This window comes from Bacillus sp. AM1(2019), assembly GCF_009906915.1.
GTDB lineage: Bacteria > Bacillota > Bacilli > Bacillales > Bacillaceae > Bacillus > Bacillus velezensis.
The window spans coordinates 2,881,275-3,111,960 of sequence record NZ_CP047644.1 but is presented as its reverse complement, the minus strand read 5'-3'; the positions used below and the strand labels follow the sequence as shown (position 1 = coordinate 3,111,960).

Below are 230,686 nucleotides of genomic sequence, written 5' to 3'. Positions count from 1 at the left end.
TATGAATAAAAAAGTTCCTCTTGTCCGATTATTAAAAGATAACGAGGCTGAGGAGATAAATGATAAGCAGCTGCAAACCATCAGAACATATGCTGATACAGTCGGGCTCAACGCCAAATTGGCAAATGAAGCAGTCGTGAAGCGCATTCATCACAATAAAATGAAAGTGCACGTGTTTTTTGATAAGGAAGACGAGCATACGCTGACGCCTATTATGCTGAAACAAAAAGCAGATGGTGTCTTTACAAACAATCCCGCTTATACACGCAGCGTGCTGCAAAACAGTAAATAAAAAGAGACATGCGCATTTTACGCTGTCTCTTTTTTTAACGGTTTCTTTTTTGCCGCAAGGTGCATTGCGAATTTGCCGATCAGCCCGATGACAAAAAATGCAGCAAACCACCAGTAATAGGTTTTTGCGAACTCAAATCCTAAATGTCTTGATAAAATGATGACGAACATCACATAGGGAACACTTGAAAATATGATGCGAAGAATATTCAAACTGCCGCTCCTCCCAGATGTTACACTTAAAAGATGAACTTTTTTCCATTACTTCATAGTAATTGATTTTTCAGAAAAAGTAAACACAAAAAGAATCGGCCCGCTTATGACAGGCCGATTCTTTATTTGCCGGCAGATTTCTTTTCAATCGCTATAATAAACGGCGGGTCGTTTCGCTGGTTGAGAAAGCCGTAGCTCAGCACGCGCGCTTTTTCCTGATCAAGATTGCTGCAGTACTCCAGTAATGCACTTTTTTCCGTCTTGCCTTCAGGATGCCCGTGGTACACAACGAGAACGATCAGCCCGTTCTCCTTCAGCAGTTCAAGGAGCTGTTCGATCGCGGAAATGGTTGAGTGGCCGTTTGTCGTAATGCTTTTATCGCCGCCGGGCAGATAACCGAGATTAAACACGGCGCAAGCCACACGTCCGTGCGCATCCTCAGGCAGCGATGCCTTTATTTGATCATGGCTCTTATGGTGAAGCGTGACGCGCGGACTGAAGTCGGCACCGAGCCGCTCCTTCGTTTTAACGAGTGCGTCCGCTTGAATATCAAAGGCATGGACATGTCCTGTCTCACCGACAAGGCCGGCCAGGAAATATGTATCATGTCCGTTGCCCATCGTCGCGTCAACCGTGATATCACCTTCCTGTGCGGCGGACTTCAGCAATTCTTTACTGAAAGGGAGGATGTGCATCAAGGTCATAGGGCGGTCTCCTCCCCGATTTTTCTGAAGAGCTTTCCTTGATAGCTTCCCCGTGTTTCCAGCTCTTTTTGAATGGCGCCCAGTACTTCCCACTTATTGACGCTCCACATCGGTCCGACCATTAATTCGATCGGCCCGTCTCCCGTAATGCGGTGAACGATCATTTCCGGGGGAATGATTTCGAGCTGATCACATACAAGACTTACATATTCTTCTTGAGAAAGGAACTCCAGCTTTCCTTTTTCATATTGCTTCACCATCGGTGTGCCTTTTAATAAGTGAAGCAGGTGAATTTTAATGCCTTGCACATCCAAATCAGCGACGGCTTTGGCCGTCTCCATCATCATGTCCCTGTTTTCAAGCGGAAGCCCGTTAATGATATGGGAACAAACGCGGATGCCGTGTTTTCTCAGTTTATTGACGCCCTCAACATAGCAGTCAAAATCATGGGCGCGGTTGATCAGAAGGGCGGTCCGCTCATGCACGGTCTGCAGCCCGAGTTCAACCCACAAATACGTCCGCTCATTCAGTTCGGCCAAATATTCCACGACATCGTCCGGAAGGCAGTCCGGACGGGTCGCGATCGACATGCCGACAACGCCGTCAAGCTTGAGGACGGATTCGAATTTTTCACGCAGCTCCTCTACCGGGGCATGCGTATTCGTGAACGCTTGGAAATATGCGATATATTTGCCGTCTTTCCACTTTTCGTGCATGCGGTTTTTGATATCGTGAAATTGCGTGAGTAAGTCATCGGCCCGATTGCCGGCAAAATCGCCGGAGCCCGCCGCGCTGCAGAATGTGCAGCCTCCGTGTGCAACCGTGCCGTCCCGATTCGGGCAGTCAAAACCGCCGTCAAGCGCGACTTTAAACACTTTATGCCCGAAATGCTCCCGCAGATGATAATTTAATGTATGGTACCGTTTTTCCGTATTTGAATAAGGAAAAGGGTTATTCTCGTTCAATGTTCAAAAAGCCTCCCTCACATCAGATGCATCCTAAAATTGTAGCATGAATGATGGAGCGGAACAATGAAACAATTATGGAACGGTCAAGACGTAATATCTACCTGGTTTTTCTGTTGTTGTTTTAAACGTTTTGGAGAAATATCACTGAACAATGCAAAAATAATTCCTAAAATAAGAATTACACTGCCTACTTTGAATGTATTATTAAAACTGTCACTTATTTTTTCATTATATAAATTTGAAATTTTTTTCTGGATAGCCATAACTTCCTTCTTTTGAATATTGAAGCTTTTTTGTACTTTTTCTTTATACGGATCCGGGGTTATAGAGAGAATTTCTTCCTCTTTTTTGTTTAATTCAGCAATACTTTTGCTTCGATCGAAACCTTTACTGTCTGAATGCTTTAAGTGAGTTATTATCTCGTTCTTTGCATTTTTATCAAAAACCTGATTGCTTTCCACAATTTTAATGGCTTCTTTTTTCGCAGTAGCTGTGTGATCATTTATATTCATTGTAAGCACAGATGTAAGTATGGCAATGCCTAGCGCTTGTCCAACTGTCCGCATCATATTAAGAATACCTGAGGCAATTCCTACTTTCTCAGGAGGAATAAGCCGTATCCCTGAACTCATTGCTGGTCCTATCACAAGCCCTAAAGCTAAGCCGGTCAAACATAACAGAATAATTACTGACGTTATAGAACTGTCGTATCGTATGTATCCATATAAATATGTTGTGATTGTTAAACCGAGCATACCTAGACCCGAAAGCCAAATGCCCCCGAGTTTATCAGATAGCTTTCCAGAAAGTACAGAGGTAAACATAGATGATAGAGCTAATGTAGAAACAATTAACCCTGCTTCTAATTCGGTTTTTCCCATTAAATTCGTGAGGAGTAAAGTAATAATAAGGGTACCGCTTGTTAATCCAAGGCCCTGCATAAAGAGGGTGAAAGAACTGAAACTAAACGTACGTATCTTCAGCATGGATAAGGGAATCATCGGGTTTTTAATTTTAGATTCAATAAAGAAAAACAAACAGAATAATAATACAGAGATTACAAAAAGAGAGATAATTACTGGTGATGACCAGCCTAAGTCAGATACTTTTGCAAAGCCAAAGGTTAAACAGAAGAGAGCTCCGGATAAAATAAGAATCCCCATGTAATCAATTTTTTTGCTCACTGTTTCATCATAACTCTCAGTAATAAAAAATGCTGCTAAAAACAAAGAAATCAGACCTAAAGGAATATTTATAAAGAAGATAGCTTGCCAATTAAAATTTTCAGTTAATAATCCTCCAAGTACAGGTCCTAAAGTAGCTGCTAATCCTGAGAAAGCACCCCAGATTCCAATGATCATTCCTTTTTTATTTTGAGGAACGATGGCCAAAGCAATAGGCATTGTAACAGGTACAATAAAAGCAGCAGATAGTCCCTGAATCACTCTAATTGCGATAAGCATTTCAATTGAAGTGCTCAAACAGGCAATAACTGATGTCAAAATAAAAAGTGCTAATCCAAACATAAAAGCTTTTTTTCTTCCAAAATGGTCTGCCAGCTTTGATGCACCTACTAATAAAACCGCAAAAGCTAAAGTATAACCTGTAGCCACCCATGCTACTTGAGAAAGGTTACTCGAAAAATAATCCAGCATCTTAGGTAAGGCGATATTTACTATAGTGGTGTCCATTACTGAAATGAATGTACCTAATAATAATGCAGATAGCATAATTAATTTTTGAAAATTCAATACTACAACCTCCATTAGATATTAATCTAAATTTAAATTCGATATATATCTAAAAACATGATAAATGTAATCTTAAGAGGTGTCAATATTAATCATAAATTGTTTTTTCATCCACTTTTCTCGAAATCATATTTTTATAATTCAACAATTTTGTAACTTGAAATAACTCAATAAGAGCTAAAATTGACATGTAAACTAGCTGAGATGATGAAGGATTTCTGAAGAGTGTGACATGAGGAGAACACTCAGCAAGAGGTGAGGCAAGTCTAATAAATCTAGGACTGCTCTTGATAATGCTCAGTCAGGTATGTGCTTAAAGGAAAATTCTTTAAAATTAGAAATGAATATTCTTTGAAAGTTCCCTTTTGATTGATAATATTAAAAATGTAAAATGTCTGGCATGAAGATAGTACAATTTTTTCCTTGTGGAAAAAGACTTTATGGGGTGTGAAAAAGTGCGGTTAATAATTAATGACAGTGTTTCAGAAATCTTTGACAAGATATCCTCTATTCTATTCTTGAAACACGAGGAATTCTTCAAAGATTATACAACCAAATTGGGGTTAAAATTAGATAATGAATATTTTGTATTACTAGATGATCTTAAAAGAATAAAAGAGTTAGATAGTGAGTTTTTAAATTTTTATTTTGGCAGCTTTTGCGACTACAAAGATGTTAGGAATGCAAATATTTTTTGTTTAGCCACAACCTTTTTTAAAATTCCACAAATTTATACGAAAGATTTTTTTGAAATTATTGATTATTTGTCTGCAGTTACAGAAGAAGAGATAAGAAAAAATATTTTAGAGTCTCTAATTTATTTACAAGGAGATCTTAAAATGGAAACATCTACCGAACAGTATTTAAATGATAGGGAAAGTTTATTTGAGCTACTTAATAATTTAAATATAAAGCCCGAATACAAGTGGATCATATTTAAGGTAATGAAATCTCCTAAAACTTATGTAGATCAATTTTGCAATAAATTAATGTTGGTGAATGGTTATCTTAACGAGGCGATGTATAATTTAATTAAATTTAGAGATGAGTGGATGAATCAATTAAAAAAAATAAATATGGATTTTCCAAAAAAGATAATCAGTACGTTAAAAGGTAAGGAATACTTATCTTGTGATTATATTAATATATATCCAACGCTTTTACCTTACACTGCAACTATTACGAAAAGTGAAGATAACATTTATGTTGGACTGGGGTATAAAGTTGATGAAATTTTTGAAAATACATTGGAGAAAGCAGAGATTAATCACATCATTGATTTTTTGAAGCTTTTATCGGATAAAAGTAAGTTCAAGATATTAATCTTACTTAGTCATAAAAAAATGTATGCTAATGAGATTGCTGAACAGCTAAATTTAACCAACGCAACGATTTCACACCATATGAGAATTTTGACATTGCAAGGTTTAGTTGAGAGTACGAGAAATCAAAATAAAACATACTATTATCTTAATTCTTCTAAATTCGATTCTCTTTTGAACGGTTTGTTGAAAAAATTTAAAGCTGTTCCAGGCTTAGATGGGGATGAGTAAAAAAGGTTTTGGTTTTATAGTTGGTGTTAGTTTCGGGATGATAATTAAAGCTAATAAAAACAGATCGGCTAATGAATTGGATACCCTAAAAAATAAGATGAATCCTGGGTGTTTTACACAAAAAAGATAATTTGATGGTAAACAATTTAAAGCGAACCGAAGATCTTGTGAGTGATGTGGGAAAATTTTAATGTTTTTAATAAAAGAAGAATTAAGTTATCGTTCTAAAATGAAGGATTTTTATAAAGAGTTAATTCTGTCTTGATTAAGTTTTACATTTAATCGTATTTTATACCATCTCTGTCTTGTGTATGAATTACCTGATATTTCTTGTGAGAATTTATTTGGAATAAGAAATACTATTGATATGACATTATCAATAGGAGGACTGTTTAATGGCAACAAGACAATCAGTAGATGAACATCTCCAAAGAAGCGAACAGGCGTATGAATTTGCGAATGAGCAATTTATGACCGCTTCGAAACAAGAGCATTATAATGATAATGAGTACAGTGAAGCGCAAATGATGCTTGAAAACGCGGTGAATGAATTAAACAAGCTGTCATTATCTGCGAATGATCAGCAAAGAGAGCAGCTTTATCGAATGAGATTGCAGCTGCAGACTTTGCAAAACAATATGATTTTGCAGCGTAATTTTGATTACTGACCGCGCCGTTTCAAATGGTTCAGCAAACCTGCCGGAATCCCGGCGGGTTTTTTTGTATTTTTTTAAAAAAAGAATTGACAATAGGGCGGAGTGTGTTTATTGTATTACGTGTACTACTTGATGTAATACACATAAAACACTCAAAAAATGAAATCACATATAAATGTTAAGCATAGGGAAGGGGAACTTTCATGAAAAACAAAAGATCCGTAAAACAAGATGTGCCTCTTATTATCGCCGCCTCGGTTTTGGCCAGCAGTCTGTTTGTCGTTCTTGTCGTCATCGGTTTTCAATGGCAGAACATTTAAAGAAAGAGAGCAGCTCGTAAAAGAAAGAAGGGAAGTAAATGATTCAAATCGATCCGAGAAGCTCAACTCCGATTTATGAGCAGATCATACAGCAACTGAAAGAGCTTTGTTTAAAAGGGATCATGAAGCCGGGGGATAAACTTCCTTCTGTCAGGGAATTGGCAACGATCATTATCGCCAATCCGAACACAGTCAGCAAAGCGTACAAGGAGCTCGAACGCGATGGTGTCATTGAAACGCTGAGGGGAAGAGGGACGTATATATCGGAGAATGCAAAAACGACATTGGTTGAAGGGAAGATGACGATGATAAAAGAGCAATTGAAACAGCTCATCATCGATGCCCATTACGCGGGAGTTGAGCTGGAGAAGCTGCAGGAATGGATAAAGGAAATCAGCGCTGATCTGAAAGGAGGCAAGGATCATGATTGAATTGCGGAATCTCTCAAAAACAATAGACGGTAAAGAAGTGCTCAAGGATATTTCGCTCACCATCGGAAAAGGGGAAATTTTCGGACTGCTCGGGCGAAACGGATCAGGGAAAACAACACTGCTCCGGCTCATTCAGCAGATTCTGCTGCCGGATCAAGGGACGGTTTTATTTAATCAGGTGGAAATAAAGCGACATCCGAAAGTAAAACAGAACATCATTTATATGCCTGTTGAAAATCCTTTTTATGACAAGTATACATATAAACAGCTTGTTGCGATTGTAAGCAGAATCTATCCGAATTTTGATGTGACTTACGCCAATGAGCTGATGAACAGGTACGGCATTCCGGAAACGAAGAAATACCGTGAATTATCGACAGGCCTGAAAAAACAGCTTGCGCTCGTCCTTGCCTTTGCTTCACGTCCGGCTCTTATCCTTTTGGATGAACCGACGGACGGAATTGACGCCGTAACGCGTCATGACGTGCTTCAGCTTATGGTGGATGAAGTGGCTGAACGGGAAACGAGCATTCTGATTACCTCACACCGTTTAGAAGATATTGAGCGAATGTGCAACCGGATCGGGTTTTTGGAAGGAAATCAGCTGACGAATGTGATGGACTTGGATGATATGAAGGAAGAGTACATGAAAATTCAAATGGCATTTGAAGAGGACGTCGCCTTGAAGATCAGAGAACAAAACATACCGATTCTCGACCATGCCGGTGTGTTTTATACGGTGCTGATTCAAAAGAACGATGAAAAGAAAAAGAACTTTCTGCAAGAGCTGCAGCCGAAAGTATGGAACGAACTTCCTGTGAACTTAGAAGAAGTCTTCATCGCGAAGTTCGGAGGGAACCGGAGATGGTAGACAGGGGATTGCTGTACAGGGAATGGGTGCAGAATCGAACTGTTCTTGTGATGGTCGGTATTTTTTTAGCGGCGGTCAATCCATTTGAAGTGTTAAATACCTATCTGGTCTATCAAGGCTGTCTGGACACCCCGGAAGCATATTGTAACTTTTATGTGAATTCTCTGGAGAGCGGAATGCTGAACTTAAACTGGGCGCCCGCTGTCATTTTGGCGGTTTGCTTATTCGGACTGGAGCGTACGAAAGGAACGATTGATGCGCTGTTCAGTCTGCCTTATTCCCGCGCTCAGGTGTTTCACACTAAATTTTGGCTCGGGGCGGCGCTCATTACCGGCGCTCAGGTGATCGGCTACGGGCTGGCTGAGCTGCTCATTCTTCTGTTAAAGCCTGAGCGCGTATATTTCTTTCACCATTACAGCGTCGGAGAGATTATTGTGAGTGTTTTGGCTTTTACATTGGTTGCGAGCGCAGGCTGCTTAACGGGCAATACATTCGCCCAGCTGTTAACGGCGTTTACTGTGTCGATATCACCATACTTGATCATTACGTTGCCATTGTCCAATGTAGAAGTCATCTTCGGAGCCGGCATGTATGAGCTGATGCCGTCAGTCGATGCTTATATCAAAGTATACAATTTTTTTCAATATCTGAATCCAATAACGTACGGTGATACCGATTGGGTATCTGCCAGCAAGTATATATTAATCATTCCGGCAGTGATGAGCATTGTATTTTATGCCATCGGGTACTTTTGCTATGTCAGGCAGCCGGTGGAACGGAACGGCCGTTTTTTTCTCTGGAGACAGCTTGACCGGCCCATTCAGATTGTGGTGATCATAATCGCCGTTCTCGGTTTTGGCCTGGCGGGGTACTCGACGGGACATACGATGACAGGGTATGTGGCCGGGATGCTGGTCGGAGGAGCGATCGGATTTTTGGTCAGTTATTTTGTGATTTATAAAAAAACGAAGCATGTGTAAGAGAGGAGGACCGGAATGATACCGCGGGGATTGTTGTACACAGAATGGAAAAAAAATCAGTGGTTGTTTTTATGCAGCGGCATTCTTTTAATGGCGGCAAACCCTTTTATGGTTTATAACAACTACTCAACATATCAAGAATGTTTGAATAACCCAGCTCTTCAAGATTGTGAATTCGTTGTCAATTATACGAATGGGTCGCCTCTTTCCTTCAGCTGGATTGTGAGTGTCATCATTGCCGTCTTCTTATTAGGCTTGGAACGGACAAAGGGAACGATGGATGCCTTGTTAAGCATGCCTTACAGCAGAGGCCAAATCTTTCAGACGAAATTCTGGCTCGGCGGGGCAGTCATTGTTGTTCCTCAGGCGATAGGCTATGGAACGGCGTCATTGCTGATATCTTTGCTGAAACCGAGCCATACGTACGATTTTGATCATTTTTCAATCGGAATGATTGTCATCAGTTTTATGGCTTACGCCTTGTTAATGGCATCCGGCGCATTAACGGGACAGATATTCGCCCAGCTGTTAACGGCGTTTACCGTCACAGTTCTGCCCTTTTTACTCATCGGTCTGCCGGCCGCGAATTTGGAGGTCGTATTCGATTTTAGTGTCGGAGATCAATTTTCTTTTATCAGCAGTTATATCGAATCCCGTCTTTTTATATTTGTAACCCCTATTGGATATGTGTTTAACGACTGGATCAGAGAAAGGGATTTGATTTTAATCATTCCGATTGTGATGAGCCTTGTCTTTTATCTGATCGGTTACGTCAGCTTTCTGAAACATCCGAATGAACGGAACGGCAGATTCTTTCTTTGGAGAAAATTGGACCGGCCGGTGCAGATCTTGGTGATTGCCTTTGCCGTTATGGGTTTCGGCGTTTTCGGATATGGGGTCACAGACACGATGTTCGGCTATTTAGCCGGCATTATCTTCGGCGCGATTATCGGGTTTTTCATCAGTTATTTTACGGTTTACAGGAAGTCAAAGCATATGTAGATCTGTTTGAAAATGAGCAGTTTGGAGGAAGGCAAGGTGCCGATTAGCGGTTTGCTTTATAAAGAATGGAAGCAGCGGCAGACGCTGCTGCTTCTTACATCGGGGTTCTTAGCTATTTTAGGCCCTTTGGCAATTATAAATGAGTATTTTCACTATAAGGATTGTTTAAAAACACTTCATCAATATTCAGGTTCAGTTTGTGCGTTCAGCATTGATTACAGCAATCGGAATTTGATTGGGCTGCATTTCATTCCTCCGGTTATGATGGGGCTTTTTCTGATAAGAGGAGGCAGGGCTGAAAGGATGTTTACACTGAGTCTTCCGTATTCGAGAAGCCGGATATTTCATACGAAGTTTTTCTTGGGAGCAGCCGTGTTAGCCGGCTCGCAGTTTGTTTCTTACGGAGTATCTGACCTATTGTTTCTAGCGCTTAAACCTGACGCTGTCCATCATTTTCAATCATTCAGCTCAGGGATGCTGGTCATCAGCTTGATGATTTATGCATTAGTGACAGCTGCCGGCACGATAACGGGCAATTTAGCGGCGCAGCTGATCACGGCGTTCACGGTTTCCGTCTTTCCGATCGTGGTTATGACGATTTACTTGTTAAACGCTGAGTTCCTTTTTGGCAGGCAGGCTGTGCCGGATATTGATTTCCCTTGGAGCGGATTTCTGATCTATTTCATGCCTGCCGCTTACATCCATACCTCATGGATGTATTACATGAAACACGCATTGTTAATTTCCGCAATTATGGGATTTTGTTTCTATCTATTCGGCTATGCGAATTTCCTGAAAATGCCGAGTGAACGAAGCGGACATTTTATCCTAAGCAAACACATTGAACGCACCATTCAAGTGCTCGTCATGGTGCTCAGTATGCTGGGAAGTGCGGGGGTATGCGGATATGCTTATAACGGTTCGTATACCGGTTACATATTCGGCATGCTTATCGGCGCGGTGATCGGGTTTTTCATCAGTTATTACTTCATCTATAAAAAAACGAAACAGATATAAGGGGGAGTGGTGTACATGATAGAAGTACAGCATATTGATCATTCATTTAAAATCGGCAGGAAAGGCAGAGAGAGTGAGGTTCCGGTATTGAAGGATGTTTCTTTGACCGTTGAAAAAGGGGAAATCGCCTGTATCGTCGGGCGGAGCGGTTCCGGAAAATCAACGCTTCTGAATTTAATTTCCGGATACATAGCGCCGACGAAGGGCCGTATCGTCATTAATGGCACTGATGTGACGGGCTTCAGTGAAAAAGAGTGGGCGCGGTTCCGCCTCGGGCATTTCGGTTTTATTTTTCAAAGTTTTCAGCTCATTCCGAGTCTGACAACCTATGAAAATGTTGAAATGCCGCTTGCCTTAAAAGGCGTCAAACCGTCTGAACGCAAGCAGAAAGTCGCGGACATGCTGAAACGGGTCGGACTTGAGAATCATGCGAATCATTATCCGAATGAGCTGTCAGGCGGCCAGCAGCAGCGTGTCAGTATCGCAAGAGCCCTGATTTTAAATCCGTCGATTATTTTAGCTGATGAGCCGACGGGAAGTCTCGATTCAGAAACGGAGCTTGAGGTGCTTGCGTTAATTCAGCAGCTGAACCGGGAGCGCGGGATTACATTTGTCATCATTACGCATGACGATGAAGTCGCTTCGATCGCGCATTCAAAATTCCAGCTGCATGACGGTGTATTAAAAGGGGGCGTTACTGTTGAGATTTAAGGATCAGATTCACTTTATCAGAAGAAATATGAAGAAAAACCGGCTGCGTGTTTTCATGACGGTGCTGGCAACGACAATGGCGTGCGCGTTTTTGGTCGTGCTGGCGTCCGTCGGATTCGGCATCCAAAAAACGATTACAGACATTACGATGAGCCAGCAGATTGTTACGGAAATCAATGTGCTCGGCCAAGAGAACGGAAAAGCCGTGAAGAAATCAGACTTGGAAAAGTATAAGAATGTCAAGTCTGTCGTTGAAAGAACACAAGTGTATGAACCGAATAAAGCGTCGTTAGGAAACCGAACAAATGAAGATTCTGCCATTGTGCTGACAAACATGAACGATGAAGTCAAAGCCAATATGGAGCTTGATCAGGGAAGGGTCGCCCGTACAGAGAATGAAATCGTGGTCGGCTATGATTTTGCGAAGAACCTATTGACGAAAAAAGAGGCTGACGCTTACGACAAAGAGTTAAAGGATCACCAAGGCGACATGTCGGAGGTGAAAAAACCAAAAGGCTATACGAAAGACCTGCTTAATAAAACGATACAGCTGAGCATCTCCAAAACAAACAAAGACGGAGACGTTGAGAAAACGAAAACGTACGACTTCAAAGTAGTCGGAATTACAAAAAAACCGTCCCAAGATTGGATAGAAGATACAAATATTTTTGTGAGTGATCAATTCAAGAAGGACTTCTCAACATTCTTGGATCTGAAGAATGGAAATGTGGAAAAAAACATCAATGTGTATGCGGACAAATTCGATCATGTCGATCAGCTTACCCATGACCTCACGGATGACGGCTTCTATGTCAGGTCTGTCACAACCGAGCTGAAGGGCGTCAATACCTTTTTCCTCGTCTTTAAAATCGGCCTGATCTTTGTCGGCTTTATCGCCGTCGTGATTTCTGCCATCGGTATTTTCAATACGATGACAATGGCGGTTACGGAAAGAACGCAGGAAATCGGGATTATGAAAGCGATCGGCGCAAGCCCGTCCATCATCCGCAGAATGTTCCTGATGGAAAGCGCCTATATCGGGATATTAGGTTCTGTCATCGGGATTATCATTTCTTACGGAGTGAGTTTTGCCGTCAATCTGGCTGTGCCGGTTATCTTGAAAGCGGTAGGGGGAAACACCGGAGCTGAAGATCTTCATTATACCTTCTCCTATATCCCGCTCAGCCTCGTTGTGATCGCAGTTGTCATTTGTGCGGGGGTCGCGGTGATTTCCGGTATGAATCCGGCCCGCAAAGCGACAAAAACCAATGTTCTGACTGCATTAAGAAGAGAACTGTAAAGGAAAAAAGCCGGCTGGACATCAGCCGGTTTTTCCTCTATCTATCAGAAAAGGGCGGATACCATGTTTCACATTTTGTTAATAGAAGATGATAACACTTTGTTTCACGAGATGAAAGAGAGATTAACGGGCTGGTCATTTGCGGTGCACGGAATAAAAGATTTCAGCCGGGTCATCCGGGAGTTTTCCGAAATTAAGCCTGATTTGGTGATCATTGATGTACAGCTGCCGAAATTTGACGGCTTTCATTGGTGCAGAATGATACGCTCCCAATCAAACGTGCCGATTCTCTTTTTGTCCTCGCGCGATCATCCCGCGGATATGGTCATGTCGATGCAGCTCGGGGCAGATGATTTTATTCAGAAGCCTTTTCACTTTGATGTGTTAATCGCGAAAATACAGGCGGTGTTCCGCCGTGTGCATCAATACGGCACAGAACCGGCGCTGATGAAAAGATGGTGCGGGGCGGTCATTGACACAGAAACCAACACGGTCAGCCGTAAAAACGGTTCGGTCGAGCTGACCAAAAACGAAATGCTGATCTTAAAACTGCTGGCTGAGCAGAAAAATAAAATCGTCAGCCGGGAAGAACTCATCAGAAGCCTATGGAATGATGAGCGTTTCGTCAGTGATAATACGCTGACGGTGAATGTCAACCGGCTGCGGAAAAAACTCGATCAATTAGGCATCGGGAAAATGATTGAAACCAAGGTGGGGCAGGGATACATCGCAAAGGAAGAAGACGGTCTTTATGATTAAATCATTTCTGCTCGAAAGAAAAAGCTGGATCGCGATGTTTCTTTTGCAGCAGGCTGTGCTCCTTTTTGCGGCATATATTGATCCGTCTATTCCGTTTTTTTCGGTGCTGTATTTCGTTTACCTGTCGCTTCTTGTGTTTCTTGTATTTCTCTTGTTCCGCTATCGTAAAGAGACCGCCTATTATAAAAGCTTAAGAGAGTGGGACGCCAATTTAGACATGTCTTATCTTAAAGCGCCTGACAGTCCGTTTGAGTCTATCGTTGAAGAAAGCATTGAAGGGCAGACGGAGCAGTTAAGAAAAAGCTCACTTCATCTTCAGGCGGCGTCGGAGCATGAAAAGGACGATCTGATGTCATGGATTCACGAGGTCAAAACACCGCTGACAGCGATGCATCTCATGATCGAGCGCCTTGATGAACAGCAGCTGAAAGCCCCTTTGCTGTATGAATGGCTGCGGATTCACCATCTCCTGGACCAGCAGCTTCATCAGAAACGATTGTCCTTTATTGAAAATGATTTATCATTCCAGCGAATTCAGCTCAGACCGCTCGTTTTCAAAGAAATTAAAAATCTGCAATCATGGTGTATACAAAAAGGGATCGGGTTTGACATTCAGCTTGATTCACCAGACGTTCACAGTGACGGAAAATGGCTTTCCTTCATCATCAGGCAGCTGTTAAGCAATGCCGTCAAATACAGTGAGGCGGATGACATTACCTTAAAGAGCTATGAACAAAACGGCCGGGTGCATGTGGATATCGAAGACCGCGGCATCGGCATCGAGCCCAAAGATCTTCCGCGCATTTTTGAAAAGGGATTTACCTCGACGCGAATGAGGCGTGATCACGCGTCAACGGGGATGGGCCTGTATTTGGCTCAAAAAGCCGCGGCTCCGCTTCTTATCCGGATCAGCGTGCGCTCTGAGCCGGAAAGCGGCTCGGTTTTTACCTTGGTGTTTCCGAAACAGAACGATGCCGTCAGCATGTTCAGCGTGTGACAAAAGTGTCACATGCTTTTCTCTTTTGTTCGCTTAATCAAACGAAAAAAACGGTTTCTGTTTTTAAAATAAAGATAACCAATGTAAAAGGAGAATCATAACGTGATGATTTTAGAAGCAGGCAATATACAAAAAAGCTACGGAAACAAGCTGAATAGACAAGAGGTGCTGAAAGGAATTGATCTTCAGATTCACAAAGGGGAATTCGTCAGCATTATGGGCCCGTCGGGATCAGGGAAAACGACCCTTTTGAATGTGCTTTCCTCCATTGATAAAGTGAGCGCGGGCACCATTAAACTGAATGAGACGGAGATTACATCCATGAAAGAAAAACAGCTTGCCGAATTCAGAAAACGGCATCTTGGCTTTATTTTTCAGGATTATAATTTATTGGACACCCTGACCGTGAAAGAAAACATACTCCTGCCGTTATCCATTACGAAAATGTCTAAGAAAGAGGCGGACCTGCGATTTGCCGAGACGGCAGAGGAGCTTGGGATCTATGATTTGCGACATAAGTATCCGAGTGAAATTTCCGGCGGGCAAAAACAGCGGACGTCTGCCGCAAGAGCTGTTATTCACGAGCCGGGCATTATTTTTGCTGATGAGCCGACCGGAGCGCTCGATTCAAAGGCTGCCATGGATTTACTGAATAAACTCAGCCGTCTGAATCAAAAACGCCGCGCCACCATTGTGATGGTGACGCATGATCCGGTTGCCGCCAGCTATTCCGGACGTGTGGTTTTCATTAAAGACGGCCGTGTGTATACACAGCTGAATAAAGGCGGCCAGGACAGACCGGACTTTTTTCAGGATATTATGAAAACGCAAAGTGTATTGGGCGGAGTTCAGGCATGAGTATTCATCATTTGATCTTCCAGAACCTGAAAAAGAATATGAAAAACTATTACCTTTACGTTTTTGCGCTGGTGTTCAGCGCCGCCCTTTATTTCGCGTTTGTCACGATGCAATACGATCCGGCGCTTGATGAAATGAAAAGCTCCATAAAAGGAGCGGCGGCAATCCGGGCCGCCTCTGTACTGCTTGTGGCGATCGTGTCGGTATTTCTTTTATACGCCAACACCATTTTTATTAAACGGCGCGGCCGGGAAATCGGCTTATTCCGATTAATCGGCATGACGAAAATGCACATTTTCCGCATACTCAGCACAGAAAATTTCATTTTGTATTTCGGATCGATTTGGATCGGTATTTTTGCCGGCTTTTCTCTCTCGAAATTATGTATGATGATGCTGTTTCATACAGTCGGTGTGAAAGCCTCTGTCTCACTGTTTTTTTCAAGCAAGGCGCTCGTTCAGACGTTAATTGTGTTCGGGGCAATTTACCTGCTGATTATGATGATGAATTACTTATTTATTAAACGGCAAAGCATTTTGTCTTTATTTAAAACCGCGTCATCGTCAGAAAGCGGCATAAGGCGGCTCTCTTGGGTGCAGATGGCGATCGGCGTTGTCGGTATCGGGGCCATTATCGCCGGCTATGCCGTGTCCGCGGATTTATTTGGAGGCAGTTTTACGAGCATGAATGAACTGTTTTCGGCAATGGTGTTTATTCTCGGCTCGGTCATTATCGGAACCTATCTGTTTTATAAAGGTTCGGTCAGCTTTCTGGCAAATCTCATCCGGAAATCAAAAGGCGGATATCTGAATGTCAGTGAAGTGCTGTCTTTGTCATCCATCATGTTCCGGATGAAGTCAAACGCCGTCCTGCTGACGATTATTACGACTCTTTCGGCGCTGGCAATCGGTTTGCTGTCTCTAAGCTATATCTCGTACTATTCCGCGGAAAAATCGGCTGAGCAAAATACAGCCGCGGACTTTGCCTTTGATAACCAAAAGGAGACTGACTCATTTACCGCTTTATTGAAGAAAAACGGAATTGAACACAAAGTGAAAACAATCAAGACCATTCAAGCCGGTGTCAATATGAAGAACATCATAAACGGCGATATGAAAAGCTTTCAACAAGACCCGTCCAGCTTGGCGCTGCCGATTATAAGCGAGAAAGACGCAGAAGGGACGGAGCTTTCTGACGGAGAAGCCGTGTTTACCGGATATAATGATATGATGAAAAGATTTCTCGACCTGAAAACGTCAGGTTCCATTGATATAAACGGCAAAACGGATAAAATACCGCTGGCGTATAAGGGCTTGAAGAACGACTTCCTCCTGTCATATACATTTACAAGCGGAGGGCTGCCGACCGTTATCGTCACGCAGCAGGTATTTGATCGGATCGAGAAAGATATCGACCCGTCCATCCAGGGAAAATCAAATCGGTTTTTCGGCATTACACTCAAACGTGAAGAGGACATCCAAAAAGCTGATGGTCTGTTTCAGGCGCAGCACTATTCTGACGGCGCGCTTTCACAATTTGAAACGGCTGACACCCAAAAGAAAAATATGGGGCTGATCATGTTTATTGTCGGCTTTTTGGGATTAACCTTTCTGATCACCTCAGGCTGTATCCTTTATTTTAAACAAATGGGCGAGTGTGAGGATGAGAAGGCTGATTACACAATATTGCGGAAGCTCGGCTTCACAACGGGGGATCTGCTGAAAGGCATCCGCCGGAAGCAGGCGTATCATTTCGGGATTCCGCTCGTTCTCGGGCTGTTCCACAGCTATTTTGCCGTTCAGTCAGGATGGTTTTTATTCGGAACGGAAGTGTGGACGCCGATGATCATCGTCATGGCGCTGTATACGCTGCTGTACTCCATCTTCGGCATGCTGTCGGTGCTATACTATAAAAAGGTCATTCAATCCGCCTTGTAAAACAAGTTGAGGAGCCTCCGCATAAGCGGAGGCTTTTTTTGTATGAATAGAAGAAAGCGATTTTTAAAAGAATAGACATACGTCATTTTTTCGCGCGGGGGAGCCTTATGCAGAAGTACTTTCAATTGAAATCTGAAACAGGGGCCTTTCATCTTTTTTCCAAGGAACACATTTTCACGCTGTTGATCATCGGATTGCTGGGGACGGGCGTGATCATGTTCCGGAAAAAGCTCAACCACAGCCGGCCGAATCGCGTTTTCCGCTATGTACTATTCATTCTCCTTGCCGTGTCGCAGATCAGCTATCATATATGGCTGCTATGTCATCATGCCTGGTCGCTGAAAACAGCTCTGCCGCTGCAGCTGAGCGACCTTTCCGTCTATTTGGCGATGCTGATGGTCATGACAAAAAGCGAAAAACTGTTCGCCTTCCTCTATTTTGCCGGTTTGGGCAGCGCCGTACAGGCGATGGCAACACCTGATTTAGGGGCGTATTCTTTCCCGCATTTTCGGTACATCGTGTTTTTCGTCTCCCACGGCTGTGTTTTTCTTACCTGTCTATTCATGGCCGCTTCAGAAAGGTACAGGCCGTCGGCGCGCGGGCTGTGGGTATCGGTGCTGATCGTAAATCTGTACGGGGCGTGTGTCTTTTTTATTGACCGTGTGCTGAATGCAAATTACCTATATTTAATGAAAAAACCGAAGACCGCTTCGCTTCTGAACGTTTTCGGACCTTGGCCGTGGTATCTTCTATCAATGGAAGCGGCGGTGATATTGAGCTTTTTCATTCTGTATATCCCGTTTTGGCTGCTGAGGAAAAGAGCATGAGGCCGGCCTGTTTTTATGAATACAATCATTTGTAATTTTTTCAACATTCCGGCATTATTTTTTTCAGATTCTGGTGTTGAAAAAAGACGTCCGCGGCGATAGAATGAATGTGCTATGATAACGTGTTCGATACGGAGCCGCGGCTTGCGGTTTCCGTTTTTTCATGGGATTTTTTATAGAGAGAGGGGGATCGGTATGCCGCGCGCTTTGAAGATATTAATCATCGGAATGTTTATCAATGTGACGGGCGCATCTTTTTTGTGGCCGCTGAATACGATCTATATTCATAATCATTTAGGGAAATCGCTGACTGTTGCGGGGATTGTTCTGATGCTGAATTCCGGTGCCAGTGTGGCGGGGAATTTATGCGGCGGATTTTTGTTTGATAAAATCGGCGGATTCAAATCCATTATGCTCGGCATTATGATCACATTGGCAAGTCTTCTCGGACTCGTTCTGTTTCACCAATGGCCTGTTTATATTTGGCTGCTCATCATTGTCGGCTTCGGTTCCGGTATCGTGTTTCCGGCCAGTTACGCCATGGCGGGAGCGGTATGGAAAGAAGGCGGGCGGAGAGCTTTTAATGCGATTTATGTAGCTCAGAACGCAGGTGTCGCCGTCGGCTCGGCACTCGGCGGGATGGTTGCGGCGTACTCGTTTACGTACGTGTTTTTAGCCAATGCTATGCTGTATGTGCTGTTTTTCCTTATCGTATTTTTCGGGTTTCGAAATATCAAAACCGGAAATGCGAGCCAGGTTTCTGTCCTGGACTACGAGCCTGTCAGCAGCAGAACGAAATTTACGGCGCTTCTCATATTGAGCGGCGGGTATGTTCTCGGGTGGATTGCCTATTCGCAGTGGTCCACAACCGTTGCGTCACATACTCAAAGCATCGGTATGCCGCTTTCATTATACAGTGTGCTCTGGACCGTAAACGGAATATTAATTGTCGCCGGACAGCCTCTCATAGGAGCTGTTCTGAAAAAATGGTCCGGTGCGTTAAAAACGCAGATGGTCATCGGCTTTTGTATTTTTATCGTCTCGTTCGGCGTGCTTCTCAGCGCCAAGCAATTTCCGATGTACCTCACCGCAATGGTGATTTTAACCGTCGGAGAAATGCTTGTCTGGCCTGCCGTTCCTACCATTGCCAATCAGCTTGCGCCTAAGGGGAAAGAAGGGTTTTACCAAGGATTCGTCAACAGTGCGGCGACGGGCGGCAGAATGATCGGGCCGCTCCTTGGCGGCGTGCTGGTCGATCAGTACGGAATGAGCGTGCTGCTGTTGATCCTGATGGTGCTTCTTGTTGTCAGCATCGCAGCGACGGTACTGTACGACAAACGCCTGAAAACCGTTAGTAAACAAAACGTCCAAGTGCGATGACGACATAAAAAAATCCCGCTGTTTGGGACTGACCCCTGTTTTTGAGACAGGGATCAAAACACCTTCATACAGCCAATTGCCGATATTGTATCGGCGATTGGCTGTTTAGTTTCGTTTGAATACGAATATTGTTATAATAATGAATGTATTCTATGGCAGTGCGTTCTACGATGGTCGTCGTAGTTCGATCAATGCTGTTAAGATAGAACGTTTCAGACTTTAGTGAGGAATGAAACGATTCGATGGAGGCATTATCAGCGGGCGTCCCTTTGCGGGACATGCTCATGGTAATGCCTTTTGTTTTAACAGCTTTCTGATACTCATAAGATGTATAAACAGAACCTTGGTCACTATGTAACACGCAGTTCTCTGGCAGTGCGGGCAGCTGATCAAGTGTGTGTAAGACAAAGTCTGTGTCCTGTCTATCGCCAATTGTAAAAGCAATCACTTCTCCATTGTATAAATCCAATATACTGGAAAGATACAATTGTTTCTGCCCATAAGGCAAATATGTGATATCCGTTACTAGCTTTTCCAGAGGGCGTTCAGACTGAAAGTTTCGATCCAATATATTCTCGGCCACGGCATATGGCTGCCCATCTTTCTTGCGCTTTTTCACCTTAACCCGGCATTGCCACTGATTCTTCTGCATAATGCGCTGAACCGTTTTATGATTCACACGCATTCCCTTTTTTAATATGGCTGTGATTTTCCGATAGCCATATCGAAACTTGTGTTCTCGGCACAACGTGCCGATTTGTTTTTCTAAATGGTATTTAGGGTTATCTTTCATCAGATTCTTCTTCCAACGATAATAAGATGCTCGTGAGATACCTAAATGAATACAGATATCCTGTATGGTCATTGTGCCGCGCAATGCTTCTACAAGCTCGACTGGCGTTTCGCTATCAGCTTCCTTTCCAATTCGTTGCACTTTTTTAAAACTTCATTCTGTTGTCTCAGATAACGATTTTCTGCCTGCAGTTTCTCTAATTCGGAAGAATACTCCGGGCCTTTTCCGTAAGTGTATTGCTTTCCGACAGGCTGTTCGAATCGATGTGTATCCCCAGTCTTATGCCATCTAACCCATGTCTGAACCTGTGTCTTATTCTTAATATTCAATTCCTGCATGATCTCTTTCATAGGCACGCCTGCCAATCTCATTTCTACAGCCTTCTGTTTCACTTCAACCGGATAACTCACTCTTGTCCCCATAGAAAAAACACCTCCAAGTCTAATTTCGGCTAACAATCATCCGTTTTCAAACTTGAAGGTGTTTTTTGTTTGTCTCATCTTATGGGGTCAGTCCCGTTTCGGCGGGATTTTTTTGTTTATACGACCGGAAGCACGTTGACCGCGTCCTTAACGTTTAAATATGTCTTTAATGAAGAAAAGCTGGCATCAAGCTGATTCATTCTCATGGCGAGGGAAGGCTTGATCCCGGTGATAATCAATTCCGTGCCGATTAATTTAAGCAGGTGGTGCAATTTGAAAATCCGGTCTGCGGTCTGTTCGTTTACCTCGGCCAGACCTGATAAGTCTATAATTAAGTAATCATCTTTAGATGCGGTTAATATGTCCGTCAAAGTTGTCACGATTGAATCAAATCGTTCTTCCGTTAAGTTTCCCACTAACGGCAAAGCGGAGATGCCGTTTCGGATCGGAACAATCGGCGTTGACAGCGTCGTGATTTCTGCGAGGGAATCCTCAAGGAGCTTTTCGTATTCTTTCTGCTCTGTGATGTCTTTTTGAAAACCGACAAAATAGAGCTTGTCTTCAACATACAGAGGATCAATGTTGAGTTCATTCCAAAATGGGGTGCCGTCTTTTTTGACATTTTTCAGCCGCACCGTGATCTTTTCTTTCTGGTTTAAGCTCTTTCTTATTTTCGCGACTTGTTGACGGTCGGTTTCTTTGCTTTGCAGAAATCTGCAGTTCTTACCTAATATCTCTTCGGAAGAGTAGCCTGTCATATCCATAAATCCCTGATTTGTATATATGATGGGATTGTCCTCAAGAGAGGGGTCTGTAATCACCACGCCGATACGTGCGTGATCAAGCGCCTTTTTGATAAGCTCCAGCTGCTCCAGTTTTCCGAATACATTTGAGTCAGCCATGTAAAACCCCCTTTTGGCCGTAAAGCTGCGCGCTTTTTCAGCCATTGTTTCTCCCCTTTTTAAATGAATCTACAGTAACCGTAGCATAACATATGTTCTGATTCAAGCAGCCGAAGTTTGCAATTTGTCATTCGGGCTTGTCCTCATATACACTGAATATATAAGGGGAAGGCACATCATCGCTAAGTAAGTGACTAGGTCATTGTCACTGGGTGAAAAATGAATCTAATGCATCAAGCTTACCGATCATGTGTTCACATATAATGGAAGAAACAAGCTTTTTACTTTTCTGCTCAATCGCCGGTATGTAGATATCGAAAATCATCGTATTCGTAAGGGGGCTGGATGGCCTGAAGTCGCTTTACTAAATAAGGGCTTTAGGAAGGTGATGAAGATGCTGCATCAGGTAATAATTGCTTGTGTAATTGGAGGAATCATGGGGGTTCTCGGTCATGTGAAAAAGAGAGGCAGGCTGGAGAAACCCAGAATGACAAAGCGGTTTATCTATCTCGGTTTTTTGGAAGATGGTTTTATCGGAATGGCTGCTTCCATCTTACTTGTCTTATCCGCTGACCCCGATTCAGGAATTCAACTCGTCATCTTATCCATAATCGCAGGCTACGGCGGAGAAGCTGTTCTCAGGAGCTTTGATTTTGTCAGAGAACAAAACAGTGATTCGGCCGAAGCAAAACCACACCAGCAAAAAAATCCTCCATCAAAATAATATCCCCGCTCACGACCCGTTCCGGGTACATTCCCATTGTATACAAACCTGCTTGCACTTATGAACAGAATTCTATAAAATACAGGTAAGATTACGGTAGCGATAAGAACAGTGAAGAGGAGCAGTAAGAAGCAGATTTTGCAATCAGAGAGTTGACGGCCGGTGCAAGTCAATCAAGTCTGTTTCCGAACTCGCCTCAGAGTTGCAGCGGCAAAACCGCTGACGCATAACTGCGTTAAAAGTATCAAGTGAGTGCGGCTTAAAAGCGCGCTAACGAGGGTGGTACCGCGGGAAACAAAAATCTCTCGTCCCTTTTTGGGATGAGGGAGTTTTTTTTAGTTTTAGAATAATCTGAATATAATCTTCCTCATCCCGTCAATACTTGGACTACATACGCCGTATTCAATCAGAAGGAGGTTTTTACGTTGAGTTTTCAGCACGAAAAAATAGAAAAGAAATGGCAGAATTACTGGTTGGATCATAAAACGTTCGCCGTCAGTGAAGAGAATGACAAGCCGAAGTTTTACGCGCTTGACATGTTCCCGTATCCTTCAGGAGCCGGCCTTCATGTCGGACATCCGGAAGGCTATACGGCAACCGATATCCTTTCGCGCATGAGACGCATGCAAGGATACAATGTGCTTCATCCGATGGGATGGGACGCGTTCGGGCTTCCTGCCGAGCAATACGCGCTTGACACGGGGAATGATCCGGCTGAGTTCACAAAACAAAATATAGATAATTTCCGCCGTCAGATTCAATCGCTCGGATTTTCTTATGACTGGGATCGTGAAATCAATACGACTGATCCAGACTATTACAAGTGGACGCAATGGATCTTCACTAAGCTGTACGAAAAAGGGCTCGCTTACGTAGACGAAGTGCCGGTCAACTGGTGCCCGGCGCTCGGAACGGTGCTTGCGAACGAAGAAGTCATTGACGGCAAAAGCGAGCGGGGCGGCCATCCGGTTGAACGCCGCCCGATGAGACAATGGATGCTGAAAATCACCGCTTATGCGGACAGGCTTCTTGAAGATTTAGAAGAACTTGACTGGCCGGAAAGCATTAAAGACATGCAGCGCAACTGGATCGGACGCTCAGAAGGCGCAAACGTGCATTTCGCGATCGACGGCACTGATGACACGTTTACGGTGTTTACGACAAGACCGGACACGCTGTTCGGCGCGGCTTATGCCGTACTGGCTCCTGAGCATGAGCTTGTGGAGGCCATCACGACGCCTGAACAAAAAGAAGCGGTAGACGCTTATGTTAAAGAAGTACAGGCGAAAAGTGACCTGGAACGGACGGATCTTGCGAAAACAAAAACAGGCGTCTTCACGGGCGCATATGCCGTAAACCCTGCAAACGGAGAAAAGCTGCCGATCTGGATAGCGGATTATGTCCTCGCCTCTTACGGAACGGGCGCTGTAATGGCCGTGCCGGCGCATGATGAACGTGATTTTGAATTCGCCAAAGTGTTCAGCCTGCCTGTCAAAGAAGTCGTAAAAGGCGGAAACACGGAAGAAGAAGCGTACACGGGAGACGGAGAGCATGTCAATTCCGGCTTTCTGAACGGACTGAATAAAGCGGAAGCGATTGAAAAAATGATCGCCTGGCTTGAAGAAACGAAAAACGGTGAGAAAAAAGTGACATACCGCCTGCGTGATTGGCTGTTCAGCCGCCAGCGCTATTGGGGCGAGCCGATTCCGGTTATTCATTGGGAAGACGGCACGTCAACAGCCGTTCCTGCGGAAGAGCTGCCGCTGATTCTGCCGAAAACCGATGAGATCAAACCGAGCGGAACAGGTGAATCACCGCTTGCCAACATTAAAGAGTGGGTGGAAGTCACTGATCCTGAAACGGGCAAAAAAGGCAGAAGAGAAACGAACACGATGCCGCAATGGGCGGGAAGCTGCTGGTATTTCCTCCGCTTTATCGACCCGAAAAATCCGGATCAGCTCGCTTCACCTGAGAAACTGGATAAATGGCTGCCCGTTGATATTTACATCGGAGGAGCGGAGCATGCCGTGCTTCACCTTCTGTACGCGCGTTTCTGGCATAAATTCCTCTACGATATCGGTGTCGTGCCGACGAAAGAACCGTTCCAAAAGCTGTATAACCAAGGAATGATTCTCGGGGAAAACAATGAAAAAATGAGTAAATCCCGCGGAAACGTCGTCAATCCGGATGAAATTGTGGCGTCTCACGGAGCAGATACGCTCCGCCTGTACGAAATGTTTATGGGGCCGCTTGATGCATCTATCGCCTGGTCTGAATCAGGTCTTGACGGAGCTCGCCGCTTCCTTGACCGTGTATGGCGTTTGTTTATCGAGGAAAACGGCGAGCTGACGGGCAAAGTGACAGAAGGCGCGGGCGAAACTCTTGAGCGCGTCTATCATGAAACGGTCATGAAAGTGACAGAAAACTTCGAAGCCCTTCGTTTTAACACGGGCATTTCTCAGCTGATGGTCTTCATTAATGAAGCTTACAAAGCGAATGAACTGCCGAGAGAATATATCGAAGGTTTTGTGAAGCTGCTTTCTCCTATTGCGCCGCATTTGGCGGAAGAACTGTGGGAAAAACTCGGCCACGAAGGTTCGATTGCATACGAGGCTTGGCCTGCTTATGACGAATCAAAACTGGTGGATGATGAAGTGGAAATCGTCGTCCAGCTGAACGGAAAAGTAAAAGCGAAATTAATGGTTCCGGCTGATGCTGATAAAGCAGCATTAGAACAGCTCGCACAAGCTGACGAAAAAGTAAAAGAGCAGCTTGAAGGAAAAACGATCCGAAAAATCATTGCCGTACCGGGCAAGCTTGTCAATATCGTGGCAAACTGACCGGACGAAGCCCCTCTCCTACAGAGAGGGGCTTTTTTATCAGGCCTCTATCATAGAAATTGCACCGCAGGCTTTGGTATACTTAACACCATAAAGATGAATGGGAGTGTCACACATTGAAAATAAATGAAATCAGCACAGCCGCACTGGAAGAAAAATTAAAAGCGGGAGAAGAGCTGTATCTGATTGATGTCAGAGAAGACGAAGAAGTTGCCGAAGGAATGATTCCGCAGGCCGTTCACATCCGCATGGGAGACATCCCTGAGAAGATGGATGCGTTAGACAAGGACAAGGAATATGTATTTATCTGCCGTTCCGGAAAAAGAAGCATGAACGTTTGTATGTATTTACATGAGCAGGGCTTCCGTACGGTTAATGTTGAAGGCGGCATGCTGGAGTGGGAAGGCGAAACAAAGCCGAAGAAATAACGCTTTGAAGTGGAAGAAGAAAAGGGACGTGCGTCTTTTTCTTCTTTTTTTATAAAAAAACGGGAGGCGAATCAGGTGAAACCGATGATCCGCGCTATGAAAACAAACGATATCAAACAGGTCCGGCAAGTCGCAGAACGCAGCTGGCATCATACGTATGAAGGGATTATTCCCAGACACATTCAGGATCAGTTTCTCGAATCCGCCTATCAGGATGAGATGATGGAACGCCGGCTCTTGCATTCTCTGTTCTTTGTGGCAGAAGAAGAGAGGCGAGTGCTCGGTTTTGCAAATGTCACCCCGGTTCAAAAAGACGGAAATGCGGAGCTGACCGCCATCTATATTGACCCGGATTGCCAGGGAAGCGGGATAGGAACGGCACTCCTTAAAGAATGCATCAGGCAGTCCGGCGGGGTAAAAAAGCTTTATGTCCATGCAGAAAAAGAGAACCGCATCGCCTTGTCCTTTTATCAAGCGAAAGGGTTTCAATGGGTATGTGAATTTGAAGAAGACTTTAGGGGACACACCTTACAGACGGTCAAACTGGTGCTGAACATATAAAGCGATCCAGCCTTTCCGGGGCCGGATCGCCAATGATCAGTGATAAGCCGGGAGCCGGTCTTTGTGCGCTTCAAATAAGTCATCGCACAAAGATATGATGTCATTCATGGAAAGCTCGGCGCTCGTATGCGGGTCAAGCATGGCCGCCTGATATACGGCTTCCTTTTTTAAAGTAACGGCCGCTTCGATGGTTAAAAGCTGTGTGTTAATGTTTGTTCTGTTGAGCGCCGCGAGCTGCTCCGGAAGTTCGCCCGAATAGCACGGCATAATGTGGTTTTTGACGGCTGTGCAAGGCACTTCAACGACCGCTTTCGCGGGCAGATTCGGTATCAGCCCGGTATTCAGCACATTGCCGCCGAATGTGAACGGACGGCCCGTCTCCATCGCTTCTATAATTCTCGAACCGTATTCTTTTGAGCGTTCATGCGTCAGGTTTTGGTTGTTGATGATGCCGTCTCTCATCGTTTCCCAATTGTTGATTTGTTCCGCGCATCTCCTCGGATATTCATCAAGCGGAATTTGGAGTTCATCTATCAGCTCCGGATACCGGCTTTTTATAAAATACGGGTGATATTCGGCATTATGCTCAGATGATTCCGTTACGTAGCAGCCGAATTTATCCATCAGCTCAAACCGCACCATGTCCTTATGTTTCGTCTTTTGTTTTTCGCGTGCCCGTCTTTTAATTTCCGGATATAAATCAATTCCATCTTTTTTAATCTCCAAAAGCCAAGCCATGTGGTTGATGCCGGCAATGCGTTCTTCCGTACCTTCATGATCCATGCCGAGTGAGTCAAACAGATCTTTGGTACATACCTGGACGCTGTGGCACAGGCCGACCGTTTTGACATTTGTATGTCTGAACATCGCTCCGGTCAGAGAGGCCATCGGATTTGTATAGTTTAACAGCCACGCATCCGGGCAGACCTCTTCCATGTCTTTTGCGATGTCAAATAAAACGGGGATGGTGCGAAGGGAACGGAAAATGCCGCCTATTCCGACGGTATCGGCAATCGTCTGGCGGAGACCGTACCGCTTCGGGATGTCAAAGTCAATAACCGTCGCGGGTTTATAGCCTCCGACCTGAATGGCGTTTATCACATAGCCGGCGTGTTTAAGCGCCTGTTTTCGGTCATCGTAGGAGATGATGGATATACTCGTATTGTAGCGGTCTCTCATGTTTTCCAGCATGAGCTGGGATTCTTTCAGCCGTACAGCGTCAATATCATAAAGCGCGAATTCAAACCCGTTTAATGCTTCAGTCAGTAAGCAGTCCCCCAGTACATTTTTTGCGAAAATCGTGCTTCCCGCTCCGATAAACGTAATTTTCTTCAACAGAAATTCCTCCCTTTTCTTCTCAGCCTTTGACCGCCCCGGAGGACAGCCCTGAGATAAAATATTTTTGAAGCGCCAAAAACAATACGACCATCGGCAGCATCGCCATAATCGCGGCTGCGGCGACTAAGTGAAGATTGTTCGCGTTTTCGCCGAAGAATCCCGCCATGGCCACGGTCAATGTCTGCACCTGTTGATCTTGTAAAAAGAAAATCGCAAATTGGTAATCGTTCCAGATAAACACGCAGGAAATAATGCAGACCGTTGCGGTAATCGGTTTCAACAAAGGAAACACGATTGTATAAAAAGTCCTGATCAATCCCGCGCCGTCCATCCTCGCGGCTTCCTCAAGCTCTTTCGGAATGGAAGAGCGGATAAACCCTGAATATAAGAAAACGGTCAGCGGCATATATGCAGCCGTATTAATGAGAATGGCTGCGGCATGCGTATTGATCAGCCCCGCATCAGCGACCATCTTGTATAAAGGAACCATGGAAGTCAAAGGCGGGATGATCATGATTGAAATCAAAAGGCCGAAGACGATTTTGTTCAGCTTTGTATTTCTTCTTGCGAGCGGGTATGCGGCAAGCGAACCCATGAAAATTAACAAAGCGGCGGAAACGGCTGTAATGATGATCGTGTTCAGAAAGGATTGCCCGAGAGAGGCACGTTCCCATGCTTCACGAAAATTCTGAAATGAAAAGACGGATGGCAGCGACCATTTTGAACTGTAGTCTCCTTTTGCTTTTAATGACGTGGTCAGCAAAATATAAAAGGGGACAATATGAACGCACGAGATAACGGCTGCCAACAGCGTAAAAATCCGCATTCGGGCTGTTTTCATGACATTTCCGTCTCCTTTCGCTTGAAATACACGAGAGCCGAAAAGCTGATGATAAGAATAATGACGGACATAAATACTCCTTGGGCGGCGGCATATCCCGCATCCTGCCGTTTAAAATATAAATCATACATAAACGTCGACATCGATTGAGAGGAATTGCCCGGCCCGCCTGCGGTCAGCGCGAAAATGACATCAAACAGCTTCAGCCCGCCGATGATATTGATGACCATGTTGATGGTGACAGCCGGCATCAATAAAGGCAGGGTGATGGTGAAAAACGGCTGAAGACCTCCAGCGCCATCCATTTTTGCGGCTTCGTAATAATCTTTCGGAATGCTTTGCAGCCCCGCTAAATATACAATCATCGCAATGCCTGCGTATTGATACGTGTTAATTATGACGATAATCCACGGGTTTGCCGCAGGGCTTGCCAAGACGTTGACAGGACCGATTCCCAGTGCGCCAAGCACATCATTCAGCGCACCCCCGTCATATGAGAAAATAAAATACCAAATGTATCCCATTATCAGCGGACTGATAATGACGGGCAAGTAGACGATCGTTCTTGTGAGCGCCTTCATTTTTAAGCTCTGATTCAAAAGCAGCGCATATAAAAGTCCGAGCATATTCTGAAAAAAAGTGCTTCCGATGCCGTAAAGCAAAGTGTTTTTCACAACAAGCCACGTGTCCGGATCTGTAAAAAGCCTTTTATATTGAGTGACCCCCACCCATTGATACGTCTGTGAGAAGCCGTTCCAGTTTGTAAATGTGATAAAAGCGCCTTTGACAAATGGAAAAATCATGAAAATAAAAACCGTGGCAAGAGCGGGAACGTACATCCACCACAGTGACGCGGGTTTTACCGGCTTTTGATGTTGAAATCCTTGGGTTTCTCTTGCAAGATCACTCATTCTTTTTCAGCTCCCCGTGAATCAGATTGAAGCCGGAGCCGCTTATATTCCCTGCCGAGTTTCGCTGAAATTTCAGCGGGGGTTAAGATATCGGCCATCAGCTCCTGCCCGGCTGTTCCCATCACATCCCACATTCCGTTCGGCAAATAAAGGCGGTCAAAATAAGGCTGCACCTTAATATGCTGATAGCGCTTATAGTCATTTGCGTAGAAAATGTCCGTTTGCACATTCACTAATCCGGCCGGAAGCGAGGTCGCTTCGGCAATTGATTTTGCATGCTCGGGTCGGGCCATAAATGCGATAAACTGTTTCGCTTCTTCAAGCCGCGGGGAATCCTTGAATGCCGCCAGCGTGTAACGTTCGCCTCCGATCCAAACCGGCGCGTCTCCCTTGTGGACGGCCGGGGTCGGTATGATGCCGACTTTTACCTTCGGATTGATTTGAGCGACGTCTTGGCCGAGGGTGCCGCCCTGCAGCGTAAAGGCGATTTTGTTTTGCACCATCAGTTCAATGAGCTGGGACCGTTTTGCCGTCACGGCATCTATATTGAGCAGGTTTTCCTTTTGCATCTCTTTCAGTTTGTCAGATAAATAGGTGAAGTGTGTCCAGCGGAAGGTTCCGTTTAACAGCTGTTTTTTGTAACGGTGTGCGGGATCTGTGATGAGAAGCGGTGCGGCGAATTGATCGTAATATTGGGCAAATGAGCTTTTCTCATAGCCGGCAAACCAAAAGGGGGTGATTGTTCCGCCGCTTTTTTCTTTAATCTGTCTCAGTGCCTTCATAAAATCATCCATTGTTTCCGGCGGTTTGATTCCGTATTTCTCCAACAACGTGCGGTTGTAGGCCAGTCCGTCCTTTGCCTGATTCAGAGGGAAGGCGTATATTCTGCCTTTGGCGTCTTTGAGCATGCTGTTTAAATTCGGATCGAGCCGCTTCGTCCAAGACATGCCGCTGAGGTCAGCGGTATATTCTCCGTAGCGGATTTTGGCCCAGCCGTGTGTGTCGAAAAGATCGGGCATATCACCGGCCGCCATTCTGACCCTCATCATATTTTCGTAGTCATTGCCTGGGAAATGAACGTTTACTTTAATGTCCGGATGTTCTTTTTGGAATGAATCAGCCAACTTTCTGAATACGGCGCGTTCGCTGTCTGAGGATATGGTGGAATAGACTGTCAATGTTTTCTGCTTTTCTCCGGCGCCGCTCTGTTCTGCCGAGCAGCCGGGAAGTATCATGCAAGTAAAAGAAAGAAACAAAGCCAGTAAGCGTTTCATCTTTTCCTCCTTTAAATATGATATAAACGCTGCGGGACACGTCACCTCCTTTCTTGTGAGCCGCAGCTTTGTCTGACAATCAATGAAGTGGGGAGCGTCACGGCCAGCGGGACGGTTCTGCCGTTTAAACGGTCGAGAAGCAATTTGACACCCGTCCGGCCCATCTCTTCCGTGTATACTTTTACCGTTGATAACGGCGTGCTGGCGTATTCTGCCTCATCAATTCCGTTGAAGCTGACAACCGCCGTATCGCGCGGGACTTGAAGGCCGGCTTCCTGCAAGGCTTTTAAAGCGCCGACAGCCATCGAATCACTTGCGATAAAAAAGGCATCGGGGAGACTTCCGCCTTTGATGGCTTCATTCATCAGCCGGAACCCTTCGTGCATGCTGTATTCGCCGATCAGTACATGCTCCGACTCGGCGCCGGCCATTTGTAAGAAAGCGGTCAGACGCTTATCCTCAATCGTTTTATTGCTGTTTACGCCGTCTATGACGGTATGCTCCCGCTCCCGGCCGCCGATATAACCTAGCCGCTGATAACCGAGCGACAGAAGATGTTCTATCGCCTTCTGCGCTGCGGCATAAAAATCCACGCTGACGGAATCGTAGCGGGCGGGATCGGGTGTGCCGTTAACAAATACCGCGTGCCTGAAAGCGGCGCTGATATTCGTAAGCGCCTCGTCTTGCAGGCTGCCGATGACGATCACGCCGTCCAGTTCGTGAAACATATGCTCTTGAAAAGAACCGAGATGGATAGAAGATGTGATAAAAACTTTTTGCCGAAAGCATTCTTCCTCAATGCCTTTTCGGATCGCCGAAAAATAAGGATCCTGCCGTTCTTCTTCCGGTGACAGACAGCTGACAACGCCGATCAGGGGCGCTGAATCGCTGCGGCTGCGGTTCTTCCGTTTTTTTGCCGACGGCTGATAGCCCAGCTCATCGGCGATCCTCAGAACTTTTTCTCTTGTTTCATCAGTCACGGCCAAAGAGTCATCCTTATTTAAAATTCTCGATACTGTCGCGCTGGATACAGATGCCTGTAAGGCAATATCTTTGAGACGGACCATTTCGCATCTCCTTTTTACTAAATATTTACTAAACAGAAATGACCTGGTTATTGTTAAAATGATATTATCATACGTTAGTAAGCGTTTTCAATAACTATTTTTGGTTGCTTTTAGTAAAAATCAGTAAAAAAGAAAATCTGTTTTTCTCTATCATATTTCAATTGAACCGGAATAAATTGATAGAGAAAGGAGAGGGTGATGTGCTGAAGATAGCTGTTTTTGATGAGGAGCATGAAAAGGATCTGCAGACTGAAGTCAATACATTTTTAAAGGGGATTTCTGATGAACAGCTCGTTGATATTAAATATACGGTAGCGGCGGCCTGTGATCCTGAAGGTGAGCAGCTTTATTGTTTTTCCGCTCTCATTTTATACCGAAAATAAAAAAGCCCGGACGAAAGGGACTGACCCCATAAGATGAGACAAACAAAAAACACCTTCAAGTTTGAAAACGGATGATTGTTAGCCGAAATTAGACTTGGAGGTGTTTTTTCTATGGGGACAAGAGTGAGTTATCCGGTTGAAGTGAAACAGAAGGCTGTAGAAATGAGATTGGCAGGCGTGCCTATGAAAGAGATCATGCAGGAATTGAATATTAAGAATAAGACACAGGTTCAGACATGGGTTAGATGGCATAAGACTGGGGATACACATCGATTCGAACAGCCTGTCGGAAAGCAATACACTTACGGAAAAGGCCCGGAGTATTCTTCCGAATTAGAGAAACTGCAGGCAGAAAATCGTTATCTGAGACAACAGAATGAAGTTTTAAAAAAGTGCAACGAATTGGAAAGGAAGCTGATAGCGAAACGCCAGTCGAGCTTGTAGAAGCATTGCGCGGCACAATGACCATACAGGATATCTGTATTCATTTAGGTATCTCACGAGCATCTTATTATCGTTGGAAGAAGAATCTGATGAAAGATAACCCTAAATACCATTTAGAAAAACAAATCGGCACGTTGTGCCGAGAACACAAGTTTCGATATGGCTATCGGAAAATCACAGCCATATTAAAAAAGGGAATGCGTGTGAATCATAAAACGGTTCAGCGCATTATGCAGAAGAATCAGTGGCAATGCCGGGTTAAGGTGAAAAAGCGCAAGAAAGATGGGCAGCCATATGCCGTGGCCGAGAATATATTGGATCGAAACTTTCAGTCTGAACGCCCTCTGGAAAAGCTAGTAACGGATATCACATATTTGCCTTATGGGCAGAAACAATTGTATCTTTCCAGTATATTGGATTTATACAATGGAGAAGTGATTGCTTTTACAATTGGCGATAGACAGGACACAGACTTTGTCTTACACACACTTGATCAGCTGCCCGCACTGCCAGAGAACTGCGTGTTACATAGTGACCAAGGTTCTGTTTATACATCTTATGAGTATCAGAAAGCTGTTAAAACAAAAGGCATTACCATGAGCATGTCCCGCAAAGGGACGCCCGCTGATAATGCCTCCATCGAATCGTTTCATTCCTCACTAAAGTCTGAAACGTTCTATCTTAACAGCATTGATCGAACTACGACGACCATCGTAGAACGCACTGCCATAGAATACATTCATTATTATAACAATATTCGTATTCAAACGAAACTAAACAGCCAATCGCCGATACAATATCGGCAATTGGCTGTATGAAGGTGTTTTGATCCCTGTCTCAAAAACAGGGGTCAGTCCCGAAATGCCGGGCTTCTTTGTGCATTATGCTTTTTTGACGCGGGGACTTCTCGGTTTTTGGTATTTCTCCGCTTGTTTGATTCCTTTTCTCTCGCTCGCTAATGACTTGTACAGAGACACGATCATCAGAAGGATCACGACTGAAAACGGAACCGCGGCGAGAATGGCCGTGTTTTGCAGTGCGGCCAGACCGCCGGAATATAATAATACCGCTGCCACGGCGGACTGGATGATGCCCCAGATGATTTTCACCCGGTTTGAAGGGTCTAATGAGCCGTAAGACGTTTGCATTCCAAGCACAAATGTCGCTGAATCCGCTGATGTAATAAAGAATACAGCGATCAGAACAAGCGTTAATACGGATGTCACCATTGTCAGCGGATAGTGGCTGAGTGCGCCGAACAGCATCGTATCCGTTGACATTCCCGCGACATTGAATACGCCTTTCTGCTGAAGATCCATCGCGGATACACCGAAGATTGCAAACCATAAGAAAGCCAATATACAAGGTGTCACCAACACCCCGATTAAAAATTCCCGGATCGTCCGGCCCCTTGATACACGGGCGATAAAAATGCCGACAAACGGCGACCAGGATATCCACCAGGCCCAATAGAAAATGGTCCAGCTGTTAATCCATTCGCGTTTTTGGGGATCATTCGGAGACAAGCGAAAGCTCATCTGCACGATATTTTGGATGTATTGGCCGATAGAATCGGTAAATGAGTTCATAATCAGCACCGTCGGGCCTGCAATGAGCATAAAGATCATTAAAATACCCGCGAGCGCCATGTTGGTATTGCTTAAGTATTTAATCCCTTTGCCGATTCCGCTCCACGCAGAAATCAAAAATAACACGGTCACGACAGCGATCAGGATCAGCTGAATGGAAAATGTTTTCGGAATGCCGAATAAATAATGCAGACCGCCGTTGATCTGAGTCGCTCCGAGCCCTAAGCTTGTCGCCACACCGACAACGGTCGCAAACACCGCGATACAGTCAATTGCTTTGCCGATCGGCCCGTTTACTTTATCGCCCAAAAGCGGTGTCAGTGTGCTGCTGATCAAACCGGGCGCGTCTTTTCTGAATTGAAAATATGCGATACATAAAGCGACGACCGCATAGATGGCCCAAGCGTGCAGCCCCCAGTGGAAAAATGTGTACCGGAGCGCATCACGAAATGCTTGGGGCGTTTCTGTTTCACCTGAGGGAGAGCTGATGGCGTAATGGCTGATCGGTTCCGCAGCCCCGTAAAATACCAAACCGATTCCCATGCCCGCGCTGAAAAGCATGGCAAACCATGATAATAAGCCGAATTCCGGTTTTTCCCCGGGTTTGCCGAGTTTTATTGTGCCGATCGGACTCACAATGAGAAAGAGACAGAAACCGACAAATATAGAAACGACCAGCAGATAATACCAGCCGAAAGAATCCGTAATAAATTTTTGTGCCGTATCAGTGACTTGCTGCAGGCTGTCAGGAGAAATGGCCCCCCATAAAACCGCAGCTGCTGTGATGACAATCACAATCCAAAAAACACTGGAGATGTTCTTCTTCAAACGTTCTCACCCTCTGACTATTTTTTTCAATACGCCATTTTGTTTTAGTGTGGTCGTACGATTGCAGATCATTCCTTTCTTCCTATTCCCTCAATCAGGTGAAACAAAACGCAGAAAACTCTATCATGTTTTTGGTCAATTATCAACGGGGACGCTCAGGTAAATGCGCTTTAAACCATTTAGAGCGAGCGTGAGAAACGTCCTGCATTCAAACCGGCGAGACGACCCGTGACAAAGGCTGAAGTGATATTGTAGCCCCCGGTATAGCCGTGAATGTCGAGTATTTCTCCGCAAAAATATAAGCCTTCCATTTTTTTAGACGCCATTTGTTTCGGCTCAATCTCTTTTACGGAAACACCTCCGCCTGTGACAAACGCTTTGTCCAAAGAAAGCGTTCCGTCAGCGGCAACCGTAAATTGTTTGCAGTCTTTGACAAAAGCCCTGAATTGATCCTTCGGCAGTTCCGTAAAGCTTGTCTGCGGATCAAGACCGTTCCGTTCCAGAAGAAAAAGCAGGTACCGTTCCTGCATCCACGGCTTCAGCGCGTTTTTGAGCGCTTTTTTCGGTGCGTCTTTCAGTTCCTTGTGCATCTTTTGAAATAACTCTTCCTCGTTGATGCCGGGAAACAGATCGATGCGGAGTTTGACCTCTGGCTGCTTTTTCAGTTCTTTGACGACAAACTGGCTGCAGCGGAGAATGGCGGGGCCTGACAAGCCGAAATGGGTAAACAGCATGTCCATCACGTGTGTGACGATTGGTTTTCCTTTTTTATTCAGGACGCTGACGGCCGCGTTTCTAAGAGACAGCCCCTGAAGTGTTTTTTGTTTAATAAACGGTTCTGACGACGTAACCGGCACTTCCGTCGGAAAGAGTTCGGTCACGGTATGACCGGCCGCTTCCGCCCATGCATAGCCGTCTCCGGTGCTGCCGGTATGCGGGACTGATTTTCCGCCGACCGCGATAATGACGGCGTCTGCGTTAATGTGTTCGTCATTGTTTGTCGTAATGCCTGCTGTCCTGCCGTTCTCGTACCGCACTTCTTTGATTTTTTCATTTGTGCGGATGGTGACATTCAGTTGTTTTAATCGGTTCAAAAGCGCATCGACAACGCTTTGCGCTTTGTCCGTCACCGGGAACATGCGCCCGTGGTCTTCTTCTTTCAGCTGAATGCCGAGTTTTTCAAAAAAGGCGATGATATCTTCATTATTAAATTCGGAAAACGCGCTGTATAAAAAGCGGCCGTTGCCGGGGATGTGTTTGATGATTTCTTCAACGGGGAGGCGGTTGGTCACGTTGCAGCGCCCGCCGCCGGAAATCGCCAGCTTCCGTCCCAGCTTGTTTCCTTTATCGATTAATAATACGTCCGCCCCTTCTTCGCCTGCGGCAATCGCAGCCATTAAACCGGACGGACCGCCGCCGATCACAATCACGTCATAATGTTTCATATTTCATCAACAACTTTCTTTTTCACGTATAATAGGCGGAAATGTCCGCTTTCTGCTATTATAGCGAAAGAAAGGGAATCCTTAAACGTATTTTGTTTTTTAAAGGGTTTTCCCAAAAAGTTTCCCGCTGTAATTATTACCGTCTAATTGCCCAGTTGTGTTAAAATAGAAAAGTTGAATCTTCGTAGAAAATGGTGATGAGGAAACATGTCAAGCAAATTGTTAAGGGGCACGTTCGTGCTGACGCTCGGCACCTATATATCGCGGATTTTAGGGATGATTTATCTGATCCCGTTCGGAGCGATGGTCGGAGCGACGGGCGGAGCTTTGTTTCAATACGGATATAATCAATATACACTGTTTTTAAACATTGCCACGATGGGATTTCCCGCCGCGGTTTCAAAATTTGTCTCGAAATATAACTCCAAAGGAGACTATGAGACGAGCAGGCGGATGCTGAGAGCGGGAATGTCGGTTATGCTCGTAACCGGGATGATCGCTTTTTCAATTCTTTATATTTCGGCGCCGTTTTTTGCGGAAACATCTCTCGGCGGCACGAGTAACAACGGACTTACGATTGACCACGTCGTTTATGTCATCCGGATGGTCAGTCTGGCACTTTTGGTCGTGCCGATTATGAGTCTTGTGCGCGGTTTTTTCCAAGGTCACCAGATGATGGGGCCGACAGCCGTTTCACAGGTTGTGGAGCAGCTTGCCCGGATTATCTTTTTATTGGGCGCAACGTATTTGATTTTAAGAGTGATCAACGGCGGCCTTGTCATCGCGGTCGGATACGCGACTTTCGCGGCGCTGATCGGATCATTCGGAGGGCTTGTCGTCCTTTATATTTACTGGAATAAGCGGAAGGGCGATCTCCTGGCGATGAAGCCGAATCTCGTCCCGTCTGCGAACTTAAGTTATAAAAAAATGTTCATTGAGCTTTTCAGTTATGCCGCTCCTTACGTATTTGTCGGACTGGCGATTCCTTTGTATTCATATATCGATACGAATACGTTTAATAAAGCGATGATTGCGGCGGGCCATAAGGATATCAGCCAGGACATGCTTGCGATTGTCACCCTTTATGTGCCGAAGCTTGTTATGATCCCGGTTTCTCTGGCGACCGCTTTCGGTCTGACGCTGATTCCGACGATTACTGAATCGTTTACGAGCAGGAATTATAAGCTTTTGAACCAGCAGATTAACCAGACGATGCAAATCATTCTGTTTTTGGTTATTCCCGCCGTTGTCGGGATGTCCGTGTTATCGGGTCCGGCCTATACGTTCTTCTACGGCTCTGAAAGTCTTCGCCCGGATATCGGACAGGATATATTGTTCTGGTACGCGCCTGTCGCGATTCTGTTTTCTCTGTTTACCGTAAACGCCGCGATCCTGCAAGGGATTAATAAACAGAAATTTGCTGTCGTGAGCCTTTTCATCGGCGTCATTATAAAAGTGGTGCTGAACGTGCCGCTGATCAAGCTGTTTCAGGGGGACGGGGCCATCTTGGCAACGGCGCTCGGTTATATCGCTTCTCTTCTGTACGGTTTTATCATGATTAAGCGCCATGCGGGCTATTCGTATACGGTACTTATAAAACGGGTCATTTTAATCGCAGTCCTGTCCGTCCTGATGGGAGTCGCGGTCAAGCTGACTCAATGGCTGCTCAGCTTCTTTGTAACATACCAAAGCGGCCAGGTGCATGCGGCGATTGTCGTCTTTGTCTGCGCCGCTGTCGGCGGTGCGGTGTACATGTTTGCCGCGTACCGAATCGGATTTTTACAGAAAATGTTTGGAAACCGTCTGCCCCGCGTTTTGAGAAGAGGCAGGCATTCCGCCCATTAAGAATAATGAATAGTCCGCTTATCGCGGGCTTTTCTTTTTAAAGGAGAGGATCAGGATGAGACTTGATAAGCTGCTTGCCAACAGCGGATTCGGCTCAAGAAAAGATGTGAAAAAAATCGTCAAGGCTGGGGCTGTCATGATTGACGGAGAGCCGGCGAAAGATGTGAAAACCCATGTCGATCCGGAAAAACAGGACATCACGGTATACGGAGAGCCGGCAGATTATCGTGAATTTATTTATGTCATGATGAATAAGCCGCAAGGAGTGCTGTCCGCTACCGAAGACAGCCGCCAGCAAACGGTGGTTGATCTGCTGACGCCTGAAGAACAGCGATTTGAACCGTTTCCGGCGGGACGTCTTGATAAGGATACGGAAGGCTTTTTGCTTTTGACCAATGACGGGCAGCTCGCTCATCGCCTGCTTTCTCCGAAAAAGCATGTGCCTAAAACATATGAGGTCCGGTTAACTTCACCCCTGTCACCGGAAGACATCGTTCATCTGGAAAGAGGCGTCGTCATTGAAGGAGGCTATAAGACGAAGCCGGCAGCCGTTGAAATCATTACAGAAAGCCCGGATGAAACGGTGATTCACTTGACCATTACAGAAGGCAAATATCATCAGGTGAAGCTGATGGCAAAGGCTGTCGGAAATGAAGTGGCTTATTTGAAGCGGCTTTCGATGGGGGCTGTTTCTCTTGACCCGGATCTTAAACCGGGAGAATTCCGCGAGCTGACTGAAGAGGAGCTCGAAACGCTGAGAGGCGCTGAAGTGTAATCGATATCAGAAAAGCCCAAAACAGATTTGTTTTGGGCTTTTTATATAGAGGAACAAAAAACAAGGCAAAGACGCTGCTTTGCCTTGCAGCATGTCAGGCCGAAAAGGGCCTTATGTAATTGTTCGCTTAAGATGTAATTTTCACTTTTTTTCGTGTTGTCTCCCACTTGCCTCGGCTAGGACTATGAACAAGATCATTGTATGCTAACACATTTAAGTCTCGCTGAATGGTTCTAGGTGTAATGCCGAATTCATCAACCAGTTCCTGTGTTGTCACAAGGCCTTTTTCCTGGATGAACATGTAAACTGATTTAATCCGAGTCAGCATACGATTTGTTGAAGGTTTCAAAAAACCACTCCCTATCATAAGATCGGATGGACTTGATATACCACAACTTTCGACTCTAAAACTTCGTACGAATAAGCAACAAAGGATGACATTCTGTTTTTTCTCTTTTAACTGCCTCCATTATACACGATATGGACGACATGAATCTAGGAATAAGCGCAGATAATTTTTTCCAAATGGGTGCCGCCTTGGTGCATTACTATGCCCGGTCCGCTTTTATTATTATGGAAACTGAAACTTTTTTTAAACATGTCCGTATGAAAACCGGGGAGTGAGACATTTGGGAGAATTATTGAATGCAAACATTGTCTGCGCCGGTTATGCTGACAGGCCGAAGGTGATTTCTGATGTATCTCTGTCAGTCAACGCTGGTGAAATTGCCGGTTTAATCGGAGCGAACGGCGCGGGGAAAAGTACAGTGATAAAGGCGGTTCTCGGGCTGTCCCGGGATATAGAAGGCGATATTGAGTGGAATGATTCATCTTATGCTTACATACCGGAGCGTCCGAGTTTTTACGATGAACTGACGCTTTGGGAGCACCTCGAGCTGACCGGGTCATTGCGGGGTATAGAAGGGGAAGAATGCCGTGAGCGGGCAGGGCGGCTGCTTGAAGAGTTTTCGCTGACGTCTGTAAAACATGATTTGCCTTCCGGCTTTTCAAAAGGGATGCAGCAAAAATTGATGCTCATACAGGCATTTTTGGCGAAGCCGGATATTTACATCATTGATGAGCCTTTTATCGGACTTGATCCGATCTCAACGAAGCTGTTTACCGACATGCTGATTGCTGAGAAAGAAAGGGGCGCGGGGATTTTGATGTGCACGCATGTTCTGGATACGGCGGAAAAAATCTGCGACCGATTTTATTTGCTTGATCAGGGCGCTCTGCTTCTTCAAGGCACGTTAGAGGAGCTTCAGGAAAAAACGGGGAGCCGTTCACTGCTGGATTGCTTTTATTCAGCGGTTCGGAGCAGTCAGCGATGACCGGGCGGGCTTTGTTTTTTCAAAGGCTGTTTCATTATTGGCGGTATCAATGGAAGGTGTTTCAGACGGTCATTGATTGGACGGTCGCGCTGTATATCGTTCTTCCCGCTGCCGCATTTGCTGTTTATCAATATGCTGAATGGCTGAACGGCAGGGGGCTTCTTAGTGGAGCGGCAGGAGTATTGGGATGGGGCTGGCTGTATGTATTCAGTGCCCTGCTGTTGTGCACGGGTTTTATTCATACCTTTTTGCTGGAAGCGGATCACGTGTTTTTGGTGCATGTAAAACATCTGATGCAAAAGCTGAAACGGTACGCGCTTTTGTATTCGATGTTCCTTTCCCTTATCAAATGGGGTGCGCTTGCCGTATTATTATTTCCCTTATGGCGCCAGTACGGTGACTGTACCTTACCGGCATATTCAGGTATGTTTTGCTGTCTGTTCGGCTTCCATACCGCGATATTAGCGGTGCACCGGCACAGAAAAAACAGCAGGCGGACATTCGGGAATCAGGCGGCGGGCTGGCTGAAAGTGATGGTTCTGACGGCGGGTGCGTTTTTTATGATCACCTTTGCCGCCGAATGGTATTGGCTTTGGCCGGCGGGATGTATATTGTTCATCTGTTCCGCTTTTTTGACTTGGAAAGGGACGGAGACATTATCAGCCTTTGAGGAAGAAGTGCTTGAGGAGAACAGGCGGAAGCTTTCACTCGCCGCCTCTGTTTTGATGCTCAGCCATGATGTGCAGCTCCCGAATGGTAAAAATAAAGGGCGGAACAAGCCGTTTTTATATCCCGGCTCAAAGCACATCTTTACAAAACGGTCGGCGTATACGGCGTGGAAAGAATTGTTTTTTAAAGTGCTGATCCGAAACGGCGGGTATCTCCGGCAGCTTTACCTTTTAACCGCGGCTTTTACGGCTCTTATTCTCGTTCTTCCGCTCTTAGTGAAGCCGGCAGTCCTTATTTTATTTGCGATCGTCAGCCGCTATGCCGCGTCGCTTTTATTTGACCGGATCACGGATAAACCGGTTTTAAGCGGTATCAAGAGAGACAGTGATGATTATTTCCGGGCGCGAAACAGCGCATTAACCGTCATTCAAATCATCTGTTCCGCCTGGTGTCTCATTGCCGCGATTCTTTCCGTTCTTTATATGTGAAAATCCCTTTCCGAAAAAGGAAAGGGATTTTTCTTAATGTCCGTTCAAAATAAAAAGCTGAATAAAAAACAGCACGGCGAAGATGATGACTAGAGGATGGATTTCGCGCCATTTTTTCTTAGCTGCTTTAACAAGCGGATATGAAATGAAGCCGAGTGCGATTCCGGTTGAAATACTGGACGTTAAAGGCATCGCCAAAATGACGAGAAAGGCCGGGAACGCTTCATCAAGCTCATTCCAGCGGATATTCGATACCGCACCCATCATCAGGCTGCCGACAATAATCAGAGCCGGTGACGTAATCGCGGACACTTCCGATAAGACGCTGACAAGCGGGCTGAAAAACATGGAAACGGCAAACATAACGGCAATCGTCAGCGCCGTCAGCCCCGTTCTTCCGCCGGCCGCCACACCTGCTGAAGATTCAACGAACGCGGTCGTCGGGCTGGTGCCGAAGATGCTTCCCACCGTCGTAGCGGTCGAATCAGCCAAAAGCGCTCTTCTGGCATTCGGCAGCTGATTGTTTTTGATCAATCCCGCTTGTTCGGCGACACCGATCATGGTGCCGGTCGTGTCAAAAATCGTAACGAGAAGAAAAGAAAACACAACGGCGTACAGACCGTGATGCACGACATCCCCGAGGGCACCGAACGGATTTGTGATCAAAAGCCCCTCCGGCAGGTGCGGGAAGGACATGAATCCTTTCGCGAAATGGATCTGTCCGGTCAAAAAGGCAATGATAGCGGTCAGCGCCATTCCGATGAACAGAGCCCCGTTTACATTCAGCACCATCAGTACAATACTGATGATAAGTCCGATTAACGTTAAAATGACGGCGGGCGAATGAAGATCGCCGAGTGCGACCAGATTAGATTTATCAGCCGTGATGATTCCGGATTGGCGTAAGCCGATAAAAGCGATAAATAAGCCGATGCCGGTCGTAATTCCGTATTTTAAATTGTCCGGAATCGCTTCTATAAGTTGTTTTCTTAAAGGCGTTAACGATAAAATAATAAAGATGACTCCCGCGATAAAAACGGCGCTGAAAGCCGTCTGATACGTAATGCCGCTGCCTGTGCCGACAACGTGAAAGGCAAGATACGCGTTTAAGCCCATGCCGGGGGCAATGGCGATCGGAAAATTAGCAGCGAGAGCCATCCATAAAGTTCCGACAATGGAAGCGATAATCGTCGCGGTGAACACCTGGTCAAACGGAATTCCCGCGTTGGAAAGGATCACCGGATTGACGACAATGATATACACCATTGTGAAAAAGGTGGTCAATCCCGCGGTAATTTCTCTTTTTATTGTCGTTTGATGCTTGTCGAGATGAAACATAAGTACCTCCAATGACGAACATTTTTTCAAAACATCATCTATATTATTCGTTTTATCGACATTTTGCAAGTCTTTATCAAGAAAGGGGATTTGTGATGAACTGGGAAGTTGAAGTCATCAGAAACAAAGAAGATCTGATCCGTGACACGCAGAAGTTTTTGCAGATCAACAGCGTAATGGACGAAACAACAGCCGGTCCCGGCCGGCCGTTTGGAGAAGGCGTCAATGCCAGCCTGACGTCACTGCTGGAATTCGGTGAAAAAGAAGGCTTCACCGTAAAGAATCTTGACGGCTATGCGGGCCATATTGAATGGGGAACGGGTGACGAAATCGTCGGCGTTTTGTGCCACGTCGATGTCGTTCCGCCCGGAGACGGCTGGACGAGCGATCCGTTTTCAGCCGATATCAGGGACGGCCGGATATATGCCAGAGGCGCCATAGATGATAAAGGGCCGACAATGGCGGCGTTTTATGCGCTGAAAATCGTCAAAGACATGCAGCTTCCTTTATCCAAACGCGTGAGAATCATCATCGGAACGGATGAAGAAAGTGATTGGAGATGCGTGGATCACTACTTCAAACACGAAAAAATGCCTGACATCGGCTTTGCTCCTGACGCGGATTTTCCGATCATTAACGCGGAAAAAGGAATTATAGATGCGTCACTGCGCATTGCAAAAAGCGCTTCTGACAAAGACGCAAAAAATGGGCTTCTGTCATTCCGTTCAGGACTGCGCTTGAACATGGTGCCGGATGCGGCTGAAGCGGTTATTGAAGGGGACGGTCTTGATGCCGTGCACGCATATTTCAGCAAATGGCTTGAGCAGTCAAAAACACAAGGTGAAGCAGTTTCGGAAAATGGAAAACTGACGCTTCGGGTATACGGAAAATCATGCCATGCGATGGAACCGGATAATGGTGTCAATGCCGGCTTAAAGCTTGCTGAATGCCTTAACGGAACGGAGCTGGATGGAGCCGGAAAGCACTTTGTCAAAACCGTCAGTGACTATTTTTCAAATGATACACGAGGCAAAAAGCTGAAAATTGATTGCAGGGATGACATCAGCGGAGAGCTTACATTGAATGTCGGCACCTTTACATACAGAAAGGGTGAGGAAGGAGAACTCGGCATCAACATCCGTTATCCCGTCACTTCAGACAGCAAAGTCATCCGTGATGCTTTTACGTCTGCTGAAGAATTCAGGCTTGAAGAATTTAAAGACAGCAAACCGCACCACGTTTCTGCCGATCATCCGCTCGTAAAGACGCTTCAAAAGGTTTACGAAGGACAGACGGGAAAGAAAGCGGATCTGATTTCAATCGGCGGAGGAACGTATGCGAGATCCCTTTCGGCGGGCGTCGCGTTCGGGCCGCTGTTCCCCGGCCGGCCTGACAGCGCGCATCAAAAGGATGAGTATATTGAAATCGATGACCTTCTCCGGTCAACCGCTTTATACGCCGAAGCCATTTATGAGCTTGCCAAGTGATAATAAAAAGGGACGCCGAAAGCGGCATCCCTTTTTATCATTCAAATGACCATAAATCCGTTGATAAATAACGTTCTCCCGTATCGGCCGTCATACAGATGACGATCTGTTCGGAAGGGAGGCGTTTTGCGGTTTCAATGGCGGCGAAGCAGGCGGCGCCTGAAGACGGGCCGACGAGTATACCTTCTTCCCGGGCCAGACGCCGTGTTGTCGTATACGCATCTTCATCAGATATTTTCATGATTTCATCGTAAACGTCCTGATTCAGTATGCCGGGAATAAATCCGGGGCTTGTCCCGACAAGCTTATGAGCGCCGGGTTTTCCGCCAGACAGGACGGGAGATCCCGCAGGCTCGGCGACATGAACAATCATATCCGGGAAAAGCTCCTTCAGCGCTTCTCCGGTTCCGGTAATGGTTCCGCCCGTTCCCGCCGTTGCCACAAAAGCACCGAGCGGTCTGTTGAGCTGCTGAACGGCCTGATAGATTTCAATGGCGGTCGTTTTTCGGTGGGCATCTGGATTTGCGCCGTTATCGAATTGCATCGGGATAAAACTTCCCGGAATCTGTTCGGCGAGTTCTTTCGCTTTTTTGATGCTGCCGGGCATTCTTTCCGCCCCCGGTGTTAACACAACCTCCGCGCCGTACGCTTTCAGGAGGTTGATGCGTTCTTTCGTCATCGTGTCAGGCATGACGAGGATTGCCTTGTAGCCGCGCGCCGCCGCGTTCATCGCCAGGCCGATGCCCGTGTTGCCGCTTGTCGGTTCGATGATGACAGAGCCGGGTTTTAAATGCCCGCTGTTTTCCGCTTCAATGATCATATTGTAAGCTGCTCTGTCTTTGACACTGCCGCTCGGGTTAAACGATTCTAATTTTAAATAGACCTGTGCTGCATGTTCTGGCTGAAGGCGATTGAGCTTTACGATCGGTGTGCCGCCGATCAGCTCCGCCGTGCTGTTTACGATTTTCAAGGCCGGCTCATTCCTTTCTGTATAAAACGTTCAGTACATAATATCCTATCATAATGAGCGGACAGGGTTCTCCTCTCCGCTTATCCGTTTTATAATAACACCATAACCAAAGAGGGGGAGATCCTCGTATGAAAGCTTCATTGCCGCATTATTTTATCGGCATTCCGATTCCGGCTGACATTGCTGAACCGATTTGGGAAGCAGCCAAAAAGGAGCCGGCGTTATCATTCAAAAAATGGGTGCACCCGCATGACTATCATATTACACTTATTTTTCTCGGAGCCGCGGATGAAGAACGGCTTGCGAAATTATCGTCGCTGCTCGCAGATGCTGCGTCGGCAGCGCAGCCGTTTACCGTACAGTTTCAGCATCTGGATATTTTCGGCGACCGCAGACAGCCGAGAGTGCTTCACCTTGAGCCCGAACGGAATGAACTGCTCTTTGATTTGCGGGAAAAAACAAAACAGGCTGTTTTGAAAGCCGGTTTTCAAGTGGAAAAACGCCCGTATCACCCTCATATGACGATGGCGCGGAAGTGGGCGGGAGACCGGCCGTTTCCTGACGATGTGCCGTTTGAAAGCGGCAGGGTGCAAAGTGCCGTCAGCCGGTTTTCCCTGTTTCAGACCCATCTTGACCGGTCGCCTAAATACGAAGAAATCGCACAGTTTCAATTGACATAAACAAATATTCGGAGTGGAGAAATCACATGGCACAGATCATCAAAATTCACGACTGCATATCCAGATATGAACTTGATCCATATCATTATATGAACCAGTTTATCCGGCTGAAGAAAGAACGCTGGGAGACGCTTCTTGAAGCGTTTGACCGGAAGACGGAAGAAAAAGAAACGAAAACGGCTGCCGGCGGGGAAACCGATCAAGCGCCGGCCAGGAAAAAATTTTCCTTAAAAAAGAGAAAAGAAGAAAATACGGCCGATATAAAAGAAAAGAGGCACCAATGGTTTGATGAGCCGGAGGGAGAAGAGGCGCTGTTCGGGAATCTTCCGTCTCGAAAGTCTGAGCTCGCGCCTTTTTTCAAAGATCAGCTGTATGACTTTCAATTAAAATGGGCGAGCTCCACGCTTTCTCAAAAGTCTGAGCTTTCGCAGGCGGTTAAAAGGGACGGGATGTTAAAAATGCTGGCTCAAAAGCTGCCCGATTCCTATTTTGTGATGTATCATCCGGTTCTGCAAATTCAGCAGGCGTCCGTCGAACTGAGCATGATCATCATCTCGCCGCTGGAGATTTTCTGCGCCGCTTTTATGGAAGCGGAAGAGGACAGCGTATATATCGGATCAAAACACCGTTTTTGGGAAGAAAGAGGCTCCGGCAGCACGCGCCAAGTATTGAATCCGTCTCTCAGCCTGCACCGGACGGGCTCGGTCGTTTCGCAAATCGTAAAAGAAAAGCAGGCCGATATTCCCGTGCGGAAGCTTTTGCTCAGCAGAACGTCTTATATTGATTATCCGGAGCCGCCGTACGGGCTGGAAATAGCTGATAAACGGACTGCCGCAGAGTGGCTGGAAAAGCAGCAGAAAAATACGGCGCCGATCAAGCACCACCAGCTGAAGGCGGCGAAGGCTCTTTTGTCTTACGGCTTGAGCGATTCAAGCCGGAGACAGGAATGGCTAGATTAAAACGGACGTTTGCCGGCTGTCTCTTCATCTATGAAGCAGGTGAAAACAAACGATGAGTCAATGGTTTTTTATTATTAATCCGGTCTCAGGAGGCGGGCGGGGCCGGCGTGTCTGGAAATCAGTTCAAAAAGAGCTGACCAGGCGCGGGGTCAGCCACCGTTCTTTTTTGACCGGGCATCCCGGACATGCGGAGGTGCTGGCGAGGCAGATTTCAATGATGCAGGATCATAAGCTTAAGCGGCTGTTCGTCATCGGCGGTGACGGGACGATGCATGAAGTCATTAACGGACTGAAAGGAACGGATCAGATTGAGCTGACCTTTGTGCCTGCCGGTTCGTACAATGACTTTTCCAAAGGGCTTGGTATTAAGAAGTCGGCGCTTCTCCAAGAAATCAAAAGTCTGCACCGCCCGCTCACACGGAAATTTTTTGCGGGAAACATCAACTTTTTTCATGACAAAGCGCAATCACTTTATTTTATTAACCACCTGTCTGTCGGCTTCGATGCCTCAGTTTTGAAGGCAGCCGCGAATTTTCCGTTATCGCGCGTTCTTCGGTTTTTGCGTCTCGGCTTTGTGATTTACCCGCTCGCGCATTTACATACGGCCTCGGGGTTTCAGCCGTTCAGATTTGTTTGTACGGCAGACGGTCAGAGGCGTGAATTCCGCAATGTCTGGTTTGTCATTGCGGCTAATCACCCTTATTACGGAGGCGGCATGAAAGCGGCGCCTTCAGCAAATCCCCGTCAAAACCATTTTGATATTGTCATCGCAGAAAACCTGTCCTTTTTCTCGCTGTATCGTTTTTTATGGGCGATGAGCTTCGGCCGGCATATCAAAATGGACGGAGTGACGATGATAAAGGGGAAGGAATTCGTTTTTGAAACAGATGGGAAAATTCCGTTTCACGCTGACGGCGAGCTGATCGGAACGACGCCGTTTCGGCTTATGCCGGGCGGTACGCCGTTGAAAATAAAAACATAATAAACAAATGAAACCCGTCAAATGTTTCACGGCAAAGAGCGGTTCGCGGCATAAATCTTCAGAATTCACAGGTGTTCTTGCTAGTTTTGCTTGACGAAGTTTGTGCTGTAGCGCTAAAATTTATAGGACGGCTATTGATTAGCATATGAGACTCTCAATAGCTGTCTTTTTTATTCTCATGAAATTGTTTATGACAGGCTGCTCCGCCAATAGAGAAAGGCTGGAGGCCTATTCTAAAATATTTTAAGAAATGATGGGTTGAACATTGATATGAACTGGTTGGGACAATTACTAGGTAGCGATTGGGAGATCTTCCCCGCCGGAGGAGCTACAGGAGATGCATATTATGCGAAACATAACGGCCAACAGCTTTTTTTAAAACGTAATAGCTCGCCCTTTTTAGCCGTGTTATCCGCCGAAGGCATTGTTCCGAAGCTGGTTTGGACGAAACGGATGGAAAACGGAGACGTCATTACGGCTCAGCATTGGATGGCGGGCAGGGAGCTGAAGGCAAAGGATATGAGCGGACGCCCGGTGGCTGAGCTGCTCCGCAAAATCCACACATCAAAAGCTTTGCTCGACATGCTGAAAAGATTGGGAAAAGAACCGCTTGATCCGGGCGCCCTTTTGTCGCAGCTGAAGCAGGCCGTCTTTGCCGTGCGGCAATTTTCGCCGCTTATTCAGGAAGGCCTTGCTTATTTGGAAGCTCATGTGGATCAGGTGCAATTCGGTGAAAAAGTCGTTTGCCATTGTGATGTGAATCATAATAACTGGCTTCTGTCTGAAGACAACCAGCTGTATTTAATAGATTGGGACGGCGCCATGATAGCCGATCCGGCCATGGATCTCGGCCCTTTATTGTATCATTACGTCGAAGAGCCAGCGTGGGACAGCTGGCTTGGGATGTACGGCATGAAGCTCACGGAAGGGCTTCGGCTGAGGATGGCGTGGTACATGTTATCGGAGACCATCACCTTCATCGCCTGGCACAAATCAAAAGGAAACGACAAAGCGTATCATGATGCCATGGAAGAGCTTCATGCCCTGATGAAGCGGATTGTCAAGTAGTCAGGAGTACGAATCCATCTGCTCCACCCATTGGGACAAATGGTTTTGGTGCTCCTGAATATGCGTGTCGATGGAATCGGCCGTGATGCCGGACAGGCTGTAGCGGTAGACATCCTCGAGCACGTTTTTTATATTTGAATCAAGCCCGGTGTTGGCCATCAGTGATTTGATGACGCGCTCCAGCTGTTCATACTCGGCAACCGTGCCGCAGCAATCCAATTGATGGTCGGCCAATATGTCCTTTAATAACCGGACCTGATGTTCGCTTGTTAAGCCCATGATTCATATACACATCCTTTCTGTGTCATACATTGTGCAAAGCGGTGCGGTTTTATGCATCACATGAGTGTTCCGGACCGGGGAGCCTCTTTTTTTATGCAGCCGGCGCCTTTAAAAGGCGCTTGCGGCTCTTTATGTTTCATGGTATGTTGTTACTCGAAATTATAGATAGAGGTGTCAATCATATGAGAATGCGCCATAAACCTTGGGCGAATGATTTTCTGGCAGAAAACGCTGACATCGCCATCAGTGATCCGGCCCAGTATAAAGGGCGGTGGAACACGGTCTTTGGCAATGACAACCCGATCCATATTGAAGTCGGTACGGGAAAAGGGCAGTTCATTTCAGGAATGGCCAAGCAGAATCCGGATATCAACTATATCGGGATTGAGCTGTTTAAAAGCGTCATCGTCACTGCCGTCCAAAAAGTTAAGGACAGCGGGGCTCACAATGTCCGTTTGTTAAATATAGACGCGGAAACACTGAATGACGTATTTGAACGGGGAGAAATCAAGCGCGTATATTTAAACTTTTCTGACCCGTGGCCGAAAAACCGTCACGAAAAGCGCCGTTTAACATTTAAAACGTTCTTGAAAAAATACGAAGAAGTGATGGGCGAAACAGGTGAGATTCATTTTAAAACCGATAACCGCGGTTTATTCGAATACTCTCTGAAAAGCTTTTCCGAATACGGCCTGCTTCTGACGGAAGTCAGCCTTGATCTGCACAACAGCGATCCGAAGGGCAATATTATGACAGAATACGAAGAAAAATTCTCCGCGCTCGGCCAGCCGATTTACCGGGCCGAAGTTGAATGGAGAACAAAAGACAGACTCTGATGCGGGAGTCTGTTTTTTTATGCCGCCATTTGCTACCATTACATCAGGAGGGATCAAGATGGAGACATTGAATATTGGGAATATTTCATTAACATGGCTGGACGGCGGTGTAACGCATATGGACGGCGGAGCGATGTTCGGCGTTGTTCCGAAACCTTTATGGTCGAGAAAATACCCCGTAAATGACAAAAACCAGATTGAATTAAGAACAGACCCGATTCTGATCAGAAAAAACGGCCTGAATATATTGGTTGACGCGGGTATCGGCCGAGGGAAATTCTCTGATAAACAAAAAAGGAATTACGGCGTAACACAGGAATCCAATCTGAAACAATCTCTTCGTGACCTCGGGCTTTCTTGTGAGGACATTCATATTGCCGCGATGACCCATCTTCATTTTGACCATGCATGCGGCCTGACGGAGTACAGCGGAGAGGAGCTTGTCTCTGTTTTCCCGAATGCCCGCATTATCACTTCTGCAACAGAGTGGCGCGAAATGAGAAACCCTAATATCAGATCGAAAAATACATATTGGAGAGAAAATTGGGAGGCGGTACAAGATCAGGTCGAAACCTTTGAAAACGAGTATCAGCTGACAGAAGGCATTACGATGCACCACACCGGCGGCCACAGCGACGGCCACAGCGTCATCGTCTTAGAAGACGGTGGGGAGGCGGCTGTGCATTTTGCCGACCTGATGCCGACGAATGCGCACAAAAATCCGTTATGGGTGCTGGCCTATGATGATTATCCGATGACCTCTATTCCAGAAAAGCAGAAATGGCAGACGTTCGCGGCAGAAAAAGACGCCTGGCTGATTTTCTATCACGACGCGATTTACAGAGCGGTAAAATGGGGAGAAGACGGCGAAGTGGCTGCATCTGTCAAACGGGAGAAAAAATAAGCGGATCGATGATTTGCCTGTATGAATTTCGGGAATAAAAGCAAACCTAAGACAAATTGCTTTGAAAGGAAGAGACAGGTGAATCAATTTCAAGTGACGAAAGATGGAGAAATCAAAACAACTCTGCGCGGATTAGAAGTGCTTTCTACGCCTTTTTTAAATAAAGGGGTGGCCTTTACACAGGAGGAAAGAAAGGAACTCGGGCTCGAGGGCTTTCTGCCGCCGAAAGTATTGACAATCGAAGAGCAGGCGAGGCGGGCCTACGAACAATTCAGTTCGCAGCCTGATGAGCTGAGCAAAAATGTCTACTTGACCGCTCTCCATGACCGGAATGAAACGTTATTTTACAGGCTGTTAAATGATCATTTAGGCGAAATGCTGCCGATCGTATATACGCCGACCGTCGGCACTGCGATCCAGCGTTACAGCCATGAGTACAGAAAACCCCGCGGTCTGTATTTGTCAATAGATGATCCTGAAGGAATGCGCGCCGCATTTCAGCAGTTCGGAAAAAATGAAAACATAGACTTAATCGTTGCCACAGATGCGGAGGGCATTCTGGGAATCGGTGACTGGGGCGTCGGCGGCATCGCCATTTCTGTCGGAAAACTCGCGGTGTATACGGCGGCGGCCGGAATTGATCCGTCACGAGTGCTTGCGGTCGTATTGGACGCGGGGACAAATCAGGAAAGCCTCTTAAATGACCCGCTGTATGTCGGAAACCAGCATTCAAGAGTGCGCGGCGAGAAATATGACCGCTTTATTGATGAGTATGTCTCGCTTGCCCGGGAAACATTCCCGAATGCGCTGCTTCATTGGGAGGATTTCGGTACGGCTAACGCCCGCGGCATATTAAAACGGTATAAAGATAAAGTCTGTACGTTTAACGATGACATTCAAGGAACGGGCGCGGTATCGCTTGCAGCTGTTTTAGCGTGTGCAAAAGCATCAAAAGTGCCTTTAAAAGAGCATAAAGTCGTCGTCTTCGGCGCGGGAACGGCCGGTATCGGAATTGCTGAGCAGCTGCGCGAAGCCATGGTGCATGACGGATTAAGCGAAGAAGAATCCTACAGCCATTTTTGGTGTATCGACAGAAACGGATTGTTAACGGATGATATGAAGGACTTGCGTGATTTTCAGGTTCCGTACGCGCGCCCTGCTGATGAAGTGAAAGAGTACGGCCGCAGCGGTGAAGGCGGATCAATTGATCTGGCGGAGACGGTGCGTCAGGCCAAGCCGACGATTCTGATCGGCACATCCACCGTATCAGGCGCATTTACGGAAGAAATCGTCAAAGAAATGGCCTCGCATGTCAAACGGCCCGCTATTTTGCCGATGTCAAACCCGACGACATTATCAGAAGCAAAACCTGAAGATTTGATTAAATGGACGGAAGGCCGCGCGCTTGTCACTACGGGTAGTCCGTTTCCGCCTGTTGCGTATAACGGCGTTACCTACCATATCGGACAGGCGAACAACGCGCTCGTATTCCCGGGACTCGGACTCGGCACGATTGTGACAAAAGCAAGGCTCATTACGGACAATATGTTCGTTGCCTGCGCGAATGCCATCGCCGGTATGGTGGACGTCGGCAAGCCGGGGGCGCCGATGCTTCCGAAAGTGGAGGATCTCAGGACGGTATCGGCAACCGTGGCGGTAGCTGTAGCTAAAGCTGCGATTCAGGACGGTGTAGCGGAAACGGAACCCGAGGATCTGATCCAAGCGGTGCAGGACGCGATGTGGCACCCCGTATATAAACGAATTCGGCCGATGTAACCGAATAAAGCCCAAAACGCTGATGGTTTTGGGCTTTATTTTTTGCTTGTCCGAATTATGAGGCGACAGAATCAATGACATCGACAATCTGGCCTGTTTTTGCATTGACCATAACTTCATATTGCTCCAGTTCGCCGAATGCCGAACGTGTCACGCCGGTCTTGTATACCTGGATGGTTTCTCCGTTTACCTGGTAGGGCTCGGGCTCTGTGTAAATCCATGATCCGTCTATCGGCCCGCGCTGTTTAAAAGCCGCTTTCACGATACGGAGCGCTTTTTCTGAAGAGATATAAGGTTTCATCGCATACTTTTTCACTGCGATGGCAGCGCATAATCCGACTCCTGCACCTAAGAGAAAATGACGTAATTTCAATATGAAGCACCTCCAATTATGTCGTAGTTTTTATTATACAGAAGATGCCAGACGGTGTTAAGTAAAGCGGCGGTTTTCCAGCCCATTCAATCTGAGCGCTTGGAAAACGGTTGTTTTTCTAATAAAATAAAAGCATTACATAGAAATGAGGGGAAAATATGAATGAGGAAACGAAAACGCTTTTCCGGACGCTGACGCAGCTTCCCGGCGCACCGGGAAATGAACATCAGGTCCGCTCCTTTATGAAACGGGAGCTTGCGAAATATGCGGATGACATCGTGCAGGACAGACTCGGAAGTGTTTTCGGAGTAAGGCGCGGCGCTGAAGATGCGCCGACCGTTATGGTAGCCGGCCATATGGACGAAGTCGGGTTTATGATAACGCAGATTACGGATAACGGCATGCTGAGATTTCAGACGCTCGGCGGCTGGTGGAGTCAGGTGCTGCTTGCCCAGCGCGTCGAGGTGCAGACGGATAACGGACCGATTATCGGCGTCATCTCAAGCATCCCGCCCCACATTTTAACGGATGCCCAGCGCGCAAAGCCGATGGAGATCAAAAATATGATGATTGATATTGGTGCCGATGACAGAGAGGACGCGGTCAAAATGGGGATCAGACCGGGACAGCAGGTCGTGCCTGTCTGCCCGTTCACCCCGATGGCCAACGAGAAGAAAATATTGTCCAAAGCGTGGGATAACCGCTACGGCTGCGGGTTAAGCATTGAACTATTAAAAGAGCTGCACGGAAAAGACCTGCCGAACAATCTGTACGCCGGGGCCACCGTTCAGGAGGAAGTCGGCTTGAGAGGGGCGCAGACAGCGGCCAACATGATTCAGCCTGATCTCTTTTTCGCGCTTGATGCCAGCCCGGCAAATGATATGAGCGGCGATAAGGAGCTGTTCGGCCGTCTCGGCGAGGGGGTGCTGCTCCGCATTCTCGACAGAACGACGGTCATGCACCGCGGGATGAGAGAGTTCGTCCTTGATATGGCGGAAACGCACAATATCCCTTATCAATATTTCGCTTCAGGCGGGGGAACGGATGCCGGACGGGTCCACATATCAAACAGCGGGGTTCCGTCTGCCGTCATCGGCATTTGTTCAAGATACATTCATACAAATGCCGCTATCATCCATGTCGATGATTATGCCGCGGCGAAAGAAATGCTCATTAAGCTGGTCATGGCGAGTGACAAACAGACGGTCGAAACGATCAGAGAAAATGTGTAAAAAAATAAGCAGGACCGCATAAAGGCGGCCTGCTTATTCTGTTTCAAATAAATAAGAGAGTGCTTTCATCGCTTGATTGACGGTTTCGACCGTGATATTGGCTTTTCTGGAAAGCTCTTTCAGCGGATGATGAAGTTCTTTCGGACGGATGAGGATGAGCGGCTTTCCTTTTGCGATGGCATAAGAAGCATCCATCGCGGTATTCCACTGTTTATATTTCTCGCCAAACAGGGCGATCACAAAATCGGCTTTTTCCATCAGCACCTCTGTACGGAAATTGTTGATATCAGAAGCTCTGGCGTCTTTTAAAACAGAATCGGGCTGCACGCCCATAATCTCTTCTCCGATATTGTCTGAGCGTTCATGGTTTTCCATCGGGCCGACAAACGTAATCGGCAGGTCCAGCGCTGTTGCTTTTTGTTTGATCTCATCCCGCCAATCACTGTGGATTTCACCCGCTAAATACACGACAAACTGCATCTTTTGCCCCTCCTTATGTACATATTCAGATTTTCGTACGGTTACAAGCAAAATGGTAAACGAAACTTGCTTGATAATGCAAATGAAATATGATAATGATATTGCATATAGTTGGTCTTGCCGTAAACAGTCTGGTATGATCCAATTGGACAAACATCAGCATATAAAAAACTCATAATCCAGATGGAGGAATGACAATGAAAAAGATTGAAAGCACGGAAGAATTGCAAAAAGCGGTACAAGACGATTGGGCGGTATTTATGTTTTCAGCGGATTGGTGCCCGGACTGCCGCTTTGTGGAGCCGTTTCTTCCTGAGCTGGAAGCGGACTTTCCTGAATTCACTTATTACTACGTAGACCGCGATCAATTTATTGATACATGCGCGGAATGGGAAATTTACGGCATTCCGAGCTTTGTTGTGTTTAACGGAGGAAAAGAAGTGAACCGCTTCGTCAGCAAAGACCGTAAAACGAAAGAACAAATTGAGCAATTTTTAACCGATTCCCTTGCTAAAGCATAAAGGAGGCCACGGGCTTTGAAAATGACGTCAAGGAAGCTGGCGGATTTATTAAAACAGCGCCTGCAGCACGAGAACCGATCCTTCTTTTTTGACAGAGAAAAAGACACCCTCCGTGTTGAGGATCAAACGACCAAAAAAGGCATCACATTGGAGCTCCCGCCGATCATTGCGAAGTGGGAGACGAAAAAAGAAGAAGCGATCGACGAAATCGTCTACTATGTGTCAGAAGCAATGGAGGCGATGGAAGGCAGCGGACAGGAGATGTCCGGAAAGGAAGCCGGAATCTATCCGGTCATCCGCTCCACATCATTTCCCGATCAAACGAGCGACGGCATTCCGCTCGTGTATGATGACCATACGGCCGAAACGAGAATCTACTACGCGCTTGACCTCGGTAAGACGTACCGCTTAATTGACAGCCGTATGCTCGAGAAAGAAAACTGGACAAAAGAACGGATCAGGGAGACGGCGTCATTCAATCTCCGCTCTCTTCCTTCGGTTGTGAAACAGGATACGGTTGCGGACAATTATTTTTATTTTTTCAGGGCGAATGACGGCTATGACGCCAGCCGGATTCTCAATGATTCGATTCTTCATGAATACAAGCAGGCCGCTGAAGGCGAATTGGCGATTTCCGTCCCGCATCAAGATGTATTAATACTTGCTGACATTCGAAATGAATCGGGTTATGATATTTTAGGGCAAATGTCCATGAGCTTCTTTGCAAGCGGCACGGTGCCGATTACGGCCCTTTCATTTCTGTATAATGAAGGCAGACTGGAACCTGTGTTTATCATGGCGAAAAGCCGGCCGAAAAAGGATTAGAAAGGATTTTTCTTATGAACGCTTTTTACAATAAAGAAGGTGTGGGAGATACGCTTCTGATCTCTCTTAAAGATGCGGCACGCGAAGAAATCGGCTATGAAAGAGAAGGCGATGTCGTCAGAATCTTTAACAAAGAAACAAAAGAAACGACGGGCTTTAACATTTTTAACGTGTCTTCTTACTTACAGATTGAGGACAACGGCCCCGTCGCTTTGTCTGAGACATTCGTTCAAGATGTGAATGAAATACTGAACAGAAACGGTGTTTCAGAAACGCTGACAGTTGACCTTTCTCCGAAATTTGTTGTCGGTCACGTTGAATCGAAAGAAAAACATCCGAATGCGGATAAACTGAATATCTGCCAAGTGAATGTGGGAGAGGAAACCCTTCAAATCGTTTGCGGCGCGCCGAACGTGGACAAAGGGCAAAAAGTCGTCGTCGCTAAAGTCGGCGCGGTGATGCCGAGCGGGCTTGTGATTAAAGACGCTGAATTAAGAGGCGTTCCGTCAAGCGGCATGATCTGCTCCGCGAAAGAACTCGCTTTGCCGGATGCGCCGGCGGAAAAAGGGATTCTTGTTCTTGAAGACAGCCGCGAGGCCGGCGAAGCATTTCAATTCTAACTCCCATAAATAAGCGCACAGAATCGAATGATGTGAGAGAAAGCCGTTAAGCATGCCTGCTTAACGGCTTTCTTCAGTTGGGAGCTTAATCTTTTCTGAGCCGCCCGGCAATGGTATACTAAATATCGTCCCAGACTACTAAAAAGGGAGTTAGAGAGTGATTAAACATGAGTTGGCTGAATAAATTTTTTGACTTATTTTTAGGTGAAAAAGAAGAAGAGCATGAACGTGAACCAAACACGCATGCCCAAATCCCGAAACAGCAGATACCGGATCAGCCAGAAGGCAAATTCACGCGCATGGAAGATCCTAAAATATATTACGAATATCCGAAAGGGAATTTCCGCTTCCCTGTCGTTCCGGACGGCTATAAGCGAACGGAGCAAAACCAAAGACAGCGGGAAAGGCACGAACGCCGCCAGCCGTCCCGGGATTATGCCGCCGGGAAGGAGCAAACCGAGCGGAAACAGCATACACATAAAGAGCCTGATACGGTGAAAAAGCCCTTTAAACCGTCATCCATTCCTTCACCGGTTTACGGCTTTCAATCTCAGCACAGCATAAAAAAAGCGCCTATATCCGAAAAGCGGCGTGAAGAGAACGTAACACTGCTGTCAGAGGAGCAATTTGTTCCGCCAAAATCCGGTCAGGAAACGGAAAAAGAGCCCGTCTTCACAACATCCGGCATAAGAAAACAGACGAATGACCGGCCAGAACCGTTTGCGAAACAAGAAACGGAAGAAATCCCGGCCGTTAAAAAAGAGGAGCTTCACACCGAGGCTGAGAATGCAAAAGAGCAAGTGTTTGCAGCAGCAGAACCGCAGCAGACTGAAGAGCGGGAGCACACGGAAAGCGCGGAGTCTGCCGGCTTTACAGAAGAACAAGAGCATGAACAAACCCGCCCGCAGCCTATTAAAGAGCCTGAGTATGAAGCATCCCGAACGGCTGAAAACACAGAGGAACAAGCGGCGCCGCAGGAGGAATATCAGGAGCCTGAGCCGGAAAAAGCACCGCCTTTTGAAACCGCAGAAGAAACGGTGTATACATACACAGAACCCGGATACGATGAGGAAGTTCAGCCGCAGTCTGAAGACAAGCCCGAATCAGCTGAAACCGACGCGGAACAGGAAGCAGACTCTCAGCCTGAGTACAATGAAGTCACGCGGCATTCAGACCCCGAGCCTGAACCTGCAAGCATCGAGACGGCCGATGCCCCGTCCCGGCCTGCCGAAGAAAAAACGGAGCATCACGGACAGCCTCAGACTGTGAGAAAAGCGGAGCGGCCGAAAGAGCGCAATGTACCGTTTAACGTCATGATGCTTAAAAGCGATAAACACAAGCAGGCGAAGACGCCAGAGGGCGGAGCGAGCTATGTCTTTCCGAATCTGTCGCTTCTGGACGTACCGCCGGCGCAAAGACATGACGACCAATCGTGGATTGAAGAACAGCGCGAGCTTTTAAACGTTACACTGAAAAACTTTAATGTGCGCGCCCAAGTCGTTCATGTCACACAAGGCCCGTCCGTCACACGTTTTGAAGTGCATCCTGAGCCCGGAGTGAAGGTAAACAAAATTACAAACTTAGCAGATGATATTAAACTGAGCCTGTCTGCCAAGGATATTCGGATTGAGGCGCCGATCCCCGGTAAAAACACGATCGGCATTGAAGTTCCGAACCGCGTAAGCAAAGTCGTTGATTTAAGGCAGATGATCAGAAGCGCCGCTTTCAGGACGAATCCGTCTCCGCTTACAGCCGCGCTCGGTGTCGATATTTCCGGAAACCCGGTCGTCATTGATTTGAAAAAGATGCCGCACGGGTTGATAGCGGGTGCGACAGGATCGGGAAAAAGCGTCTGCATCAATACCATTTTGGTCAGTCTGCTTTATAAGGCGGATCCGAGTGATGTCAAAATGCTTCTGATTGATCCGAAAATGGTCGAGCTTGCGCCTTATAACCAAATTCCGCATTTGGTCAGCCCCGTCATCACGGACGCCAAAGCCGCGACCGCCGCGTTAAAATGGGTTGTGGAAGAGATGGAACGGCGATATGAACTGTTTGCCCATTCGGGTGTGAGAGATATCGGCCGCTTTAATGAATTAACCGCCGATCATAAGACAGGCGAAAAGCTTCCGTACCTCGTAGTGGTCATTGATGAGCTTGCCGATTTAATGATGGTCGCGCCGAACGATGTGGAAGAAAGCATTGCCAGAATCGCGCAGAAAGCGAGAGCCTGCGGCATTCATCTGCTTGTCGCGACACAGCGTCCGTCTGTCGATGTCATTACCGGAATGATCAAGGCAAACATACCGACGAGGATTGCATTCTCCGTCTCAAGCCAGGTAGATTCCAGAACGATCATCGACATGGCGGGAGCGGAAAAGCTGCTCGGAAAAGGCGACATGCTGTACTGGGAAAACGGTACCGGAAAACCGGTGCGCCTGCAGGGCAACTTTGTATCCGACAGAGAAATTGACCGCGTTGTCTCTCATGTCAGAAAGCAGCTGCCGCCTTCTTATTTGTTTGAACAGGAAGAACTGATCAGGCAGGGAACCGCCCTCAAGGAAGAAGACGAACTGTTTCCTGAGGCGTGCCAATTCGTCGTGGAGCAAAACAGCGCCAGCACCTCAAGCCTTCAAAGAAGGTTCAGAATCGGTTATAACCGCGCCGCGAGGCTGATTGACATGATGGAAGCCGAAGGCATGATCTCAGAAGCGAAGGGCAGCAAACCCCGTGAAGTGCTGATTACGGCCGCTGACATTGCTCAAGAATAAGAATATCGTTCATTTTTCTCACAAACATGGTATGATAGTGGATGGACCATCAAAACTGCATCACTGTCACGCGCTGAAATATCATGCGGCAGGTTTAATCAAAAAGAAAGTTACAGATACTGACGATAACGTAAAAATAAATGGAAGCGCCGCTGTGCGGGCTTTTTGCCCGCGGCGGTCGCAAAATGAAATGAGCGTCATATACTGGGGAACAGATAGACGTTTGTTGGAGGTACGATTATGACTGTTTATCATTTTGTTGGAATAAAAGGGACAGGTATGAGCCCGCTTGCTCAAATCCTGCATGATACAGGGTATCAGGTGCAGGGATCGGATATCGAGAAGCAGATTTTCACTCAGGCTGCCCTTGAAAAAAGAAATATCCCGATCTATCCGTTCAGCGCCGATAACATCAAACCCGGCTTAACGGTAATCGCCGGAAACGCATTCCCTGATTCTCATCCGGAAATCGCAAAGGCGCTCGCTGAAGGGATTCCTGTCATCAGATATCATAAATTTTTAGCTGAATATATGAAAAAATATACAAGTGTCGCGGTAACGGGCGCACACGGCAAGACGTCCACAACGGGCCTCTTGGCACACGTGATGCAGCAGGCGAAGCCGACTTCGTTTCTTATCGGGGACGGAACGGGCAGAGGAAATGAAAGCAGCGAATACTTTGTATTTGAAGCCTGCGAGTACCGCCGTCATTTCTTAAGCTATCAGCCTGATTATGCGATTATGACGAATATTGATTTTGACCACCCTGATTATTTCGCCAACATTGACGATGTGTTTGATGCTTTCCAAAACATGGCGCTTCAAGTCAACAAAGGCATCATTGCCTGCGGTGATGACGAGTACCTGCCGAAAATTCACGCCAATGTGCCTGTCGTGTATTACGGCACGGGAGAAGAAAACGATTTTCAAGCGAGAAACATCGTAAAAAATACGGAAGGCACGACATTTGACGTCTTTGTCCGCAATACGTTTTACGATACGTTCTACATCCCGGCATACGGCCATCACAATGTCCTCAATTCCTTAGCGGTCATTGCGCTCTGCCACTATGAAGAGATAGACGTGAACATGATTAAGCTCGGACTTGAATCATTCGGCGGCGTCAAACGCAGATTCAATGAAAAAGTGATCGGCAGCCAGGTACTGATCGACGACTACGCCCACCATCCGACTGAAATCAAAGTCACGATTGAGGCGGCGCGCCAAAAATATCCCGAACGTGAAATCATCGCGGTATTTCAGCCGCATACGTTTACACGGACGCAATCATTCCTGGATGAATTCGCAGAAAGCTTAAGCGCGGCCGACCGCGTGTATCTGTGTGACATTTTCGGCTCTGCCCGCGAGAACGTCGGCAAGCTCACGATCACGGATCTTCAGGAAAAAATCGATAACGCAGAACTCATTGAAGAAAATGACACATCCGTGTTAAAAGCGCATGAAGGCGCAGTGCTGATCTTCATGGGCGCCGGAGACATTCAAAAATATATGAGAGCCTATGAAAACGTCATAGCGTAACGAAAAAGCAGTGGGGCTCTCACTGCTTTTTTGTGCGTGCTGCAAAGGGATTTACCGAGAAACGGAGAAATAGTATACATACAGATCTTTCATATATGTTTATCATTTTAAGAATTGGGTATATACCACTATATCCTGCATTAAGGAGGTATTAGATGATCATCATTCTTTACTTAAGCGTCGCACTCATTGCCGTTGCATTTCTCATCCTCGTCATCTATCTGTCCAAAACATTAAAGTCCGTGCAGATGACCTTAACAAACGTTGCCTCGACTTTAGACGGCCTTGAAGGGCAGATGAAAGGCATTACCGCAGAGACAACCGAGCTGTTACATAAGACAAACCGTCTCGCGGAAGACATTCAGGAAAAATCAGAGAAATTAAATACGGTTGTCCATGCTGTCCAGGAAGTGGGAACTTCCGTCCAGCAGTTTAATACATCCATAAAGCAGGCAGCAGGTTCCGTTACGGCCTCTGTAAGAGAGAATCAGGATAAGATCAGTCAGGTTGTCACCTGGAGCCAGGCCGCTATGGAAATATGGGACAAGTGGAAGCAAAAGAAAAAAACATCGCTTTAATCATAAGAAAAATCCACTAAGGAGGAATCATAATGAGCAAAGATGGAATCAATAGTAAGGATTTTTTAATCGGAACGCTGATCGGGGGAATTATCGGCGCGACAACGGCGTTGTTTCTGGCGCCTAAATCAGGTAAGGAGCTGCGCGACGATCTCGGCAGTCAGGCTTCTGCGTTAAAGGATAAGACGGACAGAATGACGGCCGACGCGAAAGAAAAAGGCTCTCAATATGTCAGCATCGCCAAGGACAAAACATCTAATATCACCCAGCTGGTAGCTGATCAGTCAGGCCAGATTATGAATAAAGTGAAGGATTTAAAAGACCGTTCTAAGAGCACACTAACCGAGAAAGCCGAAGAGACGAGAAGCGAAATGCAGGACACGGCCCAAAGCATCAAGGCCGAAGCGGAAGACGCAGGGGAAAAAGCCGGTCAGGCAAATCGCTGATCCTCAATAAGGAGAGATAACCGACATGACAAAACAGCTGATATCGTCTGAAGAAGAGTTCAAAAATGCCGCTGAGAAAGAAAACACGTTCGTGTTTTTGAAACACAGCACAACCTGCCCGATCAGCCAAGCCGCGTTACAGGAGTTTGACGCCTTTGCATCGGAGCATTCGGAAGTGCCTTCTTATTACCTGCAGGTGCAGGACAGCCGGCCGCTTTCAAACTATATCGCCGAGACATACGGCGTGAAACATGAAAGCCCGCAAGTATTCGTCATTACAAACGGCGAAGTGAAATGGCACGCGTCTCATTCACAAATCACAAAAAACGCAATAGAGCAGCACCTCTCATAATTGCTGGCCGCCGGTTGATACCGGCGGTTTTTTTTTGAAAAAAACTATTGATCATTTCAGCCGGATCATGTAGGATATCAATATACGTTACTTCAACGCATAAAAGCTTAAAAGCGTTTTGGTGATAAAGTAAAATGCGAAAAAATTTATTATTTTATATTCCTATTTTCGCATAACTGTAGTAAGATGCATGTTAACCATTAAAATAAAACATAGCATAGAAGGGATGAAAAAGATGAGCAACAAGGAATTAGAGAGCCTAAGACAGCAGGCAGACGCACTAAACTTAGAAATCCTTAAATTAATCAATGAACGCGGAGCCGTTGTAAAAGAAATCGGTAAAGCAAAGGAAGCACAGGGTGTCAACCGATTTGACCCTGTCAGAGAGCGTACAATGCTTAACCGCATTATTGAAAGCAATGACGGCCCATTTGAAAACTCAACGATCCAGCATATTTTCAAAGAAATTTTCAAAGCCGGACTTGAACTTCAAGAAGAGGATCACAGCAAAGCGTTGCTCGTCTCCCGGAAGAAAAAAGCAGAAGATACGATCGTTGATATTAAAGGCGAAAAAATCGGTGACGGCGATCAGAGATTCATCGTCGGACCTTGTGCCGTAGAAAGCTATGAGCAGGTTGCCGAAGTAGCGGCCGCAGCGAAAAAACAAGGCATTAAAATCCTGCGCGGAGGCGCGTTTAAACCCCGCACAAGTCCGTATGATTTCCAAGGTCTCGGTGTAGAAGGCCTGCAAATTCTTAAACGCGTCGCTGATGAATATGACCTCGCGGTGATCAGTGAAATCGTAACGCCCGCCCACATTGAGCAAGCGATTGATTACATTGACGTCATTCAGATCGGCGCGCGGAACATGCAAAACTTTGAATTGCTGAAAGCGGCCGGTTCCGTTAAAAAGCCGGTATTGTTAAAACGCGGTCTTGCCGCAACAATTTCAGAGTTCATCAATGCAGCTGAATACATCATGTCACAAGGAAACGACCAAATCATTCTTTGTGAGCGCGGAATCAGAACGTACGAAACGGCAACGAGAAACACACTCGACATTTCTGCCGTGCCGATTTTGAAACAGGAAACTCACTTGCCGGTGTTTGTTGACGTCACACACTCAACAGGCCGCCGCGATCTCCTGCTTCCGACAGCAAAAGCGGCGCTTGCGATCGGCGCTGACGGCGTGATGGCCGAAGTTCACCCTGATCCTTCCGTTGCCCTTTCAGACTCTGCGCAGCAGATGGATATACCTGAATTCGAGAAATGGCTGAACGAATTAAAGCCAATGCTGAAAGTAAAAGCATAATACAACGTTCCGCTCTTTAAAGGCCGCCTCGCGCGGCTTTTTTTTCGTATCTTCATTTTATTTAATTATAAAATGAAAGTGAACGTTTTCATCACTGGGAAAAACGTGTATAATTTCATGAGAGATATTTAAATTTGATGAATAATGAAAAATAATGTACACTACTGACTTACGCTTACAATCATAAACGACAGAATGCGAAATCGTACGACATTTCTTTACATAAAGTGTTTATGCTATAGATAAGGATAAGTGTATCCAGTAAAAGGAGTGGTTTCAGTGAGCAACATTACGATATACGATGTGGCCAGAGAAGCAAATGTCAGTATGGCAACTGTTTCCCGCGTCGTGAACGGCAACCCGAATGTAAAACCGACGACCAGAAAAAAAGTATTGGAAGCCATTGACCGGCTCGGCTACCGCCCGAACGCGGTGGCAAGAGGGCTTGCAAGCAAAAAAACGACAACGGTCGGCGTCATCATCCCTGATATCTCAAGCATTTTCTACTCGGAACTTGCGCGTGGAATTGAAGATATCGCGACGATGTACAAATATAATATTATTTTAAGCAACTCGGACCAAAATCTTGAGAAAGAACTGCATCTGTTAAATACGATGCTCGGCAAACAAGTGGACGGTATCGTATTTATGGGCGGCAACATTACGGACGAGCATGTCGAAGAATTTAAGCGCTCTCCTGTGCCGATCGTCTTGGCGGCATCAGTGGAAGAACAGGGCGAGACGCCTTCTGTCGCCATTGATTATGAACAGGCGATTTATGATGCCGTTAAGCTTTTCATTGATAAAGGGCATCGCGATATCGCATTCGTCTCCGGACCGATGCAAGAGCCGATCAACCGTTCGAAAAAACTGCAAGGGTACAAACGGGCGCTTGAAGAAGCGGCGATTCCGTTTAACGAGCAATTCGTAGCGGAAGGCGATTACACCTATGATTCCGGTATGGAGGCGCTTCAAAGCTTGATGGGCCTTGACCGGAAACCGACGGCGATTCTTTCTGCGACGGATGAAATGGCCCTCGGCATTATCCATGCGGCCCAAGATCAAGGTCTTTCGATTCCTGATGATCTTGATATTATCGGTTTTGACAATACGAGATTGAGCCTGATGGTCCGCCCTCAGCTTTCAACAGTCGTGCAGCCTACGTACGATATCGGCGCCGTGGCGATGAGACTTTTGACAAAACTGATGAACAAAGAGCCGGTTGAAGAGCATATCGTCGAATTGCCTCACCGCATCGAATTAAGACAATCAACCAAGTCATAAAAAAACGGAAAAGCAAGCTTCACTCTGAGGGGTGGAATCTTGCTTTTTTACTTGAGTAAGGAGAAGATATGAAACGTTTTGATTATCTGACGCCCGTTGGCTTTATGTTAGGCTGTATTATTGTCGCAATCGGTATTCTGTCAGGGACGGGACTGGCGGGAATCAGTTCATTTTTAGATCTGACTTCTTTTTTAATCGTCACAGGCGGCCTTGCTGCGGCGATCTTTATCAGTTTTCCGCCGAGGGATTTAAAGAAAACCCCTTCTGTTCTGAAACAGGTATTCTCCCGTCAGGATGACAATGTGAAAGAGCTTGTCAGAGTATTTGTCAGCCTTTCGGAGCAGGCGCGCAGGCAGGGGCTGCTGTCTCTGGATGACCAGGCGCGTGAGATCAAGGATCCGTTTTTAAAAAAAGGGCTTTTGCTTGCGATTGACGGCTGGGACGAGGAAACGATCCGGCTGGTGATGGATTCTGAGATCGCCGCGATGGAAGAAAGACACAGAAAAGGAAGACGCGTTTTTGAAAAAGCCGGTGATTTCGCACCTGCCTGGGGAATGATCGGGACGCTCGTCGGACTCGTTCTCATGCTTAAAAACTTAAATGACCCGCATACCCTCGGACCGAACATGGCCGTTGCGCTATTGACGACGCTGTACGGAGCGCTGCTTGCCAACTTGGTATTTATCCCAATCGCGGCAAAGCTTGAAGAAAAAACGGAAAGTGAAATTTTCATCAAACAGGTCATGATCGAAGGGGTTGTCGGCATCCAATCGGGCAAAAATCCCCGCAACCTCGAAAGTCAGCTTGTCGTCTTCAGCTCAAGAGAAGACTGGCGTAAAGGACAGCCTGCGAACAAGAAAAAGGGCGCTGTCCATGAAGCTTAGAAAAGAGCGTTTTGAAAGAAGAAACAAACCGGAACATTCCGGCGGTTCACCAAGATGGATGGTGACGTTCGCTGACTTGATCACGCTCATTCTCGTGTTCTTTATATTGCTTTTTTCGATGTCGCAAATAGACGCGGAAAAATTTCAATCTGCCGTTTCATCGATTCATACAAACGGCAGCGGGGGTGAACCGGCGTCATCAGACAAAGCAAACGAAAATAAAGAACAGGATTTGCTGTTACAAAACGTGAAGACATACATAAAAGCGCATCATTTGAGTTCGAAATTGACGGCGAAGCGCGATGAGCGCGGAGTGGTTCTGGTGCTGCAGGAGGCCGTTCTGTTTCAGACAGGAAAAGCGGATGTGCTGAAAAACGCCGAGCCGGTTCTGCATCAGATCGCGGTGCTTTTAAAAACAATTCCGAATGACATACAGGTAGAAGGCCATACGGACAGCCGCCGGATTTCCACCTATCAATTTCCGTCGAACTGGGAGCTGTCGTCTGCAAGAGCGGCGAGTGTGATCCGGTATTTTACCGCGAATGAAGACTTTTCCGCCAAACGGTTTATCTCTGCCGGGTATGCGGATACGAAACCTGTGAAGGACAACAAAAGTCCCGGACATATGAAAGAAAACCGCCGTGTAGAAATTGTGATCAAAAAAACGACCTCCTCATAAGGTCGTTTTTTATTTTGTCTTATACCGCTGCTCAGACCGGATGGCAAAAAGTGCTTTTTCCACGGTTTGGGCATTTTTTTCTGAAATTTCTTCTTTGCGGGGAATCGGAGGATATAATTGTTCAGGATCACTCCAAAAAGCGGGCAACGTGCAGGGGGAGTGCTTCTGCCATTTATCAATCCATTTCTGCGGTATGCGTTCCCCGGGATCAATCCCTTTCATCTCAAGCCAAATGCGGCTCCATGCTCTCGGGACGACTCTCCAAATATCGTATCCGCCGCCGCCGACCGCGATCCATCTGCCGCTGCAATATTGATGGGCTAATGAATGAGCGAGCCGCGGGATCTCCTGATAAATGGAGATTGTATTGGACAGGTGTGTCAACGGGTCGTAATAATGGGCGTCCGCACCGTTTTGGGTAAGAATCACATCCGGTTTAAAAAAAGCCGCGATTTCTGAGGCGGCCGTTTTGTAAGCGTGAAGAAAGGAATCGTCCTCTGTGAAAGCGTCCAGCGGAATGTTAAAAGAATAGCCGTAGCCTTGCCCGCTTCCTTTTTCCAGTACCTGTCCCGTCCCGGGAAATAAATAACGCCCGGTCTCGTGAAAAGATACAGTGCAGACATCAGACCTGTCGTAAAACGTAAATTGAACGCCGTCGCCGTGATGAGCGTCTGTATCAATGTATAGCACTTTTGCCCCGTAGTTCTTCTGGATGTATTGGATGGCCACGGCGCTGTCATTATAGATACAAAAGCCTGAGGCCCTGCCGCGGAAGCCGTGGTGAAGGCCGCCTCCTAAATTGCAGGCGTGCCTAGCTTGTCCCGTCATGACATAATCAGCCGCCGTTAAGGTGCCGCCCACCAGAAGTGACGCGGCATCATGCATGCCGGCAAAAACGGGAGTGTCTTCCGTTCCGAGACCGTAGCTTTCTCCTTCCGCGGCAGGGAGCCGGCCCGCACCCGCTAGTTCCACCGCCTGTATATAATCCTCCGTATGAACGAGAGCCAACTCTTCTTTAGCGGCCGTGCGCGGTGTGACGATATCTCCTTCGTCAAACGCATCCGCCGCCTGAAGCAGATCGTATGTTAAAAGCACGCGGCGCTGATTGAACGGATGTTCCTGATGAAATTGATACGTCTGATAAGAAGGCGAGTAAACAAAAACGCTGTCTCTCATGGCTGATCCCTCAAATGTTTCGGCCATAAGACATTGTATCCGGCTTCTTGAACGGCACGGATAAAAGGGAGCGGATTCATCGTCTTCACCCGGAAGACGAGAATGTTCGACCCGGCGGAATCATGGGGATAGACGAGCACACTCAGGATTTGCAGCTGAAGATCACGGCACATGCAGCTGAGATCAGCAAGGCTTTTTGTCATATCCGTCACCAGGATTTCCACCTGTGATCCCGGCTGGGCCGCGCCTGTCAGGCTGACGAAAGTCCGGAGCACGTCGGTTTTCGTTAAAATGCCCGTCAGCTTATGGTTTACCGTAATCGGCAGACAGCCGATGCCGTGCTCATAAAAGGAAGCGGATATTTCTTCTACAAAGTCAAGCGGATGGGCGCAGATGACATTCCGCTTCATAATGGTCTCCACTTTGTTTGTCAGAAACGCGCCGCGTTCCTTTTGTTCAAAGCTGCCGGGGCCGGCCTGTTTAATGTCTCTATCTGTGACAATACCGGTGACGTGCAGCTCGTCGTCGATGACAGGGAGATGGCGGATATGATATGCCTTCATTTTACGGACGGCTGTTTCAATGGAGTCGTGTTTTGAGACGGTGATGACGTCCCGTTTCATGATTTGTTCTGCAATCATCTTTTTATCCCCTTTGTATGTCAGTCAATACATAAATCGCTGATAAAAACGAAGCCTGTCGAACTGTTCAATTGACTCCTGACTGACGTGCCTGCCGATGCGGGCCATCAGACAATTGGCCGGGTGAGAGCTGATTTCCGGTTCATCCGTTGCGAACCAGACAAGACCCCCGGCATTCATCATCTTTTCCATGATCTTTCTGTATTCCCACACATCTTTTTTCATTCCTTTTAAATCCCAATGCCAGTAATATTCCGTCGTCATGATGATGTACCGTTCCATCTGTTCATCCATCATGCTGACTGTCAGCAGCGTTTTTCCGACAGAACAGCCCCTGTAGCCGGGAGCGACCTCGATCGCCCCGAGTTCAAGGAGGTCTTCCATATTTCCGTCAGACCACCGTTCAAGCGGATCAGGATATAAATACGTCACATAGCCGATAATCGTCTGTCCGTCCCTGGCGATAATGATCCGACCTTCAGCAAGCCCGGCGATCTCGATTAACGCTTTGTGCTGTTCATGAGGAAGGCGAAAGGCTGTCAGGCCTTCATGAAACTCATACTGTGCTAGGTCATCTGGAGGAACGGGCCCTTCTACTAAAAGAGGGCCGGCTGCTGTCTGAATTAATGAAGAATGGTACGTTTTATGATGTTTCACTGATTCACCGCCTGTCGGTTCTTAATAAAAACACATCTCCCTTAAGCATAACAAAATATAAAGCGTTTTCAATAGTGTTGTAATTTATATTTTAAAAATTGAGAAAACTGTGAACATCTACTATAATTAGTCTATAGATAAGCAAAGGGGGATGTTGCATGAATTTGAAAGCGTTGCCGGCGGAAAAGGGGAATTATCATCTGCGAAATTATGAGGAAACGTACCGCAGCTTCGATTGGAAAGAGGTCGAAGCGGAGTTTTCCTGGCATCAGACGGGGAAGCTGAATGCGGCGTATGAAGCAATTGACCGTCATGCCGAATCATTTCGAAAAAACAAAGTAGCGCTGTATTACAAGGACGCAAACCGGGATGAAAAATACACATTTAAAGAAATGATGGAGGAATCGAACCGGGCGGGAAATGTACTGAGACGGTATGGAAACGTGGAAAAAGGGGACCGCGTTTTTATTTTCATGCCGCGTTCGCCGGAGCTTTACTTTATCATGCTCGGCGCAATTAAAATCGGTGCGATCGCCGGTCCTTTATTTGAAGCGTTTATGGAAGGCGCCGTCAAAGACCGCCTCTTGAACAGCCAGGCAAAGGTTGTCGTGACGACACCTGAACTGGCCGAACGGATTCCGGCGGACAGCCTGCCCGACCTCGAGCATATTTTCATTGTCGGCGGCAGCAAAGAAGCGGGAGATAAAATCATCCATTATGATAAAGCGGCTGAGGGAGAAAGCACGAGACTTGATATTGAATGGATGGACAGAAGAGACGGCTACCTGCTTCACTACACATCAGGATCTACCGGAACGCCCAAAGGTGTGCTCCACGTTCATGAAGCCATGATTCAGCAATACCAGACCGGCAAGTGGGTGCTTGATCTTAAAGAAGACGATATTTACTGGTGCACTGCGGACCCGGGCTGGGTGACCGGGACGGTGTACGGGATATTTGCGCCGTGGCTGAACGGAGCGGCGAATGTGATCGTCGGCGGCAGATTCAGTCCGGAAAACTGGTACGGCACGATTGAGAAGCTCGGTGTCAGCGTCTGGTACAGCGCTCCGACGGCTTTCAGAATGCTTATGGGCGCCGGAGATGAAATGGCATCCAAATTTGACCTTACTTCACTTCGTCACGTCCTGAGTGTCGGAGAACCTTTGAACCCCGAGGTCATCAAGTGGGGACATAAAGTATTCGGCAAGCGCATCCACGACACATGGTGGATGACAGAAACGGGCGGTCAGCTCATCTGCAATTATCCTTGCATGGAGATCAAGCCGGGTTCAATGGGGAAACCGATTCCGGGAGTGGAAGCGGCGATCGTTGACAATCAGGGAAATGAGCTTCCGCCGTACCGAATGGGAAATCTCGCCATTAAAAAGGGCTGGCCGTCGATGATGGATTCCATTTGGAATAACAAAGAGAAATATGATTCTTATTTCATGCCGGGCGGCTGGTATGTTTCCGGAGATTCTGCTTATATGGATGAAGACGGTTATTTCTGGTTCCAAGGCAGAGTCGATGATGTCATCATGACATCCGGCGAGCGCGTCGGCCCGTTTGAAGTCGAAAGCAAACTTGTTGAACATCCGGCGATTGCCGAAGCCGGCGTTATCGGAAAGCCGGACCCTGTCCGGGGAGAAATTATTAAAGCGTTTATCGCGCTCAGAGAAGGGCATGAGCCATCCGATCAGCTGAAGGAGGACATTCGCCTCTTTGTAAAACAGGGGCTTGCCGCGCATGCCGCACCGCGGGAAATTGAATTCAAAGATAAACTTCCAAAAACACGGAGCGGAAAAATCATGAGACGTGTGCTGAAGGCATGGGAGCTGAACCTGCCGGCAGGCGACCTGTCCACAATGGAAGATTAAAGACGGCGTTGACATCGTATCTTATTTATGTTAAAAATGAGTAAGCTTCATACGAAAAGGTTTTGATTGAGACAAGTAGGGTATCTGATTGTTCAAGAGAGCTGATGGCCGGTGAAAATCAGCACATAAGATATGCCGAATACACTCATGAACCGCTTTTGCGAACAAAGCCATTCCAAGGCTTTCAGTAGTGAAAGAGCGGACACGGTCCGTTATCAAAAAGAGTGATAAAAGCTTTTTTTATGTTTTTATTAGTAGGGTGGTACCGCGATTATATCGTCCCTTCGTTTTAAACGAAGGGGCGTTTTTTATTTTCATAAACAAAGGAGCAGACAAAATGACTAACTTATTAGAGGATTTATCATTCCGCGGCTTAATCCAGCAAATGACGGATGAAGAAGGACTGAATAAACAGCTGAACGAAGAAAAAATCCGTTTATACTCAGGGTTTGACCCGACGGCTGACAGCCTGCACATCGGACACCTTCTGCCGATATTGACACTGCGCCGTTTCCAGCTTGCAGGCCACCATCCGATTGCGCTTGTAGGCGGCGCGACGGGACTGATCGGCGATCCGAGCGGCAAAAAAGCGGAGCGTACGTTAAATACTCAGGATATCGTTGTCGAATGGTCGCAAAAAATTAAAAATCAGCTTTCCCGATTTTTAGATTTCGAGGCCGGAGAAAACCCCGCTGTCATAGCGAACAACTTTGATTGGATCGGAAAGCTGAGCATTATTGAATTTCTCCGTGACGTCGGAAAGAACTTCGGAATTAACTACATGCTTGCGAAAGATACTGTAAGCTCAAGAATTGAAACCGGAATTTCTTACACAGAATTCAGCTACATGATCCTGCAATCCTACGATTTTCTGAATCTGTACAGAGAAAAGAACTGCAAACTCCAAATCGGAGGCAGTGACCAGTGGGGCAACATCACGGCCGGTCTTGAACTGATCAGAAAATCAGAAGAAGAAGGGGCGAAAGCTTTCGGTCTTACCATTCCGCTCGTCACAAAAGCTGACGGCACGAAATTCGGCAAAACGGAAGGCGGCGCCATTTGGCTTGATAAAGAAAAAACATCGCCGTACGAATTCTACCAGTTCTGGATCAATACAGATGACCGCGACGTCGTCAAATACTTAAAATACTTTACTTTCTTGTCAAAAGAGGAAATTGAAGCTTATGCTGAAAAAACGGAGACGGCTCCTGAGAAAAGAGAAGCGCAGAAACGTCTCGCCGAAGAGGTGACTGTTCTTGTACACGGCCGCGAAGCGCTTGAGCAGGCCGTTCATATCTCCCAGGCGCTATTCAGCGGCAATATTAAAGAGCTTTCCGCTCAAGACGTCAAGGTAGGATTTAAAGATGTACCTTCGTTTGAAAAAGACCGCTCTGAAGAACTGTCTTTAGTAGACGTGCTTGTGGAATCTAAATTGTCGCCTTCAAAACGGCAGGCCCGCGAAGACATTCAAAACGGAGCTGTTTACATTAACGGCGAGCGCCAGACGGACATCGGGCATCTTCTGACTGCGGAAGACCGCATTGAAGATCAATTTACCGTACTGCGCCGCGGAAAGAAAAAATACTTCCTGATCACGTACTGAAAATAAAAAGCAGTCCGGCCGCTCAATGCGGCAGGCTGCTTTTTTATGTTTTGTGAATACTGCACGGGGAAATGAGTACAGTACATAGTATAAGCAAAACAGGGAAGGGGTGCTGCGCCGTGAATTTCATGTTTACCATCGCAAAAGAAAGATTGCAGCGGGATCATTGGGAACAGCAGCAAAGCATAAATGCCGAAGCCAAAGCCGAGGAATCAGAGACGGAAGAAGAAAATCCGACATCATAAAGGGAAAGCCTCCATTCTGCGGAATGGAGGCTTTTGATTGTCACCATATCAGCCTGACGGCGGCCATCAGCACGACTCCTGTGATGACCGTGATGGATAAGCTTTTTGTCCGCATCGCGCAAAGCAATGTCGGGATGAGAACGATCATTGCTTTCCAATCAAAGGTCAAAGCGCTGTTTGTTTTCACAATCATGCTTTCCGTTACCAGAGCCGTCAAAATACAAAGCGGAATAAAGGAGAGCCATTTTAAAGCCAACTCAGGCATCTGAATGTTCCGGACAAATATAAACGGAACAATGCGCGGCACAAGTGTAACAATCATGCAGCCGAGTATAATCCAGATCATTTGTGTGCTGATGCTCATTTGTCCGTCACCACCCCGATCGTTGCCACAATCACGGTTGAGGCGATAACCGCGATGTGTGACGGGACGAAATACGATAACAAGACCATAAAAATGATCATATAGAGAATTAAGGAGAGGCTGTGCTTCAGCTTTTCCGAAGCGGACGACTGCAATTGCAGCACAAGCAGCGCCGCAAACATAGCGGGCAAAGCAAAGTCCAGGCCGAGCGCGTAAGGATCAGATATCCATTGTCCGAGAAGCCCGCCCATCACGCAGGAAATAACCCAGCACACGTAAGCGGTTATATTGAGACCGTTCATCCACTTATCGTATAACCTGCCGTTCTGAGCCGCTTTGTTCACCGCTACCCCGAAAGATTCGTCAGTAAGCAAAGCCCCGAAGCCGATATTTTTCGCCAAAGAGTATTTCGTGAAATACGGCGCGATGGTCAGGCTCAGCAGAAGGTGCCGCAGATTGACGATAAACGTCGTTAAAATAATGGCGGAAATAGGACTCCCGGAAACAAGGAGCGAGCAAATAATAAATTGGGCGGCGCCGGCATAGACACATAAAGATAACAAACAAATTTCAAGAATGCTTAGATGTGAGGCAACGCCAACGATGCCGAAAGCAAAACCGATGCTCATATAGCCCAGCAGCGTAGGCACACAATCCCGCACCCCCTGTAAAAACGTATCGTTCATTTCCCGGGAAACGGCGGTTTTTTGCACTTCTGTGTTAATCATTTTTTATACTCCTTTCATAGAGATTATAATGATAACGACTAATGAAAAAATCAAAGAAAATACGGTTCACATTTATATGAACCGATTTCCGGTGACGACATGAAATAACGAATGATTTTGTTTCATCAGGCCTTCAACTTTCTCAGCCCCGACTTCTTTCACAAGCTCCGCGAACATCAGATCGTGCCTCATATATTCCATAGCCACGAGAACGAGAGCGGGATCTTCTGATTTAATGGCCCAGGCATTCGTCTGCGGAGAAAAATTGGCGATTAAGACTTCTTTATTATCGCGGGCAGCTATCGTTAATCTCCCGCCCATCCGTTTCTCCGCCACTTCAGGAGACATATTATGATTTGTCGTATTTCCAAGTTTCACTTCCGGAGGGCCGAACACAATCGAAAAGACGGGCAATTGTTCGGCGGCGCGTTTGTTAGCGGCTTCTTGAATAAAGGGAATCTGCTGTTCCCAGACAGACAGCCACAACTCTTCCTCGGCTTTTTCAATCATATCCTTCATCTCATTGATGACATGATCATTCGTGCTGATGCGGCGGATGACATTCATCTCCTGCTCGCTTTCCAGCGCCAATAACTTTTCCTCAAGGTAGCCGAATGAGCTCTCGAAATCGTGCCGGAGCCGGTCGATTAATTCCTTTCCGGCCAGCGGGGCATATGTAACCGGATCAGACGGCACAATATGGACAGCGCCTTTATCAACTAATTTCCCCAATACCTCATAGATCATTGAGCGGGGGACGCCTGACCTTTTGCTGATTTCATATCCGGTAACAGGCGAGTGTTTCAACAAGCCGATATATGCTTTACATTCATATTGAGAAAATCCAAATTTCTGTAATTCTTTCAGAACATCCTCCATAAACATCCTCCGTAGTGGTTATTCATGAAACTACTATAATGTAAGCGATTATATCTTGTCAATGGGACTTGAGTGCTGAAAGAAAGGTGCGCCTGTTTTGTCGCTTTCCAACTTAGTTTATGGTGAGTTACATGTATGGCTTTTGTGAAAAACGTTGCCGTAGACCCACACGAATGCCGTTTGATACGATAAATTCAAGAAGTTAAAAAGAGGAGGATCACGGTGGAAAACACCTCTAAAATCGCTTTTTTATCGGTTATAAGCAATTCCCTGGTCGTCATGCTCAAAATAGTGGTGGGGATAATAACCGGATCTGTCGCGATACTTTCTGAAGCCATTCATTCTTTTTTAGATTTGATCGCCGCCTTCATCGCCTTTATCTCCGTCAGGATTTCAAAAAAGCCGGCTGATACAGGGCATCCGTACGGTCATGGAAAAGTCGAGAATCTGTCGGGGACTATCGAGACGATTCTGATTTTTGCGGCAGGGATTTGGATGATATATGAATGCGTTCAAAAACTGGTCAACCCGGCGCCGGTTCATCTGCCCGTATTGGGCATTGTTGTGATGCTTGCGGGGGCTCTCATTAATTTGATCGTTTCGAAGTTCGTAAAAAGAGAAGCCGAAAAGGTTAATTCCGTGGCAATGAAATCAAATGCCCTGCATTTACTGACTGACGTGTACACATCATTAGGCGTAGCGGCAAGCCTTTTGGTCGTTACCATAACGGAGTGGTACATACTTGATCCCATTATAGGTATGGTGCTGGCGATGTATATCATATATGAAGCGTTTAAGTTAATGAAAGAAGCATTCCCGCCGCTGATTGATACCCGTTTGTCGGAAGAGGAAGAAAAAACAATTTTAAAGATTATTGAAACATTTCAACAGGAATTTATTGAAATTCACGATTTTCGTACAAGACGCTCCGGCCCGCAGGAGTATATTGATTTTCACCTGGTCGTAGCCTCTCACGTGACGATTAAAGACGTGCACGACCTGTGTGACCGCATTGAAAGAGATATTACGAATGAATTCAAACAAGCACAGGTAATGATTCACCCCGAGCCGGAGAGCGAGAGGAAGAAATAAATCGATCTTATGTTTGCGTTTGTTCCCGGCAAAAGGCCCGTTCCCACGGGTCTTTTTGTTGTATAAATGACTATTTCTCGCTCATATGAGAGAGAAGCTTATACACGTGAGGGGTTCATTTCATACGTTATGTTGTAAAGAAAAAGGGAGGTGAACAGAATTGAACGCTATTTCTGTTAAAGAAATTGAACATGGAGTTGCCGTTGCGGAAAGAGAAGGTTTAGGGGAGTATTTATACCAAGAACCGGTTTCTAAAAAATGTTCGCGCCGTTCCCGCAGCAGAAAACGGACACACCGTTCCCGCAGCAGAAGACGGACGCATCACCGGACACACCGTTCCCGCAGCAGAAGACGGAGCCATCACCGGACACACCGCTCCCGCAGCAGAAGACGGACGCATCACCGGACACACCGTTCCCGCAGCAGAAGACGGACGCATCGCCGGACACACCGTTCCCGCAGCAGACGGTCTCATCAAAAACGTACCCGCAAACGCTGTTTTAAATGCTGACTGCAGACTCTATTACAAGTAACGGGGATCTGCTATAATGGCAAGAGAACTGCATAAAAGATCCGGTATCATCATCTGCGGACACTGAACTGACAACATGGCGCTGTTTGTTCGTGTCCGTTTTTTATGTCAAAAAAGATGCCGGAGGATAAAAAGGAAGGGATGACGCCGAATGAAGCTGAATGAGGATTTTTATAACTCTGAAGGAAAGACAGTCTCTTTGCCAAACATAAGCAGCAAGCTTTTGCATATCACGGACAGCGGGCATATCAGCATTGACTTCATCAGCATAAGCAGGCTGCGGAAGGCTTCAAAAATCGCGATCTTAGGTGACAGCGTCGCCCGGGGGCTGCGTGCGGAATACGGCTTTGGTGACATTCTGAAAGACCGGACAAACGCTGAAATAACCAATCTGTCTGTCAGCGGCGTTAACATGAGCAACAACGGAAGCGGTAACATTTATCAGCAGGCGCTTAAAACAAAGGGACATGATGTCATCATTGTCCAGGGAACAGATGATGATTGGTGCAACCACATTCCCATCGGCACAGATGAAAAGGATATCACCACATTTTACGGAGGCTTCTGCCAAGTGATCCAGCAGCTGCGGAGCGGAAATAAAGGCGCGAGCATCATTGTGGTGACCCCAACGAGACAAGCAAAAATATCAAAAGGAAAAATCGTCCGCCGTGATACTGATAAAAATAAACTGGGCCTGAAGCTGGCTGACTATGTGAAAGCCCAAAAAGAAGCCTGCACACTCCTCTCTGTACCGTATGCCGACCTGTTTGATACAGATCTCATCGACCCGTATAATCCCGCTTTCCGCAGCATGTGCATGTCAGAAGGTCTTCATCCGAACGAGAAAGGGCATCAAATCATATTTCAGGAAATCTGCCGGAATTATTATTACTATTACGGGTAACACAACGCTAACAGATTATTTTCGGCCTTGCTTTTCTAAAAGCTCAATTATTCTTTGAGATGCGTGTTTTTGCGCTCTCAAAAGCGAGATGATATTACCGGTAAAACCGATTAAAATGATCAGCAGCAAAATGATCATCCACATAAGTGAACCTCCCGTCGAGTGTTGAAAAACCCACTCTTTATTTTACTTATTATGGATGGGGAAGAGAATAGGTCTAACTATTGGTGTTTCTTTATCAATCCATAAAAAAATGCACAGACTGAACGGGTCTGTGCATTTTTATTCGCTTATTTCAGCAGGTTCAATGATTCACGATTAAAGGCTTCCAAATCGTCAGGCGTTCTGCTCGTTACGATGTTATGGCTCACGACGACTTCTTCATCTTTATAATGTGCGCCGGCATTGATTAAGTCTTTGCGGATGCTGCGGAATCCCGTGATATCTTTTCCTTTAAGAAGGTCGGTATCAATCAGCAGCTGCGGGCCGTGGCAGATCGCGAAAACGGGTTTCTGATTTTCCACGAATGATTTAGTGAATTCACCCGGGCGGTCATCTCCGCGCAGAAGATCCGGTGAAAAGCCTCCGGGAATCAATAACGCATCGAATTCCTTGGGCTCTGCGTCTGAGATCGCTTGATCGATCTTTACTTTCTCACCGTGCTTGCCCGTCACTTCTTTCCCTGCTTCTAAATCTATTGTCACCACACTGTGGCCCGCTTCTTTAAATGCTTCCGCCGGGCTTGTATATTCAATATCCTCAAATTGATCTGTCATCAGAACTGCGATTTTTTTGCTCATCATCATGCCTCCTGTGAATTTGTATATGACAAGAATATCAGGCGGATTGCCGCCTCACAACGTATTTGCTTGAAGATACGGCATGAAAAAAGACCCCTCTGAAAAAGAGGAGCCAAAAGGTACGGAGGTCTGCTGAGGCAAGAAATCGAACCAATTACTTTTTGCGTCTTTTTTTATCCTTTTTACACCCGCATTTCCCCGGATCGCCCGGATCAATGACTTCGTGAATTGTTTCTTCCTGATAAACGTGGCGGGGAACATAACGGATATGTTCTCTGTTAATGTGTTTGATGGGATGGACGTAAACCACTTCTTTGTCAGTATACTTGTCAGTCACAATATACTTAGGGTCACAGTAATACACTTTCGATTTTTTACCCATTCATCTCACCTCCCGTACTTTATTAAATGCTGAAAAGGAGGATTTTGCATCGGACAAGTACACTATGGCAAGTCCACAATTTTCCAGCTGCAATTTCGTTTTTCTGGTTTTTCCTGAATCCGTCTCAAATTGGTATGGCTAACCCTTTTTGAACGGGGAAATCTATAAAAAAGAATTCAAAAACGATTCTTTTCTCAGGTCAATCGAGATGCATACATCTTTAGGGGGATTTCAGAATGCTCGAAGAAAAAACGATTGAAATCATTAAAAGCACAGTGCCGGTCTTAGAAGAGCATGGTGAAGAAATCACAGGCCGATTTTATGACCTGCTGTTTCAGCATCACCCTGAGCTGCTGAATATCTTTAATCAGACAAATCAAAAGAAAAAAACACAGCGTACGGCCTTGTCGAATGCTGTGATCGCGGCCGCAGCCAATATTGACCGGCTGGAAAACATAGTCCCCGTCGTCAAACAAATCAGCCATAAGCACCGGAGTATCGGTGTTAAGCCCGAGCATTACCCAATCGTTGGAAAGTACTTGTTAATCGCGATAAAGGATGTGCTAAAAGACGGGGCCGCTCCTGAGGTCATTCAGGCATGGGAAAAAGCATACGGCGTCATTGCAGACGCTTTTATCGGAATTGAGAAGGACATGTATGAACAAGCGGAAACGCAAAAAGGCGGCTGGAAAGACTATAAGGCGTTTAAAATTGATAAAAAGGTAAAAGAAAGCAAAGAGATAACGTCGTTTTATTTAAAACCGGAAGACGGACAAGTTATCCCCGAATTCAAAGCGGGACAGTATATCAGTGTAAAAGTATATATTCCGGACACGGGCTATACGCATATCCGCCAGTACAGCTTATCCGACGTGTCCGGTAAGGATTATTACCGGATTTCCGTTAAAAAAGAAGGGGTTGTTTCCTCATATCTGCATGACCAATTACACGAAAAGGATTCAATTGAGATCAGCGCTCCGGCCGGGGATTTCGTATTAGACCCTGATTCCAAAAAGAATCTCGTTCTCATCAGTGCCGGTGTCGGAATTACTCCGATGATCAGCATGTTAAAGACGGTTGCCAAAACCCAGCCGCGGCGAAACGTTCTCTTTATCCATGCGGCAAGGAGCGGAGAGTATCATGCGTTGCGGTATGAAGCTGAAGAAGCCGCGGAACACTCATCCGTTGACACCCTCTTTATTTACAGCGAGCCGTCCGAACAAGACCGTTCAGAAAACATTCGTTTTCGGGAAGGCCGGATTGACAAACAGCTGTTAGAAGAAGTGATGACAGATAAAGATGCTGATTTTTACCTGTGCGGATCACCGTCGTTCATTAAAGAAATGAAAAAGCTGATTTCTGAATTCAATACACCGCCGGAATCCATTCACTATGAATTATTTGAACCGCAGCTGAGTATGGTGTGATTGAAGAAGGAAGGGCGATGTTAAGCATCCGGATTGGGTGCTTTTTTTATTTTATATCGGCCCCGTTTTGGGAGTGGGTATTTTGTTCCTTGAAAAAGCAGTTCCTGAAATGCCATTCCATCCTTGGAAATATTGCTTTTACAAGTAAACGGGGTTCTCGGCTCTGCTGATCTCGGAATTTTTGACCGCCCAGACGTTTACAGTTAACGAAATATGGTCAAAGGTCAGAAAAATGAAACATGAATTTGCTTATAAAAGATATTTTGATTATTATTGATTATCTGCAGTAATTTCAGGAACAGCTATTGGCCCTTCCGTTCTATCTTTAAGACCCGCGTTAAAAAGTGAATGGCCGACACGATTGAAAATATCAGCTCGTTTCAACTGTGAACGGATGGGATATATTGAGTACACCAATTCAAAAGGCCAGACATTCCACGGATACGTGAAAGTGTTTTATATAAAGAGTGATAATGAGCTGAAAAGCTGCGGCCAAAGAACGCCTGCCGTAAAGCTCAAAACAAAGTTTCAAAGTCACAAACCCATTAATCAGGGGCGCAGCCGTAAAATAAATACATGACAGCGTTGGCGGCTCTTTATTTCTACCCGGACAAAAGGAATCAGTGGGATTGATAGCACATATGGGCTAAAACATCAAATGCAGTCAAACGATTACATTCCATGTATGGGTTGACCTCTGATGGTATTTACGGGCAGGAAACTAGATATAAAATCCTGGATTTATTGAGATAAGTAGTTGTTTATACCTTCCGATGGTCAAGTGAATAAAACTAAATGATCAGGGGTGAAAAAAGCTTTACTGGTTAATTTTAACCGAAGTATGGTGCTGGGGTTTTTTTGAAAACCAGAGTTTGATATGGTTTTTTAAAAGAAGAAATGTATTTTGAAATTTAAGATTTTTAGTTCAGTAATGTCTATCGCAATTGCATCTAGTTTAACTTTGCCGTCATTTGCTTCGGCTGAAACTTTCTCAGCCCCTAAAATTCTTAGGAGTGTTCACAACCATTATCAGAGAGGTGACCGATAAATACGGAAAACCTATGAATTAAAAGATACGGATACTGATATGAAAATTGCCTTAGAGGTTGCAAAATCTGATTTAGAAGAAAAAGCAGTAGTTAATAAGGATGGTTTTGCTGAAAACTTTTACAAGAATGCAAAAATGCAAATGTTAGCGAAAAAGCTTTCGAGGAATTCAATGAATCGTTGGAAAATTTAAATAAAGATGTAAAAAAAGATTAATATAAATTAGGTAGTAATATATCTGATATAAAAGTTTCTGGAGCAGAAGATAGTGATGTTGCTGCTCAAGCATCATGGTTTATCTCTCATTCTAAATCTGCAAAAGCCCAAAAATTAATTTTGGCGGGTGCAGGAGTTTCTTTGCTTGCTTCTGAATTAGGTGTTCCGGTTATCGCTGCTTCTGGTTTAGCTGCATTAGCAGCCGGAGAGGGCCTATGTGATTGGAATGACAAGGATTTTATTTGATCTATACTTATAACCTTTTTACTTGTGTGCCAAAGTTTTAAAAAATTAAAAGAATTCAGGGTGGGCTAAATGCATAAAATTATTAATTACATCTTGGTAGGCTTGTTATTGGTGTATATCATTGTTTCCTTTTCTTTGAATTTTAGTAACAATGATATTCCATATATTTTTGTTGCTCTGATTCTCATCATTGTTTCTTTTATCTATGAAAAGAGAAAATCATATAAAAATTGAATTTTTTAAGTAGAAAGGCCTTTCCTAGACGGAAGGGCCTTTTAGTCATATGAGTAAACTGGCCTCTAAAAATGTTGCAAATATATTAAATGATTGGTATATCGCGATAAAACAACAAGACGTCGAGTCTGCTGAGAAATATTTTGAAGAGATCAAACCGCTTTTAGATGAATTAGGAGACGAACCGATTAATTGGTGTATAGAGGATTTATAAAAAGCGCAGATACTCTGCGCTTTTTTATTTAAGTATTTTCCGAATCATTCGCAGCCCGTTTTTGGAAGAAGGATAACGGAAAGCGAAGTCGAAGCGGTTCGTTTGTTTGACGACGCTTTTTTTGTGCGTAAACGTGTTAAAGCTGTCAAATCCGTGATAGCTGCCGATGCCGCTTTCCCCGACGCCGCCGAATGGCAAATACGGCGTCGCGACGTGCATTAACGTATCATTGACACAGCCGCCGCCAAACGACAGGTTCTCTAAAACAGCGCGCTCAGTTTCTTTGTTTGTGGTGAAGAGATACAGGGCGAGCGGCTTTGGGCGTGATTGGACTTTCTCGATGACTTCATCGATATCGCCGTATGTAAAGAGCGGAAGAATCGGCCCGAAAATCTCCTCCTGCATCACTGGAGAGTCATCCTTCACTTGATCTAGAATCGTCGGCGCTATTTTGTGGTGATCAGGATTAAATTGTCCGCCTGTGAGCGGGATGCCATCATTCAGAAAGCTGAGCAGCCGCTGATAGTGGCGTTCACTGACGATTTTGCCGTACTGCGGATTTTGTTCAGGCTGAGGGCCGTAAAATTCACTGATCGCACGCTTCATTTCTTCTGTGAGCTTCGTTTTGATATCTTGGTGGACAAATAAATAATCCGGTGCGATGCAGGTTTGCCCTGCATTTGTAAATTTCCCGAAGACGATGCGTTTGGCGGCAAGCTGTATATCAGCATCCTTATGGACAATGCAGGGACTTTTGCCGCCGAGCTCCAAGGTAACGGGAATTAATTGTTTGGCGGCGGCCTCCATGACGATTTTTCCCACGGCAACGCTTCCAGTGAAGAAAATATAGTCAAAGGGCTGCTGTAATAACACAGTGCTGACGTCGGGCCCGCCCTCCGCCATAGCGACATAGTCACTCGAAAAAACGCTGCTGATGAGTTTGGAAAGAACAGCGGAAACCGCCGGCGTATATTCTGACGGTTTGAGAACGACCGTGTTCCCCGCTGCAATGGCTCCAATCAACGGAGAAAGCGCCAGCTGCAAGGGATAGTTCCAAGGCGCAATCACCAAAACGGTTCCATATGGCTCAGGGATAATGATGCTTTTCGAGCCTAGGTGAGTCAGAGGCGTTTTGACTCGTTTCGGTTTGATCCATTTTCCCAGCCGCTTCATCACAAAACTGATTTCCTCCAGTACAATTCCGATTTCTGTCGTGTACGACTCCTGTTCGGATTTGTGGAGATCCTGATAGAGAGCGGCTGTTATATCGGCTTCTTGTGTTTTGATGGCTTGTTTCAGCTTTTGCAGCATGTTCAGTCTCGATTCTAGCTGTCTCGTATGCCCCGCCGCAAAATAGGCTTTGTGCTTGCTGATAATAGAGGGGATGCTGTTCATTTCGTCTCTCCTTTTTGTAAGGTATGGTGATTTATTATGTGGAAAATTTCTTCTGCTTGTCAAATGGGGGTTTCTAATGTACATGTAGCTGAAAAGCCAGTAGGCACATAAAAAAAGCCCCGGACAGGGGCTTTTTTTAATAAAGAGAGGGAGCATCTGTCCATTATTCTGACAGCCCAAAAGAAAAACCCCGGAAACATTGTCATCACAACATGTCCGGGGTTTAATCCAATGCTCTTTAAAGAGCGTTTTACTTAACGGGAGTAGAACTCAACGATAAGCGCTTCGTTAATTTCCGGAGCAAGCTCAGAGCGCTCTGGAAGACGAGTGAATGTACCTTCAAGCTTTTCAGCGTCGAAAGTAAGGTACTCAGGAACGAAGTTGTTTACTTCTACAGATTCTTTGATGATAGAAAGGTTTCTTGATTTTTCGCGAACACCGATTGTTTGACCAGGTTTTACTTGGTAAGACGGAATGTCAACGCGGCTTCCGTCAACAAGGATGTGACCGTGGTTAACTAATTGGCGTGCTTGACGGCGAGTGCGCGCAAGACCGAGCTTGTACACAACGTTATCAAGACGTGCATCTAAAAGAATCATGAAGTTTTCGCCGTGTTTACCAGTCATTTTTGCAGCTTTGTCAAACAATGTGCGGAATTGACGTTCGTTTACACCGTACATGTGACGAAGTTTTTGCTTTTCTTGCAATTGCAAACCGTATTCTGATAGTTTTTTACGCTGTCCCGGACCGTGGGGGCCTGGTGCGTAAGGGCGTTTTTCTAATTCTTTACCTGTACCGCTAAGAGAGATTCCTAAACGGCGAGACAGTTTCCAAGATGGACCTGTATAGCGAGCCATAATGTGACTCCTCCTTTGGTTTTATTTTGTGGAAAATAAAAACCGTCTGTTCGATCCGACCGTGCACATTTTGTTTTCATGTATCCTCGCTCCAGCAGCAGAGAGTTACACGATACACCTTACAGCTAAGGAACAAAATGCAAACACAGAAGCTGAACAAAAAGGCTGCAATATTTCACACAAAGAACATTATATGATTTTTCTCCGCCGCCGTCAACCATTTCTCCATGAAGAGTGCCGGTTTATGATATAATGTACAAAAATGAGTAGTACATGTTTAGGTGATAAAAATGAAAAAACAAACAATTGATGAAGTGACGGCCTTTCATCAGAAAATGCTTTCTTTTTTCTTAACGAAATCTGAATCCGTCTCATTATCCGACTCGCTGTTATGGCTGGCCTCAGCTCTAGAATCCTGCTTTACATCTCTTTCATTGACCCTTTCACCGGCAGAATCAACACGTTTCACCATAAAAACAGAAGATGAACCGCATTATGCTCCGCTGAAAGAGAGTGACGGCCGTTTTATGATCAGGAATCAGACGTCCGGCAGATCCTTTTATCTGCGCTCGGAAGGCGGGCTGCCGATCCCGGAATCATTGCCTGAGATCGTTACTCAGTTTATTAATCAATCTGTGAGACAAAGCGGGCTGTTTGACAAAACGAAGCATCAGCGGAAAATTCACAGAATGACAGAAATGTTCCATTCGCTTTTGGACCAAAATGAGGTTTTGGAAAAACTGCAGGCAAGTTTGAGTACGGCTTTCCGGTCTTTCCGTTTTTCACTGTTTATCACGCAGGATCAGGATACGGACAGACAGCTTCCCGCAAAAGAATTACATATGGACGGAAAAGATGCCGATCCGTCTGCCCTGAAGGTTTATTTATCGGGGAGACTGCTCAGAAAAGGCAGGTCATCTGCTTATCTGCCGATCAAAGGCCAGCAGGGGACTTACGGGGTTCTGAAGACGGAGGGGCTGCAGGATGCCGTTCTTTCGTGCAGTACTCTCAGTGAAATGCTGCTGCTTGCGGGCGCAGCGGGAAAAGCATTTGAAAATGCGCAGCTCTATGAGCAATCGAAAAAAAGCATTGCGAATCTGGAGCTCATTAATGAAACATCGCGCCAGCTGAATCAGCGCCTCAGACTCACTGATACGATGCGGGAGCTCGCCGCCATTATGACCCAATCGTTTCATGCGGAAGAAGTGGCTTTTTTTCATATTGATCATTTTGAGACGCAAAATCTGCTTCCGGGACATACCGCTTTTTTTAAGACAGAACGTGCGAACCCCTATATCAGCATTGTGAAAGAAAAGCTGTTCGAGGGAGAAAAGGGCGTGTTTATCGGCAGCGGAAAGACTGTATTCGGCGAAAACGGTTTCGGCTCGCTGATGGCGGTGCCGATGATCGAAAATGACACCGTCTTCGGGTTCGCGATTTTATTGAAAAAGGATTTGTATGCTTTTACGTTTGAAATGTATAAGCTTTTTCAAGCGCTCATTCACCATGCGACATTAGCGGTCACGAACTCCATGCTGCGCGACAGGCTTGAGCACCTTGTTCAGACAGACCAGCTGACGGAGCTGTATTCAAGAACCTATTTGGATGAGAAAATTCAATACAGCATGAAAATTCATAAACGGGGTGTATTCATCCTCGTTGATATCGATAATTTCAAAAATATTAATGATACATACGGTCATCAAACGGGAGATTCGATCCTGATTCAGGTGGCCTCCGTTATGAAGAACCATATTCGTGAGCATGATGTCGCTGCAAGGTGGGGGGGCGAGGAGCTGGCTGTCTATCTGCCGAATATCAACGTGTCATCCGGAGAACGCATCGCTAAAAGGCTGGTTCGCGCCATCCGGGAAAACACCGAGCCGCGCGTGACGATTTCCTGCGGCGTTTCCTGCTGGTCAAAGTCCGGCCCGATGCCGTTGAAATTGCTCGTTCAGCAAGCGGATGAGGCGCTTTATATCGCCAAACGGAACGGCAAAAACCGGCTGATCATCCATCAAAACAGCACGACGACGTAAAAAAGGAGCCGGCCTGCCGGCCGGGCTCCTTTTTTTATCCTAATCGTTTTTCAAGCGTTTCAACGAACTTTGCTAAATAGGTTTCGTCCGTTTCATCAAAACGGTTTTTCACGGGGCTGTCAATGTCCAGCACACCGATCACTTCACCGTTTACGCGGATCGGGAGAACGATTTCTGACTGGGAAGCCGCGTCACAGGCGATGTGTCCCGGGAACGCATTCACATCGGCAATCCGCTGCACGTCGCCATTAGAGTAGGCAGTGCCGCATACGCCTCTGCCGAACGGAATGCGCACACAGGCAGGAAGTCCTTGAAACGGTCCGAGCACGAGCTCGCCCTCTTTAGCGAAGTAAAACCCCGCCCAGTTGACTTCATGTAATGAATGGTATAAAAGCGCTGACGCATTCGCGTAATTTGCGATCGCATCCGTTTCATCTTCTGTCATGGCTTCGAGCTGTTTAAGCAGAAGCTGATAACTTTTTTCTTTATCTCCGGATTGTTTTTCGACATGAAACATGGAAAACCCTCACTTTTTCTATAATATCAAACAAAGTTCCGGCCGTTCTGCCGGCATTTGTCGAGAAGTTCTTACAGGAACGGCGCCTTTCTGCTTGAATTGTTACACATAAAGGGGTGAGCCGTATGAAAGTAAGCACCAAAGACAAAATTATTAACGCCGCTGTCCAGCTGTTTAACCAAAAAGGTTATTCCGGCACGTCCGTCCGTGAAATCGCAAAGTCAGCTGATGTAAATGTTGCGCACATCTCCTACTATTTTAAAGGGAAAGGCGGATTAATGGAACATTTAGTTTCCGAGTTTTACGAAGGCTATACTGAAGCGCTGGAAAAAGCCGCCGTCAGTATGAACGGTGAAGACGCGCAGGAACGCATCCTGCGGGTGATTTTCGATATTTTATCCTATCAGCACGATAACCGTCAATTAACGCGGTTTGTATATCGGGAAGTAACGATTGATTCCGTGCTTATCAGGGAAATTATGTCTACTTACTTAATGAAAGAAAAATATATTTTCCAGCTGGTGATTGAAGAAGGGCAGTCACGCCACAGACGGCTGACGCTACCCGTGCCGCATTTTATTCTGCAATTGAAATCCCTCTTGATGATGCCGTATCTTCAGCCTCAATACATTACGGAGGTGCTCTATATGCAGCCTCATGAACCGTACTTTTATAAAAGGTATTTTGAAGAGGTGAAGATCTGGATCGAAAGCGTGTTCCGACGGCCTGATGCGGCGCTTATGAAGTAATGATGCTTTTGTACGTTTCATAGGAACTGCCGACATCTTCCGCTTGATGGGCGTCCGACCCGAATATGAGCGGGATTTTTTTTTGCTTCGCCGTCTCAGCCATCCAATCCTCCATGTATACTTCCCCGGCAAACTTCTTTCTGAGCCCGGATGTATTCACATCCAGCTCCATTCCGTGTTCTTTCACGGCGTCAAGACAGCGGGCCGCAAGCTCTCTTATTTGAGGTGACATGCTGTAAGGGAAAAGGCGCGCGAATTTTTTGACGAGCGTGATATGGCCGACCCGTTTTGGCTTAAAGGGGCCGAGCGGTGTTACAATGGAAGAATACACAGTTTCATAGTATTGTTCATATACGGCTTCAACGCTTCCGAAGCGGTCGGCAAGCTGCTGAAAGGCGTGCTCGTCAAAATCCAGGCATATATAAGACGGGCCGGTCTTCAAAAAATGAACGGATAAAATGCCGTCATCCAGTGAGGGGCCGTACGTGTTCAGAAACGCCGCGGTTTCCTCTTCATACCCTGTGATAAAATCGGTTTCTAGCCCAGTCAGAATGCTGATTTGTCCATCGTATTCCTTTTTCAGCTGTGACAGCCGCTCCAAATAAACCTCCATCTGTCTGAGATCCATCGCGCTGTCCTGAAACGGTACGGGGTCTTGAAATGACGGAGGAAGGGGGGCGTGCTCTGTAAATGTGATCGAGTCAAAGCCTCTTTCCAGGGCCTTTTCGACATATTGTTTCAGCGCATCCTTCGAGCCGTGAGGGCAAAAAGGCGTGTGGATATGAGCGTCTCGTTTTTCCATTTGTGTCACTCCATTAAAAAATTGCAGAATCCTGCCGAAATTATGCAAAAAGTTTTTGATTTCTGGTCAAAAAATGTTGGTTACATGGTATCATAATAACAATGAAAACGACAGATTTTCTCAATACATATATTGAAATCTTTCTGAATACATAAAACACCCTGACAGATTAAGAGAACAACAAGGGGGCTCATTATGGAGTTAGTCATCGGATTATTGGTTATACTGCTCGCGCTCTTTGCGGCGGGCTACTTTTTCAGAAAAAAAATTTATACGGAAATTGACCGGCTGGAGTCATGGAAGATTGAAATTTTAAACCGTTCGATAGTGGAAGAAATGTCCAAGATCAAACATCTGAAAATGACCGGAGAGACGGAAGAGTTCTTTGAAAGATGGCGCGAGGAGTGGGATGAAATTGTCACAGCCCATCTGCCGAAAGTAGAAGAGCTCCTTTATGATGCCGAAGAGAACGCCGACAAATACCGGTTTAAAAAAGCGAATCAGGTGCTTGTCCACATCGACGACCTCCTCACTGCAGCTGAATCAAATATAGAAGGCATACTGCGTGAGATCAGCGACCTTGTGACGAGCGAGGAAAAAAGCCGCGGAGAGATTGAACAGGTGCGTGAGCGGTATTCAAAAGCGCGGAAAAACCTTCTGGCGTACAGCCATCTCTACGGAGAGCTTTATAACAGCCTGGAGACGGATCTCGACGAAATCTGGAGCGGCATAAAAGAGTTCGAAGAAGAGACGGAAAGCGGCAATTACATCAAAGCGAGAAAAGTGCTGCTTGAACAGGACCGCAGACTGGATCAGCTTCAGACATACATAGATGACGTTCCGAAACTGCTTGCGGACTGTAAACAGACCGTGCCGAACCAAATTGCCAAGCTGAAAGACGGCTACCGGGAAATGACGGAAAAAGGCTACAAATTGGAGCATATTCAAATCGAAAAAGAGCTGGATACACTCACAAATCAATTGAAACGGGCCGAAAACGCGCTTTTGGAAGAATTGGATGTTGACGAAGCGTCCGCCATTCTTCAGCTGATTGATGAAACCATTCAATCGATGTATGACCAGCTGGAAGGCGAAGTGGAAGCCGGACAGTCCGTATTAAGCAAAATGCCTGAGCTGATCATCGCGTATGAGAAGCTTGAGGAAGAAAAAGACCGCACAAAAACCGAAACGGAGCTCGTCAAGGAAAGCTATCAGCTGACGGCGGGTGAAATCGGCAGACAGCATGCCTTCGAAAAACAGCTGGAAACGATCGGCCGGCTCCTTGAGCAGGCGAGAGAAAAGCTTGACGGTGAGCATGTCGCTTACTCGCTGCTGATTGAAGAAGTCGAGGCCATTGAAAAGCAGATGGAAGAGGCTCAGAAAGAACATGCCGAATACCGTGAAAATCTGCAGGCGCTCAGAAAAGAAGAACTGCAGGCGCGGGAAACGCTGATGCATCTTCGGAAAACCATTTCTGACACGGCCCGAATGCTGCAAAAAAGCAACGTGCCGGGAATTCCTGAACATGTCAAGGACAAGCTCGAGACGGCAAATCATCATATAGAAGAAACCGTCAGCCAATTGGAAGAGCTGCCGCTGAACATGGAGGAAGCCGCCAAACATCTGACCGAAGCCGAAAAGGTGGTTGAGGAAGTCAGCGAAGAGGCGGAAGATCTTGTGATTCAGGTGAAGCTGATTGAGCGGATCATCCAGTACGGCAACCGCTTCCGAAGCCAGAATCATATTTTATCCGAACAGCTGAAAGAAGCGGAACGGCTGTTTTACGCTTACAGCTATAATGAAGCTTATGAGATGGCGGCAGATGCTGTTGAAAAAGCAGCTCCCGGCGCCGTGAAAAAAATTAAAGCTGATCAATCTGCTTCATAGACGCACAAGCAAAAACTGCACCCTGATGGAAATCAGAGGTGCAGTTTTTTAGTTTCTTACGGAATATAAAAAGCGCCTGCGGCTGATATATGTCAAGCCGCAAGCGCTGAATGTTACGATTTTGCTTTATTTAATTCGATGGGCGGGCTGGTAAAAAACGTGATAATGCAGCCGATGATCGCTCCGGCAATGCCCGGAAGCACCCAGCCGATTCCCATGCTGTAAAGCGGAAGATTTGCGTTTAAGAATGAATCTAATGATCCGAGCGGAATGCCGGCTGCCTTCAAGCCGTCCAGGATACTGAACAGCCCCGTTCCGATCAGGCAGGCGATATAGACTTCCCGTCTTTCCTTAAAGATTTTATCAATAAAGGAAAGGACGATAATGACAATCGCCAGCGGGTAAATCGCTGATAAAATAGGAACTGAAAATGCAATAATCTCAGCAAGTCCGAAATTTGAAATCGCCAGACTGAACAGCGTGACAATCGTAACCACCATTTTGTATGATAAAGCGGGAATCAATTTTGAAAAATATTCGCCGCAAGATGTGACAAGCCCGATGCTTGTCGTTAAACACGCAACGGTGATGGCAGAGCCGAGAACGATGTTTCCCAGTGAACCGAACAGGTAATCTGATGAAGCTGATAAAATCTTTGCGCCTTCGCCGATCGGCCCCACAGCGTCCGTGCTTGTCGCTCCCAAATAGGCCAAAGATAAATAAATGAATGTCAAACCTGCCGCTGCAATCAGACCCGCTTTAATACAAGCGGCGGCGAGCGCTTTACGCTGGGTGACGCCCCTGCTTTTAACAGCGTTGACGACAACGACGCCGAAGACGATTGAGGCGAGCGCGTCCATTGTTTTATAGCCTTCCAAAAATCCTTTGAACACCGGCGTTCCGGAATATGCCTGATGTACGGCGCCCAGCCCGCCCATCGGAGTGACAATGGCTTTTACGACGATGATTAAAATAATACCGAATTTAATAGGAGTCAAAATCTTTCCGACTCTGTCAACGATTTTGGAAGGATTAAGAGCTAAATAATACGTAATAGAAAAAAAGATCAACGTGAAAACAAATAAAGATAATCTTTCCGGAATGCCGCTTAAAAACGGAACTGCACCGATTTCATATGAAACGGTTCCGGTTCTCGGAATCGCGAAAAGCGGCCCGATTGATAAATAAAGAACAACGGTGAAAATAGTCCCGAATACCGGATGAGCTTTATCGGCAAGCCCTTTCGCGTCTTTGCCCGTTAATGCGATGGCGATAATACCCAAAAGCGGCAGACCTACGCCGGTCAGTAAGAAACCGCCCATCGCTTTCCAGACATTATGCCCCGCCGCTTGCCCGAGCTCCGGCGGATATATCATATTTCCTGCCCCGAAAAAAAGTGCGAAAAGCATGAAACCGATAATAACGGTATCTTTGACAGGTAGTGAGTGTTTCATAAAAATCCTCCTAAATACTATGTTGAAATATTCTGTCAATTAATTGTCAGATAATATAACAAAACGAACATTACTTATTATATGGCAATGTACAGAGAAGTCAATACTCGATTTATTGCGAATTTATATTTACTTTTGTTATGGTAGCATAAATATCATACGATGTACCGTTTTCATTAAAGGAGTAAAAAAAATGATATATTTAGACAACAGCTCAACGACCGAGCCGTATGAAGAGGTATTGGATGTGTACAAACAGACGAGCAGCCGGTATTTCGGCAATCCTTCGTCTCTGCACCAGTTAGGAACTGAGACGGAACAGCTCCTTGAAGCGGCCGCTCAGCAAATAAAAAAAACCTTGCGTTTAAAAAATTATGATATTGTATTTACATCAGGCGCGACTGAAGCGAATAACGCTGCGTTAAAGGGAGCAGCCTGGGCAAACATGAGTAAAGGAAGACATATCATTGCTTCGGCGATTGAGCATCCTTCTGTGACGGAGACGCTTGATCAGCTGACAGAGCTGTTCGGCTTTGAAGTCACATATCTTCCGGCCGATCAAAACGGCTTCGTTTCTTTGAAAGACGTCAAATCGGCTATCAGGCCGGATACGATAATCGTCAGCGTCATGCATGTCAATAATGAAGTCGGCTCCATTCAGCCCGTAAAGGAAATCGGCGGGTTTTTGAAGCAGCACCGGAATATTCTGTTTCATGTTGATCATGTGCAGGGCATTCATAAAGTTCCTCTGTCTATAGAAGAAGCGGGCATTGACCTTTGCACCGTTTCAGGGCATAAGTTTCACGGCCTAAAAGGGACCGGAGCGCTTATCGTCAAAAAAGGAACGCGGCTCATTCCGCTTATAACGGGAGGCTCGCAGCAAAAAGGCGTCCGTGCCGGAACGGAACACACGGCAGGCGCCGTTTCCCTTGCGAAAGCGATCAATCTTTCCGCGCGTGACATGAACGAGCGGCTTTCTTCCGTGGAGGCTGCCAAGAATGCGCTCATGGAAAGGCTGAGCGGGACGGACGGGGTCGTCATCAACACCCCCGCTGAAAACAGCGCGCCGCATATCATTAATTTTTCCGTTCCGGGCGTGAAGGCGGAAGTGCTGCTGCATATGCTTGAGGAAAAAGGAATATATGTCTCCACAACCGCGGCATGTTCGGCAAGAGAGCACAAACCGAGCCGTGTTCTTCTGCAAATGAATAAAGGCGAACAGATTGCATCAAGCAGCATAAGAGTCAGCCTGAACTTCAGCCATACGGCTGACATCACGGAGCCGTTTATGGCCGCGCTGGTGCCGGCTGTTCAAAAACTAAAAAAAATGATGAGGTAGCATATGAATTACGATCATATTTTAATCCGTTTTGGTGAAATATCCACAAAAGGGAAAAACAGACGCAGTTTTATTGAAAGATTAAAACAGAATATCCGCCTGGTATTAAAGGATTATAAAAAAGTAAAATACTTTTCAAACCGGGACCGGATGTCAATTACACTTAATGGAGAAAACCCGGAGGAAATTTGTTCCTTATTAAAGAATATATTCGGCATTCAAAGTTTTAGTCTCGCTATTAAATGCGAAAGCAAGCTGGAAGACATTAAAAAAACGGCTTTAGCCGCGATAGAAGGCGAATATAAACCGGGGAATACGTTTAAGGTCGAGACGAAACGGGCTTACAAACAATTTGAATTAGATACGAATGCGATGAACGCTGAAATCGGCGGGCATATTTTGAAAAACACGGATGGATTAACCGTCGATGTGAAACATCCCGATATTCCGCTTCGGATTGAAATCAGGGAGGAAGCGACATTCCTGACCATTCGTAACGAAAAAGGCGCCGGAGGCCTTCCTGTCGGTTCCGCGGGTAAAGCGATGCTGATGCTTTCCGGCGGTTTTGACAGTCCGGTCGCCGGTTTTTACGCGATGAAACGGGGATTATCAGTTGAAGCCGTACATTTCTTCAGTCCGCCGTATACGAGTGAACGGGCAAAGCAGAAAGTCATGGATCTCGCGGGATGCCTCGCGAAGTTCGGCGGCAGTATGACGCTTCATATCGTGCCGTTTACAAAGACGCAGGAACTCATCCAAAAACAAATCCCGGAGAACTATACGATGACGGCGACGCGGCGTCTTATGCTGCAAATCGCGGACAGAATCAGAGAAGAACGGAAAGCGCTCGCGATCATTACGGGAGAAAGCCTCGGGCAGGTAGCGAGCCAGACGCTTGAAAGCATGTATGCGATCAATGCCGTGACGGCAACGCCGGTTTTGCGCCCTTTAATCGGAATGGACAAAACAGAAATCATCGAGAAATCAAAAGAAATCGGCACGTATGAAACAAGCATTCAGCCGTTTGAGGACTGCTGCACCATCTTTACGCCGCCAAGTCCGAAAACACGCCCGAAAAAAGAAAAAATCGAGCACTTCGAAAGCTTCGTTGATTTTGAACCGCTGATTGCAGAGGCCGTTGCGGGCATCGAAACCATCACTGTTTACTCAGAGCAGGAAGCTCACGATAAGTTTGCCGGCCTGTTTTAAAACTGTATACAATTACCAAAGTTTTTTTGAATGAAGACATGTGTTTTATCACATTCTATACTCACAAGGAGGTGATACACATGTCACAACAATCAAACAGCGGAAACAGCAACCAGCTTTTAGTGCCAGGCGCTGCTCAAGCTATCGACCAAATGAAGTATGAAATCGCTTCTGAATTCGGTGTAAACCTTGGACCGGAAACAACTTCTCGCGCCAACGGTTCTGTCGGTGGAGAAATCACAAAACGTCTTGTCTCTTTTGCTCAGCAAAGCATGGGCGGAAGCAGCCAGCAGCAGTTTTAATCACAACTTCACATAATGGCTAAGAGAGCGGGGAATTCCCCGCTCTTTTTTCATGAGTATAGATAGAAGGCGGGAAGCAATTTATGCATATTTTTATTGTAATGGCCTATGTTTATGTATAATGGGGAAAGAAAGTGAGGAGTTGTTCGTGTTAAAACGAGAAGATTTAATCGCCCCAAAGAACTATAACCTTGTAAATGAAATCGAAAAGTTCAGCCGTTCCAAAGAGAAGAACGCGCTTATTTGGGAAGATCAAACAGGCGGCAAGAAAGTCTGGACGTATGAAAAATTGATGGAAGAAACGAATAAAATCGGAGCCCGCCTGAAAGGTCTCGGATTTGAAAAAGGCGATAAGCTGATTGTCATGGTTCCGAGAGTGCTTGAAGCGTATGCCGTTTATTTAGCGATCTTAAAAGCGGGGATGGTCGTCATTCCTTGCTCGGAAATGCTGCGCGCCAAAGACCTTGAATACCGGATCAAACACGCCGAAGTGAAAGGCGCTATCGTTTATCCTTCATTTATAAACGCGTTTGACGAGGTGAATACCGGGCAGCTGGTGACATTGTCAATCGGTGAAAATGATGCCGGCTGGAAAAACCTCCTAACGATTGAAGCGGACGGAGACAGTTTTCAAACAGCTGATACAACAAGAGAAGATATGGCGTTTTTGTCCTATACTTCAGGCACGACCGGCCAGCCTAAAGGCGTTGTACATACACACGGCTGGGCCTTTGCCCATTTAAAAACATCAGCCGGTGCATGGCTGGATATTTCTGAAGACGATACAGTGTGGGCCACCGCGGCGCCCGGCTGGCAGAAATGGGTGTGGAGCCCGCTGCTCGCAATTCTGGGAAGCGGCGCGACAGGAGTCATTTATCACGGCAGATTCAACGCCAAGACGTATTTAGAGCTGCTGGAGCGCCATCAAGTAAATGTCTTCTGCTGTACCCCGACGGAATACCGCCTGATGGCAAAAGTGGAGGAGTTGGACAAATATGATCTTTCTGCCCTTCACAGCGCAGTTTCTGCTGGTGAGCCATTAAACCGGGAAGTCATTGACGTATTCCGGAAGCATTTCGGCATTAAAGTGAGAGACGGATACGGCCAAACGGAGAGCACCCTGTTAGTCGGCGTCCTGAAGGACATGGATATTAAGCCGGGAAGCATGGGCAAACCGACCCCTGGAAATCAAGTGGAGATTATAAACGATAAAGGCGAAATATGCGAAACTGGCGAAACGGGCGATATCGCCGTGCATTTGAGCACACCGGCCTTATTCAAGGAATATTATAAAGATCCCGAAAGAACGAAAAAGCAGATTCGCGGAGATTACTTTCTTACAGGAGACCGCGCGAAAAAAGACGAGGACGGCTACTTTTGGTTTGAGAGCCGCAATGATGACATCATTGTCAGCTCCGGATATACAATCGGGCCTTTTGAAGTAGAGGACGCGCTCGTGAAGCATCCGGAAGTGAAAGAATGTGCCGTCGTGGCGAGCCCGGATGAAATCAGAGGTTCAATCGTAAAAGCTTATGTCGTTTTACAAGACGATGAAAAGCGCAGTGACGAACTTGTCAAAGAACTGCAAAACCACGTAAAAACGATTACGGCGCCTTATAAATATCCGAGAGAAATTGAATTTGTCGAAAGCCTGCCGAAAACGGCGTCTGCAAAAATCAGACGTGTGGAGCTGAGACAGCGTGAAGAACGGCTGAAGGCTGATAAAAAAGCATAATACAGGATAAAGGGTGAGCGGGGATGAAAGCGATTTGGCACGGCGGCACCATCTATACAATGCTGGACAAGAATCATGTCACTGAAGCCGTTTATACCGAAGAAGGCGTCGTCAGGCAGACGGGCAGCTTCCGGGAACTCCAAGGAACATACGGTTCGCCTGATACGGAGGAAATCGATTTACATGGAGCTGTCATGTTCCCGGGGTTTACGGACAGTCATATGCATTTAATCGGGCACGGGGAAAAACAGCTTCGCCTCGATTTGTCGCAGCTGACGTCAAAAGAAGCGATACTGCGGGCTGCAAAAGAAGCAGAGCGTGAATTGGAAGATGGCGAATGGCTGATCGGCGAAGGCTGGGATGAAAATCTGTTTGAACGGCCGGTTTACGTCACGAAGCATGACCTTGACCTGCTCTTTCCCGACCGCCCCGTCCTGCTGAAGCGGGTATGCCGGCACGCCGCGGCGGTTAATTCGGCCGCATTGCGCGCGGCGGGAATTACAAACGAAACACCTGATCCATACGGCGGGATTATCGTCCGGGACGGAACCGGTCCGACAGGCCTCCTGCTGGATAAAGCCCAAGAGCTTGTGACACAGGCCCTGCCGCCCGTCTCACTTCACTATGTCAAACGCGCGCTTCAAACGGCGATTACGGACTGCTGGTCAAAAGGCCTGACCGGCGGGCATTCAGAAGATCTGGCATACTACGGAGACGCGTCCATTCCCGTTGCCGCGTACGAGTCGTTAACCGGCAGCGGCCTTTATCCTTTTCGCGCCCATCTGCTCGTACATCACGAAGCCGTCGACAGCTGGAGCGCTCTGGATAAATCGATCGGACCTTATCTGGAATACGGAGCGATGAAAATTTTTGCTGACGGCGCGCTCGGCGGCAGAACCGCTCTATTGAAAAAGCCTTATCACGATGATCCGTCAGTCTCCGGCGTTCAGGTGCATGATGACGAAACCCTTGCCGCTCTTGTTTATAAAGCGAGAGAGAAAGGGATGGAGATTGCCGTGCACGCGATTGGCGACCTTGCATTTGAAAAGGTGCTGGATGTTATCGAAAGATACCCGGCAAAGCCCGGACAGCTAGACAGGCTCATTCATGCGCAAGTATTAGATGACGGATTGATTGAAAGAGCCGCCCGGCTGCCGATCGGACTTGATCTTCAGCCGCATTTTGTGGCCAGTGATTTTCCGTGGGTGATTGACCGGCTCGGAGAAGAGCGGATGAAAACGGCTTTCGCCTGGAAAACACTGCTGTCAAAAGGGCTGCTGTGCGCCGGAGGTTCAGATGCCCCGATTGAGCCGGCCGATCCGCTTCTGGGCATTCAATCGGCTGTGCTCCGTACAAGCAAGCAGCACCCGGAAGGTCCGGCCTATTATGAAAAAGAGTGCCTGACCGTGTACGAAGCCATTCAGCTTTACACGGAGGGAAGCGCGGCCATCATCCATAAAGAACATAGCCGCGGACGGATCGCCCCCGGCTATGATGCCGACTTTACCGTACTCAGCGGTGATCCGTTCATGACGGACCCGAAAAAGCTTCATGAATTGGAAGCGGTCAAAACCGTCGTCGGCGGCCGTATCGTATATGAAAAAGAGGACAGGCGCTGATGCCCGTCCTCTTTTTTTATGATAAAAATGATCGTTTTACTTTTTCCCAGAAAGAGTTGTCTTTCAGTTTCACCGTTTTGATTTTTTTATCGGATAGTCTAATCTCAACCTTTTTGACATTCCGCGTGCTGAGCGCTTCATTGTCAAGCCCGATAATCGGATGCTCATTGCCGTCTTGCACCACCTGCAGTGTCAGCTTCCGGTCTGAGCTTAAAATAAACGGAGATCCGAGTGTACGGTATGTGTTGTTGTTCAACGACGCCAGTTCGGATACCTGCATGCAGGAAATCAAAGGATCAACAACGGCGCCTGAAACAGATTTATTGTAGGCGGTGCTGCCCGTCGGGGTGGAAATGATCATCCCGTCCCCTCTGAACGTCTCAAAATGAAGATCATCAATTAACACATCCATCACAAACGTTTTAATAATGCTTGAACGGATGGAAACCTCGTTTAAACAGTGAAAATGATTGCTGCCGTCCACCGTTACGTGAATGAGCGGGTATTTTCTGACCTCAAGCTGTTCCGCGGTCATGCTGGCCGCCATTTTTTCAGGCTCATCGCTGTGAAAATCACAGTACAAATGGGCTTTCCCTTTTTTAGCGATGCCGACATACAGGCAGTCATCACGGAATCCGGTTTTTCTGACGGCTTGCAGAAATGAGCCGTCGCTGCCGATGCTGGCGATAATTCCGGCATCCTCCGGTTGAGCCGCAACTGTAAAACCGTGCGATTCAGCAAGCTGCTTCAAAGAGCTGACTTGTTCTTTTGTTTCGTTGTTTTGTTTGTGAAAAAAATAAACATTGCGGCGAAGATCGGTCATATCCCCATTCCCCTTTGCTGTCATATTTACGTTTTTCTCCCAGCAGGTATTGTGTTAAAATACCTGTGGCAATAGTGTAACATGTTTCCTGTTTATCCGGTAAGGGAAAGCGCTTCATGAAAAAAATGAATCTTTTTTTACGGGGGAACGTACGAATATTGACAGAAAAGGAGGAGAACAAATGAATGCAAAAAGATGGATTGCGCTCGTCATCGCGCTCGGCATTTTCGGCGTATCAGTCATTGCAAGTGTGACCGTCGGGGTGCTGAAGAATATCGGAGATACAGGGTCTGACTTTGCATCACTGACAGATGACACAGAGGAAGTGACGCTGGATAAGGGCAGCCCCGGCAGTAAAATCGCCGTGCTTGAAGTGGACGGCACGATTGAGGATAACGGCGGGTCCGCTGGCCTGCTCAGCTCAGGCGGGTATGATCACAGATCATTTTTAAAACAGGTTGAGCGTGCGAAAGAAGACAAAAGCGTCAAAGGAATTGTGCTGAAAATCAATTCCCCTGGCGGAGGCGTGTACGAAAGCGCGGAAATACATAAAAAACTGGAAGAACTAAAGAAAGAAACGAAGAAACCGATTTATGTATCCATGGGCTCCATGGCGGCATCGGGAGGCTACTATATTTCAACGGCAGCCGATAAAATCTATGCTTCACCGGAAACGCTCACGGGTTCACTGGGAGTCATCATGGAAAGCGTCAATTATTCCAAGCTCGCCGATGAACTCGGCATCAAGTTTGAAACCATTAAAAGCGGCGCGCATAAAGACATCATGTCCCCGACCCGCGACATGACGAAGGAAGAAAGAAAGATCATGCAGACAATGGTCAACGATTCTTATGAAGGATTTGTCAATGTCATTTCAAAAGGCCGGCACATGTCAAAAGCGGATGTGAAAAAAATTGCCGACGGCCGTGTTTACGACGGCAGACAAGCGAAAAAAATCGGCCTCGTTGATGAGCTCGGTTTTTACGATGACACGATCAGCGCGATGAAAAAGGACCATAAAAATATGAAAAACGCTTCAGTCATCACATACGAGGAAGGATTCGGATTAGGCTCGCTCTTTTCCATGAGCGCAGCGAAAATGTTTAAAAGCGAAATTGATTTTCTGAATATGAAAGAACTCATTTCGCAATCCGGTTCGCCGCGGATGATGTATCTCTATGCAAAGTAGGGGGGAAGAAAGAATGGACGCGACTTACGAAGGCTTTCGCGGCAAAGAAGAGGAAGCTGAACAACAGAGGGCGCCCGAGCATGCATATGCGGGCTTTTGGATCAGGTTTTGGGCGTTTCTTCTCGATTGGCTGGTGGTCTGGGGACTTAACCATCTCATCGTTTCACCGATTTTCACGCTGATGAAGCTCCCGGCAACAAGCGGAATGTTTACAATCTCAGCTTATTCCGTCACAACCCTGATCGTCTACCTCGCCTATTTTGTGTTCATGACGAAATGGTTTCATCAGACACTCGGCAAGATGGTCTTCGGGTTAAAGGTCACTTCTTTGACGCCCGGAAAGCCGCTGACTTGGAGCACCGTCATTTTCAGAGAAGCGGTGGGGCGTTATATCGATAAAATCTGGATTCTCTATATCGTCATTGCGTTTACGCCCAAAAAGCAGGGCATTCATGATCTGATCGCCGACACAACGGTGATTCACGAAGCGCTGTACCGCAAATAAAAGCAGTAAACCCGGAATAAACGTCCGGGTTTATTTTTTTTTGTTTTGGCGATAATGCTGCTAAGGAAGTGAAGCTTATGGGATATGCCGCAGCAGCTGTTATTCTCATTCTCATTTTGGCCTGGCTGCTCATGAGGATGAAAATCCACCTGACTTTCGAATATCTTCACGATAAAGATAACGACAAACTGACGTTTAAAATCTCGGCCTTATACGGGCTGATCCGTATTAAAAAAACGCTGCCCGTCATTAAAGTAAACAGCGAAGACGCGTCAATTGATGTCAAACAGGACACGAAATCAGAAATGAAAGGTCAGAAAAAAGAGAAGAAAAAAATCACATATGAAGATGTCAAACAGAGCATTCACAGAATAGAAATGATTCTGCACCAAGTCTTTCAGATGCGCCAAATCGGCGCCTCATTTCTTGCGGGAGTCCGTGTTACGAAGTTCGAATGGGTGACGGTTATCGGAATAAAGGACGCCGCCGTTACGGGAATCGCCGCCGGCGGATTGTGGGCCGTAAAGGGAGGCCTTACGGCGATGCTGTATGATCATCTGCGTTTCATACATAAACCGGTGTGCGAAGTCATTCCGTCTTTTCAAGTGCCTGCATCCAAGACGCATTTGCAGTGTATATTCTTTTTTCGTTTTGGACATCTTATAGGTGCAGCTTTCAAATTGCTCAAATACGGGCGGAACGGACTTTCTATCATACGAAAGAAACAGCCGGTTCCGGTTGCTTCAAAGAATGATTCATCAGTTTAAGGAGGAGCGCATATGGCAGACCATCCCATTCAAGGTTTAATGAAAACCGCTATGGAAAATTTAAAAGAAATGATTGACGTGAATACAATCATCGGCGATCCTGTTGAAACGCCTGACGGCAGCGTAATCTTAACGGTTTCAAAGGTCGGATTCGGATTTGCGGCGGGCGGAAGCGAGTTTGGAGGAAAGCCGGCTGAAAAAAGAACCGATGATGATGAAAGAAAAGAGCAGAAGCTCCCGTTCGGCGGCGGAAGCGGCGGCGGAGTATCCATTACGCCGATTGCGTTTCTGATTGTCGGAACAAACGGCGTGCGTATGCTTCATTTGGACGAAAACACCCATCTGATTGATAAACTGTTAGACTCCGCGCCTCAAACAATTGAACGCATCCAGCATATGTTTAAAAAGAATGAAAAAGGCCGGAACCAAAAAAGAACGGATATCGATTTATAACAGAAAAGTTAACTGCCGCCCGCAGTTAGCTTTTTTTACGATGCGGCATAACCTTTGCAGTTTGCATAAAACTCGACTATGATAGAGCTATACATAGATAAAGGGAGGAATCAGAATGGCTGAAATTACATTTAAAGGCGGAGCCGTGACGCTGATCGGACAAGAAGTGAAACCGGGTGACCAAGCTCCTGACTTCACGGTTTTGACAAACGGATTAGAAGAGAAGACATTAGCAGATATGAAAGGGAAAGTAACGATCATATCCGTTATCCCTTCCATCGACACAGGCGTATGTGACGCGCAGACACGCCGCTTCAACGAAGAAGCCGCAAAACTCGGTGATGTGAACGTTTATACAATCAGCGCCGACCTTCCGTTTGCACAAGCGCGCTGGTGCGGAGCGAACGGAATTGATAAAGTTGAAACGTTATCGGATCATAAAGAGATGTCATTTGGTGAAGCATTCGGTGTTCACATCAAAGAACTTCGTCTTTTGGCGCGTTCCGTATTCGTCCTTGATCAGGACGGAAAAGTCGTTTACGCGGAATACGTAAGCGAAGCGACAAACCACCCGAATTATGAAAAGCCTATCGAAGCTGCAAAAGCGTTAATCAAGTAAAGAGAGAAAAAGAGCTCCGGGTGCTGCCGCGGAGCTCTTTTCATGGCAAGGAGGAAACAGCATGCAACACGACCATGTCGGTCAGATTTATGAACTTTTAGATGAAGCTGCCCAAGTGATAGCAGAAGGCCTTCAGATTTCTTATATTGAGGGGCTTGCGGAAGCGGGAGAAATGTATTTTCTTGAAAAGGCCGACCAGCTTCCGCTTCAGGAAAAGCAAACCGGCGAGCTTAACAGCCTGCTCGCGAAAGCAGACTTCAGAAAATGGGAGCATGAATGGATCCGCAAGGCGTTCCAGCTCGCCATTTTAAAAGGGCTCAAAGATAAGTCCCATCCGAACAGACAGATGACGCCTGATACGATCGGCCTTTTCATCAGTTACCTCGTGAATAAATTTACGGGCGGCCGAAAAGGCCTGACATTGCTGGACCCCGCCTGCGGCACCGGAAATCTTCTGCTGACCGCGGCAAACCAGCTTTCTGACAAAGCGGGAAAAAGCTTCGGCATTGAAATCGACGATGTCCTTCTGAAGATCGCATATGCGCAGGCGAATCTGCAGGAAAAAGAAATGGAGCTGTTCTGCCAGGACAGTCTTCAGCCGTTATTTATCGAACCGGCCGATGCGGTCATCTGCGATTTGCCGGTCGGCTACTATCCGAATGACGAAGGCGCTGAAGCGTATGAGCTGAAAGCGGATGAAGGCCACTCATTTGCCCACCACTTATTTATTGAGCAGAGCGTCAAACATACAAAACCGGACGGATACTTATTTTTTATGATTCCGAACCATCTGTTTGACAGCGCGCAAAGCGATAAACTGAAGCGGTTTTTTGCGGAAAAAGTGTATATCAACGCCCTTCTTCAGCTGCCGGCTACTATGTTTAAAGACGAAGCGCAGGCAAAGAGCATTTTAATCTTGCAGAAAAAAGGCGAAGACGCAATGCCGCCGAAACAAGCGCTTTTGGCGAATCTTCCTTCCTTTGCGAACCAGCAGGCGATGCGGGAGATGATGGCAAAATTGGATCAATGGATTCAAAAAGAAAAATAATGGCGAAAAAGCAGTGTGAGATGCAAAATCCCGCGCTGCTTTTGCTTTTTAAAATGAATGGAAATCAGGACGATAACACAAATTAAGGAAAGAAAATAACATTCCGTAAGGCGGTACCGTCCATTTGGCACAAATGAAATTTATCAGAAAATATCGACTTCATATTGTAAGCGGTACCAATGTGGATGTTGACTTGAAATGCTGAGTTGACAATGTTTAAATGGAAAAGTCAGATATTTTTTGGACTGCAATTATGGTCTGGGAAAAAAGAACGAACAAACGAAGAAGAATTTTGATAGGAGCGTCATTTATGTCTAAAATTATTGCAATTAACGCAGGAAGCTCATCTTTAAAATTTCAGTTATTCGAAATGCCTTCAGAAAAGGTGCTAACAAAAGGTTTAGTAGAACGGATCGGTATCGCCGACAGCGTTTTCACAATCTCTGTTAACGGCGAAAAAAATACAGAAGTGACAGATATTCCGGATCATGCGGTTGCGGTGAAGATGCTGCTTCACAAGCTGACTGAATTCGGTATTATAAAGGATTTAAATGAAATTGACGGAATCGGCCACCGTGTGGTTCACGGCGGAGAAAAATTCAGCGATTCTGTTTTGCTTACGGATGAAACAATCCGTGAGATTGAAGAGATTTCAGAACTAGCGCCGCTTCACAACCCGGCTAACATCGTCGGCATTAAAGCCTTTAAAGAAGTGCTTCCGAATGTGCCTGCGGTTGCAGTGTTTGATACGGCGTTCCACCAAACGATGCCTGAACAATCCTACCTGTACAGCCTACCGTACGAATACTACGAGAAATACGGCATCCGCAAATACGGTTTCCACGGCACATCTCATAAATACGTGACACAGCGCGCAGCTGAGCTTCTCGGCCGCCCGCTTGAAGATTTGCGTCTGATTTCCTGCCACCTCGGTAACGGCGCAAGTATCGCGGCCGTAGAAGGCGGAAAATCCATTGATACGTCAATGGGCTTCACACCGCTTGCGGGTGTTGCGATGGGAACACGTTCAGGAAACATCGACCCTGCATTGATTCCGTACATTATGGAAAAAACGGATCAGACGGCAGATGAAGTATTAAATACGTTAAATAAAAAGAGCGGACTGCTTGGCGTATCCGGTTTCTCCAGCGACCTTCGCGATATCGTAGAAGCTTCAAAAGAAGGAAACGAAAGAGCGGAAACGGCTCTTGAAGTGTTTGCAAGCAGAATCCATAAATACATCGGTTCTTACGCTGCGAGAATGAGCGGCGTTGACGCGATTATTTTCACTGCGGGTATCGGTGAAAACAGCGTTGAAGTCAGAGAACGCGTGCTTCGCGGCTTAGAATTCATGGGTGTATATTGGGATCCTGCGCTGAACAACGTGCGCGGCGAGGAAGCGTTTATCAGCTACCCTCACTCTCCTGTCAAAGTCATGATCATTCCGACTGACGAAGAGGTCATGATCGCACGCGACGTTGTCCGCCTTGCACAGTAATGATCAAAAAAAGCACATCCTTTTAGGGTGTGCTTTTTTATTGAATGCCCCAGAATCAAACGTTACGATATGTTTATTACATAAACGATGAGGTGAAGCAATGAGTGTGCATGAACATAAACAAGAAGCCCCGTCAGCCGTGCGCTGCAAGGTGATTACAGTCAGCGACACGAGAACGAAAGAAACCGACAAGAGCGGGCGCGTCATGATGGACTTCCTCAGGGAAGCGGGATTTGAAACGGTCGCTTATGACATTGTTAAAGATGAAAAAGATGAATTGCAGAAAGCCGTTTTATCCGGCTGTATGGATGAATATACAGATGCGGTGCTGTTAAACGGAGGGACGGGCATTGCCGAAAGGGATGTCACAATTGAAGCGGTCACGCCGCTGTTTTCAAAAGAACTCCCGGGATTCGGCGAGCTGTTCCGCATGCTGAGCTATACGGAGGACATCGGTTCCGCCGCCATTTTGTCCAGAGCGGCAGCGGGTGTGATCCAAAATACCGCAGTCTTCTGCACGCCCGGCTCCTCAGGCGCCGTAAAGCTTGCAATGAGTAAACTGATTATTCCTGAACTGCCCCATGTGCTCCGGGAAATCCGAAAAGATTTATAAATGTATAAAAAGGCTCTGCTCCGCTCAAAAAATTGGGTGGGGTTTTTTTTATAAAAGGCTTGAAAAAACAGAATTTACTTGTTACAGTGTATACATACAAAATGCATTTTTATTAATTAAAACTAATTTTTATACAAAAGGGAGCTTTTAACATGGCAGAACAAAAAAAGGTTGTATTGGCATACTCAGGAGGTCTTGATACTTCTGTAGCGATAAAATGGCTGCAAGAACAGGGATACGATGTTGTTGCCTGCTGTTTAGACGTAGGGGAAGGAAAGGATTTGGCATTCGTTCAGCAAAAAGCGCTGGAAGTAGGCGCCGTAAATTCCTATGTGATTGATGCGAAAGAAGAATTCGCCCGGGAGTACGCGCTCATTTCTATGCAGGCCCATACAATGTATGAAGGCAAGTATCCGCTCGTATCTGCACTATCCCGTCCGTTAATCGCGAAAAAACTCGTTGAAGTCGCGGAAAAGGAAAACGCGGTGGCCGTAGCGCACGGCTGCACGGGAAAAGGCAACGATCAGGTGCGTTTCGAAGTATCCATTAAATCATTAAATCCTGATCTGGAGGTCATTGCTCCGGTCCGTGAGTGGCAATGGTCGCGTGAAGAAGAAATTGAATATGCCGCAAGCCGCGGCATACCGATTCCGATCAATCTTGACAGCCCGTATTCCATCGACCAGAACCTATGGGGACGCGCCAATGAATGCGGTATATTAGAAGACCCGTGGGCGGCGCCGCCTGAAGGGGCATATGACCTGACAGCATCTCTTGAAAACACGCCGGACGTTCCGGAAATCATCGAAATCGCATTTGAAGCCGGTGTTCCGGTTTCAATCGACGGCGTAACCTACCCGCTCGCTGATTTAATTCTCAAGCTGAACGAGACTGCCGGAAAACACGGCATCGGCCGGATTGACCATGTGGAAAACCGCCTGGTCGGCATTAAGTCCCGTGAAGTTTATGAGTGCCCGGGCGCCATGACTTTAATTACGGCTCACAAAGAGCTTGAGGATCTGACTTTAGTGAAAGAAGTGGCCCATTTCAAACCGGCAATTGAACAAAAACTGTCTGAAATCATCTATAACGGTTTATGGTTCTCGCCGTTAAAAGACGCGCTGCTTGCATTCTTGAAAGAAACCCAAAAACACGTCACCGGCGTCGTGCGCGTCAAACTGTTTAAAGGCCATGCCATTGTAGAAGGACGTAAGTCGGAATATTCACTCTACGATGAAAAACTTGCGACATATACAAAAGACGATGCTTTTGACCATCACGCGGCAATCGGTTTCATTGAGCTTTGGGGGCTGCCGACAAAAGTAAACAGCATTGTGAAAAAGAAGGAGCAGATTGAAGCATGAAGAAGCTTTGGGGAGGCCGTTTTCAAAAAACACCGGAAAAGTGGGTCGATGAGTTCGGCGCATCCATCACATTCGACCAAAACTTAGTCAAAGAGGATATTACAGGGTCTCTCGCTCATGCGGCAATGCTGAAAAAATGCGGCATTCTGACGGAAGAAGAAGAAGGCGCCATCCGACAGGGGCTGCAGACCCTCCTGCAAAAAGCAGAGGAAGGAACGCTTGAATTCTCTGTTGATTATGAAGATATCCATTTGAATATTGAAAAAATGCTGATCGAAGAAATCGGACCGCTAGGCGGCAAGCTCCATACCGGCAGAAGCCGGAATGACCAGGTGGCGACCGACATGCATTTGTATTTGAAAGATCATGTCTCACATATCATCGTGCTGATTGAACAGTTCCAAAAAGCGCTGATCGAAAAAGCGGAGGCCAATGTCGAGACCATTCTGCCGGGGTACACCCATTTGCAGCGGGCTCAGCCGATTTCTTTCGCCCACCATCTGCTTGCTTATTTTTGGATGCTTGAACGGGATAAAGAGCGTTTTCGCGATGCTATGAAACGGATTAACATATCGCCGCTCGGATGCGGGGCGCTTGCCGGAACCACGTTTCCGATAGACCGTAACTATTCGGCGGAGCTGCTCGGTTTTGACTCCATTTATGAGAACAGTCTTGACGGAGTCAGCGACAGAGATTTTATTCTCGAGTTTTTAAGCGGCAGCAGCATGCTGATGATGCACCTTTCGCGTTTATCAGAAGAAATCATTCTATGGTGCTCGCAGGAATTCAGATTCATTGAACTGGATGATACGTATGCGACGGGAAGCAGCATGATGCCGCAGAAGAAAAACCCCGACATGGCGGAGCTGATCCGCGGTAAAACCGGACGCGTATACGGTGATATGATGGGGCTTTTCACGATTATGAAAGGGCTCCCGCTCGCTTACAACAAAGACCTGCAGGAAGATAAAGAAGGCATGTTTGACACGGTGAAAACCGTTGAAGGAAGCCTTCAGATTTTCACGGGCATGATTGAAACGATGAAAGTAAACAAAGACATCATGAAACAAGCGACAAAACAAGATTTTTCAAACGCGACGGAACTTGCCGATTATTTAGCTAAAAAAGGCATGCCGTTCAGAGAAGCGCATGAAGTGGTCGGCAAGCTTGTGTACAGCTGCATTGAAAAAGGACTCTATTTAAGTGATATGGCATTTGAAGAATTCCTTCAAGCCAGCAGTCTCTTTGAAGAAGACATCTATACCGTGCTAGATCCGCATCATGCGGTTGAAAAAAGAATGAGCGCCGGCGGAACGGGTTTTCAGCAGGTAGAACAGGCGCTCGTAAAAGCAAAAGCCTGCGCCGGCATTTAATTTGCTGAAATTTCCTTCATATTTTCCCGTCATATCAGACACCCTACATCTATAAAGATGGGAGGTAGAAGGAATGCGCAAAGAACAAGACCGTTACATCTATGATGAAAAAGAAAGTGAAGAAACGGCCAGGCTCATCTCAGAGGCATACGAAAGCGGTTATGTCGGCATGGAGGAAGCCTCTGCTCCTTCAGAAAATTAAGCTGTCTGTAAAGACGGCTTTTTTTTCGTGCGGACGAAGTGCAAAAAAGTGATATTGCCGTTTGTTTATAGTAAAGTAGAGGGAGAAACGTCTTGATTTTATTGAAGCGGCAACGTTGCCTGGGGAGGGTATTCAATGTGCGACATGCTCTAATCACTGCCGGTACAAAGGGATTGGGCCGAAAAGTGACTGAAATGCTTCTGGAAAAAGGCTTTTCTGTCACAGTGAATTACAGACAAGACGAAGAAGCGGTCGCCTGTCTGAAGGCGGATTATCCCGGGTGCCATGACAGATTGCAATTCGTTAAGGGCGATGTAACCCGGAAAGAAGATCTCATTCGGATCGCCGATGCAGCCCTTCAGCGGTTTGGAAGGATTGACATACTGATTAACAATGCCGGGCCGTACATATTTGAGCGCAAAAAGCTAGCCGATTACTCCGATGACGAATGGTATGACATGCTTGAAGGGAATTTAAGCGCCGTTTTCCATCTATTTAAAGCGGTTATCCCGGTCATGAGACAGCAGCGGTTCGGCCGGATTATTACATACGGTTTTCAAGGAGCGGACCATGCCCCCGGCTGGCTTCACCGTTCCGCTTTCGGAGCGGCTAAAGTCGGATTGGCTTCGTTAACGAAAACCATTGCGATTGAAGAAGCCGAATCAGGCATTACGGCCAATATGGTCTGCCCGGGTGATATTGTAGGAGATATGAAAGAAGCGTCTATAGAGGAAGCAAGACGGAAAATCGGCAAAGAAAAGACGCCGATCGGCAGGTCCGGAACCGGAGAGGATATTGCGAGAATCATCGCCTTTTTATGTGAGGAAGATTCCGATCTTGTAACCGGAACGGTCATTGAAGCAACAGGCGGGCTGAATGTGATTAACAGGCATCAATCCCTGTAAGTTTTTTCGTTTGTCAAAAAGGGAACTTGATAAATATTAATTTTTTATGAGGTGAAAACGATGAAAGTGACTTATCACGGACATTCTGTCATTCAAGTGGAAACGAAAACCCATAACATTATTTTTGATCCGTTTCTGACCGGAAACAGTCTGACAAATTTGAAACCGGAAGAAGTGAAAGCGGATGTCATCCTGCTTACTCACGGACACAATGACCATGTCGGAGATACAGAGCAGATCGCTAAACAAAACGATGCGCTCGTCATTGCGCCGAACGAGCTTGCCGTTTATCTCGGCTTTAAAGGTTTAAAGGTCCACCCGATGCATATCGGCGGGGCGCGCCAATTTGATTTCGGCAAAGTGAAACTGACACAGGCATTCCACGGATCGGCGGTCACTGATGAAGAAAACAAAACCATTACGTACACGGGGATGCCGGCCGGGATTTTATTGACGATTGACGGCAAAACGATTTTCCACGCCGGAGACACGGCGCTGTTCTCAGATATGAAACTGATCGGGGAACTGAATCACATTGACCTGGCGTTTCTGCCGATCGGTGATAACTTCACCATGGGCCCTGAAGACGCGAAACTCGCGGCTGAGTGGCTGAGAGCGAAACAGGTCGTTCCCGTTCATTACAATACATTTCCTGTCATTGAACAGGACCCTGACGCTTTCGCCGAAAGTCTGCCCGGAGGCGTCGGCAAAGTCATGGCGGCCGGCGAGACCATTGAGCTTGCCTGACATATGTGTCAAAGACCTTCTGAATCAAGCATTCAGAAGGTCTTTTTGTGATGCCGCCTTTTTTCGGGCGTCTCATTGCGAATGAATCCCCCGTACCCTTATAATAAAAGCAGAAGACTGTCCTTAGAGGTGAAACGCTTGGCAACAAAGCATGAACAAATCCTATCATACATAGATTCGCTTCCTGTCGGTGAAAAAATTTCGGTCAGAAGAATTGCGAAAGAAATGAAAGTCAGTGAAGGAACGGCTTACAGAGCCATTAAGGAAGCCGAAAACAAAGGATTCGTTTCCACTATTGAACGTGTGGGGACCATCCGGATTGAACAGAAGAAAAAAGAAAATATTGAAAAGCTGACATACGCCGAGGTCGTCAATGTGATAGACGGCCAGGTGCTCGGCGGAAAAGCCGGTCTGCATAAAACGTTGAATAAGTTTGTGATCGGCGCGATGGAGCTTGACGCGATGATGCGTTATACGGCGGCGGGGAACCTGTTAATCGTCGGGAACCGAATCAACGCCCACCGCCAGGCGCTTGAGGCGGGCGCAGCTGTTTTGGTAACGGGAGGGTTTAATACCGACGACAGCATTATCGAGCTGGCCGATATGCTTGAGCTTCCGATTCTCTCTACGAGCTACGATACCTTTACGGTAGCCGCGATGATCAACCGGGCGATCTATGATCAGCTCATAAAAAAAGAGATTGTGCTCGTGGAAGACATTTTGACGCCCGCAGATCGGACAGTGACGCTGTCCCCTAAGGATAAGCTGGAGAAATGGTACGAAAAGAACTATGAAACCGGACACGGCCGCTTCCCGGTTATCGATCAGCAGATGAAAATCCACGGAATCCTCACATCGAAAGATATCGCGGGGCATGACCGGTCAGTTCCGATTGAAAAAGTAATGACTAAAAACCCTGTCACGGTGATCGGGAAAACATCTGTCGCCTCAGCGGCTCAAATGATGGTTTGGGAAGGAATTGAAGTGCTTCCGGTGACAGACGGGCATCACAAACTGATCGGAATGATCAGCCGCCAGGATGTCTTAAAAGCGCTTCAAATGGTTCAAAAGCAGCCTCAGGTCGGTGAAAAGCTGGATGATATTGTTTCAAGAGGATTTAAAGAAGAGGAAGATGACAAAACGCCGGCCGTTTATCAATATGAAGTCACGCCGCAAATGACCAATCAGCTCGGCACGATTTCTTACGGGGTGTTTACGACGATTTTAACCCAGGCCGCCAGCCGATTTTTACGCTCCCGCAAACGCGGCGAGCTGGTCATTGAAAGCATTACGATTTTCTTCTTGAAGCCCGTACAGATGGAGTCGGTCATTGAAGTGAAACCGCGCATTTTAGAGGCGGGCCGGAAATTCGGGAAAATGGAAGTGGAAGTGTCAAGCCAAAGCGGCATCGTTTCAAAAGCGATGCTCATGGTGCAGCTGATGGAGAGAAGTTAAGGGACGCACCCGGGTCCCTTTGCATTCATTATGCGTGGTCCCTCTCCGCTTCCTTTGCATGGATGGGCTCATAATGCTTATAGGCTCTATACCCGGCCCATGCGCTGCCTGCTCCGATTAAAATGAAGACGCCGCCGATGACCAGGGTCAGGACGGAGTGAAACAGAATCATTTGGTTTACTCCGTACAAAAGCACCAGCGCACCTAATGCCATACTTGATTTAGCCGAAAAACATTCCTTCTCCAGCGCCCGTTTCGTCTGGATTCCTTTTACTTTGTAATACACGTAAAAGCAGGCAGAAAGCCCGATGAGAAAAACAAAAACCAGCATAAATGAAATCCTCCATTATATGAGTTTGCAAAACCGTTTATACCGTTACTGAAAGATTTTCCTTTTCCATGGATAAAGAGTATGATTAAATGAATAAAAACGAAAAGGAGAAAACGATGAAATCCGAACTGATCAGAACCATATCATTATATGACACCATTATCTTACATAGACATGTGAGGCCTGACCCGGACGCCTACGGTTCACAGTGCGGCCTTACGGAAATCCTGCGGGAAACGTATCCCGAAAAAAATATTTTTGCCGTCGGACAGCCTGAGCCGTCCTTGTCTTTTTTATATTCCCTCGATGAGGTGGATGACGAAACCTATAAAGATGCTCTTGTCATCGTGTGCGACACCGCAAACCAAGGCAGGGTCGACGATCAGCGCTACCATTCCGGCGCAAAGCTCATGAAAATAGACCACCATCCAAATGAAGATCCGTATGGCGATCTGTTATGGGTCGATACGAATGCAAGCTCCGTAAGCGAAATGATCTATGAGCTGTACCTGGAAGGAAAGCAGCACGGCTGGAAACTGAATACGAAAGCAGCTGAGCTGATCTACGCGGGTATCGTCGGTGATACGGGGCGCTTCTTATTCCCGAACACCACAAAAAAGACATTAAAATACGCGGGAGAGCTCATTGAGTTCCCATTTTCATCATCAGAGCTGTTCAATCAATTGTATGAAACAAAATTAAATGTGGTGAAGCTTAACGGCTTTATTTATCAAAATGTGTCACTGTCTGAAAACGGCGTCGCTTCCGTTTTCATTAAAAAAGACATTTTGGAGACATATGGAACCACCGCTTCTGAAGCGTCGCAGCTTGTCGGAACACTCGGAAATATTTCGGGTATCCGCGCTTGGGTGTTTTTCGTAGAAGAAGACGATCAAATCAGAGTCCGGTTCCGTTCAAAAGGTCCGGTCATCAACGGAATTGCCCGGAAATACAATGGCGGCGGACATCCGCTTGCGGCCGGCGCATCCATCTTCAGCTGGGATGAAACCGATCAGATTCTTGCTGATCTGGAAGAGATATGTAACGAACACAAGTAGAGGGGAGACCCTCTTTCTTAGTGTTCATCTGTCACGGGGATGAACCAGCAGCCGAATTCAGTCAGGTCTTCGTAGACGCGGAGATTACAGATTTGGAGTTCTTTTTTTATGAGGGAAGCGAGTGTGTCTGTTTCTGCATATGCGGAATAGCCTTGTCTGATTCGGGCTGCATGATCTTTTGCCAAGCGTCGTTCACTAAAAACCTCCATTTTCCCTTCCTCCCTTCAGAATCATTGAAAATGTCTCATCTACAGTTTATAAAAAAGCGGAGAAAAAAGCGACAGATCTATGGAAAATTTTTAAAAATGACATAATTACGTCGCAAAAGAAATATGAATTTCGACAGACAATCTCGTATAAATCGTCAGTTCCTTTACTTCAGCTTTAAATTCCTTCTCATTTATGGTGTATATTTTGTTTTCGATCGTCCGTTTTAAAAGCTCCTTTGTTTTATACACGCTTTCAATATCCTTTGTGATGACTTCAGAAATATTATCTTTCACTTGTTCCTCAAATTTCATCTTGTCAGGCTGGGCGATTCTGTATTTTTCCCCATTGATCAGCTTCACATCAACACTTTGGATGAGCAGCCTTTGCTTATTATCCTCATTTAATTTATGAAGATCTTTCTGATAGATGGAGATTTGGTTTTTTAAATCCCGCGCGTGCTCCCGCTGCTTTTCAATTAACGTCACCTGTTCTTCCTGAAACGTTCCGTATGTAAACAGAAAGAACAGCCAGCTGACGATGGCTCCGCACATCATTCCCGCAAAAAAACGCTGCCATCCCGGTTTTTTATAATACTCGGGAATTCTCATGATGACATATTCTCCTGGGTCAGCCATGAAATAATCAGCCAGCCGGTCTGCGCGCCGCCCATTGCTGAAATAATTAAAAGAAGCTGTTTGAAGATGTCGCGCGTGTTGCCTTCAAACAGCCCCCGCTCGAAACTGTATACCGCGTCAAATGTTCCCCCGATGGCCGCGACAAGCGCCCAGATCTTCAGCCTGTTCGCCAATTTTGTGATCGCCGTCAGCGGAGGCTCGCCTGATAAATAAGCTCCGAGGCCGCCGATCAGCGCGCCGCCGAGCAACACACCGAGGGCGATAAAATAACTGCTGATGAAATTCGCCATAAATCCGGCTTCCTGATCCATATATACACCACCTCACTTTTCTATCATATTGAGCGAAACGGACAAGTATGATGATGAGTCAAAAAAGAACATTTGTTTCTTAAGAAAACCCGTCTTATAATGTAGAAAGGCAAAATGAACGTATGGGAAAGGAGTGGCGGCATTGTCTTTTGTTCACCTGCAAGTACATAGCGGCTACAGCCTGTTAAACAGCGCCGCTTCTGTAAAAGAGCTTGTTGCACAAGCGAAGGAACTCGGATATTCATCATTGGCGCTGACGGACGAAAATGTGATGTACGGCGCCATTGAGTTTTATAAAGCATGCAAATCAAACGGAATTAAGCCGATTATCGGTCTGACGGCTTCTATATACACGGACGATACGGAGCTTGAAGCACACCCGCTCATTCTTTTAGCAGAGACAAACACGGGATATCAGAACCTGGTGAAAATCTCAAGTGCGCTGCAATCCATGGCAAAGGGCGGTATGAAGCGAAAATGGATGAAGAGCTATCATGAGGGGCTGATCGCCATTACGCCCGGTGAAAACGGGTACATTGAAAGCCTGCTTCAAGCCGGGAAGTTTGAAGAAGCGGTCCGGGCTGCCAAAGGTTTCCGGGAGCTGTTCGGAGACGGCCGTTTTTATTTAGGGTACCAGCCGTTTAAAGGACATGAGACGTTATCAGAAGAGATTCTCCGCCTGTCAGCCGAAACGGAAATCGCTGTCTGCGCTGCGGGGGATGTCCGTTATATCAAGAAAGAAGATCAAGATGCGTACCGCTGTCTGTGCGCTATTAAAGCCGGAGAGAAATGGGAGGATCAGAGCGGGAATCTGCCGGACTTATACTTGAGGACGCCTGAAGAAATGGCAGAGTTTTACACGCGGCAGCCGGAAGCGATTGAAGCAGCCGCGCGTATCGCCCGGCAATGCCGGGTCGATGTCAGCCTCGGACAGACACAGCTTCCGTCTTTTCCGGCGCCGGACGGCAAATCAGCCGATGACTATTTGGCGGAGATCTGTCATGAGGGGCTGCGCCTCCGTTTCGGCACTCCTGATGAGCGCGCTGTCCGCCGGCTTGAATATGAGCTGGACGTCATCAGGCGCATGAAATTCAGTGATTATTTTCTCATCGTATGGGACTTTATGAAGTACGCGCATGAAAAGGGCATTGTGACAGGCCCGGGAAGGGGGTCCGCGGCAGGCTCGCTTGTCGCTTACTCCCTTTTCATTACCGACGTGGATCCGCTTAAACATTCTCTGCTGTTTGAGAGGTTTCTTAATCCCGAGCGGATCAGCATGCCGGATATTGATATCGATTTCCCTGATACGAGAAGGGATGAGGTCATTCAGTATGTGCAAAATAAGTACGGGGCCATGCACGTCGCCCAGATTATCACCTTCGGGACATTGGCCGCCAAGGCGGCGTTAAGGGATACCGGGAGAGTGTTCGGAATCAGCCCGAAAGAAGCCGACCAGCTTGCCCGCCTGATTCCGTCAAAACCGGGAATGACGCTTGAGGAGGCGAGGCGGCAGTCCGCTCAGCTGAACAGGCGGCTGTCCGAATCCGCCGTTCTTCATAAAGTGTTTCAGATCGCAAGGAAAATTGAAGGTCTTCCGCGGCACACGTCAACACACGCGGCGGGGGTCGTTCTCAGTAAAGAGCCGCTTTCTGAAGTTGTCCCTCTTCAAGAAGGGCATGACGGCGTATATTTAACGCAGTATGCGATGGATCACTTGGAAGATCTCGGTCTTTTAAAAATGGACTTTTTAGGTTTGCGCAACCTGACGCTTATTGAATCCATTAAAACGATGATTGAAAAAGAGACGAATACGAAAATTGATTTTTCCGAGATTTCTTATCAGGATGAAAAAACGTTCTCGCTATTGTCAAACGGTGATACGACGGGTATTTTCCAGCTGGAATCATCAGGAATGAGAAACGTGCTGAAACGCCTGAAGCCGTCAAGACTGGAAGACATTGTCGCGGTTAACGCGCTTTACAGGCCGGGACCGATGGAAAATATTCCGTTATTTATCGACCGGAAGCACGGGCGGGCGCGTGTGGAAGTGCCGCACGAGGACGTAAGAAATATTCTCAGTGACACTTACGGCGTCATCGTCTATCAAGAACAGATAATGATGATCGCTTCGCGCATGGCAGGGTTTTCATTAGGTGAAGCGGATCTGCTCAGACGGGCTGTCAGCAAAAAGCAAAAGGACATTCTGGACAGAGAGCGAAGCCATTTTGTTGAAGGGTGCTTAAAAAAGGAGTATTCTGTAGTCACTGCAAACGAGGTCTACGATCTGATTGTAAAATTCGCTAACTACGGATTCAACAGAAGCCATGCTGTCGCATACAGCATGATCGGCTATCAGCTCGCCTATTTAAAAGCCCATTATCCGTTATATTTTATGTGCGGGCTGTTGACGAGCGTCATCGGCAATGAGGACAAAATATCGCAATATCTGCATGAAGCGAAGGGGAGCGGGATTCAAGTCCTTCCGCCGTCAATAAACAAAAGCGGTTTTCCGTTTGCGCCGGAAAACGGAGCCGTCAGATACAGTTTGCGGGCCGTTAAAAACGTAGGCGTCTCGGCAGTGAAAGATATTTATAAAGCAAGAACACATAAACCGTTCGAGGATCTTTTCGATTTCTGCTTTCGCGTACCTGCAAAAAGCGTGAATCGGAAAACCATCGAAGCCCTTATATTTTCTGGCGCCATGGACGAATTCAATCAAAATCGCGCAGCCTTGCTGGCCTCCGTTGATGTGGCTTTAGAGCACGCTGAACTTTTTCGTGCAGACGATGACCAAATGGGATTGTTTTTGGAAGAATCGTTCTCCATTAAGCCAAAATATGTAGAGGCTGAGGAATTTCCGCTCGTGGACAAGCTTCGGTTCGAAAAAGAAGCTCTCGGTGTTTATTTCTCAAGCCATCCTTTGTCTGCTTTCAGGGATCTCCTGAAAAAACGGGGGGCGCAAGCGATCACAGCAGCGCGGCAGATGCCGAAGGGGCAGCTGTCAATCGGCGCTTTGCTCGCGGGCATCAAAACGATTCGGACAAAGACAGGTCAGCATATGGCGTTTCTCACATTAAGCGATGAAACGGGAGAAATGGAAGCCGTCGTGTTTCCTGACCAATATAGAAGGCTGTCTCCGCTGTTAGAAGAAGGCGCGCTTTTATTCGCCGCCGGGAAAATGGAAGAGCGTCAGGAGAAGACACAATTCATCATGTCATCCGCCTCTCTTCTTGAGCAGACGGAGGCAGACAGAGCGCCGTCTGTTTACATCAAAATCGAAGGCAGCCGGCACAATCAGGAGTTTTTGGAAAAGATGAAGCGTATTTTACTGGAGCATAAAGGGGAAACCGGCGTTTATCTTTATTATGAAAAAGACAAGCAGACGATCAGGCTGCCGGATACTTTTCATATTCAGGCGGACCATCAGGCGTTATACCGTTTAAAAGAGCTGCTGGGCCGCGAAAACGTCGTGTTAAAATAGTGGTAACAATAATCGTTTTGTTATACAATTGAAACAATTGTGCTATCTTATTTAAAGATTCTGAAATTTTTCACCTCCAGCGATTGTACCAGTCTATGCGGCAGAATATGTAACAAAGTACTTAAAAGGAGTGTTTAGAATGTCATTAAGAGAAGAAGCGTTACATTTACACAAAGTAAATCAAGGAAAGCTGGAATCAAAAGCAAAGGTAGAAGTCAGAAACGCGGACGACTTAAGCCTTGCCTACTCTCCCGGAGTAGCTGAGCCTTGTAAAGAGATTTATGACGATAAAAATAAAGTATATGATTATACAATGAAGGGGAACATGGTAGCAGTCGTAACAGACGGATCAGCCGTTCTCGGTCTCGGTAATATCGGGCCTGAAGCTTCTCTTCCGGTCATGGAAGGGAAAGCGGTGCTGTTCAAAAGTTTCGCGGGCGTGGATGCATTCCCGATCGCGCTTGACACAAACGATGTGGACAAAATCATTGACACTGTGAAGCTGCTTGCACCGACATTCGGCGGTGTCAACCTTGAAGATATTGCGGCGCCGAACTGCTTCATTATCGAAGAGCGCCTGAAAAAAGAAACAAACATTCCGGTTTTCCACGATGATCAGCACGGCACTGCCATCGTAACCGTTGCCGGACTTGTAAACGCGCTGAAATTATCAGGAAAATCCATGTCATCCATTAAAGTTGTGGCAAACGGAGCGGGAGCGGCAGGCATCGCGATCATCAAGCTTCTTTACCATTTCGGCGTACGCGACATCGTAATGTGCGACTCTAAAGGGGCGATTTACGAAGGGCGTCCGGCCGGCATGAACGCAGTGAAAAACGAAGTGGCGAAGTTTACAAACCAAGACCGCAACGACGGTTCGCTGCAGGATGTCATTAAAGATGCAGACGTCTTTATCGGCGTATCAGTCGAAGGCGCGCTGACGAAAGAAATGGTGGAAAGCATGGCGAAAGATCCGATTATCTTCGCAATGGCCAACCCGAATCCGGAAATCATGCCTGAAGACGCGCGCGCAGCCGGCGCAAGCGTAATCGGAACAGGCCGTTCTGATTTCCCGAACCAGGTCAACAACGTTCTGGCATTCCCTGGAATTTTCCGCGGCGCGCTTGACGTTCGCGCGACTCACATCAACGAAGAAATGAAAATTGCTGCGGTTGAAGCGATTGCTTCCCTCGTTTCAGAGGAAGAATTAAGCGCTGATTATGTCATCCCGGCTCCATTTGACAAACGTGTGGCTCCTGCCGTTGCGAAAGCTGTTGCGAAAGCAGCGATGGAAACGGGCGTCGCCAGAATTACGGTCGATCCTGAGGAAGTGGCTGAAAAAACAAGACAGCTCACAGTCATCGGCGAATAATAACACAAAAATGAAATGGCAGCGCGTTGGAAAAAAACAACGCGCTGCTGTTCAATATACGGACTGCTGGCATTTTTTTAAGGGCAGGTCTTAAAAAAATTTCAGCAGAATCCTTATTTCTTTTGAAAACGCTGACAGATAAGGCTGAACAACGCTTTTTACGGTATGAAATCCGTCCGTTTCCGTCTGTTTTGCAGCAAAAAATGTCGAATGGAGGATGACACCGTTTGACAAAAAAAGTACAATAGTTTCGGTAAAGTTATTATTAAGTCTATCTAATCGGAAGACATGCAGTGAAGAGAACCCTTCACAAAAGGGAGGTAATCATTTGTTAAAGGATATATTCACAAAAAAGAAAAAATATGCTTCCGTGCCGTCTGAGCAGGCAAAACATGATGTTCCGGAAGGCATTATGACAAAGTGCCCCAAATGTAAAAAAATCATGCTCACAAAAGAGTTAGATAAAAACCTGCGCGTCTGCATGAACTGCGGGCACCATTTCCCGATGAATGCAAAGCAGCGCATTGAAAGCCTCCTGGATGAAGATTCATTCGAAGAATTCAACCAGGGAATGATATCTGAAAACCCGCTCGGTTTCCCGGGATACTTAGAAAAAATCGAAAAAGACCGTGAGAAAACATCGCTAAATGAAGCGGTGGTTACCGGAAAAGGAACCATCGGCGGATTCCCGGCCGTGATCGCGATCATGGATTCAACATTCCGAATGGGCAGCATGGGTTCGGTTGTCGGCGAAAAAATCACGCTTGCAATTGAAAAAGCAAAAGAGGAAAAAGTCCCGTTTATCATCTTTACCGCTTCCGGCGGCGCACGTATGCAGGAGGGGGTCTTAAGCCTTATGCAAATGGCCAAGACAAGCTCTGCATTAAAACTGTTCAGTGAGGAGCAGGGACTGATTATTTCTGTCATGACCCATCCGACGACAGGCGGCGTATCGGCCAGTTTCGCGTCTCTCGGTGATTATAATTTCGCTGAACCGGGCGCCTTGATCGGATTTGCCGGAAGACGTATTATTGAACAGACGATCGGGGAAAAACTGCCGGAAGATTTCCAGACGGCGGAATTTTTATTAAAGCACGGCCAGCTTGATGCGGTGATTCACCGAAACGACATGAAAGACAAACTCGCATTTCTGCTGGACATGCACCAAACAGGAGGTGAGCATGAGTGGCTGCAAGATTAGAATTTGAAAAACCAGTGATTGAACTGCAGACGAAAATCGCCGAACTGAAAAAATTCACCCAAGATTCGGAGATGGATTTAAGCGCTGAAATCGCAAGGCTTGAAGACCGGCTAAGCAAGCTCCAGGATGAGATTTATAAAAACCTGAAGCCGTGGGACAGAGTGCAGATCGCACGCCTTCCCGACCGGCCGACGACGCTTGATTACATTCAATACCTGTTTACCGACTTTTTTGAGTGCCACGGAGACAGAACATACGGAGACGATGCTGCGATTGTCGGCGGAGTCGCCAAATATCACGGCATGCCGGTCACCGTCATCGGACATCAGCGCGGAAAAGACACGAAAGAAAACCTCGTCCGCAATTTCGGGATGCCTCACCCTGAGGGCTACCGCAAAGCGCTTCGTCTCATGAAGCAGGCGGATAAGTTCAACCGCCCGATTATCTGCTTCATCGACACGAAGGGAGCGTACCCGGGTAAAGCGGCGGAGGAACGGGGACAAAGTGAAGCCATCGCCAAGAACCTGTTCGAGATGGCCGGCCTGACAGTGCCTGTCGTTTGTATCGTCATCGGGGAAGGCGGCAGCGGAGGCGCGCTTGCATTAGGTGTGGGCAACCGCATGCTGATGCTTGAGAACTCGACGTATTCCGTTATTTCTCCTGAAGGAGCCGCGTCCATTTTGTGGAAAGACTCCAGCCTTGCGAAAAAAGCGGCCGAAACCATGAAGATTACTGCGCCCGATTTATTAGAATTAGGAATTATTGATGATATGATTAAAGAAGTGAAGGGCGGAGCTCACCATGATATCAAGCAGCAGGCGGGCTACATTGACGGTATTCTTAAAGAAACGTTAAAATCTCTTCTTCAAATGAACGCCGAAGAATTGATCTCACAGCGCTATGAAAAATATAAAGCAATCGGGAAAGTTTCGGTTGAAGATCAATATATCGGGGTAAACTGAATAGACGTGAAGCCTATGGCTCACGTTTATTTTTTGTGATTTTTGTGATATTCCTTAAATTTTATTTAAAAACAATTTATTTAATTGTATAATAGGTAAGGTTTCATGGGAGCTCAGGCGTCCCTTTTCATTGTTTTAGGGCAATGATCATGATATGTTTAACATATATATGTTGCTGAGGTGAATAGGAAATGAAGCGTATAGGAGTTTTAACGAGCGGCGGGGATTCCCCGGGTATGAACGCTGCGGTGCGCGCGGTTGTGCGGAAAGCTATCTACCACGACGTCGAAGTGTACGGAATTTATAACGGTTATTCAGGATTAATCAGCGGAAAAATAGAGAAACTGGAGCTTGGTTCGGTCGGTGACATCATCCACCGCGGCGGAACAAAGCTGTACACGGCCAGATGTCCTGAATTCAAAACAGTTGAAGGCCGTGAAAAAGGAATCGAAAATTTAAAGAAACTCGGCATTGAAGGTCTTGTCGTCATCGGCGGAGACGGTTCATACATGGGTGCGAAAAAATTAACGGAACACGGGTTTCCGTGTGTAGGTGTACCGGGTACGATAGATAATGACATCCCGGGAACTGATTTTACGATCGGATTTGATACGGCGCTAAACACCGTAATTGATGCGATTGATAAAATCCGTGACACCGCTACGTCTCATGAGCGTACATACGTTATTGAAGTGATGGGGCGCCATGCGGGCGACATTGCTTTATGGGCAGGTCTTGCAGGCGGAGCGGAATCAATTTTAATTCCTGAAGCGGACTACGATATGCAGGAAATTATCGGCCGTTTGAAGAGAGGGCACGACCGCGGCAAAAAACACAGTATCATCATCGTTGCAGAAGGGGTAGGCAGCGGGGTTGAATTCGGAAAACGCATCGAAGAAGAAACGAACCTTGAAACACGGGTATCCGTTTTAGGGCACATCCAGCGCGGCGGATCTCCAAGCGCTTCTGACCGGGTTCTTGCAAGCCGCCTCGGCGCTTACGCGGTTGAGCTTCTGCTTAAAGGAAAAGGCGGACGCTGCGTAGGTATACAAAACAACAAGCTTGTAGACCATGATATTATAGAAATTTTAGAATCAAAACATACTGTTGAACCAAACATGTATCAGCTTTCAAAAGAACTGTCTATTTAAGGCGGAAGAAGCTGAAGATTTCAGAAGGAAGTGAACGAGTTGAAAAAAACAAAAATCGTTTGTACAATCGGTCCGGCCAGTGAAAGTGTAGAAATGCTGACAAAATTGATGGAAGCGGGTATGAACGTTGCTCGTCTGAATTTTTCACACGGTGATTTCGAAGAGCACGGCGCAAGAATCAAAAACATCAGAGAAGCAAGCAAAAAGCTCGGCAAAAACGTGGGGATTCTCCTCGATACGAAAGGTCCGGAAATCCGCACGCACGATATGGAAAACGGCGCGCTTGAGCTTCAGGCGGGAAATGAAATTATCGTTTCTACGAAACAGGTGCTGGGAACGCTTGAAAAATTCTCAGTTTCTTATGAAGGCCTGGCAGACGACGTGTCAGCAGGGTCTATCATCCTGTTGGATGACGGTTTAATCGGATTGGAAGTGCTGGAATCAAATCCGGAAAAACACGAAATCAAAACAAAAATCTTAAACAGCGGCACGCTGAAAAATAAAAAAGGCGTAAACGTTCCCGGCGTCAGCGTCAACCTTCCCGGAATTACTGAAAAAGACGCCAAAGACATCGTATTCGGTATCGAGCAAGGCGTTGATTTCATCGCTGCGTCATTTGTACGCCGTTCTACGGATGTCCTGGAAATCCGCGAACTGCTTGAAGAGCATAACGCGTCTGACATTCAAATCATCCCTAAAATTGAGAACCAGGAAGGCGTAGACAATCTGGATGCGATTCTGGAAGTATCTGACGGTTTAATGGTAGCGCGCGGAGACCTCGGCGTAGAGATTCCGGCTGAAGAAGTGCCGCTCGTGCAAAAAGAAATGATCAAAAAATGCAACGCGCTCGGCAAACCGGTTATTACTGCGACACAAATGCTTGACAGCATGCAGCGCAACCCTCGTCCGACACGCGCTGAAGCAAGTGACGTTGCCAACGCCATTTTCGACGGCACAGACGCTATCATGCTTTCCGGTGAGACGGCTGCGGGACAATATCCTGTCGAGGCGGTTCAAACAATGTTTAACATCGCCACACGTACGGAAGAATCTCTGAACTACAAAGAAATTCTGTCTAAACGCAGAGATCAGGTCGGCATGACGATTACCGATGCGATCGGCCAATCAGTTGCGCACACGGCGATCAATCTGAGTGCGGCAGCTATCGTTACCCCTACAGAAAGCGGCCATACGGCGCGTATGATCGCGAAATACCGTCCGCAGGCTCCGATTGTAGCCGTTACGGTTAATGAGTCTGTATCACGCAAACTCGGCCTTGTATTCGGTGTATTCCCGGCAAGCGGCCAAAACGCGAATTCAACCGATGAAATGCTTGAAGACGCGGTTCAAAAATCACTTGACAGCGGCATCGTGAAACGCGGTGATCTGATTGTCATTACAGCAGGTTCTGTCGGTGAATCAGGCACGACGAATCTGATGAAAGTCCACACTGTCGGCAGCGTTATCGCGAAAGGGCAAGGCATCGGACGCAAATCTGCATTCGGTCCGGTCGTTGTTGCAAAAAATGCGAAAGAAGCTGAACAAAAAATGACAGACGGCGCAGTATTGGTTGCTTCAAGCACTGACCGCGACATGATCGCTTCACTTGAAAAAGCATCAGCGCTCATCACTGAAGAAGGCGGTCTGACAAGCCATGCAGCCGTTGTCGGTTTAAGCTTGGGCATTCCGGTTATCGTCGGTCTGGAGAACGCAACTTCAGTTTTAACAGAAGGACAGGTTATCACAGTTGACGCTGCCCGCGGCGCTGTGTATGAAGGCCGCGCAAGCGTTCTTTAAACAGCTTTAAAAAAGAGAGGGGGGTTCTCCCTTCTCTTTTGTCTTTAGGCTGATTTTCCTATTCCCATGCGGGCGGTGACGCGCTTTTAGAAGGGCGGGAGGGCAGAAAAATGAGAGTGTTATTCTTACTGTTTATCGTGTGTCCGGCAATTGAAATCGGCTTGTTTCTGCTGGCGGGAAAATGGCTCGGTATTTTTCCGACCTTCCTTCTCATCATTTTGACAGGCGTGTTAGGCGCCTTGGTGGCAAAAAGACAGGGAACCGATGTGTATCATCGGGTGATGCGCGACCTGCAGCACGGCAAAATGCCGGGGGAAGCGCTTCTTGACGGAATATGCGTCTTTTTCGGAGGCCTGCTTTTGATGCTTCCGGGTTTTCTGTCCGATATTGCAGGGGCCTGTCTTCTGATTCCGTTCACTCGGAACCGCATGAAGCCGCTTTTGTTCAAATGGCTGAGAGGAATGTCAAAAAACAAGCGGATCATTATCAAATAAAAACGGCAGCCTTCTTACAGGGCTGCTGTTTTTATTTGGACTGAACAGTAATATAGGCCCATATTTCTTTTAAAGCGCCCGTTGTGATAAAGGCCTGAATGAAAACGAGCAGCGCGGGCCCCGCAGCCAGTCCTAAAATTCCGAACAATTTAAAGCCGGCAAACAGAGCGATTAAGGTCGCAAGCGGATCAAGTCCGATTGACTTGCTTAAAATTTTCGGCTCCGTCAGCTGGCGCTGGATAAGAACCACAATATATAAAACACCGAGACCGATCGCTTGAGGAAGCTGACCGGCAATGGCCAAATACATAATCCAGGGAACAAAGACCGACCCGGCGCCGAGATACGGGAGAAGGTCCACCAGGCCGATAAAAAAGGCGATGGTTGCCGCATGCTCAATCCCTAAAAGAAAAAGTCCGATAAAGACAATGATCATCGTGAAAAGTATGAGCACGGCCTGCGCCTTAATGAAACCTGCCATCGCTTTTTTCAGCTCTCCCGATACGGCCTTGGCGTTTGCTGAAACCCGTTCCGGAAGAATGGAATAAAGCAGCGCCTTCAGCTTATGCCAGTCCTTTGTCATAAAAAAAGTCGCCAGCATTGCGAAAATGAAGACGGCAGCTGTATTGGGAAGGAAGGCAATCCATTTCGGCACCAGCTCCAAAAGATGTGAAAGCATCAGCCCCGCATTTTTAGCGGCTGTATCACCGAGGGTCTGAATATGCGTCACGATGGATGCCTGCTGATTGGTTTCCAGTCCGTTAAATAAGACGGTCAGCTCGTGGTACAATGGCTGAATGCGGGAAGTGAACAGCTCTTCGCAATACGTCATAAAGGCGCTGATATGGGGAGGGAGCGTTTTGGCCAGATAGGCGGTTCCTGAAATGATTTCCGCAACGAGAAATGTCGCCGCGCCAAGAAGAATAAGCAAAAAGAAGACCAGGACAATGACTGTATTGACTGACCGGGGCATCCCCGTCAGTTTGTCCAGCCAGTCAACAACGGGAATGATCGCTGATGACAGAATAAGGGCGATCAGAAACGGATAAGTTAACGGAAATGAGGCGTAACCGGCCGCTAAAGCGCCGCCGGCCGCAGCGAGTACAAACAGCGCGCGGAAAAAAACAGTTGCATAGTGCGGATTCACATCGATCCTCCTCTCGGTCGGCACGTCCTATTACATTAGTTTATTCGTCAAAAAAAAGGATATGAATACAGATATGATGAAAGAGGGTGCTTTCAGGATGTTTACACAGGCGAATTTATTTTTACTATTATTGCTGGCCATCGCATTGATAGCCAAAAATCAGTCATTGCTTTTTGCCGTCGGCTTTCTCATTGTGATAAAAGCTGTCGGTCTTGATCAGAAACTATTTCCGGTTATTCAGTCAAAAGGCATCAACTGGGGGGTCACCGTCATTACAATCGCCGTTTTAGTGCCGATTGCCACAGGTGATATCGGTTTTAAACAGCTTGGAGAAGCGATGAAATCATATTATGCGTGGATCGCTCTCGGTGCCGGGATCGCGGTTGCCTTAATCGCCAAAAACGGTCTCACCTTATTGGAAAACGACCCTCATATTACAACGGCGCTGGTCATCGGCACGATACTTGCCGTCGCGCTTTTCGGAGGCGTCGCCGTCGGCCCGTTAATCGGCGCCGGAATCGCCTACTTGGCCATGCAAATCGTTAAAATATTCACTTCGTAAAGTAAAAAAGCGGCGTAAAGCTGCTTTTTTTGTGGAGAAAATTAGAGTTTGCACTTGCGCATTTTGTAGTTCAGACAAATGCCATTTGCATTATTCCGATGAATGAAGCGGCTTACCATGTAACAAAGAACTTCGGGATTGACGGCGCACATGGAGCGAAAACAGCGATTGCAGTAATTCCAATGATGAATGGATTAAAAGCTGATGGGATTTATGGGCCTGATACCAAAGCAAAACTTGAAGTGTTGTTAAAATAAGCGGAGACCCTTTCCTTCAATTTGAAAGTTTGTTAAATTTATAATGAGAATGAAAAAACACAATTCGGTTGGTAGTCCGGATGCATGATTTAAAATGTCAGTAACCTTCCCCTCCTCGGGATGTCCATCATTCTTCAGTAAATTTAGGAGGAGGGAATCGTTATGAAATTAACGGTTTACTACGATGGTCAGTTTTGGGTAGGAGTCATTGAAGTTGTGAATGACGGGAAATTAAGAGCGATTCGTCATTTGTTTGGACAAGAGCCAAAGGATTCAGAAATAATGCATTTTGTTAATAATCAACTTTTACAGACTCTCTCCCACACTGAACAAGAAGGGGTTTGTGTTAAAGCAAAATCTAAGAAATTAAACCCAAAAAGATTGCAGCGACAAGCTTCTAAAGAGATGAAAAATATCGGGATATCAACTAAGGCACAAAAAGCGATAAAACAGGAGCTTGAAGCAAGAAAGGAAAAGAAAAAACAACTGAATAGAAAACAAAGAGAAAAAATAAAGGAACAAAAATATTTAATCAGAAAACAAAAAGCAAAAGAAAAGCATAGGGGAAAATAGTTGGAGAGCCCGATGAAGCCCTTCGATTGAAAAGTTGAGCGGCATCAGTTAGTTTCTTCGGACTGATTTAGAGAAAAAGAAGTATAAGTCAGAGCCCTTCTCGAGATGAGGAGGGTTTTTCTGCCATTTATTTAAATTCACTTACATCAGTAAATGAGTCAGTTTCAATTGATGAACGGTTTGATGAGGATATTCAGGGCTGAGTACAAAAGCGAATAATCTTGTCTTAGCTGAAGTAATAATAAGCTCTCTCTTTTATGAAGGGAGAAGACTTTTCGAAGTTATTAGATATTCAAATGTAATAAAAAATAAAGGAATGCAAATGTTAAAGTGAAGGGAGATGATTACTATGAAAAAAATAATTGTATTGGTGATCTTATGTTTTTCGTTAAGCTCTATCACAGTGGCTGCTGCTAAACAAGAACACGGCCAGAACCCAAAAGTTTCTCAGGAGCTATTTGGTGTTTTTATGCATGAGCTTTTCTGTAAAAATATATTAGACAGTGCCCGTGAATTCTATAAGGATGACACACTCTCTGTTACCATTAAAGGAGGCGTTAAATTATTCGAAGAAAAAGAAGGCAGGTATATAGTGAAGTTCATAATTATCCCTCATTCAAAGCTTCTGGGTAAAAAAGGCAAGATTTCAGGAACCGATACATTGACTTTCAGAGTAGACCCCTTCCTTTTGGGTTCTGGTTCAATGGACAGAAATTCAGCAGTTACATTCCTGCATTTAAAGCATAACAACTCCACAAGGCAAAATTGATAAAACAGGATACTCTACATAGGATGTCCTCTTTTGGTAAAAAGGTTCCTGTCTATCACGAATAAACAGAGCAGATGCGAATTTACGGGCCGGAAACAAAAGCGAAACTGAAAACATTATTGAAATGAAAAAATCTCCCGTTTTGGGGGATTACTTTTTCTTTTCTTCTAATAGTTGAATAATTCTTTGATTAGCCTGTTTTTGCGCTCTCAACAACGAAACAATATTCCCCGTGAAACCAATCAAAATGACAAGCAGAAAAATTATAATCCACACAAGGCCATACCCCCTAAGGTGTTATTACCGTCCTGAATGTCGAATCACTTGTATTGTTTAGACCTTCATACATTGTACTTGTCTTGTATGGAGTTGGAAATAGGACAATTTGATAGTTTTCTTTATCCTCAACTTTCGGCATGTCAATTTCATATATATTTGTGGCATTCTCTTTAATCCTGGTAAATGAAACAGGTTTCCCATTAACTGACCTTTGTTCTGTCCCTGACAAGGCGACTAAGGCATAATCAAGATTCGTATCATGTGAATTGAAAATTTGCAAGTATGCTTTTTGGTTGCTTTTTGATTTAAATAGGATTTTATTTCCGGTTTTATTTGATGTTAAAAATACCTGTTCGCCCGTTAATTCATCAGTTATTTTTTGGGGTTTTAGGTCTTCTTTTTCATCCCGGCTTTTCCTGATGAAACGGAGAGTAAAGTTTTCCTGTAGACCTGATGCTATATCAAGGTTAGAGCTTTCTTGTTTGTAATCAGGCTCAGGAATAATAATGAAACTTAACTCGCTGAAATTAGAAGGCGGCTCAAAATCCAGCTTGATTTTTTTCACTGAATCTTTATCCATTTTGAATGTATAAGATTTTTTGTACCCTCCGTTATCTGCTTTGAAAGGAATTGTCTTGAAGTCTGAGAGGATAACCAATCCATATTTTCTTTTGTCATTAAAATAATGACTAAAAGATAATACTTTTTTGTATCTCTTCCCGTTTTTCTTTCCAATATCCAAAGAGTCTAAAATTTGCCCGTCCTCTTCATATAAACCGTATGAAACGGTGTCAGTGCCGGGGCCGGTCACATCTTCTTGTTCATCATTGTACTTTTCATCATCTGTAACTGCAGAAGTCTGTTTGTTTTGATCTTTATTAAAAAAGTAAAGGGATGCGGCAACTGCCAAAATTACGAAGGGAACCCAAATTAAAAGAATCTTTTTCATTCTCATTTATATTTTAAAGAGCGTCTTTTATGTTCCATTTTTTTTGATGCGTTACAGTTTTATATTTTTTTCTTACGTATTTGGAGTTGCCATATGCTTTCCCTTTACATCCATATCCCCCGGTTACTGTTCCCACAGCTTCCGCCCCGGCATAGTTTGAATTACTATTTGTGTCAGTTTTGCTTTTTGAAAGCGCTCCGTTATTATAGTACAATCGTGATTTTGCCTCGATTGTATTTATTCTCATTTTTGCGCTGGCCTTTGTCAACATGGCGTAATTGCATGCGAAAAAGTCCAGTCCCTGTCTACGCTTTTTTAAATTCCAGTTGGTCTTATAATCAGGTTTTGACGCCATTACAGTATACGGGCTTTCGGTTGCTGTCTGAAGAATAGAGCCAGAGCTTTCCGTACTGTTTTCAATTGTAATCCATTCTTCATCGGTCTTAATAGATGCAGCAGAGGCGGTGTCTTGATAAGAAAACAATGATCCGGAAGCTAAAGTAAAGGTAGCCAGGAAAGGTAAAACAAATTTTTTCATCTCAACATCTCCTTTTTTGTTATTTTGTTACAGCGCCAATTATACAGGTCTGCATTTTTTTATGAATGGGTAAAAACATCTGTAGATTCGACAATAGAGAGAAATAGTCCGCTATAATACCGTTCTGAAAAAGTGGGTAAATAGCCTTTTTTTAAAATTGCGTGATATCGAAACGGGAAATTGCGTGATGTCGAAAAAAACTCCTATTAATTACATTTTTTGTTAAAGATATGCTAGAATATTGTTTGAGAAAATTTAGAATATTTGTAGAAAGAGGGGTTTATTGATGAGTAAACTGGCTTCTGAATGTGTTGCAAATATATTAAATGATTGGTATATCGCGATAAAACAACAAGACACTGAGTCTGCTGAGAGATATTTTGAAAAGATCAAACCATTGTTTGATGAAATGGAAGAGGATCAGGAAGTTTTGATGTATTATTCTTTGTTAGAAGAAAGACATAAAATGCTTTTGTTTCAGGTGAAAGGGGAAGAGCTGCCGTCCCATTCATATTTTAATGAAAACCACGCTGATGAAATAAAAAAAACAGATCATATGATTGAATATTATTTCTTTCTATTTGAAGCGTTATATGAGTCGCACAAAAGAAATTTTGAGAAAGCAATTACTTTGTTCAAAATAGCAGAGAAAAAATTGAAAGATATACCCGATTGTATAGAGCGGGCTGAATTTTATTCGAAAGTGGCATCTATGTATATGATGCTGCGGCAGAGTCTAATTTCTCTGAATTATATCAATGATGCGCTACAAATTTATAGAGAAAATGAAGGCTATAAACGAAAACTTGCCACGTCTCTTATGATTGTTGGCCAAAACTACACTGATTTAGGACTTTACGAAAAAGCAGAGGAAAGTTATTTAGAAGCAATCAGAATTTCGAGAGTTCTTTACGATTCACTTTTCACCGCTTTAATACACCATAATTTAAGTATTACATATTCTGCAGCAAACCGTTCCCAAGACTGTATAAATGCCTTGAAAAAAGCCATCAGAAATAAAGAGTGGAGGGACTCGGTTTATTATATAAATTCCCTGTATATGTTTCTGAAAGAGCTTTATAAAATAGGGGATGTAAATAAAATGCCATATTATTATAAAAAGACAAAGGAATATTTTGAACGAAAAGAGAATAAGGTGTATGAGGCTAAAATAAATATTATTTACGGACTTCTGCAGCAGGATCAGAGGAAAAGCATTGAAACTTGTCGAGGTGGTATTTCTTACTTATATGAAGTAAATGACCTTGATAGCGTCTTTGATCTTTCTTTGGTTATTTCAGAACACTGTGAGAAGCATGGACTCTATAAAGAGGCGCTTGAATTTTCTAGACATGCTATTTTAGCCGAGAAGAAAATGAGGCACCTGGAGGGATTGTAATTGAAAAAAATTATTCTTTGTGCAGCTCTCACCTTCGTTGCGTTAAGTGGTTTAGCTGCAGTCAAGATTAATCAAGAATCATCAGATGTTAAAATAACAGAGCGCCCGGTGGGTACTCTAAAATTAGCAGAGCGGCCAGTAGGCACATAAAAAAAGCCCCGGACAGGGCTTTTTTTTGCGCTCTTTCTGGCGTTCATTTGTGAATAACCCGGGTAGTGGTGCGTTGTCCTTTTATACTCCCCTAAAACTCCCCCAATTGAAAACATGAGAATACATGGTTTTACAAAGCGCCTGAAAGCAAACGATTAAATTTATCAACGAAAAGCCTTGATATATAAGGCTTTTAAAACATTTTTAGTTAAAAGTCTACAAATTAATCAGATTATTGTTTATAATAAGAATAGGCTTAAACTTAAATAAGCTTATAAGAATTTGTTATGTTCCTCTATAAGCATACTGGTTATGTAATCGCAATCATTGAAATGTAAGCATTTTCTTAAAGGGGAAAGGGATTGTTTGCATGACTCATTTTAAGTAAGCCGTATGTTTTATATACTCTTTAAAGGGGAATTTTGATTGAAAAGGAGAGGTTGAATATGACAGCAACACGCGGTCTTGAAGGGGTTGTAGCAACAACATCATCTGTAAGCTCTATTATCGACGATACCCTTACATATGTAGGGTACGATATTGACGACTTGACAGAGAATGCAAGTTTTGAAGAAATCATTTATTTGCTGTGGCATCTGCGCCTGCCGAATAAAACGGAACTTGCTGAACTGAAAAAACAGCTTGCGAAAGAAGCTGCCGTTCCACAAGAAATCATTGAGCACTTCAAATCCTATCCCCTCAATAACGTACATCCAATGGCTGCGCTCCGGACGGCGATTTCATTACTCGGTCTGACTGACAGTGAAGCCGATGTCATGAATCCGGAAGCGAACTACAGAAAAGCCATCCGTCTGCAGGCGAAAGTGCCGGGCATTGTCGCCGCTTTCTCAAGAATCCGCAAAGGACTTGATCCTGTTGAACCGAAGGAAGAGTATGGAATCGCGGAGAACTTCCTTTACACCTTAAACGGTGAAGAGCCTTCTCCGATCGAAGTGGAAGCGTTTAACAAAGCGCTCATTCTTCATGCGGATCATGAGCTGAACGCATCAACATTTACGGCGAGAGTATGTGTCGCCACCTTATCTGATATTTACTCAGGCATCACTGCTGCCATCGGCGCTTTAAAAGGGCCGCTTCACGGCGGAGCTAATGAAGCCGTCATGAAAATGCTGACAGAAATCGGCGAAGTGGAAAACGCCGAGCCTTATATCCGCAGCAAAATGGAGAAAAAGGAAAAAGTAATGGGCTTCGGACACCGTGTGTATAAGCATGGAGACCCGCGCGCCAAACATTTAAAAGAAATGAGCAAACGCCTGACGAATCTGACGGGTGAAAGCAAATGGTACGAGATGTCAATCCGTGTCGAAGAAATCGTGACGTCGGAGAAAAAACTCCCGCCTAACGTTGATTTCTATTCCGCATCTGTATACCACAGTCTCGGCATTGATCACGATCTGTTCACGCCGATCTTTGCGGTCAGCAGAATGTCAGGATGGATCGCCCATATTCTTGAACAGTACGATAACAACCGCCTCATCCGCCCGCGCGCTGATTACACGGGTCCGGATAAGCAGACTTTTGTTCCGATTGATGAAAGAGCCTGATCAAACGGGAGGCTGGTGATTTTCATGTCGTTAGCCTCTTGTTAATCAAGCCCGGATTGGTTTACAATTTTGATAGAATCTTGAGAAAAGTCATTTTATTTTCTATACAAGAAAAATAAAATGTTTTCTAAATATGAATTACATACTGGGAGGTAATATTGTGTCACAAGGTGAAAAAATTACAGTCTCTAATGGAGTATTAAACGTACCAAATAATCCGATTATCCCGTTTATTGAAGGCGACGGCACAGGCCCTGATATTTGGAACGCCGCTTCTAAAGTATTGGAAGCCGCTGTTGAAAAAGCATATAAAGGCGAGAAAAAAATCACGTGGAAAGAAGTTTATGCTGGTGAAAAGGCTTATAATAAAACAGGTGAGTGGCTTCCTGCCGAAACGCTGGAAGACATCAGAGAGTACTTCATCGCCATCAAAGGTCCTCTGACGACACCGGTCGGCGGCGGTATCCGTTCTCTGAACGTGGCGCTGAGACAGGAGCTTGATTTGTTTACGTGCCTGCGCCCTGTCAGATATTTCACGGGAGTGCCTTCTCCGGTCAAACGACCTGAAGATACGGATATGGTCATTTTCCGCGAGAATACGGAAGATATTTATGCCGGAATTGAGTATGCGAAAGGTTCTGAAGAGGTTGAAAAGCTGATCAGCTTCCTGCAAAATGAAATGGGTGTTAACAAAATCCGTTTCCCTGAAACGTCAGGAATCGGCATCAAACCTGTTTCTGAAGAAGGCACAAGCCGCTTAGTCAGAGCTGCCATTGAGTATGCGATCGAAAACGGCCGTAAGTCTGTCACGCTTGTCCACAAAGGAAACATCATGAAGTTCACTGAAGGGGCATTTAAAAACTGGGGCTACGAGCTTGCCGAAAGAGAATACGGAGATAAAGTATTCACTTGGGCTGAATATGACCGCATTGTCGAAAAAGACGGAAAAGAAGCGGCTGATAAAGCGCAGAGCGACGCGGAAGCGGCAGGGAAAATCATCGTCAAAGACAGCATCGCTGATATTTTCCTTCAGCAGATCTTAACCCGTCCGAGCGAATTCGACGTCGTGGCGACAATGAACTTAAACGGAGACTATATCTCTGATGCGCTTGCCGCTCAGGTAGGCGGAATCGGAATCGCGCCGGGAGCGAACATCAACTATGAAACAGGGCATGCGATTTTCGAAGCGACTCACGGAACGGCTCCTAAATATGCCGGCCTTGACAAAGTCAATCCGTCATCCGTCATCCTTTCAGGAGTGCTCCTTCTTGAACACCTGAACTGGAATGAGGCTGCTGACTTGATCATTAAATCTATGGAAAAAACGATTGCTTCAAAAGTAGTAACGTACGATTTTGCCAGATTAATGGACGGTGCAACTGAAGTGAAATGTTCAGAGTTTGGTGAAGAGCTAATTAAAAACATGGACTGAACCTAAAGCAGACTTCTAATGAAGCCAAAAAAGGAGAAGAGAATCATGGGAAAAACACGCAGTAAAGTTTCTGTTATCGGAGCAGGATTTACGGGAGCGACAACAGCCTTTCTTACAGCTCAAAAAGAGCTTGCGGACGTTGTGCTCGTTGATATTCCGCAATTAGAAAACCCGACAAAAGGAAAAGCGCTAGACATGCTCGAAGCAAGTCCGGTCCAAGGATTTGACGCGAAAATCACAGGCACGTCCAACTACGAGGACACAGCCGGTTCTGATATCGTCGTCATCACAGCCGGAATTGCGAGAAAACCGGGCATGAGCCGTGATGATCTCGTATCTACAAACGAAAAAATCATGAGAAGCGTCACACGTGAGATCGTGAAATATTCTCCTGACTGCATTATCGTTGTATTGACAAACCCTGTTGATGCGATGACATATGCGGTGTACAAAGAATCAGGCTTCCCGAAAGAACGCGTCATCGGACAATCCGGAGTGCTTGACACTGCGCGATTCAGAACATTCGTCGCTGAAGAATTAAACCTGTCTGTAAAAGATGTGACCGGTTTTGTTCTTGGCGGACACGGTGACGACATGGTTCCTCTCGTCCGTTATTCCTATGCGGGCGGCATTCCGCTTGAAACGCTTATCCCGAAAGACCGTCTTGATGCGATTGTAGAACGCACAAGAAAAGGCGGCGGGGAAATCGTCAACCTTCTCGGAAACGGAAGCGCCTACTACGCGCCTGCTGCATCACTGACTGAAATGGTAGAAGCCATTTTGAAAGATCAGCGCCGCGTGCTTCCGACCATCGCTTACTTAGAAGGCGAATACGGTCATGAAGGCATTTACTTAGGCGTACCGACGATTATCGGAGGAAACGGCCTAGAGCAAATCATCGAGCTTGAACTGACAGACTATGAAAAAGCGCAGCTGAGTAAATCAGTTGAATCTGTCAAAAACGTGATGAAAGTATTGTCATAAGAAAAAAGGGAAGGCTTCCGAATCAGAAGCCTTCCTCTTTTTACAATTAATGAAAGCGTTTTCTTTTTCCCTGAGCGATCCTTTCTCTGAAAATGATCAAAAAGGCGAATTGTCTGAACGGGCAGTATTGGATAAAATGAAATCATAAAGTGATATGCAGCACATAAAATAGAGAAAATTGGATGTCGGGGAAAATAGACAGCGGAGGGCGCAGCATGAACAAAAAAATTTTAGTTGTAGATGATGAACAATCTATCGTTACTCTTTTACAGTATAATCTGGAACGGTCCGGCTATGATGTCATTACCGCATCAGACGGTGAAGAGGCTCTGGAGCTGGCAGAGAATGAAAATCCGGATTTAATCGTACTGGATGTCATGCTGCCGAAAGTGGACGGAATCGACGTCTGTAAGCAGCTCAGACAGCAGAAAATGATGGTCCCGATCTTGATGCTGACAGCAAAAGATGAGGAGTTTGATAAAGTGCTGGGACTGGAGCTCGGAGCGGATGATTACATGACAAAGCCGTTCAGTCCGCGGGAAGTCACTGCGCGGGTGAAAGCCATTTTAAGAAGGGCTGACATTTCTTCGCTGTCACAAGGCAGAGAAGAGGAAAAGGACGGGCAGATCCTCATCGGCGAGCTGAAAATTCTTCCGGAGCATTACGAAGCGTACTTCAAGTCAGAACAGCTGGAATTGACGCCTAAAGAATTTGAACTGCTTCTGTATTTGGGAAAACATAAGGGAAGAGTGCTGACGAGAGATCTTCTGCTGAGCGCGGTCTGGAACTATGATTTTGCCGGGGATACCCGGATTGTTGACGTTCATATCAGCCATCTGCGCGACAAAATCGAATCAAATACCAAAAAACCCATCTATATTAAAACAATCAGAGGTTTGGGGTATAAACTGGAGGAGCCAAAAATGAATGAATAAAGTCCGTGTGCGTCTGTTCGCTTTACTCGTTGTATGTATCATATTGGTTTTCAGTGTTCTCGGCCTTTTTTTACAGCAGCTTATTTCTTCATCCGCTGAAGAAAGAACGGCGGATCAGCTGAAAAAGGAATCGGTATACATAGCGGGCCTTCTTGACACCGGCCGAATCGGCAATAAAAGCAATGAAACGGTAATCCGTGACGCCGGCCGCACCCTCGGTATAAACGTCGCCGTGCTCAACGAGAAGGGGGACGCCGTATATCATTCCGGCAGTCATGCTGATGATTCAGCCGTAAAGGAGTTCATTTCTCACAATAAAAGCGAGGAAGCCGTACAGTCGAAAAGCAAAGTCATCCGCGGCACTGCCGTAAAAAATGACGCCGGAAAAATTGCGGGGTATGTACTCGTTTCCTCTGAGATCAACGGCGGTTCAAGCGTTACCGGAGAAATGTGGGGCATGCTGGCAGCAAGTCTTTGTACCGCTTTTATCATTATCGTTTTCTTTTATACAAACATGACGTCCCGTTACAAAAAATCAATCGACGCCGCGACAAAAGTGGCGACGGAGCTGTCCAAGGGGAATTATGACGCCCGCTCCTACAGCGGTTACGCAAGGCGGTCGGACCGTCTCGGGCGTGCGATGAACAGCCTGGCGGTCGATTTAATGGAAATGACGAGAACGCAGGATATGCAGCGCGATCGTCTGTTAACGGTCATTGAAAATATCGGATCCGGTTTGATTTTAATAGACGGGAGAGGTTTTATCAATCTCGTGAACCGGTCATACACGAAGCAGTTTCATACAAAGCCTGAACGTCTGCTTCGGCGCCTTTACCATGATGCGTTTGAACATGAGGAGATCATTCGGCTTGTCGAAGACATTTTTATGACGGAGACGAAAAAATGCCAGCTGCTCAGACTTCCCATCAACATTGAGCGGCGCTACTTTGAAGTTGACGGCGTTCCGATCATGGGGCCTGACGATGAATGGAAGGGCATCGTCCTCGTCTTTCACGATATGACGGAAATTAAAAAATTGGAGCAGATGAGAAAGGACTTCGTCGCCAATGTCTCCCATGAACTGAAAACACCGATCACCTCCATTAAAGGCTTTACGGAAACACTGTTAGACGGGGCGATGAAAGACGAAAAGGCGCTTTCAGACTTTCTGTCTATCATTCTGAAAGAAAGTGAGCGGCTCCAATCTCTCGTGCAGGATTTACTGGATTTATCCAAGATGGAGCAGCAAAACTTTACGATGCGCGTAGAGTCCTTTGACGCCGCAAAAATTCTGCATGAAATTGAGGCGCTTTTGCAGCATAAGGCTGCAGAAAAAGGCATCAGCTTTCAGCTCGATCTCCCGGAAGAGCCGATTTTTGTGACGGGTGATGCGCACAGGCTGAAGCAGGTATTTTTGAATCTGGCGAACAATGCCCTGACCTACACGCCTGAAAAAGGGACGGTGGGGATTTCGGTACATGTGAAAGAAACCGTTGTCGATATCAAAGTGTCCGATACGGGAATCGGCATTCAGAAGGAAGAGATCCCGCGGATATTTGAGAGATTCTACCGCGTGGATAAAGACAGAAGCCGCAACTCGGGAGGAACCGGGCTCGGCCTCGCCATCGTGAAGCACTTAATAGAAGCCCATGAAGGTAAAATCGAGGTCACAAGCGAGCCGGGACAGGGGACTGTATTTACCGTGACGCTGAAGCGGCAGCCGGAAGCGTGATCAGCTTTACAAAGGATTAACAATTTCTTCATGGCCTGTTAAACCTATCTTGTTAGGATGTAACAGAACCCCTTCATCCAAGGAGCCAATTTTGACGGCGGGAACGTATTTTCTTGTTCCCGTCCTTTTTTGCGTTTTCACGGGGTTCGCTCATTTTCCTTTCAAATTGAACTTTGTTAAAATAAGAGAAGCTGTGAGATTAAAAAATAGAGGAATGACGAGCTTTTGCTCTTAGGAGGATATTGAATGACGGAACGAAAAAAACTAGTGCTTGTCGACGGAAACAGTCTGGCATACCGGGCGTTTTTTGCATTGCCGCTTTTAAGCAATGAAAAAGGCATCCATACAAATGCCGTATACGGGTTTGCGATGATTTTAATGAAGATGCTGGAAGATGAAAAGCCGACCCACATGCTGGTGGCTTTTGATGCGGGAAAAACCACTTTCCGCCACAGCACGTTTAAAGAATATAAAGGCGGAAGACAAAAAACGCCGCCGGAGCTTTCAGAACAGATGCCGTTCATCCGCGAGCTCCTTGATGCCTACAAAATCAGCCGCTATGAGCTTCCTGAATATGAAGCGGACGATATTATCGGCACGCTTGCCGTATCTGCTGAAAAAGACGGCTTCGAAGTAAAGGTAGTTTCGGGGGACAAGGACTTAACCCAGCTTGCAACCGGGAAAACGACCGTTGCCATTACGAGAAAAGGCATTACCGACGTGGAAGATTACACGCCGGAGCACGTGCAAGAAAAGTACGGTCTGACCCCTTTGCAAATCATTGATATGAAGGGATTAATGGGGGATTCATCCGATAATATACCGGGCGTCCCCGGCGTCGGAGAAAAAACCGCGATTAAGCTTTTAAAGCAGTTCCATTCGGTTGAGAAACTGCTTGATTCCATTGATGAAGTCAGCGGAAAAAAATTAAAAGAAAAGCTTGAAGAATACAAGGAACAAGCCCTGATGAGCAAAGAGCTGGCGACGATTATGACAAATGCGCCGATTGAAGTCAAGCCCGAAGATTTAGATTACCAAGGGTTTGACCGTGAACAAGTTGTTGCCATTTTTAAAGACCTGGGTTTTAATACGCTTCTTGAGCGGCTCGGTGAAGAAAGCGGGGAAACGGCGGAAGAAAATTTTGAAGACATCAATGTCGAAACGGCAGAAGAAATCACCGAAGATATGCTCGTTTCGCCGTCCGCTTTGGTGGTCGAACAAATCGGTGATAACTATCACGAAGAACCGATCCTCGGCTTTTCCATCGTGAATGAAACAGGTCTTTATTATATTCCGAAAGAAATCGCCATTCAGTCTCAAGCTTTTAAAACTTGGGCTGAAGATGAATCGATGAAAAAGTGGGTGTTCGACAGCAAACGTTCCGTCGTCGCTTTGCGCTGGCAGGGAATTGAGCTGAAGGGAACGGAATTTGACGCGCTTCTTGCTGCCTACATTATAAACCCGGGCAACTCGTACGACGATGTCGCGAGCGTAGCGAAAGAATACGGGCTGAATATCGTTTCAAAAGATGAAGCGGTATACGGAAAAGGCGCAAAGCGCGCCGTTCCGGCTGAAAAAGAGCTTGCCGATCATCTCGCGCGGAAAGCGTCTGCCGTTAACAGCCTCCGTGACAAACTGCTTGACGCTTTGGAAGAAAATAATCAGCTTGAATTATATGAAGATCTCGAACTCCCGCTTGCGCTTATTCTCGGAGAAATGGAATCAATGGGCGTCAAAGTGGATGTTGAAAGACTGAAACGAATGGGCGAAGAGCTTAAGGCGAAGCTGAAGGAATATGAAGAAAAAATCCATGACATCGCCGGTGAGCCGTTTAACATCAATTCACCAAAACAGCTCGGCGTCATTCTGTTTGAAAAGCTCGGCCTGCCGCCAGTAAAGAAAACAAAAACAGGCTATTCCACTTCAGCCGATGTCCTGGAAAAGCTCGCAGACAAACATGATATCGTCGCTTACATTCTGCAATACAGACAAATCGGCAAGCTTCAATCGACTTATATAGAAGGGCTGCTGAAAGTCACGCGCAAGGATTCTCATAAGGTGCATACACGGTTCAATCAGGCGTTGACTCAAACCGGACGCCTCAGCTCAACGGATCCGAACCTGCAAAATATTCCGATCCGGCTGGAGGAAGGGCGGAAAATCCGTCAGGCTTTCGTACCGTCCGAACCGGACTGGCTTATTTTCGCCGCCGATTATTCACAAATTGAATTAAGGGTGCTTGCGCATATTTCAAAAGATGAAAATCTGATCGAAGCGTTTACGAATGACATGGACATTCACACAAAAACCGCCATGGACGTATTTCATGTCAGTGAAGATGAAGTGACACAAGCGATGCGCCGTCAGGCAAAGGCTGTCAATTTCGGCATTGTTTACGGCATCAGTGATTACGGGCTGTCACAAAACCTCGGCATCACCCGGAAAGAAGCGGGCGCTTTTATTGACCGCTATTTGGAGAGCTTCCCGGGCGTAAAGGCGTATATGGAAGAGTCGGTGCAGGAAGCGAAGCAAAAAGGATATGTCACGACACTTATGCAGCGCCGCCGCTATATTCCTGAGCTGACCAGCCGCAACTTCAACCTTCGGAGCTTTGCGGAACGGACGGCCATGAATACGCCGATTCAGGGAAGCGCCGCCGATATTATTAAAAAAGCCATGATTGACATGGCAGCTGAGCTGAAAGAAAAAAACCTGAAGGCGCGATTGCTGCTTCAGGTGCACGATGAATTGATTTTTGAAGCGCCTAAGGAAGAAATTGAAATATTAGAGAAGCTGGTTCCTGAAGTGATGGAGCATGCTTTGGCATTAGACGTGCCGCTGAAGGCTGATTATGCTTCAGGGCCGTCTTGGTACGATGCAAAATAAACAGAGAAAAAGGAAGTGATGATTGTGCCGGAATTACCAGAAGTTGAAACGGTCCGGCGCACTCTGACCGGTCTTGTGAAGGGGAAAACGATTGAATCGGCGGATATCAGATGGCCGAATATCATCAAAAAACCCGCCGAGCCGGAGGAATTCGCGCGGCAGATTGCAGGAGAAACAATCCGATCCATCGGAAGAAGAGGAAAGTTTTTGCTTTTCCATCTGGATCATTATGTCATGGTGTCCCACCTTCGGATGGAGGGGAAATACGGTCTTCATCAGGCCGATGAGCCTGACGATAAACATGTGCACGTCGTGTTTCACATGACGGACGGAACACAGCTCCGCTACCGGGATGTCCGGAAATTCGGCACGATGCATTTGTTTGCGCCGGGAGAGGAACAGAATGCATTACCGCTTTCACAGCTCGGGCCCGAACCCGATGATGAAGCATTTACCGCTGCTTATTTAAAAGAGCGGCTTGCAAAAACGAACCGCGCGGTGAAAACAGCCCTGCTCGACCAAAAAGCGGTCGTCGGCCTCGGCAATATTTATGTCGATGAAGCTTTATTCCGGGCGCGTATTCATCCTGAGACAAAAGCGAACAGTCTGTCAGACGGGCAGATAAAAACGCTTCATACAGAAATTAAAGACACCCTTCAGGAAGCGATTGACGCGGGCGGGAGCACCGTCCGGTCTTATATCAATTCTCAAGGGGAGATCGGAATGTTTCAGCTCAAACATTACGTATACGGCAAAAAGGATGAACCGTGCAAAACGTGCGGCACGATGATTTCTAAAATCGTGGTCGGCGGAAGAGGGACGCATTTTTGCGCCCGCTGCCAAAAAAAATCATAAACTGAAGCGATTCAAGCAAGCGGCAGCAGAATGACTTTTTTCTAACACAGTTGATGACCTTTCTCCATATATATATTGTGATTCACCCAATAGGCATATGTCACAATTGCCGATCAAGAGAAAGGGAGAAACGGATATGGAGATTGTTTCTTTGCTGCTTTTGGCTTTTGCTGTCAGCTTGGACAGTTTTTCAGTCGGGTTTACGTATGGTTTGAGAAAAATGAAAATCCCGTTCAAAGCGATTGCCGTGATCGCTTGCTGTTCAGCCTCTGTGATGTTTATATCCATGCTGATCGGCCATTTTCTGACAAAGATTTTTCCCGTATCCGTCACGGAAAAACTGGGCGGGCTGATCTTAATCGGAATCGGGGCATGGGTCATCTGGCAATTTTTCAAACCGGCTAAAGAGCCTGATTACTTATTGCATGAAAAAACGTTACTTAATCTTGAAGTGAAATCGCTCGGCATCGTGATTCACATTTTAAAAAAACCGACGAGCGCCGATATTGATCAATCCGGAACCATTAACGGAGTCGAGGCGCTTCTGCTCGGTATCGCCTTATCCATTGACGCGTTTGGCGCCGGGCTGGGAGCGGCCATTCTCGGCTTTTCTCCGGTTATGATGAGCGTGACTGTCGGGCTGATGAGCTCGCTGTTTGTTTCACTCGGCATAAACGCAGGGCATTTGCTCTCAAGATGGAATTGGATAGATAAAATGACATTTTTGCCGGGAGTCCTGCTGATTATCATCGGGATTTGGAAAATGTAAGAAGGAGTGGGCTTTTTGAGCTTGGTCATCGGTTTAACGGGAGGCATCGCAAGCGGCAAAAGCACAGTAGCGCGTATGCTGATCGACAAAAAAATAACAGTCATTGATGCGGATGTCATCGCAAAACAGGCGGTGGAAAAAGGGATGCCGGCTTACGGACAAATTGTGAAGGCATTCGGAAAAGACATCCTGCTGGAAAATGGCGATATTGACAGAAAAAAACTCGGTTCTATCGTTTTTACTGACGAACAGAAGCGTCTGAAGCTGAATCAGATCGTTCATCCGGCGGTGCGTGCGGAAATGCTGAAACAGCGGGATGAAGCCGTTGCGCGAAAAGAGCAGTTCGTCGTTTTGGATATACCGCTTTTGTATGAAAGCGGGCTTGATTATCTTGTCGGCAAGGTGCTCGTCGTCACCGTACCGGCAGACATTCAGCTCAAACGGCTGATGGAGCGGAATTCCCTTACAGAAGAAGAAGCGATGAGCCGGATAACGTCGCAAATGCCTTTAGCGGACAAAACAAAAAAAGCTGACGCCGTCATTGATAACAGCGGCAGTCTTGAACATACAAAGCACCAGCTTGAGGAAGTATTGAGCGGCTGGGCATAAACAAACACCGTTCGGAAAGCCGAACGGTGTTTTTCTGGTTAAAAATCAAAATTGTCAGGGTCAGGACCGACACGGAGATTTTCGTTCAGATCATCAATCCGCTTCATATCGTCAGCTGACAGTTCGAAATCAAAGACATTTGCATTTTCTTCAATACGGTGTTTTTTAGTTGATTTCGGAATGGTGATAACACCGTTTTGCAAATCCCAGCGCAAAATCACTTGAGCGGCTGATTTGCCGTACTTCTCAGCGATCTCTTGTAAGACGGGGTGATCAAGCAGCTGCCCTTGCATCAATGGCGACCACGCTTCAAGCTGAATGCCTTGTTCAGTACAGAAAGCAAGCAGTTCTTTCTGTGTCAGACGCGGGTGGTACTCCACCTGGTTGATCATCGGCTTGATTTCCGTTTCTTTCATGAGATGTTTCAGATGGTGAATTTGGAAATTGCTGACCCCGATCGCCTTAATGCGTCCATCCCGGTAAAGGGTTTCGAGCGCCCGCCACGCATCGATGTACTTTCCTTCGACAGGCCAATGGATCAAATATAAATCCAAATAATCTAAACCGAGTTTTTCTAAGCTTGTGTCAAACGCTTTTAACGTTTCTTCATATCCTAAATCGGCATTCCATACTTTTGACGTGACAAAAATGTCTTCACGTTTTAATCCCGCTTCTTGCAGCCCTTGGCGGATGCCTTCGCCGACACCTTCTTCATTTCCGTAAATCGCGGCGGTATCAACGCTGCGATAGCCGTGCACCAATGCCGTTTTCACCGCGTTGACGAGTTCCGCGCCTTCCTCTACTTTGAAAACTCCGATGCCGAACCAAGGCATCTCTACTCCGTTATGCAATGTTGATTTTGCTTGTAAATGTGTTGTCATGTATATATTCCTCCTATTAGTTGTCTGTTGAAACAATCAAAATGCGCTGAAGAAAAACTCACCTCCTTTCAAGGGCAGTGCGATCCCGCTTTTCAAGCTTCCTGCTCCATCCGGTTAATACGACCGCGCTGAGCACCATCAGCGCCCCGATCCAAGCGGTATGAATGATTCCGATTGAGTCTGTAATGATTCCGCCGGCAAACGAGCCGATCGCGATTCCGGCATTGAATGCCGCGATATTTAAGGCTGATGCTGTATCAACGGCGCTTGGCGCAAAACGTTCACTCAGCATCACGACATATACCTGAAGCCCCGGCACATTCATAAACGCCAACAGCCCCATGAAAATAATGGTGATCAGCCCGGCTGTTTTAAACGGCGCGGTAAAAGTCAGAACAAACAGCACAGCAGCCTGGACAATGAACATATAAAACAAGGCTTTCAGCGGATTTCGGTTTGATAAACGGCCGCCAATCATGTTTCCGATGGCAATCGCAATTCCGTAAATGAGCAGGATGGCCGCGACGGTTTCTTTCTGAAAACCGGTTACCTCCTGAAGAAGCGGAGATAAATACGTAAACACGACAAACGTTCCGCCGTAGCCTAACGCCGTAATAATAAATAAAAGCAATAACCGCCCGTTTGTGACGAGTTTGACCTGCTCGGAAAATGCGGTTTTCGTCCCTTTGCGCAAATGCGACGGAACGAGAAGCGCGTTTGTGAGGAATGCGATGATTCCTACCGCCACAATGACGGCAAATGCGATTCTCCATCCGAATTGCTGGCCGAGATAGGTGCCGAACGGAACGCCGGTCACCGTAGCCACCGTCAGCCCCGTAAACATAATGGAAATCGCGCTTGCTCTTTTATGCTCCGGCACGATATTGGCGGCGATTGTTGCCCCGATTGACATGAAAATGCCGTGGGAAAACGCCGAAATAACCCGTGCCGCCAGTAAGACGCCGATTGAGGACGCACTTGCCGCGAGTGTATTTCCGGCGATAAAAATTAACATCACCCAGAGCAGCAGCGTTTTCCGTGACATGCCGGATGTGAGAGATGTTAAAACCGGCGCGCCGAATGTCACGCCCAGAGCATACATGGAAACGGTAAGTCCCGCCGTTGTCACAGGTATATGCAGATCTTGAGATATAAGCGGCAGCAGCCCGACGCTGATAAATTCGGTTGTGCCGATCGCAAAAGCGCTGACGGCTAATGCCAGCAGCGCTGGTAAATAGCTTTGGCGATGTGAAGACATCTGTTTTCCTCCTTGAACGATAATGTATGGTTGAAATGATGCCGGGTAAACGATATAAGTATAAGAGTACATTCCTTTTCAGCCGGCAAATGTCATTATGATCGATAGAAGTGTCATTGAAAAGAACGTACTTTTAAGTGCCATAGGCACTTTTTAGTTCCTATAGATGAGGAGGAATTACCGTTGCTGAAGAAAAAATACAATATATCCGTAGAGGCGGCGCTTGAAGTGATCGGCGGAAAATGGAAGTGTGTGATCCTCTGCCACCTCATGCGCGGGAAAAAACGGACAAGCGAATTGAAGCGGCTTATGCCGGACATCACCCAGAAGATGCTGACACAGCAATTGCGGGAGCTGGAAGCTGACGGCGTCATCAACCGGATCGTGTACAATCAGGTGCCGCCGAAAGTGGAATACGAGCTGAGTGAATACGGGCACAGTCTGGAAAGAATTTTAAACGCGCTGTGCGACTGGGGCGCGATGCATATTGCTAAACGGTACGGCGAGGTGTCTTCCGTTTTAGAGGACAGCATTTTAAATGACAAATTTAAAGAACCGGGACAAATATAAGAAAAAAGCAGGCAGACTGAGACGCTGATCCTGCTTTTTTTATGGAAGAAAGATCATTTTATATGCAAAAAAACCGATTGAACAACATATTGATCGGTATAAGGGTGGATTTTTATCAAGTTGTACTGGCGGATTTCTTTTAATGTGTTATACTATATATAAATAAAGGTAAATTAGAGTGGCATATTAAAAAGGGGTGACCTGAGCATGAAGGTAAAAGTAGCAATCAACGGGTTTGGAAGAATCGGAAGAATGGTGTTCAGAAAAGCAATGGAAGATGATCAAATTCAAATAACAGCCATTAATGCAAGCTATCCCCCGGAAACGCTTGCTCATTTGATAAAGTATGATACAATTCACGGCAAATACGATCAAGAAGTTGAGACCTCCGACGACAGTCTGATCGTCAACGGAAAACATATTATGCTGTTCAATCGCCGGGACCCGAGAGAGCTTCCGTGGAAAGAATGCGGAATAGACATCGTCGTAGAGGCAACGGGGAAATTTAATTCAAAAGAAAAAGCAATGAGCCATATTGAAGCAGGGGCGAAAAAAGTTATTTTAACGGCTCCGGGCAAAAATGAAGACGTTACCATTGTCATGGGAGTAAATGAAGAGCAGTTCAATCCCGATGAACATGTCATTATTTCAAATGCATCCTGCACGACAAACTGTCTTGCGCCGGTCGTCAAAGTGCTTGATCAGGAATTCGGGATTGAAAGCGGCCTGATGACGACTGTTCACGCTTACACGAATGATCAAAAAAATATCGACAATCCGCATAAAGATCTGCGGAGGGCGAGAGCGTGCGGAGAATCCATCATTCCGACTTCTACAGGCGCCGCCAAAGCGCTGTCGCTCGTGCTGCCTCATTTGAAAGGAAAACTTCACGGTCTCGCTTTGCGTGTTCCCGTTCCGAATGTGTCATTAGTGGACCTTGTCTGCGATCTGAAAACAGATGTGTCGGCCGAGCAAGTGAACGCCGCTTTCCAAAGAGCCGCAAAAACGTCGATGTACGGAATTCTTGATTATTCGGATGAGCCGCTCGTTTCTTCGGATTATAATACGAATTCACACTCTGCGATCATTGACGGACTGACAACGATAGTGATGGAAGACCGAAAAGTAAAGGTGCTCGCCTGGTATGACAATGAATGGGGATATTCCTGCCGGGTCGTTGATCTTATCCGTCACGTCGCCGCGCGAATGAAACACCCGTCAGCTGTGTAGACTAAAGATCATGGACATTTGTTAGAAAAAAACCCTTAACGGCATATTCGCAAAAAACACACCTTGCAAAATAAACTTAAACACAGTATACTATCTTTCGTGAACTTCTTGCTCGTGACTGCTTCGGAATTACTTAAAGGGTTAGGACCTCTCCGGACTAACTTTCCCCCGTGGTAAATGGCCGGGTCAGTTCTCGGAAATTCACTTTTTTAATTCTTGTTAAGGGGGGTCCATGATTATGGAAACAATGGGGCGTCACGTCATCTCCGAGCTGTGGGGATGCGATTTTGATAAGCTCAATGACATGGATTTTATTGAAAAAACGTTTGTAAATGCTGCTTTGAAATCAGGAGCTGAGGTGCGCGAGGTCGCATTTCACAAATTTGCACCGCAAGGCGTAAGCGGAGTCGTTATTATCTCTGAGTCACATTTAACGATTCACAGTTTTCCTGAACACGGATATGCAAGCATTGATGTTTATACTTGTGGAGACCTGGATCCTAATGTGGCTGCGGATTACATTGCGGACGCATTACATGCAGATACAAGAGAAAACATTGAAATACCGAGAGGAATGGGGCCTGTACAGATTAAACAGGCACAAGCGAAAGTACTGTAATTTTCAAAACGCAAACACAAGGGAGCTAAGCTGAAAAAGCCATTACGCGCTTTGAAGCTGATGCTCCTTTTCTAATGTAAAAAAACAGCATTGCTTTTTCTTTAAGCATTTTTTTTGTAAAATAGAAAAGATAAGGCCGGTCTATCGGCTCTCCCAACAAATAGGCTCATCCTAGAAACGTTGGCGGGCATTTACCGGAAGCTTGCGAACCGCATTACAGCAACGAAACAGATGGGAGCTGATCCAATTTGAAATGTCCTTCATGCCAGCATAACGGTTCCCGCGTACTTGATTCACGGCCTGCGGACGAAGGGAAATCAATCCGCAGAAGGCGGGAATGCGAAGCCTGCCATTACCGCTTCACTACATTTGAGAAGTTTGAAGAGATGCCTCTGATCGTCGTGAAAAAAGAAGGCGTCCGGGAAGAATTCAGCCGTGAAAAAATGCTGCGCGGGTTAATTAAAGCTTGTGAAAAAAGGCCCGTTCCTTTAAAAACATTGGAAGACATGTGCTTTGACATTGAAAAAGAGCTGAGAAACCAAGGTGTATCTGAAGTCAAAAGCGAACTTGTCGGAGAAATGGTAATGGACCGTCTGGCGAAAATCGATGAGGTGTCTTATGTCCGCTTTGCCTCCGTCTACCGGCAGTTTAAGGATATAAACGTGTTTATCGATGAATTGAAAGATTTAATAAAGAAAGAACGCTGAGAGAGCTAAGAGATTGTGTCTGGCTCTTTTCTCATGAGCAAAATTGGCATTTGATAGATCGCAGAAACGGTGTAAAATGAGAGTAGAAACATATCGGAAGGTTTGAGAATCATGGCTGACTATTGGAATGACGTATTGCCTGTAGATCCTTATACGGTCAAAAGCCGTTCGCTTCTTCAGGATGTCGACAGACAGGTTTTGACACATCTGTACCAGCCGCTGATCGGTTCTTTTGCATTCTCCCTTTATATGACCTTATGGGGGGAGCTTGAGCAGAACCGCTTGTGGGGAGCGGAATCCACGCACAGGCAGCTGATGGGCATGATGCAGTCAAATTTAAAAAAGATTCATCATGAACAGGGAAAGCTTGAAGGAATCGGGCTGCTGAAAGTGTATATCCGGGAGTCCGAGCAAAAAGAGCGGATGTTTATTTATGAGCTGCTGCCCCCGCTCAGACCGAATGATTTTTTTGAAGACGGCATGCTGAATGTCTTTCTTTATAACAGAGTCGGTAAAACGAAATACCAGCAGCTGAGACAATTTTACACGCACCCTTCCGTCGGCGCGGACGCAAGGGAAATTACCCGTCCGTTTAATCACGCCTTTGCCTCTTTTCAGCCGAGTGAATGGAAAATGACGCCTGATATGGAAGAGGCGATGAAGCTACCCGAGGACTATGAGACGGCGTCTGTCGGACAAGCGCCTTCCTATACGGTGACGGAGGAAGTGTTTGATTTTGAGCTTTTCATGGCGGGACTGTCAGAAACGATGATACCGCGCAAATCAATCACGCAGGACGTGCGGGAGAGCATTAAAAAGCTTTCATATTTATACGGAATAGATCCTATCTCCATGCAGCACGTCGTCATGACCGCAATTAATGAACAGGATACGATAACGGCCGAAGCGCTGAGGAAAGCGGCCAGCGACTGGTATCAAATTGAAAGAAGCGGGAAGCTTCCGGAACTGATTGATAAAACACAGCCTGTCACCTTGAGAGAAAACCGGACGGAAAAAGACGATTCATTGAACGGCGAACTCATCGCACAGCTTGAGACCATATCACCGAGAAAGCTTCTTCAGGACATTGCGGATGGGACCGAGCCGTCAAAAGCCGACTTGCAGATTATCGCCGATATTATGTTCGAACAAAAGCTTGAGCCCGGCGTCACCAATGTGCTGATTTATTATGTCATGCTGAAAACGGATATGAAGCTGTCCAAAAACTATATCCAAAAAATCGCCGCCCACTGGGCCAGAAAGAAAGTCAAAACGGTACGGGAAGCAATGAAGCTCGCAATAGAAGAGCACAGGCAATACCTTGATTGGGCGGACGGCAAAACAAACGGCGCGGCGCGCGGCAAAAAAACCGTCCGGGAAGAAAAGCGCCCTGATTGGATGAAAGAAGAAGAAACCGGGAAGAAACAAGAACAGCCGGCTCTTTCCGCGCAGGATCTTGAAGAACAGAAGAAAAAAATGATGGAAGAAATGAAAAAACTGAAAAAATACTCTGCCTATTGAGACAGAGAAGCGGGGTGATATTGAATGGAACCGATCAGCCGATCCTTAGAAGGCGTGACGAAAAGACCTGACTTTCAAAAACGCCTGGAACGAATGCAGCAGCAAGTCATGGCCGACGAAGACGTCCAGGCTTTTTTGAAGGAACAGAAAGATGTAATCAATCAAAGCATGATTGACAGAGGGTTAAATAAACTGTACGAATTCGTTCAGCAAAGCAAACAGTGCGCCTTCTGCTCGAAAGACAGCCGGACGAACAGCCTGCTTGAAGGCTATCATCCGAAGCTTGTGATCAACGGGCGTTCCATTGATATTGAATATTACGAATGTCCGGAAAAGAGAAAGCTCGACCGCCAGAAAAGGCAAAAGTCCTTGATGAAGAGCATGTATATCCAGCAGGATCTTCTCGGCGCGACGTTTCAGCAGATCGACATTACCGATCCGAGCAGAGTCGGCATCTTCCAGCATGTGACGGATTTTCTGAAGAGCTATAATGAAACGGGAAAAGGCAAAGGGCTGTATCTGTACGGAAAATTCGGAATCGGAAAGACATTTATTTTAGCCGCCATTGCCAACGAGCTGGCGGAAAAAGAGTATTCATCAATGATCGTATATGTTCCCGAATTTGTCAGAGAGCTGAAAAACTCGCTCCAGGATCAGTCGTTGGAGGCGAAACTGAATATGGTGAAAACGACGCCCGTACTGATGCTTGATGATATCGGAGCGGAGTCAATGACAAGCTGGGTCAGGGATGAGGTCATCGGCACCGTGCTTCAGCACAGAATGAGCCAGCAGCTTCCCACTTTCTTCTCGTCTAATTTTTCACCAGACGAGCTGAAGCATCATTTTACGTATTCACAGCGGGGAGAAAAGGAAGAAGTAAAAGCGGCAAGACTGATGGAGCGGATTTTATATTTGGCTTCGCCCGTCCGTCTTGACGGGGAAAACCGCCGCCGTTCATGATGCCGGCGTCCAATGGGAAGGATTTGAGGGAATGAGGAATAAGAAGGCTGTCACTTGGGCTGCGGCTGCGGCGGGAGCGGGCCTTTTGCTGTGGGCAAACCGCAAATATCTGAATCTGTCGCCTAAGGAGATCCGGCTGTGGGTATTATCGTTCGGTGTTTTTGCGCCGCTTGTGTTTATCGGAATTTCCATTGTCAGGCCTTTTGTGCTGTTTCCCGTATCAATCGTTTCCGTCGCCGGAGGTTTGGCGTTCGGGCCGTTTTTCGGCACCATGTATACGCTGGCGGGCTCAATGGGCGCTGCCGCCGCGTCTTTTTTTGCGGCGGGGCTGTTTGCCTTTAATGAGAAAAGCCGTCATGGAAAAATGGAAGCCATTCAAAAGCAGATGAAAACCAATGGCTTCTTTTATATTTTTATCCTGCGCATTCTGCCTGTTAACTTTGATGTGATCAGCTATGCCGCAGGCCTATCGAAAGTCAGGCCGATGACGTATTTTTTGGCGACCGCAGCGGGCATTATTCCGGGGACGATCGTCCTGAATGTGCTCGGCGCGAGCTTTATGTCCGGCAATGTGCTGACCGTACTCGGCGTGATCTGTCTTTACATCATATTTTTATCGCTTCCCGTTATATTTAAAAAGAAGGTGCGCCATTTGTTCGGCGGTGAAAGCTAACCTTTACGTCTATTTTAAAAACATCCCCCATATACTTGTAACAGATGCCGTAAGGGGGGACAAATATGCTTGAAGTGATCTTTGAAGATGACCACGATACCGCCGCTTTTTTACATCTCATTCAGCAATCGGACGACCGGAGACATTTTATTGTCCGTGAAGGCATAAAAAAAGTCGGAATCGCAAGGTCTGAAACGGCTTTTTGCGTTCAGCGCTTTATTGAGCCGATACTTGTCAGGTTTTTTTTGGAATGCAAAGAAGACGAGCATATGCTTTCGCTTATTGAGGACGCATACTGCTTCACCGATCAGGATGAACAGCAGCAAATCCTTCAGCTTGCACACAGCATTATGGAAGGAGAGCTTGATGATCATCCGTTCGAGCCGAAGAAAGAGCCGCGCACACAGTTTATTTCAGATGCGCTCCGGACGATTTCACTTGATGCGGGTGTTTTTTCCGTGCGTTCGTTTCAGACGTTCCGGCTCGGCAGGTATTATGAGCGGCTCAGAGAATACGCGGAGGCTGCGATAGATGAATATCGGATGGAACAGGAATATCAAAACTTTATCCAGTCTCTGAGAGATTATGTGACATCCAATCCGCCGCGGATGAAGAAAGTCCGCATCGTACATGACCGGGCTTTTACGCTGTGGGAGCTGCGCTATTTGTCAGAACGGGAACAGAAAAAATACATAGACAGACGGTTTGTGCGGGAGCACCCGATGTATATAGATTCCCATCTCCTTGCGCCGCTGATCTCCATTGCGCCTGAGACGGTAGAACTGTATACGGACAAACCGGAGCATATGATGTCCAGAACGATTCAAAACGTGTTTCAGGAGAGGATGCGCCTTTTTCCGCTGGGCGCGTTTGCAGCCGAGAAGACGGAAGGATAGCCGCACGGACGGCCTTGTGTAAGCGGCAGGGCTGTCTGTGCGAAATCAGACGGAAAACCGAGTTGCATTTTTCTCGCAGACATTTTATAATACATAAAAGATTAATGATTGCTACACGTATTGATAAGGACATGAAGCATTGATACCGGCTTTATAAGAGAGGAGAGCCCAGGCTGAAAGCTTTCCAGCTATGGATCATTGACTTTACCGCCTTTGAACTTCAGCTGTGAACGCCGGAAGAAGCGCCAGTAATAGCTGACGGGAACTCCCGTTACAGAGTTTAGAGCCGCAGGTGCCGAAACAATCGGCCGTGCGGAAAAAAGGGTGGAACCACGATTCCGTTTATTTAACCTCGTCCCTTTCATAGGGGGCGGGGTTTTTGATTTGCATAAAAAAAGGAGTGACGAAGATGTCAGATATGATCAACATCACATTTCCGGACGGAGCGGTAAAGGAATTTCCGAAAGGAACAACAACAGAAGATATCGCGGCATCCATCAGTCCGGGATTAAAGAAAAAGTCTTTAGCCGGAAAACTGAACGGACAGGAAATTGATTTAAGAACGCCGATTCAAGAGGATGGTGCCGTAGAAATCATTACAGAAGGCACAGAAGAAGGCTTGAACATCATGCGGCACAGCACGGCGCATTTATTGGCCCAGGCGATTAAACGCATTTATAAAGATGTGAAATTCGGTGTCGGCCCCGTCATTGAAAACGGGTTCTATTATGACGTTGAAATGGAGCAGGCGCTGACGCCGGATGACCTTCCGAAGATTGAAAAAGAAATGAAACGCATCGTCGGTGAAAATCTGCCGATTATCCGAAAAGAAGTGAGCCGTGATGAAGCAAAAGCCATGTTTGCGGAAATCGGCGATAATCTGAAGCTTGAACTGCTGGATGCCATACCGGAAGACGAAACGGTCTCCATTTATGAGCAGGGCGAATTTTTTGACCTGTGCCGCGGCGTGCACGTGCCGTCTACAGGCAAAATTAAAGAATTTAAGCTGCTGAGCCTTGCGGGCGCATACTGGCGCGGCGACAGCAAAAACCAAATGCTTCAGCGCATTTACGGCACGGCCTTCTTTAAAAAGGATGACCTGAAAGAGCATTTGCGAATGCTTGAAGAAGCGAAAGAGCGCGACCACCGAAAACTGGGCAAAGAATTAAAATTGTTCGCCAACTCTCAAAAAGTCGGACAAGGCTTGCCGCTCTGGCTGCCGAAAGGCGCAACCATCCGCCGCGTGATCGAGCGCTACATTGTGGATAAAGAGCTGAGCCTCGGTTATGAGCACGTCTATACGCCTGTTCTCGGAAGCAAAGACCTGTATGAAACATCGGGCCACTGGGATCATTATCAGGATACGATGTTCCCGCCGATGGAAATGGACAATGAAACACTCGTGCTCCGTCCGATGAACTGTCCTCACCATATGATGATTTACAAACAGGACATTCACAGCTACCGAGAGCTTCCGATCCGCATCGCCGAGCTCGGAACGATGCATCGATATGAAATGTCCGGGGCGCTTTCAGGTCTTCAGCGCGTACGCGGCATGACGTTAAATGACGCGCACATTTTCGTCCGCCCTGATCAGATTAAAGAAGAATTCATCCGCACCGTCCGTTTGATTCAAGACGTATACGAAGACTTCGGACTGAGTGATTACACATTCCGCCTGTCTTACCGTGATCCTGAAGATACGGAAAAATATTTTGATGATGATGAGATGTGGAACAAAGCGCAGTCCATGCTGAAGGCGGCAATGGATGAGATGGGGCACGACTATTATGAAGCGGAAGGCGAAGCGGCGTTTTACGGCCCTAAGCTTGACGTGCAGGTGAAAACGGCGATCGGCAAAGAAGAGACATTGTCAACTGTACAGCTTGACTTCCTTCTTCCGGAACGCTTTGATCTCACTTACGTCGGAGAAGACGGCAAACAGCACCGCCCTGTCGTTATTCACCGCGGCGTCGTGTCAACGATGGAGCGTTTCGTTGCTTTCTTAATCGAAGAGCACAAAGGCGCCCTTCCGACATGGCTTGCGCCGGTGCAATTCCAAGTCATTCCTGTATCACCGTCCGTGCATCTTGACTATGCGAAAAAAGTGCAGGAGCGCCTGCAGCGTGAAGGCCTGCGTGTCGAGCTTGACAGCCGGGACGAAAAAATCGGCTATAAAATCCGTGAAGCGCAAATGCAAAAAATCCCGTACATGCTTGTGGTCGGTGACCAAGAAGCGGAAAACGGCGCGGTAAACGTCCGGAAATACGGTGAGCAGAAATCAGAAACCGTCTCATTGGACGATTTTGTGAAAAAGGCTGTAGCCGAAGCGAAAAAATAACCGGAAATACAAAAAACCCCGTTCATTCAGAATGGGGTTTTTTTGCGTATAACATTATCTTTCTTTTTGTTTCTCTATAATCGCAAACAGCTCGTGAAGATCGCTGATCACGTAATCAGGGGCAATGTCCGTATCATTTTTCTTTTGCGTCCGGTTTACCCAGACTGTCGTAATGCCTGCCCGTTTCGCTCCCAATATATCAGTATTGAGGTTATCTCCGACCATAATGGCGTCTTCTTTTTTCAGGTTCAGGAGGCCGAGGCAATGTTCGAATATGGAGGCGTCGGGTTTCCCTTTTCCGAAAGCGCCTGAGATGACGATTTCATTAAAATAAGGCGCGAGCTCAGGAACGCCGGCGAGTTTTTCTTTCTGCAGGCTGGGGTCGCCGTTTGTCAGCAGAAGCAATTCATAAACACCTTTCAGCTTATCAAGCACTGCAAACGTTTCATCATACACGTACGGACGCTGTCTGCGTTCCGCCGCGAAAAACTCCGCCAAATATTCGCCGTAAGCCGCATCGTCTATACCGACGCTTTTTAAGCCGTTCGTCCAGGCGTTTCGTCTGTATTCCGGCGCAATCCGATTCAGCTTTTTAAACCCTTCGCTGACCGGCTCGGAAAAATTCGCCCACAATCCTTCAAACGGATTAATGCCGATCATGACCGTATAAGGATAGGTTTCGTATGACATATACAATTCCCGTGCCGCTTTCCGAACCGCCTCTTCAAATGTATGCGGGTCAAGGCCATATTTTTTTTCCGCTTGTAAACATGTTTCCCTGAATGTTGTTCTGACGCTTTTTTCATCCCATAACAGTGTATCGTCCAAATCAAAAAATACGGCTTTCATGATCTTCTCCTCTTTGTTATATTCTGAAACTCTCTGCCGCAAGGCTCCCGTTTATTCTACAATAGATATATAGACTGTGAAAGATTTGTTTTCAGATGATTTGAAAAAAACAGGCAGGTTTGTGTCAGATTCTGTCTCAGGCTCTAAAACGTGATAAAATAAAATTTGAAAGAACAGGTGAAAAGTATGCTGCATTTGATCATCATGATGCTGGAAAGAGTCGGAATTATCGTCATATTGGGATTTGTTCTGGCTCATACCAGATTGTTCAGACAGGCGCTCCAGCAGCCTGAGAGCTATAAAGGCAAAGCGGTGCTGATTTCAATTTTCTCGCTGTTCAGTATCATCAGCAACTATACGGGAATAGAAATTCAGCGGAATACAATCATGAATAATGACTGGGTGTTTCAAATTAATCCGTCCGGTTCAATTGCCAATACAAGAATTATGGGCGTTGAAATCGGCGGACTCTTAGGCGGCCCGTATGTGGGAATCGGCGTCGGCATACTGGCCGGCCTGCATCGTTTATCACTCGGCGGCGCGACCGCAGTCAGCTGTGCCGTCTCATCCGTTTTAGCGGGCATTTTGTCCGGCTGGATCGGACGGTATTTCAGAAAACGCTATGCGATGCCGACACCGCGGGTGGCCGCGCTTGTCGGACTCGGGATGGAATCGCTGCAAATGCTGCTCATCCTCTTGATGGCCAAGCCGTTTTCTGATGCTTGGACGCTTGTGAGCATCATCGGCATCCCGATGATATTGGTAAACGGGTCAGGGACTTTTATTTTTCTTTCGATCATTCAGTCGATTATCCGGAAGGAAGAACGGGCGAGAGCCCTTGAAACCCACAGGGTGCTGATGATTGCCGATCAGACGCTTCCGTTTTTCCGCCAGGGGCTGAATGAAAGCTCATGCAAAAGCGTCGCCGCCATCATCCACAGGCAAACAGGAACGGACGCGGTATCGCTTACGGATAACGAAAAGATTTTGGCGCACGTCGGCGCGGGTGCCGACCATCATATTCCGTCTGAAAGCCTGATCACCGGGTTGTCAAAACGCGTCATTAAAACGGGTCATATTATGAAAGCGACATCAAAGGCAGAAATTGAATGCACGCACGATCCCTGTCCGCTGCATGCGGCGATTGTATTGCCGCTGACGTCAAACGGCAAAACGATCGGGACGCTGAAAATGTACTTTAAAAGCCCGTCAGGTTTAAGCCGGGTTGAAGAAGAGCTTGCAGAAGGACTCGCCATGCTGTTTTCCACCCAGCTTGAACTCGGTGAGGCGGAACTGCAGAGCAAATTGCTGAAAGACGCAGAAATAAAGGCGCTTCATGCACAGGTCAATCCGCATTTTCTGTTTAATGCGATCAATACGATTTCAGCTCTTTGCCGTACGGATGTGGAAAAAACCCGAAAGCTTCTGCTGCAGCTCAGCGTCTATTTCCGTTCCAATCTGCAGGGGGCAAGGCAGCTGCTCATCCCGCTTTCTAAAGAACTGAACCATCTGCAGGCATATTTATCATTGGAGCAGGCCCGTTTTCCCGGGAAATATAAAATCAGCCTTGAGATCGAACGCGGTTTGGAGGACATCGAAATTCCTCCTTTTGTGCTGCAGATCCTCGTCGAAAATGCGCTCCGCCATGCATTTTCAAGAAAGCAGGACAGCTGTGCCGTCAATGTCAGCGTGGTATCCGCCGGTCAGTCGGTTTTAATGCGGGTTGGAGATAACGGGCGGGGAATTGATCCGGAATTGCTGTCCGTGCTCGGAAACCGTCCGCTCCCGTCTAAAGAAGGGACGGGAACCGCGCTTTACAATTTAAATCAGCGGCTGATCGGGCTGTTCGGCCCCAAAGCAGCCCTGCGATTGGAAAGTGAGGCCGGCAAAGGTACGGACGTATCATTTGAGCTGCCTTTGAAACTGATGACTAAAGGAGAAGAACATGCTGAAGGTGTTAATCGTTGATGATGAAATGCTGGCAAGAGATGAATTAGCTTATTTGCTGAAACGGACGAATGAAGTAAGTGACATAAACGAAGCTGAAAATATTGAATCCGCTTTTGACAGTATGATGGATCAAAAACCGGATCTGCTGTTTTTGGACGTTGATTTGTCAGGAGAAAACGGATTTGACATTGCCAAACGGCTGAAAAACATGAAAAATCCGCCGGCCGTCGTTTTTGCGACGGCGTATGACCAATTTGCTTTAAAAGCCTTTGAAGTCGACGCGCTCGATTATTTAACGAAGCCTTTTGATGAAGAAAGAGTGCGCCAGACGATCAGAAAGTTTAAAAGAGTGAAGCAGGACAGGGCAGGAGCCGTCTCAGAGCAGCCGTCCGCAGCCGGAGCGCATAAACTGGCTGTATCAGCCGGTGAATCTATTGTCATTTTAGATACGAAGGACATTATTTTCGCCGGCATGGAGGACGGACACGTTTCTGTCAAAACGTTTGCCGCGTCTTATTCCGTTCATGAAACTTTGGCGGTCATTGAGAAAAAACTGCCTGATACGGGTTTCTTGAGAGTGCACCGCGCGTTCATCGTGAATACGGAGCATATTACGGAAATTCATCCGTGGTTTAATTCGACGTACAATCTTATCTTAAAAGACGGCTCTAAAATTCCCGTCAGCCGTACATACGCCAAGGACTTAAAAAAGCTGCTTCATATTATATGAGGCGGCTTTTGCATTTCAGCAGCCGTTTTTTGCATTTCAGAATGAATATTCAGCCGTTTGTTATGAAAGCGCTTTAAAAGGCGATTTCTCTTTTATAATGGACCTAACAAAGAGAAAGAGGTGAAGAAAATGAGTGCGAAAAAAGTGTACGGATTTCTGACACAAGCATTTATTTTTGCCGTAATTATGCTCATATCTAATGGGATTGCAGCGATTGTCCCCATTCCTATACCCGCTTCCGTAGTAGGTTTGGTGTTATTATTTGTCCTCTTATGTCTGAAAGTGATTAAGCTTGAACAAGTAGAAACGCTGGGAACATCATTAACGTCACTGATCGGATTTTTATTTGTCCCGTCGGGCATCTCCGTGATGAATTCACTTGGCGTCATGCAGCAGTACGGCGTGCAGATCGCACTCGTCATCTTACTCGCCACCATCATTCTGTTAGGGGCCACGGGCCTTTTTTCTCAGCTGATCTTGTCTGCCAGCCAAAAACGTCAGAAGACTGCTCCTGAAAAACAAACGGTGCGCCGTTCCAATCAGGAAAAAGAACTTGTGCAGCATTAGGAGGGAAATCGGATGAGTCCATATTTCGGTATTGTCGTTTCACTTGCGGCCTTTGGCATCGGCACGTATTTATTTAAAAAAACGAGAGGCTTTTTCCTCTTCACCCCGCTGTTTGTCGCAATGGTGCTTGGAATCCTTTTTCTGAAGCTCGGCGGTTTTTCATATGAAGATTATAAAAGCGGGGGAGACATTATTAAATTCTTCCTGGAGCCCGCAACGATCGCTTTTGCCATCCCTTTATACAAACAGCGTGACAAACTGAAAAAATACTGGTGGCAGATCATGTCTTCTATCATTGTCGGCTCTATCTGCTCAGTGACGATTGTCTATTTGATCGCAAAAGGCATTCATCTTGACGCGGCCGTTATGAAAAGCATGCTTCCGCAGGCGGCGACAACGGCAATTGCCCTTCCGCTGTCAAAAGGAATCGGCGGCATCACCGATATCACCGCTTTCGCCGTCATTTTCAACGCCGTTATCGTCTATGCTCTGGGCGCTCTATTCTTAAAACTGTTTAAAGTAAAGCACCCAATCTCTAAAGGACTGGCTCTCGGCACATCAGGACACGCACTCGGTGTTGCGGTCGGTATTGAGATGGGGGAAGTAGAAGCGGCAATGGCAAGTATCGCGGTTGTCGTCGTGGGAGTGGTGACGGTGCTGGTCATTCCGGTATTCGTTCAGCTCATCGGAGGATAAACCCGGGTCATAGACCCGGGTTTTTTATTGTGTTGGCGCGTCCGCGGGCGGCAAAGAACGAAATTTCACATTTTTCCTTGCGCTCGCCCCGGCATCGTGTTAAAATGAAAAAGTTGATCCGGAGAAGTCATTCTTGACTAATGATCCGGTATTGTGTAGAATAGTTATTGAATTGAATATAAATCACAAGCAGAGGCACCCGCTTCTCACCTGATTGACACATTCATGTAGTTGGCAGGTTGACCGTACATTTTTATTTATGCAGATGTTCGTAGTGTGGGTGTGTTGTCATGCCCGCACTTTTTGTTTGCCTGCAGAATGCAGTCAAAAAGCGTTGTGAATCAATTCGAAGAAACTATGGAGGTGGCTCATTATTAGCAAAGATCAATTGGTTAATGAGGGTATCCGTGCACGTGAAGTTCGTCTGATCGGACAAAATGGCGATCAGCTCGGCATCAAGTCCCGTCAGGAAGCACTTGAAATCGCCGGCCGCGCAAATCTTGACCTTGTGTTAGTTGCAGCAAATGCAAAACCGCCTGTCTGCCGCATCATGGACTACGGTAAGTTCAGATTCGAGCAGCAGAAAAAGGACAAAGAAGCACGCAAAAATCAAAAAATCATTAACTTAAAAGAAGTTAGATTAAGTCCGACGATCGATGAGCATGACTTTAACACGAAATTGCGCAATGCGATTAAATTCCTTGAAAAAGGCGATAAAGTGAAAGCTTCTATCCGCTTTAAAGGGCGCGCAATCACTCATAAAGAAATCGGCCAGCGCGTATTGGACCGTTTCTCTGAAGCATGTGCGGAAGTTGCGACAGTCGAAACAAAACCAAAAATGGACGGCCGCAGCATGTTCTTAATGCTCGCGCCGAAAAACGAAAAGCAATAAGGAGGAAATCCCATGCCAAAAATGAAAACTCACCGCGGATCTGCTAAACGTTTTAAAAAGACAGGTTCTGGGAAGTTAAAACGTTCTCATGCATACACAAGTCACTTATTCGCCAACAAATCCCAAAAGCAAAAGCGTAAGCTTCGCAAGGGTGCTATTGTAAGCGCAGGAGACTTCAAACGCATCAAACAACAGCTTGCTAACATCAAGTAATCGGACAAGGAACAATTAGGAGGGAAATATAATGCCAAGAGTAAAAGGCGGAACTGTGTCGCGTCAGCGTCGTAAAAAGGTTCTTAAATTAGCAAAAGGTTATTTCGGTTCAAAACATAGATTATACAAAGTAGCAAACCAGCAGGTCATGAAATCAGGAAACTATGCATTCCGTGACCGCCGTCAGAAAAAACGTGATTTCCGTAAGCTTTGGATCACTCGTATCAACGCTGCTGCACGTATGAACGGTCTTTCTTACAGCCGTTTAATGCACGGTCTTAAGCTTTCAGGCATCGAAGTAAACCGCAAAATGCTTGCTGATCTTGCTGTAAACGATCTTACTGCTTTCAATCAGCTTGCTGATGCTGCTAAAGCTCAGTTAGACAAGTAAGTTGAAAAAGCCGCTCTCTTTCCGGGAGCGGTTTTTTTACGTAAAGGGTGACAATCAATGGCTCTCTTCATTTACGCCGTATTGATAAACGGATACGGCTTTTGGATCATGGGCGCTGATAAAAGAAGAGCAAAGGCACACCGGTGGAGAATATCAGAGAAACGAATATGGCTCACAGCCGCCATGTTCGGCTCACTCGGCGTATGGATCGGCATGCGCACCTTCAGGCATAAGACGAAACACAAATCCTTTTTATACGGGGTGCCGCTGCTTTTTCTCACTGAAGCCGCCCTTGTGCTGATGTATTTGATGTATAAAACATAAAAAGCAGGAGAGCTTATCGCTCGCCTGCTTTTTTCGCTTTTTTGATGGGCTGGTCCCAATCAATCTTGCAATTCGGGTACCGCTCCAATACCTTTTTTTCGACTTCTTCAAAATCACCTGCAGAAAAGCGGTTCAGCTTTTCCGGATTTTCGGTCCATACAAATATCGTATGAATAAACAGCGGATGATCTTTGGAAGGGATATGCTTTTCTCCTTCAAAGAGCACTCCTTTATAAGTAAGCTGGAGATTTTTTCGCGTGTTTTTCTGTTCGTCAATAAAATAAAAATTCTCTTTTGATTGCGCCAGTCTGAGCCTTCTTTTCGGGTTTGCGTAAAATTTGACGCACATGTAAATAAAATAAATAAGAAGTGCAAGCAAGACAATCCTCAATACTGTAATGGCCATATGTGTGAAGGCACCTCCTCACCTTTGTCATGATCTGATGTAATACGAAAAACAAAACAAAAGGTTTCATTTTTTTAAAAGAAATAGATAAAAACATTTACCCGTTTTTCAGGCGAATTAATCGTATGCTTCAGCATTGGTTTTGTATAATAAGAAGGGTAGTGAAAAAAAGGAGGTTTATTGATGACAAAATTAGATGAAACGCTCACCATGCTGAAAGCGTTAACGGATGCAAAAGGGATACCGGGAAATGAGAGAGAAGTAAGACAAGTGATGAAATCATACATAGAACCATTTGCCGATGACGTCACAACAGACCGGCTGGGAAGCTTAATCGCCAAAAAAACCGGCAAAGAAAACGGTCCGAAAATCATGATCTCAGGGCATTTAGACGAAGTCGGTTTTATGGTGACGCAAATCACTGATAAAGGCTTTCTCCGCTTTCAAACCGTCGGCGGCTGGTGGTCTCAGGTCATGCTGGCCCAGCGCGTCACCGTCGTGACAAAAAAAGGGGACATCACGGGGATCATCGGTTCGAAACCGCCTCACATTCTGCCTCCTGACGCCAGAAAAAAAGCCGCCGATATTAAAGAGATGTTCATCGATATCGGGGCATCCAGCCGTGAAGAAGCAATGGAATGGGGCGTTCTTCCGGGTGACCAGATTGTGCCGTATTTTGAATTTACAGTGATGAACAATGAAAAGCATTTATTGGCGAAAGCATGGGACAACCGTATCGGCTGTGCGATTGCCATCGATGTATTAAAAAATCTGAAAAACAGTGATCACCCCAATGAAGTATACGGGGTCGGAACGGTGCAAGAAGAAGTCGGGCTGCGCGGGGCGAAAACAGCGGCACATACGATCCAGCCTGATATCGCGTTCGGTGTGGATGTCGGAATTGCCGGAGATACACCGGGAATTTCTGAAAAAGAGGCGCAAAGCAAAATCGGCGAAGGGCCGCAAATTATTCTGTATGACGCGTCAATGGTATCTCACAAAGGGCTGCGCGACCTTGTCGTGAACACGGCGGAAGAAGCGGGAATTCCGTATCAATTCGATTCCATTGCCGGAGGGGGCACGGATTCAGGTTCCATTCATTTAACCGCAAACGGAGTGCCGGCGCTGTCCATTACGATCGCGACGCGCTACATTCACACTCATGCCGCTATTTTGCATCGGGATGATTATGAGAATACGGTAAAATTGATCACAGAAGTGATTAAAAAATTAGACCCGGAAACAGTTGACCGTATTACTTATCAATAAAGATACGGAAGAATCTGCTTTTTTAAGCAGATTCTTTTTTTTTGTCTGTACAAATATGAGCCCTGCGTCTACAATAAGAGAAGACATAGAAAAATCTGACAACATGTTTTTGAAAGCGCTTTAAAAAAGGGAGGGTTTACAAATGAAAAACAGATTCAGACGCATGATCCGCTTTTCATGCGCAGCCGTTACAGCCGGTCTGCTGCTGATGTCTTCATCTCCGGCATCTGCCGCGTTTTGGGGGGCATCAAATGAATTGCTGCACGATCCGACAATGGCGAAGGAAGGAAACACGTGGTACGCTTTCGGAACCGGTTTGGAAGGGGAGAGGGGGCTTCGCGTCTTAAAGGCGGGCAGCGGCGGCGTATGGACCGTTCAGAAATCAATCTTTACTTCCCCGCTGTCATGGTGGGGTAATTATGTGCCGAATTACGGGCTGAATCAATGGGCCCCCGATGTTCAATATTTTAACGGAAAGTATTGGCTGTATTATGCCGTTTCTTCATTCGGCAAAAATACCTCCGCGATCGGTCTTGCATCATCTACAAGCCTCAGTTCGGGAAACTGGAAGGACGAAGGGCTCGTTATCCGTTCAACAAGCGCCGATAACTACAATGCAATTGATCCGGAGCTGACAATTGATAAAGACGGAAACCCTTGGCTTGCCTTCGGTTCTTTTTGGAGCGGCATTAAGCTGACAAAGCTTGATAAAAATACCATGAAACCGACGGGGTCACTTTATTCCATCGCTGCCAGACCGAATAACGGCGGAGCTTTGGAAGCGCCGGCCATCACCTACCAGAACGGCTACTATTACTTAATGGTGTCGTTTGATAAATGCTGTTCAGGCGTGAATAGTACGTACAAAATCGCTTATGGAAGATCCAAAAGCATCACCGGCCCATATCTCGATAAAAGCGGGAAAAGCATGTCAGAAGGCGGAGGAACGATTCTTGACTCCGGCAATGACCGCTGGAAAGGCCCGGGCGGCCAAGACATTGTGAACGGGAATATTTTAGTGCGTCATGCGTATGATGCCGAAAACAGCGGAATTCCGAAGATGCTCATCAATGATATCGATTGGAGTTCAGGCTGGCCTTCCTATTAATTGATCAGCCGGGCATGTGTGTCCGGCTTTTTTACTTGCAATAAAAGATTGACAGTTCGATTCCTCCTTAACTATAATAAAATTGTTCGTACAAATAAAAGAATGGAAGTTTTATAGTTTATATTCGTACGTATATTTTTGAAAATGCAAGCGCTTTATTTTGATGGGAAGGGGAAATGAATGTGCTTCAGAACAAAGAATATGAATTTTGGTTTGTAACGGGAAGCCAGCACTTATACGGAGAGGAAACGCTGCAGCTTGTCGATAAACACGCAAAGGGAATATGTGACGGCCTCAGCGGGGTGTCATCAAGATACAAGATCAGGCATAAACCGGTTGTCACGTCATCTGAAACGATCAGAGAGGTTTTGCGGGAAGCGCAGTATCAAGAAAACTGTGCCGGGGTCGTGACGTGGATGCATACATTTTCCCCTGCGAAAATGTGGATTGAAGGTCTTTCCGCTTTTCAAAAGCCGATGCTTCATCTTCATACCCAGTATCATCGCGACATCCCGTGGGAAACGATTGATATGGACTTTATGAACAGCAACCAATCCGCTCACGGAGACCGGGAATACGGATATATCCAGTCAAGAATGGGGCAGACGAGAAAAGTCATCGCAGGCTATTGGGATGATGAGGAAGTCAAACATGACATTTCGCAATGGATGAACACTGCTGCCGCCTGGAATGAAAGCAGGAATATTAAAGTAGCCCGGTTTGGCGACAATATGCGGAATGTGGCGGTTACTGACGGAGACAAAGTCGGCGCCCACATTCAATTCGGCTGGCAGGTTGACGGGTACGGAATCGGCGATCTTACCGAGGTGATGAACAACGTCACCGACGCAGAAATTGAGGCGCTTTATGAGGAATACGACAAATTGTATGTCATCAGCGGCGAAACAAAACGGGATGAAGCAAAAGTTGCTTCCATTAAAGAACAGGCGAAAATTGAACTCGGATTAACGGCCTTTCTCGAACGGGGCGGATATACAGCGTTTTCGACCTCCTTTGAAGTTTTGCACGGAATGAAGCAGCTTCCGGGTCTTGCCGTTCAGCGTCTCATGGAAAAAGGGTACGGATTTGCCGGCGAAGGCGATTGGAAAACGGCTGCCCTTGTGCGAATGATGAAAATAATGGCGGACGGAGAACAAACCTCCTTCATGGAAGATTATACGTACCATTTTGAACCGGGGCGTGCGATGATTCTCGGATCACATATGCTTGAAGTATGTCCGACGATCGCCCTTGATCAGCCGAAAATCGAAGTCCATCCTCTCTCAATCGGAGGGAAGGAAGATCCGGCCCGGTTGGTCTTTAACGGAATCGGCGGTTCAGCCATCATCGCCAGCATCATTGATATCGGCGGGCGATTCCGTCTCATTCTGAATGAAGCGGAAGGCAGGGAAATTGATCATGATATGCCGAATCTCCCTGTGGCGCGGGTGCTGTGGAAGCCGGAGCCATCGCTGAAAACAGCTGCGGAAGCATGGATTTTGGCGGGAGGCGCCCATCATACTTGTATGTCTTTCCGGCTTACGGCTGAACAGATGCTTGACTGGGCTGAGATGGCAGGCATTGAAAGCATCTTTATTTCCCGCAATACCGAAATACATGAGCTGAAAAAAGAGCTGAAATGGAATGACGTATTATACCGGCTGGGAGGGAATTGATATGGCGTATACGATTGGTGTTGATTTCGGCACATTGTCCGGCCGGGCGGTGCTTGTCAATGTCCGCACGGGCGAAGAGATCGCGTCTGCGGTAAAAGAATACACTCATGCCGTCATCGACCGCACGCTGCCGAAGACGGGTGAAAAACTCCCTCGGGACTGGGCGCTTCAGCATCCTGCCGATTATATCGAAGTTCTGGAAACGGCGATTCCGAACCTGCTTCAAGAGGCGGGCGCTGATCCGAAAGACGTGATCGGCATAGGAATTGATTTTACCGCCTGCACGATTTTGCCGATAGACGTCGCGGGGCAGCCGCTTTGTATGCTGCCGGAATTTGAACGGGAGCCCCACAGTTATGTGAAGCTGTGGAAGCATCATGCGGCTCAAAAACATGCAGACCGTTTGAACACGATTGCCGAAGACACAAAAGAAACATTCCTTAAAAGATACGGCGGTAAAATTTCTTCTGAATGGATGATCCCGAAAATCATGCAAATCGCGGAAGAAGCGCCGCATATATACAAGGCGGCAGATCGGATTGTGGAAGCGGCAGACTGGATCGTCTATCAATTGTGCGGTTCATTGAAGCGAAGCAACTGCACGGCCGGCTACAAAGCAATCTGGAATGAGGAGACGGGGTATCCGCCGGATCATTTTTTTGAAAAGCTCAACCCGTTAATGAAAACGATTACAAAAGATAAATTAAGCGGCACCATTTATTCAGTCGGGGAAAAGGCAGGAGGTTTGACCGAAAAAATGGCGGAGCTGACCGGGCTTCTGCCGGGGACGGCCGTTGCCGTCGCCAATGTCGACGCCCACGTGTCAGTGCCCGCGGTCGGTATTACAGAGCCGGGGAAAATGCTGATGATTATGGGAACGTCTACCTGCCATGTGCTGCTCGGCGAGGAAGAACATATCGTCCCCGGTATGTGCGGGGTCGTCAATAACGGCATCTTGCCCGGATATGCGGGATATGAAGCGGGACAATCCTGTGTCGGCGACCACTTTGAATGGTTCGTCAAAACGTGCGTTCCGAGAGACTATGAGAAGGAAGCTGAGGATAAACACATAGACATTCACGAGCTGCTCAGCAAAAAAGCAGCTGTACTTGTTCCGGGGGAAAGCGGCCTTCTCGCGCTTGACTGGTGGAACGGAAACCGGTCAACCTTGGTGGACGCCGATTTGACGGGCATGATGCTCGGCATGACGCTGCACACGAAGCCGGAAGAAATCTACAGGGCATTGATTGAAGCGACGGCGTTCGGAACGAGGATGATTATCGAAACGTTTCGGGAAAACGGCGTTCCGGTCGAGGAGCTTTACGCAGCCGGAGGAATCGCTGAGAAAAATCCATTTATCATGCAGATTTATGCAGACGTCACAAATATGGACATTAAATTATCCGGGTCTCCGCAGGCGCCGGCACTGGGCTCCGCGATTTTCGGAGCGCTCGCCGCGGGACGGGAAAACGGGGGATTCTCCAATATTGCTGAAGCATGTGCGCATATGGGGAAATTAAAAGACGGCTTTTATGCCCCGAACCGGGAAAGAGCTGAGATTTATGACAGCTTATATGCGGAATATAAAGAGCTCGTTCACTACTTCGGCAAAGAAAACAATGTCATGAAACGCCTGAAAGCCATTAAAAACCGTGATTTTGCGAAAGGGGGGAGCCGCCATGCTTGAAGCGTTAAAAGAAGAAGTGCTCGCCGCCAATCTGAAGCTTGAGGAACATAACCTTGTCACGTTTACATGGGGGAATGTCAGCGGCATTGACAGAGAGAGCGGGAGAATCGTCATTAAACCGAGCGGTGTCGATTACAGTGAGCTGACCGCTGACAAACTGGTCGTCCTGAATGAGGACGGAGACATTCTCGAAGGCTCGCTGAAACCGTCTTCTGACACGCCGACCCATCTTTATCTGTATAAAGCGTTTCCGGCTATCGGCGGAATCGTTCATACGCACTCCCGCTGGGCGACGAGCTGGGCGCAGTCCGGAAGAGACATACCCGCTCTCGGAACGACTCACGCGGATTACTTTGAAAGCGCTATACCCTGCACGAGGGAAATGTATGAAGAAGAAATTGTGAAAGATTACGAATATCATACAGGCAAAGTCATAGCCGAAACTTTTCAAAACGAACCGTATGAACAAAATCCGGGTGTCCTCGTCCACAGCCACGGCCCGTTCTGCTGGGGAACGGACGCGCTGAATGCCCTGCATAACGCCGTTGTGCTCGAAACGGTAGCGGAAATGGCCTACCATTCGCTTATGCTGAACAAACAGCTCAGTCCGATCGACAGAGTGCTGCATGATAAGCATTTTTACAGAAAACACGGGGCGAATGCTTATTATGGCCAAACTTGACGCAGCCGGGTTTCTGATTGATTTAGACGGAACCGTATTCAGGGGGCGGGAGCTGATTGACGGAGCAAAAGAAGCCGTTCATACCCTTCAGTCACTGGGCAAAGCCGTGGTCTTTTTAAGCAACCGCGGCAACCTATCAAGAGCAATGTGCCGAAAGAAACTGCTGGGTGCCGGTATCCGCACGGATGAACGGAGCATCGTGCTGTCCTCCAGTGTGACGGCATCATTTTTAAAGAAGCATTATCCTTTGTCAAAGGTGTGGGTGTTAGGAGAGAAAGGGCTGACTGATGAACTCGCTTTAGCGGGTGTCGCCCTGGCGCAAAACCCGCAGGCGGCAGACTGGCTTGTCATCTCCCTGCATGAAACCGTCACCTATGAGGATCTGAATCTCGCTTTTAAGGCGGCTTCCTCCGGCGCGCGCATCATCGCCACGAACCGGGACCGCTCCTTTCCGAATGAAGGCGGCCATGCCATGGACGTCGCGGGAATGATCGGGGCTATTGAAGCATCCGCCAGAGCAAAAACGGAGCTTGTCATCGGCAAACCGTCTTGGCTGATGGCTGAGGCGGCATGTGAAGCGCTCGGACTTCCCCCTGAGGAATGCGCCATTATCGGAGACAGCCTCGAATCAGATATCGCAATGGGCAGCCTGTACGGGATGAAAAGCGTATTGGTTCTGACGGGGTCGGCCAAACTTGGGGAGCCCCGTCTATATGAACCTGACATCGTCCTTGATTCTATTAAAGACCTGACAGAATTAGCGAAGGAGGGAATCCTTTTATGAAACGTTCTCCTGAGGACATTCAATCCGAGTTTGACAAGGAAGGGGCCAGCCGCTCACCGATTCAAATAGAAGATATCGTGATCGGGGCGAATGCAAAAGAAGAGCTTCTCAGATTTCTGCAAAAAAAATGCTGGAATCATCCGGTCATCGTCTGTGACCGGAACACGTACGAGGCGGCGGGGCGTCTGCTTGCGGACGAATTGAGGGCAGGCGGGATCAAAGCGTCAAAAGTCATCATTCCGGAGCATGAAGCCGGGGCCGCCGCGGCTGATGAGAGGACATTGGTCTATACGCTGATCAATCTCGCGGAAGAGACGGATGTCATCATTGCGGCCGGTTCAGGAACGATTCACGACATTACGCGGTTTGCCGCCTGCCAGCGCGGATTGCCGTTTATCTCATTCCCCACCGCTCCGTCAGTCGACGGTTTTACGTCGGCGGGAGCGCCGCTCATATTAAACGGAATCAAAACGACGATTCAAACGAAAGCGCCGATCGCCTTATTTGCGGATACGAATGTATTAAAAGAAGCGCCCCGTTCAATGACAGCCGCGGGCTTCGGAGACATGCTCGGAAAAATAACATCGCTGGCAGATTGGGAGATTTCCCGCAGGCTTGCGGGTGAGCCGTACTCAGAAGCCGGGGCGAAGCTTGTGAAAGACGCGCTTTGGCAGTGCATTGATCACCGCGCTGACATTGCCATGGGAACGGAGGCCGGCATTCAGATACTGATGGAAGCGCTGATCGTTTCGGGTCTTGTCATGCTTGCGCTTGACCACTCCCGCCCCGCCTCAGGAGGAGAACATCACATCTCGCATTGGATTGAGATGGAAATGCTGAAGGCAAAACAGCCTCCGATTCTCCATGGTGCGAAGGTCGGCTGTGCGTGCGCGGTGCTGAGTGATATTTACAAAGAACTGGCTTGTCACGAAAAGCTTGCTGAACTGCCGCCGCACTTTCGCGAGGCGATTCAATCTGCATATGAAGGGCTTCCCGACGGCAAGACAATTGCCGGGTGGCTCGCATCTGCGGGAGGTCCCGCCTGTTTCGATGAGATCGGTGTAAAACAGGACCTTGTCAGCGATGTGCTTAAGCATGCGCACACACTGCGAGACCGTTATACCGGTTTAACCATCATAAATGAAAATGCAGCGCTCTTTGCACATCATTTGCATCAATAGCCGCACGGCCTAAAGTGGAAGGGGTAATGACATGAAAAAAACGACCGCTGTATGTTTGGTGCTGATGATGCTCTTCTTGTTTACCGCCGGCTGTTCACAAGAACGGACTGCCGGCCGGCCGGGAGAAACAGAGCTGACGTTTTGGACGTTTAACGGTCTGCACGAACAGTTTTATCAGGAAATGGTCAAAGAATGGAATCAGAAATATCCGGATCGCAAAATCAAGCTGAATACCGTTGTTTATCCTTATGGACAAATGCATGATAATTTATCGGTTTCGCTGATCGCGGGTGAGGGGCTTCCCGATATAGCCGACGTGGAATTAAGCCGGTTCTCGAACTTTCTGAAGGGGAAGGATATCCCGCTTGCCGATCTGACGCCGCTGATTGAAAAAGACCGCGATAAGTTTGTGGAAGCGCGTCTGGCCTTATACAGCAAAAACGGAAAATTGTACGGCCTTGATACACATGTGGGGACGACCGTCATGTTTTACAACATGGATATCATGAAAAAAGCGGGCGTTGATCCCGCCTCCATTAAGACATGGGAAGATTACCGGCGGGCAGGGAAAAAAGTGCGTGAGGCCGCTGGGAAACCGATGGGAACGGTTGAAACAAACGACTCCGCCACATTCCTATCCATGATTTCGCAGCAAGGGTCAGGCTACTACAGCAAAAACGGAAAATTGATTCTGAACAGCAAGACGAATACAGACACACTGAATTATGTAAAGGACATGGTAAATGATAAAACCCTTCTGCCGGCTCCCGGCGGCGGCCATCACAGCGAAGAATACTACGGTTTTATGAATCAGGGCGGGGCAGCCTCAGTGCTGATGCCCATTTGGTACATGGGACGGTTTATCGATTATATGCCTGATTTAAAAGGAAAAATGGCGATTTACCCTATGCCGGCCTGGAAAGAAGGCGGTGACAGATCAGCGGGTTTAGGCGGAACAGCCACCGTCGTGCCGAAGCAGGCTGAACATCTGAAGCTCGCGAAAGAATTTCTCGGTTTTGCGAAAGGTTCGAAGGAAGGGAATATAAAGCTTTGGACGGTGCTCGGCTTTGACCCGCTCCGCTGGGACGTGTGGGATTCAAAAGAATTGAAGGAGAAAAACAAGTACACGGATTTCTTCCGGAACGGTACGTCAATTTTTTCCTCGCTCCTTGAAATAAAAGATGAGATCAATCCGATTTATCTGCATGAAGACTTCTCTAAAGCGGCTGATCTCGTTGTCAGACAAGTGCTGTTCGATGCGCTGAAGACGCAGGAAAAAACACCTAAGGAAGCCTTGGACGAGGCGGCAGAGCAATTAGAGAAATAGGAGAAGCCGCCCTATTTAACAGTGAAAGCGGGGGAGCTTTTATGAGACCTGTAAAGACAGAGACAGCGCAAACCGTTTCTGCAGTCCGGAAGAAGCCGCGCCGGCGCAATGTGCTGTATTCAAAAAAAGCGGCGCCTTATCTTTTTACGGCGCCATTTATCATTTCGTTTCTCGTTTTCTTTTTGTATCCGATTATCAGCGTGTTTATCATGAGCTTTCAACGGATACTGCCGGGAGAAATTACATTTGTCGGGTTTTCCAATTATACCGCTCTTCTTAATCCAACCTTTTATACGGCATTATTTAACACATTGGAATATACCTTCTGGACGCTGATTGTGCTGATTCCGGTGCCGCTTCTTTTGGCGGTGATTCTGAATTCGAAGCTCGTCAGGTTCAGAAATGTGTTTAAATCGGCTCTGTTTGTACCGGCTTTAACATCGACGATCGTAGCGGGGATTATTTTCCGTCTGATGTTCGGAGAAATGAATACGTCGCTTGCAAACGAGCTGATGATGAAGCTTGGCGCATCACCCCAAAACTGGCTCAACAACAAAGGCACCGGCATGTTTTTAATGGTGCTGCTTGCGTCATGGAGGTGGATGGGGATTAACATTCTTTACTTTCTGGCGGGATTGCAAAACGTGCCGAAAGAATTGTATGAAGCGGCTGAAATTGACGGGGCGAGTACGTGGAAAAAGTTCCGGCATATTACCCTTCCATTTTTAAAGCCGGTGTCCGTTTATGTGTTAACGATCAGTATTATCGGCGGTTTCAGAATGTTTGAGGAAAGCTATGTGCTTTGGCAGAATAATTCCCCGGGCAATATCGGCCTCACGCTTGTCGGTTATTTATATCAGCAGGGGCTTGCATACAACGAAATGGGGTACGGGGCCGCAATCGGAATTGTCCTTTTGCTTGTCATCTTACTAGTCAGTCTTGTTTCACTGAAACTGTCCGGTTCGTTTAAAGGGGAGGGATAAGCGGTGCGTAACAATCACATGTCTTCCGTGTACAGAGTTGCGTTTACCTTGTTTTTTATCATGCTGAGCCTGTTGTATATCTTTCCGATGATCTGTCTATTGCTCGGTTCTTTAAAGCCGTCATCTGAGCTGATGCGTATCGGGCTGAATCTGCGCCTTGATCCGGATGTGATGAGCCTTGATAACTACACCTATTTGTTCAACGGGGGGAGCATTTATTTCAAATGGTTTTTTAACAGCCTGCTGCTCGGCGTTCTCACCACGGTTCTCACGCTGTTTTTTTCCTCTTTGATCGGCTACGGACTCGGTGTCTACGAATTTAAAGGCAGAAATATTATTTTCGTTCTTGTGCTGATCATTATGATGGTGCCTCTTGAAGTGATGATGCTCCCGTTGTTCAAATTGACGGTGGGTCTTCATTTGATCGATTCTTATACTGGGGTGATTCTGCCGTTTATTGTGTCGCCTGTCGCCGTGTTCTTTTTCCGGCAATATGCGCTCGGACTTCCGAAGGATCTGCTTGATTCAGCGAGAATGGACGGCTGCACCGAATTCGGCATTTTTTTCAGAATTATGGCGCCGCTCATGAAACCGGCATTCGGGGCAATGATCATTCTTCAATCTTTAAACAGCTGGAATAACTTTTTATGGCCGCTGATCGTGCTTCGGTCGAAAGAAATGTTTACGCTTCCAATCGGACTTTCAGGGCTGCTGAGTCCGTACGGCAACAACTATGACATGCTGATTTCCGGGTCCGTTTTTGCGATACTGCCGGTGATCATCATATTCTTGTTTTTCCAAAAATACTTCATTTCCGGACTCACAGTAGGCGGAGTGAAGGGATAGAGAGAGGGAGGAAATATAATGAAAAAAGCGGGGATTACAGCAGATAAAGAATATATCATCGGTGAAGTGGACAAACGGATGTACGGATCATTTATAGAACATATGGGCCGGGCGGTGTATGAAGGCATTTATGAGCCCGGACACCCGAAAGCCGACAAGGACGGTTTCAGAACAGACGTGCAGGAGTTAATCAAGGAATTGCAAGTGCCGTTCATCCGCTATCCGGGAGGGAATTTTCTCTCGGGCTACAATTGGGAAGACGGCGTCGGGCCGGTGAAGGACCGCCCGCGGAGGCTTGATTTGGCATGGCAGACGACAGAAACGAACGAAGTAGGGACGAATGAATTTTTAACGTGGGCGAAAAAAGTGAACGCCGAAGTGAATATGGCGGTCAATCTCGGGACGAGAGGGATCGATGCCGCCCGGAACCTCGTCGAATACTGCAACCATCCTGAAGGGTCATACTGGAGCGACTTACGAAAATCGCACGGATATGAAAAACCTTACGGCATCAAAACATGGTGCTTAGGAAATGAGATGGACGGCCCTTGGCAGATCGGTCATAAAACGGCGCATGAATACGGACGGCTCGCCGCTGAAACGGCAAAGGTGATGAAATGGACGGACCCGACGATCGAATTGGTGGCTTGCGGAAGCTCAAACAGCGGCATGCCGTCCTTCATCGAGTGGGAGGCCGAGGTGCTTGAGCATACGTACGAGCATGTGGATTACATCTCACTGCATACGTATTACGGCAACCATGAAAATGATCTTGAAAACTATTTGGCGAAGTCGATGGATTTAGACCATTTTATTAAATCCGTCACAGCCGTATGTGATTATATGAAAGCGAAAAAACGCAGCAAAAAAACGATTCACCTTTCTTTAGATGAATGGAATGTGTGGTATCACTCAAATGAAGCGGATAAAAAAGTGGAGCCATGGATTACGGCCCGGCCGATTCTCGAAGACATCTACAATTTTGAAGATGCGCTGTTGATCGGTTCACTGCTGATTACGATGCTGCAGCATGCGGACAGACTGAAGATCGCCTGTCTTGCCCAGCTTGTCAACGTAATTGCGCCTATCATGACTGAAAAAGGCGGAGAAGCATGGAGGCAGCCGATCTTTTACCCTTACATGCACGCCTCAGTCTACGGGAGAGGGTCTTCGATGAAGCTGCTGATCACCTCCCCGAAATACGACTCAGCGGACTTTACGGATGTGCCGTATGTTGATGCCGCGGCCGTTTACCGCGAAGAGGATGAAGCACTGACCATTTTTGCCGTCAACAAAAGCAAGGAACTGATGGAAACGGAGATAAAGCTGAGAGGGTTTGAAGATTACCGCATCATTGAGCATATCGTGCTGGAGCATCAGGATATGAAAGCGACCAATCAAAAAAACAGAAAAGAAGTCATTCCGCACTCCAACGGAACGTCTTCGGCAAATGCTGAAGGGATAACGGCTCATTTTACTCCGCTGTCCTGGAATGTCATCCGTTTATCAGGAAAATAATGTTCCGAAAAGCCGGGCTGCGCTGCCGGCTTTTTTTCACGCAAAAATCATCTCCTGTTATCTGATAATTGTGATAATATTTAGAAAAAGAGAAAAGGGGCTGGGATTAAATGAATGCGATTACAATCGTCATAGCGTCTATATGTATTCTGGCGATCGCCTATCGGCTTTACGGTACCTTTATGATGGTCAAAGTATTAAAAATCAATGATCAGACACCGACTCCGGCCCATGTGCTTGAGGATGGGAAAGATTATGTGCCGACGAATAAGTGGGTGTCATTCGGCCACCACTTCGCGGCAATCGCCGCTGCCGGCCCGCTTGTCGGACCGATTCTGGCAGCTCAGTTCGGCTATCTGCCCGGGCTTTTATGGCTGTTAATCGGGGCGGTGATCGGAGGAGCTGTGCACGATATTGTCGTATTGTTTGCATCAATGCGGAAAAACGGGAAAACGCTTTCTGAAGTTGCCAAAGAAGAGCTCGGCCCGGTGGCGGGTTTTTGCACGGGTCTCTCGATGCTGTTTATCATTACGATCACGATGGCGGGGCTGTCCATGGTTGTGCTGCACGCGCTTGAGAAAAACCCGTGGGGAACGTTTGCGGTGGGGATTACGATTCCGATCGCGATGGGGGTCGGCCTCTACTATAAAAAAACAGGCAATCTCAAACTCGCATCAACTGTCGGGTTTCTTTTGTTAATGGCCGGTGTTGTCATCGGGCCGCGGCTGCAGGCAACGGCTCTCGGGGACATGCTGACACTGGATGCGAAAACGCTTGCAGTGGCGCTTCCTGTCTATGCGTTTTTCGCCGCGGCGCTTCCGGTTTGGCTTTTACTGGCTCCGCGTGACTATTTAAGCAGTTTTATGAAAATCGGGGTTTTTGCCGCTTTGATTGCAGGCGTCTTTTTCGTCAATCCCGCCATTAAATTCCCGGCCGTAACGGAGTTTATTCACGGCGGAGGGCCGGTGATCGCGGGTCCTGTCTGGCCGTTTATTTCAATAACGATTGCCTGCGGCGCCATTTCAGGCTTTCATGCATTTGTCGGTTCCGGCACAACGCCGAAAATGCTGGATAAATGGAGTGATATAAAGCCGGTTGCTTTCGGAGCGATGCTTGTGGAATGTCTCGTCGGAATTATGGCGCTCATTGCAGCTGCCGCTCTTGAGCCCGCCGACTATTTTGCCATTAACAGCACGCCTGAAATATTCCGCACCCTCGGGATGAATGTCGTCCATTTGCCTGAATTGAGCAAAGAAATCGGGCTCAGTCTGGAAGGAAGAACGGGCGGAGCCGTTACGCTTGCCGTCGGAATGACGTATATCTTTACGGAGATTCCGTTTTTCAGTCATTTGGCTTCATACTTTTTTCAATTCGTCATTATGTTTGAAGCGGTGTTTATTTTAACGGCGATTGATGCGGGAACCCGTGTCGCCCGGTACTTGATTCAAGAGTTTTTCGGAGAGGTCTATAAGCCGCTGAAAAAAACAGACTGGCTGCCGGGCTCGATTTTCTCAAGCGCGCTCGCCTGCCTGCTGTGGGGCTATCTTCTGTATTCGGGCGATATCAGCTCCATTTGGGCGCTGTTCGGCGTATCCAATCAGCTTATGGCGTCTGTCGGCTTAATTATCGGTGCGACCGTCGTATTAAAAATAGCGGATAAGCGGCTCTATATGCTGACATGCCTGATTCCTCTCGCTTATTTGTACGTGACCGTCAACTATGCGGGTTATTGGATGGTGCGGTATGTGTATTTGAACCCCGAAGCGGCGGGATACAACGTGCTGAATGGCGTTTTATCCATTATCATGCTCATTCTCGGGCTTGTGATTATCATTGCGGCTGTGAAAAAATGGGCGAATGTATGGCGTGATCCGAGTGCCAGACTGGAAGCTTCAATACCCGGATAAATCCGCGGCCGTCCGAACATTGCAGCATCATAAAAAAGCAGAGAGCCGATCGGTCTCTCTGCTTTCATCTTATGACAAATCCGCCGCTTCCAAAAGGTAATCCGCCAAATGAACCGCGCGGACACGGCCTGTTAATCCTTCGCGCAAAATGCCGAGCTGCATTTGCAAAAGGCATCCGGGATTGGCTGTCACGATGACGGCCGCCTCCGTTTTTCCGGCGGCTTTCATCTTGCTGTCTAATATTTTCATAGACATTTCTGACTCTGTTATATTATAAATTCCCGCCGACCCGCAGCAGCTGTCGGCCTTTTCCATTTCTCTGTACTCAGCCCCTTTAATGCTTTTCAAAAGCGTGCGCGGTTCCTCTGACGTATGCATCACATTGCGGAGATGGCAGGAGTCCTGATATGTGACGATATGAGGAGACTGTGCCCGCAGGTTTTTTTGATGGAACTTCAGATCAACCAGTACGGATGAAAAGTCTTTGAGCTTCCGGACGAATTGTTCGGCACGTTCCGCCCATCCAGGTTCATCTTTCAGTAAATGCGGATATTCCTGAAGAAAGGCGCCGCATCCGCCGGCGTTTGTAATGATATAATCAGCGTCAAGCGCTTCAAAAGCCGCGATATTCCGCTTGGCCAGTTCTTTTCCCATCTCTTTTTCTCCGCTGTGCCCGTGAAGCGCGCCGCAGCACGCCTGGCCGTCCGGAACCGCGATTTCACACCCGGCCGCCTGTAAAAGCGCCGTTGTCGCATGATTTGTCGCTAAAAACATCGTATCCATTAAGCAGCCCGAGAAGAAAGCGGCCCGTTTTTGGACGGGACCCGCGGAAGGAAGAAAACGCGGCCTTTCCTTCATGTCTTTCCGTTTCGGGGCGGGCGGGAGCACTTGTTCCATTGTGCGCAGATGTTCAGGCAAAACGCGCAGCATACCGGTTTTTCTGACGGCGGTCTGCAGTCCCGATCTTTGGTATATTCCGAGAAGATTCACGGCTGTCTGCATGCGGTTTTGATGAGGGAAAAGCCCGGTGAAGGCGGCTTTCCGCAAGAGGCGCACGCCCGGCTTATGTTTTTTATTTTGATGAATGATATCCCTCGCTTCTTCAAGCAGCTGTCCGTAATTGACCCCTGCCGGACAAACGGGCTCGCATGCCCGGCACCCGAGACACAGCGAAAGTGAGCGCTCGACATCTTCATCCGGCTCGATCAGTCCGTCAGTGACGGCTTTCATCAGGGCGATCCGGCCGCGCGGCGAATGGGATTCTTGAAATCCCGATTCGATATAGGTCGGACAGGAAGGAAGGCAGAAGCCGCAGCGCATACAGTTCAGCAATTCACCTTCATCCATGCGGTTTTTGAATTCTGTTTGAATTTGTTGCTGCTCTTTAGCCGTGGTCATTTCATCACCACCACGCGTTTCCTTGATGAATTGGCGAATATTTTTCCCGGATTCAGCAGATTTTGGGGATCAAGCGCTTGTTTGATCGCTTTCATGGCGGTGATGCCTTCTGTTTTCAGCTTCATTTCTAAATACGGCGCTTTTACGATGCCGACCCCGTGTTCACCCGTTATCGTCCCGCCCAGCTCAATCGCTTTTTCAAAAATGGCGGCAAAAGCTTTTTCGACACGTTCCATCTCCTCTGTATTCCGGATATCGGTGGTGCACGTCGGATGGAGGTTGCCGTCTCCGGCATGGCCGAATGTGCAGATGGACAGGCCGTATGTTTCTGCAATTTCGTTAATGGCTTTGACCATACTGGCAATTTGTGATCTCGGCACGGTCGCATCTTCCAGAATCGTTGTCGGTTTCAGCCGGGCAAGGGCTGATAATGCGGACCGTCTGGCCTCTGTAAGCGCGAATGCCTCTTCCTCGGTTTCAGCCGTTTGGACGGATACGGCTGCTCCGTTTTTACAGATGGCTTCGATTTTTTCCATATCGCGTCTGACCGTTTCGATGTCACCGTCCTGTTCGATCAGCAGCACCGCTTTTGCGTCGGTCGGAAGCCCGATCTTGGCGTAATCTTCAATGACCTGCAGTGTCGGCTGATCCAGAAATTCGAGTGTCGCCGGAATGATTTTTTCAGCGATGATGGCAGAAACCGATTCCGCAGCCGCTTCAATATGTTCATAGAGTGCAAGCAGCGTTTTTTTCGTTTCCGGCTTCGGAACCAGCTTTAAAGTCGCTTCCGTCACAACGCCGAGCGTCCCTTCTGATCCGACGAAAAGCCGGGTCAGATCATAACCGGCGACATCCTTTGTCAGCTTTCCTCCTGTGCGGATGATATCGCCTGAAGCCAAGACGGCTTCAAGGCCGAGGACATAATCCCGGGTGACGCCGTACTTCAGCCCGCGCAGTCCGCCGGAATTTTCATTAATATTCCCGCCGATCGTCGATATTTTCATGCTGCTCGGATCAGGAGGATAAAATAAACCTTTTTGTTCAACCGCACGGATCATATCTTGCGTAATCACGCCCGGCTGGACGGTTGCCGTCAAATTTTCTTCATCGATTTCCAGAATGCGGTTCATATGTTTGAATAAAAGCACAAGCCCGCCTTCAGACGGACATGTGCCGCCGCATAAGTTTGTGCCTGAACCCCTCGGCACGATCGGAATGTCATGCCTGCTGCAAATCGTTAATATACGGGACACGTCATCCGCGCTGCGGGGGGCGATAACCGCATCCGGCATGGCTTGCAGCTGAGGAGCCGCATCATAAGAATACACAAGACGGCCCGCCGCCGAATCATCATAATTCTCCTTCCCGACCGTCCGGATGAACGCTTCTTTTGCCTCTCGTGAAATCATGTTCTCCCAACCTCCCTGATAAGAAAAGCGTTTTCATTTAATTGTAAAGAAAAACGATTCCGCACACTATGGAGAAACATATGAAAAATGATGATATGATTACGTGCTTTTTGTATGTTGATCTAAAAAGCGCAGCGCCAAATAAAAAGCCGTTATGTCTTCGGGGCGGTCAAGCTTCATATTTGTCAGTGATTCCAGTTTGGAAAGACGGTAGCGCAATGTATTGATATGAATATGCATGTCGTCGGCGGTGCGCTTTAACGATAATTGCCGATCGAAAAAGGCGCGCAGCGTATCCAGAAGTTCTTCCCGGCCGAGTACATGCTCGAAAACCCGCCGTGAAAATTCCGACCTCGTGCCAGGTGCGATATCGGCAAGACACATATCCAGTTTTAAATCTTCTTCAAAGACGGCCTGCTTGTCACCGATTCCGGCTGAAAGTGCTTTATCCGCCTGTTCGTATGATTCCGTGAGGCGCTCTCCCGGAACGATCCGTCCGATGCCGGCGGTGACAGGCTGCCCGAAAACGGCGCCGATCTTTTTAATGAGCTGTGTTTTGGAAGCCGAATTTGCTTCATGATTAATGAGAATGCGTTCATTTCCCCAGCGGACAAACAGGTCTTCAGGGCATTCGTACTGCCAGAGCCGCCCGAGCTCCTCCGCTTTATATTGCTCATAACGGCCTTGAATGAGTATGATCCGGCGGTATGCGTGAAGGTCTGCGCCGATGAGCTTTGCTTTTTCTAAAAAGCCCGGAGACCATTCTTTCAGCTGCAGCCAATCAACCATAAAGGATTCAAGCATTCTCCCACGCCACTGCGCTTCTTCCATATGGCGCGTTTCTTTAATAAACAGCTCCGTCATTTTTCTGAGCAATTCTCCGAAAGGCAGGATATCGTCAGGGTCTCCTGTCAGACCGAATACTCCGATCACTTCATGGCCTGAAAAAACGGGGAGGTTCAGTCCTGCTTTTACGCCCTCGAGCCGTTTTTCATCTTCTTTCGTAATGATGACATTCCGTTTTTCGCGCGCGCAGATCAGTGCGCCTTCATGAAACCATCCGGCGCGCGCCTCGTTGGTGCCCGCGATGATCATTCCTTTTGTATCGGCAATAATCACTTCGCGGCTGTACATATGTTTGACTTCGGCAATCAATTTCTTTGCCAGTTCCGGCTGTAACTGCATGGCGATCCCCCTCGCCATTATTATACAAAAAAAACCGGGTGTCCCATCACCCGGTTCATGTTTATTGCGCAGGTTTTAATCCGCCTTCAAGTGTTTTGAGCATTTCATTTTTTTCTGAGTCCGACGCATGCTGCCAAAGAACTTCGAATAAGACGCCGAGGCCCGGAAGCATTTTTTCTTCACCGCTTTGGATGGCGTCAACGATAGTATGCTCCAGCTGATCCTGGTTATTGCCGGTTACATTGGCAATAACGGCGTTGCGTAAATTAAGATCCATTACAACCGCTCCTTTTTCTGAATGTGATACGCATATTCTTACCGCGCACGCGGTTTATTATGTGCTGTTCTTAAGATATAATAACAACATGCATGAAAAAAGGAGAGCACAGACATAAAGTGAAACGAATCGACTCTGCAAAAAACCAAAAAGTGAAGGACTGGAAAAAACTTCACACAAAAAAAGAGAGACTTAAAACGAATACATTTCTGATAGAAGGAGAGCATCTGGCAGAAGAAGCGCTCAAATCAAAGGGAACGGTAAAAGAAATTCTCGTAAACGATGAGAGCGCCATCCCGGCCGATCTGGACATGAGCATCCCGTGCTACGTGCTGAGCGAAGACGCGTTTTCAGCCGTGACGGAAACAGAAACGCCGCAGCGGATTGCCGCGGTCTGCCATATGCCGGATAAGCGGCCTGATCAGCTGAAACGGCTGCTTCTGATTGATGCCGTGCAGGACCCGGGGAATTTAGGAACAATGATCAGAACGGCAGATGCAGCGGGGATCGACGCCGTTGTCCTTGGTGAGGGAACAGCAGACCCGTACAATGGAAAAACGCTGCGTTCAGCACAAGGATCTCATTTTCATATTCCCATTTTGAAACGTCCGCTTGATGAGTTCACCGCTGAGCTAAAATCACAAGGCGTCGCGATCTACGGCACGGCGCTTGAAAACGGGGCGGCTTATCAAAGCGTGAAGCCTGAAGAATCGTTCGCGTTAATCGTCGGGAACGAGGGGGCGGGAGTGGACGCAGGCCTTCTGCAAAAAACCGATCTCAACCTGTACGTTCCGCTGTACGGACAGGCGGAATCGCTGAATGTGGCGGTAGCGGCCGCCATCCTCGTTTATCATCTCAGAGGATAGGTTGCGAAAAGCCTTGGATTTCACTATAATAGATAGCAATAATGTAAAAACCGTGACAGAGGACGTCAATTTTTGCACACACTGCCTTCCAGGGAGAAAATGCCGCTGACTGAGAGCATTTTTATCGCAGCACAAAAATTGATTTTCACCTCTCGAGTTGTCACCGGGACCGTGCCAAACGCGCGTAAAGGTGAACCGGAACGATCGTTTCCGTTATGTCAATGAAGCTGTCGGCAGATGAAGTCTGCCTTAAAAAGGGTGGTACCGCGGCCACAACTCGTCCCTTCTCTCAAGGGGCGGGTTTTTTTGTTTTCTGAAAAAGGCATAGAACGGTTTGGTTTACATAAAAGGAGGATGCATGATGGAAGAGAAGCTTAAACAGCTCGAACTGGAAGCTGCAGAAAAAGTAGAAGCGGCGGGTTCATTAAAAGAAGTTAACGACATTCGGGTGCAATATCTCGGAAAAAAAGGGCCGATTACAGAAGTTCTCCGCGGCATGGGCAAACTGTCCGCCGAAGAGCGCCCGAAAATGGGAGCGCTCGCCAATGAAGTGAGAGAGCGCATTGCAGCAGCCATTACGGCGAAAAATGAACAGCTTGAACAAGAAGAGATGAATAAAAAACTCAGCAGCCAGACGATTGACGTCACATTGCCGGGCAGTCAGGTAAACATCGGCGGACGCCATCCGCTGACGGTCGTTATTGAAGAAATTGAAGATTTATTTATCGGAATGGGATATACCGTCGAAGAAGGCCCTGAAGTGGAAACGGATTATTACAACTTTGAGGCGCTGAACCTGCCGAAGGAACATCCGGCCCGCGACATGCAGGACAGCTTTTACATTACAGAAGAAATGCTGATGAGAACGCAGACGTCACCGGTGCAGACGCGCACGATGGAAAAGCATAAAGGAAAAGGCCCCGTCAAAATCATTTGTCCCGGTAAAGTGTATCGCCGCGACAACGATGACGCGACACATTCCCATCAGTTCATGCAGATTGAGGGTCTCGTCGTCGACCGCAAAATCAGCATGAGCGACCTGAAAGGCACGCTTGAATTGGTCGCCAAAAAAATGTTCGGCCAAGATCGTGAAATCAGGCTCCGTCCGAGCTTTTTCCCATTCACAGAGCCTTCTGTCGAGGTGGATGTGACCTGCTTTAAGTGCGGCGGACAAGGCTGCTCCGTCTGCAAAAAAACAGGCTGGATCGAAATTCTCGGCGCCGGCATGGTTCACCCGAACGTGCTGAAGATGGCCGGGTTCAATCCTGAGGAATACCAGGGTTTTGCTTTCGGAATGGGTGTGGAACGTATCGCGATGCTGAAATACGGCATTGAAGATATCCGCCATTTCTATACCAATGATGTCAGATTCATTTCGCAGTTTAAACAGGCGTAAGAGGAGGATACACATGTTTGTTTCTTATAAATGGTTAGAAGATTACGTTGACTTGCAGGGAATCGACCCGGCCGTGCTTGCAGAAAAAATTACGAGAGCCGGTATTGAAGTTGAGGGTATCGAGTATAAAGGGGAGGGCGTAAAAGGCGTTGTCATCGGACACGTGCTTGAGCGCGAACAGCACCCGAATGCCGACAAACTCAACAAATGCCTTGTTGATATCGGTGCGGAGGAACCCGTGCAGATTATCTGCGGCGCCCCTAATGTTGATAAAGGACAGAAGGTTGCCGTTGCAACGGTCGGATCCGTGCTTCCCGGCAATTTCAAAATTAAAAAAGCCAAGCTGCGCGGCGAAGCGTCTCACGGCATGATCTGTTCCCTTCAGGAGCTCGGCATTGAAAGCAAGCTCGTGGCGAAAGAATATGCGGAAGGCATTTTCGTTTTTCCGAATGATGCTGAAACGGGAGCTGACGCAATGGCGGCCCTTCAGCTTGATGATGCGATTTTAGAATTGGGCTTAACGCCGAACCGCGCCGACGCGATGAACATGCTTGGCGTGGCTTATGAAGTTGCGGCTATCCTCGGCGCAGAGGTAAAACTTCCGGAGGCTTCATATGAAAAAGCGGCAGAAAAAGCGGCGGATGCTGTTTCCGTTAAGGTTGAAGATACGCAGGCCAATCCGCATTATGCCGCAAAAATCATTAAAAACGTCAAAATCGGCCCGTCACCGCTTTGGATGCAGACGAAGCTGATGAATGCAGGCATCCGCCCGCATAATAACGTCGTGGACATTACAAACTTCGTCCTCCTTGAGTACGGACAGCCGCTTCACGCTTTCGATTACGACCGGTTCGGTTCAAAAGAGGTCGTCGTCAGAAAAGCGGCGGAAAATGAAACCATCGTGACGCTGGATGAACAAGAGCGCAAGCTGTCAAGCAGCCATTTGGTCATCACAAACGGAAAAAAAGCGCAAGCCGTTGCGGGAGTCATGGGCGGAGCTGAGTCTGAAGTCCGTGAAGACACCACTGCGATTTTACTGGAAGCCGCTTATTTCGACGGACAGACCGTCCGCAAAGCGTCGAGAGACCTCGGGCTGAGAAGCGAAGCGAGCGCCAGATATGAAAAAGGCATTGATCCGGCACGCGTTCTGCTGGCGGCTGAACGGGCCTGCAGTCTCATTCAGGCATATGCCGGCGGAGAAGTGCTCTCAGGCACGGTTGAAGAAAACCATCTGAAAATCGAAGCAAACAATATTCACGTGTCTGTTGAAAAAGTGAACGCCGTGCTCGGCATGACAATCGCTAAAGAAGAAATCATCAGCATTTACAAGCGCCTCGGGTTTGCAGTCGGTGAAGCTGAAGACGTTCTCGTCGTAACGGTCCCGTCGCGCCGCGGAGATATTAGAATAGAAGAAGACCTGATTGAAGAAGCGGCGAGATTGTACGGGTATGACAATATTCCGTCCACGCTTCCGGAAACGGCCGGCACGACAGGCGGCTTGACACCGTACCAGGCAAAACGCCGGAAAGTGAGACGTTTCCTTGAAGGAGCGGGTCTTTCACAAGCGACCACTTATTCATTAACGAATGATAAAAAAGCGGCCGCTTTTGCGATCGAAAAATCATTCAACACGATGCTTGCTCTGCCGATGAGCGAAGAAAGAAGCATTCTCAGACACAGCCTCGTGCCGAATCTTCTTGAAGCCGTTTCATACAATCTGGCCAGACAGACTGATTCCGTTGCTTTATATGAAACGGGTTCTGTATTTCTGACGAAAGAAGAAAACACAAAACCGGTTGAAAAAGAACGGGTTGCCGGAGCTGTAACCGGATTGTGGCGCAAAAATTTATGGCAGGGTGAGAAAAAGCCGGTTGATTTCTTCGTCGCCAAAGGAATCGTTGAAGGCCTGCTGCATCAATTGAATGTGTCAGACCGGGTTGAATTTGTCCAGTCAGAACGCAAAAACATGCATCCCGGCCGGACGGCAAACATTCTATTGAACGGTTCGCTTGCCGGATTTATCGGCCAGGTGCATCCGGCAATGGAAAAAGAGCTGGATATCAAAGAAACGTATGTGTTCGAGCTTGATCTGCACGCGCTTCTGACCGAGGAAACAGAACCTGTCGTGTATACGCCGATTCCGAAGTACCCGTCCGTCACGCGCGACATTGCGCTTGTGGCAGATAAAACCGTTACAAGCGGACAGCTCGAAGCCGTTATCAAAGAAGCCGGCGGCGCGCTGCTGAAAGAAGTCACCGTATTTGATGTGTACGAAGGTGAGCATATGGAAGAAGGCAAAAAATCCGTCGCCTTCTCGCTCCAATATGTTAACCCTGAACAAACATTGACAGAAGAAGAAGTGACAAAAGTACATGAAAACGTGCTGAAAGCGCTGGAAGAAACGTATCAGGCCGTATTAAGAGGATAAAGAAAAAGCTTGCAGATCACTGGGACTGACCCCATAAGATGAGACAAACAAAAAACACCTTCAAGTTTGAAAACGGATGATTGTTAGCCGAAATTAGACTTGGAGGTGTTTTTTCTATGGGGACAAGAGTGAGTTATCCGGTTGAAGTGAAACAGAAGGCTGTAGAAATGAGATTGGCAGGCGTGCCTATGAAAGAGATCATGCAGGAATTGAATATTAAGAATAAGACACAGGTTCAGACATGGGTTAGATGGCATAAGACTGGGGATACACATCGATTCGAACAGCCTGTCGGAAAGCAATACACTTACGGAAAAGGCCCGGAGTATTCTTCCGAATTAGAGAAACTGCAGGCAGAAAATCGTTATCTGAGACAACAGAATGAAGTTTTAAAAAAGTGCAACGAATTGGAAAGGAAGCTGATAGCGAAACGCCAGTCGAGCTTGTAGAAGCATTGCGCGGCACAATGACCATACAGGATATCTGTATTCATTTAGGTATCTCACGAGCATCTTATTATCGTTGGAAGAAGAATCTGATGAAAGATAACCCTAAATACCATTTAGAAAAACAAATCGGCACGTTGTGCCGAGAACACAAGTTTCGATATGGCTATCGGAAAATCACAGCCATATTAAAAAAGGGAATGCGTGTGAATCATAAAACGGTTCAGCGCATTATGCAGAAGAATCAGTGGCAATGCCGGGTTAAGGTGAAAAAGCGCAAGAAAGATGGGCAGCCATATGCCGTGGCCGAGAATATATTGGATCGAAACTTTCAGTCTGAACGCCCTCTGGAAAAGCTAGTAACGGATATCACATATTTGCCTTATGGGCAGAAACAATTGTATCTTTCCAGTATATTGGATTTATACAATGGAGAAGTGATTGCTTTTACAATTGGCGATAGACAGGACACAGACTTTGTCTTACACACACTTGATCAGCTGCCCGCACTGCCAGAGAACTGCGTGTTACATAGTGACCAAGGTTCTGTTTATACATCTTATGAGTATCAGAAAGCTGTTAAAACAAAAGGCATTACCATGAGCATGTCCCGCAAAGGGACGCCCGCTGATAATGCCTCCATCGAATCGTTTCATTCCTCACTAAAGTCTGAAACGTTCTATCTTAACAGCATTGATCGAACTACGACGACCATCGTAGAACGCACTGCCATAGAATACATTCATTATTATAACAATATTCGTATTCAAACGAAACTAAACAGCCAATCGCCGATACAATATCGGCAATTGGCTGTATGAAGGTGTTTTGATCCCTGTCTCAAAAACAGGGGTCAGTCCCCACTCTGCAAGCTTTTTTACTATGACCGCTTCCGTTCAACAAGGCGTTTCGCTTTTTGCGTATTGGCAAAATGAAGTTTGGTGAACGTTCTGAGCGCACCTTCTCCCTTATTGATGATCAGCTTGGCGGCAGCTTCATCGACGTGCGGCCCCGCGCCTTTTGGAATCGTCATCCCAGCCTCACGCGAAAGCTTATCCATTTCAATTAAGAAAGAATATCGCGCAATGATAGAGGCTGCGGCGACGGAAAGATGTATGCTTTCCGCTTTCGTGCTGAAAAACGTTTTTTCTTTTACGATATCCCGTCCGGAAAGATGCTTAAAATAAATGCCGGGCTCTGCGAATTGGTCAATCAGAATCGCTTCCGGTTTAACGCCGTTCATTTTTCTCAGCAGATTGGAAATCGCCTGATTATGAAGGAGCGCCTTCATTTTTCCTTGGCTCATGCCTTTTTCCTGCATCTGATTGTATTTTTCGTTTTTTAACACAAGCAGGCTGTAAGGAATGGTTTTAATTAACAGTTTGGCGATTTCAATAATCTGCGGATCTTTTAAATCCTTCGAATCCTTCACACCGAGTTCTCTCATTAAAGAGAGCTTTGTTTTGTCGGCGTAGGCGCAGGCAACCGTTATCGGCCCGAAGTAATCGCCTGTTCCGACTTCATCAGAGCCGATCACTGACATGGAGGCAATGCCCGCCGGGGGAGCGTAAAGCGGGTCGGCCGCTTTTTTGACGGTTTTCTTTGCTTTCGGCGTCTCAGCCGTTCCCCAGCGGGCCGCTTCTGTGCCGGCGTTTTTTCCTTGAAAGAGAACCTTGCCCGAGCGGTAGGCTGTAATGGTACAGCCCGGAGGCTTGGCCTGGAAGACGGCGCCCTGCGGAACGGCGGGAGTAAGGGAGCCGGCATAGGATTGTTTCATTTGTTCCATAGCGGAAGCGGATACTTTTATAACAGAATGGGACACGATATAATCTCCTTTTTTGGCACTTTTCACTGTATATACCAGTGTATCATAACAGCCCGAGGCTCGTCTTTCCATTCAAACGATAATCGTGGTATGATAGGAACTAGGATTCTCGCGGAATGGAGGAGAAACGTTGTCTGACGGCAAAAAAACCAAAACGACAGTAAACATTTACGGCCAGCACTTCACCATTATCGGGGAAGAAAGCAAAGCGCACATGCGCCATGTGGCCGGAGTGGTTGATGATAAAATGAGAGAAATCAACGAGAAAAATCCATATCTTGATATAAATAAGCTCGCTGTATTGACTGCGGTCAATGTCGTGCATGATTATATGAAACTGCAAGAAAAATATGAAATACTGGAGCGGCAGCTTAAAGAAAAGGAATGAACACCATATGATAGATATCATCATCTTAGTTTTGCTCTTAATGGGCACATTGCTTGGATTAAAAAGAGGATTTATCCTCCAATTTATATATTTAACGAGTTTCATCCTCTCGATTGCGTTTGCGGCGCTTTTTTACAAAAATCTGGCCCCGCATCTGAGCTTTATACCCGCGCCTGATTTTTCCGGCGGGCAGGCGGCTCTGTCTTTTATTAAAGGAAACGTAGAGACGGCTTATTACAACGCGATCGCGTTTGTCATTTTGTTTATCATCGCAAAGATTCTGCTCCGGATTATCGGAGCGGCGCTTAATATCATCGCCAGCATTCCGGTCATTAAACAGATCAACAAACTGCTGGGCGGGGTGCTTGGGTTTCTGGAAGTCTATTTATTTGCGTTTATCCTGTTATACGTCGCATCCGTACTGCCGGTAAGCGCGCTTCAGGATATGCTCGCACAATCGACGCTTGCAAATATCATCACACATCATACGCCGTATCTGTCAGGGCTCCTGCAAGAACTGTGGGCCCAGTACGGGGCATAAAAAACTTCTCTTGACCGGAGAAGTTTTTTTCAAGCTCTGCGTCAGTTGTGCCGGAGGAGAAAAATTTGTATGATGAAAAGCAGGAAACGACTGGGGGTTAACAGTATGCATAAAAAAGATATCATCAGGCTGCTTGAAACGATTGCGGTCTATATGGAACTGAAAGGGGACAACCCGTTTAAAATATCAGCCTTCCGAAAAGCGGCAGCGGCGCTTGAGCAGGATGACCGCAGCCTGTCGGAAATCGACGACATGATGTCTTTATCCGGAATCGGAAAAGGCACCTACGGCGTCATTCGTGAATATATGCAGGAAGGTGTGTCCGGCACGCTTCTCCAATTGCAGAAAGAAGTTCCGGAAGGCTTGGTTCCTCTTTTGAAGCTTCCGGGCCTCGGCGGCAAAAAAATCGCCAAGCTGTATCAGGAACTGGGCGTTCATGACGCGGAATCGCTGAAAGAAGCGTGCGAGCAGCAAAAAGTTCAGGGGCTCGCCGGTTTCGGCAAAAAAACGGAGGAGAAAATCCTCCAGGCTCTCGGAGAAGCCGGAAAACAGCCGGAACGGTTTCCGATCGGCTATGCGCTCAGCATTGCTTCAGTAATTGAAGAACATTTGGCCCGGCTGACGGATATTCAGAAATATTCCCGGGCCGGCAGTCTCAGAAGAGCGCGGGAAACCGTAAAAGATCTGGATTACATTATCGCTACAGATCATCCGGAGGCTGTCAGAGAACAGCTTCTTTCTCTCCCGAACGTAAAAGACGTGATAGCGAGCGGGGATACAAAAGTATCAGTCATCCTGACCTTTGAATATGAGACGAGTGTGGATTTCCGGCTTGTGACAGAGGAACAGTTTGCCACCACACTGCATCATTTTACCGGTTCTAAAGATCACAACATTAAAATGCGCCAGCTGGCGAAAGAGCGCGGTGAACGGATCAGTGAATACGGAGTAGAAACTATAGGAACGGGAGACGTCAAAACATTCCCGAGCGAAGAAGCGTTTTACGCCCACTTCGGTCTGCCGTTTATTCCTCCTGAGCTCAGAGAAAGCGGGCAGGAGGTCGACACGTACCGGGAAGAAACGGACCTTGTGGAGCATAAAGCGATAAAAGGCGATCTCCACATGCACTCAGCCTGGAGTGACGGCGCTTTTTCCATCAGGGAAATGGCAGAAGCATGTATGGCAAAAGGCTATCAGTACATGGCGATCACCGACCATTCCCAATATTTAAAGGTAGCCAACGGGTTAACGGCCGAACGGCTCAAAAAACAGGCGGAAGAAATTGACGCGTTAAATGCTGAATTTGAAAATTTTCATATTTTTAAAGGCGTAGAAATGGACATTCTCCCCGACGGTTCGCTTGATTATGATGACAGTGTTCTGTCTGAAATGGATCTTGTCATCGCATCTATTCATTCAAGCTTCAGCCAGCCGGAGCATGTCATTATGAAACGGCTTGAACAGGCGCTGACGAATAAGCACGTGGACATTATCGCCCACCCGACGGGACGCCTGATCGGCAGACGGGCCGGCTATGAAGTCGACATCGACATGCTGATTGAACTCGCCGCCAAAACAAATACGGCGCTTGAACTGAATGCAAACCCCGCGCGCCTCGATTTGCGGACTGAGCATCTGATCAAAGCAAATGAAAAAGGTGTGACTTTGGTCATTAATACCGATGCCCATAATATCGAGATGCTCGATGATATGAAAACGGGCGTGACCGCTGCGCGCAAAGGCTGGACGGAGACAAAACATGTGTTAAACGCCCGGCCGCTACACGAGGTCAAAGCATTTCTGACGCGCAATGATTAAGTAAGGAGGATCACAAAACCGTGCAGCAAAAAGTGTTATCATCACTTGAATTTCATAAAGTAAAAGAACAGATTACCGCACATGCCGTCTCATCGCTCGGCCGGGAGAAGCTTCTGCAGCTGAAACCTTTGACGGATCTCTCAGACATCCAAAAACAGCTGGATGAAGTTGAAGAAGCATCCGCGGTCATGCGCTTGAGAGGCCATGCTCCGTTCGGCGGACTGACCGACATAAGATCCGCTTTACGGCGGGCGGAAATCGGCAGTGTGCTGACACCGGCGGAATTCACCGAATTGTCCGGGCTGCTGTATGCCGTTAAACAAATGAAGCATTTTATCAGCCAAATGACAGAAGACGGCGTCGGCATTCCGCTGATACAGGCCCATGCAGAAGAGCTGATTACATTAGGCGATTTGGAAAGGGAGATTAACTCCTGCATTGATGACCATGGTGAAGTGCTTGATCATGCGTCACCCGCTTTAAGGGGAATCCGCACGCAGCTCAGGACGCTTGAATCAAGAGTCAGAGACCGGCTTGAATCGATGCTGCGTTCATCTTCCGCTTCTAAAATGCTGTCTGACACCATCGTTACGATTCGGAATGACCGCTTTGTCATCCCGGTCAAACAGGAATACAGATCAAGCTACGGCGGAATTGTCCACGATACATCTTCATCCGGTGCGACACTGTTTATTGAACCGCAGGCGATCGTAGATATGAACAACTCGCTTCAGCAGGCGAAAGTAAAAGAAAAACAGGAAATCGAACGGATTCTTCGAATGCTGACGGAGCATACGGCTGAACACACACAAGAAATCGCTCAAAATGTGGAAGTGCTGCAGACACTGGATTTCATTTTCGCCAAAGCGAGATACGCAAAAGCGATGAAGGCGACAAAACCACTTATGAACGGAGACGGCTTTATCCGGCTGAAAAAAGCGCGCCATCCGCTGCTGCCCCAAGATCAAGTCGTGGCCAACGATATTGAACTGGGCGGAGATTATTCAACGATCGTTATCACGGGACCGAATACGGGCGGTAAAACCGTTACGTTAAAAACACTCGGGCTGCTGACGATAATGGCGCAGGCAGGATTGCACATACCGGCTGATGAGGGATCGGAAGCAGCCGTATTTGACAATGTGTTTGCCGATATCGGCGATGAACAGTCGATCGAACAAAGTCTGAGTACGTTCTCATCCCACATGGTCAATATCGTCAATATTTTAAAAGACGTGTCTGAAAACAGTCTTGTGCTGTTTGATGAACTCGGTGCCGGAACAGATCCGCAGGAAGGGGCGGCGCTTGCCATGAGCATCCTTGACGAAGTTCACCGGACAAACGCCAGAGTGCTTGCGACAACCCATTATCCGGAACTGAAAGCATACGGATATAACAGACAAGGCGTCATGAATGCCAGCGTTGAATTTGACATTGAAACGCTTTCGCCTACCTATAAGCTTCTGATCGGAGTGCCGGGCCGAAGCAACGCATTTGAAATCTCAAGACGCCTTGGGCTTCCGGAGCATATCATCGGCCAGGCGAAGTCAGAAATGACCGCCGAACATAACGAAGTCGATCTGATGATCGCATCGCTTGAAAAAAGCAAAAAAAGAGCGGATGAAGAGCTTTCTGAAACCGAATCAATCAGAAAAGAAGCAGAAAAACTGCACAAAGAGCTTCAGCAGCAGATCATTGAGCTGAACGCCCAAAAAGATAAAATGATGGAAGAAGCCGAGCAGAAAGCTGCGGAAAAACTGGAAGCCGCCGCAAATGAAGCCGAACAGATTATCCGCGAACTCCGGTCCATCAAGCAAGAACACAGATCCTTTAAGGAACACGAGCTGATTGACGCCAAAAAACGTCTCGGAGACGCGATGCCGGCTTTTGAAAAATCAAAGCAGCCGGAAAGAAAAACAGAGAAAAAACGCGAGCTCAAGCCGGGCGACGAAGTAAAGGTGCTCACATTCGGACAAAAAGGGGCGCTGCTTGAAAAAACCGGCGAGAAAGAATGGAACGTCCAAATCGGCATCCTTAAAATGAAGGTGAAGGAAAAAGATCTTGAGTTTCTCAAATCGGCTCCTGAACCGAAAAAAGAAAAAGCAATCACCGCCGTAAAAGGGAAGGATTATCACGTATCCCTTGAACTTGACCTCAGGGGAGAGCGTTACGAAAACGCCCTCAGCCGCGTCGAAAAATATTTAGATGACGCGGTGCTTGCCGGCTATCCGAGAGTGTCCATCATTCACGGAAAAGGCACGGGCGCCCTCCGAAAAGGGGTGCAGGATCTTCTGAAAAACCACCGCAGCGTGAAAAGCTCGCGGTTCGGGGAAGCGGGAGAAGGAGGATCAGGCGTAACGATTGTCGAACTAAAATAAAAAGGGAGTAAACGTCATGAATGCTTTTTGGGAAAATGAGCTTGTTGAAATCGCGGCTTATTACAGTGTAGCCGTCTTGTGTCTCGTCATTTTTCTGACCGTGTTTGAATTGGTGACATCCTATAAAAACTGGGTGGAAATCCAAAAAGGCAATCTTGCGGTGGCAATGGCGACCGGAGGGAAAATTCTCGGTATCGCAAATGTCTTTCAGCACAGCATCGCCCAGCATAATTCGCTTTTGCAAATGATCGGCTGGGGCGTATACGGATTTATTATGCTTTTAATCAGCTATTTTATCTTTGAATTTCTGACGCCCCGGTTTAAAATTGATAAAGAAATTGAAAAAGATAACAGAGCTGTCGGCTTTATTTCATTTGTCATCTCAGTCGGCCTGTCATTTGTGGTGGCCGCCGGGATTTAAGGGGACGGGGAAAAATGGAGAAGCTTGCGAAAGTGCTGCTGTCGGCAGCGGGAATTTTTCTGTTCATCGGACTTATTTATCTGGTCATGACATCTTAATACTGAAAAAAGGCTGCTGAACTAGAATCGGCGGCCTTTTTTATTGAGAATACCAGTTTATGCAGGCCGTATCAGAGCAAATGACGGCTTCCCAATTCATGGCGCGGATGACAGACGGCATGTCTTGATCTTCCATGAGAAAGAGTGTCGTAAAAGAATCATATATGCTCATAAAAGCGGCGCGCCGTTTTTCGTCGGCAATGATCATGTCAGCCCGCAGCAATCCGCATACATCCGAAGCCGCCGTTTGATTGAGTGAAAATATGCCTTTCTCTTCGACCGGCTCATAATAAGTGCAGCGCTTTATGCCTTTTGAACGGAACACATCCAAAAGTCCCGGAATTAAAAATGGTGAAGTGACATCATCGCTCGGCAAGTACAGATCGGGATGAAGCCGATTAAACAGCCTGGCGGATTCAGGAAGTGCATATTCCTCCCGCAGTGCCGTGACAGCGCTCATAAGCGCAAGCGCCGTCTCTTTTTCAGAACGCAATCCGCAAACGGTCATGACGGTTTTCCAGGAAACGGGTCTGCCCATCGCGATGATCTCCTCATCACTCGGATATATATGTTCATAAGGCCGTTTGCGCTTTTGCTCTTCCCACCCATCAGACATCAGGACAAAGGGATGAAGCAAAAAGGCGGCCGACGTAAACGGCTTAGGCAGCTGGCGCAGGATAGGAACTCCCTCTTCAAAATGCAGCGTTTCCAGCAAACTCAACACCTCCTGAGACTCGAAATTTCACATGAAACGCTTTCCAATTCCAATCACCCTTCTGCTATAATAATAGTGTATAGGAAAACAGAAGGGAGAGGTATTATGCAGTCTGAAAAGCCATGGCTTTCTCAATATCCCGAAGAGATTCCGCATGAGCTTGAATTTACTGATCAAACCCTGCCATCCAATCTGACAAACTCCGCAGCTCAATTCCCGAACCACACCGCCATTTATTTTCTCGGAAAAAAACTCACATTCCAAGACGTTCTCACAGATTCGTTAAAGCTGGCCGCTTTTTTACGCAAAACAGGCCTGAAAAAAGGTGACAGAGCCGCCATTATGCTGCCCAATTGTCCGCAGTCGGTCATCGCTTTTTACGGCGTATTGTTTGCCGGCGGCATTGTCGTTCAGACCAATCCTCTCTACACGGAACACGAGCTTGAGTATCAGCTGAAAGACAGTGCGCCGCGCGTGATCATCACCCTCGATATGCTGTTTCCGAAGGTGATAAAAATGAAAACGTTATCAATCGTCGAACGCATTATTACAACGAGTATAAAAGACTTTTTGCCGTTCCCGAAAAATATGCTGTATACGCTCACGCAAAAACAACAGGTGCATATTGATTATGACGGCTGCGAACAAATTCACAAATTAGCGGATATTTTAAAAAACGAAAGAGCGGAGGAAGCGGAGCCATTTGATATTGACCCTGCGCATGACATCGCCGTGCTTCAATACACGGGCGGAACAACCGGCTACCCGAAAGGCGTCATGCTCACACACCGGAACATTCAGGCCAATACAGAAATGTGCGCCGCCTGGATGTACAAAATGAAAAAGGGAGCCGAAAAGGTGCTCGGCATCGTGCCTTTTTTTCATGTGTACGGATTGACCGCCGTGCTCAATTTTTCCATTATGCAGGGATGTGAAATGATCCTTCTTCCCAAATTCAATCCTTTGGATACCCTGAAAACAATCGACAGGCTGAAGCCGACGGTTTTTCCAGGGGCGCCGACGATTTACATCGGGCTGTTGCATCACCCGGAGCTGAATAAGTATGATTTGTCCTCCATTGAAAGCTGTCCGAGCGGTTCAGCGGCGCTTCCGGTTGAGGTCAAACAGAAATTTGAAAAAGTGACCGGAGGAAAGCTTGTGGAAGGCTACGGATTATCCGAAGCATCACCGGTTACCCATTCAAACTTCATTTGGGGAAAAAATAAACCAGGCAGCATCGGCTGTCCCTGGCCCAATACCGACGCCGGAATCTATTCAGAAGAAAAAGGCGGGCTTGCGGGGCCGTATGAACACGGCGAGCTGATCGTAAAAGGTCCTCAGGTCATGAAAGGATACTGGGATAAGCAGGAGGAGACGGCGCGTGTCATCAGAGACGGCTGGCTGTTTACCGGAGATATGGGATATATGGATGAGGAAGGATTTTTCTACATCGCCGACAGGAAAAAAGACATCATCATTGCCGGCGGATACAACATTTACCCCCGGGAGGTGGAAGAGGCGCTGTATGAGCATGAAGCCGTTCAGGAAATCGTCGTAGCGGGCGTTCCTGATTCCTACAGGGGGGAAACGGTGAAAGCATTTATCGTTTTGAAAAAAGGCGCCGAGGCAGATGCCGATGAGCTTGATGCGTTTGCAAGAGAGCGGCTTGCGCCGTACAAAGTCCCGAAGCTTTACGAATTCAGAAAAGAGCTTCCGAAAACGGCCGTCGGAAAAATATTAAGAAGGCGTTTAGTCGAAGAGGAAGATGCTTCCCGTGAAAACAAGGTGCCTTAAAAGAAAAACTTGACAAAATCCGGATTCCTTTTTATCATGAAGTTATGAATGAATAGTCATTCATTTATCGGAGGAAGGAACGATGACATTGAACCAAAAACGGCCAAAGTATATGCAGATTATTGATGCAGCAGTAGAAGTCATAGCGGAAAACGGCTATCACCAATCACAGGTGTCCAAAATCGCCAAGCAGGCCGGCGTTGCGGACGGCACCATCTATTTATATTTCAAAAACAAAGAGGATATACTCATTTCTCTTTTTAAAGAAAAGATGGGCCAGTTCATTGAACGCATGGAAGAAGAAGTGAAAGAAAAAACGACGGCAAAAGAAAAACTCGCCCTCGTTATTAAGCAGCATTTCACACTGCTCGGCAATGACCGCCACCTCGCGATTGTGACCCAGCTTGAGCTCAGACAGTCGAATATCAAGCTGCGCCTGAAAATCAATGATATTTTAAAAGGTTATTTAAACATGCTGGACACCATTTTGACCGAAGGAATCAAGTCGGGGGAATGGAAAGACAATCTCGACGTCCGCCTCGCCCGGCAGATGATATTCGGGACGATAGATGAAACAGTGACAACATGGGTGATGAACGATCAGAAATATGATCTTCCGGATTTGTCAGACAAGGTATTGGAGCTGTTGGTGTCAGGGATTCATCAAAACTAAAGGGGGTTGACGGATGAACAGCCTTTCGATGGCGGTAGAACAATCTGTTGCGGTGATCACCATTAATCATCAGCCGGCCAACGCGCTGTCCGGTGCGGTTTTAGATGAGTTGTCCGGTCTGTTCGACCGGTGTGAAACAGATGACAGCGTCAGAAGTATCATTATTCGCGGTGAGGGAAAATTTTTCTCGGCGGGCGCCGATATAAAGGAATTTACGTCGCTTGAAAATCTTGAGCAATCTTCTGCCATGGCGGATAAAGGCCAGCAGCTGATGGAAAGAATTGAAGGGTTTCCGAAGCCCGTTATCGCAGCGATTCACGGCGCTGCGTTCGGCGGCGGTCTTGAGCTAGCCATGGCCTGCCATATCAGAATCGCTACATTGGATGCAAAGCTCGGCCTGCCCGAGCTGAATCTCGGCATTATTCCGGGCTTTGCCGGGACGCAGCGGCTTCCCCGGTACGTCGGTACGGCGAAAGCGCTTGAAATGATCGGCACTTCAGAACCTGTGACCGGAGAAGAAGCGCTCAGCCTCGGCCTTGTCACGATAGGCGCCGAACATGAGGAAGAGCTGCTGCAAAAAGCGAAAACGCTCGCGGGCAAGTTTGCGGAAAAAAGCCCGCAGTCGATGGCTTCTCTGCTTGAGCTCCTTTATTCAAACAAGATCTATTCTTATGACGGCGGCTTAAAGCTTGAAGCAAAGCGCTTTGGGGAAGCATTTGCATCAGATGACGCAAAAGAAGGCATTCAGGCATTTCTCGAAAAAAGAAAGCCTCAATTCGGTGGGCGAAGATAAAGGGGATAAGATTATGAATCTATTTGTACTGATGAAACGGACGTTTGACACAGAAGAGAAAATCGTCATTGAAGCAGGAAAGATTCAGGAGGACGGAGCCGAATTTATCATTAATCCGTATGATGAATACGCCATTGAAGAAGCCATTCAGCTGAAAGAAGAGCACGGCGGAACCGTTACCGCCGTAACCGTCGGCGGAGAAGATGCGGAGAAAGAACTGAGAACCGCCCTTGCGATGGGCTGTGACCAGGCGGTGTTAATCAATATTGAAGATGATCTGAGCGATCCTGACCAATACTCCATTTCAACTATCTTATATCATTATTTCAAGGATCGGGAATATGATCTGATTCTCGGAGGAAATGTCGCGATTGACGGCGGTTCCGGCCAAGTGGCTCCAAGGCTTGCCGAACTGCTGAACATTCCTTGCGTCACAACGATTACAAAACTGACAATCAGCGGCGATGAAGCTGGGGCAGAGAAAGACAACGAAGGGGATACCGAAATCATTAAAACCTCACTTCCTTTAGTCATCACGGCACAGCAAGGTTTAAACGAGCCGCGCTATCCGTCGCTTCCGGGCATTATGAAGGCGAAGAAAAAACCGCTGGAAGAACTTGAGCTCGATGATCTCGACATTGATGAAGATGATGCCGCACCGAAGCTCAAAACGATCGAACGTTTTCTGCCGCCGCAAAAAGAAGCGGGCAGACTGATCGAAGGAGAAGCCGCTGAGCAGGCGAAAGAGCTTGTGTCACTGCTGAGAAAAGAAGCCAAAGTCGTATAAACCGATATTAAAGAAACTGGGGGATGTCAGAATGGGAAAAAAAGTGATCGTACTCGGAGAAATTCGTGACGGCGCCTTACGGAACGTCACCTTTGAAGCTATAGCCGCAGGCAAAACCATTTCCGGCGGAGGAGATGTCATCGGCGTGCTGATGGGAAAAGGCGCGGCTGATGCAGCATCAGAACTCATTCAGTACGGCGCCGACAAAGTATTTACGGCCGATGCGCCGGGGCTTTCTCAGTATACGGCGGACGGATATGCCGCGGTTCTCGGGGATTTGATCGAAAATGAAAAGCCTGATGCGGTCATTTTCGGCCACACTTCTATGGGAAAAGATTTGTCACCTAAGCTTGCGGCCCGGTTTGAAACGGGGCTGATTTCAGACAGCACGGATGTAAGCGTTACCGGAGACAACATCGTTTTTACAAGACCGATTTATTCGGGAAAAGCCTTTGAACAGGTGATTTCAACCGATCCTTTCATTTTGGCGACAATTCGGCCGAATAATATTCAGGCATTAGAAAAAGAAGCGAACCGGACGGGTGATATTGAAGAGCTTGCGGCGCCTCCGGCAGATTTGCGGACAGTCATTGAAGAAGTAGTCAAAAAAACGGCGGACGGCGTGGATTTATCAGAAGCGAAAATTATCGTAGCAGGCGGCCGCGGTGTAAAAAGCAAAGATGGGTTTGAACCGTTAAAAGAACTTGCCGAGGTGCTCGGAGCAGCGGTGGGCGCTTCACGCGGCGCGTGTGACGCGGACTATTGCGATTATTCTCTTCAAATCGGCCAGACGGGAAAAGTCGTCACGCCGGATTTGTATATCGCCTGCGGCATTTCCGGAGCGATTCAGCACTTGGCGGGCATGTCAAACAGTAAGGTCATTGTTGCCATTAACAAAGACCCGGAAGCGGAAATATTTAAAATAGCGGACTACGGAATTGTCGGCGATTTGTTCGAAGTGGTTCCGCTTCTGACCCAGGAATTTAAAAATGCCAATATTCATTCATAATCAAAACCCTCTGGCTTAATTTGTCAGAGGGTTTTGATTTGTGTTAATTGGTTCGTACAAATTATAGATTAATAAAACAATAGATTGACATGTACGAACCAATGTAATAAGCTTTTGTAAAGCGCTTACAAACTTATCCATTCAGCATGCATTCCAGATACATAGATCGGCTGTAGTGCTTTCATTCTTATTAAGGGAAAGGAATGATCAAGTTTGTCTCACAATACGGCAGTCATTCAAACTGATATCACACGGGGAACCATTAATAAAAACATATACGGACATTTCGCGGAACACCTGGGAAGAGGCATATATGAGGGCATCTGGGTCGGAAAAGATTCCGATATTCCGAATACCGGCGGGGTCAGGACGGATGTTGCCGCCGCCCTCAAACAGCTTCAGATTCCCGTCCTCAGATGGCCGGGCGGCTGTTTTGCTGATGAATACCATTGGGCAAACGGCGTAGGGAAACGCAAAACCATGCTGAATACCCATTGGGGCGGGACGATTGATTCCAATGAATTCGGCACGCACGAGTTTATGATGCTTTGTGAACTGCTCGGCTGCGAACCGTACATCGCCGGAAACGTCGGCAGCGGAACGGTTAAAGAAATGGCTGATTGGATTGAATACATGACGTTTGAAGCGGGCACGCCGATGTCCGACTGGAGAAAAGAAAACGGGCGGGAAAAACCGTGGAAGCTGAAATATTTCGGAATAGGAAATGAGAACTGGGGCTGCGGCGGAAACATGCATCCTGACTATTATGCCGACCTTTACAGAAACTTTCAAACCTATGTCCGTAATTACAGCGGCAATGAAATCTATAAAATTGCCGGCGGCGCGAATGTCGACGATTACCGCTGGACTGAAACTTTAATGAAAAAAGCCGCTGATCTCATGGACGGGCTGAGCCTGCATTATTACACAATACCGGGCGACTTCTGGAAGGGGAAAGGATCAGCGACGGAGTTTACGGAAGATGAATGGTTCACCACGATGAAAAAAGCGGCGCATATGGATGAATTGATCACAAGGCACAGTGCCATCATGGATCAGTACGATCCCGAAAAAAGAGTCGGGCTGATCATTGATGAATGGGGCACGTGGCTTGATCCTGAGCCGGGCACGAATCCGGGCTTTCTGTATCAGCAGAATACGATCCGCGACGCCCTTGTCGCCGCCACGCATTTTCATATTTTTCATCAGCACGCAGACCGCGTACAGATGGCCAATATCGCGCAAACCGTCAACGTGCTTCAGGCAATGATCCTGACAAAAGGGAAAGAAATGCTGTTGACGCCGACGTATCATGTGTTTGATATGTTTAAAGTGCATCAGGACGCTTCTTTTTTGGCGACAGAAACAAAAGCAGCCGGGTACGAATGGAATGACGGCCGGCTCCCGCAAGTCAGCATTTCAGCGTCCAAACAGCAAAACGGAGACATACATATCAGCATTTGCAATATCGATCATCTGCAAAAAGCTGATGTGAAGATTGAACTGCGGGGCATGAAAAAGACAGGGAAGCCTTCGGGAACGATTCTGCACGCGGAAAAAATGAATGCCCATAATACATTCAGCAGTCCGGAAAACGTCAAACCGAAGCCGTTTTCCGGGTTTACTCAAAAGAGCGGAAAACTTGAGGCGGAGCTTCCTCCGATGGCGATTGTATTAATCACGCTGCCTGCGGGTCCATCTTAAGTTTTGAACGCCCGCCGCCCGGTTATAATACACTGTATAAATAAGATTATTTCCGGCGGGATCGGGAGAAAATAATATAAGCATTAAATTAGCATGAACGAATGGGAGATGCTATACTAAAAATCATCATTTGACAATTGGAGGAATAACAAAATGGCTATCGTAAAAGCAACTGATCAATCGTTCTCAGCTGAAACAAGTGAAGGTGTCGTATTGGCTGATTTCTGGGCTCCTTGGTGCGGACCTTGTAAAATGATCGCGCCCGTTCTTGAAGAGCTTGATCAAGAAATGGGAGACAAACTGAAAATCGTCAAAATCGACGTAGATGAAAACCAAGAAACTGCCGGTAAATACGGCGTCATGAGCATCCCGACACTTCTCGTATTGAAAGACGGAGAAGTCGTTGAAACATCTGTCGGTTTCAAACCGAAAGAAGCTCTTGAAGAGCTTGTAAACAAACATCTGTAAGCCGAAAGCTTCCGTTACGGCAGGGCGATTCCTTTGAAAGGGAATCGCCTTTTTTGATCTTCCAAAAGCTGAGAATGGAGAAAAACAAATGTTCGTGATACACTGAATGGACACGAGAAATGAATGTAAGGAAGGGTAACGTATGAATAAACAACTGAAAGAAAAACTGGCCCTCCTTCCCGATCAGCCGGGCTGTTATTTAATGAAAGACCGTCAAAAAACAGTCATCTACGTGGGGAAAGCGAAAGTCTTGAAAAACAGGGTGCGATCTTATTTCACCGGTTCTCACGACGCAAAAACCCAACGGCTTGTGACGGAGATTGAGGACTTTGAATATATCGTGACTTCCTCCAATCTTGAAGCGCTTATTTTGGAAATGAATCTGATTAAAAAATACGATCCGAAATACAATGTCATGCTGAAAGATGATAAAACCTATCCCTTTATTAAAATCACCCATGAACGCCATCCGCGGCTGATTGTCACCCGGAATGTCAAAAAAGACAAAGGACGCTATTTCGGCCCGTATCCGAATGTGCAGGCGGCGCGGGAAACGAAAAAACTGCTGGACCGCCTTTACCCGCTCAGGAAATGCTCAAAGCTTCCGGACCGCGTCTGTCTCTATTATCATCTCGGACAATGCCTCGCCCCATGTGTAAAGGATATATCTGAGGAAACAAACCGCGAGATTGTTGAAGACATCACCCGTTTTTTAAAGGGAGGGCATAACGAAATCAAAAAAGAGCTCGAAGCGAAAATGGCAGAAGCGGCGGAAAAGCTTGAATTTGAACGGGCTAAAGAATTCCGCGACCAGCTTGTTCACATCGAATCGACGATGGAGAAGCAAAAAATGACCATGAATGACCTTCTGGACCGCGATGTGTTTGCATATGCCTACGATAAAGGCTGGATGTGCGTCCAAGTCTTTTTCATTCGCCAAGGAAAACTGATCGAACGCGACGTCAGCATGTTTCCGATGTATCAGGAAGCGGATGAAGAATTTCTGACCTTCATCGGCCAGTTCTATTCCAAAAACAATCACTTTCTGCCTAAGGAAATCCTGGTGCCTGACAGCGTTGACAGGGACATGATCAGCGAGCTGTTGGAAACCGCCGTGCATCAGCCGAAAAAAGGCCCGAAAAAAGAGCTGCTTTTGCTTGCGCACAAAAATGCGAAAATCGCCCTGCGGGAAAAATTCTCGTTAATCGAGCGGGATGAGGAACGGTCAATCGGTGCAGCCGAACGGCTCGGCGAAGCGCTGAATATTTACACGCCGCACCGGATTGAAGCGTTTGACAACTCCAATATTCAAGGCACAAACCCCGTATCGGCCATGATTGTCTTTATTGACGGAAAACCGAATAAAAAGGAATACCGCAAATATAAAATTAAAACCGTAACAGGGCCGGATGATTACGGCTCAATGAGGGAAGTCGTCAGAAGAAGATACACGAGGGTGCTCCGCGAAAACCTTCCGCTGCCGGATTTAATCATCATTGACGGCGGAAAAGGGCAGATTAACGCGGCGCGCGATGTGCTCGAGAATGAGCTCGGCCTTGATGTCCCGGTAGCGGGATTGGCGAAAGATGATAAACACCGAACATCCAACCTTTTGATCGGCGACCCGCTTGAACCGGTGTTTCTGGAGCGGAACAGCCAAGAGTTTTACCTGCTTCAGCGTATTCAGGACGAAGTTCACCGTTTTGCGATCAGCTTTCACAGACAGATCCGGGGAAAAAGCGTCTTTCAATCCGTTCTGGATGATATCCCCGGAATCGGCGAAAAACGCAAAAAAATGCTCTTAAAACATTTCGGATCTGTCAAAAAGATGAAGGAAGCAAGCCTTGACGATATCAAAAAAGCGGGTGTGCCGGCCGCGGCGGCCCAGCTGCTGTTTGAAAAATTAAAAAAATAGTATTGTGCTTTTCTGAAAAATCTGCTAGAATGTGAACTAATTTCATAAGATCGTGTTATATGGTGAAGATAGAGGTGCGAACTTCAATAGTAAGCCTTTGGAGAATGATGGATTCTGCGAAAAAGGCTGAAAGGGGAGCGTCGCCGAAGTGTATCACATCCCATCGGTGTGATTCGCTGGCCTTGCATTAAATAAATGTAAGGCTGTCAAGAATTCATTTTCTTGGAGGGCTATCTCGTTGTTCATAATCAATCGTAATGATATGAAAAAGCAATGAGAGCTATTCCTCTCATTGCTTTTTTTATTGTGGACAAAACGCTCTTTTCTCCTCACCCGCACGAACCAAAATGTAAAGGGTGGTCTAGTATGGGTCTTATCGTACAAAAATTCGGAGGCACTTCCGTCGGCTCTGCCGAAAAAATTCAAAATGCCGCAAATCGCGCCATTGCTGAAAAGCAAAAAGGCCATGATGTCGTAGTCGTCGTTTCGGCAATGGGAAAATCAACCGACGCGCTCGTTAACCTCGCGGCTGAAATCACATCTGAACCAAGAAGACGCGAGATGGATATGCTTTTGTCTACGGGAGAGCAGGTCACGATTTCGCTTTTGGCCATGGCGCTTCAGGAAAAAGGATATGACGCCGTCTCTTATACGGGCTGGCAGGCGGGTGTCCGCACGGAAGCCGTTCACGGCAATGCGAGAATTACGGATATTGATATCACGGCGATTCGTTCGCAGCTTGCAGAAGGCAAAATCACAGTCGTTGCCGGTTTTCAGGGCGTAACGGAAGACGGCGGCATCACGACGCTCGGACGGGGCGGTTCCGATACGACGGCGGTCGCTCTTGCAGCAGCGCTGGAAGCGGATAAATGCGACATTTATACAGATGTTCCGGGCGTATTTACGACAGATCCGCGGTATGTCCGGTCAGCGAGAAAACTGGCGGGAATTTCTTATGATGAAATGCTGGAGCTTGCAAATCTAGGAGCGGGTGTTCTTCACCCGCGGGCGGTTGAGTTCGCGAAAAACTACCAAGTGCCTTTGGAAGTGCGGTCAAGCACGGAACATGAAGCTGGAACATTAATTGAGGAGGAATCATCAATGGAGCAGAATTTAATCGTCAGAGGAATTGCATTTGAAGACCAGATCACGAGGGTGTCCGTTACAGGCCTTGCAAGCGGATTGACAACACTTTCAACAATCTTCACCGCGCTGGCAAAACGAAACATCAACGTTGACATTATTATTCAGACTCAGTCGGACGATGGGGAAGCGGATATTTCTTTCTCAGTGAAAACGGAAGATGCCGCGCAAACGGTCGCCGTGCTTGAAGAATATAAAAACGCGCTTGACTATGAAAAAATTGAAACCGAAAGAAAACTGGCGAAAGTCTCTATTGTCGGGTCGGGCATGGTTTCAAATCCCGGCGTCGCCGCGGACATGTTTGCCGTACTGGCGGAAAAAAATGTACAAGTCAAAATGGTGAGCACATCTGAAATAAAAGTATCAGCGGTTGTCAGTGAAAATGATATGGTGAAAGCGGTCGAAGCGCTTCATGATGCGTTTGAGCTTTCTAAACAGCCGTCTGCCGTATAAACAGGCAGGCAAAAAGGCGGGACTTGGAGTCACCGCCTTTTTTCAATTATACAGGGTCCTTCATATCCCATTTTACGGTCAGGACGACTTTATCCGCTCTCTTTTTTACCTGTTCATAAGATTCTGCAATCTGATCGTTCATCAATTGAATCTGTTCGGCTATAAAACCGGCTTCAAGCTGGAAACAAGGCTCTTTCTGATGTTTGAGCCTGCTGGATACGAGCGGTCCTTCCAGTTCAAATTCCAGTTCTTGTTTTTTTGATCCTGCGTTTGTCAAAGTTCCCCAGCCGGCTTTTTCAAAAAAGGCGGGGATTTCTTCCCACGATTGAAGAGGAAATTTGCGGGCGAGGCGTTTTCCCGCCCAATACATCATCGATGAATGTTCCGGGCCGAGGATATCCGGAAGCACGATTTCCCGGATTAATTCGTAGCCGTATGCGCTGACGTCGAGTTCAGTTAAAGGTTCTAAAGCTGCTTCATAATTATTCTTCATATTATGTATTCCCCTCTCTCCTTCGTTTATTATAGCTTAAACAGGGGGGAGGATTACAGGATGATCCTATAAAACAAGCGAAAAAATGTGAGAAAGATATCGCAGGAAAATAAAATTTTCCCTCCAGATAATCAATTCCGAAAATTATAATTTATGTACACGTTTTCTTGACGCCCTTTTGAGGGAGGAGTAAAATGAAATTGTCAATAAATTTTAATAAAGTGCTTACAATTGAAACGAAGTGGGGGCAGAGATTTTAGTACATTTCGCACTTAAATCAAACAGGGGGTAAAGTAATGTCTGGGAACAGAGAGTTTTATTTTCGAAGATTGCATTCCTTGCTCGGTGTTATTCCGGTCGGCATCTTTTTGATCCAGCATTTAGTCGTCAACCAATTTGCCGCAAGGGGAGCGGATGCGTTTAACAAGGCGGCCGGCTTTATGGACAGTCTGCCGTTCAGGTATGCGTTAGAAATTTTTATTATTTTCTTACCTTTAATTTATCATGCGGTTTACGGTGTGTACATAGCATTTACTGCGAAAAACAACGCTGGCCACTACAGTTATTTCAGAAACTGGATGTTTGTGCTTCAGCGTGTCACTGGTATTCTCACCCTTATTTTCGTCAGCTGGCATGTGTGGCAGACGCGGATTGCCGCGCAGATGGGCGCTGAAGTCAACTTCGATATGATGGCGAATATTCTGAGCTCGCCGTTTATGCTCGGCTTTTACATTGTAGGCGTTTTATCGGTCATTTTTCACTTTTCAAACGGCTTATGGTCTTTTGCGGTCACATGGGGGATCACGGTCACGCCGCGTTCTCAAAGAATTTCGACTTACGTGACGCTGATTATATTTTTAGCGCTTTCATACGTAGGTTTAAAAGCGATTTTTGCGTTTGTGTAAGAGAACTAGATTACTAGAGGGAGAGGGGCTATCATGAGTCAATCAAGCATTATCGTAGTCGGCGGGGGTCTTGCCGGCCTCATGGCGACAATTAAAGCAGCGGAATCAGGCACGGCCGTTAAATTGTTTTCCATCGTTCCGGTCAAACGCTCTCACTCGGTCTGCGCGCAGGGCGGGATAAACGGAGCTGTCAACACAAAAGGGGAAGGAGACTCTCCGTTTGAGCATTTTGATGACACGGTATACGGAGGCGACTTTTTGGCAAACCAGCCTCCTGTAAAAGCGATGTGTGAAGCGGCGCCGTCCATTATCCACTTATTGGACCGCATGGGGGTTATGTTTAACAGAACGCCGGAAGGGCTTTTGGACTTCCGCCGTTTCGGGGGTACACAGCATCACAGAACCGCATACGCGGGAGCGACGACGGGTCAGCAGCTTCTTTACGCACTGGACGAGCAGGTGCGCAGATATGAAGTGGCGGGTCTCGTCACAAAATACGAAGGCTGGGAATTCCTCGGCGCCGTTCTTGACGATGAGCGCACGTGCCGCGGTATCGTAGCCCAAAATCTGACCAATATGCAAATCGAGTCATTCCGTTCTGACGCCGTTATTATGGCGACGGGAGGACCCGGAATCGTATTCGGAAAATCAACAAACAGCATGATCAACACGGGATCTGCCGCATCAATCGTTTATCAGCAGGGCGCTTATTATGCAAACGGCGAATTTATCCAAATTCACCCGACAGCAATCCCGGGGGACGATAAACTGCGTCTGATGAGTGAATCGGCACGCGGCGAGGGCGGAAGAGTCTGGACGTACAAAGACGGAAAACCTTGGTACTTCCTTGAGGAAAAATATCCGGCTTACGGAAACCTCGTACCGCGGGATATTGCGACACGTGAAATCTTTGACGTGTGTGTGAATCAGAAACTCGGCATCAACGGAGAAAACATGGTGTATCTCGATCTGTCGCACAAAGATCCGAAAGAGCTTGACGTTAAGCTTGGCGGCATTATCGAAATCTATGAAAAATTCATGGGCGATGACCCGCGCAAGCTTCCGATGAAAATTTTCCCTGCCGTTCACTATTCAATGGGCGGACTGTGGGTTGATTATGATCAGATGACAAGCATCCGCGGACTGTTCGCAGCGGGTGAATGTGATTATTCAATGCACGGAGGAAACCGTTTAGGGGCGAACTCTCTGCTTTCCGCCATCTACGGAGGAATGGTGGCCGGACCGAATGCGGTGAAATATGTTTCCGGACTTGAAACATCAGCGGAAGACCTGTCTTCTTCATTATTTGATTCCTATGTGAAAAAAGAAGAAGAAAAATGGGCCGATATTATGAAGATGGACGGCGACGAAAATGCCTACGTGCTTCACCGTGAGCTCGGAGAGTGGATGACGGCCAACGTCACGGTGGTCCGCCACAACGACAAGCTTTTGAAAACGGATGACAAGATCCAAGAGCTGATGGAACGCTTTAAGAAAATCAATATCAACGATACGACAAAATGGAGCAACCAAGGGGCGATGTTCACCCGCCAGTTCTCCAATATGCTTCAGCTTGCCAGAGTCATCACGCTCGGCGCATATAACCGAAATGAAAGCCGGGGAGCGCACTATAAACCGGATTTCCCTGAAAGAAATGACGATGAGTGGCTCAAAACGACGATGGCTAAACATGCCGGTCCGTTTGAAGCTCCGGAATTTGAATATCAGGATGTCGATGTATCACTGATTGCGCCCCGTAAACGCGACTACTCGAAGAAGAAGGTGGCGAAATAATCATGAGTGAGAAAAAGATACGGTTTATCATTACACGTCAGGATACGCCCGAAAGCGCGCCATACGATGAAGAATTCGAAATCAATTACCGCCCGAATCTGAACGTGATTTCTGCCCTGATGGAAATCCGCAGAAATCCCGTGAATGCAAAAGGAGAGAAAACCACTCCGGTCGCATGGGACATGAACTGTCTTGAAGAAGTATGCGGCGCCTGCTCCATGGTCATCAACGGGAGACCGCGCCAGTCATGTACGGCGCTGATTGATAAGCTGGAACAGCCGATCCGTCTGAAGCCGATGAAAACATTCCCGGTTGTCCGTGACCTTCAGGTTGACCGCAGCAGAATGTTTGATTCACTGAAAAAAGTGAAAGCATGGGTGCCGATTGACGGAACTTACGATTTGGGGCCGGGGCCGAGAATGCCGGAAAAACGCCGCCAGTGGGCATATGAATTGTCTAAATGCATGACATGCGGCGTCTGCCTCGAAGCCTGCCCGAACGTCAACAGCAAGTCGAAATTCATGGGGCCTGCCCCGATGTCGCAAGTGCGTCTGTTTAACGCCCATCCGACGGGCGCGATGAACAAAGCAGAACGTTTAGAAGCGTTAATGACAGACGGCGGCCTTGGAGATTGCGGGAATTCACAAAACTGTGTGCAATCCTGCCCGAAAGGCATTCCGCTTACGACTTCAATCGCCGCTTTGAACAGAGATACCAATTTACAAGCATTCCGTAATTTCTTCGGAAGCGACAGAGTATAAGAAAGAGAAAAAGAGCCTCTTCCGCACGGGAGAGGTTTTTTTATAAGGAGCTGAAGATGATGAAACAACCGCAATATATTGATATCCCGTTTGAAGAATGGAGACAGTCGTTTTCTTTCTTTACTGAAGTATCGGTTCGTTTTTCAGAAACGGATATGTTCGGCCATATGAATAATGTAACCCCTTTCATCTATTTTGAAGAAGCACGGATCGCTTATTTTAAACAGCGAGGCATAACGGCGCAAAACTCGGAAACGATGACGGTCGTCGCAAGCCAGCAGTGCGACTATATGCGTCAGGTGATGCCGTATGAAAATCTGCGGATTTATGTGAAAGCAAGCGCTGCCGGAAATGCGTCCGTCACCCTTCATTACCTTGGAGAAAATGAGTCGGGCCTGCCGTGCTTTACAGGTTCCGTCGTTATGGTTCAAGTGTCGAAGAAAAGCGGCAAAGCGGTCAGCTGGACGGAGCGGGAGAAAGGCATTCTGCTCGCCTGAACGGATAACTATTTCTCTAAGAGACGTCACCTCCGAAGCGCCCTTTACATATGATATCTTGACTATATAAACCCATTCGTTTCAGATTCGCTCTCACCTTAGCAAGGAGGGTTACAATACTTGAAGGAGAAAGATTTTCAATCAAAGCCGCTGCTGACCAAAAGAGAAAGAGAAGTATTCGAATTGCTCGTTCAAGACAAGACAACAAAGGAAATTGCAAGCGAGCTATTTATCAGTGAAAAAACTGTACGGAATCACATTTCAAATGCCATGCAGAAGTTAGGTGTGAAAGGGCGTTCGCAAGCTGTTGTCGAGCTTCTTAGAATGGGTGAGCTAGAGCTCTGATTCTTGCCGGTTTTCCTTCTTTTCGAGAAGGAGCCGGTTATTTGCGTTGGCGCCCGGGCTGATGGGCATGCGGTGAAAATCCCGGTTTTTCCTTTTTCTCCGTCAGTCTTGCATTTTCTTAAAAAAAGAAGGAAAATAGACACGGAGCGCATAGCCCAGAAAGATCCTTGAGTGAGGGATGGACAAATGACATCAAAATCTGTAGAGCATGTTGCGGATATCGAAAAATCACTCCGCCATATCGCTGCGATCATTAAACAAAAAGGAAGAGAAATCCTTAACCAATATGCAATTACACCGCCGCAATTCGTGGGGCTTCAATGGCTTTATGAATTGGGGGATATGACAATAGGCGAATTATCAGCCAAAATGTATTTGGCTTGCAGCACGACGACGGATCTGATAGACCGCATGGAAAAAAATAAGCTTGTCGAGCGGGTCAAAGACCCGGCTGACAGACGGGTCGTCAGAATTCATCTTCTCGCTGAAGGAGAGCGCATTATCCAAGAAGTGATTTTGAAAAGACAGGCTTATTTGCGGGATATGTTTGCGACATTTTCCGAAGAAGAAACAGCCGCTTTCGAAAAATCATTATTGAAACTGCAGCATGAAATGAAAAGAAAATGAGGCGATTTTGTTGGAACAGCCGATAGGAGTCATTGATTCCGGGGTTGGCGGGTTAACCGTTGCTAAGGAAATCATGAGACAGCTACCGAAGGAAAATATCATCTATGTGGGAGATACAAAACGCTGCCCGTACGGCCCGCGTCCTGAAGAAGAAGTTCTTCAATACACGTGGGAAATGACCGATTACCTGCTGGAAAACCACCATATCAAAATGCTCGTGATCGCCTGTAATACGGCCACGGCCATTGCCTTGGAGGATATTCAGCGCAAAACGGATATTCCGGTTGTCGGCGTCATTCAGCCGGGTGCGAGAACGGCGATAAAGGTCACGAAAAACCAGCATATCGGCGTCATCGGCACGGTCAATACCATTAAAAGCAGAGCGTATGAGCAGGCGCTGCTCGGATTAAACGCAGAACTTCAAGTTGAGAACACGGCTTGTCCGCTGCTCGTGCCGTTTGTGGAAAGCGGACGGTTTCTTCAGGAATCAGCGGAGGAAGCGGTTGAAACATCGCTTGAGCCTTTAAAAGGTACATCAATTGACACCTTGATTTTAGGATGTACGCATTATCCGATTTTAAAAGATCCGATTCAGAACTATATGGGGGAGCATGTGAAAATCATTTCCTCCGGAGACGAGACGGCGAGAGAAGTGAGCACCATCTTGTCTTATAAAGGTTTGTTAAACCAATCGAAACATGCACCGGAGCATCAATTTCTTACAACGGGGGAGCGGAACGGTTTCGCAAAAATTGCCGAAGACTGGTTCGGCCACGAAATCGGCCATGTCGAGTGCATCTCCCTTCAAGAGCCGGTCAGAAAATAAATCAAAAAACCCGCTGTTTACGGCGGGTTTTTTTGCGCTTCCCGGTCTATTTCCCGGACAGGGCTCGTATACATCATAGTACAAACAGCCTTAGGAGGGAAAAGTATGCTGAAAAAAGGACCTGCAGTCATTGCTGCAACATGTCTTACTTCGGCTTTTGTGTTATCTGGATGCGGTTTGTTTCAATCCGATAAAACAGCCGGGGAAATTGACCCGCCTCAAGACATTTCATATGTAAAGGATGAAGCGGGAATTCAGGCAAAACCAAAGCAGTCAGAGAAAAACGGCACTTCTAAAGCCGACCAGCCGGCCAATACAGTCATGCGAGAGCTGTATCTGATTGATAAAAACGGCTATGTCGCAGCACAGACACTGCCTCTTCCGAACAGTGAGGGAACCGCAAAGCAGGCCCTTGAGTATTTGGTTCAGGGAGGGCCTGTGTCAGAAATCCTGCCGAACGGCTTCAGAGCGGTGCTCCCTGCGGATACGACGGTAAATGTTGATATTAAAAAAGACGGCACTGCCGTCGCTGATTTTTCGAAGGAATTTAAAAACTATAAAAAAGAAGACGAACAAAAAATCCTGCAATCGATTACATGGACGCTTACCCAATTCAGCTCAATAGATAAAGTCAAAATCAGAATCAACGGGCACGAGCTGAAAGAAATGCCTGTGGGCGGCACGCCTATTACGGGCGACTTAAGCAGAAAAGACGGGATTAATATTGAAACGGCCGGAGTGAATGATCTGACAGACACCCATCCGCTGACTGTATATTATCTGGCGGAAACAGAGACAAGCGAATACTACGTGCCTGTCACAAAGCGGATTGACAATTCGGAAACAGATGACATCACCGCTGCCGTTGAACAGCTCGCTGACGGACCGGGCAAAGCAAGCGGGCTTTTGACGGACTTTAATAACGATGTTAAGCTTCTCAGCAAGCCGAAAGTGAAAGACGGCCAGGTTACACTGGACTTTAACAGCTCTATTTACGGAAGCGCCGACGAAAAAACAAAAATGGTATCATCGGGCGTACTGGACAGCATCGTTCTCACGTTAACCGAACAGCCGTCGATCAAAAGTGTTTCTATAAAAGTAAATGGAAAATCAGAACTGGTGAATGAAAAAGGAGAATCCCTTTCAAAACCTGTTTCGAGGCCGTCACAAGTGAATACGGGTAGTTTTTAATTTGCGATTTTTGATATACTAGTAAAAAAGAGGTTAGCGTTCCGGCTGCCTCTTTCTTTATTCACAATCCGGAACAAAAGGTTTATGTACATATAATCGGAGGTAAAATATGAGACACGACGGAAGACAGCACGATGAGCTGCGCCCTATCACATTTGATTTGGATTTTATCACTCACCCGGAAGGCTCGGTTTTAATTACAGCGGGAAATACGAAGGTCATCTGTAATGCATCTGTGGAAGACCGGGTGCCGCCATTTTTACGCGGCGGAGGAAAAGGCTGGATCACAGCGGAATACAGTATGCTTCCCCGCGCGACGAATCAAAGAACGATAAGAGAATCTTCAAAAGGAAAGGTCTCCGGCAGAACGATGGAAATACAGCGGCTGATCGGGCGCGCGCTCCGGGCCGTCGTTGATTTGGAGAAGCTCGGCGAACGCACGATCTGGATCGACTGTGACGTCATTCAAGCCGACGGCGGAACAAGAACGGCTTCCATTACGGGCGCCTTCTTGGCGATGGCCATTGCGATCGGCAAACTCGTAAAAAGCGGCGTTATCAAAACCTCTCCTGTGACAGATTATCTCGCGGCCATTTCTGTCGGGATGGATAAAGAAGAAGGCCTTCTTTTGGATCTGAATTATGAAGAGGATTCGGCGGCTGAAGTCGACATGAATATTATCATGACGGGAAGCGGACGTTTTGTAGAGCTTCAAGGGACGGGCGAAGAAGCCACATTCTCCCGTGAAGATTTAAACGGACTGTTAAGTCTTGCCGAAAAAGGAATCCAGACGCTTATTCAAAAGCAAAAAGAAGTGCTGGGAGAAACATTGCCTGAACTGAAATAAGAAAGAGAGGCCTGATCACCGTGAAAGAAGCCATTATTGCGACACACAATCAGGGAAAAGTGAAAGAATTCAAGGAAATACTCGAACCGAAAGGCTACAGCGTCTCTTCTTTGGCGGAAATCGGATTTACGGAAGAAATTGAAGAAACCGGACATACCTTTGAAGAAAACGCCATCTTAAAAGCGGAAGCCGTGGCAAAAGCCGTAAACAAAATGGTCATTGCAGATGACTCCGGTTTATCGGTGGACAACCTTGGAGGCAGACCGGGCGTTTATTCAGCCCGTTATGCCGGAGAAGCAAAAGATGATAAGGCGAATATGGACAAGGTGCTGTCAGAATTAAAAGGCATCGAAAAAGAGCAGCGCACGGCCCGTTTCCGCTGCGCCCTTGCCGTCAGCATGCCGGGGCAGGAAACAAAAACGGTCGAAGGTCATGTTGAAGGGTATATTGCGGAAGGACCCGAGGGGGATAACGGGTTCGGCTATGATCCCATTTTTATTGTAAAAGATAAAGATAAAACCATGGCCCAGCTGACAAGCGCTGAGAAAAACAAAATCAGCCACAGGGCTGAGGCGCTCAAGAAACTGTCAAAGCTGCTTGATTCATAAGGGGGAGCGTATGCAATGAAAGTGCTGATAATAAGTGACAGTCACGGCCTTGAAGATGAGCTGGAGACGATTGCAAAGCGGCACGAAGACGAAGCGGATCTGATGATTCATTGCGGTGATTCAGAGCTTGACGCCGCACATCCGGCGCTTACGCCGTATCACACGGTAAAAGGCAATTGCGACTTTGGCGGCGGGTTTCAGGATGAACTCCTTCTGGACGCCGGTTCAAAGAAAATTCTGGCCGTTCACGGGCATCTTCACGGCATTAAACAGTCACTTTTAACTGTTTTTTACCGGGCGGAAGAGCTTGGGGCGGATATCGTCTGCTTCGGCCATTCACATATTGCCGGGAGTGAAGAGCTTCGGGGCAAGCTTTTGATTAATCCGGGCAGCATCCGTCTTCCGAGAGTCCGCAATGTGAAAAGCTATGCCATTCTTACTCTTACAGAAAGAGAAGGCGCCGTGACATTTTACGACGAAACGGGTCGGGAATTGAAGGACTTGGAGACTACAATCAGTTTTTAACAAGTGATGGGGGAGATTTCATTCTTCCCCATCAAAAGTTTTTAAAAAAATATTGACTTATGATTTGAACCTGTATATAATAAATCTTGTCGCTGATACATAAAGCAAAAGCTGTCCCAGTAGCTCAGCTGGATAGAGCAACGGCCTTCTAAGCCGTCGGTCGGGAGTTCGAATCTCTCCTGGGACGTACAAAAAAAGAGCTGGTGACATCAGATTGAAAACTGATGCCGCTGGCCTTTTTTATCGGATGACTATATTGTCAATTCGCTGATATCATGGTAAAATGATCAGCAGAACAATTTGATTTTCATGTCCCAGTAGCTCAGCCGGATAGAGCAACGGCCTTCTAAGCCGTCGGTCGGGAGTTCGAATCTCTCCTGGGACGTAATTAAATCGGGTGCAAACCCCGTCAAATCAACCTTCTATATCGTTTAGTGAAACGGTCAGTATAATGGTCACGTAAGAAATTACACCTGTTATTGGCTTATATCACTTTCGGTATAGGAGGTTTTTTGTTGTGACCAAAAGAAAAGGATTATTAGATGTTGATGTGGATGTAAAGGGATTATTAAATGGATTAACCATTACTAGTACTAGTTCCACCGCTCCAAAAGAAAAAATAAAACAATTTGAGGTCTTGGATGACTCAATGTTGGTTTCTGATGCTCTCGAAACCAACACTAGGCAAATGAAGGTGAGCGGGAATAGAAGCCGTACAATAAGCGATTATGTCCTCCATGTAGAGTATTTTCAGAGTGGAACAAACGTAAACCATGTTGCTGATATTACAGCCGATACGGTCTATAAGTGGCTAGACAGTATGAATGTAAGCAATCAAACCAAATTAACACGATTGAAATGCCTAAAAGCCTTCCTCTCCCGCTGTTTTGATAACGGTTGGATTGAAATAAAGTTTTGGAAAACGATTAATATAAAGGTCGATCAAAAGGTTAAAGAAGGGGATGCAGAGCGTGAAGTTATGTATTGCTCTCTTTATTGGACTTAAGCAATTTCATTCAGCTGAGGGATGCTACAGCTTTCCTATCATAAATGAGAATGAAGCTGACTATGTGCTGAAGCGTAAGGTAAATATCATGAAAAAGGCTGAGAAACATCACGAGCAAAGGCTTCAGGAATACAAGGAACAGAATATTAGATTTGCCACTGAGGAGGAGGAAGTATTTATTAGACTCTTCTACACGCAGCAAGAACTTGATATCTTTGCCGGCTATGACTTGGGAGTTTAGAGGTTACACTTGCAGAATCTATATATGGAGCGGATGCGGCAATTATTCAATAAAAGGCACAAACTTTGTGGGAGTCTCTTAATTGAGGCTCTTCTTTTTATCAATCAAAACTGATGTCGTAGCCTCGATATTTAAACAATAACTAATAAAACCCCACTTGGTTAAAGAATGAACCTAAACTAAGGAGCAGAGTAGAAAAAAGAGCGATACATATTATTCCTAATTTTTGCATGATTATAGTATAATAGACACAAACAACCTTTTAGGAAAACCGGTGATAACAATGAGTGGCAACTTTTCATTTTTTCAAGGGAAATGGGATGTACTTGCTAACTTGGGAGAGACAGCTGAGAGAAATGTATATCATGACCCCCATACAACAGTAATGAAACTGCGATTGTTCGCTGAAACACTAACTAAATTTATTCTTGCCGCTGAAAATATTAAAGAGGCATATGGTACAACACAAGTGGATCGCATTAACACTTTGCGTCGGGAAAGGTTACTTGAGCCTGAATTAATTGATATATTAGAGGCTCTTCGTCGCAAAGGGAATGTAGCGATGCATGAAGCGGATTATGGAAAAGCAGAAGAAGCAAAGGCTTTGTTGAAATTAACGTTCCGCTTGTCCATTTGGTTCATGGAGGTATATGGTGATTGGGATTTTCAAGCACCAGAGTATACAGAACTTCAAGAACAAGTAGAACAGAGTACAGAAACACTTCAGCGAGAATATGAGGAGAAAGTCAAAAAGCTTGAAGAAGAATTAGAGGCAATTCGTCGACAGGCGGAAGTGGAACAAGAAGAGGTAAAAATCGAGCGTAAAAAAATATCCAAAAACTTTATGCGTCGACAACAATTAACTGAAGCTGAAACGCGTACGATTATTGATGGAAAACTACGTGCTGTTGGATGGGAAGTAGACACAACTGTACTAAATCATCAAAAGAACGGAACGCTGCCAGAGAAAAATCGAAACATGGCAATTGCTGAATGGAAGGTCAATGGCGGCAGGATTGACTATGCGTTGTTTATTGGCTTAAAGCTTGTTGGCTTTATTGAAGCTAAGGCAAAAAAGAAAACGATTCCTGGCGCATTAGAAAGTCAAACAAAAGTGTATGCAAAAAATGTGGCACAAGTCGAAGATGAAGTCATCACACCTACAACAGGTGAATATAAAGTGCCGTTCTTATACGCAACGAACGGCCGACCATACTTGAAACAACTTCAAGAAGAGTCGGGCATTTGGTTCTGGGATTCACGTAAACCGTTAGAACATGCTCGCCCATTAGAAGGCTGGCATTCACCTGACGACTTGCAGCTTCTTCTTAGTCAAGATGATAAGGATGCGAATAAACGGTTAGAAGAAGAGGATATTACGAAGTTTGGTTTGCGTCATTATCAGCAAAGAGCGGTACTTTCCGCTGAAGAGGGATTAAAAGAAGGGCAACGAAGAATGCTTATTGCGATGGCAACTGGAACTGGGAAAACTCGTACAGCTATCGCCCTCATGTATCGCTTAATTAAGTCCAAAAAATGTCGTCGTATTCTTTTTCTTGTAGACCGTAATTCGTTAGGAAAACAGACAGAGGATGCACTTAAGGATACAAAAATTGAAGGCTACTCATTTGCTGATATATACGATGTAAAGTCTTTAGAAGACATGTCTCCAGAAGTTGAAACGAAGGTGCAAATTGCGACGGTGCAGGGAATGGTTAGAAGACTTTTCTATAGCGATAACGAAAAGCTTCCAAGTGTCGGGCAGTATGATTTCATCATTGTAGATGAAGCACATCGTGGCTATACAAGTGACAAAGAAATGTCAGAGGAAGAATTGGAATTCGGTGACCAAAATGATTATATTAGCCAATATCGACGTGTAATTGATTATTTTGATGCGGCGTGTTTAGGACTTACTGCAACACCAGCTCTTCATACAACAGAGATTTTTGGTATGCCTATTTTTAAGTATTCTTATAGTGAAGCGGTTCTGGATGGCTACTTAGTTGACCATGAACCACCATATCTGTTTAAGACAGAACTTTCACAAGTCGGCATTACTCTTGAAAAAGACGAAGAAGTTGAAGTGTATGATGTTGATAAAGGCGAGATTCAACTAGAAAAAATGGAAGATACCATTCATTTTGAGGTTGAGCAGTTTAATAAACGGGTAATTACTGAACCTTTTAATCGGGCGGTTCTAAACAAACTGGTTGAATACATTGATCCGACAGGAAAAGAGAAAACTCTTATCTTTGCAGCTACTGATCAACACGCAGATCTTGTTGTTCGCTTATTAAAAGAAGCCTTTAAAGAACGTGGTGATGACATTGAAGATGATGCCATTATGAAAATCACTGGCTATATCTACAAGCCATTAGATGCCATTAAACGGTTTAAAAATGAGCGACTACCTAATGTCGTAGTTACAGTTGATTTACTCACAACAGGTATTGACGTGCCGCCGATCACAAATTTGGTGTTTTTAAGAAGAATACAATCTCGTATTCTCTATGATCAAATGCTTGGCCGTGCGACTCGTCTCTGCCCAGAGATTGGGAAAACACACTTTAACATCTACGATGCCGTTGGTATATATGACAAGTTGCAACATTATACAGAAATGAAACCAGTTGTGAAGAAACAAAACTATCGTATTGGTGAGTTGTATAATTCTCTTATAAATGCGACGACTGATGAGGAAGCTTCATTTTATCGTGATCAATTAGTAGCGAAAATTCAGCGTCGCAAACAAAGATTTGACGAAGAAGGCATGGGAAAGTTTGAAGAATTATCAAATGGAAAACATGTGGATGAATGGGTGAAAGAAATTCAAACATACTCACCGCAAGAAGCCACACAGCATAATATCCTATTTGAATACATGGAAACGTACCAAGTAACTCGTGAAAAACGCTATATATCTGATAAGGAAGATGAAGTAACAGACGTCATTCGTGGGTACGGTGAAGGAAACAAGAGACCAGAAGATTATTTAGAAGGTTTCGTTCGTTTTATCCAAGAAAATATTAATGAAATTCCCGCTCTTCATCTTATTTGCACACGACCGAAAGATTTAACAAGGCAGGATTTACGAGAACTTATTACCATTCTAGAAACGAAAGGCTTTAAGCAATCGCATTTGCAGACAGCTTGGAAGCAGACAAAAAATGAAGACATTGCAGCAGACATTATTAGCTTTATTCGCCAAGCTGCATTAGGTGAAGCACTAGTTGCCCATGAAGCACGTATTAAACAAGCGATGCAAAAAGTGTATTCACTGCATGATTGGACTCCAAGACAGAAGAAATGGTTAGAGAGAATAGAAAAGCAATTACTTAAAGTGCCTGTATTAGCACCGACTGCAGAAGAGGCATTCTCGGAAGAACCTTTTAGAACGTCTGGTGGCTACAAATTACTGAAACGTGAGTTCGGTGACCATATTGATCATATTGTCAATACGATCAATGAGAACCTTTATATCAGCTAACGACTGTGCCTCTTCATTGAGGCACTTTTTTGGGTTATAATGAAAAGGTTCGCTTTCAACTAAAAATCATCAAATTTGATTTAATAGATTAGAAGCTTTTCAGGAGGAAAAAAGATGAATAACCAAGAAATCGTTCAAAAATTATGGAATTTATGCAATGTGCTTCGTGATGATGGCATTACATATCAACAATATGTCACGGAGTTAACCTATATTTTATTTTTAAAAATGATGAAAGAACAGCAAACAGAAAATGTAATACCCGAAGGATATAGATGGGATGATTTGCTAGAAAAAGAAGGGATAGAACTCAAAACATTTTATCAACACCTTTTAATTAAGCTGGGTAATAGCGAGAATGCTCAATTGCGTCAGATTTACACGGATGCTGCTACAAGTATTACAGAACCCAAGAATTTAGAGAAAATTCTGAAGAGCATTGATGGCCTTGATTGGTACAACGCAAAAGAAGAAGGTTTAGGTAATTTATATGAAGGCTTGTTAGAAAAAAACGCAAGCGAAACAAAATCAGGTGCTGGTCAATACTTTACACCGCGTGTATTAATTGATGTAATGGTACAACTTATTGACCCTAAACCTGGAGAAAGATGCAATGACCCTGCTGCTGGTACATTTGGTTTTATGATTGCGGCAGACCAGTATTTGAAAAATAAGACAGATAACTATTATGATTTAGATCCACAACTGGGCGTTTTCCAAAAGAAAGAAGCGTTTACTGGAATGGAACTCGTCACAGGGACTCATCGTCTTGCTCTAATGAATGCATTACTTCATGATATCGAAGGGCGACTGGAACAAGGGGATTCGTTATCTAGTAATGGAAAGTGGATGAAAAACTTTGATGTCATTTTAACCAATCCACCATTTGGGACGAAAAAAGGTGGAGAGAGTGTCTCCCGTGATGACCTGACGTTTGCAACTTCCAATAAACAGCTTAATTTTCTACAGTTAATTTATAACGCTTTAAAAGACGATGGTCATGCACGGGCAGCAGTTGTATTACCTGATAATGTCTTGTTTGAAAGTGGGGTTGGTGCACAGATTCGACGTGATTTAATGAATAAATGCAATCTGCATACAATCTTACGCTTACCAACGGGGATTTTCTATGCCCAAGGTGTGAAAACAAACGTCTTATTTTTCACAAGAGGAACAACAGACCAAGATAATACAAAGGATGTATGGGTATATGACCTTCGCACAAATATGTCTTCATTTGGAAAACGTAATCAGTTATCAATGGCTCATTTTGAAAACTTCATGAAAGCATATGTAGCAGAAGACCGCTCAAAAGTGGAAGATGAACGATGGAACAAGTTTACACGAGAAGAAATTGCAAAAAAAGATGATAGTTTAGATATTGGATTGATTGCAGATGAATCATTATCTTCATACAATAATTTGCCAGACCCGATTGAGTCGGCAGAAGAAGCGATTGCGAAACTTCAACAAGCAATGGATCTATTAAGTGAAGTAGTAGAAGAACTTCGAGCAGTGGAAGAAGATGAGGTGGTCGCAAAGTGAGTAAGAAGAAAAAGACCATTGAAGAGTTGTTAGAAGAAGCTTTAGTACCAGAGGAAAAACAACTTTATGAAATTCCGGAGAATTGGGTATGGTTGTCTTTGAAGAATTCTCTTAATAGCATTCAATACGGTTATACAGAGACTTCCTCACTTCAAGCAATTGGTCCAAAATTTTTACGAATTACAGATATTCAGAACGATAAAGTAGATTGGAGTGCCGTCCCGTATTGTAAGATTACCGAGAAGGAATTTGAAAAGTATAAGCTAGAAGATAATGATATTGTAGTAGCACGTACTGGTGCAACTACAGGGAAAAGTTATTTAATCGATAAGCCACCAGTGTCTGTTTTTGCTTCCTATCTAATTAGGCTAAGATGTAATGATATTATGTTTCCGAGATTTTTATGGGAGTTTATGAAGAGTCCTGTGTATTGGAAGCAGATAACGGTTGTGAAGAAAGGTAGTGCACAGCCCGGGGCTAATGCACAGATATTGGGTAATCTATCTGTACCTTTACCACCTTTACAGGAACAAAAACGGATTACTGAGAAAGTAGAAGGGCTTTTAGGTAAAATTGAAGAAGCAAAGCAGTTGATTGAGGAAGCGAAGGAAACGTTTGAACTTCGTCGAGCGGCTATTTTGGAAAAAGCATTTAGTGGAGAGTTATTAACCTCAAGTTTTAACAAAATTACAAAGAAAATTAATGAACAAATAACATTAGAAATTCCAAATCATTGGGAAGTTAAAACTTTAAGTGATGTAGTGGAAAATTATAATAATCAAAGAATTCCCGTTTCACAAAAAAAGAGAGAAGAAATGGAGGGAGATATCCCTTATTATGGTGCAACTGGAATAGTGGATTTTGTAGATGGATATACTCATGAAGGTGAGTTTGTTTGTATTGGGGAAGATGGTGCGAATCTTTTATCCCGTTCAAAGCCACAAGCTTTTATTATTAGAGGGAAATCATGGGTGAACAATCATGCGCATGTAGTTAAAATGAATGATAATATGTGTAATAACTATTTAATGCATTATATAAATTTTATTCCATTAAATGATTATGTTACTGGTACAGCACAACCCAAGTTGAACAGAAAAAATTTAGATAAGATACCAATAGTATTACCGCCTGTTAATGAGCAATTTTCAATTTCGCAAAAGATAGAGGATTTACTTTCAAAAGAAATAGAAATGATGAATGTTTGTGATTCTAACTTACATGGAATTGATATTATTAAACAATCAATTATGAATAAAGCATTCCGAGGTGAACTTGGAACAAATGACCCAAGTGAAGAAAATACGATCGAACTACTAAAAGAAGTGCTACAAGAGCAAGTGAAATAGTTGTAAGAGGGCATCCAAGTTAGTTGGATGTCTTTTACGGTTGCATACATGCCAAGTTGGGTATTGGTTTGATACAGAACCACTCTCATTCACAAACTGGCAATCGGTAAATTTCAGACACGACCCACATTATCAATATGATTTAGCATGATAAAGTAATAAGAATTGCAGTGAAACCCTATTCAAGTTCGATAATGATATCGATAGCAGAGGTGTAGACTTATAAGTGATATCAAAGAAAAGATACCGCTGCCTCTATCACATTGTTTTCGATAAGCTACCTGTTTCAAAAGGTACAACTTTTTGCGACGTATTCTGTGAAACGGTAGAATAAGGGTTCAGATACAAAGGCGTTACGATAAGAGTATCAAATAACAAGGTGGAATCATTTTTGGACAACAAAGAAGTTGGATACGTTAGTGTAAGCAGCAAAGACCAAAATGAAGCACGACAACTGGATAGTATGTATGCTCTTGGAATTGATGAGCGTGATATTCATATCGATAACAAAGCGGGAAAGACTTCAATAGACCTCAATACCAAGCTTTGAAATTGCGTTTGCGAAAAGGAGATACGTTATACATACATTCATTAGATAGGCTAGGTCGTAACAAAGAGATGATTTTAAACGAGTGGAAAGATATCACACAGAACATCTAAGCACATATTGTTGTAGTTGATATGCCATTGTTGGATACACGGAAATACAATGAATCCATCGGTTCTTTCGTGGCTGACTTGGTGTTACAGGTATTATCATGGGTTGCTGAAGAAGAGAGAACGAAGATTAAGACTCATCAAGCTGAAGGGATAGCTGCAGCTAAGGCACAGGGCAAACACCTTGGAAGACCTAAAACAACTATTACAACTGAGTTTGAGCAGGCTTATAAACGATGGAAAGCAAGAGAAATTACAGCGGTTGAAGCAATGAAGAGATCAAGTATGACTAAGGCTACATTCTATCGCAGGGTTAAGGAATATGAAACAAGCTAAAGGATTCCTATAACTTCTCTCTTTCTTTAATATAAAGAATATGTGGGGATGTTTCCACATTTTCACTGGGGGCATGAAAGGGATAAACCTATAGTCGGCTCATCCACACACCATGAAAAAAATAACTTGTCGAAACGAATCTAATTCTAGTCCATCTCAAATTACATTATTTTAAATGATCAATCCCTATCCTGTTCTTTGTTGCAGTCTGGACATTTCCATTTAATAATCCTATCAGCTTCTAAAGTTTACAACGATTTTTCGACATTCTGCGATTCTTTCGGAATAGGTTCTCCTTGCAAATCAGCATTGCAATATGGACAGCATTCTTTGTTATCTCTCATGACCACTCTTTTAAATAAATACCTTTACCTTTTAATATAGCAGATTTAAGTACAACTGTATTACCTTGTCAATAGGGTTGTTTTCTACTATATGAATGTTTGAATTGTACAGCATAAGCAAATATAATCGAAAGTAAGTCAATCGGTCAAAGTTCGGCAAGTGACCGTTATACATGAACCTAAATAAATAGCGATATATAGGGCGCTGGTGGCGAAAGCCATAGTGGCCTTCTAAGCCGTCGGTCGGGAGTTCGAATCTCTCCTGGGACGTATAAAAACCTCAAGCCCTGACGATGGGTTTGAGGTTTTTTTGTATTTTATTTTTTATTTTACGAAACAAAAGTTCCGTATTTGATGAAAATTGTAAAGTAATTTTAATATAAATGAAACTTAATGTAATATTTACCGTAATAAATATATGTATAAAGATACTTAAGGCGCCCTTGAGTGATAAATTATCTAATTTCTATCATGCGTTTTGTTGATTAATGATAGAAAGACAGCAGGAGGAATTAGCTTTTGAAGTACGCATTTGCATATAAAAATCACAATATAGAAACGATCTTTTGCGGAAAAGATGAGCTGTTTGAGGAACTGAAGCAATTTTTAATCACTCAATGCGGTTTAATCATTGTTGAGGTTTCAAGGGCTGATTACTATACGGAGCAGGAAATGAATCAGTGGAATGACCGTTATACTCTGTGAATATGAAAAGAAACCGGCCGTGTGAGACCGGTTTTTGTATCATCTGAATCCGCTCGGAGCGCTGAAGCCCCCGGCATGGCCGCTGAAACCGCCCCCGAGCGCGCCGGGATGCGCCCCGGCGCCGAGGCTTCCGCCGACGTCACTGAAGGATTGGCCGTAGTACCCGGTTGTATAAGGGTATGGAACGAATTGCTGCCCGGCGAATGACAGCGTGCTTTGCGGGGTCTGCTGTCCGTATCCGGATGACGGGAATCCCTGCTGAAAAGAAGGGCCGCCTTGATATGGTGCTGTATGCATCGGGGCCGGAGGATAGTAAGACTGAGGCGGTAAGACCGGTAAAGGCGGAAATCCAGGAGGCAGGCCCTGCATGCCTGATAACATCTTATTCATGACATCACTCATTTCTTACGAGATAAGAACAGTGTATGCGTATGTCTGTAGAAAGAGCCTGTTCAATCGATCGGAATATCTGACAAGCATGCCGGAAGGACAGAGAAAAATTGTGTAATAAAATGTGACATATTCGTATATGAACGGAAAAATTTCATGTAATCTTGAGAGATTAATAAAAAAATGATAAAAACTTTTAACATTTACAGATCCCTTTGTACCAGTAATGAAAGCGTATACAAAATAGATTGATTAATCTAAATTGTCTAATAATTATAAAAATGCTGTTGACACTGTCTGCAAACGGGCGTAATATGAGTTCAAACAAAAATAAATAAATGATTCACGCTAAAAAGAAAAATCATAAAACACTGAAAAAACAAACAAGTGAAGGTTCTTTTTTAATAAAAGAGCTGCCATAATAAAAAGCGCAGAAGAGGATAAGTAGCTTTGCTGAAGTTTTTCACAGAGAGCCGGTAACGCTGAGAGCCGGTAAAACAAATCAAAGTGAACTCCCCTCAGAGTGCCGGTCTGAAATGTAAAGAGTAGGACTCGGCCGAGTGAACGCAATGTTTACTCGTTATCAAAACGGATAATCATTATCCATGAGACGGTCTGCATATGACCGTAAACAAGGGTGGTACCGCGGAAAGCAAAGCCTTTTCGCCCCTTTTGGCTATCGCATGAAATGCTTGGCTGAATGTGGGTGGGAAGGCTTTTTTATTTGCGTCAGCCGGCGCTGCGTTTTATGAATTGGATTTTAGAAGGGAACATTGAAAAGGAGGAACTGAAAATGGGCACAAATGTACAGGCGGATTCTTTGTCTGCCGAATGTACAAAAACAATGAACGGGGCTCTGATGCTGATTGAATCATTAAAGAAAGAAAATGTCGAGATGATCTTCGGCTATCCGGGGGGAGCCGTCCTTCCGATTTACGATAAACTGTATCAATCAGGATTGGTTCACATCCTGCCCCGCCACGAGCAAGGCGCGATTCATGCGGCAGAAGGGTATGCGAGAGTCTCCGGAAAGCCGGGGGTTGTGATTGCTACCTCCGGACCCGGAGCGACAAATTTAGTTACCGGTCTTGCCGATGCGATGATAGATTCATTGCCGCTCGTAGTGTTTACCGGTCAGGTGGCCACTTCGGTCATCGGCAGCGACGCTTTCCAGGAAGCCGACATTTTAGGAATTACGATGCCGATTACGAAACACAGCTACCAAGTCCGCCGTCCGGAAGATCTCCCCCGTGTGATTAAAGAGGCGTTCCATATCGCCACGACGGGAAGACCGGGCCCGGTATTAATTGATATACCGAAGGATGTCGCAGCATTTGAAGGAGAGTTCAGATATGATCACGAGATCAGCCTTCCGGGTTATCAGCCTGTAAAAGAGCCTAACTATCTGCAGATCCGAAAGCTCGTGGAAGCTGTCAGCAGTGCGAAAAAGCCGGTTATTTTAGCCGGAGCGGGTGTTTTGCACGGTAAAGCTTCAGAAGATTTAAAAAATTATGCCGAACAGCAGCAAATCCCGGTAGCGCACACGCTTCTCGGTCTGGGCGGTTTCCCGGCAGACCATCCTCTTTTTCTGGGAATGGCGGGGATGCACGGCACATACACAGCGAATATGGCGCTTTACCACTGTGACTTGTTGATCAGCATCGGAGCGCGGTTCGATGATCGCGTGACCGGAAATCTGAAGCATTTTGCAAAATCGGCCAAAGTGGCGCATATCGATATTGATCCTGCTGAAATCGGAAAAATTATCGAAACGCAGATTCCGGTGGTCGGCGACAGTAAAATCGTCCTTCAGGAATTATTGAAGCAAAACGGAAAACAGGGACAGACAGAGGAATGGAAACAGCAGCTTTCAGAATGGAAAGAAGAATATCCGCTTTGGTATACAGACAACAGAGAAGAGGGCTTGAAACCCCAAAAGCTGATTGAGTATATTCACCAATTCACAAACGGTGAGGCGATTGTGGCGACGGATGTCGGCCAGCACCAGATGTGGGCGGCTCAGTTTTATCCTTTCCGAAAGGCTGATAAGTGGGTGACCTCGGGGGGACTCGGCACAATGGGCTTCGGCCTTCCGGCGGCTATCGGAGCGCAGCTGGCCGATCGTAACGCCACGGTTGTTGCCATCCTCGGAGACGGCGGTTTTCAGATGACCCTTCAGGAATTAGATGTCATCCGGCAGCTGAATCTTCCTGTCAAAGTGGTTATCTTGAACAACGAATGTCTGGGCATGGTCAGACAGTGGCAGGAAATCTTCTATGAAGAACGCTATTCTGAATCCAAATTCTCGGCGCAGCCTGACTTTGTCAAATTGTCAGAAGCCTACGGCATTAAAGGCGTCCGGATTTCATCGGAGGAAGAGGCGGAAGAAGAGCTTAAAAAGGCGCTTTCATCAAAAGAACCGGCCGTTATTGACGTCCGGGTCGCCAAAAGCGAGAAAGTATTCCCGATGATTGCGCCGGGTAAAGGACTTCATGAAATGGTGGGGGTGAAACCTTGAAACGCATTATCACATTAACGGTGGTCAACCGCTCGGGAGTATTAAACCGGATCACCGGCCTGTTTACAAAAAGACACTATAATATCGAAAGCATCACTGTAGGCCACACGGAAACAAGCGGTGTTTCAAGAATTACATTTGTCGTCCATGTGGAAGGCGAAAATGACGTAGAGCAGCTGACAAAGCAGCTTAACAAACAAATTGACGTCCTGAAAGTGACGGATATTACAAACCAATCGATTGTACAGCGTGAGCTGGCATTAATCAAAGTTGTTTCCGCACCGTCGGCCAGAACGGAAATCAATGGAATCATTGAGCCGTTCAGAGCTTCCGTCGTTGATGTCTCAAGAGACAGCATCGTCGTTCAGGTTACCGGCGAATCTAATAAAATCGAAGCGCTCATAGAGCTGCTCAAACCTTACGGCATTAAAGAAATCGCGAGAACGGGCACAACGGCTTTTGCGAGGGGAACCCAGCAGAAGGCGTCATCCAATAAAACAATTTCAATTGTATAACACAAAAAAGGGAGAGATTAAAATGGTAAAAGTATATTATAACGGTGATATCAAAGAGAACGTATTGGCAGGTAAAAAAGTAGCGATTATCGGTTACGGTTCACAAGGTCACGCACATGCGCTGAACTTAAAAGAAAGCGGAATTGATGTCATTGTCGGCGTCAGACAAGGAAAATCATTTACACAGGCCCAAGAAGACGGTCATAAAGTCTTTTCGGTAAGAGAAGCGGCTGCCCAGGCTGATATCATTATGGTTCTTCTTCCGGATGAACAGCAGCAAAAAGTATATGAAGCTGAAATCAAAGATGAATTGACGGCGGGCAAGTCATTAGTATTCGCACACGGATTTAACGTCCATTTCCATCAGATCGTGCCTCCTGCTGATGTGGATGTATTCCTTGTCGCCCCTAAAGGGCCGGGACACCTTGTCAGAAGAACATATGAACAAGGCGCGGGCGTACCGGCATTGTTTGCCATCTACCAGGATGTATCAGGCGAAGCGAAAGATACGGCTCTTGCTTATGCAAAAGGAATCGGCGGAGCGCGTGCGGGCGTTCTTGAAACAACATTTAAGGAAGAAACGGAAACGGATTTGTTCGGTGAGCAGGCCGTTCTGTGCGGAGGTTTAACGGCGCTTGTCAAAGCGGGTTTTGAAACGCTGACAGAAGCCGGCTACCAGCCTGAACTCGCATACTTCGAGTGTCTGCACGAACTGAAGTTGATCGTAGACTTGATGTATGAAGAAGGATTGGCGGGCATGAGATACTCTATCTCTGATACGGCTCAATGGGGAGATTTTGTCTCAGGGCCGCGCGTAGTCGATGCAAAGGTAAAAGAATCGATGAAACAAGTATTAACGGATATTCAAAACGGTACATTCGCGAAAGAATGGATCGTGGAAAACCAAGTGAACCGTCCTCGCTTCAATGCGATCAATGCAAGTGAAAACGAGCATCAGATTGAGAAGGTCGGCAGACAGCTCCGTGAAATGATGCCGTTTGTCAAACAAGGCAAAAAGAAGGAAGCGGTGGTCTCCGTTGCGCAAAATTAATGTTTTCGACACGACCCTTCGTGACGGTGAACAATCCCCCGGGGTCAACCTCAATTCCCGGGAGAAACTGGCGATAGCCAAGCAGCTTGAAAGACTCGGGGTGGACATTATTGAAGCGGGATTTCCCGCTTCATCCCGAGGTGATTTTTTAGCCGTGCAGGAAATCGCAAGAACGATTAAAAATTGTTCGGTAACAGGGCTTGCCCGATCTGTCAAAGGTGACATCGACGCAGCCTGGGAAGCGCTGAAAGACGGGGCCAGCCCGCGGATTCACATCTTTATCGCCACCTCTGACATTCATCTGAAGCATAAGCTGAAAATGACGCGGGAAGAGGTTAAGGAAAAAGCGGTTGAAATGGTGAAGTATGCAAAAGAACGCTTTCCGATCGTTCAATGGTCAGCAGAAGACGCATGCCGCACCGAACTTCCGTTTCTGGCTGAAATCGTAGAAAAAGTGATTGATGCCGGCGCGAGCGTCATCAACCTGCCGGACACTGTAGGTTACCTGACGCCGGCTGAATACGGAAACATCTTTAAATATATGAAGGAACACGTTCCGAATATCAGCCGGGTAAAGCTTTCAGCCCATTGCCACGATGATCTCGGAATGGCGGTTGCCAACTCGCTTTCGGCAATTGAGAACGGCGCTGATCAAATTGAATGCGCCATTAACGGCATAGGAGAAAGAGCCGGGAATGCCGCGCTAGAGGAAATCGCCGTTGCGCTTCATGTCAGAAATGACGCGCATCAAGCCGATTCATCTCTCAATCTTCATGAATTGAAGCGGACGAGTGATCTTGTCAGCAAACTGACGGGCATGGCCGTTCCCCGCAATAAAGCAATCGTCGGAGATAACGCTTTCGCACATGAGTCCGGCATTCACCAAGACGGTTTCCTGAAAGAAAAATCAACATATGAAATCATTTCACCGGAACTTGTCGGCGTGACTGCTGATGCGCTCGTACTCGGAAAGCATTCCGGACGCCATGCGTTCAAAGACCGCCTGAATGCGCTTGGATTCCAGTTTGATAGTGAGGAAATCAATAAATTTTTTACGATGTTTAAAGAACTGACCGAAAAGAAAAAAGAAATCACCGATGATGACTTGATTTCTCTTATTTTAGAAGAAAAAGTGACAGACAAAAAAATCGGCTATGAGTTTTTGTCTCTGCAAGTGCATTACGGGACGTCTCAGGTGCCGACTGCAACAGTCTCTTTAAAAAATCAGGAAAACGAACAGCTGATTCAAGAGGCGGCAACGGGGGCGGGCAGCGTAGAAGCCGTTTATAATACGCTCGGGCGCTGCATCGATAAAAATATTGAACTGACAGACTACCGCATCCAATCCAACCGGAAAGGCGAAGACGCGCTGGCTCAAGTTTTTGTCAGAGTGACCGTGAACGGAAAAGAAACATCAGGGCGGGGAATCGCGCAGGATGTTCTGGAAGCTTCTGCTAAAGCTTATCTGAACGCCGTGAACCGGCAGCTGGTGCTGGATTGCAATTTAGACGGATTAAAGAGACAGACTGCGGTCGGCTCGTAATAGAAAGGAGAACGTTTGATTTGAAAAAACGCATTGCTTTGCTGCCCGGTGACGGAATCGGACCGGAAGTGGCGGAATCAGCGGCAGATGTATTGAGAAGCGTTGCCGAACAATTCGGACATGAATTTGAATTTGAAAACGGGCTGATCGGGGGAGCGGCTATTGACGCCCATCAAAACCCCCTTCCTGAGGAGACGGTGGCTCTTTGTGAAAGATCCGACGCCATCCTGCTCGGGGCAGTCGGCGGGCCGAAATGGGACCAAAATCCTCCGGAGCTCAGACCGGAAAAAGGCCTGCTCGGCATCAGAAAAAAACTCGGCCTGTTTGCCAATCTGCGTCCCGTGACCGTATTTGAAAGCTTGTCTGAGGCGTCTCCGCTGAAAAAAGAATATATCAGCGGCGTCGACTTTGTAATCGTCAGGGAACTGACGGGCGGCCTCTACTTCGGAGAACCGAGCAGACAGTATGTCAATGAAGCGGGAGAAAAGGAAGCGGTCGATACCCTTTTTTATAAGAAAGAAGAAATCGCACGCGTTGTCAGAGAAGCCTTTAAGATGGCTGCCGGCAGAAAAGGAAAAGTGACGTCCGTTGATAAGGCGAATGTGCTTTCATCAAGCAGGCTTTGGCGGGAAACAGCGGATGAAATCGCAAAAGAATTTCCTGATGTGACGCTTGAACATATGCTTGTCGATAATGCCGCGATGCAGCTCATCTACGCTCCGAGCCAGTTTGACGTCATCGTAACTGAGAATATGTTCGGCGATATTTTAAGCGATGAAGCCTCCATGCTGACAGGCTCGCTCGGCATGCTGCCGTCAGCCAGTTTATCAAGTTCAGGTCTTCACTTGTTTGAACCCGTGCATGGATCTGCGCCTGACAT

Annotated in this window: 223 protein-coding genes, 2 tRNA genes, 3 pseudogenes, 1 riboswitch and 4 other annotated features (2 of these 233 only partly in view); of the genes and pseudogenes, 175 read left to right on the top strand and 53 right to left on the bottom strand. The window is 46.4% G+C overall.

Going from position 1 to position 230,686, the window contains the following annotated elements:
• Window positions 1-292, top strand: partial view of a glycerophosphodiester phosphodiesterase family protein gene (locus GNE05_RS15290; protein ID WP_014418692.1) — the 3' end only. 518 nt of this gene lie to the left of the window's left edge; 292 of the gene's 810 nt are visible here — the last part of the coding sequence; its start codon lies off the left edge, out of view; the stop codon is at window positions 290-292.
• Window positions 293-309: 17 nt separating this feature from the next.
• Here GNE05_RS15290 and GNE05_RS15285 read toward each other — a convergent pair whose 3' ends face one another.
• From GNE05_RS15285 to GNE05_RS15270, 4 genes are all read right to left on the bottom strand, one after another.
• Window positions 310-504 carry a hypothetical protein gene (locus tag GNE05_RS15285; RefSeq protein ID WP_003152265.1) on the bottom strand — a complete coding sequence of 65 codons (195 nt, stop codon included), beginning with the start codon at window positions 502-504 and terminating at the stop codon, window positions 310-312.
• Window positions 505-626: 122 nt separating this feature from the next.
• Window positions 627-1,208, bottom strand: coding sequence for a tRNA 5-(aminomethyl)-2-thiouridylate-methyltransferase MnmM (locus GNE05_RS15280; protein WP_080130628.1), 582 nt, complete (start codon window positions 1,206-1,208; stop codon window positions 627-629).
• Window positions 1,205-2,173 (bottom strand): tRNA modification radical SAM protein MnmL/YtqA, encoded by a 969-nt coding sequence (locus GNE05_RS15275; RefSeq protein WP_007408822.1) that lies wholly within the window; start codon window positions 2,171-2,173, stop codon window positions 1,205-1,207. The genes GNE05_RS15280 and GNE05_RS15275 overlap by 4 nt, the downstream gene beginning before the upstream one ends.
• An 86-nt stretch (window positions 2,174-2,259) precedes the next feature.
• Window positions 2,260-3,927 (bottom strand): MFS transporter, encoded by a 1,668-nt coding sequence (locus tag GNE05_RS15270; RefSeq protein ID WP_160182939.1) that lies wholly within the window; start codon window positions 3,925-3,927, stop codon window positions 2,260-2,262.
• A 440-nt stretch (window positions 3,928-4,367) separates the two neighbouring features.
• On the opposite strand from GNE05_RS15270, the gene GNE05_RS15265 reads away from it, so the two are divergent.
• The 15 genes from GNE05_RS15265 to GNE05_RS15195 all read left to right on the top strand — a co-directional run bounded on the left by GNE05_RS15265 (window position 4,368) and on the right by GNE05_RS15195 (window position 19,526).
• Window positions 4,368-5,480 carry an ArsR/SmtB family transcription factor gene (locus GNE05_RS15265; protein WP_160182938.1) on the top strand — a complete coding sequence of 371 codons (1,113 nt, stop codon included), beginning with the start codon at window positions 4,368-4,370 and terminating at the stop codon, window positions 5,478-5,480.
• A gap of 395 nt (window positions 5,481-5,875) precedes the next feature.
• A complete protein-coding gene (locus GNE05_RS15260; RefSeq protein ID WP_003152272.1) occupies window positions 5,876-6,148 on the top strand; it encodes a YtzC family protein in 273 nt (90 codons plus the stop codon).
• A 346-nt stretch (window positions 6,149-6,494) separates the two neighbouring features.
• Window positions 6,495-6,887 carry a GntR family transcriptional regulator YtrA gene (gene ytrA, locus GNE05_RS15255; protein WP_014418691.1) on the top strand — a complete coding sequence of 131 codons (393 nt, stop codon included), beginning with the start codon at window positions 6,495-6,497 and terminating at the stop codon, window positions 6,885-6,887.
• Window positions 6,880-7,758, top strand: a complete 879-nt coding sequence (locus tag GNE05_RS15250) for an ABC transporter ATP-binding protein (RefSeq protein ID WP_003152276.1) — start codon at window positions 6,880-6,882, stop codon at window positions 7,756-7,758. The genes ytrA and GNE05_RS15250 overlap by 8 nt, the downstream gene beginning before the upstream one ends.
• Window positions 7,752-8,738, top strand: coding sequence for an ABC transporter permease subunit (locus tag GNE05_RS15245; protein ID WP_072176865.1), 987 nt, complete (start codon window positions 7,752-7,754; stop codon window positions 8,736-8,738). Before GNE05_RS15250 ends, GNE05_RS15245 begins: the two co-directional genes overlap by 7 nt.
• A gap of 15 nt (window positions 8,739-8,753) precedes the next feature.
• On the top strand, window positions 8,754-9,740 hold the full coding sequence (locus GNE05_RS15240; protein ID WP_021494491.1) for an ABC transporter permease: 987 nt from the start codon (window positions 8,754-8,756) through the stop codon (window positions 9,738-9,740).
• Between the two features lie 36 nt (window positions 9,741-9,776).
• On the top strand, window positions 9,777-10,757 hold the full coding sequence (locus tag GNE05_RS15235) for an ABC transporter permease (protein ID WP_160182937.1): 981 nt from the start codon (window positions 9,777-9,779) through the stop codon (window positions 10,755-10,757).
• A 15-nt stretch (window positions 10,758-10,772) separates the two neighbouring features.
• Window positions 10,773-11,468 (top strand): ABC transporter ATP-binding protein, encoded by a 696-nt coding sequence (locus tag GNE05_RS15230; RefSeq protein ID WP_160182936.1) that lies wholly within the window; start codon window positions 10,773-10,775, stop codon window positions 11,466-11,468.
• Entirely contained in the window at window positions 11,458-12,768 is a 1,311-nt protein-coding gene (locus GNE05_RS15225; protein WP_014418687.1) for an ABC transporter permease, read from the top strand. The genes GNE05_RS15230 and GNE05_RS15225 overlap by 11 nt, the downstream gene beginning before the upstream one ends.
• A 63-nt stretch (window positions 12,769-12,831) precedes the next feature.
• Entirely contained in the window at window positions 12,832-13,527 is a 696-nt protein-coding gene (locus tag GNE05_RS15220) for a response regulator transcription factor (RefSeq protein ID WP_014418686.1), read from the top strand.
• Window positions 13,520-14,524 (top strand): sensor histidine kinase, encoded by a 1,005-nt coding sequence (locus tag GNE05_RS15215; protein ID WP_121984743.1) that lies wholly within the window; start codon window positions 13,520-13,522, stop codon window positions 14,522-14,524. Before GNE05_RS15220 ends, GNE05_RS15215 begins: the two co-directional genes overlap by 8 nt.
• A gap of 102 nt (window positions 14,525-14,626) precedes the next feature.
• Window positions 14,627-15,382, top strand: a complete 756-nt coding sequence (locus GNE05_RS15210; RefSeq protein ID WP_029974130.1) for an ABC transporter ATP-binding protein — start codon at window positions 14,627-14,629, stop codon at window positions 15,380-15,382.
• The gene (locus GNE05_RS15205; RefSeq protein WP_029974132.1) at window positions 15,379-17,319 is read left to right on the top strand and encodes an FtsX-like permease family protein; all 1,941 of its coding nucleotides are present in this window, start codon (window positions 15,379-15,381) and stop codon (window positions 17,317-17,319) included. Before GNE05_RS15210 ends, GNE05_RS15205 begins: the two co-directional genes overlap by 4 nt.
• Window positions 17,320-17,426: 107 nt before the next feature.
• On the top strand, window positions 17,427-18,146 hold the full coding sequence (locus GNE05_RS15200; protein ID WP_053284955.1) for a YwaF family protein: 720 nt from the start codon (window positions 17,427-17,429) through the stop codon (window positions 18,144-18,146).
• A gap of 195 nt (window positions 18,147-18,341) precedes the next feature.
• A complete protein-coding gene (locus GNE05_RS15195; protein ID WP_014418681.1) occupies window positions 18,342-19,526 on the top strand; it encodes an MDR family MFS transporter in 1,185 nt (394 codons plus the stop codon).
• Between the two features lie 64 nt (window positions 19,527-19,590).
• Here GNE05_RS15195 and GNE05_RS15190 read toward each other — a convergent pair.
• Together GNE05_RS15190 and GNE05_RS15185 are read right to left on the bottom strand one after the other, a co-directional pair.
• A protein-coding gene (locus tag GNE05_RS15190; RefSeq protein ID WP_099721935.1) for an IS3 family transposase occupies window positions 19,591-20,741 on the bottom strand; the annotation gives its coding sequence in 2 pieces (ribosomal slippage) (window positions 19,591-20,468 and window positions 20,468-20,741; 1,152 coding nt in all).
• Between the two features lie 116 nt (window positions 20,742-20,857).
• Entirely contained in the window at window positions 20,858-21,643 is a 786-nt protein-coding gene (locus GNE05_RS15185; RefSeq protein ID WP_022553638.1) for a YtvA family blue-light photoreceptor, read from the bottom strand.
• 388 nt (window positions 21,644-22,031) lie between these two features.
• Here GNE05_RS15185 and GNE05_RS15180 point away from each other — a divergent pair, with 388 nt between their 5' ends.
• The 4 genes from GNE05_RS15180 to GNE05_RS15165 all read left to right on the top strand — a co-directional run bounded on the left by GNE05_RS15180 (window position 22,032) and on the right by GNE05_RS15165 (window position 26,196).
• The gene (locus GNE05_RS15180) at window positions 22,032-22,367 is read left to right on the top strand and encodes a DUF4257 domain-containing protein (protein ID WP_015418038.1); all 336 of its coding nucleotides are present in this window, start codon (window positions 22,032-22,034) and stop codon (window positions 22,365-22,367) included.
• A 102-nt stretch (window positions 22,368-22,469) separates the two neighbouring features.
• Window positions 22,470-22,683: a binding site (T-box leader), on the top strand.
• 109 nt (window positions 22,684-22,792) lie between these two features.
• Entirely contained in the window at window positions 22,793-25,207 is a 2,415-nt protein-coding gene (leuS, locus tag GNE05_RS15175) for a leucine--tRNA ligase (protein WP_022553637.1), read from the top strand.
• A gap of 116 nt (window positions 25,208-25,323) precedes the next feature.
• Window positions 25,324-25,635: a rhodanese-like domain-containing protein gene (locus GNE05_RS15170; RefSeq protein WP_007613212.1), complete on the top strand. Its 312-nt coding sequence runs from the start codon at window positions 25,324-25,326 to the stop codon at window positions 25,633-25,635.
• Between the two features lie 84 nt (window positions 25,636-25,719).
• A complete protein-coding gene (locus GNE05_RS15165) occupies window positions 25,720-26,196 on the top strand; it encodes a GNAT family N-acetyltransferase (RefSeq protein WP_125778519.1) in 477 nt (158 codons plus the stop codon).
• A gap of 36 nt (window positions 26,197-26,232) precedes the next feature.
• On the opposite strand, the gene melA is transcribed toward GNE05_RS15165, so the two are convergent.
• From melA to GNE05_RS15140, 5 genes are read right to left on the bottom strand one after another with little or no spacing between them, the layout of a single operon-like run.
• Window positions 26,233-27,531, bottom strand: coding sequence for an alpha-galactosidase MelA (gene melA / locus GNE05_RS15160; protein WP_160182935.1), 1,299 nt, complete (start codon window positions 27,529-27,531; stop codon window positions 26,233-26,235).
• A 22-nt stretch (window positions 27,532-27,553) separates the two neighbouring features.
• Window positions 27,554-28,375: a carbohydrate ABC transporter permease gene (locus GNE05_RS15155; protein WP_014418676.1), complete on the bottom strand. Its 822-nt coding sequence runs from the start codon at window positions 28,373-28,375 to the stop codon at window positions 27,554-27,556.
• Complete coding sequence (locus GNE05_RS15150; protein WP_094296093.1) at window positions 28,372-29,286, bottom strand: carbohydrate ABC transporter permease; 915 nt, start codon at window positions 29,284-29,286, stop codon at window positions 28,372-28,374. Before GNE05_RS15150 ends, GNE05_RS15155 begins: the two co-directional genes overlap by 4 nt.
• Window positions 29,283-30,560 (bottom strand): ABC transporter substrate-binding protein, encoded by a 1,278-nt coding sequence (locus GNE05_RS15145; RefSeq protein ID WP_160182934.1) that lies wholly within the window; start codon window positions 30,558-30,560, stop codon window positions 29,283-29,285. Before GNE05_RS15145 ends, GNE05_RS15150 begins: the two co-directional genes overlap by 4 nt.
• Window positions 30,561-30,601: 41 nt before the next feature.
• On the bottom strand, window positions 30,602-31,627 hold the full coding sequence (locus GNE05_RS15140; protein WP_160182933.1) for a LacI family DNA-binding transcriptional regulator: 1,026 nt from the start codon (window positions 31,625-31,627) through the stop codon (window positions 30,602-30,604).
• Between the two features lie 200 nt (window positions 31,628-31,827).
• Between GNE05_RS15140 and GNE05_RS15135 the strand changes: the two genes are divergently transcribed.
• Together GNE05_RS15135 and GNE05_RS15130 are read left to right on the top strand one after the other, a co-directional pair.
• The gene (locus GNE05_RS15135) at window positions 31,828-32,010 is read left to right on the top strand and encodes a sporulation protein Cse60 (RefSeq protein WP_003152309.1); all 183 of its coding nucleotides are present in this window, start codon (window positions 31,828-31,830) and stop codon (window positions 32,008-32,010) included.
• Window positions 32,011-32,121: 111 nt separating this feature from the next.
• Window positions 32,122-33,272 (top strand): IS3 family transposase gene (locus GNE05_RS15130; protein ID WP_099721935.1). Its coding sequence is split into 2 segments (ribosomal slippage): window positions 32,122-32,395 and window positions 32,395-33,272, totalling 1,152 coding nucleotides; the frame shifts between segments, so codons are not numbered across the junction.
• A 63-nt stretch (window positions 33,273-33,335) separates the two neighbouring features.
• Here the strand turns inward: GNE05_RS15130 and opuD are convergent.
• Window positions 33,336-34,871: a glycine betaine transporter OpuD gene (opuD, locus tag GNE05_RS15125; RefSeq protein ID WP_014418673.1), complete on the bottom strand. Its 1,536-nt coding sequence runs from the start codon at window positions 34,869-34,871 to the stop codon at window positions 33,336-33,338.
• Between the two features lie 179 nt (window positions 34,872-35,050).
• Entirely contained in the window at window positions 35,051-36,316 is a 1,266-nt protein-coding gene (locus GNE05_RS15120; RefSeq protein WP_007408798.1) for a BaiN/RdsA family NAD(P)/FAD-dependent oxidoreductase, read from the bottom strand.
• Between the two features lie 207 nt (window positions 36,317-36,523).
• Between GNE05_RS15120 and GNE05_RS15115 the strand changes: the two genes are divergently transcribed.
• Both GNE05_RS15115 and GNE05_RS15110 read left to right on the top strand, forming a co-directional pair.
• The gene (locus GNE05_RS15115; protein ID WP_014418671.1) at window positions 36,524-38,161 is read left to right on the top strand and encodes a putative polysaccharide biosynthesis protein; all 1,638 of its coding nucleotides are present in this window, start codon (window positions 36,524-36,526) and stop codon (window positions 38,159-38,161) included.
• 55 nt (window positions 38,162-38,216) lie between these two features.
• On the top strand, window positions 38,217-38,936 hold the full coding sequence (locus GNE05_RS15110; RefSeq protein ID WP_007408795.1) for a pseudouridine synthase: 720 nt from the start codon (window positions 38,217-38,219) through the stop codon (window positions 38,934-38,936).
• Window positions 38,937-39,063: 127 nt separating this feature from the next.
• On the opposite strand, the gene GNE05_RS15105 is transcribed toward GNE05_RS15110, so the two are convergent.
• Window positions 39,064-39,285, bottom strand: a complete 222-nt coding sequence (locus tag GNE05_RS15105; RefSeq protein WP_003152337.1) for a DeoR family transcriptional regulator — start codon at window positions 39,283-39,285, stop codon at window positions 39,064-39,066.
• A gap of 280 nt (window positions 39,286-39,565) precedes the next feature.
• Between GNE05_RS15105 and GNE05_RS15100 the strand changes: the two genes are divergently transcribed.
• Complete coding sequence (locus tag GNE05_RS15100; protein ID WP_021494477.1) at window positions 39,566-40,270, top strand: ABC transporter ATP-binding protein; 705 nt, start codon at window positions 39,566-39,568, stop codon at window positions 40,268-40,270.
• Entirely contained in the window at window positions 40,267-41,427 is a 1,161-nt protein-coding gene (locus GNE05_RS15095) for an ABC transporter permease (protein ID WP_160182932.1), read from the top strand. The genes GNE05_RS15100 and GNE05_RS15095 overlap by 4 nt, the downstream gene beginning before the upstream one ends.
• A 33-nt stretch (window positions 41,428-41,460) precedes the next feature.
• Here GNE05_RS15095 and GNE05_RS15090 read toward each other — a convergent pair whose 3' ends face one another.
• A complete protein-coding gene (locus GNE05_RS15090; RefSeq protein WP_014418668.1) occupies window positions 41,461-42,765 on the bottom strand; it encodes an NCS2 family permease in 1,305 nt (434 codons plus the stop codon).
• 95 nt (window positions 42,766-42,860) lie between these two features.
• Here GNE05_RS15090 and pepV point away from each other — a divergent pair, with 95 nt between their 5' ends.
• Window positions 42,861-44,252: a dipeptidase PepV gene (gene pepV, locus GNE05_RS15085; RefSeq protein WP_160182931.1), complete on the top strand. Its 1,392-nt coding sequence runs from the start codon at window positions 42,861-42,863 to the stop codon at window positions 44,250-44,252.
• 37 nt (window positions 44,253-44,289) lie between these two features.
• Here the strand turns inward: pepV and cysK are convergent, their stop codons facing one another.
• Window positions 44,290-45,222: a cysteine synthase A gene (cysK, locus tag GNE05_RS15080; RefSeq protein ID WP_103526690.1), complete on the bottom strand. Its 933-nt coding sequence runs from the start codon at window positions 45,220-45,222 to the stop codon at window positions 44,290-44,292.
• Window positions 45,223-45,350: 128 nt separating this feature from the next.
• Between cysK and thpR the strand changes: the two genes are divergently transcribed.
• The 4 genes from thpR to GNE05_RS15060 all read left to right on the top strand — a co-directional run bounded on the left by thpR (window position 45,351) and on the right by GNE05_RS15060 (window position 48,911).
• Window positions 45,351-45,902: an RNA 2',3'-cyclic phosphodiesterase gene (gene thpR, locus GNE05_RS15075; protein ID WP_012118221.1), complete on the top strand. Its 552-nt coding sequence runs from the start codon at window positions 45,351-45,353 to the stop codon at window positions 45,900-45,902.
• Between the two features lie 26 nt (window positions 45,903-45,928).
• Window positions 45,929-46,861, top strand: coding sequence for a hypothetical protein (locus GNE05_RS15070; protein WP_160182930.1), 933 nt, complete (start codon window positions 45,929-45,931; stop codon window positions 46,859-46,861).
• A 52-nt stretch (window positions 46,862-46,913) separates the two neighbouring features.
• Window positions 46,914-47,843: a YegS/Rv2252/BmrU family lipid kinase gene (locus GNE05_RS15065; protein WP_007408786.1), complete on the top strand. Its 930-nt coding sequence runs from the start codon at window positions 46,914-46,916 to the stop codon at window positions 47,841-47,843.
• A 270-nt stretch (window positions 47,844-48,113) separates the two neighbouring features.
• The gene (locus tag GNE05_RS15060; protein ID WP_003152355.1) at window positions 48,114-48,911 is read left to right on the top strand and encodes a phosphotransferase family protein; all 798 of its coding nucleotides are present in this window, start codon (window positions 48,114-48,116) and stop codon (window positions 48,909-48,911) included.
• Here the strand turns inward: GNE05_RS15060 and GNE05_RS15055 are convergent, their stop codons facing one another.
• Window positions 48,912-49,190 (bottom strand): YtzH-like family protein, encoded by a 279-nt coding sequence (locus tag GNE05_RS15055; RefSeq protein WP_160182929.1) that lies wholly within the window; start codon window positions 49,188-49,190, stop codon window positions 48,912-48,914. It lies immediately after the preceding gene.
• Window positions 49,191-49,375: 185 nt separating this feature from the next.
• Between GNE05_RS15055 and trmB the strand changes: the two genes are divergently transcribed.
• The 3 genes from trmB (at window position 49,376) to GNE05_RS15040 (ending at window position 52,709) form a co-directional block, all read left to right on the top strand.
• On the top strand, window positions 49,376-50,029 hold the full coding sequence (gene trmB, locus GNE05_RS15050; protein ID WP_003152359.1) for a tRNA (guanosine(46)-N7)-methyltransferase TrmB: 654 nt from the start codon (window positions 49,376-49,378) through the stop codon (window positions 50,027-50,029).
• A 58-nt stretch (window positions 50,030-50,087) separates the two neighbouring features.
• Window positions 50,088-50,933, top strand: a complete 846-nt coding sequence (locus GNE05_RS15045; protein ID WP_012118216.1) for a YtnP family quorum-quenching lactonase — start codon at window positions 50,088-50,090, stop codon at window positions 50,931-50,933.
• 78 nt (window positions 50,934-51,011) lie between these two features.
• Window positions 51,012-52,709: an NAD-dependent malic enzyme gene (locus GNE05_RS15040; RefSeq protein ID WP_007408782.1), complete on the top strand. Its 1,698-nt coding sequence runs from the start codon at window positions 51,012-51,014 to the stop codon at window positions 52,707-52,709.
• A 55-nt stretch (window positions 52,710-52,764) separates the two neighbouring features.
• Here GNE05_RS15040 and GNE05_RS15035 read toward each other — a convergent pair whose 3' ends face one another.
• A complete protein-coding gene (locus GNE05_RS15035) occupies window positions 52,765-53,082 on the bottom strand; it encodes a PepSY domain-containing protein (RefSeq protein WP_003152366.1) in 318 nt (105 codons plus the stop codon).
• A 158-nt stretch (window positions 53,083-53,240) separates the two neighbouring features.
• Between GNE05_RS15035 and GNE05_RS15030 the strand changes: the two genes are divergently transcribed.
• Window positions 53,241-54,314, top strand: a complete 1,074-nt coding sequence (locus GNE05_RS15030) for a M42 family metallopeptidase (protein ID WP_160182928.1) — start codon at window positions 53,241-53,243, stop codon at window positions 54,312-54,314.
• 33 nt (window positions 54,315-54,347) lie between these two features.
• Here GNE05_RS15030 and GNE05_RS15025 read toward each other — a convergent pair whose 3' ends face one another.
• Complete coding sequence (locus tag GNE05_RS15025; RefSeq protein ID WP_109567134.1) at window positions 54,348-54,794, bottom strand: YtoQ family protein; 447 nt, start codon at window positions 54,792-54,794, stop codon at window positions 54,348-54,350.
• A gap of 197 nt (window positions 54,795-54,991) precedes the next feature.
• On the opposite strand from GNE05_RS15025, the gene GNE05_RS15020 reads away from it, so the two are divergent.
• From GNE05_RS15020 to motS, 12 genes are all read left to right on the top strand, one after another.
• Entirely contained in the window at window positions 54,992-55,315 is a 324-nt protein-coding gene (locus GNE05_RS15020) for a thioredoxin family protein (protein WP_021494469.1), read from the top strand.
• 15 nt (window positions 55,316-55,330) lie between these two features.
• Complete coding sequence (locus GNE05_RS15015; RefSeq protein ID WP_012118213.1) at window positions 55,331-56,140, top strand: DUF1444 domain-containing protein; 810 nt, start codon at window positions 55,331-55,333, stop codon at window positions 56,138-56,140.
• Between the two features lie 14 nt (window positions 56,141-56,154).
• On the top strand, window positions 56,155-56,760 hold the full coding sequence (ytpR, locus tag GNE05_RS15010) for a YtpR family tRNA-binding protein (protein WP_003152375.1): 606 nt from the start codon (window positions 56,155-56,157) through the stop codon (window positions 56,758-56,760).
• Window positions 56,761-56,927: 167 nt separating this feature from the next.
• Window positions 56,928-59,531, top strand: a complete 2,604-nt coding sequence (locus tag GNE05_RS15005) for a DNA translocase FtsK (protein ID WP_160182927.1) — start codon at window positions 56,928-56,930, stop codon at window positions 59,529-59,531.
• Between the two features lie 240 nt (window positions 59,532-59,771).
• Window positions 59,772-61,070 (top strand): UDP-N-acetylmuramate--L-alanine ligase, encoded by a 1,299-nt coding sequence (murC, locus tag GNE05_RS15000; protein WP_032873626.1) that lies wholly within the window; start codon window positions 59,772-59,774, stop codon window positions 61,068-61,070.
• Between the two features lie 155 nt (window positions 61,071-61,225).
• Window positions 61,226-61,648, top strand: a complete 423-nt coding sequence (locus tag GNE05_RS14995; protein WP_007408777.1) for a DUF948 domain-containing protein — start codon at window positions 61,226-61,228, stop codon at window positions 61,646-61,648.
• 32 nt (window positions 61,649-61,680) lie between these two features.
• Window positions 61,681-62,094: a YtxH domain-containing protein gene (locus GNE05_RS14990; RefSeq protein ID WP_003152380.1), complete on the top strand. Its 414-nt coding sequence runs from the start codon at window positions 61,681-61,683 to the stop codon at window positions 62,092-62,094.
• Between the two features lie 25 nt (window positions 62,095-62,119).
• A complete protein-coding gene (gene ytxJ / locus GNE05_RS14985) occupies window positions 62,120-62,446 on the top strand; it encodes a bacillithiol system redox-active protein YtxJ (RefSeq protein WP_061862489.1) in 327 nt (108 codons plus the stop codon).
• A 235-nt stretch (window positions 62,447-62,681) separates the two neighbouring features.
• Complete coding sequence (locus tag GNE05_RS14980; protein WP_003152383.1) at window positions 62,682-63,758, top strand: bifunctional 3-deoxy-7-phosphoheptulonate synthase/chorismate mutase; 1,077 nt, start codon at window positions 62,682-62,684, stop codon at window positions 63,756-63,758.
• 279 nt (window positions 63,759-64,037) lie between these two features.
• Window positions 64,038-65,042 carry a catabolite control protein A gene (gene ccpA, locus GNE05_RS14975; protein WP_003152385.1) on the top strand — a complete coding sequence of 335 codons (1,005 nt, stop codon included), beginning with the start codon at window positions 64,038-64,040 and terminating at the stop codon, window positions 65,040-65,042.
• A gap of 68 nt (window positions 65,043-65,110) precedes the next feature.
• The gene (gene motP, locus GNE05_RS14970; RefSeq protein WP_007408775.1) at window positions 65,111-65,926 is read left to right on the top strand and encodes a flagellar motor protein MotP; all 816 of its coding nucleotides are present in this window, start codon (window positions 65,111-65,113) and stop codon (window positions 65,924-65,926) included.
• On the top strand, window positions 65,916-66,605 hold the full coding sequence (gene motS / locus GNE05_RS14965) for a flagellar motor protein MotS (RefSeq protein WP_003152387.1): 690 nt from the start codon (window positions 65,916-65,918) through the stop codon (window positions 66,603-66,605). Before motP ends, motS begins: the two co-directional genes overlap by 11 nt.
• Before the next feature lie 9 nt (window positions 66,606-66,614).
• Here the strand turns inward: motS and GNE05_RS14960 are convergent, their stop codons facing one another.
• From GNE05_RS14960 to GNE05_RS14950, 3 genes are read right to left on the bottom strand one after another with little or no spacing between them, the layout of a single operon-like run.
• Window positions 66,615-67,781, bottom strand: coding sequence for an acetoin utilization protein AcuC (locus GNE05_RS14960; RefSeq protein WP_014418653.1), 1,167 nt, complete (start codon window positions 67,779-67,781; stop codon window positions 66,615-66,617).
• The gene (locus tag GNE05_RS14955) at window positions 67,778-68,422 is read right to left on the bottom strand and encodes an acetoin utilization AcuB family protein (RefSeq protein WP_014418652.1); all 645 of its coding nucleotides are present in this window, start codon (window positions 68,420-68,422) and stop codon (window positions 67,778-67,780) included. Before GNE05_RS14955 ends, GNE05_RS14960 begins: the two co-directional genes overlap by 4 nt.
• A gap of 24 nt (window positions 68,423-68,446) precedes the next feature.
• Window positions 68,447-69,079, bottom strand: a complete 633-nt coding sequence (locus GNE05_RS14950; RefSeq protein WP_160182926.1) for a GNAT family N-acetyltransferase — start codon at window positions 69,077-69,079, stop codon at window positions 68,447-68,449.
• A 158-nt stretch (window positions 69,080-69,237) separates the two neighbouring features.
• Between GNE05_RS14950 and acsA the strand changes: the two genes are divergently transcribed.
• From acsA to sr7p, 3 genes are all read left to right on the top strand, one after another.
• The gene (gene acsA, locus GNE05_RS14945; RefSeq protein ID WP_014418650.1) at window positions 69,238-70,956 is read left to right on the top strand and encodes an acetate--CoA ligase; all 1,719 of its coding nucleotides are present in this window, start codon (window positions 69,238-69,240) and stop codon (window positions 70,954-70,956) included.
• A gap of 53 nt (window positions 70,957-71,009) precedes the next feature.
• Window positions 71,010-71,243, top strand: a binding site (T-box leader).
• Between the two features lie 50 nt (window positions 71,244-71,293).
• Window positions 71,294-72,559 carry a tyrosine--tRNA ligase gene (tyrS, locus tag GNE05_RS14940; protein WP_007613147.1) on the top strand — a complete coding sequence of 422 codons (1,266 nt, stop codon included), beginning with the start codon at window positions 71,294-71,296 and terminating at the stop codon, window positions 72,557-72,559.
• Between the two features lie 119 nt (window positions 72,560-72,678).
• On the top strand, window positions 72,679-72,804 hold the full coding sequence (sr7p, locus tag GNE05_RS21425) for a small protein SR7P (RefSeq protein ID WP_007408768.1): 126 nt from the start codon (window positions 72,679-72,681) through the stop codon (window positions 72,802-72,804).
• Window positions 72,805-72,844: 40 nt separating this feature from the next.
• Here sr7p and GNE05_RS14935 read toward each other — a convergent pair whose 3' ends face one another.
• From GNE05_RS14935 to GNE05_RS14925, 3 genes are all read right to left on the bottom strand, one after another.
• The gene (locus tag GNE05_RS14935) at window positions 72,845-73,168 is read right to left on the bottom strand and encodes an AzlD domain-containing protein (protein WP_007408767.1); all 324 of its coding nucleotides are present in this window, start codon (window positions 73,166-73,168) and stop codon (window positions 72,845-72,847) included.
• Window positions 73,165-73,896, bottom strand: a complete 732-nt coding sequence (locus GNE05_RS14930) for an AzlC family ABC transporter permease (protein WP_014418649.1) — start codon at window positions 73,894-73,896, stop codon at window positions 73,165-73,167. Before GNE05_RS14930 ends, GNE05_RS14935 begins: the two co-directional genes overlap by 4 nt.
• A 72-nt stretch (window positions 73,897-73,968) precedes the next feature.
• Window positions 73,969-74,775, bottom strand: coding sequence for a TrmB family transcriptional regulator (locus GNE05_RS14925; RefSeq protein ID WP_007408765.1), 807 nt, complete (start codon window positions 74,773-74,775; stop codon window positions 73,969-73,971).
• A 222-nt stretch (window positions 74,776-74,997) separates the two neighbouring features.
• Here GNE05_RS14925 and GNE05_RS14920 point away from each other — a divergent pair, with 222 nt between their 5' ends.
• The 4 genes and pseudogenes from GNE05_RS14920 (at window position 74,998) to GNE05_RS14910 (ending at window position 77,303) form a co-directional block, all read left to right on the top strand.
• Entirely contained in the window at window positions 74,998-75,867 is an 870-nt protein-coding gene (locus GNE05_RS14920; RefSeq protein WP_065180599.1) for a cation diffusion facilitator family transporter, read from the top strand.
• A gap of 160 nt (window positions 75,868-76,027) precedes the next feature.
• Window positions 76,028-76,078: pseudogene (locus GNE05_RS21555) on the top strand (hypothetical protein); the annotation flags it as partial.
• Between the two features lie 47 nt (window positions 76,079-76,125).
• A complete protein-coding gene (locus tag GNE05_RS14915) occupies window positions 76,126-76,371 on the top strand; it encodes a hypothetical protein (RefSeq protein ID WP_032863536.1) in 246 nt (81 codons plus the stop codon).
• A 179-nt stretch (window positions 76,372-76,550) separates the two neighbouring features.
• Entirely contained in the window at window positions 76,551-77,303 is a 753-nt protein-coding gene (locus GNE05_RS14910) for an SGNH/GDSL hydrolase family protein (RefSeq protein ID WP_014418647.1), read from the top strand.
• A gap of 15 nt (window positions 77,304-77,318) precedes the next feature.
• On the opposite strand, the gene GNE05_RS21420 is transcribed toward GNE05_RS14910, so the two are convergent.
• The 3 genes from GNE05_RS21420 to GNE05_RS14900 all read right to left on the bottom strand — a co-directional run bounded on the left by GNE05_RS21420 (window position 77,319) and on the right by GNE05_RS14900 (window position 78,485).
• A complete protein-coding gene (locus GNE05_RS21420; protein ID WP_003152400.1) occupies window positions 77,319-77,447 on the bottom strand; it encodes a hypothetical protein in 129 nt (42 codons plus the stop codon).
• A 146-nt stretch (window positions 77,448-77,593) separates the two neighbouring features.
• A complete protein-coding gene (locus GNE05_RS14905; RefSeq protein WP_160182925.1) occupies window positions 77,594-78,103 on the bottom strand; it encodes a type 1 glutamine amidotransferase domain-containing protein in 510 nt (169 codons plus the stop codon).
• A 154-nt stretch (window positions 78,104-78,257) separates the two neighbouring features.
• Window positions 78,258-78,485, bottom strand: coding sequence for a hypothetical protein (locus tag GNE05_RS14900; RefSeq protein ID WP_003152402.1), 228 nt, complete (start codon window positions 78,483-78,485; stop codon window positions 78,258-78,260).
• 236 nt (window positions 78,486-78,721) lie between these two features.
• On the opposite strand from GNE05_RS14900, the gene hmpA reads away from it, so the two are divergent.
• The 4 genes and pseudogenes from hmpA (at window position 78,722) to GNE05_RS14880 (ending at window position 81,869) form a co-directional block, all read left to right on the top strand.
• On the top strand, window positions 78,722-79,912 hold the full coding sequence (gene hmpA / locus GNE05_RS14895; protein WP_160182924.1) for an NO-inducible flavohemoprotein: 1,191 nt from the start codon (window positions 78,722-78,724) through the stop codon (window positions 79,910-79,912).
• Between the two features lie 365 nt (window positions 79,913-80,277).
• Window positions 80,278-80,665: pseudogene (locus tag GNE05_RS21550) on the top strand (peptidoglycan-binding domain-containing protein); the annotation flags it as partial.
• Between the two features lie 334 nt (window positions 80,666-80,999).
• Window positions 81,000-81,152 carry a hypothetical protein gene (locus GNE05_RS14885; RefSeq protein WP_160182923.1) on the top strand — a complete coding sequence of 51 codons (153 nt, stop codon included), beginning with the start codon at window positions 81,000-81,002 and terminating at the stop codon, window positions 81,150-81,152.
• Window positions 81,153-81,704: 552 nt separating this feature from the next.
• Window positions 81,705-81,869 (top strand): response regulator aspartate phosphatase, encoded by a 165-nt coding sequence (locus tag GNE05_RS14880; RefSeq protein WP_160182922.1) that lies wholly within the window; start codon window positions 81,705-81,707, stop codon window positions 81,867-81,869.
• Between the two features lie 24 nt (window positions 81,870-81,893).
• Here GNE05_RS14880 and GNE05_RS14875 read toward each other — a convergent pair whose 3' ends face one another.
• Window positions 81,894-83,264 carry an aldehyde dehydrogenase gene (locus GNE05_RS14875; protein WP_160182921.1) on the bottom strand — a complete coding sequence of 457 codons (1,371 nt, stop codon included), beginning with the start codon at window positions 83,262-83,264 and terminating at the stop codon, window positions 81,894-81,896.
• A gap of 254 nt (window positions 83,265-83,518) precedes the next feature.
• On the bottom strand, window positions 83,519-84,121 hold the full coding sequence (gene rpsD, locus GNE05_RS14870; RefSeq protein ID WP_003152406.1) for a 30S ribosomal protein S4: 603 nt from the start codon (window positions 84,119-84,121) through the stop codon (window positions 83,519-83,521).
• 290 nt (window positions 84,122-84,411) lie between these two features.
• Between rpsD and GNE05_RS14860 the strand changes: the two genes are divergently transcribed.
• A complete protein-coding gene (locus tag GNE05_RS14860) occupies window positions 84,412-86,160 on the top strand; it encodes a sensor domain-containing diguanylate cyclase (protein WP_160182920.1) in 1,749 nt (582 codons plus the stop codon).
• Window positions 86,161-86,194: 34 nt separating this feature from the next.
• Here GNE05_RS14860 and GNE05_RS14855 read toward each other — a convergent pair whose 3' ends face one another.
• Window positions 86,195-86,677, bottom strand: a complete 483-nt coding sequence (locus GNE05_RS14855) for a GAF domain-containing protein (RefSeq protein WP_007408037.1) — start codon at window positions 86,675-86,677, stop codon at window positions 86,195-86,197.
• 125 nt (window positions 86,678-86,802) lie between these two features.
• On the opposite strand from GNE05_RS14855, the gene refZ reads away from it, so the two are divergent.
• Complete coding sequence (refZ, locus tag GNE05_RS14850; RefSeq protein ID WP_007408038.1) at window positions 86,803-87,426, top strand: forespore capture DNA-binding protein RefZ; 624 nt, start codon at window positions 86,803-86,805, stop codon at window positions 87,424-87,426.
• On the opposite strand, the gene hisJ is transcribed toward refZ, so the two are convergent.
• On the bottom strand, window positions 87,416-88,228 hold the full coding sequence (gene hisJ / locus GNE05_RS14845; protein ID WP_014418635.1) for a histidinol-phosphatase HisJ: 813 nt from the start codon (window positions 88,226-88,228) through the stop codon (window positions 87,416-87,418). The two genes, refZ and hisJ, sit on opposite strands and share 11 nt — an antisense overlap.
• Window positions 88,229-88,423: 195 nt before the next feature.
• Between hisJ and ezrA the strand changes: the two genes are divergently transcribed.
• On the top strand, window positions 88,424-90,115 hold the full coding sequence (ezrA, locus tag GNE05_RS14840) for a septation ring formation regulator EzrA (RefSeq protein WP_160182919.1): 1,692 nt from the start codon (window positions 88,424-88,426) through the stop codon (window positions 90,113-90,115).
• Window positions 90,116-90,228: 113 nt separating this feature from the next.
• On the opposite strand, the gene brnQ is transcribed toward ezrA, so the two are convergent.
• On the bottom strand, window positions 90,229-91,569 hold the full coding sequence (gene brnQ / locus GNE05_RS14835; protein WP_007613107.1) for a branched-chain amino acid transport system II carrier protein: 1,341 nt from the start codon (window positions 91,567-91,569) through the stop codon (window positions 90,229-90,231).
• Window positions 91,570-91,762: 193 nt separating this feature from the next.
• Between brnQ and GNE05_RS14830 the strand changes: the two genes are divergently transcribed.
• The 5 genes from GNE05_RS14830 to GNE05_RS14810 all read left to right on the top strand — a co-directional run bounded on the left by GNE05_RS14830 (window position 91,763) and on the right by GNE05_RS14810 (window position 97,773).
• Window positions 91,763-92,908, top strand: a complete 1,146-nt coding sequence (locus GNE05_RS14830; protein ID WP_022552830.1) for a cysteine desulfurase family protein — start codon at window positions 91,763-91,765, stop codon at window positions 92,906-92,908.
• Between the two features lie 3 nt (window positions 92,909-92,911).
• A complete protein-coding gene (thiI, locus tag GNE05_RS14825) occupies window positions 92,912-94,117 on the top strand; it encodes a tRNA uracil 4-sulfurtransferase ThiI (RefSeq protein ID WP_072177261.1) in 1,206 nt (401 codons plus the stop codon).
• Between the two features lie 80 nt (window positions 94,118-94,197).
• Entirely contained in the window at window positions 94,198-94,419 is a 222-nt protein-coding gene (locus GNE05_RS14820; protein ID WP_007408043.1) for an alpha/beta-type small acid-soluble spore protein, read from the top strand.
• 148 nt (window positions 94,420-94,567) lie between these two features.
• Entirely contained in the window at window positions 94,568-96,154 is a 1,587-nt protein-coding gene (gene mbcS / locus GNE05_RS14815) for an acyl-CoA synthetase MbcS (protein ID WP_014418632.1), read from the top strand.
• Window positions 96,155-96,177: 23 nt separating this feature from the next.
• Window positions 96,178-97,773 carry an amidohydrolase gene (locus GNE05_RS14810; protein WP_017418363.1) on the top strand — a complete coding sequence of 532 codons (1,596 nt, stop codon included), beginning with the start codon at window positions 96,178-96,180 and terminating at the stop codon, window positions 97,771-97,773.
• Window positions 97,774-97,789: 16 nt separating this feature from the next.
• On the opposite strand, the gene GNE05_RS14805 is transcribed toward GNE05_RS14810, so the two are convergent.
• Complete coding sequence (locus GNE05_RS14805) at window positions 97,790-98,596, bottom strand: NAD kinase (protein ID WP_017418362.1); 807 nt, start codon at window positions 98,594-98,596, stop codon at window positions 97,790-97,792.
• A 181-nt stretch (window positions 98,597-98,777) separates the two neighbouring features.
• Here GNE05_RS14805 and sppA point away from each other — a divergent pair, with 181 nt between their 5' ends.
• The 14 genes from sppA (at window position 98,778) to GNE05_RS14740 (ending at window position 111,334) form a co-directional block, all read left to right on the top strand.
• Window positions 98,778-99,785, top strand: coding sequence for a signal peptide peptidase SppA (sppA, locus tag GNE05_RS14800; RefSeq protein ID WP_003152419.1), 1,008 nt, complete (start codon window positions 98,778-98,780; stop codon window positions 99,783-99,785).
• A 13-nt stretch (window positions 99,786-99,798) separates the two neighbouring features.
• A complete protein-coding gene (locus tag GNE05_RS14795) occupies window positions 99,799-100,290 on the top strand; it encodes an RDD family protein (RefSeq protein WP_022552833.1) in 492 nt (163 codons plus the stop codon).
• A gap of 77 nt (window positions 100,291-100,367) precedes the next feature.
• Window positions 100,368-101,057, top strand: a complete 690-nt coding sequence (locus GNE05_RS14790) for a DUF2953 domain-containing protein (RefSeq protein WP_022552834.1) — start codon at window positions 100,368-100,370, stop codon at window positions 101,055-101,057.
• 12 nt (window positions 101,058-101,069) lie between these two features.
• Window positions 101,070-101,510 carry a GerW family sporulation protein gene (ytfJ, locus tag GNE05_RS14785; protein ID WP_003152423.1) on the top strand — a complete coding sequence of 147 codons (441 nt, stop codon included), beginning with the start codon at window positions 101,070-101,072 and terminating at the stop codon, window positions 101,508-101,510.
• 115 nt (window positions 101,511-101,625) lie between these two features.
• Complete coding sequence (gene tpx / locus GNE05_RS14780) at window positions 101,626-102,129, top strand: thiol peroxidase (RefSeq protein WP_007613091.1); 504 nt, start codon at window positions 101,626-101,628, stop codon at window positions 102,127-102,129.
• A gap of 61 nt (window positions 102,130-102,190) precedes the next feature.
• Entirely contained in the window at window positions 102,191-103,177 is a 987-nt protein-coding gene (locus GNE05_RS14775) for a class I SAM-dependent methyltransferase (RefSeq protein ID WP_160182918.1), read from the top strand.
• Between the two features lie 310 nt (window positions 103,178-103,487).
• On the top strand, window positions 103,488-104,675 hold the full coding sequence (locus GNE05_RS14770; protein WP_007408053.1) for an acetate kinase: 1,188 nt from the start codon (window positions 103,488-103,490) through the stop codon (window positions 104,673-104,675).
• Between the two features lie 100 nt (window positions 104,676-104,775).
• Window positions 104,776-105,288, top strand: coding sequence for a MogA/MoaB family molybdenum cofactor biosynthesis protein (locus tag GNE05_RS14765; RefSeq protein WP_007408054.1), 513 nt, complete (start codon window positions 104,776-104,778; stop codon window positions 105,286-105,288).
• Window positions 105,289-105,440: 152 nt separating this feature from the next.
• The gene (locus GNE05_RS14760; protein WP_003152428.1) at window positions 105,441-106,652 is read left to right on the top strand and encodes an argininosuccinate synthase; all 1,212 of its coding nucleotides are present in this window, start codon (window positions 105,441-105,443) and stop codon (window positions 106,650-106,652) included.
• Window positions 106,649-108,025, top strand: coding sequence for an argininosuccinate lyase (gene argH / locus GNE05_RS14755; RefSeq protein WP_160182917.1), 1,377 nt, complete (start codon window positions 106,649-106,651; stop codon window positions 108,023-108,025). The genes GNE05_RS14760 and argH overlap by 4 nt, the downstream gene beginning before the upstream one ends.
• A gap of 73 nt (window positions 108,026-108,098) precedes the next feature.
• Window positions 108,099-108,227, top strand: a complete 129-nt coding sequence (locus tag GNE05_RS21415) for a hypothetical protein (RefSeq protein ID WP_007408056.1) — start codon at window positions 108,099-108,101, stop codon at window positions 108,225-108,227.
• Window positions 108,228-108,364: 137 nt separating this feature from the next.
• Complete coding sequence (locus GNE05_RS14750) at window positions 108,365-109,132, top strand: SDR family oxidoreductase (protein WP_095272590.1); 768 nt, start codon at window positions 108,365-108,367, stop codon at window positions 109,130-109,132.
• Between the two features lie 60 nt (window positions 109,133-109,192).
• Window positions 109,193-109,879, top strand: coding sequence for a metal-dependent hydrolase (locus GNE05_RS14745; RefSeq protein ID WP_007613083.1), 687 nt, complete (start codon window positions 109,193-109,195; stop codon window positions 109,877-109,879).
• 138 nt (window positions 109,880-110,017) lie between these two features.
• Complete coding sequence (locus GNE05_RS14740) at window positions 110,018-111,334, top strand: CBS domain-containing protein (RefSeq protein ID WP_007408058.1); 1,317 nt, start codon at window positions 110,018-110,020, stop codon at window positions 111,332-111,334.
• A gap of 28 nt (window positions 111,335-111,362) precedes the next feature.
• Here the strand turns inward: GNE05_RS14740 and GNE05_RS14735 are convergent, their stop codons facing one another.
• Entirely contained in the window at window positions 111,363-111,665 is a 303-nt protein-coding gene (locus tag GNE05_RS14735) for a YtpI family protein (RefSeq protein ID WP_014418625.1), read from the bottom strand.
• A gap of 116 nt (window positions 111,666-111,781) precedes the next feature.
• Here GNE05_RS14735 and GNE05_RS14730 point away from each other — a divergent pair, with 116 nt between their 5' ends.
• Window positions 111,782-112,723 carry a DHH family phosphoesterase gene (locus GNE05_RS14730; protein ID WP_014418624.1) on the top strand — a complete coding sequence of 314 codons (942 nt, stop codon included), beginning with the start codon at window positions 111,782-111,784 and terminating at the stop codon, window positions 112,721-112,723.
• A gap of 17 nt (window positions 112,724-112,740) precedes the next feature.
• On the opposite strand, the gene GNE05_RS14725 is transcribed toward GNE05_RS14730, so the two are convergent.
• From GNE05_RS14725 to GNE05_RS14715, 3 genes are all read right to left on the bottom strand, one after another.
• A complete protein-coding gene (locus GNE05_RS14725) occupies window positions 112,741-112,932 on the bottom strand; it encodes a YtzJ family protein (protein WP_003152436.1) in 192 nt (63 codons plus the stop codon).
• 105 nt (window positions 112,933-113,037) lie between these two features.
• Window positions 113,038-113,541, bottom strand: a complete 504-nt coding sequence (gene ytrI / locus GNE05_RS14720) for a sporulation membrane protein YtrI (protein WP_007408062.1) — start codon at window positions 113,539-113,541, stop codon at window positions 113,038-113,040.
• Complete coding sequence (locus GNE05_RS14715; RefSeq protein ID WP_003152438.1) at window positions 113,538-113,879, bottom strand: sporulation membrane protein YtrH; 342 nt, start codon at window positions 113,877-113,879, stop codon at window positions 113,538-113,540. The genes ytrI and GNE05_RS14715 overlap by 4 nt, the downstream gene beginning before the upstream one ends.
• A gap of 142 nt (window positions 113,880-114,021) precedes the next feature.
• Here GNE05_RS14715 and dnaE point away from each other — a divergent pair, with 142 nt between their 5' ends.
• The 7 genes from dnaE (at window position 114,022) to GNE05_RS14680 (ending at window position 124,337) form a co-directional block, all read left to right on the top strand.
• Complete coding sequence (gene dnaE / locus GNE05_RS14710) at window positions 114,022-117,360, top strand: DNA polymerase III subunit alpha (RefSeq protein ID WP_127010359.1); 3,339 nt, start codon at window positions 114,022-114,024, stop codon at window positions 117,358-117,360.
• Window positions 117,361-117,499: 139 nt separating this feature from the next.
• Window positions 117,500-118,732: an NADP-dependent malic enzyme gene (locus tag GNE05_RS14705; protein WP_007613079.1), complete on the top strand. Its 1,233-nt coding sequence runs from the start codon at window positions 117,500-117,502 to the stop codon at window positions 118,730-118,732.
• A 328-nt stretch (window positions 118,733-119,060) separates the two neighbouring features.
• Window positions 119,061-119,933 (top strand): acetyl-CoA carboxylase, carboxyltransferase subunit beta, encoded by an 873-nt coding sequence (accD, locus tag GNE05_RS14700; protein ID WP_017418350.1) that lies wholly within the window; start codon window positions 119,061-119,063, stop codon window positions 119,931-119,933.
• Complete coding sequence (gene accA / locus GNE05_RS14695) at window positions 119,918-120,895, top strand: acetyl-CoA carboxylase carboxyl transferase subunit alpha (protein ID WP_014418621.1); 978 nt, start codon at window positions 119,918-119,920, stop codon at window positions 120,893-120,895. Before accD ends, accA begins: the two co-directional genes overlap by 16 nt.
• 191 nt (window positions 120,896-121,086) lie before the next feature.
• Window positions 121,087-122,046 carry a 6-phosphofructokinase gene (gene pfkA, locus GNE05_RS14690; protein ID WP_007408068.1) on the top strand — a complete coding sequence of 320 codons (960 nt, stop codon included), beginning with the start codon at window positions 121,087-121,089 and terminating at the stop codon, window positions 122,044-122,046.
• A gap of 39 nt (window positions 122,047-122,085) precedes the next feature.
• On the top strand, window positions 122,086-123,843 hold the full coding sequence (gene pyk / locus GNE05_RS14685) for a pyruvate kinase (protein WP_007408069.1): 1,758 nt from the start codon (window positions 122,086-122,088) through the stop codon (window positions 123,841-123,843).
• Between the two features lie 110 nt (window positions 123,844-123,953).
• On the top strand, window positions 123,954-124,337 hold the full coding sequence (locus GNE05_RS14680; RefSeq protein ID WP_012118168.1) for an FxsA family protein: 384 nt from the start codon (window positions 123,954-123,956) through the stop codon (window positions 124,335-124,337).
• A gap of 31 nt (window positions 124,338-124,368) precedes the next feature.
• On the opposite strand, the gene ytvI is transcribed toward GNE05_RS14680, so the two are convergent.
• Window positions 124,369-125,484, bottom strand: a complete 1,116-nt coding sequence (gene ytvI / locus GNE05_RS14675) for a sporulation integral membrane protein YtvI (protein ID WP_012118167.1) — start codon at window positions 125,482-125,484, stop codon at window positions 124,369-124,371.
• 97 nt (window positions 125,485-125,581) lie between these two features.
• On the opposite strand from ytvI, the gene GNE05_RS14670 reads away from it, so the two are divergent.
• The 4 genes from GNE05_RS14670 to GNE05_RS14655 all read left to right on the top strand — a co-directional run bounded on the left by GNE05_RS14670 (window position 125,582) and on the right by GNE05_RS14655 (window position 127,645).
• Window positions 125,582-126,046: a DUF441 domain-containing protein gene (locus tag GNE05_RS14670; RefSeq protein WP_007408072.1), complete on the top strand. Its 465-nt coding sequence runs from the start codon at window positions 125,582-125,584 to the stop codon at window positions 126,044-126,046.
• A gap of 29 nt (window positions 126,047-126,075) precedes the next feature.
• Entirely contained in the window at window positions 126,076-126,303 is a 228-nt protein-coding gene (locus GNE05_RS21545) for a peptidoglycan-binding domain-containing protein (RefSeq protein WP_032866538.1), read from the top strand.
• A gap of 162 nt (window positions 126,304-126,465) precedes the next feature.
• Entirely contained in the window at window positions 126,466-126,876 is a 411-nt protein-coding gene (locus GNE05_RS14660; protein WP_015240369.1) for a YjdF family protein, read from the top strand.
• 349 nt (window positions 126,877-127,225) lie between these two features.
• A complete protein-coding gene (locus GNE05_RS14655) occupies window positions 127,226-127,645 on the top strand; it encodes a hypothetical protein (protein ID WP_061862472.1) in 420 nt (139 codons plus the stop codon).
• Window positions 127,646-127,934: 289 nt separating this feature from the next.
• Here the strand turns inward: GNE05_RS14655 and GNE05_RS14650 are convergent, their stop codons facing one another.
• Together GNE05_RS14650 and GNE05_RS14645 are read right to left on the bottom strand one after the other, a co-directional pair.
• Window positions 127,935-128,873 carry a hypothetical protein gene (locus tag GNE05_RS14650; protein ID WP_201741787.1) on the bottom strand — a complete coding sequence of 313 codons (939 nt, stop codon included), beginning with the start codon at window positions 128,871-128,873 and terminating at the stop codon, window positions 127,935-127,937.
• A 13-nt stretch (window positions 128,874-128,886) separates the two neighbouring features.
• The gene (locus GNE05_RS14645; protein ID WP_123117384.1) at window positions 128,887-129,411 is read right to left on the bottom strand and encodes a hypothetical protein; all 525 of its coding nucleotides are present in this window, start codon (window positions 129,409-129,411) and stop codon (window positions 128,887-128,889) included.
• A 286-nt stretch (window positions 129,412-129,697) separates the two neighbouring features.
• On the opposite strand from GNE05_RS14645, the gene GNE05_RS14640 reads away from it, so the two are divergent.
• From GNE05_RS14640 to coaE, 11 genes are all read left to right on the top strand, one after another.
• Window positions 129,698-130,810: a response regulator aspartate phosphatase gene (locus GNE05_RS14640; RefSeq protein ID WP_061862469.1), complete on the top strand. Its 1,113-nt coding sequence runs from the start codon at window positions 129,698-129,700 to the stop codon at window positions 130,808-130,810.
• A complete protein-coding gene (locus GNE05_RS21040; protein WP_162988637.1) occupies window positions 130,811-130,960 on the top strand; it encodes a PhrK family phosphatase-inhibitory pheromone in 150 nt (49 codons plus the stop codon).
• Window positions 130,961-131,406: 446 nt separating this feature from the next.
• Window positions 131,407-132,525, top strand: coding sequence for a citrate synthase (citZ, locus tag GNE05_RS14635; RefSeq protein WP_003152453.1), 1,119 nt, complete (start codon window positions 131,407-131,409; stop codon window positions 132,523-132,525).
• A 160-nt stretch (window positions 132,526-132,685) separates the two neighbouring features.
• Complete coding sequence (gene icd, locus GNE05_RS14630; protein ID WP_007408075.1) at window positions 132,686-133,957, top strand: NADP-dependent isocitrate dehydrogenase; 1,272 nt, start codon at window positions 132,686-132,688, stop codon at window positions 133,955-133,957.
• Window positions 133,958-134,002: 45 nt separating this feature from the next.
• The gene (gene mdh, locus GNE05_RS14625) at window positions 134,003-134,941 is read left to right on the top strand and encodes a malate dehydrogenase (RefSeq protein ID WP_003152455.1); all 939 of its coding nucleotides are present in this window, start codon (window positions 134,003-134,005) and stop codon (window positions 134,939-134,941) included.
• Window positions 134,942-135,156: 215 nt separating this feature from the next.
• Window positions 135,157-135,876, top strand: coding sequence for a response regulator transcription factor (locus GNE05_RS14620; RefSeq protein ID WP_003152457.1), 720 nt, complete (start codon window positions 135,157-135,159; stop codon window positions 135,874-135,876).
• Complete coding sequence (pnpS, locus tag GNE05_RS14615) at window positions 135,869-137,608, top strand: two-component system histidine kinase PnpS (RefSeq protein ID WP_021494433.1); 1,740 nt, start codon at window positions 135,869-135,871, stop codon at window positions 137,606-137,608. The genes GNE05_RS14620 and pnpS overlap by 8 nt, the downstream gene beginning before the upstream one ends.
• A 246-nt stretch (window positions 137,609-137,854) precedes the next feature.
• Window positions 137,855-140,494 carry a DNA polymerase I gene (gene polA, locus GNE05_RS14610; RefSeq protein WP_160182916.1) on the top strand — a complete coding sequence of 880 codons (2,640 nt, stop codon included), beginning with the start codon at window positions 137,855-137,857 and terminating at the stop codon, window positions 140,492-140,494.
• Window positions 140,495-140,518: 24 nt separating this feature from the next.
• The gene (gene mutM, locus GNE05_RS14605) at window positions 140,519-141,349 is read left to right on the top strand and encodes a DNA-formamidopyrimidine glycosylase (RefSeq protein ID WP_025285093.1); all 831 of its coding nucleotides are present in this window, start codon (window positions 140,519-140,521) and stop codon (window positions 141,347-141,349) included.
• A gap of 136 nt (window positions 141,350-141,485) precedes the next feature.
• Window positions 141,486-142,118, top strand: coding sequence for a sporulation membrane protein YtaF (ytaF, locus tag GNE05_RS14600; protein WP_003152461.1), 633 nt, complete (start codon window positions 141,486-141,488; stop codon window positions 142,116-142,118).
• Between the two features lie 15 nt (window positions 142,119-142,133).
• Window positions 142,134-142,727 (top strand): dephospho-CoA kinase, encoded by a 594-nt coding sequence (coaE, locus tag GNE05_RS14595; protein ID WP_160182915.1) that lies wholly within the window; start codon window positions 142,134-142,136, stop codon window positions 142,725-142,727.
• 38 nt (window positions 142,728-142,765) lie between these two features.
• Here the strand turns inward: coaE and GNE05_RS14590 are convergent, their stop codons facing one another.
• Together GNE05_RS14590 and GNE05_RS14585 are read right to left on the bottom strand one after the other, a co-directional pair.
• Window positions 142,766-143,608 carry an aldo/keto reductase gene (locus GNE05_RS14590; RefSeq protein WP_029973344.1) on the bottom strand — a complete coding sequence of 281 codons (843 nt, stop codon included), beginning with the start codon at window positions 143,606-143,608 and terminating at the stop codon, window positions 142,766-142,768.
• Window positions 143,609-143,666: 58 nt separating this feature from the next.
• A complete protein-coding gene (locus GNE05_RS14585; protein ID WP_014305559.1) occupies window positions 143,667-144,866 on the bottom strand; it encodes an MFS transporter in 1,200 nt (399 codons plus the stop codon).
• A gap of 183 nt (window positions 144,867-145,049) precedes the next feature.
• Between GNE05_RS14585 and GNE05_RS14580 the strand changes: the two genes are divergently transcribed.
• The 9 genes from GNE05_RS14580 (at window position 145,050) to thrS (ending at window position 154,383) form a co-directional block, all read left to right on the top strand.
• The gene (locus tag GNE05_RS14580; RefSeq protein ID WP_003152469.1) at window positions 145,050-145,436 is read left to right on the top strand and encodes a winged helix-turn-helix transcriptional regulator; all 387 of its coding nucleotides are present in this window, start codon (window positions 145,050-145,052) and stop codon (window positions 145,434-145,436) included.
• A 207-nt stretch (window positions 145,437-145,643) separates the two neighbouring features.
• A complete protein-coding gene (locus GNE05_RS14575) occupies window positions 145,644-146,666 on the top strand; it encodes a glyceraldehyde-3-phosphate dehydrogenase (protein WP_014418609.1) in 1,023 nt (340 codons plus the stop codon).
• Between the two features lie 238 nt (window positions 146,667-146,904).
• Window positions 146,905-147,285: an adenosylmethionine decarboxylase gene (gene speD, locus GNE05_RS14570; protein WP_003152471.1), complete on the top strand. Its 381-nt coding sequence runs from the start codon at window positions 146,905-146,907 to the stop codon at window positions 147,283-147,285.
• Window positions 147,286-147,533: 248 nt separating this feature from the next.
• Window positions 147,534-147,992 carry a transcriptional regulator NrdR gene (nrdR, locus tag GNE05_RS14565; protein WP_003152473.1) on the top strand — a complete coding sequence of 153 codons (459 nt, stop codon included), beginning with the start codon at window positions 147,534-147,536 and terminating at the stop codon, window positions 147,990-147,992.
• 111 nt (window positions 147,993-148,103) lie between these two features.
• Complete coding sequence (locus GNE05_RS14560; protein ID WP_014418608.1) at window positions 148,104-149,513, top strand: replicative helicase loading/DNA remodeling protein DnaB; 1,410 nt, start codon at window positions 148,104-148,106, stop codon at window positions 149,511-149,513.
• A 24-nt stretch (window positions 149,514-149,537) separates the two neighbouring features.
• Window positions 149,538-150,473: a primosomal protein DnaI gene (gene dnaI / locus GNE05_RS14555; RefSeq protein WP_012118157.1), complete on the top strand. Its 936-nt coding sequence runs from the start codon at window positions 149,538-149,540 to the stop codon at window positions 150,471-150,473.
• Between the two features lie 31 nt (window positions 150,474-150,504).
• The gene (locus tag GNE05_RS14550; protein WP_115940747.1) at window positions 150,505-151,146 is read left to right on the top strand and encodes a TVP38/TMEM64 family protein; all 642 of its coding nucleotides are present in this window, start codon (window positions 150,505-150,507) and stop codon (window positions 151,144-151,146) included.
• A 65-nt stretch (window positions 151,147-151,211) separates the two neighbouring features.
• Entirely contained in the window at window positions 151,212-152,042 is an 831-nt protein-coding gene (gene ytxC, locus GNE05_RS14545) for a putative sporulation protein YtxC (protein ID WP_160182914.1), read from the top strand.
• Between the two features lie 409 nt (window positions 152,043-152,451).
• Complete coding sequence (thrS, locus tag GNE05_RS14540; RefSeq protein ID WP_025649713.1) at window positions 152,452-154,383, top strand: threonine--tRNA ligase; 1,932 nt, start codon at window positions 152,452-152,454, stop codon at window positions 154,381-154,383.
• Between the two features lie 54 nt (window positions 154,384-154,437).
• On the opposite strand, the gene GNE05_RS14535 is transcribed toward thrS, so the two are convergent.
• On the bottom strand, window positions 154,438-155,232 hold the full coding sequence (locus GNE05_RS14535; protein WP_017418329.1) for an HAD family hydrolase: 795 nt from the start codon (window positions 155,230-155,232) through the stop codon (window positions 154,438-154,440).
• Between the two features lie 186 nt (window positions 155,233-155,418).
• Here GNE05_RS14535 and GNE05_RS14530 point away from each other — a divergent pair, with 186 nt between their 5' ends.
• The 8 genes from GNE05_RS14530 (at window position 155,419) to GNE05_RS14495 (ending at window position 160,995) form a co-directional block, all read left to right on the top strand.
• Window positions 155,419-157,200 (top strand): sensor histidine kinase, encoded by a 1,782-nt coding sequence (locus GNE05_RS14530; RefSeq protein ID WP_160182913.1) that lies wholly within the window; start codon window positions 155,419-155,421, stop codon window positions 157,198-157,200.
• Window positions 157,178-157,912: a LytR/AlgR family response regulator transcription factor gene (locus GNE05_RS14525; RefSeq protein WP_014418602.1), complete on the top strand. Its 735-nt coding sequence runs from the start codon at window positions 157,178-157,180 to the stop codon at window positions 157,910-157,912. The genes GNE05_RS14530 and GNE05_RS14525 overlap by 23 nt, the downstream gene beginning before the upstream one ends.
• 129 nt (window positions 157,913-158,041) lie before the next feature.
• Window positions 158,042-158,479, top strand: coding sequence for an antiholin-like murein hydrolase modulator LrgA (lrgA, locus tag GNE05_RS14520; RefSeq protein ID WP_017418327.1), 438 nt, complete (start codon window positions 158,042-158,044; stop codon window positions 158,477-158,479).
• Between the two features lie 12 nt (window positions 158,480-158,491).
• Complete coding sequence (gene lrgB, locus GNE05_RS14515) at window positions 158,492-159,175, top strand: antiholin-like protein LrgB (protein WP_007408093.1); 684 nt, start codon at window positions 158,492-158,494, stop codon at window positions 159,173-159,175.
• A 181-nt stretch (window positions 159,176-159,356) separates the two neighbouring features.
• Window positions 159,357-159,487 (top strand) — a sequence feature (ribosomal protein L20 leader region).
• A gap of 58 nt (window positions 159,488-159,545) precedes the next feature.
• On the top strand, window positions 159,546-160,067 hold the full coding sequence (gene infC, locus GNE05_RS14510; RefSeq protein ID WP_071543361.1) for a translation initiation factor IF-3: 522 nt from the start codon (window positions 159,546-159,548) through the stop codon (window positions 160,065-160,067).
• 12 nt (window positions 160,068-160,079) lie between these two features.
• Complete coding sequence (gene rpmI / locus GNE05_RS14505) at window positions 160,080-160,280, top strand: 50S ribosomal protein L35 (RefSeq protein WP_003152493.1); 201 nt, start codon at window positions 160,080-160,082, stop codon at window positions 160,278-160,280.
• A 31-nt stretch (window positions 160,281-160,311) separates the two neighbouring features.
• Window positions 160,312-160,671: a 50S ribosomal protein L20 gene (gene rplT, locus GNE05_RS14500; protein WP_007613019.1), complete on the top strand. Its 360-nt coding sequence runs from the start codon at window positions 160,312-160,314 to the stop codon at window positions 160,669-160,671.
• A gap of 57 nt (window positions 160,672-160,728) precedes the next feature.
• Window positions 160,729-160,995: a DUF1294 domain-containing protein gene (locus tag GNE05_RS14495; protein WP_007613018.1), complete on the top strand. Its 267-nt coding sequence runs from the start codon at window positions 160,729-160,731 to the stop codon at window positions 160,993-160,995.
• A 13-nt stretch (window positions 160,996-161,008) separates the two neighbouring features.
• Here the strand turns inward: GNE05_RS14495 and GNE05_RS14490 are convergent, their stop codons facing one another.
• Complete coding sequence (locus GNE05_RS14490) at window positions 161,009-161,401, bottom strand: hypothetical protein (RefSeq protein WP_003152498.1); 393 nt, start codon at window positions 161,399-161,401, stop codon at window positions 161,009-161,011.
• A gap of 183 nt (window positions 161,402-161,584) precedes the next feature.
• Between GNE05_RS14490 and GNE05_RS14485 the strand changes: the two genes are divergently transcribed.
• From GNE05_RS14485 to cstA, 12 genes are all read left to right on the top strand, one after another.
• Window positions 161,585-162,670: a M42 family metallopeptidase gene (locus tag GNE05_RS14485; RefSeq protein WP_160182912.1), complete on the top strand. Its 1,086-nt coding sequence runs from the start codon at window positions 161,585-161,587 to the stop codon at window positions 162,668-162,670.
• 142 nt (window positions 162,671-162,812) lie between these two features.
• Window positions 162,813-163,778: an arabinan endo-1,5-alpha-L-arabinosidase AbnA gene (locus tag GNE05_RS14480; RefSeq protein ID WP_012118149.1), complete on the top strand. Its 966-nt coding sequence runs from the start codon at window positions 162,813-162,815 to the stop codon at window positions 163,776-163,778.
• Window positions 163,779-163,960: 182 nt separating this feature from the next.
• Window positions 163,961-165,454 carry an L-arabinose isomerase gene (gene araA / locus GNE05_RS14475; RefSeq protein ID WP_015240350.1) on the top strand — a complete coding sequence of 498 codons (1,494 nt, stop codon included), beginning with the start codon at window positions 163,961-163,963 and terminating at the stop codon, window positions 165,452-165,454.
• A gap of 1 nt (window position 165,455) precedes the next feature.
• On the top strand, window positions 165,456-167,141 hold the full coding sequence (gene araB / locus GNE05_RS14470; protein WP_160182911.1) for a ribulokinase: 1,686 nt from the start codon (window positions 165,456-165,458) through the stop codon (window positions 167,139-167,141).
• Window positions 167,134-167,823, top strand: a complete 690-nt coding sequence (gene araD / locus GNE05_RS14465) for an L-ribulose-5-phosphate 4-epimerase (protein WP_003152509.1) — start codon at window positions 167,134-167,136, stop codon at window positions 167,821-167,823. Before araB ends, araD begins: the two co-directional genes overlap by 8 nt.
• Window positions 167,801-168,607: a sugar-phosphatase AraL gene (locus GNE05_RS14460; protein WP_416346502.1), complete on the top strand. Its 807-nt coding sequence runs from the start codon at window positions 167,801-167,803 to the stop codon at window positions 168,605-168,607. The genes araD and GNE05_RS14460 overlap by 23 nt, the downstream gene beginning before the upstream one ends.
• Window positions 168,604-169,788: a sn-glycerol-1-phosphate dehydrogenase gene (locus tag GNE05_RS14455; protein WP_160182909.1), complete on the top strand. Its 1,185-nt coding sequence runs from the start codon at window positions 168,604-168,606 to the stop codon at window positions 169,786-169,788. Before GNE05_RS14460 ends, GNE05_RS14455 begins: the two co-directional genes overlap by 4 nt.
• A gap of 31 nt (window positions 169,789-169,819) precedes the next feature.
• Entirely contained in the window at window positions 169,820-171,115 is a 1,296-nt protein-coding gene (locus tag GNE05_RS14450; protein WP_012118143.1) for an arabinooligosaccharides ABC transporter substrate-binding protein AraN, read from the top strand.
• A 41-nt stretch (window positions 171,116-171,156) separates the two neighbouring features.
• A complete protein-coding gene (locus GNE05_RS14445; protein WP_007408105.1) occupies window positions 171,157-172,098 on the top strand; it encodes an arabinooligosaccharides ABC transporter permease AraP in 942 nt (313 codons plus the stop codon).
• 18 nt (window positions 172,099-172,116) lie between these two features.
• Window positions 172,117-172,944, top strand: coding sequence for an arabinooligosaccharides ABC transporter permease AraQ (locus tag GNE05_RS14440; protein ID WP_032871724.1), 828 nt, complete (start codon window positions 172,117-172,119; stop codon window positions 172,942-172,944).
• An 18-nt stretch (window positions 172,945-172,962) separates the two neighbouring features.
• A complete protein-coding gene (gene arfA / locus GNE05_RS14435; RefSeq protein ID WP_160182908.1) occupies window positions 172,963-174,462 on the top strand; it encodes an arabinosylfuranosidase ArfA in 1,500 nt (499 codons plus the stop codon).
• Window positions 174,463-174,572: 110 nt separating this feature from the next.
• Window positions 174,573-176,369, top strand: a complete 1,797-nt coding sequence (gene cstA, locus GNE05_RS14430) for a carbon starvation protein CstA (protein ID WP_014418592.1) — start codon at window positions 174,573-174,575, stop codon at window positions 176,367-176,369.
• A 69-nt stretch (window positions 176,370-176,438) separates the two neighbouring features.
• Here cstA and GNE05_RS14425 read toward each other — a convergent pair whose 3' ends face one another.
• The 4 genes from GNE05_RS14425 to sspI all read right to left on the bottom strand — a co-directional run bounded on the left by GNE05_RS14425 (window position 176,439) and on the right by sspI (window position 180,638).
• Entirely contained in the window at window positions 176,439-177,767 is a 1,329-nt protein-coding gene (locus tag GNE05_RS14425) for a (Fe-S)-binding protein (protein WP_160182907.1), read from the bottom strand.
• Complete coding sequence (gene glcD, locus GNE05_RS14420; protein ID WP_021494418.1) at window positions 177,764-179,176, bottom strand: glycolate oxidase subunit GlcD; 1,413 nt, start codon at window positions 179,174-179,176, stop codon at window positions 177,764-177,766. Before glcD ends, GNE05_RS14425 begins: the two co-directional genes overlap by 4 nt.
• A gap of 99 nt (window positions 179,177-179,275) precedes the next feature.
• On the bottom strand, window positions 179,276-180,361 hold the full coding sequence (locus GNE05_RS14415; RefSeq protein ID WP_021494417.1) for a CdaR family transcriptional regulator: 1,086 nt from the start codon (window positions 180,359-180,361) through the stop codon (window positions 179,276-179,278).
• 61 nt (window positions 180,362-180,422) lie between these two features.
• Entirely contained in the window at window positions 180,423-180,638 is a 216-nt protein-coding gene (sspI, locus tag GNE05_RS14410; RefSeq protein ID WP_003152527.1) for a small acid-soluble spore protein SspI, read from the bottom strand.
• A gap of 119 nt (window positions 180,639-180,757) precedes the next feature.
• On the opposite strand from sspI, the gene GNE05_RS14405 reads away from it, so the two are divergent.
• The 4 genes from GNE05_RS14405 to GNE05_RS14390 all read left to right on the top strand — a co-directional run bounded on the left by GNE05_RS14405 (window position 180,758) and on the right by GNE05_RS14390 (window position 186,595).
• The gene (locus GNE05_RS14405) at window positions 180,758-181,504 is read left to right on the top strand and encodes a TrmH family RNA methyltransferase (RefSeq protein ID WP_003152529.1); all 747 of its coding nucleotides are present in this window, start codon (window positions 180,758-180,760) and stop codon (window positions 181,502-181,504) included.
• Window positions 181,505-181,865: 361 nt separating this feature from the next.
• The gene (gene pheS / locus GNE05_RS14400; protein WP_003152530.1) at window positions 181,866-182,900 is read left to right on the top strand and encodes a phenylalanine--tRNA ligase subunit alpha; all 1,035 of its coding nucleotides are present in this window, start codon (window positions 181,866-181,868) and stop codon (window positions 182,898-182,900) included.
• Window positions 182,901-182,913: 13 nt separating this feature from the next.
• Window positions 182,914-185,328 carry a phenylalanine--tRNA ligase subunit beta gene (gene pheT, locus GNE05_RS14395; protein ID WP_053573140.1) on the top strand — a complete coding sequence of 805 codons (2,415 nt, stop codon included), beginning with the start codon at window positions 182,914-182,916 and terminating at the stop codon, window positions 185,326-185,328.
• 116 nt (window positions 185,329-185,444) lie between these two features.
• A protein-coding gene (locus tag GNE05_RS14390) for an IS3 family transposase (RefSeq protein ID WP_099721935.1) occupies window positions 185,445-186,595 on the top strand; the annotation gives its coding sequence in 2 pieces (ribosomal slippage) (window positions 185,445-185,718 and window positions 185,718-186,595; 1,152 coding nt in all).
• Window positions 186,596-186,654: 59 nt separating this feature from the next.
• Here the strand turns inward: GNE05_RS14390 and rnhC are convergent.
• Window positions 186,655-187,596 carry a ribonuclease HIII gene (rnhC, locus tag GNE05_RS14385; RefSeq protein WP_053573141.1) on the bottom strand — a complete coding sequence of 314 codons (942 nt, stop codon included), beginning with the start codon at window positions 187,594-187,596 and terminating at the stop codon, window positions 186,655-186,657.
• A gap of 133 nt (window positions 187,597-187,729) precedes the next feature.
• On the opposite strand from rnhC, the gene zapA reads away from it, so the two are divergent.
• The 5 genes from zapA (at window position 187,730) to GNE05_RS14360 (ending at window position 193,145) form a co-directional block, all read left to right on the top strand.
• The gene (zapA, locus tag GNE05_RS14380) at window positions 187,730-187,987 is read left to right on the top strand and encodes a cell division protein ZapA (RefSeq protein WP_007408114.1); all 258 of its coding nucleotides are present in this window, start codon (window positions 187,730-187,732) and stop codon (window positions 187,985-187,987) included.
• A 7-nt stretch (window positions 187,988-187,994) separates the two neighbouring features.
• Window positions 187,995-188,528, top strand: coding sequence for a CvpA family protein (locus GNE05_RS14375; protein WP_007612958.1), 534 nt, complete (start codon window positions 187,995-187,997; stop codon window positions 188,526-188,528).
• A gap of 105 nt (window positions 188,529-188,633) precedes the next feature.
• The gene (polX, locus tag GNE05_RS14370) at window positions 188,634-190,346 is read left to right on the top strand and encodes a DNA polymerase/3'-5' exonuclease PolX (RefSeq protein ID WP_160182906.1); all 1,713 of its coding nucleotides are present in this window, start codon (window positions 188,634-188,636) and stop codon (window positions 190,344-190,346) included.
• Between the two features lie 20 nt (window positions 190,347-190,366).
• Window positions 190,367-192,724: an endonuclease MutS2 gene (locus GNE05_RS14365; RefSeq protein ID WP_065181013.1), complete on the top strand. Its 2,358-nt coding sequence runs from the start codon at window positions 190,367-190,369 to the stop codon at window positions 192,722-192,724.
• 16 nt (window positions 192,725-192,740) lie between these two features.
• Window positions 192,741-193,145, top strand: a complete 405-nt coding sequence (locus GNE05_RS14360) for a DUF350 domain-containing protein (RefSeq protein ID WP_003152541.1) — start codon at window positions 192,741-192,743, stop codon at window positions 193,143-193,145.
• Between the two features lie 138 nt (window positions 193,146-193,283).
• Here GNE05_RS14360 and GNE05_RS14355 read toward each other — a convergent pair whose 3' ends face one another.
• Window positions 193,284-193,958 carry a DUF2711 family protein gene (locus GNE05_RS14355; RefSeq protein ID WP_021494412.1) on the bottom strand — a complete coding sequence of 225 codons (675 nt, stop codon included), beginning with the start codon at window positions 193,956-193,958 and terminating at the stop codon, window positions 193,284-193,286.
• Window positions 193,959-194,063: 105 nt separating this feature from the next.
• On the opposite strand from GNE05_RS14355, the gene GNE05_RS14350 reads away from it, so the two are divergent.
• From GNE05_RS14350 to GNE05_RS14310, 9 genes are all read left to right on the top strand, one after another.
• Window positions 194,064-195,752 (top strand): AMP-binding protein, encoded by a 1,689-nt coding sequence (locus tag GNE05_RS14350; RefSeq protein ID WP_160182905.1) that lies wholly within the window; start codon window positions 194,064-194,066, stop codon window positions 195,750-195,752.
• Window positions 195,753-195,840: 88 nt separating this feature from the next.
• Window positions 195,841-196,425 carry a fatty acid metabolism transcriptional regulator FadR gene (locus tag GNE05_RS14345; protein ID WP_007408119.1) on the top strand — a complete coding sequence of 195 codons (585 nt, stop codon included), beginning with the start codon at window positions 195,841-195,843 and terminating at the stop codon, window positions 196,423-196,425.
• Between the two features lie 13 nt (window positions 196,426-196,438).
• Complete coding sequence (locus GNE05_RS14340) at window positions 196,439-197,218, top strand: enoyl-CoA hydratase (RefSeq protein ID WP_014418582.1); 780 nt, start codon at window positions 196,439-196,441, stop codon at window positions 197,216-197,218.
• A 13-nt stretch (window positions 197,219-197,231) separates the two neighbouring features.
• Window positions 197,232-198,005: an electron transfer flavoprotein subunit beta/FixA family protein gene (locus GNE05_RS14335; protein WP_071181917.1), complete on the top strand. Its 774-nt coding sequence runs from the start codon at window positions 197,232-197,234 to the stop codon at window positions 198,003-198,005.
• Window positions 198,006-198,036: 31 nt separating this feature from the next.
• Entirely contained in the window at window positions 198,037-199,014 is a 978-nt protein-coding gene (locus GNE05_RS14330) for an electron transfer flavoprotein subunit alpha/FixB family protein (protein WP_014418580.1), read from the top strand.
• Window positions 199,015-199,227: 213 nt separating this feature from the next.
• Window positions 199,228-200,718, top strand: a complete 1,491-nt coding sequence (locus GNE05_RS14325) for an alpha-N-arabinofuranosidase (RefSeq protein ID WP_014418579.1) — start codon at window positions 199,228-199,230, stop codon at window positions 200,716-200,718.
• Window positions 200,719-200,871: 153 nt separating this feature from the next.
• Window positions 200,872-201,186 carry a thioredoxin gene (gene trxA / locus GNE05_RS14320; RefSeq protein ID WP_003152560.1) on the top strand — a complete coding sequence of 105 codons (315 nt, stop codon included), beginning with the start codon at window positions 200,872-200,874 and terminating at the stop codon, window positions 201,184-201,186.
• A 142-nt stretch (window positions 201,187-201,328) separates the two neighbouring features.
• Window positions 201,329-203,101: an excinuclease ABC subunit UvrC gene (gene uvrC / locus GNE05_RS14315; RefSeq protein ID WP_017418307.1), complete on the top strand. Its 1,773-nt coding sequence runs from the start codon at window positions 201,329-201,331 to the stop codon at window positions 203,099-203,101.
• Window positions 203,102-203,162: 61 nt separating this feature from the next.
• Window positions 203,163-203,342, top strand: a riboswitch (Lysine riboswitch).
• A 125-nt stretch (window positions 203,343-203,467) separates the two neighbouring features.
• Window positions 203,468-204,697: an aspartate kinase gene (locus GNE05_RS14310; protein ID WP_094296068.1), complete on the top strand. Its 1,230-nt coding sequence runs from the start codon at window positions 203,468-203,470 to the stop codon at window positions 204,695-204,697.
• A 46-nt stretch (window positions 204,698-204,743) separates the two neighbouring features.
• Here GNE05_RS14310 and GNE05_RS14305 read toward each other — a convergent pair whose 3' ends face one another.
• On the bottom strand, window positions 204,744-205,190 hold the full coding sequence (locus GNE05_RS14305; protein ID WP_007612940.1) for a YslB family protein: 447 nt from the start codon (window positions 205,188-205,190) through the stop codon (window positions 204,744-204,746).
• A gap of 296 nt (window positions 205,191-205,486) precedes the next feature.
• Between GNE05_RS14305 and sdhC the strand changes: the two genes are divergently transcribed.
• The 20 genes and pseudogenes from sdhC to GNE05_RS14205 all read left to right on the top strand — a co-directional run bounded on the left by sdhC (window position 205,487) and on the right by GNE05_RS14205 (window position 223,789).
• The gene (gene sdhC / locus GNE05_RS14300) at window positions 205,487-206,095 is read left to right on the top strand and encodes a succinate dehydrogenase cytochrome B558 (protein WP_003152571.1); all 609 of its coding nucleotides are present in this window, start codon (window positions 205,487-205,489) and stop codon (window positions 206,093-206,095) included.
• A gap of 33 nt (window positions 206,096-206,128) precedes the next feature.
• Window positions 206,129-207,889, top strand: coding sequence for a succinate dehydrogenase flavoprotein subunit (gene sdhA / locus GNE05_RS14295; RefSeq protein WP_003152573.1), 1,761 nt, complete (start codon window positions 206,129-206,131; stop codon window positions 207,887-207,889).
• Between the two features lie 2 nt (window positions 207,890-207,891).
• On the top strand, window positions 207,892-208,650 hold the full coding sequence (sdhB, locus tag GNE05_RS14290) for a succinate dehydrogenase iron-sulfur subunit (protein WP_003152575.1): 759 nt from the start codon (window positions 207,892-207,894) through the stop codon (window positions 208,648-208,650).
• Between the two features lie 59 nt (window positions 208,651-208,709).
• Window positions 208,710-209,147: an acyl-CoA thioesterase gene (locus GNE05_RS14285; RefSeq protein ID WP_012118126.1), complete on the top strand. Its 438-nt coding sequence runs from the start codon at window positions 208,710-208,712 to the stop codon at window positions 209,145-209,147.
• A 120-nt stretch (window positions 209,148-209,267) separates the two neighbouring features.
• Window positions 209,268-209,492, top strand: coding sequence for a spore germination transcription factor GerE (gene gerE / locus GNE05_RS14280; RefSeq protein WP_003152579.1), 225 nt, complete (start codon window positions 209,268-209,270; stop codon window positions 209,490-209,492).
• Between the two features lie 186 nt (window positions 209,493-209,678).
• The gene (locus tag GNE05_RS14275; protein WP_014418574.1) at window positions 209,679-210,119 is read left to right on the top strand and encodes a MarR family winged helix-turn-helix transcriptional regulator; all 441 of its coding nucleotides are present in this window, start codon (window positions 209,679-209,681) and stop codon (window positions 210,117-210,119) included.
• Between the two features lie 7 nt (window positions 210,120-210,126).
• Window positions 210,127-210,945 (top strand): glutamate racemase, encoded by an 819-nt coding sequence (gene racE, locus GNE05_RS14270; RefSeq protein WP_160182904.1) that lies wholly within the window; start codon window positions 210,127-210,129, stop codon window positions 210,943-210,945.
• A gap of 105 nt (window positions 210,946-211,050) precedes the next feature.
• On the top strand, window positions 211,051-212,136 hold the full coding sequence (locus GNE05_RS14265; RefSeq protein WP_012118124.1) for a GerMN domain-containing protein: 1,086 nt from the start codon (window positions 211,051-211,053) through the stop codon (window positions 212,134-212,136).
• Between the two features lie 109 nt (window positions 212,137-212,245).
• Window positions 212,246-212,983, top strand: coding sequence for a ribonuclease PH (gene rph, locus GNE05_RS14260; protein WP_007612934.1), 738 nt, complete (start codon window positions 212,246-212,248; stop codon window positions 212,981-212,983).
• A gap of 11 nt (window positions 212,984-212,994) precedes the next feature.
• Entirely contained in the window at window positions 212,995-213,591 is a 597-nt protein-coding gene (locus GNE05_RS14255; protein WP_087920775.1) for an XTP/dITP diphosphatase, read from the top strand.
• A gap of 15 nt (window positions 213,592-213,606) precedes the next feature.
• Window positions 213,607-214,116 carry a YfcE family phosphodiesterase gene (locus GNE05_RS14250; RefSeq protein ID WP_021494403.1) on the top strand — a complete coding sequence of 170 codons (510 nt, stop codon included), beginning with the start codon at window positions 213,607-213,609 and terminating at the stop codon, window positions 214,114-214,116.
• Between the two features lie 113 nt (window positions 214,117-214,229).
• Window positions 214,230-214,303: transfer RNA gene (locus tag GNE05_RS14245), tRNA-Arg, on the top strand.
• A gap of 124 nt (window positions 214,304-214,427) precedes the next feature.
• Window positions 214,428-214,501: transfer RNA gene (locus tag GNE05_RS14240), tRNA-Arg, on the top strand.
• 132 nt (window positions 214,502-214,633) lie between these two features.
• Window positions 214,634-215,122: a hypothetical protein gene (locus GNE05_RS14235; protein WP_014418570.1), complete on the top strand. Its 489-nt coding sequence runs from the start codon at window positions 214,634-214,636 to the stop codon at window positions 215,120-215,122.
• Complete coding sequence (locus GNE05_RS14230; protein ID WP_050496148.1) at window positions 215,088-215,363, top strand: hypothetical protein; 276 nt, start codon at window positions 215,088-215,090, stop codon at window positions 215,361-215,363. The genes GNE05_RS14235 and GNE05_RS14230 overlap by 35 nt, the downstream gene beginning before the upstream one ends.
• A 283-nt stretch (window positions 215,364-215,646) precedes the next feature.
• Window positions 215,647-218,853 (top strand): type I restriction-modification system endonuclease, encoded by a 3,207-nt coding sequence (gene hsdR, locus GNE05_RS14225; RefSeq protein WP_160182903.1) that lies wholly within the window; start codon window positions 215,647-215,649, stop codon window positions 218,851-218,853.
• A 114-nt stretch (window positions 218,854-218,967) separates the two neighbouring features.
• Entirely contained in the window at window positions 218,968-220,398 is a 1,431-nt protein-coding gene (locus GNE05_RS14220) for a class I SAM-dependent DNA methyltransferase (RefSeq protein WP_063094623.1), read from the top strand.
• Window positions 220,395-221,747 carry a restriction endonuclease subunit S gene (locus tag GNE05_RS14215; RefSeq protein ID WP_063094625.1) on the top strand — a complete coding sequence of 451 codons (1,353 nt, stop codon included), beginning with the start codon at window positions 220,395-220,397 and terminating at the stop codon, window positions 221,745-221,747. The genes GNE05_RS14220 and GNE05_RS14215 overlap by 4 nt, the downstream gene beginning before the upstream one ends.
• A gap of 391 nt (window positions 221,748-222,138) precedes the next feature.
• Window positions 222,139-222,740 (top strand): annotated as a pseudogene (locus tag GNE05_RS14210) (recombinase family protein).
• An 863-nt stretch (window positions 222,741-223,603) separates the two neighbouring features.
• Window positions 223,604-223,789: a hypothetical protein gene (locus GNE05_RS14205; RefSeq protein WP_007408136.1), complete on the top strand. Its 186-nt coding sequence runs from the start codon at window positions 223,604-223,606 to the stop codon at window positions 223,787-223,789.
• 39 nt (window positions 223,790-223,828) lie between these two features.
• Here the strand turns inward: GNE05_RS14205 and GNE05_RS14200 are convergent, their stop codons facing one another.
• Window positions 223,829-224,179 carry a hypothetical protein gene (locus GNE05_RS14200; protein ID WP_015417942.1) on the bottom strand — a complete coding sequence of 117 codons (351 nt, stop codon included), beginning with the start codon at window positions 224,177-224,179 and terminating at the stop codon, window positions 223,829-223,831.
• Between the two features lie 422 nt (window positions 224,180-224,601).
• Window positions 224,602-224,853, top strand: a binding site (T-box leader).
• A 119-nt stretch (window positions 224,854-224,972) separates the two neighbouring features.
• Between GNE05_RS14200 and ilvB the strand changes: the two genes are divergently transcribed.
• The 5 genes in view from ilvB to leuB are tightly spaced (at most 22 nt apart) and all read left to right on the top strand, a layout consistent with a single transcriptional unit that may run on beyond the window.
• Complete coding sequence (gene ilvB, locus GNE05_RS14195) at window positions 224,973-226,697, top strand: acetolactate synthase large subunit (RefSeq protein WP_032866714.1); 1,725 nt, start codon at window positions 224,973-224,975, stop codon at window positions 226,695-226,697.
• The gene (ilvN, locus tag GNE05_RS14190; RefSeq protein WP_003152598.1) at window positions 226,694-227,212 is read left to right on the top strand and encodes an acetolactate synthase small subunit; all 519 of its coding nucleotides are present in this window, start codon (window positions 226,694-226,696) and stop codon (window positions 227,210-227,212) included. The genes ilvB and ilvN overlap by 4 nt, the downstream gene beginning before the upstream one ends.
• Window positions 227,213-227,234: 22 nt before the next feature.
• Entirely contained in the window at window positions 227,235-228,263 is a 1,029-nt protein-coding gene (gene ilvC / locus GNE05_RS14185) for a ketol-acid reductoisomerase (protein ID WP_003152600.1), read from the top strand.
• Entirely contained in the window at window positions 228,250-229,806 is a 1,557-nt protein-coding gene (locus GNE05_RS14180) for a 2-isopropylmalate synthase (protein ID WP_095272552.1), read from the top strand. The genes ilvC and GNE05_RS14180 overlap by 14 nt, the downstream gene beginning before the upstream one ends.
• 20 nt (window positions 229,807-229,826) lie before the next feature.
• A protein-coding gene (leuB, locus tag GNE05_RS14175) for a 3-isopropylmalate dehydrogenase (RefSeq protein WP_061046579.1) crosses the window boundary here: on the top strand, window positions 229,827-230,686 show its 5' portion. It continues 238 nt past the right edge of the window; only the first 860 of its 1,098 coding nucleotides appear in the window; the start codon lies at window positions 229,827-229,829; its stop codon lies beyond the right edge, outside the window.

What these genes read in the sequence shown, in the direction of transcription:
- acsA (WP_014418650.1), top strand. Translation starts at nt 69,238, where the DNA reads ATGAATTTGAAAGCGTTGCCGGCGGAAAAGGGGAATTATCATCTGCGA.
- argH (WP_160182917.1), top strand. Translation starts at nt 106,649, where the DNA reads ATGAAGAAGCTTTGGGGAGGCCGTTTTCAAAAAACACCGGAAAAGTGG.
- pfkA (WP_007408068.1), top strand. Translation starts at nt 121,087, where the DNA reads ATGAAGCGTATAGGAGTTTTAACGAGCGGCGGGGATTCCCCGGGTATG.
- GNE05_RS14925 (WP_007408765.1), bottom strand. Translation starts at nt 74,775, where the DNA reads ATGGAGGATGTTCTGAAAGAATTACAGAAATTTGGATTTTCTCAATAT.
- GNE05_RS14905 (WP_160182925.1), bottom strand. Translation starts at nt 78,103, where the DNA reads ATGAGCAAAAAAATCGCAGTTCTGATGACAGATCAATTTGAGGATATT.
- GNE05_RS14955 (WP_014418652.1), bottom strand. Translation starts at nt 68,422, where the DNA reads ATGATTGCAGAACAAATCATGAAACGGGACGTCATCACCGTCTCAAAA.
- pheT (WP_053573140.1), top strand. Translation starts at nt 182,914, where the DNA reads ATGTTTGTTTCTTATAAATGGTTAGAAGATTACGTTGACTTGCAGGGA.
- GNE05_RS14560 (WP_014418608.1), top strand. Translation starts at nt 148,104, where the DNA reads ATGGCTGACTATTGGAATGACGTATTGCCTGTAGATCCTTATACGGTC.
- GNE05_RS14980 (WP_003152383.1), top strand. Translation starts at nt 62,682, where the DNA reads ATGAGCAACAAGGAATTAGAGAGCCTAAGACAGCAGGCAGACGCACTA.
- lrgB (WP_007408093.1), top strand. Translation starts at nt 158,492, where the DNA reads ATGAGTCCATATTTCGGTATTGTCGTTTCACTTGCGGCCTTTGGCATC.
- GNE05_RS15145 (WP_160182934.1), bottom strand. Translation starts at nt 30,560, where the DNA reads ATGAAACGCTTACTGGCTTTGTTTCTTTCTTTTACTTGCATGATACTT.
- GNE05_RS14460 (WP_416346502.1), top strand. Translation starts at nt 167,801, where the DNA reads ATGCTTATTATGGCCAAACTTGACGCAGCCGGGTTTCTGATTGATTTA.
- GNE05_RS15155 (WP_014418676.1), bottom strand. Translation starts at nt 28,375, where the DNA reads ATGAAAACAGCCCGAATGCGGATTTTTACGCTGTTGGCAGCCGTTATC.
- brnQ (WP_007613107.1), bottom strand. Translation starts at nt 91,569, where the DNA reads ATGAAACACTCACTACCTGTCAAAGATACCGTTATTATCGGTTTCATG.
- GNE05_RS14820 (WP_007408043.1), top strand. Translation starts at nt 94,198, where the DNA reads ATGTCACAACAATCAAACAGCGGAAACAGCAACCAGCTTTTAGTGCCA.
- dnaI (WP_012118157.1), top strand. Translation starts at nt 149,538, where the DNA reads ATGGAACCGATCAGCCGATCCTTAGAAGGCGTGACGAAAAGACCTGAC.
- GNE05_RS14790 (WP_022552834.1), top strand. Translation starts at nt 100,368, where the DNA reads ATGGGATATGCCGCAGCAGCTGTTATTCTCATTCTCATTTTGGCCTGG.
- GNE05_RS14795 (WP_022552833.1), top strand. Translation starts at nt 99,799, where the DNA reads ATGGACGCGACTTACGAAGGCTTTCGCGGCAAAGAAGAGGAAGCTGAA.
- hmpA (WP_160182924.1), top strand. Translation starts at nt 78,722, where the DNA reads ATGCTCGAAGAAAAAACGATTGAAATCATTAAAAGCACAGTGCCGGTC.
- cstA (WP_014418592.1), top strand. Translation starts at nt 174,573, where the DNA reads ATGAATGCGATTACAATCGTCATAGCGTCTATATGTATTCTGGCGATC.
- GNE05_RS14530 (WP_160182913.1), top strand. Translation starts at nt 155,419, where the DNA reads ATGCTGCATTTGATCATCATGATGCTGGAAAGAGTCGGAATTATCGTC.
- GNE05_RS14910 (WP_014418647.1), top strand. Translation starts at nt 76,551, where the DNA reads ATGAAGCTGAATGAGGATTTTTATAACTCTGAAGGAAAGACAGTCTCT.
- araD (WP_003152509.1), top strand. Translation starts at nt 167,134, where the DNA reads ATGCTTGAAGCGTTAAAAGAAGAAGTGCTCGCCGCCAATCTGAAGCTT.
- GNE05_RS15070 (WP_160182930.1), top strand. Translation starts at nt 45,929, where the DNA reads ATGGCACAGATCATCAAAATTCACGACTGCATATCCAGATATGAACTT.
- GNE05_RS14575 (WP_014418609.1), top strand. Translation starts at nt 145,644, where the DNA reads ATGAAGGTAAAAGTAGCAATCAACGGGTTTGGAAGAATCGGAAGAATG.
- GNE05_RS15220 (WP_014418686.1), top strand. Translation starts at nt 12,832, where the DNA reads ATGTTTCACATTTTGTTAATAGAAGATGATAACACTTTGTTTCACGAG.
- ilvB (WP_032866714.1), top strand. Translation starts at nt 224,973, where the DNA reads ATGGGCACAAATGTACAGGCGGATTCTTTGTCTGCCGAATGTACAAAA.
- GNE05_RS15265 (WP_160182938.1), top strand. Translation starts at nt 4,368, where the DNA reads ATGGGGTGTGAAAAAGTGCGGTTAATAATTAATGACAGTGTTTCAGAA.
- citZ (WP_003152453.1), top strand. Translation starts at nt 131,407, where the DNA reads ATGACAGCAACACGCGGTCTTGAAGGGGTTGTAGCAACAACATCATCT.
- ytpR (WP_003152375.1), top strand. Translation starts at nt 56,155, where the DNA reads ATGAACGCTTTTTACAATAAAGAAGGTGTGGGAGATACGCTTCTGATC.
- pepV (WP_160182931.1), top strand. Translation starts at nt 42,861, where the DNA reads ATGAACTGGGAAGTTGAAGTCATCAGAAACAAAGAAGATCTGATCCGT.
- GNE05_RS15200 (WP_053284955.1), top strand. Translation starts at nt 17,427, where the DNA reads ATGCAGAAGTACTTTCAATTGAAATCTGAAACAGGGGCCTTTCATCTT.
- GNE05_RS14715 (WP_003152438.1), bottom strand. Translation starts at nt 113,879, where the DNA reads ATGGATCAGGAAGCCGGATTTATGGCGAATTTCATCAGCAGTTATTTT.
- GNE05_RS15090 (WP_014418668.1), bottom strand. Translation starts at nt 42,765, where the DNA reads ATGTTTCATCTCGACAAGCATCAAACGACAATAAAAAGAGAAATTACC.
- hsdR (WP_160182903.1), top strand. Translation starts at nt 215,647, where the DNA reads ATGAGTGGCAACTTTTCATTTTTTCAAGGGAAATGGGATGTACTTGCT.
- GNE05_RS15185 (WP_022553638.1), bottom strand. Translation starts at nt 21,643, where the DNA reads ATGGCTGACTCAAATGTATTCGGAAAACTGGAGCAGCTGGAGCTTATC.
- GNE05_RS14450 (WP_012118143.1), top strand. Translation starts at nt 169,820, where the DNA reads ATGAAAAAAACGACCGCTGTATGTTTGGTGCTGATGATGCTCTTCTTG.
- GNE05_RS15195 (WP_014418681.1), top strand. Translation starts at nt 18,342, where the DNA reads ATGCCGCGCGCTTTGAAGATATTAATCATCGGAATGTTTATCAATGTG.
- GNE05_RS14770 (WP_007408053.1), top strand. Translation starts at nt 103,488, where the DNA reads ATGTCTAAAATTATTGCAATTAACGCAGGAAGCTCATCTTTAAAATTT.
- arfA (WP_160182908.1), top strand. Translation starts at nt 172,963, where the DNA reads ATGAAAAAAGCGGGGATTACAGCAGATAAAGAATATATCATCGGTGAA.
- sdhB (WP_003152575.1), top strand. Translation starts at nt 207,892, where the DNA reads ATGAGTGAGAAAAAGATACGGTTTATCATTACACGTCAGGATACGCCC.
- GNE05_RS15150 (WP_094296093.1), bottom strand. Translation starts at nt 29,286, where the DNA reads ATGAGTGATCTTGCAAGAGAAACCCAAGGATTTCAACATCAAAAGCCG.
- GNE05_RS14995 (WP_007408777.1), top strand. Translation starts at nt 61,226, where the DNA reads ATGATCATCATTCTTTACTTAAGCGTCGCACTCATTGCCGTTGCATTT.
- GNE05_RS15140 (WP_160182933.1), bottom strand. Translation starts at nt 31,627, where the DNA reads ATGGTCCGTCTCAAAGATATTGCCTTACAGGCATCTGTATCCAGCGCG.
- GNE05_RS14885 (WP_160182923.1), top strand. Translation starts at nt 81,000, where the DNA reads ATGAAAATTGCCTTAGAGGTTGCAAAATCTGATTTAGAAGAAAAAGCA.
- GNE05_RS14480 (WP_012118149.1), top strand. Translation starts at nt 162,813, where the DNA reads ATGAAAAACAGATTCAGACGCATGATCCGCTTTTCATGCGCAGCCGTT.
- GNE05_RS14650 (WP_201741787.1), bottom strand. Translation starts at nt 128,873, where the DNA reads ATGAAAAAGATTCTTTTAATTTGGGTTCCCTTCGTAATTTTGGCAGTT.
- GNE05_RS14725 (WP_003152436.1), bottom strand. Translation starts at nt 112,932, where the DNA reads ATGGAGGTTTTTAGTGAACGACGCTTGGCAAAAGATCATGCAGCCCGA.
- GNE05_RS15250 (WP_003152276.1), top strand. Translation starts at nt 6,880, where the DNA reads ATGATTGAATTGCGGAATCTCTCAAAAACAATAGACGGTAAAGAAGTG.
- motS (WP_003152387.1), top strand. Translation starts at nt 65,916, where the DNA reads ATGAAGCTTAGAAAAGAGCGTTTTGAAAGAAGAAACAAACCGGAACAT.
- GNE05_RS14340 (WP_014418582.1), top strand. Translation starts at nt 196,439, where the DNA reads ATGAACAGCCTTTCGATGGCGGTAGAACAATCTGTTGCGGTGATCACC.
- GNE05_RS14875 (WP_160182921.1), bottom strand. Translation starts at nt 83,264, where the DNA reads ATGAACAGCATCCCCTCTATTATCAGCAAGCACAAAGCCTATTTTGCG.
- pnpS (WP_021494433.1), top strand. Translation starts at nt 135,869, where the DNA reads ATGAATAAAGTCCGTGTGCGTCTGTTCGCTTTACTCGTTGTATGTATC.
- GNE05_RS14415 (WP_021494417.1), bottom strand. Translation starts at nt 180,361, where the DNA reads ATGCAGTTACAGCCGGAACTGGCAAAGAAATTGATTGCCGAAGTCAAA.
- GNE05_RS14935 (WP_007408767.1), bottom strand. Translation starts at nt 73,168, where the DNA reads ATGAGCATCAGCACACAAATGATCTGGATTATACTCGGCTGCATGATT.
- polA (WP_160182916.1), top strand. Translation starts at nt 137,855, where the DNA reads ATGACGGAACGAAAAAAACTAGTGCTTGTCGACGGAAACAGTCTGGCA.
- tpx (WP_007613091.1), top strand. Translation starts at nt 101,626, where the DNA reads ATGGCTGAAATTACATTTAAAGGCGGAGCCGTGACGCTGATCGGACAA.
- GNE05_RS15165 (WP_125778519.1), top strand. Translation starts at nt 25,720, where the DNA reads ATGATCCGCGCTATGAAAACAAACGATATCAAACAGGTCCGGCAAGTC.
- GNE05_RS14590 (WP_029973344.1), bottom strand. Translation starts at nt 143,608, where the DNA reads ATGACAACACATTTACAAGCAAAATCAACATTGCATAACGGAGTAGAG.
- GNE05_RS15110 (WP_007408795.1), top strand. Translation starts at nt 38,217, where the DNA reads ATGAGACTTGATAAGCTGCTTGCCAACAGCGGATTCGGCTCAAGAAAA.
- hisJ (WP_014418635.1), bottom strand. Translation starts at nt 88,228, where the DNA reads ATGGAAAAACGAGACGCTCATATCCACACGCCTTTTTGCCCTCACGGC.
- GNE05_RS14250 (WP_021494403.1), top strand. Translation starts at nt 213,607, where the DNA reads ATGAAAGTGCTGATAATAAGTGACAGTCACGGCCTTGAAGATGAGCTG.
- lrgA (WP_017418327.1), top strand. Translation starts at nt 158,042, where the DNA reads ATGAGTGCGAAAAAAGTGTACGGATTTCTGACACAAGCATTTATTTTT.
- rpsD (WP_003152406.1), bottom strand. Translation starts at nt 84,121, where the DNA reads ATGGCTCGCTATACAGGTCCATCTTGGAAACTGTCTCGCCGTTTAGGA.
- thrS (WP_025649713.1), top strand. Translation starts at nt 152,452, where the DNA reads ATGTCAGATATGATCAACATCACATTTCCGGACGGAGCGGTAAAGGAA.
- tyrS (WP_007613147.1), top strand. Translation starts at nt 71,294, where the DNA reads ATGACTAACTTATTAGAGGATTTATCATTCCGCGGCTTAATCCAGCAA.
- GNE05_RS14455 (WP_160182909.1), top strand. Translation starts at nt 168,604, where the DNA reads ATGAAACGTTCTCCTGAGGACATTCAATCCGAGTTTGACAAGGAAGGG.
- trmB (WP_003152359.1), top strand. Translation starts at nt 49,376, where the DNA reads ATGAGAATGCGCCATAAACCTTGGGCGAATGATTTTCTGGCAGAAAAC.
- GNE05_RS14960 (WP_014418653.1), bottom strand. Translation starts at nt 67,781, where the DNA reads ATGAGAGACAGCGTTTTTGTTTACTCGCCTTCTTATCAGACGTATCAA.
- GNE05_RS14670 (WP_007408072.1), top strand. Translation starts at nt 125,582, where the DNA reads ATGTTTACACAGGCGAATTTATTTTTACTATTATTGCTGGCCATCGCA.
- GNE05_RS14645 (WP_123117384.1), bottom strand. Translation starts at nt 129,411, where the DNA reads ATGAAAAAATTTGTTTTACCTTTCCTGGCTACCTTTACTTTAGCTTCC.
- GNE05_RS14440 (WP_032871724.1), top strand. Translation starts at nt 172,117, where the DNA reads ATGTCTTCCGTGTACAGAGTTGCGTTTACCTTGTTTTTTATCATGCTG.
- GNE05_RS14775 (WP_160182918.1), top strand. Translation starts at nt 102,191, where the DNA reads ATGCAACACGACCATGTCGGTCAGATTTATGAACTTTTAGATGAAGCT.
- GNE05_RS15030 (WP_160182928.1), top strand. Translation starts at nt 53,241, where the DNA reads ATGAATGAGGAAACGAAAACGCTTTTCCGGACGCTGACGCAGCTTCCC.
- GNE05_RS14760 (WP_003152428.1), top strand. Translation starts at nt 105,441, where the DNA reads ATGGCAGAACAAAAAAAGGTTGTATTGGCATACTCAGGAGGTCTTGAT.
- trxA (WP_003152560.1), top strand. Translation starts at nt 200,872, where the DNA reads ATGGCTATCGTAAAAGCAACTGATCAATCGTTCTCAGCTGAAACAAGT.
- GNE05_RS15020 (WP_021494469.1), top strand. Translation starts at nt 54,992, where the DNA reads ATGAAAAAGATTGAAAGCACGGAAGAATTGCAAAAAGCGGTACAAGAC.
- GNE05_RS14305 (WP_007612940.1), bottom strand. Translation starts at nt 205,190, where the DNA reads ATGAAGAATAATTATGAAGCAGCTTTAGAACCTTTAACTGAACTCGAC.
- GNE05_RS14765 (WP_007408054.1), top strand. Translation starts at nt 104,776, where the DNA reads ATGAGTGTGCATGAACATAAACAAGAAGCCCCGTCAGCCGTGCGCTGC.
- GNE05_RS14990 (WP_003152380.1), top strand. Translation starts at nt 61,681, where the DNA reads ATGAGCAAAGATGGAATCAATAGTAAGGATTTTTTAATCGGAACGCTG.
- GNE05_RS15055 (WP_160182929.1), bottom strand. Translation starts at nt 49,190, where the DNA reads ATGGGCTTAACAAGCGAACATCAGGTCCGGTTATTAAAGGACATATTG.
- GNE05_RS14900 (WP_003152402.1), bottom strand. Translation starts at nt 78,485, where the DNA reads ATGGGTAAAAAATCGAAAGTGTATTACTGTGACCCTAAGTATATTGTG.
- GNE05_RS14535 (WP_017418329.1), bottom strand. Translation starts at nt 155,232, where the DNA reads ATGAAAGCCGTATTTTTTGATTTGGACGATACACTGTTATGGGATGAA.
- GNE05_RS14830 (WP_022552830.1), top strand. Translation starts at nt 91,763, where the DNA reads ATGATATATTTAGACAACAGCTCAACGACCGAGCCGTATGAAGAGGTA.
- GNE05_RS15060 (WP_003152355.1), top strand. Translation starts at nt 48,114, where the DNA reads ATGAACTGGTTGGGACAATTACTAGGTAGCGATTGGGAGATCTTCCCC.
- GNE05_RS14680 (WP_012118168.1), top strand. Translation starts at nt 123,954, where the DNA reads ATGAGAGTGTTATTCTTACTGTTTATCGTGTGTCCGGCAATTGAAATC.
- GNE05_RS15065 (WP_007408786.1), top strand. Translation starts at nt 46,914, where the DNA reads ATGAGTCAATGGTTTTTTATTATTAATCCGGTCTCAGGAGGCGGGCGG.
- GNE05_RS15280 (WP_080130628.1), bottom strand. Translation starts at nt 1,208, where the DNA reads ATGACCTTGATGCACATCCTCCCTTTCAGTAAAGAATTGCTGAAGTCC.
- GNE05_RS14490 (WP_003152498.1), bottom strand. Translation starts at nt 161,401, where the DNA reads ATGGCCATTACAGTATTGAGGATTGTCTTGCTTGCACTTCTTATTTAT.
- GNE05_RS14930 (WP_014418649.1), bottom strand. Translation starts at nt 73,896, where the DNA reads ATGATTAACACAGAAGTGCAAAAAACCGCCGTTTCCCGGGAAATGAAC.
- GNE05_RS15260 (WP_003152272.1), top strand. Translation starts at nt 5,876, where the DNA reads ATGGCAACAAGACAATCAGTAGATGAACATCTCCAAAGAAGCGAACAG.
- GNE05_RS14810 (WP_017418363.1), top strand. Translation starts at nt 96,178, where the DNA reads ATGAAAGCGATTTGGCACGGCGGCACCATCTATACAATGCTGGACAAG.
- GNE05_RS14525 (WP_014418602.1), top strand. Translation starts at nt 157,178, where the DNA reads ATGCTGAAGGTGTTAATCGTTGATGATGAAATGCTGGCAAGAGATGAA.
- GNE05_RS14485 (WP_160182912.1), top strand. Translation starts at nt 161,585, where the DNA reads ATGACAAAATTAGATGAAACGCTCACCATGCTGAAAGCGTTAACGGAT.
- GNE05_RS14360 (WP_003152541.1), top strand. Translation starts at nt 192,741, where the DNA reads ATGAATGCTTTTTGGGAAAATGAGCTTGTTGAAATCGCGGCTTATTAC.
- polX (WP_160182906.1), top strand. Translation starts at nt 188,634, where the DNA reads ATGCATAAAAAAGATATCATCAGGCTGCTTGAAACGATTGCGGTCTAT.
- GNE05_RS14220 (WP_063094623.1), top strand. Translation starts at nt 218,968, where the DNA reads ATGAATAACCAAGAAATCGTTCAAAAATTATGGAATTTATGCAATGTG.
- sspI (WP_003152527.1), bottom strand. Translation starts at nt 180,638, where the DNA reads ATGGATCTTAATTTACGCAACGCCGTTATTGCCAATGTAACCGGCAAT.
- GNE05_RS14620 (WP_003152457.1), top strand. Translation starts at nt 135,157, where the DNA reads ATGAACAAAAAAATTTTAGTTGTAGATGATGAACAATCTATCGTTACT.
- glcD (WP_021494418.1), bottom strand. Translation starts at nt 179,176, where the DNA reads ATGATTTCACGAGAGGCAAAAGAAGCGTTCATCCGGACGGTCGGGAAG.
- GNE05_RS14550 (WP_115940747.1), top strand. Translation starts at nt 150,505, where the DNA reads ATGAGGAATAAGAAGGCTGTCACTTGGGCTGCGGCTGCGGCGGGAGCG.
- speD (WP_003152471.1), top strand. Translation starts at nt 146,905, where the DNA reads ATGGAAACAATGGGGCGTCACGTCATCTCCGAGCTGTGGGGATGCGAT.
- GNE05_RS14880 (WP_160182922.1), top strand. Translation starts at nt 81,705, where the DNA reads ATGAGTAAACTGGCCTCTAAAAATGTTGCAAATATATTAAATGATTGG.
- GNE05_RS14730 (WP_014418624.1), top strand. Translation starts at nt 111,782, where the DNA reads ATGAAATCCGAACTGATCAGAACCATATCATTATATGACACCATTATC.
- GNE05_RS14335 (WP_071181917.1), top strand. Translation starts at nt 197,232, where the DNA reads ATGAATCTATTTGTACTGATGAAACGGACGTTTGACACAGAAGAGAAA.
- ytrA (WP_014418691.1), top strand. Translation starts at nt 6,495, where the DNA reads ATGATTCAAATCGATCCGAGAAGCTCAACTCCGATTTATGAGCAGATC.
- thpR (WP_012118221.1), top strand. Translation starts at nt 45,351, where the DNA reads ATGAAAGCTTCATTGCCGCATTATTTTATCGGCATTCCGATTCCGGCT.
- GNE05_RS14805 (WP_017418362.1), bottom strand. Translation starts at nt 98,596, where the DNA reads ATGACCGATCTTCGCCGCAATGTTTATTTTTTTCACAAACAAAACAAC.
- refZ (WP_007408038.1), top strand. Translation starts at nt 86,803, where the DNA reads ATGAAAGTAAGCACCAAAGACAAAATTATTAACGCCGCTGTCCAGCTG.
- GNE05_RS15205 (WP_029974132.1), top strand. Translation starts at nt 15,379, where the DNA reads ATGAGTATTCATCATTTGATCTTCCAGAACCTGAAAAAGAATATGAAA.
- GNE05_RS14860 (WP_160182920.1), top strand. Translation starts at nt 84,412, where the DNA reads ATGAAAAAACAAACAATTGATGAAGTGACGGCCTTTCATCAGAAAATG.
- GNE05_RS14425 (WP_160182907.1), bottom strand. Translation starts at nt 177,767, where the DNA reads ATGACCACGGCTAAAGAGCAGCAACAAATTCAAACAGAATTCAAAAAC.
- GNE05_RS14660 (WP_015240369.1), top strand. Translation starts at nt 126,466, where the DNA reads ATGAAATTAACGGTTTACTACGATGGTCAGTTTTGGGTAGGAGTCATT.
- GNE05_RS14330 (WP_014418580.1), top strand. Translation starts at nt 198,037, where the DNA reads ATGGGAAAAAAAGTGATCGTACTCGGAGAAATTCGTGACGGCGCCTTA.
- GNE05_RS15095 (WP_160182932.1), top strand. Translation starts at nt 40,267, where the DNA reads ATGACCGGGCGGGCTTTGTTTTTTCAAAGGCTGTTTCATTATTGGCGG.
- GNE05_RS14375 (WP_007612958.1), top strand. Translation starts at nt 187,995, where the DNA reads ATGATAGATATCATCATCTTAGTTTTGCTCTTAATGGGCACATTGCTT.
- GNE05_RS14445 (WP_007408105.1), top strand. Translation starts at nt 171,157, where the DNA reads ATGAGACCTGTAAAGACAGAGACAGCGCAAACCGTTTCTGCAGTCCGG.
- GNE05_RS21420 (WP_003152400.1), bottom strand. Translation starts at nt 77,447, where the DNA reads ATGTGGATGATCATTTTGCTGCTGATCATTTTAATCGGTTTTACCGGT.
- murC (WP_032873626.1), top strand. Translation starts at nt 59,772, where the DNA reads ATGACTGTTTATCATTTTGTTGGAATAAAAGGGACAGGTATGAGCCCG.
- GNE05_RS15245 (WP_072176865.1), top strand. Translation starts at nt 7,752, where the DNA reads ATGGTAGACAGGGGATTGCTGTACAGGGAATGGGTGCAGAATCGAACT.
- GNE05_RS14855 (WP_007408037.1), bottom strand. Translation starts at nt 86,677, where the DNA reads ATGTTTCATGTCGAAAAACAATCCGGAGATAAAGAAAAAAGTTATCAG.
- mdh (WP_003152455.1), top strand. Translation starts at nt 134,003, where the DNA reads ATGGGAAAAACACGCAGTAAAGTTTCTGTTATCGGAGCAGGATTTACG.
- uvrC (WP_017418307.1), top strand. Translation starts at nt 201,329, where the DNA reads ATGAATAAACAACTGAAAGAAAAACTGGCCCTCCTTCCCGATCAGCCG.
- GNE05_RS14285 (WP_012118126.1), top strand. Translation starts at nt 208,710, where the DNA reads ATGAAACAACCGCAATATATTGATATCCCGTTTGAAGAATGGAGACAG.
- GNE05_RS14745 (WP_007613083.1), top strand. Translation starts at nt 109,193, where the DNA reads ATGAAAGTGACTTATCACGGACATTCTGTCATTCAAGTGGAAACGAAA.
- GNE05_RS14265 (WP_012118124.1), top strand. Translation starts at nt 211,051, where the DNA reads ATGCTGAAAAAAGGACCTGCAGTCATTGCTGCAACATGTCTTACTTCG.
- rph (WP_007612934.1), top strand. Translation starts at nt 212,246, where the DNA reads ATGAGACACGACGGAAGACAGCACGATGAGCTGCGCCCTATCACATTT.
- pheS (WP_003152530.1), top strand. Translation starts at nt 181,866, where the DNA reads ATGGAAGAGAAGCTTAAACAGCTCGAACTGGAAGCTGCAGAAAAAGTA.
- sdhC (WP_003152571.1), top strand. Translation starts at nt 205,487, where the DNA reads ATGTCTGGGAACAGAGAGTTTTATTTTCGAAGATTGCATTCCTTGCTC.
- GNE05_RS14915 (WP_032863536.1), top strand. Translation starts at nt 76,126, where the DNA reads ATGTTCGCGCCGTTCCCGCAGCAGAAAACGGACACACCGTTCCCGCAG.
- GNE05_RS15215 (WP_121984743.1), top strand. Translation starts at nt 13,520, where the DNA reads ATGATTAAATCATTTCTGCTCGAAAGAAAAAGCTGGATCGCGATGTTT.
- GNE05_RS21415 (WP_007408056.1), top strand. Translation starts at nt 108,099, where the DNA reads ATGCGCAAAGAACAAGACCGTTACATCTATGATGAAAAAGAAAGTGAA.
- ytxJ (WP_061862489.1), top strand. Translation starts at nt 62,120, where the DNA reads ATGACAAAACAGCTGATATCGTCTGAAGAAGAGTTCAAAAATGCCGCT.
- GNE05_RS15240 (WP_021494491.1), top strand. Translation starts at nt 8,754, where the DNA reads ATGATACCGCGGGGATTGTTGTACACAGAATGGAAAAAAAATCAGTGG.
- GNE05_RS15005 (WP_160182927.1), top strand. Translation starts at nt 56,928, where the DNA reads ATGAGTTGGCTGAATAAATTTTTTGACTTATTTTTAGGTGAAAAAGAA.
- sdhA (WP_003152573.1), top strand. Translation starts at nt 206,129, where the DNA reads ATGAGTCAATCAAGCATTATCGTAGTCGGCGGGGGTCTTGCCGGCCTC.
- GNE05_RS15025 (WP_109567134.1), bottom strand. Translation starts at nt 54,794, where the DNA reads ATGCAGTTTGTCGTGTATTTAGCGGGTGAAATCCACAGTGATTGGCGG.
- GNE05_RS14310 (WP_094296068.1), top strand. Translation starts at nt 203,468, where the DNA reads ATGGGTCTTATCGTACAAAAATTCGGAGGCACTTCCGTCGGCTCTGCC.
- GNE05_RS14735 (WP_014418625.1), bottom strand. Translation starts at nt 111,665, where the DNA reads ATGCTGGTTTTTGTTTTTCTCATCGGGCTTTCTGCCTGCTTTTACGTG.
- GNE05_RS14350 (WP_160182905.1), top strand. Translation starts at nt 194,064, where the DNA reads ATGCAGTCTGAAAAGCCATGGCTTTCTCAATATCCCGAAGAGATTCCG.
- ytaF (WP_003152461.1), top strand. Translation starts at nt 141,486, where the DNA reads ATGGAGATTGTTTCTTTGCTGCTTTTGGCTTTTGCTGTCAGCTTGGAC.
- araB (WP_160182911.1), top strand. Translation starts at nt 165,456, where the DNA reads ATGGCGTATACGATTGGTGTTGATTTCGGCACATTGTCCGGCCGGGCG.
- GNE05_RS14705 (WP_007613079.1), top strand. Translation starts at nt 117,500, where the DNA reads ATGTCATTAAGAGAAGAAGCGTTACATTTACACAAAGTAAATCAAGGA.
- GNE05_RS14495 (WP_007613018.1), top strand. Translation starts at nt 160,729, where the DNA reads ATGGCTCTCTTCATTTACGCCGTATTGATAAACGGATACGGCTTTTGG.
- ilvC (WP_003152600.1), top strand. Translation starts at nt 227,235, where the DNA reads ATGGTAAAAGTATATTATAACGGTGATATCAAAGAGAACGTATTGGCA.
- GNE05_RS15180 (WP_015418038.1), top strand. Translation starts at nt 22,032, where the DNA reads ATGAAGATGCTGCATCAGGTAATAATTGCTTGTGTAATTGGAGGAATC.
- GNE05_RS15045 (WP_012118216.1), top strand. Translation starts at nt 50,088, where the DNA reads ATGGAGACATTGAATATTGGGAATATTTCATTAACATGGCTGGACGGC.
- ezrA (WP_160182919.1), top strand. Translation starts at nt 88,424, where the DNA reads ATGGAGTTAGTCATCGGATTATTGGTTATACTGCTCGCGCTCTTTGCG.
- motP (WP_007408775.1), top strand. Translation starts at nt 65,111, where the DNA reads ATGAAACGTTTTGATTATCTGACGCCCGTTGGCTTTATGTTAGGCTGT.
- sppA (WP_003152419.1), top strand. Translation starts at nt 98,778, where the DNA reads ATGAATGCAAAAAGATGGATTGCGCTCGTCATCGCGCTCGGCATTTTC.
- GNE05_RS15230 (WP_160182936.1), top strand. Translation starts at nt 10,773, where the DNA reads ATGATAGAAGTACAGCATATTGATCATTCATTTAAAATCGGCAGGAAA.
- GNE05_RS14275 (WP_014418574.1), top strand. Translation starts at nt 209,679, where the DNA reads ATGACATCAAAATCTGTAGAGCATGTTGCGGATATCGAAAAATCACTC.
- GNE05_RS15115 (WP_014418671.1), top strand. Translation starts at nt 36,524, where the DNA reads ATGTCAAGCAAATTGTTAAGGGGCACGTTCGTGCTGACGCTCGGCACC.
- GNE05_RS14200 (WP_015417942.1), bottom strand. Translation starts at nt 224,179, where the DNA reads ATGAATAAGATGTTATCAGGCATGCAGGGCCTGCCTCCTGGATTTCCG.
- ytfJ (WP_003152423.1), top strand. Translation starts at nt 101,070, where the DNA reads ATGGCAGACCATCCCATTCAAGGTTTAATGAAAACCGCTATGGAAAAT.
- ytxC (WP_160182914.1), top strand. Translation starts at nt 151,212, where the DNA reads ATGCTTGAAGTGATCTTTGAAGATGACCACGATACCGCCGCTTTTTTA.
- GNE05_RS14640 (WP_061862469.1), top strand. Translation starts at nt 129,698, where the DNA reads ATGAGTAAACTGGCTTCTGAATGTGTTGCAAATATATTAAATGATTGG.
- GNE05_RS15120 (WP_007408798.1), bottom strand. Translation starts at nt 36,316, where the DNA reads ATGAAACATTATGACGTGATTGTGATCGGCGGCGGTCCGTCCGGTTTA.
- thiI (WP_072177261.1), top strand. Translation starts at nt 92,912, where the DNA reads ATGAATTACGATCATATTTTAATCCGTTTTGGTGAAATATCCACAAAA.
- rplT (WP_007613019.1), top strand. Translation starts at nt 160,312, where the DNA reads ATGCCAAGAGTAAAAGGCGGAACTGTGTCGCGTCAGCGTCGTAAAAAG.
- GNE05_RS14585 (WP_014305559.1), bottom strand. Translation starts at nt 144,866, where the DNA reads ATGTCTTCACATCGCCAAAGCTATTTACCAGCGCTGCTGGCATTAGCC.
- GNE05_RS14655 (WP_061862472.1), top strand. Translation starts at nt 127,226, where the DNA reads ATGAAAAAAATAATTGTATTGGTGATCTTATGTTTTTCGTTAAGCTCT.
- rpmI (WP_003152493.1), top strand. Translation starts at nt 160,080, where the DNA reads ATGCCAAAAATGAAAACTCACCGCGGATCTGCTAAACGTTTTAAAAAG.
- ytrI (WP_007408062.1), bottom strand. Translation starts at nt 113,541, where the DNA reads ATGAGAATTCCCGAGTATTATAAAAAACCGGGATGGCAGCGTTTTTTT.